Genomic DNA, 225361 nt, shown 5'->3' with positions numbered 1-225361 from the left:
GAGATCGAGGCGCCGAGCACAAGCAGGTCGTCGAAATGCGGCAGCCTGCGCTTGGCGCCGGCGCCGCGGATATCATAGATGCCGGTCGCAGCGGCGCGACGGATCTCGGAAAGCGTGTAGTCGTCGAAGGTCGCGGATTTGCGCGGCGTCGTCGGCGGGTTGCGATAGGTCATTGAGCCTCAATACGCCTCGGCGTTGTCAATGTTGAAATTGTAGAGGGTGCGCGCCGAGCCGTAACGCGTGAACTCCGCCGCCTTGACGCCGGTCACCCCGGCGCGGTCGAGCAGGTCCTGCAGCAATGCCAGATGCTCGGGCCGCATCTCCTTGGCGATGCAGTCGGCGCCGAGGCTGCCGACCTTGCCGCGCACGAACAGCCGCGCCTCGTAGATGGAATCGCCGAGCGCATCGCCGGCATCGCCCAGCACCACCAGATTGCCGGACTGCGCCATGAAGGCCGACATATGGCCGATATTGCCGTGGACGACGATGTCGATGCCCTTCATCGAGATGCCGCAGCGCGACGACGCGTTGCCCTCGATGACCAGCAGCCCGCCCCTGCCGGTGGCGCCGGCATATTGGCTGGCGTCGCCTTTGACCGTTATCGAGCCCGACATCATGTTTTCGCCGACGCCGGGTCCGGCCGAGCCATGCACCGTGATGGCGCTGCCGTCGTTCATGCCGCCGCAATAATAGCCGACGCTGCCGCGGACATCGACGGTAACCGGCTGGTCGACGCCGACCGCCACCGAATGGCTGCCTTTCGGATTGAGCACTTCCCAGGCGGTCTGGTTGGAACCGGGAGGCAAATCGTGAAGCGCCTGGTTGAGCTCGCGCAGCGGAATCTCGGCCAGGTCGAACACCCCTGATGCATGGCTCTGGTCGAGTGCCTTGGAGACGTTGATTGCCGGCATGAACTCAATGCTCCCAGAAATAGACGGTTGCAGGCTCGGGTTCCCAGACCCTCGCATTGTCGATGCCGGGCAGTTTGGTCAGCGCACGATACTCCGAGCCGAAGGCGACGTATTGGTCGGTCTCGGCCATGACGGCAGGCTTGCAGGCGATCGGATCGCGCACCACGCCGAAGCCGTTCTTGGTGCCGACGACGAAGGTGAAGAAGCCGTCGAGGTCGCTCAGCGTGCCTTCCAGCGCCTCGCCGAGATTCTTGCCATGCGCCATCTGCGAGGAGAGGTAGGCGGCCGCGACTTCGGTGTCGTTCTCGGTCTCGAATTTCATGCCTTCGCGGATCAGCTCGCGGCGGACATTGTTGTGATTGGAAAGCGAGCCATTATGCACCAGGCATTGGTCGGCGCCGGTCGAGAACGGATGCGCCCCCATCGTCGTCACCGCCGATTCCGTCGCCATGCGAGTATGGCCGATGCCGTGCGTGCCGGTCATGCTGCGCACGTCGAAGCGATCGACCACCGTTTCGGGCAAGCCGACTTCCTTGTAGATTTCGACGACGTCGCCGGCGCCCATGATGCGGATGTCGGGGCGCAGCGCCTGGATCGCCTCGCGCACTTCGTCGATCTTGGCAGGCGCGGTCCTGACCACCGCATGTGTCGATTTCACTGCGATGCTTACTGGCGCTCCGATCGCTTTTGCGAGTTCGGCGTCAAGGTTGCTGAAATCCTGCTCCGGCTTTGCCGACTGCATGGTGATCTTGGCCTCGTTGCCGGATGGCGTGCCATAGATGGCGATGCCGGCACTGTCGGGACCGCGATCGCTGAGCGAGATCAGCATCTCCGAAAGCATCGAGCCGAGTTGAGGCTCGAGCGACTTGTCCTTCAAAAACAATCCGACGATTCCGCACATGTCAGGCTCCCGCGGTGAGGTATTGTTTCGGTGCTACCAGCTTCATAGGTTGAGTTCAACTCATATGAAAGTTTTTTTCATCTTGGACAAGTCGTCCGGCGCAAATGACGCGCCAGACGGCCTTATTCCGGTCTAATGGCGATCGATCGCCTTTCTGGTCTCCTCGCCGCTGCGATCCGCCGCCATATCGGCCTCGATCTCAGCGTTCTCCTGGCGCGTCTGGAGGACATGCCACCCGATCCAGAAGACGAGGCCGACGATCACCATCACCACTTCAGAACCCTGAAACGGGTAGATCGCGCCGACGTCCTTGAGGTCCACGGCCCAGCTTTCCATTCCATTGGTCGACATTGCGGTTCTCCCTGTCGGTTGACTACTTGTCGGTTGACTATTTGATCATGGCCTTCTCGGCGGTTCCCAGTTCGCGGACCGACGCCTCGAACGCATGGTTGAGGGCAAAGTCGACGCCCTCGAGTTCGACCTTTTTCGGCACGCGCAGGAGGTTCATGCTGTTGAGGATCTTGCAGACCACGAAGGTGGGGACGAAGCCGAGCACGAACATCAACACCGCACCTGCGAAATTGCCGAGCGGGTTGATGTGCGCGAAGCCCTCATAGGGCGAGGACGGCTGTCCCCACAGCATGAAGCCCGCCACCACGACGCCGAGAAAGCCGCCATAGCCGTGCACCGCAACGGCGCCGACCGCATCATCGATCTTGAAGCGGCGCTCGACGAAATAGTGCAGCTTGTAGCAGATGCTCGGGACGATCGCGCCGATCAGCATCGCCTGGATCGGGTGATAGAGGTCGTTGCCGGCAGACGCCGAGATGATGCCGCAAAGCCCCATCGAGAACGTCCAGAACGGGTCGCCTTTCGAGACGATGTAGCCGGCCAGCATACCGCCCGACAGCGACATCAGGAAGTTGAAGGTGACCGCCGAGAGCGTGGTCGGCGCGAGATAGATATTCGTCGCCGTCCAGGTCTCGCCGGTGATCTGGCCGGCAATCGTGGCCGGGCTGATCAACGGAATGTTGCACGCGGCATAAAAGCCCCAGAAACCGGTGAAGATCAGGAACAGGCCGATCGTGACCAGCCAGACATTGTGGGGCGGGATGTCGCGCGGCGTGCCGTCGGGCCTGAACTTGCCGATGCGCGGACCCAGAACGATGAGAAAAGCGAGCGCCGCTCCGCCGGCGATAGCGTGCACGACCCCCGATGCATACGCATCATGATAACCCCAGAGTTTCACCATCCAGCCTTGCGGATGCCAGCCCCAGGAGGCGTCGAGGATCCACAGGACCGAGCCAATCAGTACCGCGACGATCCAGAACGCGCCAGAGCGCGCGCGCTCTATGATCGAGCCCGAGATGATCGACGCCGTCGTGATGGAAAACAGCAGGAAGGCGCCCCAGAACACGCCGTTGAGGCGATGCCACAGCGCCGCGTCGGTGGGCGTGACCCCCGTCTCGCCCGGATTGACGCCGGAGAGATGGGTGCCCATCAGCGGATTCCATGGTTCGGCAAATGGTGCGGTGACAAGTCCGCCGGCAATGCCCGGCCCGTTGGGGAAGCCGAAATAGATCCACCAGCCGAAAAAATAGAAGGTGATCGTGACGAGCGGAATCGCCATCGCGTTCTTCATGAGCGTTTTCAGATGATTGCGCCGACGCGACACGCCGACCTCGTACATGCAGAACCCGACATGGATCAGGAACATCATGACGATGGTCACCCAGTAATAGAATTCCGTGAAAATGGTCGTTAGAGCGTTGAGATTCCCTTCCATTTCATGTCCCCTCCGTTCAGTTGCGTTCCTTGCCTCTGAGTAAAACTTTTTGCATCTTAGTATTGCGCGCTTTTGGAGTTTTGAGTCAATATGGCGCGGACCGTCGCATGGCCTCAGTGCCCTTGAGCGGCGAACGCCGGCAATCTTGTGAGGAGAAGCAAGTCCATGACCGCATCCTGGAGATTTTCGACCTTGGCGGATCGCCATCGTGCGCTCGGTTCGAAGCTCGAAGACTGGAGCGGGATGGGCACGGCCTGGACCTACGACAAGGACGCCGACGAGGAGTACATCGCCATCCGCACCAAGGCCGGGCTGATGGATGTGTCGGGCCTGAAAAAGGTCCACATCACCGGGCCGCATGCCTCGCACCTGATCGACCTCGCCACGACGCGCGACGTCGAGAAAATATATCCCGGCAAGTCGGCTTATGCCTGCATGCTCAACGAGGCCGGCAAATTCACCGACGACTGCATCCTCTACCGCACCGGCCCGAATGCCTGGATGGTCGTGCATGGTTCGGGCACCGGCCATGAGGAGTTGCAGCGCGCCGCCATGGGCCGCGATGTCTCGCTGCGCTTTGACGACAATCTGCACGACCTTTCGCTGCAGGGACCGATATCAGTCGACTATCTGGCAAAGCATGTGCCTGGCATACGCAACCTCGCCTATTTCCATCACATGCAGACCCGGCTGTTCGGTCTTCCGGTGATGATCTCACGCACCGGCTACACCGGCGAACGCGGCTACGAGATCTTCTGCCGTGGCCAGGATGCCGGCACGATCTGGGACACCATCCTCGACGAGGGCAAGAGCGCCGGCATCATCCCGTGCCGGTTCACCACGCTCGATATGCTGCGCGTCGAGAGCTACCTCCTGTTCTACCCCTACGACAATTCGCAGAAATATCCGTTCGAGAACGAAGGCCCCGGCGACACGCTGTGGGAACTCGGCCTCGATTTTACCGTCAGCCCCGGCAAGACAGGGTTTCGCGGGGCCGAGGAGCACTACCGCCTCAAGGGCAAAGAACGCTTCAAGATCTTCGGCGTGCTGCTCGAAGGCAAGGAGCCGGCCGACGAGGGCGCACCGGTCTATCGCGACGGCAAAAGGGTCGGCGTGGTGACCTGCGCCATGTATTCGCCGCTGGTCCAGAAATCGATGGGCATTGCCCGGCTCGATGTCGATTGTGCCGTCCAGGGCACCAGGCTCGAGATCCGCAACCAGAGTGGCGCCATCAGCGCAACGGCCGAGCCGCTTCCATTCGACGATCCGAAGAAGACCAAGCGCACGGCGAAAGGCTGAGGCATACTGAGAGGATGGCAGCGAAAAGCATCATCAGCCGGCCGGTCTACGGAACCCTGTCTCCGCAGCCCGGCAAGCACCATCTTTTCGTGGCCGATGCAGAAGGCGCGCTGGCGATAACAGACCTGGCCGCCAAGGCGCCCGACGGTGTTTTTGCCGATGCCCATATTATTTTCATCCCCGATAATGAGGGCCAGCATGTCGCCGCGCTCGAAGCGCTGAAGCCGGCCCAGCTCTATCAGGGATCGTCCTTCGCCAGCGCCCTGCCGCGGCTGAAGCAGACGCTGGCCAACGCGCATATGGGCCTGCGCCTCTATCTCGCCGGCACCGAGGGGCTGATCGGCCAGGCCATGCAGGCGGCGCTCGAAGCCGGCATCGACCACACCTCGATCCAGACCGAACATCGCGGCTCGCTGGCGCGCCGCGTCCAATGCGTTCATTGCAAGGGCATCACCGAAAACGTGACGACGCAGCCGGCGACCTGCTCGCATTGTGGCCTGCTTCTTCTGGTACGCGATCACTATTCCAGGCGCCTCGCCGCATTCCAGGGCGTCTGCATCAACGCGGAAGACCGCAGCGAAATTCCTCCGGCGGAGGAGATCTTTCGATGAGCACCGGCACCACCAAGCTTGACGTCGTCGTGAGCGATGTCGTCCCGGTCAACGAACTGGTAACGCGCTTCCATTTCCGCCGGCGCGACGGGCAGCTTTTGCCGACATTCTCCGGCGGCGCCCATGTTGTGGTGGAGATGCGCGACGGCGAGCGGACCAGGCTCAATCCCTATTCGCTGATGGGCTCGCCGCTCGACACGCGCGAGTACACCATCTCGGTGCGCCGCGACGATGCCGGCCGCGGCGGCTCGCTGTTCATGCACAGCACTGTCAGGCCCGGCCATGAGATGGTGATCAGCTATCCGGTCAATCTGTTCTCGCTCGACCTGCGCGCCAGGAAGCATTTGATGCTGGCCGGCGGCATCGGCATCACGCCGTTCATGGCGCAGACCGCGCAGCTGGCGGCGGATGGCGGCAATTTCGAGCTGCATTACACCTGCCGCACGGCTTCGCTCGGCACCTATGCCGATGTGCTCAAGGAGCGCTACGATCGCCGGGTCAGGCTCTATCACGACGATCGCGACGAGCGTATCGAGCTCGACCGGCTGCTGTCGTCGCAGCCGCTCGGCACGCATCTCTACGTCTGCGGCCCGTCGGGCATGATCGGCTGGGTGCGCGATCGCGCCGCTGCGCTGGGCTGGCCGGCGGAAACCGTGCATTTCGAGCATTTTGCCGCTCCGCAGCCCGGTGCCCCGTTCGAGGTGACGCTGGCGGTCAGCGGCAAGACGATCCGCGTCGACGAGCAGCAGAGCCTGCTCGAGGCGATCGAGGCGGCAGGCGTCGATCCGCCCTATCTCTGCCGCGGCGGCGTCTGCGGCCAGTGCGAGACCAATGTCATCGCGCATGACGGCAACTTCATCCACAACGACCACTGGCTGAGCGAGGAAGAGCACCGTTGCGGCAAGAAGATCATGCCCTGCGTCTCGCGCTTCGAGGGCAGGTCGCTGGTTCTGGAAAGATAGGAGGCGAGCCTGGGCATCACCTTTCGTAACGAAACGTTCCGTAACGACTTCACCTTCAGGAACAGCCCGGAGCACATCAGGCGGTTCCCGTTCCCGTTCCACGAGGACAGCTACATGTATGCGGTCAACATCGAGCCGCACGTCGTCGGACCGAAGGGCAGCGCGTTCGAAAACCTGATCGACGTCGACGAGCACTATGTCGCCGAGATGCAGGACCGCGCGCTGGTGCTGGCGGAAGACCCGCTGCGCTGCCAGTCACTGCCGCACATGACGCTGGCCGGCTGGGACCTGCTCGAACTTCTGATGGAACAGCAGGCGCTGGGCTATCCCGAGCATTTCACGCTGACGCGCGACGGCGACAGATGGCGCTGGATCAATCGGCCGCTCGGCATCGACGACAGCTTCACCTTCGGCGACGTGTCGACACTGCCCTATGGGCCGATGGAATACATCACGCGGCAATCGCAAGGCGATTTCTGCATCCTCGACCAGCGTGACGGCAATCTGTGGATGGATGCCGGCATGGTCACCACCCAGGCCGATTGGTCGCTCGATTTCGACATCGGCATGAACTTCTTCGAGTGGCACGCGCCGGTGCCGCTGGCGCATGAGAAGGGCATATTCGTCCGGGCGCTGAAATTCCTCACCAATATCCAGCAAGGCAAGCCGGCGCGGCGGCTGAACTGGACGATGACGATCAATCCGCGCCTCGACACCAGCCCGGAAAATTACCACAAATGGGGTCCGGACCGGGCGACGGTGACGCCCGAAAACGTCGGCGACAAGGTCCATCTGCGTGTCGAATTGCAGAGCTTCTGGCGGCTGCCGCGCTCGAACGGCATCGTCTTCCCGATCCGCTGTTATCTCATCAAAATGGACGAGCTGGTGACCCAGCCGAAATGGGCGCGGCGCCTGCACCGCGTCATCCGCGACCTTCCCGAAGAGCTCGCCAATTACAAAGGCCTGACACGCTACCGCGCGACGCTGGTCGAATGGCTGTCGAAGCTGGACGACGGCAGCCCGACATCGCCCGGCTTCGGGCCGGATTAAGGAGGCTTGCACCGGCGCTTCCGATCACCTGAGAAGGTTTTTGACCCCGCACCGATGATTTCAGACCGCCTGCGCTGTCCTTATCAATGGGCGTGCCTGGATGGTCCAGCTGCCCGGATAGCAAGGTGGGTCCATGAGATTGTTACAAGGTCAGAATGTCGTCGTCGTTGGAGGAAGCCGTGGTGTCGGCCGCTCGATCGTAGAAGCCGCCCTCAGCGAGGGAGCGACGGTCCTCGCAGTCGCCCGCAGCGAACAGACCCTGGCGGAATTTGCCCGGGAGACTTCGGGCGTGAAGACGTTCGCGGTCGATGCAACTGTGGACATCGCTCCCGATCAGGTCTTCGCCGCGCTGGAACCGGACGTCCTGGTGATATGCGCAGGTGCTCTTGCCCCCTCCGCGCCCCTACATGAACAGAACTGGGAGGCGTTCTCCGCAAACTGGGAAACGGACGTCAAGGCGTCGTTTCTGTTTTGCAAGGCCGCGCTTCGGCGTCCGCTCAAACCGGGCGCCCGGATTGTTCTGATCTCCAGCGGCGCGGCTCTGACCGGGGGGCCACCGAATTCCGGCGGCTATGCCGGCGCAAAACGCATGCAGATGTTCCTGGCCGGTCATAGCCAGAAGGAATCGGATCGGCGCGGCCTCGACCTGCGCTTCATGGCGCTTGCGCCTATGCGCATCATGCCAGGGACCGGCGTGGGCGACGCCGGCATCGAGAGCATTTCGGCCTATAGGGGCGTCCGGCCCATGGAGTTCATCGCGGGCATCCTCGACATGCAGACGCCGGCCGACGTCGGACGGGCGGTGGTGGCACTCGCCACCCAACAATCGCAAGGATGTTCCTTCGCAGTGAGCGCGAGCGGACTTGCGCCGGCCGCCTGAGACGCGCGTAATGCAAACTCAAAATTGCCGGATCCGCATGACAGACTCGCAGGCACCTCTCAAGCCGGTACGTGAGCCGGGCCAGCCGATCCTCGATCGGCTGGCCTTCGAACAGTTCACGGCTGCCCATCGCCGGGAGCTCAAGCTCCATTGCTATCGCATGATGGGCTCGCTGCACGAGGCGGACGACCTTGTCCAGGACACGCTTCTGCGCGCCTGGCGCGCAAGATCGGAGTTCGATGGGCGGGGTTCGGTTCGCGGTTGGCTCTACACGATCGCGACCAACTCTTGCCTCAACGCGCTCAAGGCCAGGTCGAGGGCGAATCGCATTCTCCAGCAGCCCGAACGGCCGGCTTCCCACGGGATGGCCACAGGCGGCCCTGCAGCCGAGGTCACCTGGTTGGAGCCTTACCCGGACGCAGAGCTACCGGGCCGCGCTGATGGTGAGCCGGGTCCGGAAGCGCGCTACGAGACCCGCGAAGCCGTCCAACTCGCTTTCGTCGCCGCGATCCAGGATCTGCCGCCCAGGCAGCGCGCCGCTCTACTGCTTTCCGACGTGCTGGGCTGGTCGGCTGTCGAAACGGCGGGATTGCTGGGCGGGTCGACGGTTTCGATCAACAGCGCATTGCAGCGGGCCCGCATAACCCTTGCGGCGCGATATCCCCAAGGACGTCCCATCCATCGATCGAAGCCCAACCCCGACGAAGGCCTGCTGCTCGAACGTTACATGCGAGCCTGGGAGGCCGCCAATCTCGACAGCCTGATCGAACTCCTGCGGGAGGACGCCACCTATCGCATGCCGCCCTGGCAGGAATGGTATCGTGGACGCGCGGCGATCCGCAGTTTCCTCGAGACCATCTGGGGCAATTTTTCGGGCTTCCGCACCGTAGCCATTGGAGCCAATGCCCAGCCGGCAGTCGGGGTCTATTCCCGCAGCCAGAATGACCCTGCGTGGCGAGCCCATTCGCTGCATGTGATCGAGCCCGCCGAGGGCGGTATCGCCGCCCTGACGATCTATGTGCCGCCGCTCGGCCCCAGCTTGTTTGCGGCCTTCGGCCTGCCGTCATCCTAAAGCGCATCGCATTTGACCGGCCCCATGCGACGCGCTTTAGGTTGTTGTTTCATGCATGTCGATATCGCAAAACCGCTGCACACTTTTGCGCGACATGCATTAGAGCAATTCCAGGAAAAGCGTGAAACGGCTTTCCCGGGAAAGCGCATAGCGCTTTCCCTAGGGAATTGCGCATAAACAAAGAGATAGAGCGGTTCTAGCCTGGACCTGTAACATTCCATCCGGCCGCTTCGCGGCCACGGCGCTCAATGAGGGGACTTCGCTTGCGTCCGAAGCCGCTCAAACCGCGCTACTCTGCGGATAGCAGATGATCGAGAGATAGCGCATCGGCAGTTGCGTCAGCTGTTCCGGGCCGTGCGGCGCGTCGGCGTCGAAGAACAGGCTGTCGCCGGGTTTCATCGGATAGAGATTGCTGCCGTGCCGGTAAACCACCTCGCCTTCGAGCATGTAGAGGAACTCCATGCCCTCGTGCTGGAAGGTCGGAAACACGTCGGAATCCTCGGTCAGCGTGATCAGATAGGGCTCGACGACGACCCCGCTGGTGTTCGACCCGATATGGCCGAGCAGGTTGTACTGATGGCCGGCGCGCGTACCCCGCCGCTCGACATCGAGGCCTTGGCCGGCCTTGACGAAGACAGCGCTGCGCTCTTCCTCGAAGCGGCGGAAGAAGGCGGTGACCGGAACGCCGAGCGCCCGCGACAGCGCCTGCAAGGTGGTCAGCGACGGCGAGGTGATGCCGTTTTCGATCTTCGACAGCATGCCAAGCGAAATGTCGGTGGCAGCGGCAAGATCGGCAACAGTGATGCCGAGTTTCTTGCGAAACGCCCGCACCTCGCGGCCGATTGCGACCTCCAGGACTTTTTCGCGGGTGTCGCGGACGGCGTGCGGGTCCTGGGTCAGTGGCGTCCGGATCGTTGCCACGCCCTTCGGCTGTGGCTTGGCCTTGGCGGCGGCGCCATTCCTCAAACTGGAAGCTTTCTTCGCCATGTCGCCAGCCGGTCCTGCAGATTAATTTCACTCAGGGTGAACATATTCGCTGCTGACACAGAGCGCAACTGCGACGGCAAGCCACTTTATGTCGAACGCGTGCTCTCCGGGTTTCCGCCATGCGGTTCTGCTGAAAATCCGATTGGTGAAACGTGGTTTCAGCAGAAGGCCTGTTGACAGCATCGAAGGGGCAATTACTGTCCTGTCAGTGAAATTTGTTTCGTTAGAGAAATGAGACCGGGAGGCCCGCAATGAAAAGTCGTGTTGCCGTCATCGGAGCCGGGCCGTCCGGCATGGCCCAGCTTCGAGCCTTCAAGTCGGCTGCCGACAAGGGTGCGGACATTCCGGAAATCGTCTGCTTCGAAAAGCAGTCCGACTGGGGCGGCCTGTGGAATTACACCTGGCGCACCGGCCTCGACGAGCATGGCGACCCGGTGCATGGCTCGATGTACCGCTATCTCTGGTCGAACGGGCCGAAGGAATGCCTCGAATTCGCCGACTATACGTTCGAGGAGCATTTCGGACGGCCGATCGGCTCCTATCCGCCGCGCGCCGTGCTGTGGGACTACATCAAGGGCCGCGTCGAAAAATCCGGTGTGCGCCAATGGGTGCGCTTCAACAGTCCGGTGCGCATGGTGACCTTCTCCGACACGACGAAAAAGTTCACCGTCACCGCGCATGACCGCACCAACGACGTCACCTATTCGGAGGAGTTCGACAACGTCGTCGTCGCCTCGGGGCACTTCTCCGTGCCCAACGTTCCCTACTTCGAAGGTTTTTCGACCTTCAACGGCCGCATCCTGCACAGCCATGATTTCCGCGACGCCATGGAATTCAGGGATAAGGACATCCTGATCATCGGCCGCTCCTATTCGGCCGAGGACATCGGCTCGCAATGCTACAAATACGGCGCCAAATCGATCACCTCCAGCTACCGCTCGAAGCCGATGGGCTTCAAATGGCCCGACAACTGGAAGGAAGTGCCGCTGCTGCAGAAGGTCGTCGGCAAGACCGCGCATTTCAAGGACGGCAGCACCAGCGATGTCGACGCCATCATCCTGTGCACCGGCTACCTCCACTCCTTCCCGTTCCTGACCGAGGATCTGAAGCTCAAGACCGCCAACCGCATGTGGCCGGACGGGCTATACGAGGGCGTCGTCTGGGAGAAGAACCCGCAGCTGTCCTATATCGGCATGCAGGACCAGTTCTACACGTTCAACATGTTCGACGCGCAGGCCTGGTTCGCGCGCGACGTCATCATGGGCCGCATAAAGTTGCCTTCGGCCGAGGCAATGGCGGAACACGGCAGGAAATGGCGGGCGCGTGAGGAAACGCTGGAGGACGCCGAGCAGATGATCTGGTTCCAGGGCGACTACACCAGGGAGTTGATGGAGCAGACCGACTATCCAGGCTTCGACGTCGAGGCGGTCAATCAGACCTTCATGGAGTGGGAACACCACAAGGTGGAGAACATCATGACATTCCGCGACAATGCCTATCGCTCGCTGATGACCGGCACGATGGCGCCGCTGCACCACACGGCCTGGCTGCAGGCGATGGACGATTCGATGGAATCCTATCTCGAGGTGAAAGGGGTGGCGGCGGAGTAGCGGCTTCCTCGCCACACAGCTTGCGCGACATGCATTACTCGCTGCGAGCCTCGCGCACCTCTTTCGTCGCTTCAATGACCCGGCCGAGCAGGGCATGGAGATCGTCGCGGTGGCCGCTGCGGCCGGCGGGGCCGTTTTCGTCCGAAGTCATGACCACGGTCAACGCGCGCCCGGGCACGACATAGACCATCTGCCCGCCATAGCCCCAGCCGTAGAAGACCGTTTCGCCCGCGATCTGACGGATGAACCAACCATAGCCATAACCGTCACTGGTGAAACGCGAGGCGGTGCGTGGCTGCCAGGAGAGCTTGATCCAATCGGCCGGCACGAGCTGCCGTCCGCTGCGGCTCTTCCCGCCGCTGCGGTAGAGCTCGCCAAAGGCGAGCAGCGAGCGCGGGCTCATCGCCATCTGGTTGCCGCCGAGATAGATGCCCTGTGGGTCGCGGTCCCAGGCGGCGATGGAAAAGCCCTGCTGCGGCCCCAGCCATTCGCGCGCTAGCTCCAGCGTGGAGCGGCCGGTCCACCGCGTCAGGATCGCCGAAAGCAGATGCGTCGAGCCGGTGGAATAGAGCATGGTGCCGCCCGGTTCATCGTCGAAGGGCATGGCGAGCGCTGCCCGCACCCAGTTGTCGCTTGCCACCCAGCGCCCGTAGTTTGGGCCTGAGGTCCGACCTAGCCCGGCCTGCATGGAAAGCAGATGACCGATCGTAACCTGCTGGAGACGCGGATCCGCGTCGGCTGGCAGGTTGGCCTGAAGAAGCGGAGCGATCTTCTGGTCAGTGCCTTGCAGCACGCCCTTGTCGATGGCGATGCCGACGAGCGCCGAGATGATCGACTTGGAGGCCGATTTTATGTTGGCAGGACGCGCCGGAGAGTGGCCGCGATAGCCGCGCTCCGCCACCACTGCGCCCTCATGCGCGATGGCAACCGTGCGCAGCGGCGTCAGGCGTTCGGCCTCGTCAAGGAGCTTTCCAAGCCGCTGCTCCAGGCCATCGGCAGCGTGGGCAGCGACGGATAGAATGAGGAGGAAGGCGAGAATCACGGTGGGGCGCTTCAGCATGAAGCCAGCTTGGGATGCATTTTGGGCAAGACGAAGGTGGGACGCGCGATCCACTATTTCCGGCTATCCCAGCCTTGCCCGCGCCTTGGCCGTCCAGGCGTTGAACAGCCGGTCGGCGACGATGCCGATGAAGGCGATGGCCAGTCCGGCGACGATGCCGCGGCCGGAATCGGCCTTGGACAGCGCGATGAACACCTCCTGGCCGAGATCGCGGGTGCCGACCATGGCGCAGATGATGATCATCGCCAGCGCCATCAGGATCGTCTGGTTGACGCCGAGCATGATCTCGGGCAGCGCCAGCGGCAGCTGGACGCGCAGGAACGTCTGGCGCTTGGTGCAGCCCGACACCTTTGCCGCCTCGATCAGCGCCGGCGGCACCTGCCTGAGGCCGTGATTGGTGTAGCGGATGGCCGGCACCACGGCGAAGGCGACGGTCGCGATCATCGCCGTCACGTCGCCGACTCTGAATAGCATCACCACCGGAATGATGAAGCAGAACGACGGCAGCACCTGCAGCGTGTCGATGATCGGGGTGACGATCTTCTCGACACGGTCGCTGCGCGATGCCATCAGCCCGATCGGAATGCCGATCAGGCAGGCGATGAAGGCCGAGATGCCGCACAGGTAGACCGTCGCCATGGTCTTTTCCCAGAGGCCGGTCACCGCGCAGAAGACGGTCAGCGCCGCGACCAGGGCGGCGAGGCGCAGGCCGCCGAGCTGGTAGCCGGCAAGGCCGAGCAGGAATACCGCGCCCAGCCACGGGAAGCCCTCGCAGAAGGCGCGAACCGGGTTCAGCACATTGAGGATCAGCGCCACGCGGAACGCTTCTATCGTGTCGAAGAAGTTGATCGTGATCCAGCTCACCGCTGTCTTCCACATCGGCGCGGTGGTGAAGGTGATCGCCTTCGGCACCGCGGCGAAGGCCGGCACGAACAGGCCAAGCAGCGTCGTGGCTGCAAGGATGGCGACGGCCATCGTCAGATTGGGGTAGCGCCGCCAGAAGCTCGGGCTGACCTCCTGATAGACATGGCCCTTCGCATGATTGCGCGCGAGCGCCTGGCTCAGCCGGTCGAGCGCGATGGCCAGCGCCACGATGGCAAGGCCGGCTTCCATCGCCTCGCCGACCTTCAGCGCCCTGAGCGCTAACAGCACGTCGTAGCCGAGGCCGCCGGCGCCGATCATCGAAGCGATGATCACCATGTTGAGCGCCAGCATGATGACCTGGTTGACACCGACCATCAATGTCGGACGCGCCGAAGGCAGCAGCACGCGCCACAGTTTCTGGCGCGCCGTGCAGCCGGCCATCTCGCTGAAATCGTCGATTTCGGACGGCACCCGCGACAGCCCCAGCATCGTCGCGCGCACCATCGGCGGCGTCGCGAAAATGGCCGTCGCGATCATCGCCGAAACCGGACTGTTGCCGAACAAAAGAAGCATCGGGATCAGATAGGCGAAGGTCGGGATGGTCTGCATCAGGTCGAGGGCAGGGGAGATCAGCAGCCTCTCCGCCCATGGCTTGCGCCACGCCCAGATGCCGACGAACAATCCGGTGACGATGCAGAACGGCACGGCGATGGAGATCAGCCCGAGCGTCAGCATGGCGCTGGTCCACTGGCCGAACAGCGCGATGTAGAGGAAACAGCCGCCGACCAGCGCGCCGAGCTTCCAGCCTCCGGCGGCACGTCCGGCCAGGAATGCGGCGATGCAGACGCCAACCCAGGACAGGCGCGGCAGGACGAGCATGTCGGCGCCATGGCCGATCTTGAAATTCTTGGCGAGCAGACCGAGCGCAAAATCGAGCGGCACGCCGAGCGCCGCGGTGATCGAGCGCGTCAACCAGGAGAAGTTCGACTTTATCAGGCTCATCAGCGCGCCGACCCAGTCGGCGACCGGAACGATTGCGCTCGCCGGATAATTGACCGCCCAGGGCAGCCTGTCCTGCAGCAGGAACACGGCAAGCACGGCGGCAAGCGCGCCGGCCCAGGCCACCAGCCAGAGCTGAACCGGCCGCGATCTCGCCTCGCTGGCGCTTGCCGTCACCGTCATGCGTTGGCCCCGGAACGCTCGATGCCGGCCAGAAGATCGATCACCGCTTGCGGCGTGACTTCGCCGATCGGCTTGCCGGTGCCGTTGACGACAGCAAACGGCTTGCCGGCCGATACGATATCGGCCGAAAAACTCGATATCTTCGCATCCGGCGCGACCACGCCGCCATGCTCGGCGCCGTCGCAGGCGCGCATCAGGCTTCGCGCCGAGATCACCTTGGCGCGGTCGACGTCGCGGGTGAACTCGGCGACATAGTCGGTCGCCGGGTTGACCACCAGCTGTTCCGGGGTGCCGATCTGGATGACCTCGCCGTCCTTCATGATGGCGATGCGGTCGGCCAGCCGGATGGCCTCGTCGAAATCATGGGTGATGAAGACGATGGTCTTGTGCAGCATGGTCTGCAGCCGCATCAGCTCGTCCTGCATCTCGCGGCGGATCAGCGGATCGAGCGCCGAAAACGGCTCGTCGAGAAACCAGATTTCCGGCTTGGTGGCGAGGCTGCGGGCGATGCCGACACGCTGCTGCTGGCCGCCGGAAAGCTCACGCGGATAGAAATGCTCGCGGCCGCGCAGACCGACAAGCTCGATCACTTCGCGCGCGCGCTTCTCGCGCGTCGGCCGGTCCTGCCCTTGGATGCCCAGTGGAAAGGCGATGTTCTCCAGCACATTCAGATGCGGCAGCAGGGCGAAATTCTGGAACACCATGCCCATGCGGTGGCGCCGCAGCTCGATCAGCGCGGCATCGGAGATTTTGAGGAGATCCTTGCCCTCGAACTCGACCTTGCCATGCGTCGGCTCGACCAGCCGCGACATGCAGCGCACTAGCGTCGACTTGCCCGACCCCGAAAGCCCCATGATGATGAAGATCTCGCCCTGGCGGATTTCGAGGTCGACGGCGCGCACCGCGCCGACCAGCCCGGCCGCGGCGACCTCCGCCATGCTGGCCTTGCCGTCGCGCTGGCGGATGAAATTGGCCGCGTTCGCGCCGAACAGCTTCCAGACGTTGCGGCAGGCAAGTTTTATCGGGCGGGCATCCTTCGGCGTGCCTGCCGTTTGCGGCACCTGTTCAGTCGTATCGGCCATGCAGTCGTCCTTCTGGAATATGGGATAGAGACCCGGCCATGAATGACCGGGTCTCGCAGTTTCCAGTTGGAACGATCACTCGGCCCAGGCTTTCCAGTCGGCTTCGTGGGCGGCGATCCAGGCGGCGGCGACGTCTTCTGGCGTCTTGCCTTCAAGATCGATCTGGCCGCTCATCTTGTTGAGCTCGTCGGTGTCGATCGTGTAGTTCTTCGCGACCTTGTAGGCGACCGGCCATTTGTCCTTCATGCCGGCCCAGGAATATTTCCAGATCTCGCCATGCGGCTTGCCGCAGTCATACTTTGCCTCGGGGTTCACGCCCCATTTCGGGTCGGTGTAGCACTCCGGCGTATAGTCGGGGAATTCGACCCACTCGCCCTTGTATTTGGCCGGCGCCCAATGTGGCGAATAGACCCACAGCATGATCGGCGCCTTGCGCTGATAGGCCGAATCCAGCTCGGCGAACATCGCCGCGTCGGTGCCGGCATGGATGACGGTGAAGGGCAGCTTCAGCGCCGCGGCACGCTCGTCGTCAAAACCTTCCCATGTCACCGGGCCGCCGAGATAGCGGCCGTTCGGCGCCGTTTCGGCGGTCGAGAAGGCCTCGGCGCATTTCGGGTCCTTCAGCGCCTCCCAGTTCGGCAGACCCGGGCATTTTTCTTTCATGTATTCGGGATACCACCATTCTTCCTTGGCCTTGGGCCCGAGCGGGCCGAGGCGTTCGGTCTGCCCGGTCGCATCCGAGGCCTTCATGGCTTCGCCGGCCGTCGTGTCCCAGAATTCCATGGCGACAGCGAGATCGCCATTGGTAAGGCCGGTGGTCAGGCTGGAGAGATAATCGGCGGTCGGGTACTCGACCGTGTATCCCAGCTTTTCAAGAATGCCGCCGAGGATCTTTGCGTTCAGATTGACGCTGGTCCAGTCGAACAGCGCGATCTTGATAGGGTCGTTCGATTCTGGCGCCGCCGCTTGGGCCGAAGGCGTCAGTGCACTTGCCGCGGCAAGTGTTAAGGCTCCCATTGATAATCTCGAAATCAAACTCCGAAGTGACATGCCTGTGCTCCTGTCAAGCTCTGGTGGAAGTTATCGTTCGTTCCCTTCTTGCGTCTTTTTGATTGTGTTGGAAAAGCTGGTCGTTGCGCAAGTCCATTGGCAGCAAATTGCTGTCGGCGCTGAAGTCGGCGCAGACGGGAATGATGCCCAATTCGATGAAGAGGTCGTGCGACCGCGTCATGGCTGCCGTGCTGCCGAAGCAGTGATCCGCGGATCGATCGCCGCTCTTGCGGCGCCCTCAAGCTTGCGAGCCATCAAGGTCCCATGCTGTCGGCTCTCGGCAGTCGCCGAAGCCATTTTCATGAGATGAAATTATATATACCAACATTCATGTCGCGCAATGACTAATGCCATCTCGATCAGGGCAATCGCTGCAGATTTGGAATTCATTTCAGATTGTCGAAGCCGGCGCCGCCCCTCATTGCCCTGCCGGGCATTTCTCCCCGTATAGCGACGGGGAGAAAGGGCTGGCCGCAACGTCGGCGCTCTACTTGCTGCGCCCGCGATTTGCGAAACCGGCGACGACAGCGCCCCTCTCCCCGTCGCTATACGGGGAGAGGATGCCGGCAGGCAGGTGAGGGGGGCGCCGGCTTCGAAAAGGATGAAGAGACAATTGCAGCGCGCAATTCGAATGCCGTCGGAGCATCCTCACGACATGATCAGGCCGCCATCGACATTGATCGTTTGACCGGTGATATAGGCGGCGTCGCTGCTGGCCAGAAAGCTGACCAAGCCCGAAACATCCTCGCCGCTGCCGGCGCGGCCCATCGGGATGTTCTTCACCCATTCTGCCATCAACTCGCCGGGCTTGTAGTCGCCCATCAGTCTGCCCCATGCGGCGTCGTTGTAGGCCCACATGTCGGTATCGATGATGCCGGGGCAGATCGCGTTGACGGTGATCTTCTCCTTGGCCACTTCCTTGGCGAGGCTCTGGGTGATGCCGACGACGCCGAATTTCGAGGCGGCATAATGCGGCGTGTAGATGAAGCCCTGGCGCGCCTGGCCGGAAGCGGTGTTGATCAGCCGGCCGCCGTCGCCATGCTTGCGGATGCGGGCGATCGCCTCCTGGCAGCACAGGAACACGCCCTTGGTGTTGACCGCCATCACCTTGTCCCATTCGGCCTCGGTCATCGCCTCGATCCTGGCGATGGTGATGACGCCGGCATTCTGCACGGAGATGTCGATGCGGCCGAACTGCTGTTCGGCCAGATCGTAGAGGGCGGCGACCTCGTCCTTCCTGGTCACGTCCATGCGCAGCGATGCGACCTTGGCGCCTTCCGCCTTAAGGCCGGCGGCGATCTCGTCGACGCGCGCGTCGATGGCGCTGACGACGACAGCAGCACCCTCAGCCGCGAAGCGCCTGGCCATGGCCGCGCCAATGCCGCCGCTGGCGCCGGTGATGACCGCCGTCTTTCCCTCGAACCGCTTCTGCATGTTCTCTCCTACCAGCAGACGAAGCCGCCATCGACGATCAGGTCGATGCCGGTTACGAAACTCGAAGCGCGGCTGGCCAGGAACACGGTCGGGCCGACCATCTCTTCCGGCGCCGCCATCCGCCCCATCGGCGTGTCGCGCTCGAAGATCCTGACCTGGTCGGCGACCTCCGGCCGCTTGTTCATCGGCGTCAGCGTGTAGCCGGGGCTGACGACGTTGACGCGCAGGCCGCGATCGGCCCATTCCATGGCGAGACTCCTGGACATGTGGATGACGGCGGCCTTCGACGAATTATAGTGCGCCTGGGTCAGGCCGCGGTTGACGATCGAGCCCGACATCGAGGCGACGTTGATGATCGAACCCTTGCGCCGCGTCAGCATTACGCGCGCTTCGGCCTGGCAGGACAGGAACACGCCGCTGACATTGACGTCGTAGAGCTTCTGCCATTTCTCCAGCGACAGCGTCTCGGCCGGCTCGGCCCCGGCGACGCCGGCATTGTTGACGGCGATGGTCAGCGCGCCGAGTTCCTTCTCCGCGCCTTCGATCGCCGCTGCCAAATCGGCCTCTGAGGTCACTGTGCCGGTCAGCACCAGTGCCTTGCGGCCGAGCGCCGAGATCCTGTGCGCGGTCTCGTCCAGCCCGCCCTTCGAGGCATGGCCGAAACAGGCGATATCGGCGCCGGCCTCGGCCAGGCCGATGGCGATTGCTTGCCCGATGCCGCTGCCGGCGCCGGTGACGAGAGCAACGTCGCCATGAAGATCGAATAGTTTCATCGAAATGTTTTCCTGTTGAGCCGCCCGCGCTGCCCTGGGAAGGAAGGGGCGCCAGTCCTGACTGGCGCCCCGCGCGGTCCGGTGCCTGGGAGGATATCACCTGCTGCGCTCTATTCCGATCCTTTATGCCGCCCTCAGCTTGTGGCGAGCTCCATGACGGCGACGTTGCTTGCTTCGCTGCGGTCGAGAATGCCTCGCTGGCGGCCACGGCTCAGCACCAGCACGCGATGTGACAGGCCGAGCACTTCCTCGAGGTCGGAGCTCACCACCACCACCGCCATGCCGGAGCGGGCGAGTTCGGCGATGACATCGTAGATCGCGGCGCGGGCGCCGACATCGATGCCGCGTGTCGGCTCGTCCAGGATGAACACCTTGGGCGGCCGTGAAATCCATTTGGCGATGATCACCTTCTGCTGATTGCCGCCGGAAAGCTTGCTGATCGCCTGGTTAGGCCGGCCCTTGACGCCGAGCCGGCCGATGCCGGCCTCGGCGAATTTCTGCACCGCCTTGGGAAACACCCAGCCATTCGGCGCGACATGGTCGAAATTGCCGATCGCCAGATTCTCGCCGATGGTCTGGTCGAGCACCACGCCTTGCGCCTTGCGGTCTTCCGGCACCAGCACGACGCCGGCCTTGATCGCGGCCGCCGGGCCAGTGAGGTGCACCGGTTTGCCGGCAACGCGCACCGACCCCGATGAAATCGGATCAGCGCCGGCGATTGCCCGCACCAGTTCGGTGCGGCCGGCGCCGATCAGCCCGGCGATGCCAAGGATTTCGCCGGCCTTTACCGAGAAGCTGACATTCTGAAAACTGCGTTCCGGCGAGGACAGGTTGTCGACCTCGAGCAACGCCTCGCTGCCCGGCTCCGACAGCGGCGGGAACATCCGCTCGACGCTGCGGCCGACCATCTGCTCGACTATCGCGCGCACCGGAACGTCGGCGCGCTCGTGGCGGGCGACAATGCGCCCGTCGCGCATTACCACGACGCGGTCGGCGATCGCAGCGACCTCGTCCAGCCGGTGGCTGATATAGATGAAGGACATGCCTTCCGCCTTGAGCTTGCGGATCTGCTTGAACAACAGCTCCGTTTCCTCGCTGCCAAGTGCCGCTGTCGGTTCGTCGAAGATCAGAAGCTCGGCATTGAGCGTCAGCGCCTTGGCGATCTCGACCTGCTGCTGGGCGGCGATGCGCAGCGTGCCCACCTTGCGTTCCGGCGAGACCTCGAGGCCGAGCCGCTTCAGTTGGGCCGATGCCCGCGCATTCATGGCCGCGCGGTCGATGCGGCCGCCGCGCATCAGCAGGCGCCCGACATAGACGTTCTCGGCGACCGACAGGTCCGGCAGCAGCTTCAGTTCCTGGTGGATCATGCCGACGCCGGCGTCGATGGCCGCGGCGGGAGAGGCGGGGGAATACGGCTTCCCCCGCCATGTGATGCTGCCGGCATCCGGTTTGGTCGACCCGGCGATGATGTTCGAAACGGTGGACTTGCCGGCGCCATTTTCTCCAAGCAGCGCCACGACCTCGCCCGGCCGCACCTCAAAGCTAGCATCGCCCAGGACCTGCACCGGTCCGTAGCTCTTGCAGAGGCCGCTGACGAAGAGCCCCAGATGCGGGGTCTGCGTATGGCTGGGATCCAAGGACATCGTTCCGCTCATCAACTACCGGACTCTTTTGCGATCAGGGATGCCTGATATTAAGGATGTTTGGCGATGAACTGATCGACATTGTCCTTGGTGGTCAGCGTCGCATCCTGCAGCTGTTCTGCGGGAACGGTTTCGCCGGCCACCAGCTTGATCGCCGCATCGACGGCAAGCCGGCCCATGCCTTGTGTCTGCTGCGTCGCGGTTACGTCGAAAACGCCGCCCTTCAGAGCCTTGAGCGCCGCCACGTCGCCGTCGAAGCCGGCAACCCAGACCTTGTGGCCGGGATTGGCGACCTTGACTGCCTGCGCGGCACCGAGTGCCAGCGCGTCGGCCTGGCCGATGACGATCGACACGTCTGGATGCGACTGCAGCAGATCCTGCGTCAGCTTGAAGCCCTCGTCCTGGTGCCACCCTTCGCTCCATAGCTCGCCGACCACCTTGATGTCGGGATAGGCGCTCAGCGCTTCGCCGCAGCCCTTCGACCGGTCGACCTCGGGCGTCGTGCCTTTCTGGCCATGGATGATGATCAACTCACCCTTGCCGCCGGCCTGCTTGGCGATGTAGTCGCAAACCGCCTTGGCCGATGCGACGCTGTTGGTGGCGATGAAGGTGTCGCCGGGTGCGCCCTCGGCGTTGCGGTCGACATTGATGACCGGGATGCCGGCAGCCTTGGCCGTCTTGGTCGGCACGGTGGCGGCGGTGGCGCCGGCCGGGATGTAGATCAGCGCATCGATGTTTTGCGTGATCAGGTCCTGCACCTGGCTGACCTGGGTCGCCGAATCGCCCTTGGCGTCGACGGTGACGATCTCGATGCCCTTTTCCTTGCCATAGGCCTCGACGGACTGCTTGATCTGGTTGAAGAAATCGGCCTGCAAATTGGCGACTGCGAGACCAAGCTTCTTGGCCTCCTTGGCCGAGGCCATCTCGGACAGTCCGAGCAGCGGAACGACGGCTGCGGCAGCAAGCAGCAATGAACGTTTGGTCAGCATGTGTTTCCTCCGTTGATGTTCAATCTGTCCTGCCGGCGCATCACGGCGCCCCTTGGCCGAACAACTCCCAGTTTCGGATCACCGATCCGTGTTCTCCCGGACATCCGGGTGAATTCTTTAATGCGCCCCACTCTTCATTGCGCGCCAGTCTTCATTGAGCTCTGCGCCGCCATGTATCCGTGGCCACCGCCAGCGCGATCACCACGCCGATCACCACCTGCTGGATGAAGGGCGACACGCCGAGCAGGTTCAGCCCGTTGCGCAGCACGCCGATGATGAGCACGCCGATGGCGGTGCCGCCGATCGAGCCGACGCCGCCCGACAGGCTGGCGCCGCCGATCACCACCGCCGCGATCGTATCCAGCTCGTAGCCGAAGCCGGAACTCGGCTGGACGGAATCAAGCCGTGCCGCAAGCACGATGCCGGCGAGCCCGGCCAGAACGCCGCAGACCGCATAGACCCAGTTGGTCAGCGACTTGACCGGTATGCCGGACAGCCTGGCGACCTCGGCGCTGCCGCCGATCGCGTAGAGGCTGCGACCGGTCGCGCGATAGTTGAGGAAGATCGCGAAGATGATGGCCAGAACGATCATCAAGCCGACGGTGACCGACAGGAAGCCGAAATGGCGGATGATCGACAGGCTGGTGAACCAGTCGGGGAAGCCGATGATCTGCGAGCCGTCGGTGATCATGTTGGCAAGACCGCGGGCCACCGACATCATGGCCAGCGTGGCGATGAAGGGCGGCAGCTTGGTGACGGTCACGAGCAGGCCTGAAACCAGCCCGCAAAGCCCAGCAACGACAAGCGCTGTGACGATGCCGGCAGGCATGCCGAGATTGAGGTGGTCGGGATGGGCGACGAAGCCCATCACCATGGCGGCGAGCGCCAGCACGGAACCGACGGACAGGTCGATGCCACCGATCAGGATGACCAGCGTCATGCCGATCGCCATGATGCCGAGCACCGTGACCTGGTCGAGCACGTTGAGGATGTTGCGGACAGTCAGAAACGTGTCGGTGGTCAGCGACAGCGCAAGGCACAGCAGCACCAGCCCGATTAGCGGTCCCATGGTTCCGGCGAACAGCGCCGAAAGCTTCGCGCCCGCCGCGGCCTGTGCATTTGGGCCAGCCTTCAACTCGCTTGCACCGTTGCTCACAGCCATTTTGTCTCCTCCATCAGCGCTCCGGCGATGCGTCGTCGGCTCATTCTTGTTCACCAGGCACCTCCCTGTGAACAATTTATCTTTGATATGCAATTTTGTTCAGCTAAACTGTTCGTCGGAAAATTGTCAAGGCCCGCCGCATCATTCCACGCCGGTTTGCGCCGCCAGCCGGTTTGCCGTACGAAAGGGCATGAAATGCCGCGTTTTCAGGTCCGGTCTCATCCTGCGGATTCATGTCGGCTGCTTGAGCAGGGCAGGACGGCCAAGACGAAGTAAATGTTGACCATTTTGGCTTTCACTCACGTTGTAGAGGTATCCTGTCGATGTCCTGAATCTCGAATCCCGGGCACGCAGAATAATTTCGCGTCGCTTGGTCGGATAACGCCACTTGAATGGCATTTAAGGATTCGGACGACCGCGGGAGGGCAAAAAGATGGCGATGACAGACAATGACAAGGCCTCGCGCTTCCCGGATGCCGAACTGAAGGCCCGTGCCGCGTGGCACTATTATGTCGAGGGTCTGACGCAGGAGAGGATTTCGGAGATCCTCGGCATCGGCCGCATCAAGGTGCATCGCATCCTGTCCGCCGCGCGTGAGGAGGGCGTCGTCCAGTTCCGCATCCGTGACAGCGTCGTCGAATGCCTGGTGCTGGAAGAGGCTCTAAAACAGCGTTTTGGGCTCAGCCAGGCCGTTGTGGTGCCGTCGGCCGCCGACCGAAGCAACGCGCCGCTGATGATCGGCCATGCCGCGGGCGCCTATCTGGCCGACAATGTGAATGCCGGCGATGTCATCGCATTGGGCTGGGGGCGCACGCTGAAATTCGCCATCAATGAATTGCCGCGGCGGCCGATCGCCAGGACGACGGTGGTTTCCATGCTGGGCGGCCTCACCCATGCCCAGCCGCTCAACCCAACCGAAAGCGCCTGGGAATTCGCCGAAAAGATCGGCGCCGAGTGCTTTCTGCTGCCGGTGCCGGTCTATGCCGACAGGCCGGAGCAGCGCGAAGCCTTCATGAGCCAGCGCAGCGTTCAGGACGTCGTCTTCCGTGCACGCCGGGCAAACATCGCCGTGCTCAGCGTCGGATCGTTTTCCAATGACAGCCCGATCGCCAATTACGGCTTCATCAAGCCTAGCGAACTCGAAGAGCTTCAGGCGGCCGGGGCAGTTGGCGATATTTTATGCCATTTCATCGACGCCGACGGCCGGCTCGTCGACCATGAGGTCAACCGGCGGGTCTGCGCCTATCCGCTGCAGGACCTGTCGGACATCCCGGCCATCATCCTGGTCTCGGGAGGGCAGGAAAAAATCGCCATCATGCGGGCGGCGCTCGCCAACACCAGGATATCGGTTCTGATCACCGACGAGGATGCGGCCAAGGGCCTGCTCAACCGCTAAACTTGCCCGACCTCACCAAGCCGCACATGGGTCTCGCGCGTCGCCTGATAGAGGTCGCGGTAGATTGCCTTGCGCGCACGGTAACCGGAGACCAGCCCGTCGACGGGGTCGACATGCCTGGTCGGCGGCGCGGTCATCGCCTCAGCCGCCGTTTCGGGCGAGGCAAACCATCCGATAGCGGAAGCCGCCAGCATGGCGGCGCCGAGCGCTGCGGCTTCGTTGACCGGCGAGACGGAGAGCGGCCGCTCGAGCACGCTTGCCATGATCCGCATCAGCAGGGCGCAGTTGGTGCCGCCGCCGGCGGCGATCATCGCCGCCGGTTTGCCGCCGGGCTGAGTTTCCGCCGCCTGGGTTTCCGCCGCCCGAGTTTCCGCCGCTTGAGTTTCCATTGCCTCGCTGGCGATCGCCTGCTCGAAGGCGATGCCTTCCAGAACCGCTCGAAAAAGGTGCTTCGGCTCATGGTCGAGCGACAGGCCGACAATGGCGCCGCGCGCCGCGCCGTCCCAATAGGGGCTCATGACACCGGCCCAATACGGCATGACGAGCAGGCCCTCGCTGCCGGCGGCAACGTCGACCGCTGCTTTCTCCAGCGCTCCAGCCGACGGCGAGCCGGTGGTGCGAACGATCCAGTCGACCAGTTGCATGCCCGAGCGCAGCACGGTCTCCAGCATGAAGCCCGAGCCGGTCGGCGAGACCAGCGTTCGAAACGCGTCCGACGTCGTGATCCCATGGGAGTAACAGCCGCTGACGATGCCCGAGCCGAGCGAAAGGTAGTTTTTATTTTCGCCATGGACGCCCATGCCAAGGCCCATCGCCTGGCCATCGCCGGCGCCGGCGACAACAGGCGTGCCGGCCTTCAACCCGATCAGCCGGGCCACGCTTTCACCAAGCCCGCCGCAGATCGTGCCGGGCGCGACCAGTCGCGGCAACTGGTCCGGGCGCAGCCCCGCGGCCTCGACGAGCTGAGGGTGCCAAGTGCCATTCTTGACGTCGAGCAGCCCGAGTGGATCCGCACTTGCCGTGCTGGTGACCAGACGTCCGGTCAGCCGGTGGACGAAGAAGCCGTGCACATCGACGAGTGCGGCTGCGTCATCAAGCGCTTGCGGCTGGTGTTCGGCAAGCCAGGCGATCGCATAGAGCGCGGGCGTCGGGTCCGGCGGCTTGCCGCTCCAGTCGCGAATCGTCTCGCGGCCGAGCTCCGCCGAAAGCCTAGCAACTTGCGGGCGCGCCCGCTCGTCCAGCCACAGGATCGCCGGAATAAGCGGCTTGCCGGCGTGGTCGATCAACGTGAAGGTCTCGCGCTGGTGGGCGATGGCGATCGCCGCCACCCGGGCCGCGCCAACCGCCTCGGTGACTTGCTTCAAGGCGCCGAGCAGCGCGGTCCACCAATGTTCGGCATCCTGCTCGAAATGGCCGGGCCTGGGATTTGAGAGCGGATAGGCTTCGCGCGCCTGGAACAGCTCCTTGCCGTCGCGCGTGAAGGCAATCGCTTTCACGGCCGTGGTCGAGGCGTCGATCCCGATTACGACATCGTCCATCAGGCGGGAATCCAGCGGATCAGGCGGCGTTCGTAACGAACCGTCCGTCCGACTGGTCGAGACGACGGCGGATCTGGGTTATCACCATCGAATCGTCGGGTACACAATTTTCATAGGTGAGGAAATCGCCTGTCTTGACCGGCTTGACCACCTTGGCGCGTTCGGCGAGGCCGAGCGGCAGGGCGCCGCGGGCGCGCGCGTCCTCCCAGGTCATGGCGAAGCCGCGATAGTCGTTCTCGCCGATCATGCCGAGCGACTGGCCAGGGGCAAGCTCGCTCTTGGCAACCGCCACCGCCTCGGCGACCGGATGGTCGAGCGGCTCCATGTCGGCGCGCTTGTAGACCACGGCGCGCGCCGCCGACAGCGGCACTTCCAGGCTGGTCAAATGATAGGGGCGGAAGATCGTGAAATACGGGCCCTTGCCGACCTTGAGGTCGATCATGCGCTCCAGCACGCGCGGATGCCTGGTCTCGATGATGCAGAACACGCCGGGCGCCACGCCCTTGCCGATCGAATAGTCGACCACGCCCTTGCGGTGCAGCACGCCGCCATCCTCGCGCGGGCAAAGCACGCCGGCGAGTTCCTCCAGCGTCGCGGTCGGGCCGTGCATGCCCGGCACGTCGGGCACCAGGCCGGTGGCGTTGGCGATCGCCACCATCTCGATCGCCGTCTTCGAGCCGTCGACGAACTCGACCAGCATGCGCGCATTCATGTTGCGCTCGGCCGCCTCCTTCTCATAGTCGGCCGGCATGGCATCGATCTTCAGCGGATTGTTCTTGCCCTTGCCGGCGGCGATGATGTTGAAGCCGAGGCTCCTGGCAAAGCCGATGATCTCCAGCGTGCAGGCCGGCTCGTCGCCGGCCGCACCGGTATAGACGACGCCGGCCTTGCGCGCCTCCTCCTTGAGGAAGCGGCCGATGGTGATGTCGGCCTCGACGTTGAGCATGACGATATGCTTGCCGTTCTTCATCACTTCAAGCGCGAACAGCGTGCCGATGTTGGGATTTCCTGTCGCATCGATGATGACGTCGATGCGGCCGGCCGCAGCCAACGCATGCAGGTCTTCGGTCACCGCGATCTTGCCGGCCTCGATGGCGCGGTCGATTGCTGCCGCATTGCCGGCCTGCACGATATCCGAGCGGTCGTGGCCGGCGAGCAGCGCCGCGTCGATCGCCGCCTGCGGCCTGACCTCGGAAATGGCGCCGATCCGCATGCCCGGCATCAGCGCGACCTGGACGACGATGTCGGTGCCCATCTGCCCGGCGCCGGCAAGCCCGATGGTGATCGGTCCCTGCTGTTCAGCGCGCTGCAAAAGTTCCGCTGCAAATTGCGGATGGGCCATGTTGCTTCCTCCAGTTCCTGACGCGCCGCAGCGTCGAAGTCATCATTTTGAACATTCCTATTTCCAAATGAAAAATATTTCAACCGGCAATTCGGCAGCCGTCCCCGCAAACATTCTGTGATTTAATTTGTGCAAGCCCTGGCTTGCGGCTTGGCAGCGCGGTCAGCTATGGGCGCAGAAGGCGGTGATCTCTTGGGATGCAGGCGGCGGCGACCGTGACATCCCTTCTCGCAAGCAAGCGAGTGCGGCGAAAAAAGCTGATTCATGGCCGCTCAGCTGCCGCTGCGCCTATCGCCAGCGACGAAGTCGCGCGACAGAGAGCGCCACGGCCGGAATGCTGGCGCATGCTAGTCTATCAGCTGCCGACCTCGAAGAAGGGCGCGCCAAGCAGATCGGGAACAACGTCGATGCCGAGGCCCGGCCCGTCCGGAATGCCCATGCGGCTTCCCGAAACCGGCGGCTTGTTCGATGCGGTGCGCACCGTCACCCATTCGTGGAAGGCAATGGCGTGCAGCCGGCGCTCCTCCGGCGTCGACAGCGACAGATGCGCCATGGCTGATGTGTCGATCTCGGCGCCGCCGGTGTCCTCCACGGTGATCATGAAGCCCAGGTCGACGGCAAGGTCGCGGATCTGCCGCGTCCTGGTCACGCCGCCGAGCCGCGAGATTTTCAGCGTCAGCCCGTCAGCCGCCCCCTTGCGGTGGATGTCGAGCATGTCGTCCAGCGAGGTGACGGATTCATCGAGCACCATCGGCTTGTCGAGCGAGCGGCGCACCGACATGCATTCGTCGATCGTGGTGCAGGGCTGCTCGAACGTGTAGTCGATGGCGCGCGTCGCGTCAGCGAACTGGCGCGCCTGGTAGGGCGTCCAGCCGGCATTGGCGTCGCAGAAGATGACGGTGCCCCTCGGCACTGAAGCGGCGACCGCGGTGACGCGCTCGATGTCGTCATGGACGTTGCCGCCGACCTTGACCTGCAGCCGGTGAAACCCGTCCTTGACGATGCGCTTGGCCAGTGCGGCCATCGCGTCGACGGTGCCATGGGTGACGACCTTGTAGAGTTCCGCCGTCTCGCTCTCGCGCCCGCCGAGCAGCGTCACCAGCGGTATGTCGGCGGCGCGTGCCGCGAGATCCGAGCAGGCCATGTCGAGCGCCGACTTGATGTAGGGATGGCCCTTGAACACCGTGTCCATCAGCCTGCCGATACTGGCCAGGGCGCGAGGATCGCGGCCGAGCAGGTGCGGCGCAATTTCGATGACGCCGGCGCGAGTGCCGGCCGCGAATGCCGGCGAGTAGAAATTGCCGAGCGGCGCCATCTCGCCCCAGCCGGTCAGCCCGCTGTCGGAGGTGATGGCGACGATCACCGCGTCGAACGCGGCGGCGACACGCCCCTTGGACATGCGGTAGGGCCCGTCCACAAAGGGCTGCACGACATGGTAGGCCTTGATGGTTTTGATCCGCAATTTTTCTGTCCGTCGCTGTGACGCCCTGACGAAGCCGCCAAGCTGCATCGTCCGCTGGGCTCAACTGCCGTCAGGCCGGTTGCGCGTCAGGCCGGCGCAATCGGCCTTGACGCCTCTGGAAACACACTGTTCGAGGCCGCGCGCATAGGCAAGCAATTCTTCGAAGCTGTGCCGATGTCGCCGGCCTTGTCGAACTGCTCAGCAAAACGGCGCCCTCGGCATAGCCGGGGGCGCCGCTGGACCAGGCCTGATGGGGGTATCAGGTGGCAGGTTTCTGTGGCAGCGGCGAGACAGGCATTCCCGGGCCGATCTTCTGCAGATTGCCTGTTATCACCTGGTCGCCTTCCTCTACGCCGCTCGAGATCGCCACCAGGTCGCCGTTGGTCGGCCCCAGCGAAACAATTCGCTGGTCGACAGTATTGTCCTTGCCGACGACGTAGAGATACTTGCCGAGCTGGCTCGATCCCAATGCCGTCTGCGGCACCATCAGTGCATCTGGCTGCTGCTTGATATGCAGCCTGACACGAACATATTGGCCCGGCAGCAGCGTGAACTTGGCATTGCCGATCGTCGCGCGTGCGGTGATGGTGCCGGTCGAGCGATCGACCGTGTTGTCGATGAAGGTGAGCTGACCTTTGTGGCGCGGTTCCGTATCGCCGGGAAGCAGGACGTCGACATCGACGGGTCCCGTCGCGCGGGCTTCCTCGATCTGCGCCAGATCCGTTTCGCTCGGATTGAAGGTGACATAGATCGGGTCGAGCTGCACCAGCGTGTTGAGCACTGTGCCGGCGACGCTGACCAGCGTTCCGACCGAGGCCTGGTTGCGGCCGACGCGCCCGGCGAACGGCGCCTTGATTTCCGAATAGCTCAGATTGAGCTCGGCGGTCCGCACAGCCGCCTGGTTGACGGCGAGCGATGCCTGGGCCTCGCGCAAGCTGCTGGTGCGCTGGTCGAACGCATCCTTGGCGATGTATCCGCTCTTGGCCAGTTCGGTGCCGCGACCAAGGTTGGATCGTGCATAGTCGAGCGTTGCTTCGTCGCGCTGGACCTGAGCCTTCGCCTGTTCAAGGGCAGCCTGGAAATCCTCTGGAGCGATCTTGTAGAGAAGGTCGCCCTTCTTGACATCGCCACCGTCGGGCGCGACCTGCTCCTGCAGATACCCTGGCACGCGCGCCTGCAGCGTGATGCTGCGGATCGGCTCGGTGCGAGCGGCATAGTCGAGATAGATCGGGATCGTCTTCTTGACGACGCTCACCACTGGCACCGGCATGACAAAAGCCGCGGGCTCAGGCGTTGCCGCCCCTGCCGTGCCGGCGTTGAGGCCGAAATTACCCATGTCGAGCAAGTGGACGCTGGCCATCGAGACCGCCCCCACGGCAACAGCCGCTCCCAACGCAATTTTCCATTTACGCATGATCATTCTCCAATTCTATTCGGCCGCTTCGGCCAATCGCTCGAAAGCGGGTTCGGCAGTTGGTTCAGTCGGTTCGGCGACAGGCTCGCTCTTGCTGCCGCGCTCGCGCAGCTGCTCGATCACCGCGTAGAAGACCGGCACGAACACCAGCGACAGGATCGTCGCTGCGACCATGCCGCCAAAGACGGTGGTGCCGATCGACTGGCGGCTGGCTGCACCGGCACCTGTCGAGAACATCAGCGGCAGCACACCGAGGATGAACGCGAAGGCGGTCATCAGGATGGGCCGCAGCCGCAGGCGCGCCGCTTCCATTGCGGCGTCGACGATGCTGAGACCTTCCTCGCGCCGGCGCCGGGCAAACTCCACGATCAGAATGGCGTTCTTTGCCGCCAGCCCGATCAGCATGACGAAACCGATCTGCGAATAGACGTCGATCTGCATGCCGCGCATAAGCAAGGCGACAAAGGCGCCGAACAGGGCAAGCGGCACCGCGAGCAGGACCATGAAGGGCATGGCCCAGCTCTCATATTGGGCGGCAAGGATCAGGAAGACGAAGACCATGGCGAGACCGAAGACGATCGAGGCGATCGATCCGGCCTTGAGCTCCTGATAGGTGATGCCCGTCCATTCGTAGCCGAAATCCTTCGGCAGCGCCGTGGCGGCGGCACGTTCCATCGCAGCGACCGCCTGGCCCGAGGAGAAGCCGGGTGCGGCACCGCCATTGATCAGGGCCGACGCATTGTTGTTGTAATGCGGGACGGTTTCCGGGCCGACGATAGGCACCAGCTTGCCGAGCGTGCTCAACGGCACCATGCCGCCGGAGGCATTGCGCACATAGAGCCGCGAAATGTCGGCCGCACCCGCACGCGCATCCTTGTCGGCCTGGATCGTCACCCGGAAGGTGCGGCCGAACAGGTTGAAGTCGTTCACATAGAGCGAGCCGAGATAGATCTGCAGTGTGTTGAACACGTCGGGCAGGCTGAGGCCGAGCAGCTTCGCCTTGTTGCGATCGAGGTCGTAGTTGAACTGCGGCGTCGAGGTCGAGAACGACGAGAACAATTGCTGCGGGTTGAGCTCGGGCTGTTTGCGCGCTTCGGCCAGCACGGCTTGCGTCGCATCGTTGAGCGCAGCGCTGCCGCGACCGGTCAGGTCCTGCACCTGGAATTCGAAGCCGCCGGTCGTGCCGATGCCCGGGATCGAAGGCGGGTCGAAACTCAGCGCGAAGGCTTCAGGAAGTTCCATGAGCTTCGAGCGCACGTCGGCGACGAGCTTCGAGGCGCTCTGGTCAGGGCCGCGTTCGTCCCATGGCTTCAGGATGGCGAATTCCACCGCCGAGTTCGACTGGGCGGCACTGGTGAGGAAGTTCAAGCCGCTGATCGAGCCGACGATATCGACACCAGGCGTGTTCTGCAGGATCTCGCGCGCCTTCCGCGCCACCGCGTCGGTGCGTTCCAGCGACGCCCCATCCGGCAATTGGATGACCACGAAGAAATAGCCCTGGTCCTCGACCGGAAGGAAGGTCGAGGGCAGGCGCTGCCAGACGAAATAGGTCGCGACAAGCCCAGCCGCGAATATGCCGAGCATGATCCAGCGCAGGCGGATGAGGAAGCGCACACCATTGGCATAGGCATGCGACAGCCGATCGAAGCCCGTGTTGAACCAGCGGAACAGCACGAATTGCGTTGCCGGGCGGTGGCGCAGGAAAGCGGCGCTCAGCGCCGGGGTGAGCGTCAGCGAGACGAAGGCGGAGATGCCGAAGGAGATCGCCACCGTCAGGGCAAATTGATTGTAGAGCCGGCCAGAAACGCCGGGTATGAAGGCGACCGGCACGAACACGGCCATCAGCACGGCGGTTGTGGCGATGATCGGGCCGGTGACCTCGGCCATCGCCGCGCGCGTCGCAGCCAGCGGTTTTAGGCCGGCCTCCAGCTGGCGTTCGACATTCTCGACGACGACGATCGCGTCATCGACGACGAGGCCGATCGCCAGCACCATGCCTAGCAGGCTGAGCATGTTCAGCGAGAAGCCGAACATGTACATGACGACGAGCGTGGCCACCAGCGACACGGGAATCGCGATCGTCGGGATGATCGTGGTGCGCCAGCTCTGCAGGAAGATGAACACCACCGCGACAACCAGGACCAGCGCCTCGCCGAGCGTGACCACCACGTCGTGCATCGACGCCGAAACGAAACGTGTCGTATCGTAATGCATGGCGTAGCTGACGCCCTTCGGGAAGCGGGCCGACAGTTCCTGCATCTTGTCCTTGACGCGCTGCTGCAGATCGAGGGCGTTCGAGCCCGGCATCTGGTAGACCGCCAGCACCACGGTCGGGTCCTCGCCGAAGAACGCCGACGACGAATATTGCAGGGCGCCGAGTTCGATGCGCGCGACGTCGCTCAACCGCACCAGCGAACCGTTCGCGGCATCGGCGCGCACGATGATATCGCCGAATTCCTTGGGATCGCTCAGTCGGCCAACCGCGTTGACCTGCATTTCGAAAGCGGTGCCGGCCGGCGCCGGCGATTGCCCGATCTTGCCGGCCGCGACCTGGACATTCTGCTCGGCAATGGCGTTTTGGACATCGACGGCGGTGATGCCGAGATTGGCGAGCTTGTCGGGATCGAGCCATACGCGCATCGAATAGCGCCGCTCGCCGAAGATCTGCACGTCGCCGACGCCGGGCAGGCGCTTCAGCGGGTCGACCACTTGCAGGTAGGCGAGGTTGCTGAGCGCGACCGGATCGACGGAGCCGTCGGGCGAGGTGAGATTGACGATCAGGACGAAGTTCGGGTTCTGCTTCTTGATCGTCACGCCGCCCTGGTTGACAATGGCCGGCAGCGAGGACGCCGCCTGTGACACGCGGTTCTGGACATCGACGGCGGCGGTGCTCAGGGGATAGCCGACCTCGAAGGTGACGGTGATCGTCGACGAGCCGTCATTGGAGCTCGACGACGACATGTAGGTCATGCCTTGAACGCCGTTGATCTGCTGTTCGAGCGGCGTCGTGACGGTGTCGGCCACGACTTGCGCACTGGCGCCCGGATAGTTGGCGCTGACCACGACCTGAGGCGGCGTGATATCGGGAAACTGCGAGACAGGCAGCAGGAAATAGCAGATCGTCCCGGCGAGCACCATAATGATGGCGATCGACGATGCGAAGATCGGACGGTGGATGAAGAAATTTACCATGACACGCACGCCTCGCCCGATGCTCTTGCCTGGCCAAAGGCCTTGGCCAGCCTTGACAGCCGCCGGCTGCGGCTTTGCCCGGAATCTTCCAGGAAACGAGGCGGCGCCTTGCGGCTGCTGCCTTGCGCATCCGCAAGGCTACGCAGCATCGTCTCGAAAGAGCGCGGGTCGACACGGTCGGCCTGCATCAGCATCCGGATCATCGGATCCTTCACAACTTCGTCGATCGTCAAATCTTTGCGCTGCGACATCGTAGCGGCTCCTGGCTTGGCGATCTGGGCGTACGCCGCAGATCGGGTGGTCTTCCTGTTCGCGGCCAAGTCGCCTGGGGCGCAGTTTCATGCCTGGGCCGATTTGGCGGAGGCTGTTCACAGGCGCCTGCGAGATTGACACGAGGCAATGGGGGTGTTACCAGTAAGTAACATCTAGAAGTTACAGACCGGTAACACCCTAGTCAAGAGGTGTGCCGAGGGATTTTTCGGAAATCCCGGAAACCAAGGAGGTTTTGATGGAAGACGGCACTGCGGAACGCATCCGCCCTCGAGATCGCATCCTGGAGACGGCACGGGATATGTTCCACAAGCATGGCATCAAGGGCGTCGGCGTCGACGCGATCACTGAGGCCGCCGGTACCAACAAGATGACGCTCTACCGTCATTTCGAGTCCAAGGACGATCTGGTCATCGAGTGCCTGCGGGCGACCGCATGCAGCGCCAACGCGATGTGGCAAAAGTTCGAGGCGGAGCATCCGGGCGACAAGCTTGCGCAACTGCATGCCTGGGTTCGGATGGCAGCCGATTGCCTGATGATGGACGGCCGCGGTTGCGACATGGCCAACGCCGCCATCGAGTTGAGCGAGACCGACCATCCGGCCCGTCGGGTCATCAAGGAACTCAAGCAGGCTCAGCGCGACCGTCTCGTCGGCCTGTGTCGGGATGCCGGCATCGGACAGGCAGAGCTTCTCGCCGATACATTGTCGCTGCTGCTTGAAGGCGCCCGTGTCAGCCTGCAAAGCGTCGGAGCCGAAGGCCCCAGCGCGCAGTTTGTCCGCATGGCGGAAGGCCTGATCACCTCGTTCAGGGCCAGATAGTCTCGCAAGCCGCGAAACGATCGCTGGCGTGTTCATTGCAAGCCGCGCCGCGAGTGCTCTTTTGCCTTGGCATGTGCTGTCATCTCACGTCTCCGTTGCCGGTCTGTCTCCGCGCTCTTGCGCGCGGCGGTCGCTGCTGGTTGTGAGCAGGCTAGGCCCGATGGCGAATTGGTGAGAGTGACAAGTGTGGCGGGATTCCAATGGGGCTGCGGCGCTGCCCGAACCAGCCATTGGCGATTGCCGCCGCCTTGCCCGACACCCAAGAACAAAAAAAGCCCGCTGCCGGGAGGAGGTGGCAGCGGGCTCGATTTCGAATACGACACGGGAGGAGGTGCGCCGCACTCAGCGTCGGCATCGCATCTGGGAGGAGTAGATGGCCGACACCTGCGAAACTATCAATTGCCCAATGATTCGGCAATAGCAAAGGATGCATAGCAGATGTGCAGATTCGCGGTATCAATCGAATATTAACCATCGCCGCGACCAACCGTGGCGCTTGCGTGGCATCACTGGACCGGAACGTTCTCCTTGAAGATCAGGCGCGGCTCGATGAATTTCCGCGTCAGATAAGGCGCCGAGGAAGCGATCGAGCCGAGCAGGCGAATGACTGATTGCTCGGCGATCAGCCGTGCATTCTGGTCGATGACGACATCGAGCAGATCGTCGACGAGATAGCCGCGTGTCGCCCTTGTTAGGTCGTGACAGATGAACACCGGCTTCCTTTGCGGCTTGGCTTCCAGCAGCGCTTTCGCCACGCCAGAGCGTCCGGCGCCGACGCAATAGATGCCGAGCAGTTCCGGCTCGTTGTGCAGCGCCTTCATCGTCGCCGTGTAGCTGATATCAGGCTCGTCGTTGATCTCGACGGCGCTGGTCACGGTCAAATTGCGGAACTCCTCGCCGAGCACCGAGCGAAAGCCCATTTCGCGTTCTTCATGCCCGCGATAGGAGCGCGAGCCGACGATCATCGCCAGATGGCCCGTGCGACCGCCTAGGAAACGTCCCATCAAAAGGGCTGCGGTGCGCCCGGCGACACGGTTGTCGATGCCGACATAGGCCGATCGCGGCGCGCCCGGAACGTCCGACACCAGCGTGACGAGGCGGATGCCGGCTTCGACGATCTCGCGCAGGATGTTGCGCGTTCTCGGGTGATCGATCGCAATGACACCGACGCCGTTCGCCCTAAGCGAGAGATTTTCGACGGCCGCCTGCAACGCGCTCGGCGAGATGCCGGCGAGTTTGTGGATCCGGCAGGAGGCGACGAGCGGCAAGCGTGCGGCATAGTCCTCGATATGATTTGCCAGATCCATCATGAAGGCGTTCGAGCCGATCGGCAGGAAGAACTCGAGATGCGCAGGCCGCGAGGGCAGCGTGACCTGATCCACGACCGGCAAATAGCCAAGCTGCTTGGCCGCCTCCATCACCCGCTGCCGGTTGGCGGCGCTGGCGCCCGGCCGGTTGTTCAGCACCCGGTCGACCGTCGCGGTCGACAGCCCGCAGCTTCTGGCGATGTCCGCAACGGTGGCTTTCATAGTCGCAGTCATAGGAGCCGATGTGATCCTGTACCAGAGATACGGCCAACCCGGCTTCCAACTGGCCACTCAGCCTTGTGGTTGCTTCCCCTGCACGATGGCGTCACGGATCTCCTTGTCGGACATGCCGGTGATGATCCGTTCGACTTCCGCGACGTTGGTGTTCTTCGGATCGATATCGTCGGCAACCACCTTGCCGCGGCGCATGACGACGATGCGGTCGACCACCTGGAAGACGTGGTGGATGTTGTGGGCGATGAAGATGCAGGAATGGCCCGAATCGCGGGCGCTGCGCACGAAGCTCAGCACACCTTGCGTCTCGGCGACGCCGAGATTGTTGGTCGGCTCGTCGAGGATGATGAGGTCGCTGTCGAAATGCATGGCGCGCGCGATCGCCACCGCCTGCCGCTCCCCGCCTGAGAGTGAGCCGATTGGTGTGGTCGGCGGGATGTCCTTCGAGATGCCGACCTGCTTGAGCAGGTTCCGGGCGACCACGTTCATCGCCTCCTGGTCCATACGGTTGAGGAAACGCGGCGGCTTGATCGGCTCGCGCCCGAGGAACAGGTTGCGCGCGATCGACAATTGCGTGACCAGTGCGGAGTCCTGGTAGATCGTCTCGATGCCGTGCGCGATGGCGTCGCTGGTGCTGCGCAAGTCCACCTTCTTGCCGCGGATGAAGATGTCGCCGCTGGTCAGCGGGACCGCACCCGACAGCACCTTGATCAGCGTCGACTTGCCGGCGCCATTGTCGCCGAGCAGACCGACGATCTCCTTTTCGTTGACATGGAAATTGGCGTCCACCAGCGCTTGCACGCGCCCGTAGGACTTGCGGATGTTTTCCATGCGGACAAGCGGCTCAGTCATGGTTCAAGTCCCCGCCTGATGCCGGCGTTCCAGCCATGAATGGAGCGCCATCATGCCGAGGATGATCGCGCCGATGAAGATGTTGTAGGCAAGCCCGGGCACGCCGATCAGCACGATGCCGTTGCGCATCACGCGCAGGATCAGGATGCCGAGCACAGTACCGATGATGGTGCCGCGTCCGCCGGTCAGCGCCGTGCCGCCGATCACCACCATGGCGATGACTTCGAGCTCGTAGCCGGTGCCGCTGTTCGGGTTGGCCGCCGAAGTGCGCAGCGAGCTGATGACGCCGGCAAGCGAAGCCATGATCGACGACAGGATGAACAGGCCGATCTTGACGCCGCTGACATTGACGCCGCGCGCCCTTGCCGCATTGGGGTTGCCGCCGGCCGCCTGGATCCAGTTGCCGGTCCGGCTCTGCGTCAGCACGTAGCCAAGTGCGATCGCGGCTGCGATGAACCAGAACAGCGACATGTAGATGCGGAACGGCCCGATGAAGAAATCGCCGACCAGCGCCTCGGCGAGCCAGCTGCCTTCGGCGCTCCAGGTGCGTTGCGGAAATCCGCTGGTGACGAACAGAGCGGTGCCGCGCACCACCAGCAGCATGCCGAGCGTCACCAGGAAGGATGGAATCTTGAGTTGCGTCACGAACCAGCCATTGACCAGCCCGATGAAGGCGGCAACCAGCAAGGCCAACACGAAGCCGGCCTCCAGCGAGGTGAGGCCGCTGTTGAAGAGCGTCCACATCAAGACGGGCGAGAAACCGAACAGCGATCCGACGGAGAGGTCGAATTCGCCTGAAGTCATCAACAGCGTCATCGCCAGCGCGATCAGGCCGAGCTCGACCGTGAAGGCGAGTATGTTGCTGATGTTCTGCGGCGACAGGAAATCGTGGTTGAACCCCCAGAACACCGCGAGCTCGACCACAAGCAGCACGAAGGGCCCGAATTCCGGCCTGGCGATCGAGCGTTGGATGATGGAACTGTTTTCCACGTTGGACCCGCGACATGGTTGGAACTGGCCAAGCCCGATACCGCATGAGGCGGTTCGAGGCTCAGCGGGATGATGGGGATGATCGTGGCAGGCGTGCCGCGACCATCCCGATCGCGGTTTTATTTGCCGGACAGGATGTCGTCGTAGACCTGCGCGGTGTCCTTTTCGTAGAGCGCGCCGGTGATCACGTCGAAGCCGGGCGGAATGCCGCTGGCGGCCATGTTGGCGATCGAAAGCGCCACATAGCTGGTCGCCTGCGGATCCTGCCACTGCGCGGCATTGACGTAGCCGGTCAGCACCTCCTGGGTGGTGTCGAGCGAGTTGCCCCAGCCGACGACCGGGATTTCGCCCGGCTTGATGCCGGCCTGGTCGAACACCCGCTTGATCGAGCCGGTCACCAGGTCGCCAAGACCGATGATCGCCTTGACCTTGGCCCTGTTGGCGGTGAGATAGTCGACCATGCGGTTGATTGCTTCGGCCTGGTCGAGCGTGGCTTCGGTGATTTCATAGGTGATGCCGAGCGGCTCGAAGACGCTCTTGATGCCCTCTTCTTCCTGGACGCCATAGGTGGCGCCGGGGATTTCAACCGGCATCCAGACAAAATCGCCCTTCTTCACCAGGCCCTTGTCGACCAGATACTGAGCCCAGTTCTTGCCGAAGGTGACGTTGTCGCCGCCGACATAGGCGTTGAAGTCCGCCTTCGGATCGGGCGTGTTGAAGTTGATGATCGGGATGTTTGCCGCTCGTGCCTCCTTGACGAGCTCGATAAGGCTGCCCGGGTCGGGGCTGGTGGTGGTGATGCCGTCGGCCTTTGCCGCGATGGCGGCGCGAACAGCCTCCTGCTGGGACGACACGTCGCCATTGTGGAACGAGGTGTTGACGGTGTTGCCGGTGTCCGTCGCCCATTGCTTGGCGCCGGCGAGGAAGTAGGTCCAGACCGGGTCGGCCGGGCCGCCATGCGAAATCCAGTAGAAGGTCTTGGCCTGTGCCGCCGCCGGAATCGCCAGCGCCACGATCAAGCCGAATACAAATAGTCGTAGCCTCGTCAGCATTTGATTTCCTCCCATTTTGAAACGTCCTCCAGCTCCGGCGACGATCACGGCAAGCCTGACCGTATTCTTGCCAGCGGCGATCTGGATGCATCAGAGCATCCGCTTTTTCGATCAATGGCAAGCCTCCATTTGCCAGTGGTAGTTGGCGCACGACAATGCGCCATCAGCCATCCCATCAGATCGCATCAGTTTGGCTGATATCTTTTGCGGCAAGCGGCCTCGGCGCCGAAGACGAGGCGCAGGCGGGACGGAAGCTAAATGAGGTCGGCCCTGGCAAGGTCGCGCATCAGATGGCTGGCGCCGTAGGTCCAGTGGGGACAGTCGGGAGACAGCCGTACCCGGTTGATCAGGGCGCCGAATTTCTCCGATGAGATGGTGACGATGTCGCCGACCTTGTGCGTGAAGCCCTTGCCCTTTTCGCCGCGGTCCTTCGACGGCACGAACATGGTGCCGAGATAGAGCGCCAGCCCGTCGGGGTACTGGTGATGCGGGCCCATGGCGGCGGCGACCAGTTCTTCGGGCGAGCGGCTGATCTCGGCCATCGAACTGGCGCCCTCCAGCGAGAAACCATCCTCGCCCTCGACCTTCAGCCGCACGGTGGCCTGCTTCACGTCACCAATGGAAAAGGTATCGTCGAACAGCCGGATGAACGGGCCGAGCGCGGCCGAAGCGTTGTTGTCCTTGGCCTTGCCGAGCAACAGCGCCGAGCGCCCTTCGACGTCGCGCAGATTGACGTCGTTGCCGAGCGTGGCGCCGACGATCTTGCCGCTGCCGGCGGCGATCATGGCGATCTCCGGCTCGGGATTGTTCCAGGTGGAGACCGGATGCAGGCCGACATCGGCGCCGAAGCCGACCGACGCCATCGGCTGGCATTTGGTGAAGATTTCGGCATCGGGGCCGATGCCCACTTCCAGATATTGCGACCAGGCGCCGCGCTGGATCAGCTTGGTCTTGATCTCCATCGCCTCCGGCGAGCCTGGCTTGAGCTTCGACAGATCGTGGCCGATCAGCCCGGCAATGTCGGCGCGAATGGCGTCGGCTTTTTCCGCGGAGCCGCGCGCCTGCTCCTCGATGACCCGTTCGAGCAGGCTGACGACGAAGGTGACGCCCGATGCCTTGACCGCCTGCAGGTCGACCGGAGAGAGCAGGTACGGCTTTTGCGGATCGCGCGCGGCCTGGAAACTGTTGGCGGCGATTGCATCGAGCGATCCGATCGGTTCGCCCTCGGCGGCGTGGACGTAGCCTGCTGGGTCCGGCATCTCGCAGACGTCGCGCACGGTTGGTGCCATGCTGGAGGTGATGTCGAAGACCGTGCCGCCGCGTACCGTGACCACCAGCGGATGCGATGCTTCGCTCGTCCGGGCGCGGCCGATGAAGAGGCCCTCGTCGGGCAGGAGGGTGGCGTTCGTCATGGCTTGCGGTCCTCTGCTATCTTGTTCTGCGTCGTCGCTGCGGACCAATGGTTCAACAAAAGCCTGGCCGCGGCGGCGGCACTTTCAACAAATTCCCGCCAAAGGTCTATCCCGTTCCTCGCGATCGAGCCCTGCGCTGCATTTCGCATCGGCGGACGCCGTCCTCTTCAAAGGCTCTTTCAAAATCATGAAATCGTCACTAGGATTTTCATTTGACGAAGTACATTCAGGTGACTCTTGCCCCTACCGTTTTCCGATCCGATCTGGCAGAAGCCGCCGGCGGCCCCTGCGTTCCGGTCGCTTTTTCCCGGCGGCCAGCGTGCCGATGTCGTCATTGTGGGTGGCGGGATTCTCGGTCTGTCGACAGCCTTGCATGCAGCCCGGTTCGGCCTTGCCGTGCAGGTGCTGGAAGCCGGCGAAATCGGCCAAGGCGCATCGGGCCTGAATGGCGGTCAGGTCATCCCCGGCCTGAAATATGATCCGGAATGGCTGCTGGAGCATTTTGGCTCCGAACGCGGCGAGATCCTCGTCAATTTTGCCGCCTCGACGGCGGACGCCGTCTTCGAATTGATCCGCGACGAGAAACTGGCGGTGCCGTTCGTCCGCAATGGCTGGATTCAGGCAGCGCACACCGAGACGGCGCTGAAGGCGGCGGCGAACAGGGACCGGCAGTGGCGGAACCTTGGCGCCGATGTCCGGCTTCTGAGCCAGACCGAGATCGCCGCGTTGACTGGCGCGCAGCGCTATCTCGGTGGCTGGCTCGACCGCCGCGCCGGCGTGATTGATCCGCTTGCCTATACGTCGGAACTGGCACGGATCGCCTCGGCCGCGGGCGTGAAGATCGCCGAACACCAGAAGGTGATACGCCTCGACAACAACGCCGGCAATTGGCGCATCTCGACGGAGGGCGGCGCCGAATTGCAGGCCAAAGCGGTCATTCTGGCGACGAACGCCTATACCGGCGACCTGCTCCCTGGTCTCGCCGAAACGATCGTTCCGCTGCACTCCTTCCAGATCGCGACAGCACCGCTGCCGTCCCATCTGGCGGCCGGGATTTTACCGGAAGGGCAAGCAGTATCGGACTCACGTCGCATCCTCGTTTATTACCGCAAGAGTGCCGACGGGCGGCTGGTGCTCGGCGGGCGCGGCCGAATGGCGCTGCCGACCAGCGAAAGTGATTGGGCGCATCTCGAGCGCGCGCTGCTCCGGCTCTATCCGGCGCTATCCGGAGTCGCCATCGAAAAGCGCTGGTTTGGCCGGGTGGCGATGACGTCGGATCACCTCCCGCATATCCACGAGCCCGAGCAGGGCCTGATGGCAGTGGTCGGCTGCCAGGGCCGTGGCGTCGGCCTGATGACCGCGCTTGGCGAGCGCATTGCTGGCTATCTGGCGAGCGGCGACGCCAGGCAATTGCCGTTCCCGGTTTCGCAGATCCGGCCGATCCCATTCCACGTCTTTCGGCAGGTCGGCGTGGCCGCGACGATCGCCTGGTATCGTATGCTGGATGCATTCGAGCGCTGATTTTATGCCGATGCAGGAATCAGCTTGACAGTTTCATGATTATGAAAAATTCTTGAGTGATTTCAAATTTCGATGGGCAACCCCGATGTCGACCATCGTTGCAAGGCAGCCGCTGCCGGAGTCCCGATCCTCGACGGGTTTCCGGTTGGCCATGCTGCTGCCGGGCGGGCTGGTCACCTTCTTCCTGATCCTGTTTGCCCTCGGCCTCGTGGTTTTCCTCGCCCTTCGCGGCAATGACGGTTCGCTGCTGGGCGCCGGTTTCACTTTTGCGAATTTCATCACCGTGGCATCCGACCCGCTCTACTGGACGGTAACGCTGCGCTCGCTGGCCATTGCCGGCCTGGTGACGCTGGCGACGGTCGTCACCGCCTATCCCGTCGCCTACTACCTTGCCTTCCATGCCGGACGGCGGCGCGGGCTGCTGCTGTTTCTGGTGACGCTGCCGTTCTGGACCAGCTATCTCTTGCGCGTTTTCGCCTGGAAGATCGTGCTTGCCTACAATGGCGTGCTGAACTCGGCGCTCATCGAAAGCGGCATCTGGTCCGAACCGACACTGGCGTTTCTCAACACGCCGGCCGCCGTCGTCGTCACGCTGGCTCACGCCTATGCGCCGTTCGCCATCCTGCCTATCTATGTGGCGCTGGACACGATCCCGAAATCGCTGCTCGAAGCTGCTTCCGATCTCGGCGCCAGACCGTTCACCAGCTTTCGCCGCGTCGTGCTGCCGAATTCGATGCCGGGGGTGCTGGCGGCGGCTCTCGTCGTCTTCGTGCCGACGGTCGGCGATTATGTCACCCCGGCGCTGGTCGGCGGCCCTGCCAGCACCATGATCGGCTCGCTGATCCAGGCCCAGTTCGGCAAGGCAAATGACTGGCCGTTCGGCGCAGCACTCGCCGTTGCCGTCATGCTGGTCATCCTTGCCGTGGTGCTGGTCGTGCGTTCCGCCGACCGCAGGTTTGGCAGCCGCACATGAGCGCCGCGCGCATAGACGCAACGCAAGGTGGCCGCTGGCTCGGCGCCTACGTGCTTGTCTATCTGGTATTCCTCTATTTGCCGATCTCGCTGATCCCGCTGTTTTCCTTCAACGATTCGATCCAGGCGGCGTTTCCGCTGCAAGGCTTCACGTTTGAATGGTACACGATGCTGTCCGGCAATTCGGCGCTGTCCGGCGCGCTTGCCAACAGCCTCGTCATCGGTGCAATTGCCGCCACCGGTGCCACGCTCTGCGGCATCACCGTGTCCTACATGGATCTTTTTGGCCGTTCGCCGCTTGCCTTCACGATCAGCGCTATCGCGCGGCTGCCGATACTGATCCCCGGCGTCATCGTCGGCATCTCGCTGCTGATCCTGGTCAACCTCATTGGCTTCGGTCCGTCACGCACCGCCATCGTGCTCGGCCACATATTGGTGGCGCTGCCGACGACGGTGGTGATCATGAAAAGCCGCTTCGCCGCTATACCCAAAACCATCCACGAGGCGGCACTCGATCTCGGCGCCTCCGACTGGACGACATTCAGGCGGGTCATGCTGCCGCTCAGCCTGCCCGCCATTGTATCAGCGTTCATGCTGGCCTTCCTGATCTCCTTCGACGAGTTCATCGTCGCCTTCTTCCTCGCCGGCACCGAACCGACCTTGCCGCTTTATATCTGGAGCCAGCTGCGTTTCCCGAAATCGCTGCCGACCGTCATGGCACTGGGCACGGCCATCCTGGCCGTGTCCTTCGTCATCGCGGCAATTGCCGAAATCCTGCGCCATCGCGGGCTCGCCGCCGCTCAGCGGCCAGTGCCCGCCAACCTGCCCAAACCAGAAGAAACCGAAAGAGGAGAACTGCAATGGCATTCGACCTGAAATCGATAAATCGCAAGACAGTCCAAGCCGGATTGGCAGCCTTCGCGCTGGCGCTTTCGTCGACCGTCGCGCTTGCGGCCGACAAGCTGCAATATTTCACCTGGTCGGGCTACGAACTTCCCGACTTCAACAAGAGCTTCCTCGCCGCACACCCCGATGGCGTCGAGGCCTCGATGTTCGGCGACGACGATGACGCCTTCACCAAGGTCAAGGCCGGTTTCCGTCCTGACGTCGCGCATCCCTGCTACGACAAGGTGGCGCGCTGGAACAGGGAAGGCCTGCTGCAGCCAATCGACACCAAGCGCATCAAGAACTGGGATTCGATCTTTCCGGTTTTCAAGAACCTGCCCGACCTGCAGGCCGGCGACGGCAAAGTCTGGATGGTGCCGTGGGACTGGGGCAACACCTCGATCCTTTACCGCACCGATCTGGTGAAGAACCCGGAGCCGAGCTGGAACCTTTTGTGGGACAAGCAATATGCCGGGCGCATGGCGACGATCGATGCCGTCCACGACACGCCGGTGGTGGCGGCGCTTCTCGCCGGTGTCAATCCGTTCGACATGACGCCGGAACAGATGGAAAAGGTGGCTGAAAAACTGCGCGAGCAGCGCCCGCTGCTCTCCAACTACACCACCGACATGACCTCGGTCGAACAGGCGCTGGCGAGTGGCCAGTTGGTCGCCGCCATGACCTGGAACGCGTCGGCCACCTCGCTGAAGAAGCAGGGCGTGCCGGTCGAGTTCATGAAGCCTAGGGAAGGCATGCTGACCTGGTCGTGCGGCTTCGTCATGCTCAAGGACGCCAAGAATGTCGACCTCGCCTATGATTTCATCAACAGCCGGCTGGAGACGGATTCGGGAAAATACCTGATTCAGACCTATGGTTACGGCAGCTCAAACAGCTCGGCCTTCGCCGCGGTGCCGAAGGAGGAACTGGAAAAGCTGCAACTGCCGTCCGATCCGGAAGTGATGCTGAAGACTACGGTCTTCACCGGGCCGATGAAACAGAATGACGAACTCGCCAAGATGTTCGAGAAGGTCAAGGCAGGCGGCTGAGTTCGCTCTTCCTTCTCCCTTGTGGGAGAAGGTGGATCGGCGCGTAGCGTCGAGACGGTAGAGGGGTGCTGGACAGAATGCGGGGTTTGCCAAGCTGGAACACCCCTCATCCGTCCGAGCGGAGCCTGTCCTCGGGCTTGCCGGAGGCAAGACCCGTGGGCTCGGCCACCTTCTCCCACAGGGGGAGAAGGGAAAATGCTGGCGAACGAGGAAGTATGCATGGATATACTGGACCAAGCGGCTGAAAAGCCGAAAGACGACGCCGATGTGCGGGTCGGCCGGCGCGTGCGGGCGCTCAGGCTGGAACGCAGTCTTTCGCTGGCCGAGCTTGCCGCCAAGGCCGGCGTTTCGATCGGTGCGCTCAGCCAGATCGAGCGCGGCTTGTCCTCGCTTCGCGTCAAGGTGATCTGGCCGCTCGCCGCCGCTCTCGACATCGAGCCGTCGGCGCTGATTGCTGACGGCAACGATGTCGTCAGCGATCTCTATTGCGTGCGCGCCAACAGTCGGCGCCAGATCCCGGTGAAGTCGGAAGGCATCGCCAAGGCGCTGCTGTCGCCGCCGGCCGCTACGCTCACCGGCATGCTGGTGACGGTAGAAGCCGGTGGCGGCACCGTCGAAGCCTACGCCCATCCCGGCCACGAATTCGGTTTCGTCCTGTCGGGCGAGGTCGAACTCGTGATCGATTCAACCACCTACGGGCTGAAGACCGGCGACAGCTTCGCCTTCAAGAGCACCTTGCTGCATGCCTTCCGCAATCCGGGCGCCGAGCGCTGCCAGATCCTCTGGGTCAACACGACCAAGCCGTCCGAGGTTCGCGATGGCGCCTGATCCTCTCGTCCGGCTGGAGGCGGTGTCGAAGATTTTCCCCGGCGGCATTGTCGGACTCGACGCCGTCGATCTCAACATTGCCCGCGGCGAGTTCCTGACCTTGCTCGGCCCATCTGGCTGCGGCAAGACCACTAGCCTGCGGGTGATCGCAGGATTCGAAAGCCCGTCGAGCGGACGGGTGCTGCTCGACAGCCGTGACATTACTTCGCTGCGGCCGTTCGACCGTCCCGTCAACACCGTGTTCCAGGACTATGCGCTGTTTCCGCACATGGACGTCGCCGAAAACGTCGGCTTCGGCCTGTCGCTGCGCAAGCTTTCCGGGGCAGAACAGGCAAAGCGCGTCGGCGAAGCGCTCGACATGGTTGGCCTTGCCGAGAAGCTCGGCGCCCGCGTGTCCGAATTGTCTGGCGGCCAGCGTCAGCGCGTCGCGCTTGCCCGTGCGATTGTCTGCGAACCGCGTGTGCTGCTGCTCGACGAGCCGCTGTCGGCGCTCGATGCGCATCTGCGCGAACAGATGCAGGTCGAATTGAAGCGGCTGCAGTCGCGGCTCGGCACCACTTTCGTCATGGTCACCCACGACCAGACCGAGGCGCTGTCGATCTCCGACCGTATCGTCGTCATGAACAAGGGCCGCATCGAGCAGATTGCGCCGCCGGCCACGCTCTACGATCGGCCCGCCACCAAATTCGTCGCCAGTTTCATCGGCACGATGAACCTGCTGCAGTCGCGCTTTGTCGGCCGTGACGGCGATCGGTTGCGTTTCGCCGCCGGCGCCCTGCCGCTCGAAGCCACGTCGGAAACCGGCGAAGTGCCGGGAGAAGGCGCGGTGCGAACCATCGGAGTGCGTCCGGAGGATCTTTTGGCGGCGACCGAAGCAGCGACCGGCACCGCGCCGGTGCGGGTGAGCAGCATCGTCTTTCACGGCCGCACCTTGCGCCTGCACGCCGAATTGGGGCAGGGGATACCAGTGGTGATCGATGCGCCACGCCGGGCGGAAGGTTTTCAATTCAGCGTCGGCGACGTGGCGCATATCAGCCTGCGCCGCGGCGCTAACTGCCCTATGCTGCCCATCTAACCCTATCCTTCCACAAAACCGGAGGCACTACCCATGAGCAATCACCTGAACTTCTTCATCGACGGAAAATGGGTCGCGCCCGTGGTGCCGGCGACGCTGGATGTGATCGATCCGTCCACCGAAGAGGCCTACACCAAAATCTCCGTCGGCTCGAAGGCCGATGTGGACCGCGCCGTGGCAGCGGCGAAGGCGGCCTTTCCGGCCTTTTCGCAGACCAGCAAGGCCGAGCGCCTGACGCTGCTGAAGCGCATCCTAGAAATCTACAACGAGCGCTACGAGAATATCGCCCAGGCTGTCAGCCAGGAGATGGGCGCGCCGATCACCTGGGCGCGCCAGGCGCAGGCCTGGGCGGGCAGGGCACATATGGAAGCCACTATTCATGCGCTGGAGGATTACGAATTCAGCGAGAAGCGCGGCACCACCATGGTGGTCAAGGAGCCGATCGGCGTTTGCGCGCTGATCACGCCATGGAACTGGCCGCTCAACCAGATCGTCTGCAAGGTGGCGCCGGCGATCGCCGCGGGCTGCACGGTCGTGCTGAAGCCTTCCGAGATCGCGCCGATCAGCGGCATCGTCTTTTCGGAAGTGATGGAAGCCGCCGGCACGCCGAAGGGGGTCTACAACATGGTCAACGGCACCGGTCCGGATGTCGGACAGGTCATGGCCGGACATCCCGATGTCGACATGGTTTCCTTCACCGGCTCGACCCGGGCCGGCATCATCGTCGCCAAGACGGCGGCCGAGACGGTCAAGCGCGTGGCGCAGGAACTCGGCGGCAAATCGCCCAACATCGTGCTTGCCGATGCCGACTTCGAGAAGGCCGTGCGCAAGGGCGTCAACGCCTGTTTTGGCAACAGCGGCCAGTCCTGCGATGCGCCGACGCGCATGCTGGTGCCGGCCGCCCGCCACGATGAGGCGCTGCTGATCGCCAAGAAGGCGGCCGAGGCGCACAAGGTCGGCGATCCGCGCTCGGAAGACACCAGGCTCGGGCCGGTGGTCTCCAATATCCAATTCGACAAGATCCAGCGGCTGATCGAGGCCGGCATCGCCGAGGGTGCAACGCTGGTCGCCGGCGGTCCCGGCCGGCCGGAGCATCTTAATCGCGGTTATTACGTGCGGCCGACCGTCTTCGGCCACGTCACGCCGGGCATGACCATCGAGCGGGAAGAAATTTTTGGGCCGGTGCTTTCGGTCATCTCCTATGATGACGACGATGACGCGGTGAAAATCGCCAACGACACCGTCTATGGCCTCGCCGCCTACGTGCAATCAGGGGATATCGACCACGCGCGAAAAGTCGCCGGCCGGCTGCGCGCCGGGCAGGTCTCGATCAACTATCCGGAGTGGGACACCTTCGCGCCGTTCGGCGGCTACAAGCAATCCGGCAACGGCCGCGAATATGCCGATTGGGCGATCCACGATTTCCTCGAGATCAAGGGCATCATCGGCTACGGCGCGTAGGGCTTAACCCGAACAGCGCCGCGCATCCAAGAAGGTCGCTGTAGCGGGTCATCTGAGCTATTCGGCGGCTTCGCGGACAGGGATCAGGCGCCGCTCGACCTGCTGGAGATGCAGGCGCATCGCTGCCGCCGCGCCGCCGAGGTCACGCTCGGCGATCGCCTCGACGATCCGTTCATGGTCGGCGAAGCTGTGATGGTCTGCCGGAGGGCGGGCGCCTTCTGAACGGAGACGTCCCCAGACCACGGTGCGGCGCACGGCGTTCAGCACGTCGAACAGGCCGAGCAGCACATTGTTGCGGCTCGCCTGCGCAATCTGCCGGTGGAGCAGATTGTCGACATTCTCATATTGCCGCCACGTGACGGCCTCCCGCGTCTGCACCAGCGATTGCCGCATCGCGGCGATATCCGAAAGCGTGGCGTGCAGCGCCGCTTCGCGCGCAATTTCGGGCTCAAGGATGAGGCGCGCGCGCATCACGTCGGCCGGATTGGTGCGCCCGGCGATTTCCGAAATGCCGATCGTCTCCTCGACCGGCCCGCTGCCGACGAAGGTGCCCCTGCCGACGTGACGCCAGATGCGGCCGTCCTTCTCGAGCACCGCCAGCGCCTTGCGCAGATCGCCGCGCGATACGCCGAGGCTCTCCGACAGTTCCCGCTCGGCAGGCAGCCGCGTCTCACCGGCATGATCCATCTGGGCAAGATAGGCCTGCAGCTGAACCAGGGCGGCGTGGCCGCCATTACCGGGATCGTCCATCAATTTAACCAATCCGCATATGATTTCCCTTGCCGGTGTTAAAACGATTAGCTCAAACCGTCAACTCCCGAGTTTTCTGGGCACACCCGTTCGATACGGTGCAGTTTCTCCTTGACCAATCCGTCCCATAGTCTTAACCAATCAAGGAAATGGTTACAAAAAACGGGAGGAATGACAATGGCCGGCGTGTCCAGACGTACCATCCTTGCCACCGCTTTCGCCGCGGTCCTGGCATGTGCAGCGCCCTTGTCGGCCGCAAATGCGGGCGACATGCGCATCGCATTCGGCGACCTTCCGGGCATCGAAACCATCCAGACGCTCGCCGCGATAGAGCGCGCCAAGGAACGCGGCGTGAATGTCGAGCTCATTGTTCTCAATGACGAGGATCTGGCTGCCCAAGCCATTGTCGGCGGCCAGGCCGATGTCGGCATCGGCGCGCCCTATACCTTGATCCAGAAGGTGGGCGTGCCGATCCGCATTTTCGCGCAGATATCGACGCTGCGCTTCTTTCCCGTCGTCAACAGCGAATTCTACAAGGAATGGAAGGATCTCGACGGGCAGGAGGTCGCCGTCCAGGCGCGCGGCTCCGGCACCGAGGCGGTCATGCTGCTGATGGCGAAAAACCACGGCATCAAGCTCGGCAACATCAGCTATGTCCCGGGTTCCGAGGTTCGCCGCAATGCGCTGCTCCAAGGGACCATCAAGGCGTCGATCGTCGATGCCGCCAACCGGCGTGCGCTCGAGGCCGAAGCCCCCGGCAAGTTCATCGTTCTGCCGGTCGAGGATCTCGGCGCCTCTGACGAAGCGCTTTTCGCGACCGCGGACTATCTGAAGAACAACGCCGCCGACGTCGACATCCTGGTCGAGGAACTGATGAAGACCGCGCGCGAGATCACCGCGAACCCCGCGGTCGCCGTCGAGCTTCGCAACAAATATAAACTGCTGCCGGATCTCGGCGCTGAAGCCGACAGCGAAATCACCGAATACTACAAGGAAACCGCGGAAGCCGGCAGTCTTGCGCTGAACGGCGGCGGAGCCGATGCAGCCAAGGACGACTTTGCCTTCTTCAGCCTTGCCGGCCAGATCGAAGGCGATCCCGCCAGCCTCAAGGTCGAGGACTTCTGGGACGTCTCCGCAATCGACCGCGCCGTCGCCAAGCTCGGCAAGAAATAGGCGCTCAAGCGGATGGCCGTAAGCATCAGAACCGACGGCGAGGCTGCCGGCCTCGCTCCTCTTTCCAATCGCAGCGCAACGGGCGCATCGTGGGACCAGCCGGTCCTGCTCAGGCTGGTGTCGATCGCCCTGTTCGCGGGAATCTGGGAGGTGGCCGGGCGTATTCCCGTCAGCTTCGCTTTCCCGACCTTTTCCGACACGGTCGTCGCGTTCTTCGGACTGCTCGCCGACGGCAGCCTGGCGACCGCCTACCTTTCGACGCTGCAGCCGCTGGTGCTTGGCGTTGTCCTGTCGGCGTTCCTGGGTGTCGGCCTCGGCACGATCTGTGGCCTGTGGCGCACCGGCGAATGGCTGGTGATCCCTGTGTTCATCGTGCTTCAGGCAGCACCGGTCGCCGCCTTCATTCCGATGGTCACCTTTGTCTATGGAATAGGCATGACCGCCAAGACGCTCGCCGTCATGATCCTGGCGCTGCCGGTCATCGTGCTCAACACCTACAAGGCCGTGCGCAACGTCAACGAGTCGCTGCTGGTCATGTGCCGATCCTTCCTCGGCACCCGCTGGCAGACCGTCGCCAAGATCATCCTTCCGGACGCCAGCCCGGTGATTTTTGCCGGCTTGCGCCTCGGCGTCGCTGCCGGCTTCGTCGGCGTGGTGCTCGCCGAACTGCTGATCACCCCGACCGGCATCGGCGACCTCATCACCTTCCACCGCTCGCGCGCCGACTACGCCGAGATGTACGCAACAATCGCCTCGATCATTGCGCTTTCCACCCTGACGCTCGTCTTTCTGCAGTGGGTGGAAGTCCGCGTTTTCAGGCCCGAGAGCAGAGGTCCTTAAGATGGGCGCGACCGCATTGCGAAATGGACCGTCGCCGGTTCCCGCACCGATCGATTCAATCGTGGAAGTGAGGGGAATCTCTAAGACCTACGGCAATGTCGAGGCGCTGCGCGGCATCGACCTCGACTTTCCCAGGGGCAAGCTGACCAGCCTTCTCGGACCCAGCGGCTGCGGAAAGACGACGCTGCTGAAGATCATAGCGGGGCTGATACGGGCCGATGGCGGCACCGTCGCGATCAACGGCAAGCACGTCACCGCACCCGGCCCCGAACGCGCTTTCGTGTTCCAGGATTTTGCGCTGATGCCGTGGGCGACCGTGATGCGCAATGTGGCCTTCGGACTTGAATTGCGCGGCACCAACAAGGCCGAGCGCGAAGCGATCGCCCGACGCTACATCGCCGAGGTGGGGCTCGCCGGATTCGAGGACAAATATCCGCATCAGCTGTCGGGCGGCATGCGCCAGCGCGTCGGCCTGGCGCGCGCATTGTCGGTCGATGCCGACGTCCTGCTGCTCGATGAACCGTTTTCGGCGGTCGACGAGCAGAACCGGCGGAAATTCCAGGAAGACCTAATCCGGCTGCGCACCAACCAGAACAAGACCTTCATCTTCGTGACGCACTCGATCGAGGAAGCGGTCTACATCTCCGACCGCATCGTCTTGCTGTCGCCGAGACCCGGCCGGGTTTCGCAGATCATCGAACCGGAAATCGATCGCTCCGGCGACCCCGAGCGCATCCATCGCGACAGGCACTATCTCGATACTGTCGAGGAGATCTGGCAGGGGCTGAAGCAGTATGTGGAGTGAGCGGCCGTGACCTTGTTTGGCTACCGTGTGCCAATGATGGCGTCCCTGCTGGTCTGGTGCGTCGTATGGGAAATCGTCGGCCGGCTCGACCTTGTCTTTCTGCTGCCGCCGTTTAGCGACGTGCTGGTTGCAGCGGTCAGCCTGGTGCAGACGCCGTCCTGGCAGAGCGCGACAGTCACGACCCTTCGCGCCTTCGCGACGGGCATGGCCCTATCGATCGTTGTCGGCGTGCCATTGGGTATCCTGATGGGACGCGTCAAGATCGCCGACGACCTGCTCGGCATGTGGGTCAACATCTTTTCAAGCGCACCGCTCTCGGCGATCGTCCCGGTGCTGATGATCCTGTTCGGCTTCGGCGAGAAGACGATCGTTGCGGCGGTGTTCCTGTTTGCGATCTGGATCATCGTTCTCGACACCCGCGCCGGGGTCCGTCATATCTCGCCGTCGCTGATCGAGATGGCGCGTTCCTACGGCGCCTCGCGCCCGGCGCTCTATAGCAAGATCATCCTGTGGGCGGCCCTTCCGGAAATCCTTGCCGGCATTCGCCTCGGCCTCATCCGCGGCGTCAAGGGCGTCGTCATCGGCCAGTTGCTCGTCGCCATCGTCGGCTACGGTGCGCTGTTCGAAACCTTCTCGCGAAATTTCCGCATGGCGGAATTCTGGGCCTTGACCATCATCCTTTTTGCCTTCGCCCTGCTGATCGCCGAACTGATCGAACGGGCCGAAGCCAAAGTCGAATACTACGCAGGAGCAAGACAGTGAACATGCACGGCACGACTTCAAGCTACGTCATCGAACCGACCGCAATCCCGAGCATCCCGGTGGCGGGAACCGACAAGTTGTTTCCGGTGCACCGGGTCTATTGCGTCGGGCGGAACTATGCCGCGCATGCCGTCGAGATGGGACACGACCCCGACAAGGAGCCGCCATTCTTCTTCCAGAAGAACCCCGACAACCTCGATACGACAGGAGAATTTCCGTACCCTCCGGCCTCTAACGATGTTCATCACGAGATCGAAATGGTCGTGGCGCTGAAGAGCGGCGGTACCGACATCCCGGTCGAAAAGGCTCTGGACTGCGTGTTCGGTTATGGCGTAGGTCTCGATATGACGCGGCGCGACCTGCAAGGGAAGGCGAAGGACATGGGCCGTCCATGGGAGGTCGGCAAGGCCTTCGAGGCATCGGCGCCATGCACGCCATTGGTTCCGGCAAGCTCGACCGGCCATCCCAGCCAGGGCGCGATCTGGCTGGACGTCAATGGTCAGCGAAAGCAGACCGGCGACCTCAACCAGATGATTTGGAAGGTTCCGGAAATGATCAGCTATCTCTCAGGGCTCTTCACGCTGATGCCGGGGGACATCATTCTTTCCGGCACGCCGGCGGGCGTCGGCGCGGTCGTGCGCGGTGATGTTCTTCGCGGTCATATCGATGGCGTCGGCGACCTAGAGGTTTGCGTTGTCTGAAGCGGCCTCGATCATTGAGCGGCTTGCCGCCGGGGCCGACGATGCGCCGGCGATTTCGGCACCCGACAGGATCACGCTCGCGCATGGCGGACTGCGCCGCCTGATCTCCGAGACGGCAGCGCAATTGCATGCACTGGGCCTCGGCCGTGGCGACCGGGTGGCCATCGTGCTGCCGAACGGGCCGGAGATGGCGACGGCCTTTGTCGCAGTGGCGGCGGCGGCGTCGACGGCGCCGCTCAATCCGGCCTACCGGGCCGACGAGCTCGATTTCTATCTGACCGACATCGGCGCCAAGGCGATCCTCGTCGCCGAAGACGAAAGCGGCCCGGCGGTGACCGTGGCCGAGCGCCTCGGCATAGCGGTGCTCAGGCTCACGGCACTGCGTGACGCACCAGCCGGCAGTTTTGAGATCAAGGGCAAACCGGTTGGTCCGTCTGTTTCGCCCGACCTGGCTGAAGACGGCGACATCGCGCTGTTGCTGCACACGTCCGGCACCACGTCACGGCCCAAGCTGGTGCCGCTCAGCCACGCCAATCTCGCCGCCTCGGCCGCCCATATCGGCGCGACGCTCGGCCTGACGGCCGGTGATCGCTGCCTCAACATCATGCCGCTGTTCCACATTCATGGGCTGATCGCGGCGGTGCTGTCCTCGCTCGCCGCCGGCGGCAGCGTCTTCTGCACGCCGGGTTTCAACGCCCTGCGCTTCTTCCATTGGCTGGGCGAGGCGCGGCCGAGCTGGTACACGGCCGTGCCGACCATGCATCAGGCGATACTGCCGCGCGCAACGCGCAATGCCGAGGCATTGGCGGTGGCGCCCTTACGCTTCATCCGCTCGTCCTCGGCATCGCTGCCGCCGCAAGTGATGGCCGAGCTTGAGGCGACCTTCGGCTGCCCGGTGATCGAATCCTACGGCATGACCGAGGCCGCGCACCAGATGGCTTCGAACCGGCTGCCGCCTGGCTTGCGCAAGCCGGGCAGCGTCGGCGCCGCCGCCGGACCGGAGGTGGCGGTGATGGCGCCGGACGGGCGATTGCTGCAGCCCGGTGACACCGGCGAGATCGTCATTCGCGGGCCTAATGTCACCGCGGGCTACGAGAACAATCCGGACGCCAATGCCACGGCTTTTGCGCATGGCTGGTTTCATACCGGCGACCAGGGCGTGCTCGATGAAGACTTCTATCTGCGCGTCACCGGCCGGCTCAAGGAGATCATCAACCGCGGCGGCGAGAAGATCTCGCCGCTCGAGGTCGACGACGTGCTGATGGACCATCCGGCGGTGGCGCAGGTCGTCACCTTCGCCACGCCGCACGACAAGCTCGGCGAGGAGGTCGCGGCTGCGATCGTGCTGCGCGAGGGCATGGCCGCCACAGAAGGCGACATCCGCAGCTTTGCCGCGACACGGCTTGCCGACTTCAAGGTGCCGCGCATTGTCCTGATCCTGGACGAAATCCCGAAGGGCGCGACCGGAAAGCTGCAGCGCATCGGCCTCGCGACCAAACTCGGTCTTGCCAAACCTGGGCTGGGATAATGCGGATCAGCATTTTTGGCGCTGGCGCGATCGGCGGCTATCTCGCGGCCAAGCTTGCCATGGCCGGCCGCGTCGATCTGTCGATCGTGGCGCGCGGCGCGCATCTCGACGCGATCAGGACGGCCGGTCTTCGCCTGATCGAAGACGGTCATGAAGCCGTCGCCTCGGTCAGGGCCGCCGCGCAGGCGCAGGAGCTAGGCGTCCAGGACTATGTCGTGCTGGCGCTCAAGGCCCATTCGGTCGCACCAGCGCTCGACCAGATCGCGCCGCTGCTGGGCGAGGGAACGGCCGTCGTCACCATGCAGAATGGCGTGCCGTGGTGGTATTTCCACAGGATCGGCGGGCCGCTCGAAGGCACGCGGTTGCAAGCGGTGGATCCCGGCGGGGTGATCTGGGACCGGCTTGGGCCGGATCGCGTCATCGGCTCGGTCGTCTATCCCGCGGCCGAGGTGGATGCGCCCGGCCTGGTTCGCCATATCGAGGGAAAGCGGTTCTCGCTCGGCGAGCCCTCGGGCGAGAAGAGCGAGCGTGTCACGCGGCTTGCCGAGGAGATGGTTGCGGCGGGGCTGCAGACGCCGGTTCGCGACGACATCCGCAGCGAGATCTGGGTGAAGCTGTGGGGCAATCTCTCCTTCAACCCGATTTCCGCGCTGACCGGCAGCACGCTTGCGGCAATCGCTGCCGACGAGGCCACCCGCGCGCTTGCCCGCACCATGATGCTGGAGGCGCAGGCGATCGGCGAAAGCCTCGGCGTTCGTTTCCCGATCTCGGTCGACCGCCGCATCAAGGGTGCCGGCGACGTTGGCGAGCACAAGACCTCGATGCTGCAGGATCTGGAGCGTGGCCGGCCGATGGAGATCGACGCGCTGGTGACGGCGGTCCAGGAACTCGGCCGGCTGACCGGCCAGCCGACGCCGACCATCGACAGCGTGCTGGCGCTGGTGCGCCGCCTCGCCATCGAGCGCGGCTGCTATCTGGTATGAGATATTTTTATCAGGCGCTCGCCTTGAGGAGGTGGGCGGAACGCCCTTGTGAAGAAAGAAGCTTCACAGCCTTTTTGTCAAAGGAAACGAAGACTTCCCCGCCTAGCCAGCTACCATCATAGGCAATCACACCATCAGCAAAATCACCGCCAGCATCAGGGACCGATAGGCCAGCTTCAACTGCGGGTCGATTGACCACGACATTTTCCGTGTTCAGCAGGGCACGGATCGCGGCGGAAATGTCTTCACAGGCAGTCTTGTATTGGCGCGCCAAGACCCAAGTGAATTCACAAAGGGACTGTAAGCTTACAGCCACGATTTCAGCACTTGCCAGCAACTCGACAGCGGCACTCGCCTGCTTGGCGTCGTCAGCCACATAGGCGCGGAGCGGAACATTCGTATCCAGCCGTGATCTTCATTCCTTGCCCGTCCCGGTGGCGGCACCAGCCTCGGCAATTGCCTCATTGATTTCCTCAATAGTGAGGGCTTGGCCATTCGTCTTCCCTTTCAGGAAGCCATGAAGGTCCCGAAACGATCCCATCGGCCGCGATGCCTTTAGGTCTGCGCGGCCATACGGCAGCAAATCCAGTTCGATTTTATCTCCTGGCTTGATGCCGAGGTGTTGAAGCACTTCTTTCCGAAAAGTGACCTGCCCCCGTGCCGTTACGGTCAGTGTCGTCATGGCAGAATCTCCTGATTGGCAGCAAACGTAATGCAAAAGCGCATTACATACGAGCACCGGCCTTACCCGGCCGACTCGATCTCCACTTGACGCTCCAGTTTGTTCCTGTTTTGTTTCACGCCTTCGTCGCATCAAAAGCGGGCGACAATTGCAGGCCATTAGCCTGAACAGGAGGATCATATGACCACCGCGGAAATCGCCAAGGATTTCACAGATCTGCTCAAGCAAGGTCAGAACGATGTTGCGGCTGAAAAGTACAAGGCCGACGACATCGTCAGCTACGAAGCAATGGAAGGGCCGATGGCGGTCTGCAATGGCAAGGAGGCCGTGAAGCAGAAGGGCCAGTGGTGGGAGGAGAACAACGAAGTTCATGACGGCTCGGTCGAGGGCCCATATGTCAACGGCGACCAGTTCGCAGTGCGCTTCAAGTTTGACATAACGCCCAAGGCTACAGGCGAGCGTGTCAGCATGGATGAGGTTGGTCTGTACACGGTCAAGAACGGCAAAATTGCCGAAGAGCGCTTCTATTATTGAGGCTGAAACCGGATTTCCAGAACCCTGAGATGCTCGACCAAGGAGGGCAGGCCATATCGAACGGCTGAGCTGGCTCGCTGACCGAGACGGGGCTTCTGTTCAGTCGCCGACAGCTCGGCGGCCGCGTTGGATTGGCAAGCGCCCGGAAGACACGGTCGATCGACTGCTGGCTGGTGGAGTGCAGGTTTGTTGCCACGGTCATGTCGTCTCCTCGCGTCACATGCCTGCGGGGCTGGCAATGCTTGAACGGTGGTTTAGGGTGCGGCTGATTCGATGAGCGACCAGCCCGAGGGCCAAAATATTGACGATCACCATGTACGGCATCACCAATTGCGACACGATCAAAAAGGCGCGCATCTGGCTGGAAAGCCACGATGTCGCCTATCGTTTTCACGACTACAGGGTCGAGGGGCTGGAGGCGGATAGGCTCGACGGCTGGTCCAGCAAGGTCGGCTGGGAAACCCTGCTCAACAAGTCGAGCACGACGTTTCGCGAACTGTCGGACACGGACAGGCTGAGCCTCGACGAGAGGAAGGCCAAGGCGCTGATGCTGGCCAAACCGACGATGATCAAGCGGCCGGTCCTCGATCTCGGCGATCGTATCCTCGTCGGCTTCAAGCCTGATGTCTATCAGCAGGCGGTAGGTGGGTTGAAGTAGCCGGACGGACGCTTTTCACGCTCCAGTTCGCCAGGCGAATTGGGTAGCGGAAAAGACCTTGGCCTGCCTGGCCGAGAGCGCGTCCCACGCTGCGCGGCAGCTGGGGTCGGGCTCGATTGTCTCGGCAATGCTCGTCATCGCATCCGCAGCCTCAGCAAAACTTTCGAACCATCCGATGCCGACCGCCGCGCTGATCGCTGCGCCGAGCGAGGAGGCTTCGGCATTGTGACCCTTATGGATCGCGATCCCGGTCGCGTCCGCAATCATCTTTGTCCAAAGCCTGCTGTTGGCGCCGCCGCCGATCGCCACCATTTGCGCCGGCGAAAGACCATGGCTGCGCATCTCTTCGAGAGCCCGGGCGGTTTGCAGCGTCATTGCCTCGAGCCCTGCACGATAAAAGTGACCGAGCGTGTGCGAGGGGTGCATGCCGATGAAGCTGGCGCGTGCGCTCGGATCCCAGTGCGGGTCCATGCAGCCGACCAGGGTGGTGCCGGCGAGAAGTCCGTCCGCGCCGATCGGCACGGCCGCCGCTTCCCTTTCGAGGCGGTCGAAGATCGCCGGATCGGAGCGCCCGCCGGCAAACATGTCGACGAACCAGTTGACGAAATAGACACCCGCCCGCTGCACGGCCTCGAGGAAATAGCCATCGCCGGTTGGCGAGGTCATGGTGCGCCAGAAGGCGCCGACCACCGGTTCTGGCGACCAGATTCCCGCGATGATCGCGGTTCCGAGATTGAGATAGACGACGCCGTCGCGCATGGCATTGACGCCGAGCCCGGCGCATTGCCCATCGCCGCCGGCGGCAATCACCGGGGTTCCTTCCGAAAGGCCGGTTGCGGCGGCGGCTGCGGCATGAACAGTCCCGACTCGCGTGCCGGACCGCACCGCATTGGGAAGTTGCGACGGTTTGATGCCGAGATGATCGAGGATCGGCTGCGACCATGCCTTGCGCGAGATGTCGAAGAGACCGAACGGATCGGCGCTGGTCCAGCTCGCGCTTGGCGTTCCCGTCAGTCTCAGCGTCAGATAGCCATGCACGTCGAGGATTTTGTTCGCCTGGTCCAACCGTTCCGGCTCGTTCTCGCGCAGCCATTTCAGGCGATAGACGACCGGCGTCACGTCGATCGGCTTACCGGTGATCTGGTGCAGTCGCTCACGGCCGATCTCCGCCGCGAAACGGTCGACCAGCCCGGCGGCGCGTTCATCGAGCCACAGGCTGGCGGGTCCGATCGGCGCGCCGGCGCCGTCGATGAGGGCAACGGTCTCGCGCTGGTTGGAGATCGCGATCCCGGCGATGCGTGTCGCGTCGACCGCGTCGACAAGCTGTCGCAGCGCCGCTGTTGCGGCCCGCCACCAGTCGGTGACCTCCTGCTCGACATAGTCCGGCCTCGGCTTCATCAGTTCGAGCGGCGCCCGGCCTTCCGCCACGGCTCGTCCGTCCCGGCTCCAGGCAATCGCCTTGCAGGATTGGGTGGAACTGTCGAGGCCGACGACAAGAGGTCCGTCGCTGCTGCCCATGATTGTCCTCCCGAGACGATGAGTTCCACCGGTGCTGGTTGGTCCAAGTGCCGGTTATTCCAAGAGACTGTTCGCGGTGGCCAGGTCGGTGACAAAATGTGTCGCATATCCGCCGCCGAGCCCGGCCCTGATCGCCGCCATCTTGCGGGCGCCACCGGCGGCGCAGATGCGGACCGGCACCGCTTTCAATTCATCGAGCGTGATGCCGACGGTGCGTCCGTCGAGCGGTGTTGCGAAAGGGGCTCCTTGGGCGTCGATGAACCGCCCGATGATGACGCCGAGCGCGCCCTGCTCGATCATGCCGGCAAGTGCGGCGGCATCCGATATCCCGGCTCGGGCATAGGTGCTCTCCGGCCCGATATCGCCGATCCCGAAGATGACTTTGCCGGCGGCATGGATCATGCGGAACTGGTTGACGAGCATCGGCTCCTGCATGAGTTGGTCGTGCAGTTCGTCGGTGGAGACGATCGCCGGGGCAAGCAGGTTTATGCAGCGGGCGCCGAGCCGGTTGGCCATCAGCGAGGTGCAGAATTCCGGCGAGAAATCGCTGGTGCCGATCGAGCTTCCCGAGAGCTGGACGACGGTGAGGTTCCGATCATGCCGTAGTCGTGGGATCGAGCGGGCGGCAGCGAGCACCGTTTTTCCCCAGGCAACGCCGATCGTGTCGCCCGGATCGACCATCGACGCCAGCAGCCGTCCTGCCGCTTCGCCGATGCGGCGGTCGGCATCGTTTGGATCAAGGTCGGGGATAACCGCGGCGCCGCGAAGCCCGTATTTTTCCATGAGACGCCGCGAGGTCAAGGTGCGGGCAAAAGCGTCGTGATCGACCTGCACGGCGACAAGTCCGCTTTCGCGTGCCTCCTGCAGATAGTGCACCACGCTCGCCCTGGAGACGTTCATGACCTTGGCCACATCGCTCTGGTTGAGCTGGTCGACATAGTAGAGCCAGGCAGCCCACGCCACCGCGCTGTCGAATTCGGGCGGCAGTGCCGAGAGCCCAGATGGTCGGACCATGTCGATGTCGGCGTTGGCATTCATGTCCCTTTTTCCGCAGGTTTGCAGAACGAAGTCAAGCGTCGCGGGCGAATGCTTGACAAAAGACAGAGATAGATGACTATTGTTCAATGACGCAACGCTCCTCCGCCTCGATTAGAGGGTTGCCCCAGAATGAGGACGCCATGACGAATCCGGCAGCCGGATACTGGACGACATTAATCGACGACATTTTGGACGGGCGCTGGACCAACCCGGAGACCGGGAAAAAGGCGGTGGTCCCGTATGACCGGATTGTCATTGAAGAAAGCCTCGAAGGGCGGGCGGCCGATCTCGTTTCGGAGCTCGATCTGGGCGAGCGGTTCACGGTCGTGGCGGATGGCGCCACCTATGATGCGCTTGGCGAGCGCGTTGCGCGCGAACTGAAGACGCTCGGCCCTGTCGATGTGGTGATCCTGGATCACCCACATGCCGACATGGCCAATGTCGAAAGCCTGGCCGTCAAACTCGCCGATGCAGACGCCGTGGTCGCGGTCGGTTCTGGGACGATCAACGATCTCTGCAAGTTCGTCACCGGAAGGAATGGACGGCGCTATTGCGTGTTCGGGACGGCCGGTTCGATGAACGGCTACACATCGACGACTGCGTCCATCACACTTGAAAGCGGCCTGAAGGTATCGCTGCCTTCCCACGCCCCATCAGGCTTTTTCGTCGATCTTGGCGTCTCCGCTGCCGCCCCGACCTATCTGTCGGCAGCGGGGTTCGGTGACTGCCTTTGCCGCTCGGTCGCCCAGATCGACTGGTGGATGTCGCACCGCCTGCTTGGCACGGCCTACCATCAGGTCCCGTTTCTCATCCAGGAAAAGGATGAGGCGGCGCTCAACCAGCGTGCGGCAAAGCTTGCCGAACACGACATCGAGGCCAATGGCTACCTCTATCGCGTGCTGACGCTCTGCGGTCTCGGAATTTCCTTCACCGGCGTCTCCAATCACGGTTCCATGGGCGAGCATCAAATATCGCACTACATCGACTGTTTCGCCGGCGAGCGTCACCCCGGCACGCTGCACGGCACCCAGGTCGGCGTCGCTTCGCTCACCATGGCGCGATTGCAGCAGGCAATGCTTGCAAGCGACAAGCCGCCGTTGGTGAAGGCGACGAAGATCGATCCTGACGACATGATCCGTCGCATGGGCCCGGCTGTCGCCGCACAATGTCTCGACGAACTGAAGAAGAAGGCCTTCGACGAGACTTCCGCCGCGGCATTCAACGAGCGGCTGCAGGAGCTCTGGCCGACACTCAGGCAGGAGCTCAAGCAATTCATGGTGCCTGTCGATGAGATGCAACGCCTGCTGAAATCGACCGGCGGGCCGATTTCAGCGGGCGAATTGGGCACGCCGGCCGATTTCTATCGCGAAGCCGTCGTTCATTGCCGGGAGATGCGCAATCGCTTCTCGTTCCTCGACATTGCTGCGGATGCAGGAATGCTGGAGGATTTTGCGCGTGGGGAAGCCTGACCGGATGCGCGACCTCGCCGATTTCGGACCCGAAACTGCATCGCGCATTCGCGGCGTCTTCTGCGATATCGACGACACCTTGACCACTGAGGGTCGTCTTCCGGCCGACGCCTACCGTGCGCTCGAACGCTTGCACGAGGCGGGCCTTGTCGTGGCTCCCATTACCGGGAGACCGGCAGGCTGGTGCGACATGATTGCCCGGTTCTGGCCGGTCACCGGCGTGGTAGGCGAAAATGGCGCTTTTTACTTCGCTTATGATCAGGCAACGCGAAAGATGATCCGGGTTTTCGCGGCAAGCGCTGACGAACGCCGGGAAAACAGGCGCAGGCTCACCGAACTGGAAAAGCGCATTGTCCAGGAGGTGCCGGGTTCGGCAGTATCCGCCGACCAGCAATATCGCGAAGCCGACCTGGCCATCGACTTTTGCGAGGATGTTCCGGCGCTGCCGCTGTCCGATGCCAGGCGCATCAAGCAGATTTTCGAGGAGGCCGGCGCTGTCGCCAAGATTTCGTCGATCCATGTGAACGGCTGGTTTGGCCGATACGACAAGCTGGCGATGACGCGCCGCTTTGCAAGCGAGAGGCTGGGAACCGATCTCGATGCTGAAAGGCAGGCCTATGCTTTCGTTGGAGACAGCCCGAACGACGCCCCGATGTTCGGGTTCTTTCCGAACGCGTTCGGGGTCGCGAATGTGGTGGATTTCCAGGGACAGATCGACGCCGAACCCGCTTTCGTCGCCAGGTCGCGGGGTGGCCGCGGCTTCGTCGAGATTGCCGATATGATCCTGGCGAACCGGAGGCCGGGATTGGGCTGATCGGCGGGCGCGAAAAATGCGGACTGCAATAGACGCAAAAAAGGATGTTCTGCAGGCGATGGAACCGAACCAGGGACGGCTTAGGCAAGCGGGCGCGATGCGCCAGGCAACATCGCACGGCAGCTTCGGCTGCCGCCGCAACCCCGGCCGGTCACAGCGAACTGCCCGTCCCCTGGTCGGTGATGAGGCCGGTGAAGAATCCCTTTTCCAAGAGCTTGGTCATGATGCCGACCTTGTTCTTTCCGCCGGAAACGAGGATGCGCTTGGGAATGTTCAGCGTGTCGCGAGGATAGACCCCGACAATGCGCTCGTTGACGGGATGGTCGATGAGTTCGGCGTCCCGGTCGAAGAAATAGCCGAGAAAGTTCCCGATCGGCTTCAGTCTCAGGATATCGTCGAATTCCTCGTCGGTCATGTAACCGACGCTCCGCAGCGTCGAACTGGTTGTGCCGCCGACGCTCATCAGCGCAAGGTCGGCGTTCAGCGCCTTCTGGATAACCTCGCGCGCGCTCGGTTGCTGCAGGATCGTCTCACGGCTTTCACGGCTGTCGCAGATGATGGGTCCGGGGAGATAATAGGATTCGGCCTGGGTGCGCTGGGCAAAGACGGCGGCCGCGTCGTATTTGTCGATCGACGACCGGCGCGACAGCGAGCCGAGAAGCGGCACGACGGTAACGTTTCTGAGCGCCACCGGCTCGATGTTGGAAGCGAGCCATCGCATGGTTCGGCCCCACGCCATGGCGACCGTCATGTCGTCCCTGAGCAGCGTCTCGACGGTCTGCGCGGCATAGATGCCGATCACTTCGGAGAGCCCGAGTTCCGACCCGGTGTCATCAGGTGTGACGCTGCATATGTCGAGCCGGTACTTCCGCCTGAGCTGTTCTTCCATTTCGAGCGCCTGGGACGTCCCGGCATTGATGCGGATCGAGACGATGCCGCGCTCCTTCGCCTCCGCCAGCAGCCTGTGGATCTTGGTGCGGTTGATCTGCAGCCGCTCGGCGATGGCCTGCTGCGTTTCGCCCAGCACGAAATACTGATGGGCAACCCGTGCCAGCAGACCGATCGACGTCATGAGGGTCCTCCGATGCTTGTGGCGCACCCATCTGAATGCCGCTGTAGCCGGCCAACAAGTGCTTGCCACAGACAGGGCGACGATATAGCATTTGAACAAATGCACAAGATATGAACATTTGTGCATCGCAAAACGAAGCGGTTCGGGAGGAACGCGTGCGGGTTGCCCAAGCCAGACGTTTCGTCTTTTCGGATCACCCGCTGCCCTGGCTGCTGCCGCTGGTGGCGATCCTGCTTGTCTTCACCGTGTATCCTCTCGTCTACAACATCTGGCTGAGCTTCCATGAGTTCGTCCCGCGCCGGCGGGCGCTCGAATTCGTCGGAACGGAAAACTGGGTGCAGCTGTGGAACGACACGCGGTTCTGGCAGTCGCTCGTCATCACCTTCACCTATTTCGCCATCGCGCTGATCTTCGAGCTGGTGCTCGGCATGGCGATCGCGCTGCTCCTCGACAGCGACGGCTTCGGTTTCGGATTCCTGCGCGGCGTACTGACGATGACGCTCGTCATTCCGCCAGCCATTGTCGGCATGATGTATCTGCTGATGGAGGATCCGCAGTTCGGCGTGATCAGCTATCTCCTGCAGTCGATCGGACTGCTCAATTCGAACAACCCCATCCTCGCCACCGCGTCGACCGCGCTTGCCGGCGTTCTCGTAGCGGAAATCTGGCAGTGGACGCCGTTCATGGTGCTCATCTTCCTTGCCGGTCTCAGGGCGCTGCCGCCGGAGCCTTACGAGGCCGCGATGATCGACGGCGCCTCGTCGTTCCAGATCTTCCGGCGCATCACCCTGCCGATGATGTCGAAGGTGATCGCCATCGCCGTGCTGGTCCGCGGCATCGATCTGTTCCGGGTTTTCGACTACGTCTTCGTCATGACCTCCGGCGGGCCGGGAGCGTCGACCTACTCGCTGTCCCTCTATGCATGGCAGCAGACGTTCAGCTTCGTAAAATGGGGCTATGGAGCCACGCTCAGCCTCGTCACCCTGGTGATCATCCTCGTCATTGCCAACCTCTTCATCCGTATCGCCAAGGTGAGGTGGTAGAATGAACGGCTCCTTCTCGACCCGCATGCTTCGCACCATCGCCGCCTGGGTTGTGGTCGCGATCTTCTTCTTTCCGATCTACTACTGGACGTCGGTGGCGTTCAAACACGGCAACGACATCTTCAACCGGCCGCCGAAACTGTTCGCCTTCACGCCGACCTTCGACAATTTCCAGAAGGTGTTCGGGATTTCGCTGGGCAGCGGCGGCATCACCGTGACGCCGGGCGGCGGCAATTTCTACATGGCGCCCCGCGTCTGGGATTCGATTGTCATCGCGACGCTGTCGACCGTGCTCGCCGTCGCCATCGCCACGCTTGCCGCCTATGCCCTGTCGCGCATGCACTTCCGCGGCCGGCACAGTTTCGTCGGCTGGGTGTTGTCGACGCGCATGATGCCGCCCGTCGCGGTCGCGGTGCCGATGTTCTTCATCTACAAGAATTTCGGTCTCATCGACACCTATACCGGCATGGTGCTGATCCACGCGCTGATGAACCTGCCGCTCGCCGTCCTTCTGATGAAGAGCTTCTTCGACGACATTCCCTCCGAGATCGACGAGAGCGCCATTGTCGATGGCGCCAGCCGCTTCATGATTTTTCGCAGGATCGTGCTGCCGATGGCCAAGGGCGGCATCGCCGCCACGGCGGTGCTCTGCTTCATCTTCAGCTGGACCGAATTCCTCTTTGCGCTGACCCTGACCACCACGTCGCTCAAGACCGTGCCTGTCGTCTCGTCGACCTTCGTCACCTCGATCGGCACCGCCTGGGGCAACATGGCCGCGCTTGGCGCCGCATCCATCATTCCCGCTTTCATCTTCATTCTGTTGGTTCAGAAGCACCTCGTGCGCGGTCTCACGATGGGATCGTTGAAACAATAGATGGGAGGCTCGAATTCGCAGCCTTGAGAAAATCGCGAATTAAACCGGAGGAGTAGACAATGAAAGACAGCATCAGAAAGACGCATCTTGCCTCTGTCACCGACCGCTTCGTTCGCGGACAGATGGACCGCCGCTCGTTTCTTCGCGCAGCAGGCATTCTCGGCCTCGGCGCCGGCGCGCTCGGCATCGGCCTGGGGCGACGTCCGTTCTACGGCATCAGCCAGGCATCGGCTCAGGAGCAGGAACTGAAGCCCAGCGCCGAAATCACCAAATGGCTCTCGGATGTCGGCAAGCCCTTTGCCGGAACGACGCTTCGTCTCGCCACCGAATCGACGCCGCCGTCGAATGCCATCGCCACGCAGCTCAAGCAGTATTTCGAGGAGGCCACCGGCATCAAGGTCGAGATAGAAGTGCTGCCGCTCGAGCAGGTGCTGCAGAAGCTGACGCTCGACGTGGCCTCAAGCCTCGGCACTTACGACCTCTACTATATCGACCAGAGCTGGGCGGCGAGCTTCAGCCAGGACGTCTTCGACCCGCGCGAGCAGCTCAAGAACGCCGACTTGGCAATGCCGAACTACAACATCGACGACTTCCTGAAGCCGCTCGTCGACGGTATCGCCATGTACGAGGACCGCATGGTCGGCGTGCCCTACGACATCCCAATCTTCATCATGCAGTACCGCAAGGACGTCTGGGACGAGCTCAAGCTGCCGCCTCCGGCGACGCTGGACGATTTGCTGAAGGCATCTGCGGCGATCACCGACGCCAAGGGCCCGGACATGTACGGCACCAGCGGCCAGATGAAATCGGGCCATTACAGCCTCGAATGCGATTGGACGGCGTGGCTTTGGGGCCATGGCGGTTCGATTTTCGGCCCCGACGGCAAGTTCACTGGCAATGACGACGCCGGCTTGGCCGCCATGGCCTACTGGGACAAGCTCAAGGCGACGATGCCGCCCGGCGTCGACGGCTGGACATGGGATGGCGAGGGCCAGTCGGTCGGCCAGGGCGTCGCCGCCTCGATGCTGTCCTGGGGCGAATTCTTCCCGTTCTTCGACGATCCCAAGGCCTCCAAGGTCTCGGGCCTGATGGAAGCGATGGTTCCGCCGAAACCTGCCGCGACGCTGCGCACCGTCGAGCAGACCGGGTTCGGCGAAATTCCGGGCGTTGGTCACCAGGGCGGCTCTTCGCTCGCGGTATCGAAATACTCGAAGAGCCCGGACGCCGCCTGGATTTTCATGCAGTGGGCGACCTCAGCCGATACCCAGGCGCTGATAACCGTTCTGGGCGGCGGTACCGGGCCAACGCGCACCAGCGTCTATGACGATCCGCGCGTGCTGGCCAATGCGCGTGTCGGCGCCGGCACGACCCGCCACTTGCCGGTCGTGCGCGACACCATCGCCAACTACATGGGATCCGAGCCCGACCTGCCGGCGTGGGCAGAACTCTCGAGCGACATGATCCCGGTTGCGCTGGGCAAATACTTCGCCGGCCAGTCGGGCTCGGCCAAGGAGTCACTCGACGCCCTGAAAACCCAGGTCGACGATCTCGTCGCCAAGGGCTGAGTCTTCCCCCGGGCTGGCTGCCCTAGGGCCGCCAGCCCGGCGTATCGACAATTTTCGATTGAGGAAAGTCATGGCTGGAAGACAGCTCGTAGCAGTGACAGGAGCCAGTTCTGGTATCGGCGAGGCGGTCGCCAAGGCGTTTTCGCGCGCCGGCCACCCTGTTCTAATGATGGCCCGCCGTCTGGAGCGCATGGAGGCGCTCAACCTGCCCGACAGCATGGCCCGGCAGGTCGATGTCCGCGACCGCGCCGCGATCGCAGCCGCCGTGAAGGAGGCGGAAGCCGAGTACGGACCGGTCGACATGCTGTTTGCCAATGCCGGCATAGCGCGTCTCGCCGACATAGGGCGCCAGCCGCCCGAGGAATGGGACGAGATGATCGACATCAACACCAAAGGCGTGCTGAATTCGGTCCACGCCGTGATGTCGGGCATGATGGAGCGCCGTCATGGAACGCTGTTCATGATGAGTTCGATCGCCGGCCGAAAAATCTATCCGGATCATACGGTCTACTGCGGGACGAAATTCTTCGTTCACGCCGTGTCGGAATCGCTGCGCGACTATCTTTCCGACTATGACGTCCGCGTCGTCGTGCTTTCGCCCGGGGTGATCGAAACCGAGGTTCTGAGCGGCGTCCTCGATCCGCAGACGCTCGCCAACTACAATGCCAACAAGCTCAAGATCGGCGGCGGCATCGGCCCGGAGCACGTCGCAGACCTCATGCTGCACGCCTACCTGATGCCACAGAACGCTCTCGTGCAGGAAATCGTCATCACACCGACCAGGCAGAAATACTGACGACCCTGACCCGGGCGTCTGGAGACAAAGAATGGCCACCGTAGAATATAAGAACATCGCCAAGAATTTCGGCAATGTCGAGGTGATGAAAGACATCTCCTTCGGCATTGCCGACCGCGAATTCGTCGTGCTTCTTGGGCCGTCGGGCTGCGGCAAGACCACGCTCCTGCGCATGACGGCCGGGCTCGAGCGGGTGACCAGCGGCGATCTTTTGATCGGCGACAGGCGGGTCAATGACGTTCACCCGCGCGATCGCGACATCGCGATGGTGTTCCAGAATTACGCGCTCTATCCGACAATGAAGGTGTTCGACAATATCGGCTTCAGCCTGGAAGTGGCGAAAGTGCCAAAGGCGGAGATCAGGAAGAAGGTCGAATGGGCGGCGGAAATCCTGAATCTCACGCCCTATCTCGGGCGCTATCCCAAGGAACTGTCGGGTGGCCAGCGCCAGCGCGTCGCCATGGGCCGCGCCATGGTGCGCAATGCCGCCGTCTTCCTTTTCGACGAGCCGCTCTCCAATCTCGACGCCAAGCTGCGCACGCATATGCGCGTGGAAATCCGTCAACTCCACAATCGTCTCGGCACAACCACGATCTACGTCACCCATGACCAGATCGAGGCGATGACGATGGCCGACAAGATCGTGCTGATGCACGCCGGCAGGATCATGCAGATCGGCACGCCCGACGAGGTCTACGAGCGCCCGAACTCGAAATATGTCGCTGATTTCATCGGCTCGCCGTCGATGAACTTCATCGCCGGCGCTGTCGAGACCGCAGGCGGCAGTCCTCGCTTCGTCGCCGAAGGCGTGTCGATCGGCCTGTCGCCGCAGATCAAGGCAACACCAGGCCAAAAGGTCATCATGGGCGTCCGGCCACACGATCTCGGCATTTCGGATACGGGTGAGATCATGGGCGAGGTCGTGCTGTCCGAAACGACCGGCGCCGATGTCCAGATTCATTTGCGCGTGGCCGGATACGATGCCGTCGCCGTGGTGCCGCGTGACGAGCGCCGCAGCGCCGGCGCCGCGATCAATCTTTCGGTGCTGCCGGGCAAGGTGCACCTCTTCGATGCGGCCACGGAACTGCGTGTCGCCTGAGCTAGCGATGACCGCGTCGGCAGAGCGCTGCCTCAGCCCTTCAGGCTGAGATAATCAGCCAAAGCCACCGCGTTGTTGTGCAACTCGTCCTGGGCGCCGTAGAGCAACGTCACCCGGCCGTTGTCGAGCAGGGCACGCAACTGGCCGACCGCCTCGCTGTTCCGGTCGAGCTCGCCGCGATAGCGCTGCTGGAATTCCATCCAGCGCGTCGGCTCGTGGCCGAACCATTTGCGCAATTCATCGCTTGGCGCGATGGTCTTCAGCCATAGTGTCAGCGCGGCGTCTTACTTGCGGACGCCGCGCGGCCATAGGCGGTCTATGAGCACCCGCTGCCCATCGCCAGGCGAGGCCGGCTCGTAGATGCGTTTGACCCTGATATCGAGTTTCATTGCCAACTCCGGGGTTGGCCGCCATGTCGTCTTGCTGGCCATGTCGTCTTGCTGGCCATGACGGCTTGCTGGCGGCTGCTTACGCCCACTCGCCCTTACGCCCACTCGCCCCTAAGCCCATTCGCCCTTGCGCATCACCGGCACGCGGCCGCCGTCCTTGCCGACGCCGTCGATGTCGACCTTGTCCGAACCGATCATCCAGTCGATATGGATGAAGCTCTTGTTGCCGCCGCGCACCGCGATCTCGTCCTGAGTGAGCGAGGCGCCGTCGACAAAGCACTTCGAATAGCACTGCCCGAGCGCGATATGGCAGGCGGCATTCTCGTCAAACAGCGTGTTGAAGAACAGCAGGCCGCTCGCCGCGATCGGCGAGGAATGCGGCACCAGGGCGACCTCGCCGAGCCGGCGTGCGCCTTCATCGGTGTCGAGCACTTTTTTCAGCACATCTTCGCCGCGGCTGGCCTTGGCCTCGACGATGCGACCCTGCTCGAAACGCACCGCAATGCCGTCGATCAGCGTGCCTTGGTACGACAGCGGCTTGGTGCTCGTAACATGGCCTTCGACGCGCCTTGCATGCGGCGTGGTGAAAACCTCCTCGGTCGGGATGTTCGGGTTGCAGGTGATGCCGTTCCTGGCAGTCGAGGCGCCGCCCATCCATTCATGGCCGTCGGCCAGGCCGACGGTCAGGTCGGTGCAGGGTCCGGTGAAATGCAGCGCATGGAAATTATGGCCGTTCAGCCATTCGGTGCGGCTGCGAAGCGCCGCATTGTGCGCCTTCCAGTTGCCGATCGGGTCGTCCACATCGACCCGTGAGGCGGCAAAGATCGCGTCGGCGAGCTTCGCCACCGCGACGTCGTCGCTATCGCCCGGAAACACCTGCCTGGCCCAGGCCAGGTCGGGGTAGGCGACGATGTTCCAGTTGATGTCGAAGCCGGTGATCTTTTCCAGTGCCGGCTGGTAGGCGATCGAGTTCGCCTTGTTGGCGCGCGCCACTTTCGCCGGATCCTGCGCCGACAGCAGCGACGGATCCTCGCCGCGCACGGCCAGCCGCGCCGCATTGTTGGCGAAGGCCTTGGCCATGCCCTCGTAAAGCCAGCCGGCGGCGTGGTCGAAACCGGCATCGGCGCCGTAGCGGAAGCGTGCCAGCGTCATCTCGTCGTCGTTGAAGATCGGCGTCACCAGGCCGGCGCCGGCCTTGTAGGCGTGCTCGACGATCCGCCGCGTCAAAGGCAGCGCTGCGATCGACGATGTGAGCACCAGGTCCTGCCCCGGTTGCAATTGCAGCCCGACCTTGATGGCGACTTCTGCCAGCCTGTCGAGCTTCACCGGGTCGATCGTTGCGGAAACGCCGCGCGAATGTGTGGTCATGATCCTGCCTGTCGCGATGTGGGAGCCTGGTTCTTACATAGACCGGTGCCATCGGTCTTTCCACCGTGATCGACCGGGCCTGCTCAGGCCGCGCCGGCGAGCGCGCCGAACTGCGCCATCGTTGCCTCGATCTCCTCGCGGATCCAGATCTTGAAATCGCGCACCTTGCGGCTCTCGCTCTTGCTGGCCGAGGTCACCAGCCAGTAGCCCAGCCCGCTCTCGGCGCGGACGCCGAACGGCGCGACCAGCCGGCCGTCGGCGAGAGCATCAGCCGTCAGCAATTGCCAGCCGAGCATGACGCCGTGGCCGGCGATCGCCGATTCCAGGCACAGCATCGGGTCGGTGAAGCGCGCGCCCTTGAGGAAGCTGACCGGCTTCACCCCGGCCGCCTCGAACCAGCTTTCCCAGCTGATCATCGCTTTTTCGTCGGTGATCGCGCAGGTCAGGGCGAGATCATCGATCGATTTCAGTTTGTCGGCGATCACCGGGGCGCAGACCGGGAAGACTTCCTGCGCCAGCAGCAGTTGCGCGCGCACGCCCGGCCATTTGCCGTCGCCAAGCCGGATGGCGATGTCGATGTCCGAGCGATCGAGATCGGCAATCCGCACCGAGGCGTCGATGCGCAAAAGCACATTCGGATGCCGGGCGAAGTGACATGATAGTCGAGGCAGCAGCCACTTCGAGGCAAAGGCCGGCGCAACCGAAACCACCAGCGTGCATTCGGAGGCCTCGTCGGCGAGCGCCACGGCTTGGGCGAGCTCGCGGAAACCTGCCCCGAGCCGGGCGGTGAAGACGGTGCCGAATTCGGTTGGCACCAGACCGCTTGCCGTTCGTTCGAACAGCGCCTGGCCAAGTTGCGCTTCCGTCCGCTTGACCTGCTGGCTGACGGCGCTGGCGGACACGTTGAGTTCGCTCGCCGCAGCCGAAAGCGATCCCAGGCGGGCGACGGTTTCCACGGCGCGCAGGCCGTTGAGGTGGACGCGGTTGAGCATGGCCATACAGTTTTTCTAAACCAGCACGGTTGAAATCTCAATTGAAATGCGGGGAGGAACGGCAAATTTTAAGGAACAAGCAGACCTGTGGAGGAAGAATACGATGAAGATTTTGTCACTGCTCGGGGTCTTTTCCGCTGCCGGCGCGCGGCAAAGCGGGCCGCAAGAAAGCGAAGCCACCCGATGGGCCACCGATCCGCTGTCGCATCCTGTGCTGGACACCATGTCGGAGCGCGAACTCGGCGACGTGCCGTTCCGGCTGACGGCCCGGCGCACTGCCTACGAGACCGGCACCGGGCAGGCCGGCTGCGGCTGAAGATGCGAGCGAAGCGACGTCGCGGAGACCCAGGGATGACGAAGCCATGGTGGTCTGCGGCCAATCGCAAACGTCGGATATTGGTCGGCTGGAAGCTGCTCGTCCGCCGCTGCAACCCGTTCTGGCCCAACAACAAGCGGATTGTTTCACCGGCTCGTGCACTTATTGTGCGCCGCAATGAAAGCCGCTTCGCCGTCCCCTTTGCGCCTCGCCTTCGCCGGCATGATTGCCCTGGCCGTCGCCATGGGCATCGGCCGCTTCGTCTACACGCCGATCCTGCCCGGCATGATGGAGGAACTAGGACTGACGCCGGCCGATGCCGGCTGGATCGCATCCGCCAACTATCTCGGCTATCTCGTTGGCGCGCTCGCAGCCGTCGGCGGCTGGGCGCACGGTCGCGAGCGCCTGCTGATGCTGGCCGGTCTTGCCGCCACCGCAGTCCTCACCGGGCTGATGGGCCTGGCCGGCACGATGGCGGCCTTTCTCGTCATCCGCTTTCTTGCCGGTGTGGCCAGCGCCTTCGTCCTTGTGTTCATGTCCAGCATCGTTTTCGGTCATTTGGCCGTGGTCGGCCGAAACGACCTGCAGGCGCTGCATTTCGGCGGCGTCGGCCTCGGCATAGCGGCGTCCTCGGCGCTGATGGCAATACTCGTCACCGGACAGGCCGGCTGGCCGGCGGGCTGGTTCTGGTCCGCCGCGATCTCGGCCTGCGCCATTGCCGTCGTGGCCTTGCTGCTCGGCAGCACTGCGACCGCCAACGGCGCCGATGGCCGCGAACCGGCGCTGCCAAAGGACCGGTCACTGGTGAAGATCATCGTCGCCTACGGGCTGTTCGGCTTCGGCTATATCGTGACGGCGACGTTCCTGGTCGCCATCGTCCGGCAGGGCGGCGGCGGCCGCGTCTTCGAGGCCGTGGTGTGGATGGTCACCGGCCTTGCCGGAATTCCCTCGGTCTGGCTCTGGCAGAAGATCGCGGCAAAGATCGGGCTCTACCGGGCTTATGCCTGGGGGTGCCTCGTCGAGGTGGTCGGGGTCAGCGCGAGCGTCACTATGGGCGGACACATTGGGCCGCTGCTCGGCGGGTTTCTGCTTGGCGGCACCTTCATCGCCATCACCGCGCTCGGCTTGCAGAGCGGAAGGCAGCTTGCCCCGCAAGCGCCACGCCGGATCCTGGCGTTGATGACGGCGTCCTTCGGCCTCGGTCAGATCATCGGTCCGATCGTCGCCGGCCTGCTTGCGCAAGCCTCGGGCGACTTCTTCCTCGCATCGATCGTGGCCGCCGCCGTGCTGCTTGTCTCCGGCGCGGTCATCTGGTCGGCTGCGCCAAAATCGCCATGATTGTGGTCTTGCTCGGTGCCGGGCATCACGCACCGGCCATTTTCATTCCGATCGATGTGTGACCTTATGCCCGCTGAACAGCAACGCCGCTGATTTGCGCATCGACCGAGGATTTCCCAACAGTGTTCGTATCCTTCTTCCCGCAGCCGAAGTTGTTTTTCACTTCGGCCGTCGCCTGGAGCCTTCTGCTCGTCCTTCTGTGGTTTTTCGGCGGCGAGCACCTTGGCACGATGCTCGGCATGCCGCCGGTCGACCCGCAGGCAGCACCAGTCATCAGCCCGATAAGATTCCTGACGCCGGCATTCCTCTGGTTTTACGGATATTTCTTCGCCGGTATGGGCGTATTCTACCTTTTCTGGGCGCTGTATTCCCCGCATCGCTGGCAAAACTGGTCGATCCTTGGCTCTGGTTTGATTATTTTCGTCACCAATTTCATCGTGCAGATCAGCGTGGCGCTCAATGACTGGCGCGGCATGTTTTACGATATGGTGCAGAAGGCGCTGACCACGCCGGGCTCCGTTTCCCCTGCCGAGCTTTACTACGGAGTATGGCAGTTTCTGTCCTTGGCCCTGGTCTATATGAGCATCGCCGTTCTGAACGTCTTTTTCGTCAGGCACTATGTGTTTCGCTGGCGCACCGCGATGAACGATTATTTTACCGCTTACTGGCCGAGGCTGCGCCATATCGAAGGGGCGTCGCAGCGCGTTCAGGACGACACGATGCGCTTCTCCGGCACAATGCAGGGGCTCGGCGTGAACTTCATCGACTCCATCATGACCCTGATTGCATTCCTGCCCTTGCTGGCCTCCCTTTCTCTCCATGTCTCAACGCTCCCAATCGTCGGAGCAATCCCTTATCCGCTGGTCATTGCGGCGATCGCCTGGTCGCTGTTTGGCACCGGCTTGTTGGCAGTCGTCGGCGTCAGGCTGCCCGGGTTGGAATTTCGCAATCAGCGGGTTGAAGCCGCGCTGCGCAAGGAACTTGTCCTCGGCGAGGACGACACGGCACGAGCGCAGCCACCAACTCTGGCCGAGCTTTTCAGAAATGTTCGCAAGAACTATTTCACTCTCTATGCACACTATGTCTATTTTGACATGGTCCGCTATCTATACCTTCAAGTCGACAACGTATTCGCTACTCTTATTCTTGTTCCGACCTTGGCAATCGGCAAGATAACATTTGGCGTTTTCCAGCAGATTGTTACCGCTTTTTCACAAGTCGCCACTTCGTTCCAATATCTCGTGAATTCCTGGCCGACCATCGTCGAGCTGATATCCATCTACAAGCGCCTGCGCGCCTTCGAGGCGACACTTGAAGGGGCGCCGCTGCCGGAAATCGACCAGGCCTATCTGGAGCGAGAGCGAGCCGGCTTGCGGCCTGAGGATCAGCCGGTAAGTTGAGAGTGACGGGGCGGCGAGCGCTTTCGGCTCAGCCGCCCACCGACGCCCACTTTTGCCGGCGTTGGCGCGAAACATAGTCGCGATAGCTGATGCACTCGACATCGGGCCTGGTGCAGACCTCGTCGGCAAAGCGCTCGAGCGCCTTCCAGTAGGCGCCGTCATTCATCAGTGTGAAATGGAAGCCGAGTTCCAGCGGAATGCGTTTGCCCTGATATTGCGCTTCGAAGGCGGCGCGAAAGGCGTCATGGGTCCGGTTGGCGAATTCGTCCGCCTGGCTCGGCCGCTCGAAGCCGCCGGAATGCCTGACATAGAGATTGTAGTCCATCGCGATCACCGGCCTTGTGTCAGGACCTTCCGGAATCTTCGGCAGTGAGAAGCGCGTGATGCCGTCGCTGGTTGGTGGCCGGGCAGGGCCGCGCGACACACCGCTCGCGTCGAACCAATAGCCCGCCCTTGGCAGCGCCTCGTAGAGCGCCTTGTTTGCCGACAGATAGGGTGCGCGAAAGCCAACCGCCTTACGTGCAATTTCGCGCCAGCCTGCGGGTTCGGAGGTAATAGCGTTGATCGAATAGGCATTTTCGAGAATGCGCTTGAACGAACCGAACTCGCTCAGCCAGTCGGCCTTGTTCCAGTCCTTGCCGTCGAAATGGCCGCAAGCGTGGCTGCCGATGTCATGGCCTTCCGAGGCGGCAAGGTTTATCTGCTCGAGCCGGTCAGCGATTTCCTGTTTCGAGGCGGCGAAGCCGATATTGGATTTGCCTGATGCCTTGCCGGGCGCCGTGTATTGCTTGCGCGTCTCCGGCGAGAGCAGGAAGACGCAGGACACGAAGTAGGTGAAATGGGCGCCGGTGCGCTGGGCCAGCGCCCGGCTGCGCTTCCATTGCAAAATATCGCGGGCGCTGTCGAACGAGATGAGGACGGCCTGCTTTGGCTTTGCCGGCGCTGGCGGGTCGGCGACAGCAGCGCCCGCCGCAGCAAGCGACGCGATCGAAAACGCAACAGCGCGGGACAAACGAGGCATCAGTGTCTGATCTGGATTTTGAGGAGGGTTCGCGCACCGGCTATCGGCGAAATGTGGCGTGGGTGCGGTCGCCCTTTGCAGTCATCCTTTACATCGTCGTCCGGCGATTAGCCGATTTTCCGGTCGAACCCCTTCCATGCCGGCAAAATTTCGCTAAAACGCGGGCTACCGCATCGGCCTGAAGTGCAGAATTGATTTTTTTTCAGGAAACACGATGCGCAAATTCAAAGTGTTAGAGCGTACTTTCCATGGACGCACGTCGCTCTAAACCGCCCTGAGGCGGGCAGGATGGTTTTGAGATGTCGGACGACAGTTTTATCCGCGAAGTCAATGAAGAGATGCGTCGCGATCAGGCGCATGCGCTGTGGGACCGTTTTGGTCCTGCCTTGCTTGCGCTCGCGATACTGGTTGTGGTCGGCACCGCCGCCTACGTCGGCTATCGCTATTGGGACGAGACCCGCGCCAATCGCTCGGGCGATGCCTTCTCGCAAGCGCTGAAGCTCGCCAATGAAGGCAAGAGCGACGAAGCGCTGGCGGCCCTCGATGCGCTGGAGAAGGATGGCTACGGCGCTTATCCGCTGCTCGCCCGCATGCGGGCGGCGACAGTCAAGGCGGACAAGGGCGACGTCGCCGCCGCCGTCAAGGATTTCGACGAGGTCGCCGCCGATGCGCACATTCCATCGGGCCTCCGCGATATGGCGCGCCTCAGGGCAGCGCTGCTGCTCGTCGACCACGGTTCGTTCGCCGATGTTTCGAGCCGAGTCGAGACGCTCACCGCCGACACCAATCCGCTGCGCCATACGGCGCGCGAGGCGCTCGGCCTTGCCGCCTGGAAGGAAGGCAAGGCGACGGACGCACTGAAACTGTTCGACCAGATTGCCTCGGATGACAGCGCCCCGCGCAACGCGCGCGAGCGGGCCACGTTGATGTCCGAGCTGATCCGTGGGTCGGGCGGCGTGTCGTGACAGATGACGTTCAAAGTCGCCATCATTGGCCGGCCTAACGTCGGCAAATCGACCCTTTTTAACAGGCTGGTGGGAAGGAAGCTGGCGCTTGTCGATGATACGCCGGGCGTTACCCGCGATCGTCGCGTCCATGCCGCCAAACTCTACGATCTGCATTTCGACGTCATCGACACTGCCGGCTTCGAAGATGCCGCTGCTTCGACGCTGCCGGGCCGCATGCGCGCCCAGACCGAGATCGCCATCCGCGAAGCCGACCTGATCTTTTTCACCATCGATGCCAAGTCTGGGCTGATGCCTGACGACAAGACCTTCGCCGAGATCGTGCGCAAGTCCGGCAAGCCGGTTGTCGTCGTCGCCAACAAGGCCGAGGCGCGCGGCGCCCAGGGCGGCATGCTGGAGGCCTGGGAACTCGGCCTTGGCGAGCCGATCCCGGTCTCGGCCGAACACGGCCAGGGCCTGCCCGATTTGCGCGATGCGGTGATATCAGCACTGGGCGAGGCGCGCGCCTTCGGCGAAGAAGAAGATGCAGACGAGGAGGCCGCGGCCAGCGAGGTGCTGATCGGCGAGGACATCACCGACCCGGATGCCGAGCCGAGCTATGACGATACCAAACCGCTGCGCATCGCCGTCGTCGGCCGTCCGAACGCCGGCAAGTCGACGCTGATCAATGCGCTGATCGGCGAGGAGCGGCTCCTGACCGGTCCGGAAGCCGGCATCACCCGCGATTCCATCTCTGTCGACTGGGACTGGCATGGCCGCCGCCTGAAACTGTTCGACACCGCCGGCATGCGCCGCAAGTCCCGGGTCCACGAAAAGCTGGAAGTCATGTCGGTGCAGGACGGCTTGCGCGCCATCCGTTTTGCCGAGATCGTCATCATCGTGCTCGACGCCACCATTCCCTTCGAGAAGCAGGATCTGCAGATCGCCGACCTGATTATCCGCGAGGGCCGCGCGCCGGTGATCGCCTTCAACAAATGGGATATGATCGACCACCCCCAGGAACTCCTGGCGGAACTGCGCGAGAAGACCGAGCGGCTGTTGCCGCAGGCGCGCGGCATCCAGGCGGTGCCGGTCTCGGCCGAGACCGGGCGCGGCCTCGACAAGCTGATGGATGCCGTCATCAAGACGCACAGGGTGTGGAACAGCCGCGTCTCGACCGGCAAGCTCAACCGCTGGCTGGAAGGCATCCTGGCGCACCATCCGCCGCCTGCCGTCGCCGGTCGCCGGCTGAAGATCAAATATGTCACCCAGGCCAAGACGCGGCCGCCAGGCTTCGTCGTGTCCTGCTCGCGGCCGGACGCGATGCCGCAATCCTATGTCCGCTACCTCTCCAACAGCCTGCGCGAAGCCTTCGACATGCCCGGCGTGCCGATCCGCATCGCCTTGCGGACCTCGGAAAATCCGTTCGCCGGCAAGGCGAAGAAACGCCGCTGAGCGCCGCGTCTTTTGGGCGCCAGCGTCAGCCACGACGCGCTAATGGGCGGTGTAAGCTCCGTCGACCAGATGGTAGCTGCCAGTGATAAAGCTGGCCTGATCGGACAACAGGAAGCACACAAGAGCCGCTACCTCTTCCGGTTTGCCGCGCCTGCCCATCGGTTGAAGGGCTGCCATGCGCCTGGTATTGGCTAATGCCTCCGCTTGCTCCGATAGAAGAGGCGTTTCGATCCAGCCGGGGCCGACGACATTGATCCGGATGCCCATCCTCGCATATTCAATCGCAGCAACCTTGGTCAGCCCAACGACCCCGTGTTTCGCTGCCGTGTATGCGGACGCAGTCGGCAAGCCGACGGAACCGAGAATTGAGGACATGTTCACGATGGCGCCTCCGCCTCGATCCAGCATGGCGGCGATTTCGTACTTCATGCTGTAGAAAACGCCATTCAGATTGACGTTCATCAGCCTGTGCCAGTTGTCGAGCGGATAGTCTGCCGTCGCTTTTCGAACGCCGTCGATGCCGGCATTGTTTACCGCCATATCCAGTCCGCCGCATTTCTGGACAGTGAACTCGATCAGCTTTTCGACGGCTGCCGCATCCGTGACATCGACCGCAAAATCGTGGGCCCTGCCTCCTTGCGCGCTTATTTCGGCAGCCATGCAGCGCGCGGCCTCGGCATCAAGGTCGGCGACAACAATTTCGGCTCCTTCTTGCGCGAGTTGCCGTGACACAGCCGCTCCTATTCCGGAGCCTGCGCCGGTCACAATCGCGACTTTACCATGGAAGTCAGGCTTCATCGTCTCTGTCCTATGCCCATTGTGGCCTAACCGAACAGAGGCGGACGGTTATCGCAAGAAGTTTCGCTCCAATTCGCTCGTCAATCCTGTGAATTCATTTTGCCACCCCACAGCGAGACTTGGCCCGCAGGCCTTGCAATGGTAGAGACGAGGAAGGGCGGTAGATTGACCAGTTTCCTAGCAGGTAGAAATGGAAGAACACAACATTGCGCGCCGGGGGCTCGTGCTGGGAAGTCTGGCTCTGATGCTCTCCGGGTGTACGTCGACGTTACAGCAGGTGACGGAGCCGATTTCATCCGCGTTCGGACCAAGGAATGGCCTCAATCCTCGTTTCCGACGGAAGCAAGTGCGGTACGACGGAAACGAGCCGCCTGGAACGATCGTCGTCGATACTTCGCAACGTTTTCTCTATGCCGTCGAGGGCGACGGGTGGGCGACGCGCTACGGCGTCGGCGTCGGCGAGCAGGGGCTTTCGTTCAAGGGTACAGCGACCGTCGCCCGCAAGGCGGACTGGCCGTCGTGGACACCCACCACCAACATGATGAGGCGCAAGCCTCGCCTGGTGAAGTATGCAGGCGGGGTCCCTGGTGGACCAAACAACCCGCTTGGTGCGCGTGCCCTTTATCTCTATCGCAACGGGCGCGACACCTACTTCCGGATACATGGTACAAACGAGCCATGGACGATAGGCACAGCGGTATCGAACGGGTGCATCCGTTTGACAAATGACGACATCATCGACCTCTACGAACGGACTCCTTTGGGCACGACGGTGGTGGTGGTTTGATGGTGGGCAGGCCTGATCTCCGTTGCATGGTGAGCCCTGCCGGCACGTCACCGCAAGGATTTCGGCTGCAACCGAATGCCGACTGTGTCATTTCTGCACTAGGCTTTGGTGTAGATCGCAGCTAACTTGGTTGGGCTGCATATCTTTTTATTTGTGGCGATTCTATAGGCTGTTCCGCCCCTGGGGAAAGGATTGCTTGATGAGCAGAATGTTGATTGTAATGGTTGCTACCCTTGCCGTTACCAGCCTGAGTGGCTGCGCGAACGGGATCGGTAAAGGAAAGGGGAAGGCTCCTCCGCCGGAACCCGTTGCCGTAGAAGAGCCCGTGATTAAATAAGCACCGGCTTTCGGAGATTTGGGGAAGGGCCGCCAGGCCCTTCCCCATCGATATGCAGGGGCCAAGGCCGGATTCGCAGCGTACATGCGGTTGGCGGGCATAGGCTGGCACCAGGTCTGCCTCGGAGTTCTGGATGAGATGACGCTTGTAAGTGGCCGTTCAACAATTGTGGCCCTGCTCGCGCTTGTCGCGGCGTCATGTCAGTCGCAGGACAACAAACCCCAGCCGACTTTTGTGTCCAATGAACGGGCACTGAGTACCGCGGCGATGCCGGCGCGCGCGGCCCAACGGCATTTCATCGAGTTCCGCTCCCGGTACGCCCTTACCTACGGCCATTCCTACGTGATTTTTGGACGATTGAACCAGGCGGGACGGATGGTCAACCCCGAAGTCGCGGGGCTCGCTCCGAAGTCCGATGATCCCAATGTCTATGTTCTCGGCCATGTGGCGCCCGTGCCAGCCACGACCGGGTGGACGGACGGCGACCTGGAAGATGCCTACCGGTCGGCAAGCTGGCGCGTTTTACTTACCGAAGCCGAATATAGGAAAGTCGTCGCGAGCATACGAAAGCTGCAGGCCAGCTCTCCGCTTTGGCACGCCTCACTCTACAACTGCAACGCATTCGTAGCGGACATCGCCAGATCGATGGGGTATAAGACCCCCGGTACCTGGCTCCGGCCGCAACAATTCATAACCAAGCTTCGGGAGATGAACGGCGGTTGAAATGCGATTTGCAAACCCGCTCTCGCCTCATTCGCCCGGTCAACTCCGAAAGCAGCGCGCTCTGAATGTCTTCGGTCGACAATTCGGACGCTGACATCGTTGCGACGGTTTATCGTGGTCCCAGATCGAGAAAAGGCTCCGGTGACCTGAAGTGACCATTTCTGTAGCTTCACTTGGCGAGATCATATGGGTGATCGGCCTCGTTGCCTGGTATGTGATCCGGTATCCCTTCGAGCGCCGGGCAAGGCGCGTGCGAATTGTAGCTGGCGGCCGCTCGCGTTCCGACACCGTCGGGCTTGCATCGGCTCTCCTTGGCCTGGCGATCCTGCCTGGCTTCTATGTCGCCACCGGCATCCCCGCAGCGGCTGACCATCCGGCCAGCGTGTGGTCGGTGGCGCTCGGAACCATCATCTTCTGCTCCGCGCTGTGGATTTTTCGCATGTCCCACAAGGAACTTGGCCGTAACTGGTCGATCACGCTCGAGATTCGCGAACGGCACGAACTGGTCAGCGCCGGGCCATACGCCTTGGTCCGTCACCCGATGTACACCTCGTTCCTGCTTATGGGGCTCGGCCAGCTCTTTCTGCTGCCGAACTGGGTTGCGGGCATATCCGGTTTGATTGGTTTCGCCGTCCTTTTCCTGCTGAGAGTGGACAAGGAAGAGCGTATGATGCTTGAGACTTTAGGCCCGCAATACCGTGCCTATATGGAAAGGACCAAGCGAATAGTCCCTTATCTTTATTAGAGGTCGTTTGATGCGAGGTCGAGCCATCAAGCTTTCGGCGCCCCGGCGCCTTGTTGGCGATCTGATGAGGTTTTCGATCGGCGTGCCACGGGTCGCGGTGCAGCGTCAGATGAATCTCGGCCCACTCGTAAGGGCTAGAATGGCGCAGCAGACCAGGCCCTCGTGGACCGCGATCTTCCTGAAAGGCTATGCGCTTCTCGCCCTGGAGATGCCGGAGCTGCGGCGCGCGTATGTCAAATTGCCCTGGCCGCAGCTTTACGAGTATCCGGCAAGCGTGGCCTCGATTGCCCACGAGCGCGAATATGATGGCGAGCCGGCCGTTCTGCTGAGCTGCATCAAATGCCCGGAACGCTACTCCATCACGGAACTTGAGGGGTCCATCCACGCGGCTCGATCACGGCCGATCCTCGAGGTCCCGGAGTTCCGGCGTGCCTTGCGCATGGCAGCTGCGCCCGCGCCTGTCAGGTGGCTGCTTATGTGGCTAGGGTTGAACATCGCCCGGCAAAGGGCAAATTACTTCGGTACCTTCCAACTGTCCGTCTATTCTGGTCTCGGTGCGGAATCACTCAACCCGCTGACACCATTGACCACGCTTCTAAACTACGGTCCGATCGGCAACGACGGATCGGTGAATGTCCGCATCCACTACGATCACCGGGTGATGGATGGAGCGAACGTTGCACGAGCACTGGAGCGATTCGAAAAGATTTTGAACGGCACTGTCGCCAATGAAGTGGTGCTGCTCGGTCAGGGTGTTTCCGCTCCTGCAAGACAGAGGAACGCGACGTGATTTCGCACAGTGGATTGCGGCCGGCCGTCGTCGTGATTGGCGGCTCGGGTGGAATTGGCCGGGCAATTGCGAGCGTCGCTGCACGGGAGCACGGCGCGGTTGTGCTGGTTGCCCGCTCGCCCGAGGGTTTGGCCGCCGCGGCGTCTGAGGTTCGGGAGGCGGGTGGCGAGGTATTCACGCTCGAGCTGGATCTCGTGGCAGGCGATGCGCCAATTCGCCTGGAGGGCTTTCTGTCCGCACACGGCCTGGTCTGTGATGTCCTGGTCAACAGCGCCGGCTATGGCCTGCGGGGCGCGACGACGGCGCTGCCTGTTGATGGTCAACTCGGCATCATCGATCTCAACATACATTCCCTCACAGAACTGACCCTCCATTTTCTGCCCGGAATGGTGGCGCGCCGACGGGGCGGGGTGCTCAATCTCAGTTCCGTGGCCGGGTTCCTTCCCGGACCTTATATGGCTCTGTATTTCGCCAGCAAAGGTTTCGTGCGCTTCTTCTCAGAGGCGCTTCACCAGGAATTGCGTCGAACCGGTGTGACGGTCACATGCGTGGCACCGGGCCCGGTGTCGACGGAGTTTCTCGCAAGGTCAGGCGCCAATCAGACGGTGCTCTTCAACGCCTTGCCCAAGGTGGATGCGGAATATGTGGCCGAACGTGCGTGGCGAGGGTTCAGATCCGGTCGTCGCCTCGTCGTGCCGGGAATCTCGGCCAAGTTGGCTGCCCTGGCGGCATCGTTCCTGCCTTCCGCAGCGCTGCTGCCCCTGGTCGGCCGGCTGCAACGCGGCGGCAATGATCAATGTCCTTGCGGTTCAGGTATGAAGTTCAAGAAATGCTGCGGTACCCGCCAGATCCAGCTGCGCCGGGGCCCTCGGGGAATTATCCCCTGACCGGACCAGCTCGCCACCGAAAAACCTCATTGAAGCAAGAGACCGCTCGCCGATGGCGGGCCGTTAAGCATGTTCGTGGCATAGCCGTTAAGCATGTTGGTGGCAGAGAGGAGGCTCCCCCATCTCTGAACAGCGCTCTGCGGAGCGGGTATTGCGACCGTTGGAGCCGTTTCCAACAAAAGCCTTTGAAATGATTGGCGCTGTCGAGCTCCGTTAACGCCCCATCAAGGTTAATGCATCATCGTGCCTCTCCAGTGGGGTCCGTTGCGTTTCTGGAGAGTTCCGTGCATCGACGTGTTTTGAAGCGGCTTGTCGCTTTCGCCGGTGAGAAAAGACGTTCCTTTCTGTCTCCTCTGGTCGTTGGACTTGGCATCTGGGTCGGCTTTCCCAATGTCATTGCCTACCAGGACATGACGAGCCTGGTTTCCGGTCTCAAGGCGCCGAACGCCCGCTGGAACGCCTATGTCGAGAAATCCGTCGCCGGCTCGGTCCATGCCGCCGAAATGCCTTTCCTCGATTCCGACACCACCGGCTCGATCTCGGGTTCCGGCGTCCGGTTGCCCGGCATCGGCGCCGTGTCGTTTCGCGGCAAGGGCAGCGTGGCCAGCACGACGCCCGACGAGGACCGCATCATGCGCGCCGACAAGAAGGGCCGCATCATCATCGTCTCGCCGGTCGCGCCGCCGAAGAACTTCAATGCCGGCTCGGTGTTTGAGCGCACCTCCTCGCTGCTTCGCCCGAGCATGGACAGCGGGCTGAAGATGGCATTCGCCAAGCCCGAGATCAAAGGCAAGGAGATCCAGATTGCCGCCGCGTTCCATAGGCGCGTCGACAAGAAGCCGGATCCCGGCGTGCCGGCCATGCTGGCCTCGCTGGTCAACAACGACCGCCCCGACGTCCTGGCGACCGCCTACGCAGCGGCCGCGCCTGACTATGCCCAGGCTTCGCCCTTCGAGGCCTTGCTTCAAGACGAGCAGCCGAACGATGGCCGCTTCATTCCGCCGGTGGCCAAGGGCGATCATTCGTGGATGCAAACCGCGCTGCCGGCGAGCGTCTTCTCGAAGCCGGAACAGGCTTGCCTCGCCAATGGCATCTATTTCGAGGCGCGCGGGGAATCGGTGCGCGGCCAGGCCGCCGTCGCCCAGGTCATCCTCAATCGCGTTCGCAATCCGGCCTATCCGAACTCGATCTGCGGCGTCGTCTATCAAAATGACAAATGGTTCAACCGTTGCCAGTTTTCCTTCGCTTGCGACGGCAGGAAGAAGCGCATCCAGAGTCCCGCCCACTACAAGACCGCGCAAGACATCGCCATGGCGGTCACTGCCGGCAAGATCTTCATCCCGGAAGTCGGATCGTCGACGCATTACTACGCCAACTACGTCAACCCGGGTTGGGCGCGGACGATGAAAAAAATGACCAGGATCGGCCTGCACATTTTCTATCGCACCTATGGCGGCGGCTGGAGCTGAGCGCTCCGGCAAGGCCCCGGGCGCGGCCGATCGAAGACCCGTCGCTGCAGGGATTCGGCCGCGACACGCCGGCGGCGGTAGCGGGCACGATGTCGCACCCTGGCAAGCAATTGATTTTCATGGGAAAAATACTTGACGATGAAGTCCTGCCCGTGGCTTGACGGGCGGGGACCCTCTAACTATGTTGCCGGCGACTTAAGAGCGGACGGACGGTGACGATCTGACCGGGCAAGGGGTTTGCGATGGCCGACAAGAATGGGCCAGACGGAACCGGAGAAACCGGCCGCGGCAAACAGCGTCAAGCCGATATCCGCGACGACGATCTTGAGCGCCGCCGGCGCGACCTTGAAGCATCGCTTGCGACAAGGCGGCCGGACCGGCTCGAGGGGAAAGACGACGCGAAAGCGGGCAGTGCGGCCGGATATGGCCAGGCGCTCAAGCTATCCAGCGAATTCATCGCCGGGATAGTGGTTGGTGCGGGTCTTGGCTGGATCATCGACCGTGTGGCGGGGACATCGCCATGGGGTCTGATTGTTTTTTTGCTGCTCGGTTTTGGCGCCGGCGTGCTCAATGTCCTGCGCTCCGCGGGACTTATGGCGGAATTCGGGCAGGGCGATAAAGCCCGCGATCCGAAAGAATGACTTGAGGCGCCGCTTGCCGGCGCAGTGAACAGGACACTAAAGCCGCGCGCGGCTTTGATGGGGATATAAAGTGGCTGCTGACAAGGTCGATCCGATCCACCAGTTCCATATCAACAAGCTGATTCCGATCGAGATCGGCGGCTACGACCTGTCGTTCACCAATTCGGCGCTCTTCATGGTCGCGACCGTCGCCGTCGCCTCGGCGTTCCTCTATCTCAGCACCTCGAGCCGCAGCCTCGTTCCCAGCCGTCTTCAGTCGGTCTCGGAAATGGCCTACGAATTCGTCGGCAACATGCTGAGGGACGCGGCCGGAACCCAAGGCATGAAGTTTTTTCCCTTGGTATTTTCGCTGTTCATGTTCGTGCTCGTTGCCAATCTGCTCGGTCTTTTTCCATATTTCTTCACCGTCACAAGCCATATCATCGTCACCTTCGGCCTTGCCGCGCTGGTGATCGGAACCGTCGTCGTCTACGGCTTCATGAAGCATGGCCTTGGTTTCCTGAAACTGTTCGTGCCGCATGGCGTGCCGGTTTACCTGCTGCCGCTGGTGGTGCTGATCGAGGTGATTTCCTTCGTATCGCGCCCGGTCAGCCTCTCGGTTCGTCTGTTCGCCAACATGCTGGCCGGCCACATCACGCTGAAGGTGTTCTCGGGCTTCGTGGTGAGCTTGAGCGCGCTTGGCACGCTCGGCATTGCCGGATCGGTCCTGCCGCTGGCGATGGCCGTGGCGCTGACGGCGCTGGAGCTGCTGGTCGCCTTCCTGCAGGCCTACGTCTTTGCCGTGCTGACCTGCATGTATCTGAATGACGCCCTGCATCCCGGGCACTGACCCAGTTGACCCAAGAGTTTCCGGCCCTGCTGCCGGGATAGAAATCGCAACGGAATTTTTAGATCCAAAGGAGTTGAACACATGGAAGCAGAAGCAGCAAAGTTCATCGGCGCCGGCATCGCATGCCTCGGCATGGGTGGCGCCGGTATTGGCCTTGGCAACATCTTCGGCAGCTATCTGGCGGGCGCGCTGCGCAACCCGTCGGCCGCGGATGGCCAGTTCGGCCGCCTGATCTTCGGCTTCGCCGTGACTGAAGCGCTGGGCATCTTCTCCCTGCTCATCGCGCTTTTGGCCCTGTTCGGCTGAGCCCCTGTTCGGCTAACATTGGGAATTGGAAGGGCCGGCCGCAAATCGGCGGCAGGCCTGACATCAGGGGATAGTCCATGTTCGTGACATCTGCCTTTGCGCAAGAGTCCGCGCCCGCCGTCGAAGGCGGCCATACCGGCACGGAAGGCGATACGCATTCCGGCACCGGTGTGCCTGCCGAGGCGCACGGCGTGTTCCCGCCATTCGATCCGGCGACATTCCCGTCGCAGCTTCTGTGGCTGGCGATCACCTTCGGGCTGTTCTACCTGTTCCTGAAGAAGGTGGTGATGCCGCGTGTTGCCGGCATCATCGATGTCCGCAACGACCGCATCACCCAGGACCTCGACCATGCCGCCAGGCTGAAGGGCGAGGCCGATGCCGCCGTTGCCGCCTATGAGCAGGAACTGGCGGAGGCCAAGACCAAGGCCAATGCGATCGGCCAGCAGGCCAACGACGCCGCCAAGGCGGAAGCCGAGGCCGCCCGCAAGAAGGTCGAGGCAGCGCTTGACCAGAAGCTTGGCGAAGCCGAGGCTCGCATTTCGACCATCAAGGCCAATGCCATGAAGGAAGTCGGCACGATCGCCGAGGACACGGCTTCGGCAATCGTCGAGGCGCTTGTCGGCGGCAAGGCCAGCAAGGCCGAGATCGCGGCAGCCGTCAAATCCGTGGCCCGGTGAGGAGCGCATCATGGACGCCACATCACTCGCGACGCTTTGGGCCACCGTTGCCCTCGTCATTTTTCTGGGCATTGCCGTCTACGTCAAGGTGCCTAAGCTGATCGCCAAGGCGCTCGACGCCCGCGCCGACAAGATCAGCAACGAGCTTGAAGAAGCGCGTCGGCTACGCGAGGAGGCCCAGCAACTGCTCGGCCAATACCAGCGCAAGCGCAAGGAAGCCGAGCAGGAGGCCGCCGACATCGTCGCCGCCGCCAAGCGCGAGGCCGACATGCTGGCTGCCGAGGCGCACAAGAAGACCGAGGACTATGTCACCCGGCGCACCGCGCTTGCCGAACAGAAGATCGGTCAGGCGGAGCGCGAGGCGATCGGCGAAGTGCGCGCCAGTGCCGTCGATATCGCCGTCGAAGCCGCCCGCACGCTGCTCGCCGCCAAGATTGACGCCAAGGCGGGCGCCGACCTGTTCCAGGCCTCGCTTCAGGACGTCAAGTCCAGGCTGAATTAAGGAGAGAATCTCCCCCCGTTGAGGGGGAGATGTCGCCGAAGGCGACAGAGGGGGTCGCCTCGGCGTCGCGGCGCCCTATCGGATAATATGTCGAATGAAAGAGGGGCGCGGCGCTTCACGCGCGGCTACCCCCTCTGGCCTCCCGGCCATCTCCCCCTCCGGGGGAGAAAGCGGTCAATCCAGACCCGAAAAACTCTCTTCGTCGAGCACTTCGGTTCCGCCAAGCCGGAACGGTGCGAAGGACGCGCGGTGCAGCCGCGCCACCGGTCCATGCACCTCGATCGCCGTGCGGTGGCGGACCGTGGCGTAGCCCATATGGAGCTCGAAACCGTAATCCGCGTGATGGCTGCCGCAGCCGCACATCATGCGGTCGCGCATCACCTTGGCGACGATCGAGGCGGCGGCGATCGACTGCGAGCGCTGGTCGCCCTTGATCAGCGCTCTGCCTTCGCATGGCAGTCCGGGCGGCACGTCGCGACCGTCGGCCAGGGCCAGCTTTGGCTGCACCGAGAGCCCGACCAAGGCGCGGCGCATCGCCTCGAGGCTGGCCTTGAGAATGTTGCTGCCATCGATGCCTTCCGCGCTGACCGAGGCCATCGACACGGCAAGAGCGGAGCCGAGGATTTTCAGGAACAGCGCCTCGCGCTGCAGGTGGCTGAGGCGCTTGGAATCGTCGAGACCGTCGGGAATGTTGGCGGGATCGAGGACTACCGCTGCCGCGACGACCGGCCCGGCCAGTGGGCCGCGCCCGGCCTCGTCCATTCCCGCCACCGGCCACAGGCCTTCGGCCATCGCCTTCGTCTCGAAGGAGAAATCGGGTCTCTCAACGATTTCGAAGAGAAGCGGAGAATCAGAACGCGCGCGAGCCATGTTGCGGCGAGGTTCGCATCGGCTCCGATTCTCCGCAAGCCCCTCCGGGTCGGGTGAGGCACCGGACCCGGAGGGCACCGTCTGCAAGCCCGGGGACAGGACAGGCCGGACGGGATTTTTTCATCTGCCGCCGGCGTCGGCGGCAGACGATGTCTTCAAAGCAGCATCAGTTGCTCGGTTGCCTTGGCTGCGGCGACGAACTGGTCGGTCCTGAGCGACCGCCGCTCGGCGTTGAGGCCAAGCCGTTTGGCGGCAATCTCGAAGCGCCGGCCGATCTGCCAGGCATAGGGGCCGGAGCCTTTCATGCGCTTGCCCCATTCCGAATCGTAATCCTTGCCGTCGCGCATCGAGCGGATCAGCGACATGACGTGACGGTAGCGGTCCGGATAATGACGCAGCAGCCAATCCTTGAAGATCGGCGCGACCTCCAACGGCAGGCGCAGCAGGACGTAGCCGGCCTCGCGCGCTCCTGCCGCACGTGCCGAATCGAGGATTCGTTCCATCTCCTGATCGGTCAGGCCGGGGATGATCGGAGCGACCATGACCGAGGCCGGAATGCCGGCATCCGAAAGCTGCCTGATCGCCTCCAGCCGCTTGGTCGGCGTCGACGCGCGCGGCTCCATCGTTCTGGCCAGCATACGGTCGAGCGTCGTCACCGACAGCGCCACCTTGGCCAGCCCGCGTTCGGCCATGCGCGACAGAATGTCGATGTCGCGCGTCACCAGCGCGGATTTGGTGACGATGCCGACCGGGTGGCCACGCGCCTCCAGCACTTCGAGGATCTCGCGCATGATCCGGTACTGCTTCTCGATCGGCTGATAGGGATCGGTGTTGGTGCCGATGGCAATGGTGCGCGGCTGGTAGCCGTCCTTCGACAATTCCTTGTCGAGCAGCCGCGCCGCATCCGGCTTGGCGAACAGCTTCGATTCGAAATCCAGTCCCGGCGACAGGCCCATGAAGCTGTGCGTCGGCCGCGCGAAGCAATAGACGCAGCCATGTTCGCAGCCGCGATACGGATTGATCGAGCGGTCGAAGGAAATGTCGGGCGATTCGTTGCGGGTGACGATGGTGCGCGGCTTCTCGACCTGCACCTCGGTCTTGAACGGCGGCAGCTCCTCAAGCGAATTCCAGCCATCGTCGAACACATGCCGGCTGACCGGCTCGAACCGGCCGGACGGGTTGATGCCGGCGGACCGGCCGCGATTGCGCTCCGGACGGATACGGACGCCACTCTGCTCGATCATTGCATTGGCCATCTCGGCTCTTCCAGCCCCGAAGGCAGCAATGTCGGCACGCACGATCTGTTCCATTTTCGCCCTCTCCCAGGGACTGTCGGCTGGCTGTCGAATCGCTCTGTTCATGAAAATAATCCTATTTTATCCGGTGGAACAAAGCAAGAACATTTTTATGGAGCGACGCAAAAACTGGCGCTGTGCCCGGCTTTCCGCTATTCGGCTAACGATGCTCAGCGTTCTCATCCAGACCCTGAATGACGAGGAAAGACTTGCCCGCACGCTCGCCTCGCTGATCGGCGGCGCGGTCGAGGGCGTGGTGCGCGACGTTATCGTCTGCGACACCGGCTCGACCGACCAGACGCACCGCGTTGCCGAACATGCCGGCTGCCTCTATGTGGCGAGCGGCGGCATTGCTGCCGGCATCAGGCAGGCCAAGGGCGACTGGCTGCTGCTGCTGGAGGCGGGCGCGCGGTTGGGCGAGGGCTGGATCGACGAGGTCGTCGCCCACACCGCCAGGCAAACCATGCCGGCGCGATTCTCGCGGGCGCGCGGCAGCCGCGTGCCGTTCCTGTCGCGAGTGTTTTCGGGAAACCGGGCACTGGCCGAAGGGCTGGTGATCAGCAAGCGTCAGGCCGCGGCTCTATCGAAAAATGCCCGCAGCGCCGAAGCCATCGCCCGCGGCCTTGCGACCAAGCGGCTCGACGCCGAGATCTGGGTGGCGCCGGTGAAGTGACGGTCGTTTCTTTGCCGGTAAGCGGGCGAGGGACGGTCGCGTCGTTTGCTGCGGTAGTTCTCCGCCGAGGTCGTCTTCTACGAGACCGCAGTTTATCCGGCGTTAGGCGGGATGATGTGACGCTTGGATCGGGTTGCCGACCTCTGTGTATTGCGTAAAGCCCGTAAAGCCCGTATATTCCGGAACAAAGGAGCCTCGCCGATGACCACCACCGTCACCGCCGCCGCCGTCTCGAAAAACTTCGGAGCCTATCAAGATGCCGCGGTCCGCGATCCGGTCATCATCACCAAGAACGGCCGCCCGCGCACCGTGTTGCTGGCTTACGAAGATTTTGTCCGGCTGTCGAAGCGCGATCGGCGGGTCGAGTTGACAGCAGAGCTCAGCGCGGACGAAATCGCCGCGGTCGAAGCCTCCGAAATGGATCCGGGTCTCGACCATCTCAATGAGGAACTCAACGGGACAAAAAGCCTGACAGCAAAAAATGCTGCCGGCTGAAATCAAAGTCGGCCACGTCTTTCGTTATTCTTATCTCTGGCATTGGCAACACCGCGAGGGGCCGCATTGGCGCGACACTCCTGGGAGGAATGCACATGCTTGTCGTCCTGCGGGAAACTCGCGATACTCGGCGACATTTCGGGGAGATCGCAGATGAATGTATCCAAATTCGTTCGTATCGCCTTGCTGGCAGCCGCTTGCTCAGTGCCAACGATCGCGGTGGCGCAGGAGTTGTCGCTTTGGTCGGTTTATGAGAACACGCTCAAATCGGCCAAGTACATCGATCTGACCCATGCCTTCGAGCCGGTGCAGCCGGTATGGCCGGGCTTCGCCAACGCCAGGTTCAAGCCGGCTGTCGCCGGGAAGGACATCAAGGGCTACGTCAAGGCCGGCGAAGAGTTCACTTACGACAAGCACGGGTTTGTCGCGACTGCCTACGAGTTGGCGACGGACCAATATGGCACGCAGCTCGATCCGCCCTCCCACTGGAACCCGCTCGGCGCAACGATCAGCGACCTGCCGGCCACCTATGCCGTGCGGCCGCTCGTCGTCATCGACATCAGCGGCAAGGTGCGGACTGACGAAGGCTATCACCTCCAGGTCGCCGATATCGAGGAGTGGGAAAAGCAGCACGGCCGCATTCCGGAAGGTTCAGTCGTCTTCGTGCGTTCGGATTGGTACAAGAAATGGTCCGATGCCGCCCGCTTCAACCAAAAACCGTTTCCAGGCGTCAGTTTGGACGCACTGAAATTCCTGCATCTGGAGCGGAAGATCCTGTTCCATGGTCATGAGCCGCTCGACACCGACACCACGCCCAATCTCGAAGGCGAACACTGGCTGCTTCACAACGATTTCACGCAGGCAGAAGGCGTCGCAAATCTCGACAAGGTGCCAGAGGCCGGTGCGTTGGTCACAATCGGCTTCGCCAAGCCGCTCGGCGGGTCAGGCGGATATGCGCGTTACATCGCTATTGCACCCGCCGACTGGACCGAGGGCGTCTCGGTCACCGAAACGCCTGGTGCGCCGCTTTCCCGGCAAACCGCGCCGCTCAAGCGCGACGAGAACGGCGTCTTCCGCCCGACGCCCTGATCGTAGACGATATCGTCGGGGCGGCAGGGCCGTGGCGCGTCCCATTCCACGCGATTTGTGGCGCAAGTCGGGACAAAAGGTTCAGACGACCAGCCCCTCCGGCGCTCGCGAAAACGTGACTGTCCCGATGATAGCCATCGCAATTGCTGGCGCTATCGTGGCATGTGCGCCAATCCTGCCACGGGAGACAGCCTTGCTCCGCCTATCCGCCGCCGTTCTGCTGACTGTGGCTTTCTGGCCGTTCGCCGCTTCGGCCCGGGACGAGCCGCCGCCGTCGAGATGCGTTGCGATCGCTGAAGCGCTGCCGTCGGCCACCTATGCCAGCTTCACGGCGCCAAAGGCGCAGCCGTCACGGCTGGCCCAGGCTTTCGTCGACGGTGACGTTACGATCACCTATGCCGGCCATTCGACCTACGTTATCGAGACACCCGCCGGCGTCAGGATCGCCACTGACTTTTCTGGCGTCTACGGCGCTGACCCGCTGCCGCGCGTCGTGACTATGAACAAGGCCCACCGCACCCACTATTCGGACCATGTCGATCCCGGTATCGAATATGTGCTGCGCGGCTGGAATCCGGACGGCGGTCCGGCGCGCCACGCCCTTGTCGTCGACGATGTCTATATCCGCAACGTGCCGACGGATATCCGCAATGGCGGCGATCTCGGCAAGGACGGCAATTCCATCTTCATTTTCGAAGTGGCTGGACTCTGCATCGGCCATCTCGGCCATCTGCACCACCGGCTGGAGGATGCGCATTACGGCGCCATCGGCCGGCTCGATATCCTTATGGTGCCTATCGACGGCGGCATGACGCTGTCGCTCGACCGGATGACTGAAATCACCGCGCGGCTCTATTCCTCGATGATCCTGCCGATGCATCGCCATTCGACCCCGATCAGCGAATTCACAGGTAGGATGGGCGACGATTTCGCGGTGGAATTCTTCTCCGGCCGGTCGCTGACGGTCTCACTGAAGACCCTGCCCGACCGGCCGACGATCATCATCCTCGACGGGGTTTGACCGCTTCGTCGCGGCCTTCTCCGCTGTGCGCGGCCTCACTACTCCACCTCGCTCAAATCACGCGCTGTCGCGAACTCAACGAGCGTTAATGCTCCGTCAAGCTTGCCAGAAGGATTCCGGGCGATCCTTTTATTGTGCATTGCACAAAGCCTGACCGGGGATTACCGTTCCTGTGATGCGGGCGGACGGGTTTGGGTAACGCCTGAGCGTTGAGCGGCCGACGTTTCGTCGGCGCCGCCCTCACAGCTGAGGATCCTTATGACCCCTGACAAATCCGGTGCTGCAAGCCTCGAGTCGATCGCTCGAAACGGCAGCCTGCTGCGCCGCATTGCCGTGCGGATTCCGACCTATCTGTCGGACCTTCGCGAGAACCCGGCATGGCTGCCGATGTTCATGCTGGCGCGTACCATGCCGGCGCGGCGGTTACATTGGCGTGGCGCAAAACCGGTTCGACCGGCACAAGAAGTCCAGGAAACGGTGTTCACTGGCATCGACCGTGATGCGGTGGTCGGCGCGCTCCGCTCGGACGGGCTCTTTTCCGGACTTGCGCTGCCGCAGTCGATTCACGAGGAGATCGCCAGCTTCGCGCAGCGCACGCCTTGCTTCGGTAATTTCGACCGTCGGCTGGAGTTCCTGCCGGCAAAGCACGCAGAGGCCGAGAAGCGCTTCGGCCGTCCCTTGCTCAGCGGCCACTTTTTCGAGCGGATCCTCGACTGTAACGCTGCGCTTACCGTGCAGCGCGATCCGCTGCTTCTCGACATCGCCGCCCATTATCTCGGCAGCCAGGCGAAGCTGATCACCACGCGCGTCTGGTGGAGCTTTCCGACGAGCTCCGCCTCCGACGCCGAGAAGAACCTGGCGTCGCTTGGCAAGTACCACTTCGATCTCGACGATTGGCGGATGCTGAAATTCTTCTTCTATCTCAATCCGGTCGATGCCGAGACTGGCCCCCATGTCTATGTCCGCGGCAGCCACAACCGCCGCACCCTCAAGCACCAGTTGACGCTCCTCGTCGGCCATCCCGCGGAAGAGGTTCTGAATGTCTACGGCGCGCAGAGTCCGATTACGCTGACCGGCGAGGCGGGATCGGGCTTCGTCGAGGATCCCTTCGGCTTCCACATGGGCACCGTGCCGACGCGCAAGCCGCGGCTGATGATGGAAGTCGGCTTCGGCGTATCGCCGCCCTCGCGCCGGCGATTCCACGGCGAGCCGGTTATTCGGTGATTTTCGGCGCTGGTTCTGGTCCCGAACAGCCTTTTGAGAACCTGGTCTAACTCGCCTTGGTGCCGCCGCGCCGCAGATGCTCGTCCAGGCGCGGCATGATCTCGACGAAGTTGCAGGGCATGTGCCGGTAGTCGAGCTGCGGCTTCAAAATGCCGTCCCAGGCGTCCTTGCAGGCGCCGGGCGAACCCGGCAGCACGAAGACGAAGGTCGCGTTGACGACGCCGCCAGTCGCCCGGCTCTGGATCGTCGAAGTGCCGATCTTGTCGTAGGAAATGCGGTGGAACACTTCGGAAAAGCCGTCCATGCGCTTTTCGAAGATCGGCTCCAGCGCCTCCGGCGTTACGTCGCGGCCGGTAAAACCGGTGCCGCCGGTGGTGATGACGACATCGATCGCTTCGTCCCTCGACCAGCCCAGAACCTTGTCGCGGATTTTCTCGCGATCGTCGGTGACGATGTCGCGGCCGGCGAGAATATGGCCGGCCTCGAGGATGCGGTCGGCCAGCGTCTGGCCGGATTTGTCGTCGGCAGGGCTGCGCGTATCGGAAACGGTCAGCACCGCGATGCGCACGGGAACGAAGGAACGCCTTTCGTCAATCCTGGCCATATGCGTCAAGCTCCGATGTCATGCTTCGCGTCGCGGCGACGAACCAGTCGGGATGGCGGCTGCGGATATCGACGGCGGCGCGTTTGGCGACATTGCCGGTCTCGAACAGCCCAAAACAGGTCGCACCGGAACCGGACATTCGCGCGAACCCCGCTCCGGCCTTGTTGAGCACCGAAAGTGCCTTGCCGATGGCAGGTTGGATCGCCCGTGCCGCAGGCTCGAGGTCGTTGCGCGTGATCTCCAGCCAATTACGGATGCTGTGGAAGTCGAGGCTGCGCGGCAGCGGCGGCAGCCCCTCATTGTCGCGATGGGAAAGCGCATTGAACACCTCGGCCGTGGAGATGGCAGTGCCGGGATTGACCAGAACCAGCCCGAGTGCGGGAAAGCCCGGCACGGCCGACAATTCGTCACCGACGCCGCGCGCGATCAGCGGCCTTGCCATAAGGCACATCGGAACGTCGGCGCCCAGCGAGAGGCCGACCCGCGCCAGGTCGGCATCGTCGAGGTCCAGTCTCCATGTCTCAACCAGCCCGCGCAGCGCCGTTGCGGCGTCGCTCGAGCCGCCGCCGACGCCGGATGCAACCGGCAGGTTCTTTTCTAGCCTGATTGCGACCGGCGGCGTATGCCGCGGACCAGCCTGTTTTCGCAGCGCATCGCGCGCTTTCACGACCAGGTTGCCGTCGTCGAGCGGGACTGCGGAGGCATATCGGCCTGACACGGAAAACCCGTCGCTGTCGGCGAGCTCGATGTCAACCCGGTCGCCGAAGCGCGTGAACACCGCCAGGCTCTCGATCATGTGATAGCCGTCGGCGCGCCTGCCGGTGACGTGCAGCGCGAGATTTATCTTGGCATGCGCATGCAATGCCCGGACCCTATTGCCGGAAGCCACTGTCTCAGTCACGAGGGGGATGATGTCAGTCCTTGGCCAGGCGGTATTCGCCGGTCTTCGGGTCCCTGACCAACGTGCCCATTGTGCCGTTGCTAGCCTGCTTTTCGGTGCGCCGTATCTTGGCCGTCACGCGCTCGGCTTCCCTGACGAAGGAGCGATAGCCGAAATAGGCGAGCAGGCCGACTGCGATGAAGAAAATGATCTGTGGCATGTCAAACTCCTCTCGCAAGGCCGACTGCGGCGCCGGTCGGACGGTCAAACTTTCAAGTTAAACGCTTTCGCCGGTTTTTCAAAGCCCGAAGCGCGCCCATAGTGCGCGCTCTTCCGCCGCATCGATCACGCCGCTTGCGGCAGCAGCGGCGATCTCGGGCGCCGAAAAGCCGCCTCTGCTTGAGCCGAACCAGCCGAAGCGGCCGAACAGGCCGCGCGGCGCCGTGATCAGCTTGAGCTGGGTTTTTGGCCCGAAACGGGCCCTCAGCACGCTGCGCATATCGCCGAGTGCATCGACAAGGCCGAGTTCCAGTCCCTTCTTGCCTGTCCAGAACAGTCCGGTGAACAGGTCCGGGTCGTCCTTGAGCTTGGCCCCGCGCCGGTCCTTGACGAGGTCGATGAAGGTCTCGTGGACCTCGAGCTGCAGCGCCTTCAGCCGCTCGATATCTTCCTTCTTCTCTGGCTTGAACGGATCGAGCACCGCCTTGTTCTGGCCGGCCGTATGGACGCGGCGCTCGACGCCGATCTTCTTCAACAGCTCGGGAAAGCCGAACGAGGCCGACACCACGCCGATCGAACCGACGATAGACGACGGATCGGCAATGATCTCGTCGCCCGCGACCGCGATCATGTAGCCGCCCGACGCCGCCACGTCCTCGACGAAGACCAGGACTTTTTTGTTCTTCTCGCTCGCCAGGTCGCGGATGCGTCTGAAGATCAGCCGCGACTGCACCGGCGAGCCGCCCGGCGAATTGATCGAAATGGCGACCGCGGGCGCGTCGAAGGAAAACGCCTTCTCAATAGGGCCAGCGGTAGATGCCAGCGACAGGCTCGGCCGGAACGGGCCGCCGCCAGGCATGATGGTGCCGTGCAGCCGGATGACGGGAATGGTGACGATGTCGGAGCGCCAGGATTTCGGCAGCAGGCGGTTCAGGAAGCGTTTCACGGGGTCTCCGGTCAAAATTGGCTTGAAGGCATGTAGGGATTCGCCGGCCAACGGCAATGCCGCGACGCCCGGCCGGCCAAAAAGGCTCAGTCGCCGAACAGCGAAGCCATCCCGTTGTTGATCATCTCGGTCCGCTCCGTGGGGCCGTCACCAGATTGCGCGTGCAGCATCAGCGGCGGGCGGATCGACAGTTTTCCGCGTGCGCCGAGGATTGCCCTGACGACGATGCGGATCGCCGCTACCTCGGGGCGGGGGTGGACGGCCAGCATCTCGGCGTCGCCGAAGCGGCCCGATATCGCATCGAGGATAGCGCCGAGCTGATCGGGCCTGGCAATCACGGCAAGACCGCCGCGCGGCCTGACCACGGCAGCCGCGCTTCGGATCCAGCTGTCGAACAGCCCGTCCTCCATCACATGCGCCGCCTTCCTGAGCGGGTCGGGCGTGGCGCGATCCTCGGCGGCGTTGAAGGGTGGGTTCATGATGACGAAATCGAAGGAATTGTCGGCAAGCCCAGTGGCGGCTCGTGCCTGGCCCGACAGCGCGACGTCGGCGGCGAGCACCGAGGCGCGGTCGTTGAGATGCGCATTACCGGGGTGGGCAAGCGTCGTTGCGGCGAAGGCCGCCATTTCCGGAGACCGTTCGATGAGCACGGCCTCGGCATCAGGACAGCGCGATAGCACGGCCAGGCCTGCGGCGCCAGCACCCGCGCCGAAATCGGCAAGGCGCCCGGCGAAGGAGGACGGCACGGCAGCCGCCAGCATCATGGCGTCCATGCCGGCGCGATGGCCTGCCTGTTTCGGCTGCACCAGCCAGAACCGCCCGCGATGGAAAGCATCGACGGTATGGGCCGGCGTGTCCTGGACAAGAGTGGCGCGCGCCGCGGACATTACTTCTGGCGCATCTCGTTGGCGATGCCGGCATCCGTCAGGATACGCCGCGCCGCATCGGCCTGGTCGGCTTCGACCATGATGCGCCTGGGCAAGATGCCGATCGAACCGTCGAGCACGCTCATGTTCTGGTCGGCGACGAAACAGCCGATGCCGGCATCGCGCATCAGCGATTCGACAAAGGAGATGATCACGGCGTCGTTGGTGCGGATAAGCTCTATCATAGGACGAAACTCGCAGGTTGCAGCGTCTATGTAAACGTGGGTGGCTTCCGTCGCCACCTCGACCGCGCCAAATCGCCTCTTGCCGTGCCTGTGGGTAGCGCCCTAGAGTCTGCTGCGGTGTCGGGGTGCCGTCGTGCGCGTGACATAAGACGGGAGTTTGTCGTGGGTGTCGTTCTCAACATCGAAAACGGGAAGCGGGAAGCCGCCTCCATTAAGGATCTCATCGACCTGACTTCGGCCGATATGGGGCGCGTCAACAAATTGATCCTGTCGAAGGCCGGTTCCGACGTCGAGATGATCCCGGAGATTGCCAACCACCTGATCTCTTCGGGTGGCAAGCGGCTGAGGCCGATGCTGACGCTCGCCTCAGCCCAGATGTTCGGCTATTCCGGCGAGGGCCATGTCAAGCTCGCCACATCAGTCGAGTTCATGCACACCGCCACGCTCCTCCACGACGATGTCGTCGACGAGAGCGGCATGCGGCGCGGCAAGAAGACCGCCCGCATGATCTGGGGCAATCAGGCGAGCGTGCTGGTCGGCGATTTCCTGCTTGGCCAGGCGTTTCGCATGATGGTCGATGTCGGTTCGCTGGAAGCGCTCGACATCCTGTCCAGCGCCGCCTCGATCATCGCCGAGGGCGAGGTGATGCAGCTCGCCGCCGCCAAGAACCTCGAAACCACGGAAGATGAGCATTTCGCGGTGATCAAGGCCAAGACCGCTGCCCTGTTCTCGGCCGCCGCCGAGGTCGGTCCGGTCATCGCCCAGGCGACGCGAAACGATCGCGCGGCGCTGCGCTCCTATGGCATGAATCTCGGCCTTGCCTTCCAGCTGATCGACGATGCGCTGGATTATGGCGGCACCAGCACGGATCTGGGCAAGAATGTCGGCGACGACTTTCGCGAAGGCAAGGTGACGCTGCCGGTGATCCTCGCCTACCGGCGCGGCACCAAGGCCGAACGCAGCTTTTGGAAGCGCGCCATCGAGGACAATGTCACCGATGACGCCGGGCTGGAAAAGGCAATCGGATTGATGACCCGCCACGGCGCTATCGCCGACACCATCGGGCGCGCCGGCCATTTCGGCGAGATCGCCCGCGACGCGCTGGCGCCGCTCGAGGCGACGCCGCAGAAATCGGCGCTGCTCGACGTCATCGATTTCTGCATCAGCCGGGTGAACTGAAGATATCGCCGACATTTGGCCGGCACTGCGCCGGCCCGTGTTTCGGTCTTCCCGGAATTGCGGCGGTGAAATCATGCACGTTCCGCAGCGGCATGGTTAGCAGCAGGGCAGGGCTCCGTGACGGTCAGCGCCCGGCAAAATGTCGGGGTCATGAAAATGACCACGCGCTCTTCAGCAGCGCCACGAGCTCGCTCTGACGGCTGGTTTCGGTTTTCCGGAAGATTCGCTCGAGATAGGTGCGGGCCGATTTGACGGCGATGCCGATTTCCATGGCCGCCTCCTGGACCGAATGGCCGGAGGCCAGCTCGACGGCGAGCCGGGCTTCCGCCGGCGTCAGGTCGAACAGGCCTGAAAGGACATTGGGCGACGGAACAGTGGCGCCGGTACCGACCGTGGTTGCGACAACCAATACATCTGCACCCGAAAAAATATCGTGTGCGGCGCGGCGCAGCGGCAACAGCTGAATGACCAGCGCGGGCCGCCCCTTGATGGCCGCAACCGGGATGGACCGCACGACGCGGTTATCCCGGTTCTGCGCGATGGCCTGCTGGAAAAGCGCGTTTGCAGTTTGATCGGCAATCGCCATGCCGCCATGGGCTGTGGGAAGGAAGACGTCCGCCATGCCTTCGAAAAGCGGATTGGCCGTCAGCACACGGCCCGATCCACTCATGATTGCGGCCGGCAGCCCGATTTCCCGGAGAATGGACACGGCGGTCCTGGCCCGTTCCAGACCCAGGCGCCCGGCGACGAGGCCGGCCCGTGCGAGGTGCGGACGCAGTCCGTTCAACAAATCGATTGCGGCCTGGTCATAACTCCCGTCCTTCAGCCAGCGCTGGAAGACAAAAAGGACAAGCTCGCCGCCAGGCATGGGGATGGCTGTGCATAGATGTGGGCCGATGCCAAACGCGGTGGCACTTTTGCGAACCGGATCGCGCTCGATCTCCTCGCAGGTAATGAAATTATCGACCCACACAAAGCTTGCTGGCTGCGCGGCGCACAAGCGCTTCACGCTCTCGGAAAACCGCCAAGTGTCTCCCTTCATGAACTCATCGAGCAAGGGCTGGAGATGCGTTTCGGTGATGGCGCGGACCGGCGAATGATCGCTGACTACAAAGATCGCGCCGTTTGCCGAGCGGGAGATCGCGCTTGCCGCCGCCAATACCTCCGGCCACAGCTCGGCCGCGAACGACGCTTCGTAGATTCGATCGACAATGGCGAAGGCCTGCTGGCCCTGCGGCATTTCCAGCATCGGCATCTTCCTGGGCGAAGCAACGGCATCCATCTGCACGGTTCCACGCATCATTCCGCTGCGGAAACTATCGACGCCCGCCGCTTACGGATCGCTTACGGCACCGCGGCGCCGATGCTGCAGCAGGACAGGCCGGCAGCGCGTCAGGCCGGCAAATCGCGGTCGACGGTCGCAATTTGGCGCCTTTCCGCGTTGTTTTTGATAGCATTACCCGATTGTGAATTCGGGCCGGGTTGAAGCCTCACCCCAAAAAGGCCATGCTTAACGTGGAAAAGATCGAGTCAACGGCGATCCCGCTGACGCGGGTATGGCTTCGACTGAAAGGAATATGATGCGGCAAGGATGTGCGCGCTGGCTGACAGGGCTGGCAATTGTGACGGGCATGGCGGTCTCCGGTCTGCCCGCCTATGCCAAAGAGACCACCGAGCCAGTCAATATCACGTCGTTCTCGGGGGCCTATCTTGCCGCGCGGGTCGCCGAAGGTGACAATGATCTCGACAGCGCCATCGCCTACTACAAGCAGGCGCTCGCCTTCGCTCCCGGTGACACCTCGTTGCAGCAAAGCCTGATGCTGTCGCTGATCGCGCAGGGGCGCTTCGAAGAATCCCTGGTCTATGCCGACAAGCTCAAGACGGTTCCCGACGTCGAGCGGTTCTCGCGCCTGGCGCTGGCCGTCGGCTCCTTTCACAAGAAGGACTTTTCCAAGGCCGAATACTGGCTCAAGCTTTCGCTCGAATCCGATCTCGACCGGCTGATCTCCGGCGTCATGACCGGCTGGGCCAAGCAGGGCGCCGGCGATCCCGGCGAAGCCATGGCCTCCATCGACAAGCTGCAGGGCCCGGACTGGTTCGGCCTGTTCAAATCCTTCCATCGCGGGCTGATCGCCGATGCCTCGGGCCTGCCCGAAAAGGCGGATGCGATCTACGCCGCCACCTTGCAGGACACCGCGACCGGCGCCGCCGCGCCCGAAACCTGGATGCGCAACGCGCAGGCCTATGCCTCCTTCCTTGCCCGCAAGGGTGACAAGGACAAGGCGCTGTCCGTGCTCGATCAGGCCGAGGCATTTGCACCCGGCAAGGTCGAGATATTGGCGCTTCGCGACAGGATCACCAAGGGCGAGAAGATCGAACCCTTCGTTGCCGGCCCGTCCGACGGCGCCTCGGAAATTCTGCTCGATCTCGCCACCGCGCTCAATCGCGGCGGCGGTGAGCCGTTCGTCCGCCTCTATCTGCAATACGCCCTGGCACTGAGGCCCGACAGCGACGCGGCCCTCGTCCAACTCGCCGCCGTCTCCGAGCAGTTGAAGGACGGCGAGGGCGCCATCGCCTTCTATCGCCGCATCCCGGCCAGTTCCCCGCTGAAGACGCTGTCGGAACTGCAGCTCGGCCTCAACCTTGCAGATCTCGACCGCTATGACGAGGCCATCGCCCATCTGAAGGCCCTCGTCGAAGCGCGCCCCGACGACATGCGCGCCTATCAGGCGCTCGGTGGCGTCTATGCCTCGAAGGAGGATTTCCGCTCCGCGGCCGGTCTCTATGACAAGGCGGTGGCGATGCTGAAGGCCCCGACCCGCGCCGATTGGAACATTTTCTACCAGCGCGGCATCGCCTATGAGCGACTGAAGGAGTGGCCGAAGGCCGAGCCGAATTTCCGCAAGGCGCTGGAATTGTTCCCCGACCAGCCGCAGGTTCTGAACTATCTTGGCTATTCTTGGGTGGACATGAACACCAACCTCGAGGAAGGCCTTCAGATGATCCAGAAGGCCGTCGAGCTCAGGCCGAGCGACGGCTACATCGTCGATTCGCTGGGCTGGGCCTATTTCCGCCTTGGCCGATTCGACGATGCGGTGCGCGAATTGGAACGTGCCGTTTCGTTGAAGCCGGAAGATCCGGTGCTCAACGATCACCTTGGCGATGCCTATTGGCGCGTCGGCCGCAAATTGGAAGCCACCTTCCAGTGGAACCAGGCTCGCGACCTCAAGCCGGATCCCGGCGTGCTCGCCGCCTTGCAGCAGAAACTGCTGAAGGGCCTGCCGCCGATCGAATCCAACACGGCTCAGGAAACCCCGAAGGTCAAGCCCGAACCGACGACTGCGCCAAAGGGCTGAATACTTCTGAATTCGATTATGCGGGGCTCGTCGCCGCTGTCGCTAAGGGTCTGGACTATAAGCCATGCTAATCGTGCGCGGTGCCGAGCACCGCTCGGAGCCCTGAGTCGTTCTGTTCCTCGATCCATCGGGTCGTACGGTCGTAGGCATCCGAAAACAACTCGGAATGCCGACTCCAATCCATGAAGCTGATCGTGTTGGAAACCTCCGGACAGATCAGGATATCCTCTTCGCCGACGGCAATGTCCTGCGGCCGGTGTGCCAGCATGCTCGAGGCAATGACCTGAAGCATGCTGGGAACCCGAGGCAAGCGGGCACGACCGAAAGGGTTCAGCAAGGCCAATGCCAGTTCGGAAGCTCCGGGGATGCGGTCATAGTCTATGTCGTATTTCTGCGGTGCACTCGACCCGAAGGTAACGATGACATTGGGTCCGGTCTTGAGCTCCTTCATCTGCTCCAGCGGCAAATTGTTCATGATAGCGCCGTCCACCAGCATATCGCCGTCATCCGTAAAGAACGGCGGCAGGACGCCCGGGATGGAGCCGGACGCCCGAACGGCGTGCCAGAGCTTTCCACGACGGTGGACATGAGGCTGACGGCTGCTCAGATTGGTCGAAAGCGCAAAGAACGGAAGCCAAAGATCCTCGATCAGAACGTCGCCGTATTCCAGCCGAAGGGCCCGATCAAACGCTTTGTGATCCAGAAGCGCGAAACGCGGCAAGGTGGGACGGCGAAACGCCCGGCTTTTGATAAATATGTTGTGGGTGCCTCGGTCGATCTGGTCGGCATCCAAGCCTCTGGCGAAGCCGGCCATCATCGCCGCGCCGGAACTTGTCCCACCGAGATAGTCGAAGCAAGCGCCCGCCTCAACGAAAGCCTTGTAGACACCTAAATGAGCGCTGCCGAGGGACCCACCCCCTGCCGCCACGAAGCCCAGTGCCTTGCCCGAAATAAATCGGACCAGGCGCTGGAAATCAGACCCGTCGTCCAGCGCAACATGATGATGCTGGTCAACATAGGGTCGCTCATCGAGCCATGCAGACGTACCGGAGACCGCAGCCGAGCGAGTGTCGTGAATTAGGACAAGCCGACTGGTCGATGGCGGATGGACCGATAGCGTCAGTTCCTCAGACGGGTTCAGGCGAGGCGAGCAGGACGCGCTGGCCAGCAACAGGACGGTATCGGCCTGGCGAATGCAGACTTGGGTCCATTCATTAGGTTCCTCATCGGCAACATAGACGATGAATTGGGCTTCCGCCTCCAGTTCGTTCAACCAGTTAAGGATCGGCTGGTCGTCGATCGGAAGACCTGGGAACTTCGCTTGGACGTCAAGCCGGGAAACGAACCGAGCGCGCGTGGCCGCGCCGAACGCATGCCGCAGGTGCTGGATGAGCACCGGTGAGATGCGACTTCCGCCGGCTGCAATGATCGCAAGCGTTCGGATCTTGGCAGGTTCCTTGAGACGCGACGACCTCGGAGATTGGGTGGCAAACCGGCGCGCCAGAAATACCGTGACCGCCTCTCTCAGGCTCGGCAAAGTCTCGGCCGCCTTCTCGAAATGATTGCGACCGATTTCAAGGACGATCGAATCGCGCGCTGCAAGGACAGTGGCCATGCGGGGTAGTCCCGCGAAGAAACCGATTTCACCGATGAGTTCACCCTGTGCGATCTCGGCGACCGAGCCAGTCGAATCTCCTTTGTGTACCGTAAAGCGTCCAGACAGCACGATGAAAAACCTGTCCGACGCATCGCCTTCGCGTACCAGAACCTCACCGCGTCTCAGGACCCGACGGTCGGATTCGGCAGCTAAAGCCTCGAGCGCCAGCAACGACGCCCGATCGAACATCAATGTCGCCGACAATAAACTCGCTGCAAGAGAATCGACGGAGGACATCTGAGCCATCCCTTGGGAATTCATGACTTTTGTCTCCTCGAGGGTGCTGGACTCCCTGCCGGATGATACCACACATGAGAGCCGCCGAACGGCTGAGGCGCGGGACTGATCGCTGGGCGCTCTCATCTCTGGCTCCCAGGAAGGGCCACGATCAGGCCGCCACGTCCCTGCCGTTTCGCCGTATGTCACGCGTTAACTCACCCGATTGCCCTGGCTGCGGCCGGCCCCCTTGCCTTGACGCTTGCCGGTGGGCGCTCTAGGGAGGGCCGCATCCCCGTCTTTCCCGTCGAGGCCGCCGTGACAGTTGATATCCCAGCCCATATGCATCCCAGCCGCTCGTTCCAGGGGCTGATCCTGACTTTGCATAACTACTGGGCGGACTATGGCTGCGTCGTTCTCCAGCCCTATGACATGGAAGTCGGTGCCGGCACGTTCCACCCGGCGACGACCTTGCGCGCGCTGGGGCCAAAGCGCTGGAACGTGGCCTATGTGCAGCCTTCGCGCCGGCCCAAGGACGGGCGCTACGGCGAGAACCCGAACCGGCTGCAGCACTATTACCAGTACCAGGTGATCCTGAAGCCGAACCCGCCCAACCTGCAGGAACTGTATCTCGGCTCGCTGGCGGCGATCGGCGTCGATCCGCTTCTGCATGACATCCGCTTCGTCGAGGACGACTGGGAAAGCCCGACGCTCGGCGCCTGGGGGCTGGGCTGGGAGTGCTGGTGCGACGGCATGGAAGTGTCGCAGTTCACCTATTTCCAGCAGGTCTGCGGCATCGAATGCGCGCCGGTGGCGGGCGAGCTCACCTACGGGCTGGAGCGGCTGGCCATGTATGTGCAGGGCGTCGACAATGTCTACGACCTCAACTTCAACGGCCGCGACGGCGCCGACAAGGTGACCTATGGCGAGGTCTTCCTGCAGGCCGAGCAGGAATATTCGCGGCACAATTTCGAATTCGCCAATACCGCGATGCTGCTTCGGCATTTCGAAGACGCCGAAGCCGAGTGCAAGGCGCTGCTCGATGCCGGCGCGCCCCTCTCCCCCCTCGAGGGGGAGATGCCCGCGGAGCGGGCAGAGGGGGTCGCCTCAGAAGGCACCGCAAGCAAGGTCCCAGCGACTCCTCCCGCGTCTGGCCACCCCCTCAAGGGGGAGGGGAACCACCGTCTGGTATTTCCCGCCTACGACCAGTGCATCAAGGCCAGCCACGTCTTCAACCTGCTCGACGCGCGCGGCGTGATTTCCGTCACCGAGCGGCAGAGCTACATCTTGCGGGTGCGCAATCTGGCGAAAGCCTGCGGCGAGGCGTTTTTGCTGACGCAGGCAGGTGGTCTGGCGGCTTAGCTCCAGAGGCTGTTTGCGATTTCGACTGATACGCTGATTGGCGATACGCCTTGGCCGCTCGAGCCAGCCATTGTCCGCAGCGCTTGTCTAACGCCGGGCATCGTGAACGTGCCACGAGCCTGCGCCGCAAAACAGGCGCTGAGCGCGAGGATCTGCAGAAATGTCGATGCCGTCTTCATAGTCGTTCAGCCAATAGTTTTCTGCCTGAGCGTTGGTCGCTTCAGCGCTGCGTTCGGTTCATGGAGATGTTTGACCCAAGGACGGATGGTCCCGCTCTGGCCCGACAGGCAGCGGCATCTTTTTGGCAATCGTCCGTGGATGCGCCGATTGCATGGGACCAGCCGAGTTGCTATGCCGCCTGGACCATTTCGCCGCGTGAGCACAATTTATGCCCGACCTGCTTTTAGAACTTCGTTCGGAAGAGATTCCCGCGCGCATGCAGCGCAAGGCGGCGGGCGACCTGAAGAAGATGATGACGGACGGTTTGGTCGAGGCCGGGCTGACCTATGAGGCGGCGCGCGAATATTGGACGCCGCGCCGGCTGGCGCTCGACATTCGCGGCGTGACCGCGCGCTCGAAGGACATAAGCGAGGAGATCAATGGACCCTCGACCAAAGCGCCCGAACAGGCGGTCCAAGGTTTTCTGCGCAAGGCCGGTCTTTCCTCGATCGCCGAGGCGCATGTCCACGCCGATCCGAAGAAGGGCGACTTCTATGTCGCCCATATTGCGAAGCCGGGCCGGGCGGCCGAGACGATAATCGCTGAACTGGTACCGGGCATCATCCGCGACTTTCCATGGCCGAAATCGATGCGCTGGGGGCCAGCCTCGGCGAAACCGGGATCGCTGCGCTGGGTGCGGCCGCTGCAGTCCATCCTCTGCACCTTCGGCCCGGAGACCGAGGAGCCGGTGGTCGTCGATTTCGAGATCGACGGCATCCGCTCGGGAAACATCACCTACGGCCATCGTTTTCACGCGCCGGGCGCCATCGGCGTGCGCCGTTTCGACGACTATGCCGCCAAGCTGGAGGCGGCGAAGGTTGTGCTCGACGCCGACCGGCGCAAGCAGATCATCCTTGCCGACGCCAGGAATCTCGCTTTCGCCAACGGGCTCAACCTTGTCGAAGACGAGGGGCTGCTTGAGGAAGTGTCAGGCCTGGTCGAATGGCCGGTCGTGCTGATGGGCGAATTCGAGCAGGACTTTCTCGCCATTCCGGCCGAGGTGATCCGGCTGACGATCCGCGCCAACCAGAAGTGTTTTGTGACGCGGCCGCAGGGCGCCGGCGAGGAGCTTTCCAACCGCTTCATCCTGACCGCCAACATCGAGGCCAGCGACGGCGGCAAGGAGATCGCCCACGGCAACGGCAAGGTGGTACGCGCCCGCCTTTCCGACGCGCTCTATTTCTGGAAGACCGACCAGGGCGATTTGCCCGACCTCGACCAGTTGCAGGCATCGGCGGAAAAGTTCGGGCTCGATCTCAAAAAGCCGCTCGACCAGCGCATGGCCCGCCTCGACCATCTCGGCGTCACCTTCCACGCCAAGCTCGGCACGCAGGGTGAGCGGGTGGAGCGGATTGCCCAACTGGCTGAAGAATTGGCGCCGATAGTGGCGAGCGGAATCTCCCCCCTTGAGGGGGAGATGGCCGGCAGGCCAGAGGGGGTCGTTGCGCGTGGATCAGCGACCCCCTCTGTCGCCTTCGGCGACATCTCCCCCTCGAGGGGGGAGATTACCGCGCTGGCACGTCGCGCTGCCGTCCTGGCCAAGGCCGACCTCACCACCGAGGTGGTCGGCGAATTCCCGGAATTGCAGGGCGCCATGGGCCGCAAATACGCGCTGCTGCAGGGCGAGCATCCCTCGGTCGCCGCCGCCGTCGAGGAGCACTATAAGCCGCAGGGCCCGTCCGACCGCGTGCCGACCGATCCCGTATCGGTGGCCGTAGCGCTCGCCGACAAGCTCGACATGCTGGTCGGGTTCTGGGCGATTGACGAAAAACCGACCGGGTCAAAGGACCCCTATGCTCTCCGCCGCGCGGCGCTGGGGGTGGTGAGGATTCTAGTCGAGAACGGTATCCGACTGGCGCTCATGCCCACCTTCGGAAGCGCCTATGAGTGGGCGAACTATCTCGACAAGAATGCGATTACAACGCTGGAAGGGAAGGCGGAGCAAATCTACCCTTCCGACCTCCTCGCTTTCTTCCATGACCGCCTGAAAGTTTATCTGCGCGACCAGGGCGCGCGGCATGATCTGATCGATGCGGTCATCACGCCGCGGTCCGACGATCTCCTGCAAATCGTTCGTCGCGTCCAAGCCCTAGGCTCTTTCCTCGACACCGAGGACGGCAAGAACCTGCTAGCCGGCACCAAGCGCGCGGCCAACATTTTGGCCGCCGAGGAGAAGAAGAAAACGACGATCGCCGAAAATGTTGAGCCGGCTCGATTCCGGGAAGAGGCCGAGAAATCGCTGTTTGCCGCGGTGAATCAGGCCGAGAAGGAAGCCGGCCAAGCGATTCACAACGAAGACTTTTCCGCCACCATGCTGGCGCTTAGCGCGTTGCGTGAACCGGTTGATTCATTCTTCGAACGCGTTCTTGTGAATGATGAGGACCAGGCCGTGCGCGCCAACCGCCTGGCGTTGCTGGCGCGCATCCGGGCAGCGACCGACCAGGTCGCGGATTTCTCGAAAATCGCCGGCTGAGGCTTGGCAATTTAGGCGAGCGTCGTCCTGGCTGCGAACGGCTATCTGGCCTGGTCGATCTCGGGGATGGGCGTTGGTTGCGGTGTTGCGGGCTCGGGCGGGCCGTTCGTTGCGGTAATTTTTTTGTCGGATTTCGTGGCCGCCGCAGGTGCTGCGGCAGCGGTTGTCGCGGCAGGTGCGGGGCTGGGCGCCGGTGTTGCGAAGGCGTCGCCGACGATGCCGCCGCGAATGATCATCGGGCTTTGCGTGAAATCATGCTTGGGCTTGGGCTGGCTCGGGATCGCAGAAACTTTTTCATAGGTGACATCGGGCACTGGTTCGCCGAGCGCCACGATCGATGGCGTCGAGGAGTTGCCAGCCACCTTCGCCGGTTCAGGCGCACCGAGGCTGACGACGGACGGGGTCGAGGATGGTGCAGCAGGAACAACGAAGGATGAAGCCTGTGCTGTGCCCGCCGCCAGAGTGAGGCCAAGCGCCCCCAGGATACGCACCCATACCATGATAGCTCCCCTTGCCCAACAAGCCGGCACCATAGCGTCCGGGAATTGACGCGGGCTTGCCAGGAAAGCTGGCATTTTAGCTATTGGCAATTCGCTTCCGCCCGGACTTGCCCCGTGAACGTCACCGTATTACGCACCGACATCCGTAAGGTCCCGCTTCTGTAAGGTGATGAGAGTGGCTGAGATACTTGCCGCCGGCGAGGCGATGGAGCGGGCGCTGGCGCTGCTCGAAGGGGGCGATGTCGTCGCCATTCCGACCGAAACCGTCTACGGGCTGGCCGCCGATGCCACCAATGGTGTTGGCGTGGCGCGCATCTTCGAGGTCAAGGGCCGGCCGCGCTTCAATCCGCTGATAGCTCATGTCGCCGATCTGGCGATGGCCGATCGCATCGCGCTGCTCGATCCCGTGTCGAAAAGGCTGGCGCAGACATTCTGGCCGGGACCGCTGACGCTGGTGCTGCCGCAGCGGCCCGGCAACGGCATTCATCCGCTGGTCACCGCCGGGCTCGATACGGTCGCGCTGCGCATGCCGAAAGGCTTTGGCGGCCAACTGATCGCCAGGCTCGGACGCCCGCTTGCAGCGCCCAGCGCCAATTCCTCAGGCAGGATCAGCGCAACGACGGCCGAGGCCGTGGCCGCCGATCTCGGTCCAAAAATCAAGCTTGTGGTCGATGGCGGCGCGACGTCGGTCGGGGTCGAATCGACAATCGTGAAGATAGAGGGCGGAAAGCTGCGGCTGCTGCGGCCGGGCGGCATTGCCGCCGAAGAGATCGAAGCGACCGCCGGCATGAAGCTGCTGCGCGGCGCGGCGGGCATCGAGGCCCCGGGCATGCTCGCCTCGCATTACGCGCCGGGTGCTGCAGTGCGGATCAACGCCGCAAAAGTCGCAAAGGGCGAAGCCTTGCTGGCGTTCGGCCCGCGCCGCGCCGAAGGCTGGCAAGCCGCAGCCGCCTTGCGCAACCTGTCAGAGACCGGCGACCTGCGCGAGGCCGCGGCCAACCTCTTTGCCCATATGCAGGATCTCGATCGCAGCGGCGCCAAGACAATCGCCGTCGAGCCGATCCCCTCCGACGGGCTGGGCGAGGCGATCAACGACCGGCTTTCGCGTGCCGCCGCCCCTCGTGACAAGATCGACTGAGCACCATAGTTTCCCATCCATGAACGACATCTCAAGGGATATTGACCCCGCCCTCATCGACCGCTTTGCGGCAATCGTCGGCGACAAATATGCGCTTCGCGACCAGCAGGATATCGCGCCTTACCTCACGGAGAGGCGCGGTCTGTGGCATGGCCGGACGGCGCTGGTGCTGAGGCCCGGCAGTGTCGACGAGGTCAGCCGCATCATGCAGCTGGCAACCGAGACGGGAACGCCGGTCGTGCCGCAAAGCGGCAACACCGGGCTGGTCGGCGCGCAGGTGCCGGACACGTCCGGCCGCCAGATCGTGCTGTCGCTGTCGCGGCTGAACCGCATCCGCGAGATCGACGTCCTGTCCAACACGGTCACCGTCGAGGCCGGAGTCATCCTGCAGACGCTGCAGGAAGCGGCCGATGCCGCCGACCGGCTGTTTCCGCTGTCGCTTGCCGCGCAAGGCTCCTGCCAGATCGGCGGCAATCTCTCTTCCAATGCCGGCGGCACCGGCGTTCTCGCCTATGGCAATGCGCGTGAGCTGTGCCTCGGCGTCGAGGTGGTGCTGCCGACCGGCGAGGTGTTCGACGATCTACGCAAGCTGAAGAAGGACAACACCGGTTACGATCTAAAAAACCTGTTCATCGGTGCGGAAGGCACGCTCGGCGTCATCACCGCCGCCGTGCTCAAGCTTTTCCCCAAGCCCAAGGGGCGCGAGGTGGCCTTTGCCGGCCTGTCGTCACCTGAGGCGGCACTGTCCCTGTTCAGCCTGGCGATGGATCGCGCCGGTGCGGCACTCACTGCTTTCGAGCTGATCGGCCAGAGGCCTTACGATTTTACGCTTCTGCACGCGCCAGGCGTCGTGCGGCCGCTGTCCGGCGATTGGCCATGGTATGTGCTGATGCAGATCTCTTCGGGTCGCTCGGCGGAGGATGCCAGGGCCCTAATCGAAGAGGTGCTCTCAGCCGGCCTCGAGCAGGAGATCGTCGGCGATGCGGTGATTGCGGCGAGCATCGCGCAGGGCGATGCCTTCTGGAATTTCCGCGAGCTGCTGCCCGAGGCGCAGAAGCCCGAAGGCGCCTCGATCAAGCACGACATCTCTGTGCCGGTGGCGGCCATCCCGCAATTCATCGAAGAGGCGGCCGGCGCCGTTCAGTCGGTCAGCCCCGGTGCGCGCGAGGTGTGTTTCGGCCACATGGGCGACGGCAATCTCCATTACAACATCTCCCGGCCGGTCGGCGGCGATGACGAGGCGTTTCTCCGGCTCTATCACGCCATGAACAAGGCCGTGCACGATGTCGTGCGCAGCCTTCACGGCTCGATCTCGGCCGAGCACGGCATCGGCCAGCTGAAGCGGGATGAATTGATCGCGACAGCGCCGCCGATGGCGATCGAACTGATGCGCAGGGTGAAGACGGCCTTCGACCCGGCCGGCATCATGAATCCCGGTAAGGTTATCTGATCCTTTCGCCGTCTTGTGAATGGTTGCATTCCGATAACCATCCCCTCGAGATCAGCAAAATTTAACCGACTTTCTTAAGCGCTGCGATAAGAAGCCCGCGCTAATGTTTCCCCACAACGAGGCTGGAAAAACCGGCCCGGAGAACCGGAAGACCGGCTCTCAGGAGAGACAGGAAAGGCACGATATGAACACTGGACTGAAGCCAGTCTGGGCTGGGCGCAATATGCGCCTCGACCCACTCCGCCTGCCGCAGGTGGTGAGCTACGCGACGCGCGACGACTATGGCGACGTTACCTTCACCATCGACCGTCGTGGCGCCGTCATTCGCCGCGTGCTGGAGATGAGCGGCCTGCCGGCGTTCATCGCTCTGCCCGCCAATGCGTTTCGTGGCGTGGCAGCCCGCGCAATGGAGGACCCGGACGGCAATGTCACGGTGACGCTGGAGCTTCTGCACAATGATCCGATGCTGTCGGTGCCGCTGCTGGTGGCCGACGATCTCGAGGATGTCGCCGCCGACTGGCGCGCCTGGGCCGATGCCTACCGTCTGCCGATGCTTCTGATCGAATCCGACGGCATCGCCCGCACCCTGGAGGAATCGCTTGGCGTCGCCATCAAGACATTACCCGCGCAGGACCGTCGCAGGGGTCGGCTTTCGACCATGCGTCGTCCGCGCTTCCTCGCCCGCCGCAGGGCCGGCGCCCTCGGCCTCAGGCTGGTGATCGGCGGCCAGGAGATTATTTCGCGCGACGAATAGAGCGAGCGCTTTCCCTTCTCCCCTTGCGGGAGAAGGTGGCCGCGAAGCGGCCGGATGAGGGGTGTTCCAGGAAACGCGAACGCCTCATTTGTTCCAACACCCCTCAACCGTCTCGGCGCTACGCGCCGATCCACCTTCTCCTCTCCCACAACGGGCCCACAAGGGGAGAAGGAAAAAAGCCGCTACACCAGCGGCTTCAGCGCCACCCACAACGCACCGCCGATCAGGCCGAGGAAGACCAGCCAGCCGACCTGGTTGTTCGACCTGAACAGAAGCATGCACTGGTCGGGATCGTCGATGTCGAGCACGGTGATCTGCCGCGCCATATGGGCGCCGGCCGCGACCAGCCCGGCCAGCGCCGGCACTGGCGCCTGCGCCGCCGCGAAGGCGATGGCGAAGCATACCAGCGCTCCGCCATAAAACCCGACGAGCCAGGTCTTGGTGTTGTCGCCGAACAGGCGTGCGGTCGAGCGCACGCCGACGATGGCGTCGTCTTCCTTGTCCTGATGCGCATAGATCGTGTCGTAGCCGATCACCCACAGGATCGAGCCGATATAGAGCATGACGGCCGGGCCATCGAGATTGCCGAATTCGACCGCCCATCCCATCAGCGCACCCCAGGAAAAGGCAAGGCCGAGAACCAGTTGCGGCCAATTGGTAAATCGCTTCATGAACGGGTAGATGGCGACGAAGGCGAGCGAACCGATGCCGAGCAGGACGGCAAAGCTGTTGAACTGCAGAAGCACAGCGAGTCCAACCAGTGCCTGGATCGCGAGGAACGCCCAGGCCTGCCGGCGCATGACCTTTCCCGCTGGCAGCGGCCGCGAGCGCGTGCGTTCCACCTGGTTGTCGATGTCCTGGTCGACCAGGTCGTTGTAGGTGCAGCCGGCGCCGCGCATGGCGACGGCGCCGATCAGGAACAGCACGAGATACCATGGCGCCGGCAGCAGCGAGAGCAGGGGATCAGCAGGGCGTGGATGGGCACTCTCGGCAAGGGCTGCCGACCACCAGCACGGCCACAGCAGCAACTGCCAGCCGATCGGCCGGTCCCACCGGGCAAGCTGCGCATAGGGCCAAAGCCAGCGTGGCAGAATGCGGTAGACCCAGTGGCCGCTCGGCGCATCGGCGACGCGGCCCTGGGCTGCTTTCGACTGGATGGGTTCCATCGTGCTGAAATGGCAGCAGCGGCGAACGGCGTCAAGCGTCAAGCGGGCCGAACCATTCCCCGTTCCCGTGTGGAATTGCGCTCAAAGTCTTCCAAATGTCTTGACCCATCGTACGGGGCGCAATAGCGCAGTCCTGATCGTGGAATGGCAAGGGATCTGGGCATGCGCGTATTGTTGATCGGCTCCGGCGGCCGCGAACATGCCTTGGCCTGGAAGATCGCGGCCTCGCCGCTGCTGACCAAGCTTTACGCGGCGCCCGGCAACCCTGGCATCGGCCGCGAAGCCGAACTGGTGACGCTCGACATTGACGATCATGCGGCGGTGGCCCGGTTCTGCACGGAGAAGAAGGTCGACCTCGTCGTGGTCGGGCCGGAAGGGCCGCTGGTCGCCGGCATTGCCGACGACCTCCGCGCTGAAAACATTCGCGTCTTCGGCCCGTCCAGGGCGGCGGCGCGGCTGGAAGGCTCTAAGGGTTTCACCAAGGATCTTTGCGCGAAATACGACATCCCGACCGCCGCCTATGGCCGTTTCGGCGACCTGGCGTCGGCCAGGGCCTATGTCGAAAAGATGGGCGCGCCGATCGTCATCAAGGCCGACGGCCTCGCCGCCGGCAAGGGCGTTACCGTCGCCATGAATTTGGCCGAGGCGCTGGCAGCGCTCGATGCCTGTTTCGACGGGTCCTTCGGACAGGCCGGCGCGGAGGTGGTGGTCGAGGAGTTTCTCACCGGCGAGGAGGCGAGCTTCTTTTGCCTGTGCGACGGCGCCACCGCGCTGCCGTTCGGCACCGCGCAGGACCACAAGCGCCTCGGTGACGGCGAGGTCGGCCCGAACACCGGCGGCATGGGGGCCTATTCGCCGGCCCCGGTGATGACGCCGGAGATGATCGACCGCACCATGCGCGAGATCGTCGAGCCGACCATGCGCGGCATGGCCGAGCTTGGCGCGCCGTTTTCCGGCGTGCTGTTTGCCGGGCTGATGATATCAGGCGAGGGGCCGAAGCTGATCGAATACAACACCCGCTTCGGCGACCCGGAATGCCAGGTGCTGATGATGCGGCTGAAGGACGATCTGCTGGTCCTGCTCAACGCTGCCGCCGACGGCCAGCTTGCACATACCTCGGTGCGCTGGCGCAACGAGGCGGCGCTCACCGTGGTGATGGCGGCAAGGGGTTACCCCGGCACGCCGGAAAAGGGCTCGGTCATCCAAGGCGTCGAACAGGCCGCGGACGATGGCGTCGAGATCTTTCATGCCGGCACCGCCATCGACAGCGGCGCGCTGGTCGCCAATGGCGGCCGTGTGCTCGGTGTCACGGCGACCGGCGGCACGGTCGGCGAGGCGCAGCGACGAGCCTACGCCGCGGTCGACCGGATCGATTGGCCGCAAGGTTTTTGCCGCCGCGACATCGGCTGGCAGGCCGTTGCCCGCGAGCAGGCGCGCTGACGTACAAGATTAGCGGGGGCAAGATTAGCGGGGGCGGCGATCCAACTCGGTCGACGCAGTGCTGACCGGATCGGTAGGTGCGGCTTCAGCGGCCGATGCGGAGGGCTTTTCCTTTCGCAGCCACCCCAGATAGTCGGCGATCCGGCGCGGAAGACGCAGCGCTGTCCCTACGGCAGGCATTTGCAAGCTGCCGCGGAACTTGGACCAGCCCGCGCCGAACATGGCGACCATTTCGGTGAAGCTCGGCGGTGGCGACACGGTCGCATAGGTAAGGGTGACATTGCCGGCAAGGCCGGCCGCCCGCGAGAGAGGCAGCGGTATCGAGGCGAGGTAATCCGGCTGCGCGTCGATCAGGCCGCCGAACGGCCATTGCGCGCGCAACGCGGCGGCATCCATCGGTGCGACATTGACGTCGATGTCGTTCGGCGTGCCAGCCACCCGATAGGGGCAGCGGAACCGGCCGCAATTGGCTTTTGCCGAAAACTGCCAGAGTGCGTAGCCTTGCCAGTTGCCCATCGGAAAATGCACGCCGATATCGGGCTTGTAGCGCGCATACCAGAGCGGCAGCCGCGACAGCAGCCGATATTTGTACTTGTTGTCGGCGATGTGCTTGGCGGTTTTGCCGTTGGTATAGAGCACTGGAAAACGGCCAATCCGCCGATGCACATGGCGCACGAACTCCTCTGCATCCTCGAGCGACATCCATTTCGTCGGGTCGTCATCCTCGATGTCGAGGGCGAGCAGGTCGTCCGGACCAGGTTTCGCGAAATTGATGAAATTATTGGCCTGTCCCACTGGGTTGCCGGGTCGGGCGAGGTGATAAGCGCCCCATTTCAGGCCGAGCGCCTTGGCCACCACCTTGCGCGTCTGGAACAGTTCCTGTGCTACCGCATGGCGCTTCCACAGCGCCTTGCAGAGCCGCGTCGCGGTCTCGTCGCCGAAACAGAAATACGCTGGCGGCATCCCGTCGGACGCCTTGTTGATGAAGCCGACGATGCGCTTGTCGGTGGCAAGCTCGGTCCAATCGATGGGATTGTATTCGTAGGCGTCGATCACCAGCGCCCGGTCGGTCTTCTTCCAGGGCGCGGAGAAGTCCGAGGCTTGTGCCGGCGCCAACGCCATTGCCGTCGCGGTCGCGACGGCGAGGAGTCCTGGGCGGCGAAGAGGGTGCGCCGGCGGCTTCAAACAGCAGATCCTTGCTGGCCAAAGCCTGATCCTGAACCGCCATGGTTAAGGAAATACTTTCGGCGGCCCGCGGCGACCGCCGCAATTGTGCCGGGGATGGCTTTGCTGGTCATCAACGGAGGGCGAGCGGGTGGAACGGGTCGGGCGCCGGCGCTTGCGGCAGCGTCCCCTCAGCCTGGCGCTTGCGGTGATGGGCCAGCGAGCATTGCGGCGAACACAGGATGCCGCGATCCGACCAATAGGCGGCGCCGTCCTCGATCGTGCCCCGATGGTGCCAAAAACCTGCCGCTCGATAGGGCAGGCCGCACTCGATGCAGCGATAAGCGTCAGGTCTGGCGAGCACGGGCGGTCCGATCCGGTATTCTTGAGCTGTCGCCGGTCGACTTGTCCGGCTTTTTGCCGATTTTAGCGTGAACAGTTCCAATTGCAAAATCTGCGTGACAAAATTTGACGTTTACGTAAAAAGAAGGCGGGAGAGGCGACCCAAAAGCGAATGGTTTTGTGTCGGCACGGATATATCAAGTTTCCCTGCAGGACGGAGGAGGAGCGGCATGTACCGGGCACCAGTCGAGGAAATCGCCTTCACGCTGAAGCATGTGGCCGGCCTGAAGCCGGCGCTTGACGCCGGCACCTTTGGCGACCTTGGCGAAGACCTCGTCGATGCCATTCTGGCGGAAGCCGGCCGCTTTGCCGGCGAAGAGGTCGCGCCGCTCTACAAGATCGGCGATGAACAAGGCGCGGTGCTGAGCGGCGCGGCCGTCACCATGCCGCTCGGCTGGAAGGAACTTTATCGCCGCTGGATCGACGGCGGCTGGAACGCGCTGTCCGCGCCGGAGGAATTCGGCGGCCAGGCGCTGCCGACCATGCTGGGCGTCGCCGCGCTCGAAATGTGGAACTCCGCCGCCATGGCCTTCGGTATCGGCCCGACGCTGACCATGGGCGCGGTCGAAGCGCTCGACAAGCATGCTTCACCGGCGCTGAAGGCCAAATACCTGGAAAAGCTCGTCTCGGGCGAATGGACGGGCACGATGAACCTGACCGAGCCGCAGGCGGGTTCGGATCTGAATGCCTTGCGCGCCCGCGCCGAGCCGGCCGGCGACGGCACCTACCGCATCTTCGGCCAGAAGATTTTCATCACCTATGGCGAGCACGATCTTACCGACAACATCATCCACCTGGTGCTGGCGCGGCTGCCGGACGCGCCGGCCGGCACGCGCGGCCTTTCGCTGTTCCTGGTGCCGAAATTCCTTGTCGGCGACGATGGCGCGCTCGGCGCACGCAACGACGTCTTTTGCTCCGGGCTGGAGCACAAATTGGGCATCCACGCCTCGCCGACCTGCACCATGATCTATGGCGACGGTTTCGAAGGGACCGCCCCCGGCGCGATCGGCTGGCTGATTGGCGAGGAAAACAAGGGCCTCGCCTGCATGTTCACCATGATGAACAATGCGCGGCTCGCCGTCGGGATGCAGGGTGTTGCGGTCGCCGAAACGGCCACGCAGAAGGCGCTCGCCTACGCCTATGACCGCCTGCAAGGCAAAGCCGCGAGCTATGATGGCAGCGGCATGGCGCCGATCGTCCATCACCCCGACGTGCAGCGCAATCTTCTGACCATGAAGGCGCTGACCCAGATTGCGCGCGCCATCAGCTATTGCTGCGCGCACGCCATTGACCACGCGCGCGTATCCGTCGGCGATGAAGCCATCCATTGGCAGGAGCGCGCCAATCTGCTGACGCCGCTGGCCAAGGCCTTTTCCACCGATGTAGGCGTCGAGGTCGCCTCGCTCGGGCTGCAGGTTCATGGCGGCATGGGATACATCGAGGAGACCGGTGCGGCAGCACTTTATCGCGACGCGCGCATCGCGCCGATCTACGAAGGCACCAACGGCATCCAGGCGATAGACCTGGTGGCGCGCAAGCTGCCGCTTGGCGGCGGCGAGCATGTGCATGGCTACATCGCCGAGCTGAAAGCCGTCGCCAATCAAGCGCGGACCTCGAACCTTCAAGGTTTTGGCCGCACCGCCGATGGCCTCGACCAGGCGCTCGACGATCTCAGCCAGGCGACGCGCTTCCTGCAAGGGCTGCTCGCAGACGGCCGCTCGGACGCGGCGCTGGCCGGCGCGACGCCGTATCTGCGGCTGATCTCGCTGGCGGCGGGCGGCGCCTATCTGGCGCGCGGCGCGCTTGCCGACCAAAGCCGCATCGCCCTTTGCCGCTTCTTCGCCGAAAACCAGCTTGGCGAGGTGGGCGCGCTGAAGGAGCGCGTCGTTGGCGGCGCCGACAGCCTTGCCGCTGCCGGCCAGACACTGATTTCTGCCTGACAGCCACCAGGTTGACGTTTCACAAAGCCCGGCGTCTCACAAAGGATCATCCGTGACAGACCATATCCTCGTCGAGCGCCAGGGCGCCATCCAGATCATCCGCATCAACCGTCCGGACAAGAAGAACGCCTTGACACGGGCCATGTATGCGAAAATGTCCAAAGCCCTTGCCGAGGGCGACGCCGATCCGGCGATCCGCGTCCATGTCTTCCTCGGTGTTCCAGGCGCCTTCTCATCCGGCAACGACCTTGCCGATTTCATGGTCGTCGCCACCGGCGGCGACGGCGGCGCCGAAGTCTGGGATTTCCTGATGGCGCTGGCCAGGGCGGAAAAACCGATGATCTCCGGCGTCGACGGCATTGCGGTCGGCATCGGCACAACGCTCAACCTGCATTGCGACCTGACCTTCGCCACGCCGCGCACACTATTCCGCACGCCGTTCGTCGATCTCGGCCTGGTCCCGGAGGCGGGGTCGAGCCTGCTTGCGCCGCAGATTCTCGGCCGGCAAGGCGCCTTCGCGCTGCTTGGCCTCGGCGAAGGCTTTTCGGCCGAGCGGGCGAAAGCGGCCGGGCTGATCTACGCGGTGGTCGAGGAGAACGAGCTCGAATCCGCCGTGCTTGCCGCTGCCGGGCAGATCGCGGCCAAGCCGCCGCAAGCGCTGAAGATCGCGCGTGACCTGATGCGCGGTTCGCGTGAAGACCTCGTTGCCCGCATCGGCCAGGAAAGTGAGCATTTTCGGGCGCGGCTCACATCCGACGAGGCTCGCGCCGCCTTGATGGCCTTCATGACCAGGAAGAAGGGCTAGCTGGCGCTCCTAGAGTCTAGCATATGTCATGCACATGCATTACATTGTCTGCTGGCGAAGGAGATTGCCATGCCGTCGAACGCACTGGTCCAGACCCGAATTGACGCTGAGGTGAAGGAACGCGCCACGGCGGTTCTGGAAAACATGGGGCTCACGGTTTCCGATGCCGTCCGCATCTTGTTGACGCGCACCGCGAATGAGGGCGCCTTGCCGCTCGAACTCGTCAGCAACAGTGACGCCCACGATGCCTGGTTCCGGGCGAAAGTTCTGCAGGCGATCGAGGATACCCGGCCGGACGTTGAAGACGCCGACGCCGAAACCCATTTTGCTGGACGGCGGGCGGCAGCGCTTCGCAAGGCGGAGGCAGGTGAGTCTTGAGGCTGGTCTGGGCGCGGTTTGCGCTCTCCGATCGCGACGACATCTTCACGTATATCGAAGCCGAAAACCCCAGAGCCGCCGTTCACGTCGACCAGCAGATCGTTTTTGCGACTCACCGTCTCATCGACTTTCCGGAAAGCGGGCGACCCGGCCGGATCGCCGGCACGCGCGAACTTGTCGTCGCGCGCACGCCCTACATCGCCGCTTATGCCGTAGTGGCCGACCGGTTCGCATCCTCCGCATCCTGCATGGCGCCCAGATGTGGCCGGACGAAATAGCGACGGAGTAGTCTCCCTTGAAGATCAGGAACGCGCCAGCGGACGATCATTTCCGCGACTTGACGTATTTTCCGACAACAGCGGCTACATCACGGTCACTGGCAAAGTCGCCGCGCCCGACGTCGGCCAATCCGGCTTCTATCTCGGCGAGTTGCCATTCCTCACGGGCCACGAAGTCCTCGATAGCCTGCGCGGCCACATAGGAGCGCGAGCGGTCGAGCTTTTCGGCAAGCTGGTCAAGCCTCTTGCGGTTTCGTCCGGGACACGCACGGTAAAAGCCGTCATAGAAAGAACCTTTCATGTTGGTTCACTATGACTATTGGTAAACCAAGGTGGTTCGGCAAGATTGCCCTAGGCTCCTTGGTGAAGCTGCTTAAGGGCCAGCCGCTCAGGGATAAAGCCTTGTCTTGTCCCAGCCGCCCTCAGCGCTGCGCGAGAAGACAATACGGTCGTGCAGCCGGAAAGGCCGGTCGTGCCAGAACTCGATCGTCTGCGGCACGATGCGGAAGCCTGACCAGTGTTTCGGCCGTGGGATCTCGCCGATCGCATGGCGCGCCGTGTATTCGGCAACGGCCTTTTCCAGTGCGAAGCGGCTCTCCAGCGGCCGCGACTGTTTCGACGCCCATGCCCCGATGCGGCTGCCGCGCGGACGTGTCGCGTAATACGCGTCCGCTTCCGCCTCGGTAACGATCTCCACCGGCCCCCGTGCACGCACCTGCCGGCGCAGCGATTTCCAGTGAAAGCACATCGCCGCCTTCATGCTGCCAAGAATCTCGCGGCCTTTGGCGCTCTCGAAATTCGTGTAGAACACAAATCCGCTTTCATCGAACCCCTTGAGCAGCACCATCCGCACATTCGGCATGCCCTCGGCATCGACGGTCGCCAGCGCCACGCCGTTGGGATCGTTGATCTCACTCTTCGTCGCGTCGTCAAGCCATGCGGCAAACAGGCGGAATGGCTCCGCAGCCTCGGCAAAGTCACCGCTTGTTAACTCAGTTTCGCTCATAGTTTTTCCAAATTTTATTGCCGGCCGGGGGAGATTGCCGATTGTCGCGCATCGCGCAACTTTTTGACAGCAGGCAATGGCGCCTTATTGCTTCCGCCAGCGCGCAAATTGCGGTCAAGGCCGCCGCGATCGTGCTGGTCGCCTTGCCGCTTGCCGCTTGCGGTGCTGGCGGCTTCAGTTTGGAGCAGGCGGAGGTCGACCGTACGATCCTCACCAGCAGCACGCCTGCCTCTGCCATGCCGATCGACCAGGATCGCGCCTCGGACCAGGCGACGATCCGCAACGCGGTGTCTTCAGCCGATATCCAGGAACTTGCCGGTCAGGCCGTTCCCTGGGCGAATTCCGATACCGGTTCGCGCGGCTCGATCACCGAACTGGCGGAGTCCAGGGACAACGGCCAGCTTTGCCGCCGCTTCACCGCCTCACGCGAAAGCTTCGACGGCGTCGCCCTGTTCAAGGGCGAGGTGTGCCTGGCCGGCGCCGGCGCCTGGCAGATGCAGGACTTCAAGGCGCTCTGATTTTCCGCCATCATATGACCGTAAGCTACTGGAATTTCTTCCTATGCGAGCGCATATAGATGGCAATCATGGACTCACTCCTTCTCCAGGGCAGGAAGCATGCGCGACCCCTATGAGGTGCTGGGCGTTGCCAAGAACGCATCGGCCAAGGATATAAAATCGGCGTACCGCAAACTCGCCAAGGAGTATCATCCGGACCAGAATCCGGATCCCAAGGCGAAGGAGCGGTTTGCCGCCGCCAACCAGGCTTACGAGATCGTTGGCGACGAGAAGAACCGGGCGGCTTTCGATCGCGGCGAGATCGATGCCGAGGGCAAGCCGCGCTTTCAAGGCTTCGAGGGCGCCGCCGGCAGCGCCGATCCGTTCGCCGGTTTTCGCCGGCAGCAAGGGCCGGGCGGCTCGCGTTTCGAGTTTCGCTCAGGCCGACCGAGCGGCGATCCGTTCGACGGCAGCAGCGACATTTTCAGCCAGATTTTCGGCGAGACCTTCTCTCGCGGCGCCGGCATGGGCGCCGGCCCGCAGGCGCCGTCCGGCGCCGACCTGAACGTGACGCTCGACATCACCATCGAAGAAGCGGCGACTGCCGAGAAGGTAACGGCGATGTTCCCCGACGGGCGCAAGGTCGCCGTCAAGCTGCCAGCCTATGTCGAGGACGGCCAGACCATCCGGCTGAAAGGCCAGGGCGAGCAAGGGCCGGGGCAACCGGGCGATGCGCTGGTCAAGATCCGCTTCCGGCGGCATCCGCGCTACCGTGTCGAAGGCCGCGACCTTCACGCCGACCTGCCGGTTGCGCTGGCGGATGCCGTGCTGGGTGCCAAGGTGGCGGTCGAAACGCCGACAGGCAAGGTTGCAGTCAATATTCCCGCCTGGTCGAGCTCGGACAAGGTCCTGCGGCTGAAGGGCAGGGGCCTGCCGGAAAAAGTCGGCGGTCACGGTGATCTCTACGCGCATGTGCGGCTGATGCTGCCTGAGGGTGGCGACAGCGATCTCGAAGCGTTGATGCGCAACCGCAAACGCTAGCCTGGCGCGTCAAAGCCGCGCTACGCCGCAAACGCTCCTGTCTCTCACCTGTCCGTTTTGACCGACTGCAGGGCTCAGCAACATTCCGCGACATCGCTCGATGGCCTCCCGGAACATGTCCGGCTCGCGCCAGGCAGGTGAGTCGCTTGTCGCCGGAGCGTTTTCTTATGCGTGGGCGGAATAAACCCGCGGCCGCCCCGTTTCCAACCCGTTGGTCGACTAGCGAAATTGCCCGTCAAACAAATAGCAACGAAGGAGCGCGTCGGATTTGCTGGGTCATGCGTTATCGAGTTTGGAAAGTGCGTTCGGAGAAATCAGGGCTATGTATCGAAACGACAGGCTCAGCAGGGTTTTCGCGCTGATACTAATATGCCTGAATATCTTCGTCATCACCGTTCCATTCGCGATCGAGGCGCTTCGATCAGCCGGAATTTCACGTTACGACCTGCCTGCGCGTCTTAACATCAGCAGGGATGGATCGCTGCCCGAGATGTTCAACTACGGGCAGGCCGCGCTTTGCGCCCTGTTTCTGTTCGGCATCTGGCTTCGAACCAGGGAGCATATGTTTCTTGCCTGGTCGCTGATTTTCGGTTTTGTCACGCTCGACGACGCCGCCCGTTTCCATGAGCGGGGCGGCCTGCTGCTGTCAGCGACATTCGACCTCGTCTCGCTGCCGGGCATGCGGGCTCGCGACACCGGGGAAATCATCACCTGGTCGGTGGTCGCGCTCGGCCTGCTGGCGCCGCTGCTGTGGTCATTCTGGCAAAGCAGACCGAGGCAACAAGCCCTCGGATCGGTGTTTTTGCTGCTGTTCGCGTGTCTTGTGGGCTTTGCCGTGGCGGTGGACATGCTGCACTTCCTGACTGGCTCGAAGCTCGTTGGCTACGCGGAAGACGGCGGCGAGATGCTGTCGATTGCCGTCGCCTGTTGCAGTGCGTTCATCCTCTATCGCGGGCTGGGGCGTTATGCGGATCTTCAGGCATTGGATCCGAGCCTGCCGTTCTCGAAGCGGACATAACCGAATTGCTGAAACGGCCGCGCGAACAGAAGGAATAAGTTTGGCTCCGAGCCGTTACCTCCCGGGGACCAACCCTGGAGGATGCAGTCGTTTCCGCCCGTTCCAACGCGCAGGTTCTGGCGTCGTTCAGGACACCAGGAGGTGAAGCCGAAGCCTGGTATGCCGGCGAAACCTTGCCGCTGGCGCGCCCTTCACCTCGCCCGGCCACTGATGGTCTTCCTGTGCGGCGCTTCGCCAGCGGCCAACGCGGTCGTGCCGGGCACCGACGCCAATGTCGTCACAGCAATCGACGTCTCGGACTCGATCGGCCGATATGAGGAATGGCTCCAGCAGGCCGGGCTCGTGCGGGCGCTCGTCCACCCCGACTTCCTGCGCGCCGCCACCGCCGGCCCGCGGCGTCGGATCGGGTTCGCCGTCTTCACATGGTCAAGCGATGGCAAGTTCGACCTGTTGGTGCCCTGGACCGTCATCGACTCGGCCGAGGACGCCGCGCGCGTGTCTCAGGCGCTCGCTTCGGTGACGCTCATCGACCGAACCCATTACGGAGGCGGCGATATGAAGCAAGACGGCAACGCTGATCCCGCAGCGATGCACGATCGTCTGACAGACATGTCGGAGGCGATCGCCCTTGCTTCGCTCCTGTTGACGTCATCGCCGCACGCGACGGAGCGCGCGGTCATGAACATCTGCGCCAACGGAACCGACAATTTCGAGGGCGGAACAGAATCCTCACGAGACGCGGCGCTGGCGCAAGAGACATCTCGGATGCGAAAGACGCCGGTGAATTCATGACCAGGAAACTTGTTCGCGACCTCTTGGCGTCCGCGCCGGCAGATGCGCCACGTTTCAGGATCGAGTGACCGCTTCGATGCACAACTACTCTTGCAGAACTGCTGCACGACATGGCGTGGCGTCTTTTCGTCAATTCTCGCTTGAGCGTGCCACAAGCGCTTCGCCCAGGCAATCGATACTCAGGTCGGAAGGTCAGCCGGCGGGCACTGTCCGTTTTGAGCGCTTGAAGGGGCTCTGTGCCTGTGCGATAGCCACTCACGAAGCAGCAAATCTTGCGGAGAGCGCTCACATGGCGGGTGGACAAGGCATTATGGCCGGCAAGCGCGGGCTTGTCCTGGGCGTCGCGAACAATCGGTCGATCGCCTATGGCATCGCCAAGGCCTGCGTCGACCATGGCGCCGAGATCGCGCTGACCTACCAGGGCGAGGCGTTCAAGAAGCGCGTCGAGCCGCTGGCGGCGGAACTCAACGCCCATGTCGCCGGCCATTGCGATGTGACCGATCCGACAACGCTCGATGCGGTATTCGACGACATCGCCAAGCGTTGGGGCAAGCTCGATTTCCTCGTCCACGCCATTGCCTTTTCCGACAAGGACGAGCTGACAGGCCGCTATGTCGAGACGACGCGCGACAATTTCCTGCGCACGATGGACATCTCGGTGTTTTCCTTCACCACCATCGCCAAGCGCGCCGAGGCGCTGATGACCGAGGGCGGCTCGCTGCTGACGTTGACTTATTACGGTGCGGAAAAAGTGATGCCGCACTACAACGTCATGGGTGTTGCCAAGGCAGCGCTCGAAGCCAGCGTGCGCTATCTGGCCGTCGACCTCGGCGCCAAGAAGATCCGCGTCAACGCCATCTCCGCCGGTCCGATCAAGACGCTGGCAGCCTCCGGCATCGGCGATTTTCGCTACATCCTGAAGTGGAACGAATACAATTCGCCGCTAAAGCAGACGGTGACGCAAGAGGAGGTCGGCGATTCAGCGGTCTATTTCCTTTCAAACCTTTCACGTGGCGTCACCGGCGAGATCCACCATGTCGATTCCGGCTACCATGTCGTCGGCATGAAGGCGGTCGACGCGCCTGATATTTCGACCGTCAAGGAATAGACCCGCCTCGAATATACCCTCCCGCCTGCCGCTCTCCGGATGACCTGATGTATCCGCTCGTCTACATCGCGCGCCATGGCCAGACGGTGTGGAACGCCGAGTCCCGGCTGCAAGGACAGGCCGACACCGATCTCAACCCGCTCGGCCGCGAGCAGGCGACCGGCAATGGCCATCGGCTGGCGGAACTCGTTCAAAACCCCGAAGATTTCGATTTTGTCGCCAGCCCGATGCGGCGAACGCGTGAGACCATGGAACGCATTCGCATGGCGATGGGGCTCGATCCCCAAGCTTACCGCACCGATCCCCGCCTTGTCGAAATGAGTTTCGGCGACTGGCAGGGTTTCACCTTTCCCGAACTCGAGGCCCGGCATCTCGGCTCGGCCAGGGAGAGGCGCCTCGACAAGTGGAATTTCCTGCCGCCCGGCGAGGGCGCCGAAAGCTATCAAATGCTGCTCGAACGGGTAAAGCCGTGGTTCGACGCGCTGGACCGCCGGACGGTTTGCGTGACGCATGGCGGCGTCGTGCGCGTCCTGTTCCGCATGGTGCTGGGAATGCCCGAGAAAGAAGCCGCAAGGCTGAATGTGCCGCACGATCGGTTGCTCAGGCTGGAGGGCCGACGCCTGGAGTGGCTCTAATGCACGTCGCCCAAAAGCATGCCCACGGGCCCGCCCTTCTACTGGCCCAACGATCTCAATGCCGCTGCCTCGTCTTCCCGTGACAGAGGCTCATGCGCTCCGGTTGCCGCGAGATAGGAATCGAGCGCTTCCGAAGACGAGGCCGGTGCATATCCGCCATCGCGCGCGGGCGCAACGACGGCAAAATTCACCGCCCAACCATGATCCGAGTGGCACGCCACGGATATGACGGTCGAGCGGTTGGCAGAATCGATTTCGAATTCGCGGCACAAGGAACCGGTTCCATCGCGAAACGTGGCAACGGCACGGATCCTGTCGGTGGAGCCTGCCAGCACGGCTTCTTCGCCGGACGCCACCTGCCCGAGCGCCTCTGAAAGAGGGCTGTCCTGCCCTGCCACCTCAAGTCCATGCGGCTGGTTTTGGCTGGCAAACCCAAAAAAATATCCGCCGAACCCAAAAACGACTGCAACCAGCGAAGCAGCCAGCGGCATGATCCAGGATGCCTGGGGGCGCCGCATCGCCTGATTGTCCCTCGCCCTGAAGGCAACGACACGCGCGCCCTCGCTAGCGTGCGATGGAACGCTGCGCCGCTCGGCCTCGTCGATCATTCGCTGCACCGACTGGCTGAGTCGGTCGGGAACGGGTTCATCGAGAACCGGCATCAGTGCCTCTTTGACCTGAATGCGGGTTTCCAGGAACAGGGCGACCCGGCTGGCGATATCCGGCTGCATGGCTTTCTCGATGGCTGCGGCAGTCGCGTCGTCAAGTTCGCCGTCTGCAAAGGCCATGAGCGTTTCGTCAGCAAACTCGCGTCTGATCATTTCTGTTCTCGCCCTTCATGACCGGTGAACGTGGCAAGCCGGGATTTATTCCGACTGCCTCGGCGAGATTTTTTCTGGCACGCGCCAGCCGGCTCATCACCGTTCCGATCGGTATGTCGAGTACGCCGGCCGCCTCCCTGTAGGAAAGGTCCTCGACGCAGACCAGGAGAATGATTTCGCGCTGATCGTCCGGCAGATCGGTGATCGCCTGGGCAACGCTATTCAGGGTAAAGCGTGCTTCGACATCTCGCTCGCCACAGGCGCCGACAAGGTCCTGCCGTTGCTCGATGTCCTCCTGCGGGCCGGCCGTGCGCTGCCTTCTGATGTGGTCGATCCACAGATTTCGCAGGATCTGGAACAACCACGCATCAAAACGGGTTCCAGGTTCAAAGCGCCCGGTGTTGGCAAGCGCGCGTTCGCAGGCCGCCTGCACCAGATCGTCGGCAAGATCGCGGGAACGGCAAAGGGAAATCGCAAAACGGCGCAGGTTCGGAAGAAATGCAACAAGCTGCTTTCCGAATTGATCAGTCTCAATCACGTCGAAGTTTCCGGTTTCTTGAGGACCGAGCGAAGTCAGCCGCCTCCGCACGCATTCGGGGTGGGTCGGTATCTCATGTGGCAGCATATGACCACGGCGGCTAAACCAGCGTGGGAGTCCGGCTAGATTTCGGAAAGGCCAGGATTAGACTATGGCAAGCATCAGGTTAGAGCTTGGTGAGAGAACTGCCCTTTCCTGAAAACGTGGGTGACCCGCTGGCTTCAAGCCGATATCACGTAGCCGAAGCCCCGCACGGTTTTTATGAGCGGCTTTTCGTCCACGCTTTCGATCTTGCTACGAAGGTAGCGGATGTAGACATCGACCACCTTCGTTTCCGGGTCGAAACTCAGATCCCAAACATTGTTGAGCAGCCGGGTTCTGCTGATCACAGCGCCGGAGTGCGACATCAGATACGCGAGAAGCCTGAATTCCTTGGCCGTCAGGCTGATCTCGCGTTCGCCGCGCCAGACCTTCTTGCCGACCGGATCAAGCGCCAGATCGCCAACCCTGAGGACCGGGTCCGTGCCTGTGCTGGAGCCGCGGCGAAGCAGCGCCTCCATGCGCGCGATCAGCTCGTCGAAGGCGAAAGGTTTGGTCAGGTAGTCGTCGGCGCCCCCGTTCAGCCCTCGACCTTGTCCTGCAGGCTGTCTCTGGCCGTGAGCATCAGGACAAGATGCTGGTGCTGCTCGCGCCGCAACATGCGACATACTTCGAGGCCGTCGATTCCTGGAAGCATTCGGTCGAGAACGATCAGCGCATATGGCGTCTCCCGTACCATCGCCAGCGCATCCCCGCCACTGTCGGTCACGTCGACAACGTAACCCTCGGCTTCGAGCCCCCGCTTGATGAAGCCGACGATGCGATCGTCGTCCTCTACCAGCAGAATCCTTGACATTTACACCACCTTCTCCCCGGGTCGTATTGCGGGGAGTCAGAGAATTCCCCGCCTCGCGGTGGGCGTGGTCATTCCGCCAAGCTCCCGCCTCAACAATCGTAATCCATGAAACGAAGGAGGTCGTTGTTTATTCCGAGCCGGTTTTTGCACGCAGCCTCTTTTTCAGAACGACTACGGCGGCACCTGCGTTCGCATCCGCAGACGCGGTTGCGTCAGCGTGTGGAAGCCGGACCACGACCTCAGTAAAAGACCCGACCTCGCTCGTGAGCGCAATCTCGCCACGATGCTTTTCGATGAGCCATTTCGCGATCGCCAGACCGAGGCCACTGCCAAGTTGGCGCGACGCCCTTGGGCTTCGGCCACGGTAAAATCGCTCGAACACCTTGGGTATTTCCTCGGCTGGAATGCCCAAACCCTTGTCGCGTATCGCAATCTCTGCATGCCCGTCCACAACGGTCATATTCAGGTTCACCGAGCGATCGCGCGGAGAGTATTTTATGGCATTATCCAGAATGATCACGAGAGCCTGTTTGAGCCGCTGCGCGTCGGCAGTGATCCAGACCGGACGGGTGCTGTAGGCCGCCTTGATCGAGATGCCCTTGGCGCGCCCCAGAATTTCGCCCTCGTGGACCGCATCGGCGACGATGTTAACGAGGTCCGTTCGGCGGGGCTCGAAACGTATTGTATCGGTTTCCGAACGAGAAAGAAAAACCAGATCGTCGACCAGGCGTCCCATCTCCAGGCTCTGAGTGACAATCCGTTCGAGCGCATCGCGGTACACTGCCTCTGGCTTTGAGCCATGGCGCAGCGGAATTTCCGCTTCACCGCGAAGCGCCGTCAGTGGAGTGCGCAGTTCATGGCTGATGTCGGCGAGGAACTGGACGCGCAACCGGTCGAGCTCCGTCAACCGCTGGTTCGCCGCGGCAAGCTCGGCGGTCCGTGTGGCAACTTGCTGCTCGAGTTCTGCTTTGGCATTGAGCAGCCGGTCGCGCTGGTCTTGCTGGTGTGTGGCCATTTCGTTGAACCGCCTGGCGAGCGCACCAAGTTCGTCGCGGCGATCAAAGGCGATCCGGTGGTCGAGATCACCACGACTGATCGCCTCTGTGCCTTCGGTCAGAAGGCTGATCGGGCGCATCAATGATCGGGCGAGAAGGAAAGCAGCAACAAAGCAGAGAACCACAGCAGCCAACGCAAGCGCGGCCGTCATCCAGGTCAGGCGTCGCCACAGTGCTTCTGCCTGCAGCTCGGTTCGCACGACCTCTTCCTCTTCGTCGCGCCGCGCGGCTTCCAGGATGTTTTCGAACTCGGCATCGAAACGATTCTCGATGTCCCGGCGAAAAACGCTGACCGCGTCCTCCTGGCGCCCCTGGTTGCGAAGATTGATTGCGTCAGAGGTGGCTTTGGCGATTTCTCCGTAGAGCGTGCGCATCCGCGTGACGCGGAAGATCTCGTCACCTTCTTCCTCCTGTTTGCTGCTGCCCCGGAGAAACTCGGCTTCTCCCCTGGTCAGCTCTGCGAGCTTTTCGAAGCCTGCCTCAAGCTCGGCGCGGGCGCTCTCGTAGTCGGGACGCTCCGGTTCGCCAATCAACAGGAACTCGGCGATCTGCTCAGAATATCGGTTGGCGTTGACCGTAAGTGCGGTGACGGCTTCCAGTTGGTTGTTGGCCCATTGCACGCGCTGCGTGTAGTAGGTTGTCGAGCGAATGGTGATGTAGACGATAGCCGCCATCATCACGACTGCCCCCACGACAATGAGCTGAAATACAAGAATGCGAGACCTGATGCCCATCGGTGTCCATCGGCGTTGAGAACCCGAAACCGATCGGATTCATGAATACCCCCTTCGCGGCAGAGAAGGCCGCCGTGCAGGATGGCTCGCGCAGATCGGCGCAACATTTCCGCGACGCCGTTCAGCACGGAGCAACCATAGAGGATCCGCTATTAAGGATACGGGAGATTCAGGTTAGAAATTGGTGAGAATGCAGTCCTGCCGTCCGAATTTGGCGACTTCACCCCGTGAGAAGTTTAGTTCAGCTGGACGCCGCAAGCCGAAGCAAGACTGGCTCGCCGGGTTTCATCGGGCGCAGAGTTGAAGGCCGTCGCGGGTGACTTGCGAAACCCATCGCCAGCCGAAACTGGTCGCGTTGCTCGCGAGAATAGCCAGCACCGCCCAGAGTGAATGAGTCTATTCGGTTGAATCGCTATCCGGCAATTGCATATCGGTGATGATGTTCTCGCCGTTTGTCTCGTCGTAGGCGATCACGATGTCCATGCCGGGTTTCAGCGCTTCGAGATCGGTTTCGGCGTTCAGCTTGTAGGATTTGCCGTCGTCGAGTGTCAGCGTCAACGTTTCCTTGTCGATCTCTTTGATCAGGCCTTCGGTCTGGCCGGCAAAGGCGGCGGTGGAAATCAGCAACATGGCGGCAACGGCGCCGATCGGGATACGCATCATCGTCCTCTTATCATTGCGCCGGCACAGTGGCGGCGGGTGTTCAACAGACGGTGTTCAACAGACAGGTCGAGGGAAGCAGAAACCAACCGAATGTGTCAAAACTAAATCCGCCAGATCACAGTTTGACCACTGCGGAAAACGCCAATAGAACGCAGCTACGGCGCCGCGCGTCCTGACGCAGAAACGACGCTGTGGCACTTTTGATTTTGCGCATGATCCTTCCCGAAAGTCGCTACGGTTTTCGGGGTCATGCGCTAAGCCGGCTCGACGCCGGCAGGGCTGGTTTTCATGTCTCACAATACTTTTGGCCATCTTTTCCGCGTCACCACCTGGGGCGAAAGCCATGGCCCAGCGCTCGGCTGCGTCGTCGACGGCTGTCCGCCCGGCCTCCGCTTCACGCGCGCCGAGGTTCAGGCCGAACTCGACAAGCGCCGCCCGGGTCAATCGCGTTTTGTGACGCAGCGTCGCGAACCAGACGAGGTCAAGATCCTGTCCGGCTTCATCCTGGATGACGACGGCGAGACCATGATCACCACCGGCACGCCGGTGTCGATGCTGATCGAGAACGTCGACCAGCGCTCCAAGGACTATGGCGAGATCGCCCGCCAGTACCGGCCGGGTCATGCCGATTATACCTACGACACCAAATACGGCCTGCGCGACTATCGCGGTGGTGGCCGTTCTTCGGCCCGCGAGACAGCGGCGCGGGTGGCGGCCGGAGCCTTGGCCCGCAAGGTCGTGCCCGGCATGATCGTGCGCGGCGCACTGGTCTCGATGGGGGAAAAATCGATCGACCGCGCCAACTGGAACTGGAATTTCGTTGGCGACGCCGAAAATCCATTCTTCACGCCCGATCCGGCATCGGTCGCCGTCTTCACCGCATATCTTGACGGCATCCGCAAGGCGGGTTCCTCGGTCGGCGCGGTAATCGAGATCGTCGCCGACGGCGTTCCGGCAGGCCTGGGCGCACCGATCTACGCCAAGCTCGACCAGGACATTGCCTCGGGCCTGATGTCGATCAATGCCGTCAAGGGTGTCGAGATCGGCAACGGCTTCGAGGCCGCCCGCATCACCGGCGAAGAAAATGCCGACGAGATGCGTATCGGCAATGACGGCAAGCCGGTCTTCCTGTCCAACAATGCCGGCGGCATCCTCGGCGGCATCTCCACCGGCCAGGCGATCGTCGCGCGCTTCGCCGTCAAGCCGACCTCGTCGATCCTGACCCCGCGAAAGTCGATCGACAAGGACGGCAACGACGTCGAGATCATGACCAAGGGCCGGCACGATCCGTGCGTCGGCATCCGCGCCGTGCCGATCGGCGAGGCGATGGTTGCCTGCGCAATCGCCGATCACTATCTGCGTCATCGGGGACAGACAGGGAGAGGAGAGGGCAGTAGGGCAGTAGGGCAGTAGGGCAGTAGGGCAGTAGGGCAGTAGGGCAGTATGTTATCCCGCCGAAGCAGCCAATTTTTTCCTTTTCCCTAATCCCTTACTGCCCTACTGCCTTACTGCCCTATTCCCTGCGAGAGCGAAGCGAGCGTCCATGCCTTACGACCAGAAGAAGATCGTCGAAGCCCTGCGCGCCTTCGAACGCGGCGAGATTGTCGTCGTCATGGACGATGACGGGCGCGAGAACGAGGGCGACCTGATCGTCGCCGCCGTCCATTGCACGCCGGAAAAGATGGCGTTCATCGTCCGCAATACCTCTGGTATCGTCTGCACGCCGATGCCGCGCGAGGAGGCCAAGCGCCTCAACCTGTCGCCGATGGTCGCCGACAACGACTCGGCCCACACCACCGCCTTCACCGTCAGCGTCGATTTCAAGCACGGCACCACGACCGGCATTTCGGCCGACGACCGCACATTGACCGTGCGCAATCTTGCCAACGGCAATGTCGGCGCCTCCGATTTCGTCCGCCCCGGCCACATCTTTCCGCTGATTGCGCGCGAAGGCGGTGTGCTGATGCGTTCGGGCCATACCGAAGCCGCGGTCGATTTGTGCAAGCTTGCCGGCCTGCCGCCGGTCGGTGTCATTTCCGAGCTGGTCAATGATGACGGCACCGTCATGCGCGGCCTGCAGGTGCAGGCCTTCGCCGAAAAGAACGTTTTGAAGCAGATTTCGGTCGCCGACCTCATCGCCTATCGCCAGCGTAAGGAAACGCTGGTCGAGCGTGTCGCCTGTTCGGAGATCGACACGCCCGGCGGCAAGGCGCAGGTCTTCACCTACACGCTGCCCTGGGACTCGATGCACCATGTGGCGATCGTCTTCGGCGACATCCGCGACGGCGAGGAGGTGCCGGTGCGACTGCATTCCGAGGATGTTGTGACGGACGTTTTCGGCACCGGCCACAGGCTGGACGGCATCATGAAATCGATGGGCGAGCGTCGGCGCGGCGTCATCGTCTATCTGCGCGAAGGTTCCGTCGGCGTCGCCCATCAGGAGCGCAACCGGCCGGCTGCCGGCGACCGCGAGGACCATGAAGAGGCGCGCCGCCGCGAAAGCGAATGGCGCGAGATCGGCCTGGGCGCGCAAATCTTGAAGGATCTGGGCATTTCCTCGATCAACCTGATCGCCTCGCGCGAACGCCACTATGTCGGCCTTGAAGGTTTCGGCATCCACATCGCCAAGACCGAGATTCTCTAGGACTGGTTTAGCGGAGCGCCGGCATGCGTCCGGTCCCGCTTGGCACCGGACGCATGAAGACTATTCGGCAGGAACCGCGGCTGTTTCGCGCGCGGAGATGTCACTATCGCCCGTGGCAAGGCTGCGCTGGCCGGCGAGCACGGTGACCAGCGCGATTGCGCCCGCCGCCACCGACACCAGGAACCCGCTCTGTGCGCCGAAGGCGTCCACCACCCATCCGGCGGCGAAGGAGCCGAGCGCCATGCCGATGCCAATGCCGGTCATGACCCAGGTCACGCCCTCGGTCAGCATCGCCTCCGGCACGCGCCGCTCGATCAGGCCGAATGCCGTGATGAAGGTCGGCGAGATCGCCACACCGCTAACGAAGACAGCTAGCGCCAGAAGCGGCACCGTGTCTGCGACAAGCAACGGCAGCGTGGTGAGCGCGATGATGGCGATCGCGATGGCAAGCTGAATTTGCAGCGGTGTTTTCAGGTTCAGAGCGCCGAGGACGATGCCGACGACGAACGATCCGAGGGCATAGACGCCGATGACGAGGCTGGCGGCGCCCGGCTGGCCGAGCTCCTTGGTGATCGCCACGGTGCTCACCTCCGTGGTTGCGAAGGTCGCGCCGATGAAGATCAGGGCCAAGGTGATGATTTGGACCGGCCGCAGGCGGATTGCCGATCTGCGCGAACCCTGGTCGACCGGTCGCACGCGCGGCTCGGTCGAGCGCTGCAGGATGAGGGCTGTCGAGCCGAAGGCGAGGAACAATGTGCTCGCCAGCATTCCCGCTTCCGGGAAAAGCGCGACGCTCAGGCCAACCGACAGCGAAGCCCCGGCGATGTAGACCAGCTCGTCCGCCGCCGATTCGAAGGCGAACGCCGTGTTCATCTCGGGGCGATCCCGGAAGAGCTCTGTCCAGCGCGCGCGCACCATCGCTGGGATGCTGGGCATTGCGGCGGCCAGCAGCGCTGACACGAACAGTGTCCATATCGGCAAGTCCTGATTGGCCGCCGTAATCAGCACTACGAAGGCGAGCACGGAAATAACGGTGGTGGGCGCCACAATCCGCGCCTGGCCGAGGCGGTCCACCAGCCGCGATATCTGCGGCGCGACAAAAGCATTGGCCAGCGCATATGTCGCGGAGACGGCCCCGGCCAGCCAGTACTCGCCATGCGTCTGCGACAGCATCGCGACGATTCCGATCGGAGCCATGGCCATCGGCATCCGGGCAACGAAGCCGGCTGCGGCGAAGCCCTTGGCTCCCCTTGCCTTGAAGATTTCGCGATAGGGATTGGGCATGAGAACACTCCTGGATTTCTGAGGCCGATCCAGTTATATACGTGGCGTATGCAAATCAAATAATGACATACGACGCGTATGTCAATTAATATACGAGACGTATGTGAAGGAATGGGCGAATGGGGCACAAACCACGCAAGGAGATGATCGCCGAAACCCGCGCCAAACTGGTCGCGGCCGCGCGCCATGCCTTTGGCACTGTCGGCTATGCCGAGGCCTCGATGGACGACTTCACCGCATCGGCCGGGCTGACGCGCGGCGCGCTTTATCATCACTTCGGCGACAAGAAGGGCCTTCTCCAGGCGGTCATCGCCGAGATCGACGCGGAGATGTTGGCCCGGTTGAAGATCGTTTCCGCCAGGGCGGACACTCTCTGGCAGGGCTTTGTCGACGAATGCACTGCCTATATCGAGATGGCGCTGGAGCCCGAGATCCAGCGTATTGTCCTTCGCGACGGACCGGCGGTGCTCGGCGATCCTTCGCAATGGCCGAGCCAGAATGAATGCATCCGCTCGATGAGCGAGAACCTTCAAAAGCTGAGGGACGAGGGAACCATCGTTGCCGTTGATCCCGAAGCCGCAGCAAGGCTGGTCAGCGGCGCCTCGCTACATGCCGCGCAGTGGATCGCAAATTCGGAAAATCCAGAAGCGACGTCGAAAAACGCGGTGAAGGCGTTCAACGTGCTTTTGGAGGGACTACTCAGGCAAGGTCGCGGGATTGCCCGTCCACAACCACCGGCTGAGGTGGACAAATCGCCGGCCTGAGCCTGTATCAAGCCCACCAAAGGCAAGGCGAGACTCGAATGGGACGGCCGAAGCGCGCCTCAAATTCGGGCAGCTCAAGGAGAAGGCGCTGGTCTCGGTCGGTGGCTCGCGCCGGACCCAACCAGCACCCAACGCCTAAACCCTGTTGAACGTCTGCCTTTGGCGGTTGCAAAACATGGTCAAAGCCGCCGGGCGCGCCTATATCGGGGGCATGGTTACAAGGCTTTATACCCACCCGATCTTTCTCGAGCATATAACGCCGCCCGGTCATCCGGAGCGGCCGGACCGCCTGCGCGCCATCGAGCGCGTGCTCGACGACGAGGCCTTTGCGGCCCTTGATCGTGCCGAGGCGCCGGAAGGCGACGAGGCCACCATCCTCTACGCACACCCGCAGGAATTCGTCGAACGGGTCCGCGCTGTGATACCGGACACCGGTATCGCTCGTGTCGACGCCGACACCACCGCCAGCCCGAAAAGCTGGCAGGCGGCCGTCACGGCGATCGGCGCTGCCAACGCCGCCGTCGACGATGTCTTTCGGGGCGACGTGGCCAATGTCTTTGTCGCCGCCCGGCCGCCCGGCCACCACGCCGAAAAGACCACGTCCATGGGCTTCTGCCTGTTCAACACCGCGGCGATCGCGGCACGCTACGCGCAACGGCAGCACCAGGCCGAGCGCGTTGCCATCGTCGACTGGGACGTCCACCACGGCAATGGCACGCAGGATATTTTCTGGGACGATCCGTCGGTGCTCTATTGCTCGACGCACCAGATGCCGCTTTACCCAGGGACCGGGGCGGTGAGCGAAACCGGCGCCGGCAACATCGTCAACGCGCCGCTGGCGCCGCAGACCGGCAGCGAGGTTTTCCGCGACGCTTTCCTGTCGCGGATCTTGCCGGCGCTCGACAATTTCGCGCCCGACCTCATCATCATTTCCGCCGGCTTCGACGCGCACCACCGCGATCCGCTGGCCGAGATCAACCTGACCGAGGGCGATTTCGACTGGGCAACCGGCCAGTTGATGCAACGCGCCGGTCGCCACAGCGACAACCGGCTCGTCAGCCTGCTCGAGGGCGGCTACGATCTGCAGGGATTGGCATTTTCGGTCGCCGCCCATGTCGGGCGACTGATGAAAGGATAGACGATGGCTGGTGAGAGCAACGAAGACGTCAAGGCGATGAGCTTCGAGCAGGCGCTCGACGCGCTGGAGAAAATCGTCGATGATCTGGAGCGCGGCGACGTGCCGCTCGACCAGTCGATCCGCATCTATGAGCGCGGCGAGGCGCTAAAACTCCATTGCGACCGGCTGCTCAAGGCGGCCGAGGACAAGGTCGAGAAGATCAGGCTTTCGCGCGACGGCAAGCCGGTGGGGACAGAGCCTCTGGACGCGGAGTAAGACACGGTCCCGAACGACAATTTCGCCATGCGGCTTTTGGACATGATCATGCGGGCTTTTCGACATGATCATGATTGAGGATAATACTCATCCCGCTTGAAACGGCTCCAGGACGAGAGGAGGTTGCGAACGATGTGCAGAAACATCAAGACACTGTTCAATTTCGATCCGCCGGCGACCGATGACGAGGTCCGCGATGCCGCACTTCAGTTTGTCCGCAAGCTGAGCGGAACGACTCGGCCGTCGAAACAGAACCAGCATGCGTTCGACCACGCCGTCGAGGCCATAGCCGCGTCTGCGCGCGAATTGCTCGACAGCCTCGAGACGACACAGCATCCGCGCAATCGCGAAGAAGTGGCGGCCAAGGCGAAAGCCAGGTCTGCACTCCGCTTCGCCTGAGGAAGACCGCATGAGCTTCTTCCCCGGAAACGACCCTCTGCCCGGTGACGCCCTCGCCAGCGACCAGATCGAACTGATGGTTATTCCGAACGCCAAGGACATTGGCGGCTTTCAGGTTCGCCGTGCCTTGCCGACCGCGAGGCGTCGGCTGGTCGGTCCCTTCATCTTCTTCGATCGCATGGGACCGGCGATCTTGCGGGCCGGCCAGGCGCTCGATGTCCGCCCGCATCCCCATATCGGCCTGTCGACGGTCACTTACCTGTTCGACGGCAAGATCAGGCATCGCGATTCGCTCGGCACCGAAATGGTCATCCAGCCCGGCGACGTAAATTTGATGACCGCCGGTCGCGGCATCGTTCATTCCGAGCGTACGCCGCAGGAGCTGCGCGGCGCGCCGATGTCGGTTTCCGGCCTGCAGACATGGCTGGCGCTGCCGGACGATAAAGAGGAGGTCGACCCGATCTTCGAGAATACGGCGGCCATGCGTCTGCCCGAAATCGACGCTGAAGGCGTCAGCGGACGCGTTGTCATTGGCGCGTTTTCCGGGTTGCGGTCACCGGTCGTGACCGCTTCGGACACGCTCTATGCAGACCTCAGGCTGGCGCCCGGCGCCAGCGTGAAAATCCCTGCCGATGCCGAGGAGCGCGCCATCTATACGTTGGAAGGCGAGGTTTCGATCTCCGGTGACCGCTTCCCGGCAGAGCGGCTGCTGGTGTTCCGGCCCGGCGACGAGATCGTCGTGTCGTCGGAGGGTGGAGCGCATTTCATGCTGTTCGGCGGCGCCTCGCTCGGCTCCAAGCGCTACATCTGGTGGAATTTCGTGTCATCGTCGAAGGAACGCATCGAACAGGCGAAAGAAGAATGGAAGACAGGCCGTTTCGATATCGTTCCGGGGGATGAAGAAGAGTTCATTCCGCTGCCGGACAATTAATGCATGTCGCGCAAAAGTGTGCAGCGGTTTTGCGATAACGACATGCATAAAACAACAACCTAAAGCGCGTCGCGTCAGGTCGGTCGAACGCGACGCGCTTTAGAGCGCCGCGCGTCCTTTTTGACGCGTAAACGAAACCCTAACAGTTTGAAGCTATGCCGCGTCACTCGCACGCATTTACATTCGCCGGCCAGCAGCCTATTTCGCAGATGAATAAAAAGCAGGCCCCCAGCACCAGTGAACGCAAAGCTCCATACGCCACTTCTCGACAAGGTCCGCATCCCGGCCGACCTCAGGACGCTTGACGAACGTCATCTGCCGCAATTGGCATCGGAGCTTCGCACCGAGTTGATCGATGCCGTGTCGCATACCGGCGGACATCTCGGTGCCGGGCTTGGCGTGGTCGAACTGACGGTGGCATTGCACTATGTCTTCAACACGCCAGACGACCGGCTGATCTGGGATGTCGGTCACCAGGCCTATCCGCACAAGATCCTGACCGGCCGCCGCGACCGTATCCGCACGCTGCGGCAAGAGGGCGGCCTGTCCGGTTTCACCCAGCGCGCCGAGAGCGAATACGATCCGTTCGGCGCCGCCCACTCCTCGACCTCGATTTCCGCCGGCCTCGGCATGGCAATGGCACGCGATCTCTCGGGGGGCCGCAACAATGTCATTGCCGTTATCGGCGACGGCGCCATGTCGGCCGGCATGGCCTATGAGGCGATGAACAATGCCGGCGCGCTCGATGCCCGGCTGATCGTCATCCTCAACGACAACGACATGTCGATCGCTCCACCGACCGGCGCGATGAGCGCCTATCTGGCCCGCCTGGCGTCGGGCAAGGCCTATCTGGGCTTGCGCGATTTCGGCAAGAAGCTGACCTCCTATCTCGGCGAGCGCGCCGATCGCGCCATCAAGCGGGCGGTCGAGCATGCGCGCGGCTATGTCACCGGCGGCACGCTGTTCGAGGAAATGGGTTTCTATCACATCGGCCCGATCGACGGCCACAATCTCGAGCACCTGATCCCGGTGCTGAAGAACGTCCGCGACAATGCCGACGGCCCGGTGCTGATCCACGTCGTGACCCAGAAGGGCAAGGGCTATGGACCGGCCGAGGCGGCCGCCGACAAATATCACGGCGTCAACAAATTCGACGTCATCACCGGCGCGCAGGCCAAGGCCCCGGCCAACGCGCCGAGCTACACGAAAGTCTTTGCTGAAAGCCTGGTCCAGGAAGGCCGCGAAGATGATCGCATCGTCGCCATCACCGCCGCCATGCCGAACGGCACCGGCCTTGACCTCTTCGGCGAGGCGTTCCCGGCGAGGACCTTCGATGTCGGTATCGCCGAGCAACATGCGGTGACTTTTGCCGCGGGCCTTGCCACCGAAGGCTTCAAGCCTTTCGCGGCGATCTATTCGACCTTCCTGCAGCGTGCCTACGACCAGGTCGTCCACGACGTGGCGATCCAGAAACTGCCGGTGCGCTTTCCGATCGATCGCGCCGGCTTCGTCGGGGCCGACGGGGCGACCCATTGCGGCGCCTTCGACACGACTTTTTTGGCGACGCTGCCCGGTTTCGTCGTCATGGCCGCGGCAGATGAGGCGGAACTGCGACACATGGTGCGCACGGCGGCAAGCTACGATGAAGGCCCCATCGCCTTCCGCTACCCGCGTGGCAACGGCGTCGGCGTCGATCTGCCGGAGCGTGGCTCGGTTCTCGAAATCGGCAAGGGCCGCATCGTCAGGGAAGGCACCAAGGTTGCACTGCTTTCGTTCGGCACGCGGCTGCAGGATTGCCTGGCTGCGGCCGAGGAGCTCGGCGCGGCAGGGCTTTCCACCACGGTCGCCGATGCTCGTTTCGCCAAGCCGCTCGACGAGGATTTGATCCGGCGGCTGGCGCGCTCGCACGAAGTGCTGGTAACAGTGGAAGAGGGCGCGGTCGGTGGCTTCGCCAGCCATGTGCTGCAATTCCTCGCCCATGAAGGGCTGCTGGAACACGGCCTGAAGGTACGCCCGCTTGTGTTGCCCGACACTTTTGTCGATCACGCCAAGCCCGAAAAGATGTATGCCGACGCCGGGCTGGATGCCGCCGGCATCGTGCGCACCGTCTTCGTGGCGCTGGGACACACCGCAAGCGCGCAAAGCGCCTGAATCAAAATCTCAACGGCTTGTATCAGTTTGCCGACCGGCGGTCGTAACTGACTGTTTGCGTTGTCATTTGGCATTCGCCTACGCAAGCGTTGGTGCGAGTTCAGGATCACTCCTCGCCAGCGTGCCTTCGAGGAACGGCGTTCATGATGGCCTCCGCCAGTTCTTCGAGGACGGAGGTATCGCCTTTCGATGCGGCAAATAGCCTGAACTGCGCTTCTGGCAACTCTGGCAGGCCGTAGCTTTCGGGTACCCTGACCAGGCCGTTTCTCAACTGACTGACTGTCATCGGCGCTACAGCGAAGCCTGAGATGGCAGCCGCCCTCAGGCTGGCGTTGCTGGTGCAGATCATCACCGTGCGCTGGCTGATCCCGGCCTTGGCAAGCCGTTCAAGAGCAACTTCCCTGTAGGGGCAAGGTTCCGGCAACACGGCCAATGGCAGCGGGTCGGGAAGATCCATGCCGGTATGATTCGCCCACGCCCAGACAAGAGGCTCGCGCCACAGGAGGCGCCCCATCTCCTCACCCTCACACTGTGATCCGAGCACCAGTTCGATATTGCCCTCCTTCATCTTCGAGAGCAGCGCACCCGGAATCCCGACCTGCACCTCGACCTGCAATCCGCGGCGATCAGCGCCGAATGCCTGCAAGGCGCGAAGGATGGGGACCTGTGCGAAGTCTTCCGAGAGGCCGACGCGAACTCTGCCGTGAAAGGGTGCCTGCGCCAGATCGGCCAAAGCATCCCGGTTAAGGGCGAGCATCGCCCGGGCATAGGCGAGCAGGCGCTCGCCATCTTGTGTCATCTCCAGCGAGCGCGTCGTCCTTTTGAGTAACGGCTTTCCGACCTGCTCTTCGAGACGACGCAAGTGCCCACTGACGGCCGACTGCGTAAGGTTCAGTCGCGCCGCTGCCCGACTGAAGCCGCCTTCGTCGAACACGGCGACGAACGTCCTGAGCAGGACCAATTCCAGCATATATTCTGATCCATGATGAATATTGTCGATAATCTCAATTTTTATATCGAATTAAAATATGACGCAATACGGTTCGTCACAATGAGCAAGGATGATCCATGACCAAGCTGCTGCATATCGTTTCCTCGCCCCGCAAAGAGCGTTCCGCCTCGCGTGAGGTCGCCGAGGCCTTTGTTCAAAGCTGTCGTGCTCGGCGACCCGACTTGGCGATTTCAACGCTCGACCTATGGGATGTCGACCTCCCCGAATTCGGTGAGGACGCGATGTTGGCCAAATATGCCGGGCTCAGCGGCACGCCGCTTACCCCTTCTCAACAGCAGGCATGGGCCACATTGCAAGAATTGGCGCAACAATTGCACTGGGCGGATATTGTCCTGCTGTCGACGCCCCTGTGGAATTTCAGCATTCCCTACAAACTCAAGCACTTCATCGACCTGGTATCGCAGAAGGACATCCTTTTCTCGTTCGACCCTGAACACGGGTTCGCAGGACTGCTCCGGGATAAGACCGCCGTGGTCGTCCATGCGCGAGGTCTCGACTATGCGGCGCAATCCATCACGCCGGCGCAGCGCTTCGACTTTCAAAAACCCTATGTAGAAGCGTGGTTGCGCTTCATCGGTATCGAAGATGTCCGCAGTCTAATCATCCAGAAAACCCTCTTTGGACCCGATATTGACCATGCGGCTCGCCAGGATGCACGGGAGGCCGCGTTACAGCTGGCGGAAGATCTGCTGTCGCAGACAACAGAGGCGATTGCATGATTACGAAGCGCCCGCTGCGGACAAGAAGGGCGGCTCTGGAGACTGGCCGGGAAGGTCGCCTTATGGTGCGACGGAGCACCCTCGGTTCAAGCCCGAGGGCATGTTTTTGCGCGACATGCATCAGAACCACATATCGCGCACGCAGCGACCATCGCGCGGCAGGTCCTCGAACGCGTGGAGACCATCGAAATGGTCGATTGGCAAGTCGGCGACGGTGTCAGGCGGCGCAAGCCTCACATTGACGGCGATCCGAGTGCGACGGCGGCACTGGCGCGCAAACCACGCCAGGCCAGCACAGAGGCGCATGTTGGACAGAACAGAATCTCGAGCGACGGGGCATCCTTTCCGGAGCGCGTGTAAGCACTTGTCGGTCCGGCAAGACGGATGCGTTCGTCAACATAATCGTAAGCCCACAGCGCGCCATAGCGGCGGCAAAGCGTGCAGTTGCAGGCTGTGATCGAGCCGGGATCGCCCTCCAAAGTCCAGTGGGCCGCGCCGCAATGGCAGGTTCCGGTCAGCATTCGTCCTCCTCACCTGCTGGCAGCAACACGAGCATTGTTCCCAACGTTGTGCCGGACCCAGTGCGATTTCAACAGGTTGTGGTGCGGCCTGAAGCGCTCGCCGCTTTCGCAAGATGTTCGTTGTCTTGCCCAATATCCTTGCCTTCGTGACAGGCTTTCGCCATGAAGGCCGATGAACTCGCCTTTGCCAGCCAGCACACGCAAGCGGCTCGACGAACTCCTCGTCGCGCGGGGCCTGTTCCCCAGCCGCTCTCGCGCCCGCGACGCGATCGAGCGCGGCACCGTGACGGTTGACGGCGTCATCGCCCGCAAGCCCGGCCAGACGGTCCGGGCTGATTGCCTCATAGAAGTCGATGATCCGGCACAGGGCTATGTGTCGCGTGCTGCGCTGAAGCTGATCGCCGGGCTCGACTATTTCGGCCTCGATCCAGCCGGCAGGGAAGCGCTCGACGTCGGCGCCTCGACCGGAGGCTTCACTCAAGTGCTGCTCGGACGCGGCGCCGCGCATGTCACGGCGATCGATGTCGGGCATGGCCAGATACATCCGGATATCGCCGGCGATCCGCGTGTGACGGTCATCGAGGGATTGAACGCCCGTGATCTTTCGACCGCAGATCTTGCCGATCGCATTCCAGATTTTATCGTCTCCGACGTCAGCTTCATCTCGTTGAAACTGGCGCTGCCGCCGGCGCTCGCCATTGCCAGGAGCGGCGCCAAAGCAATATTTCTGGTCAAGCCGCAATTCGAGGCGGGCCGCGAGGCGATCGGCAAGGGCGGCTTGCTGAAAGATCCATACGATGCCGCGCGGGTTGCCGGCCTGCTGCAGGATTGGTTGGATGGCGTCCCCGGCTGGCGCTCGCTCGGACTGCATCTGTCTCCGATCGAAGGCGGCGACGGCAACCGCGAGTTCCTGCTCGCCGGGATCAAGGACGCCGGTATCGAGAACAGGGGGATCGGAGGCCGATGAACGCGCGCTTCACGATCACACGGCTGGGCTCCCAGGGCGACGGCGTCGCCGAAACCGAAACCGGCGAGCTTTTCATTCCGTTCACGCTGCCCGGTGAAACCGTCACCGCCGCGCGCGAAAAGGACCGCGCCACGCTGATGTCAGTGCTGGCGACTTCGCCGCTTCGCATCGACCCTGCCTGTCGGCATTTCACCGAATGCGGCGGCTGCGCCATCCAGCATCTCGAGGCCGAAGCCTATCATCGGTGGAAGCACGACAAGGTTGCGCATGCGCTCAACAGCAAGGGCATCAGTTGCGACATTGACGCGCTGGTGCCGTGCGCGCCGCAGACGCGCCGGCGCGTCGTGTTCACCGCCCGGCGAAGCGAGGCCGGCATGCTGCTCGGCTTCGTTCGGGCGTTGTCGTCCGAGATCATTTCCATCGAGGAATGCCCGATCTCGCTGCCCGAGATCGTCGCAAAGCTCGACCGCCTGAGAGCACTTGCCGAATTGGTTTGCGCCACGACGAAATCGTTCCGCATGACGGTCACGGCGAGCGGTTCCGGCCTCGATGTCGCGGTTCACGAGTCCGGCAAGCTCGGCGAGAACCAGCGCCGCGTCGCCTCCAATTTCGTCATCGCTCAGGGATTGGCCAGACTTTCGATCGATGGCGAGATCATCATCGAGCCCAAAAAGCCGGTGGTGCTGTTCGGCAGCGTCGCCGTCGCGGTGCCGCCGGGCGCCTTCCTGCAGGCGACCGAGGCCGCCGAGCAGGCGATGGCCGACATCGTCGGCCGGCACCTCGCGCGTGCCAGGAAGATAGCCGATCTCTTCGCCGGCTGCGGCAGCTTTGCGCTGCGCCTGGCCGCCAGGTCGGAGGTCCATGCGGTGGAGGGGGATGCGGCAGCGCTTTCGGCGCTCGACCGGGCATTCCGTTTCGCCAGTGGTCTGAAGCGCGTGACCAGCGAACGCCGCGACCTGTTCCGGCGGCCGCTCACTTCTAGGGAACTGAATGCTTTCGACGGCGTCGTCTTCGATCCGCCCCGCGCCGGCGCCGAAGACCAGTCGAAGCAGATCGCCCGTTCCGACGTGCCGCTTGTCGCCGCGGTTTCCTGCAATCCGGTGACGCTGGCGCGCGACTTGCGCATCCTCGTCGACGGCGGCTACGTCCTGAAAAGCGTGACGCCGATCGACCAGTTCCTGTGGTCGCCGCATGTCGAGGCCGTCGCGCTTCTGGAGAAGCCGAAGCGAAGGCGGTAACAGGTCCGCATTTGTTGAGCTTGAATTTCGCGTAAAATGAGCATATTTTGAGCGTGGTCTGTTCAAAACGTGCTAGGAACTTGTTATGAATACCGCAGCTCTCGATATTAGGGCGTCGCGCTTTGGCGACGAGCGTACGCCATTTCTTTCGGCAAGACGGGTGGCTGAACTGCTGGGCGTCAATCTGACCGAACTGGCGGGCTTGATCGGCGTCGCGCGCAACACGCTTGCCGCCAAGACTGGCGCGCGCAAGGTCGACGCCGCATTGAGTCCGATCGTCCGTATCCTTGCGATGGCAGGCGAGATGGCCGGCGATGAACAGCGTGCGGCGATCTGGTTCAAGCATCAGCCGATCCCCGGCTGGGCGGGAAAGACCGCCTACGATCTGGTTCGAGAGGGCAAGACGGACAAGGTGCTAGCTTATCTGGAGGCAGTCCGCTCCGGCATCTATGCCTGAAAACAGACTGAGCCTATGGCGCGCCTTCGTGCCGCGTTGGGCGCATCTGCCGCTTTCCGGCGAAGGAGCAGCCCGCTTTGGCGGTCGCTGGAATCCAGTGGGCGCCCCGACGATCTATGCCGCGGGCGAATTGTCCACTGCCTGGGCGGAGTACAATCAGGGCTTTGTCCAGCATCCCGCGCTGATTGCGCAGCTCGCACTTTCAGGCGCGCGACTGGCAGACCTTACGGACGCTGATGAGTTGACCAGGCTCGGCGTGACAGCAGACATCAACCGATGTGAATGGCGCGATGTCATGGATCGAGGCCTGGTGCCTGAGACGCACACGCTGAGAGATCGCCTGATTGCCGACGGGCAACATGGCGTGATCTACCCCTCCTTCATGTCGCCCGGCGGCACATGCGTCGCGCTGTGGCGATGGAACGAGAGCAACACACCCCGTCTGAAGGTCATCGATCCCGACCATCGCTTGCCGAAAACGCCGGCTTCATGGCTTTAGGGCAGTTCGAGCCGGCCGCGCCGCCGCGCTTCGGCCAGCACACCCGCGTCAATTTTCTTCCAAACGTCTTCGGCCTGTCTCTATGGGGCAGGGATCCAAACACGTCTTCTGGCCGTGTCTCGGCGAAGACTGGCGCAGGCTTCAGTAGCACGCCCTCCGGAGTATCTTCGACCAGAAGACGTGTGCCGGCGTCCCATTCCCTCCGCTTGCGGATCGCGCTGGGCAGGGTGACCTGCCCCTTGGTCGAGACAGTGGTTACGAGTCTTTCCGGGTTGGCCATCGCGGCGCATCCTCTGAATGTAAGACAAAAACCGCAGCTTCTATCAAACCCGCGTTCCGCCAACCGTCATCTGGTTCATCCTGAGGTGCGGCTGGCCAACGCCGACCGGCACGCCCTGGCCGGCCTTGCCGCACATGCCGATGCCGGTGTCGAGCTTCATGTCGTTGCCGATCATCGAAACCCGATGCATGGCATCGGGCCCATTGCCGATCAGCATGGCGCCCTTGATCGGCTGCGTCACCTTGCCGTCCTCGATCATGTAGGCCTCGGTGCAGCCGAACACGAATTTTCCCGAGGTGATGTCGACCTGGCCGCCGCCGAAGGAGACGGCATAGATGCCGTTCTTGACCGAGGCGATGATTTCGTCCGGCTCCATGTCGCCTGAAGTCATATAGGTGTTGGTCATGCGCGGCATCGGCTGGTGCGCGTAGCCTTCGCGCCGTCCGTTGCCGGTGGCGTTCATGCCCATCAGCCGGGCGTTCTGGCGATCCTGCATATAGCCGACAAGCTTGCCGTCATCGATCAGCACGTTGCGGGCCGACGGCGTGCCTTCGTCATCAACGGTCAGCGAGCCACGCCGCTCGGCCATGGTGCCGTCGTCGACGACTGTGACGCCCTTGGCGGCCACCTGCTGGCCCATCAGCCCGGCGAAGGCCGATGTCTTCTTGCGGTTGAAGTCGCCTTCCAGCCCGTGGCCGACGGCCTCGTGCAGCATGACGCCCGGCCAGCCGCTGGACAGCACGATGTCGAACGTCCCGGCCGGCGCCGGGATGGCCTCGAGGTTGACCAGCGCTTGCCGCAGCGCTTCCTTGGCGGCGTGCTTCCAGCTCTCCTCGACCAGGAATTCGCCAAACCCTTTGCGTCCGCCCATGCCGTAGGAGCCGCTCTCCTGGCGATCGCCGTCGCCGACCACCACCGACACGTTGATCCTGACCAGCGGGCGGATGTCGCGCACCATCTGGCCGTCGGCACGCACGATCTCGACATGCTGCCAGGAGGCGGCGAGCGACGCCGTCACCTGCCGCACGCGCGGATCCTCGGCTCGCAGCCACGCATCGATTTCCTGAAGGAGCTTGGCCTTGGCCTCGAAGGAGGGCGAGGGGATCGGGTTCTCATCGCCATAGAGATGGCGGTTGGTACGGGTGGGAGCCGCAGCAAGCGTGCCGGAATAGCCGCTCTTGACGGTCGAGACAGCGTCGGCCGCGCGCAGCAGCGACGCTTCCGAAAGACCGCTGGAATGCGCGTAGCCGCTCGCTTCGCCGGCGACCGCGCGCAGGCCAAAGCCTTGGTCTGTGTTGAAATTGGCGGTCTTCAGCCGGCCATTGTCGAACATCAGCGCTTCGCTCTCGCTGTATTCGAGGAACAACTCGCCGTCGTCGGCGCCGTTGATGGTCTCGGCGACGATCTGCTTGATGCGATCGTCGGAAATGTCGAATTGGCCGATCAGGCTGTTCATGGCAGGTCCGTCCATGGAAAGAGATTGTCCTCACGATGTAGGCGCGAAGGTGCGTCCAGACAATCGGCAATGACCATTGTCTGTGCATGACCCCGAAAATCGGAATCGATTTTCGGAAAGGATCATGCGCAAAATCGAAGCGCTACAGCGTCCTTTGCGCGTCCTTGGACGCGCGGCGCTGTCGCCAAAGGCGGTCATTTTCGTCAGCAGGGTTTTGGGCCTCTCGCCCCGCCTCAAGGCAGGGCGGCGAAACCGTCGGCGAAACCCTTGAGCTCGACCGGAATGCCGATGCCTTCCTCCGGCGTCTGGAAGACGATGAAGGTGGCCGACGTTCCGGTCTTCAGCGTATCGAGCAGCGGCTTTTCGAGAATGACCTCGGCATAACAGCCGTCCTGGAAGCAACGCACGAAATAGGCCCGGCCGATGTCCTTGCCGTCGACATTGAGGCCGAGCCCGTTGGGCAACAGCACGCCGAGCGGCGCCAGCACGCGCAGGATTTCGGCCTTGTTGTCGGCAGTGCGCAGCACGACGACGGAAAGCCCCATCTCCGGACGGTCTTCGGCGACGACGTTCTGCATCATCACGCATTGTTCCGATGTGGCGCCAGCCGGCGTGTCGCAGATGATCGACCATGCGCCATGCGTCGTCCGCACCTTGCCGCTTGGCTGCGCGGCATTGGCCTGGTTGACGCCAAACGAGCCAACATAGGACAGGCCGATCCCAGACAAGCCAACGCCAGACAGGCCAACGCTAGACACGGCGAGAAGGATGGCCTTCGCCAAGCTTCTCGAGAGCCCAAGTCTCGAAAGCCCAAGTCTCGAAAGCCCAAGTCTCGAATGCCCAAGTCCCCAAAGCCAAGAGTTCATGACGGCTCCATTGCGAATCACGGCACTTTAAGCCGCGCCAAGGGCAAGTAAAGGATGAGACCACTGCCGGCCTGCCTCGACCAAGGCAATTGTGCGCTTTTCCGTGCCAAATTCGCCCGAATTGCGACCGACCGGCGCATTTTGCCAAGGCACTCCTCGGCTCTGGCATTCGCGTCCGCCACCGCCGCGGCCGCCGCCACAACGCGCAGCCGCGCTTGCGCGCAAAAATGCCGCACGGTTTCCCCCGCTCCTTTCTTGCAGAGGCAAATAGAGTATGGTTTGAACCAGCCTCGGGACTTTCCGGGATTCCCGTCCCGGCGTTGTTCGATATTCTTGCGATCCGATCGCGAGGAACTGGGAGATAATGACGGCAATGAGAAAATTCCTAGCAGGCGCCAAACTCCTGGCACGCGCTGCCGCCACACTGTTGACCGGCGCATCCGCCCATGCGGCCCAGCCTGCGCCGTGGGAGATGACCTTCCAGCCCGCCGCCACCGACATGATGCGGCAGATCGCCTGGTTCGAGGGCTATACGCTGTGGTTCATCGTGCCGATCACCCTCTTCGTGCTCTTTCTCATCGCCTATTGCATCCTGAAGTTTCGCGCGAGCGTCAACCCGACCCCGTCGCGCACCAGCCACAACACGCTGATTGAGGTAATCTGGACGGTCGGGCCGGTCGTCGTCCTGCTCTTGCTCGCCATCCCCTCGTTCCAGCTCTTGACTGCGCAATACACGCCGCCGGAGGAAGCCAAGCTGACCGTCAAGGCGACGGGAAACCAGTGGAACTGGGATTACGAATACCAGACCGAAAACACGCTTTCCTTCAACTCGGCGATCCTGGCGGATGCTGACCGCGCCGCGGCCGGCAAGGAGGACCGCGGCGCTTATCCGCGCCTGCTCGCCGTCGACAACGAGATGGTGGTGCCGGTCAACACCATGACCCGGGTGCTGGTGACGGCGGCAGACGTGATCCACGCCTTTGCCATGCCGTCCTTCGGCATCAAGACCGACGCGGTTCCGGGTCGCATCAACGAGGTCTGGTTCAAGGCGGAAAAGGAAGGCCTCTATTACGGCCAGTGCTCGGAGCTCTGCGGTAAGGACCACGCCTTCATGCCGATCGCGATCCGCGTCGTCTCCGACGCCCAGTACAAGACCTGGCTGGCAGCAGCCGGCACCGACCTTCCCGGCGCCAACAAGGCGCTGATGGCCGAGGTCGACGGCAAAGACAAGGTAGCGGCCGCCGGCAACTGATGCCGCGACCAGAAAAGATCAGGGAACGGAGCCGAACATGGCAGACGCTGCAGCTCACGACCACGACCACAAGCCGTATCATGGCTGGGTGCGGTGGGTGTATTCAACCAACCACAAGGATATCGGCACACTCTACCTGATCTTCGCGATCATGGCGGGCTGCGTCGGCGGTGCCCTTTCGGTCGTCATGCGTATGGAACTGCAGGAGCCTGGGATCCAGATTTTCACCGGCCTGGCGCAGATGGTCTACGGCTTGAACGCCGACGCTGCGCTCGACGGCGGCAAGAACATGTACAATGCCTTCACCACCGCCCATGCGCTGATCATGATCTTCTTCATGGTCATGCCGGCGTTGATCGGCGGCTTCGCCAACTGGATGGTGCCGATCATGATCGGCGCGCCGGACATGGCATTCCCGCGCATGAATAACATCTCGTTCTGGTTGCTGCCACCGGCTTTCATCCTGCTGATCATCTCGGCCTTCGTGCCGAGCGCGCCTGGCGCCTACGGCGTCGGCGGCGGCTGGACGATCTATCCGCCGCTATCGACCTCGGGCCAGCCCGGACCGGCGATGGATCTTGCGATCCTGTCGCTGCACATCGCCGGCGCCTCATCGATCCTCGGCGCCATCAATTTCATCACCACCATCTTCAACATGCGCGCGCCTGGCATGACGCTGCACAAGATGCCGCTGTTCGCCTGGTCGGTGCTGATCACCGCTTTCCTGCTGCTGCTGTCGCTTCCGGTTCTGGCCGGCGGCATCACCATGCTTTTGACCGATCGCAATTTTGGCACCACCTTCTTCGCGCCCGATGGCGGCGGCGACCCGATCCTGTTCCAGCACCTGTTCTGGTTTTTCGGCCATCCGGAAGTCTACATCCTGATCCTGCCGGGCTTCGGCATCGTCAGCCACATCGTCTCGACCTTCTCCAAAAAGCCTATCTTCGGCTATCTCGGCATGGCCTATGCGATGGTCGCGATCGGTGCGGTCGGCTTCATCGTCTGGGCGCACCACATGTACACGACCGGCCTGTCGCTCGACACGCAGCGCTATTTCGTCTTCGCCACGATGGTTATCGCGGTGCCGACGGGCGTGAAGATATTCTCGTGGATCGCCACCATGTGGGGCGGGTCGATTTCGCTCAAGACCCCGATGCTGTGGGCGATTGGCTTCATCTTCCTGTTCACCGTCGGCGGCGTTACCGGCGTCCAGCTTGCCAATGCCGGTCTCGACCGCCCGCTGCACGACACCTATTACGTGGTCGCGCATTTCCATTATGTGCTGTCGCTGGGCGCGGTCTTTGCCATCTTCGCCGGCTGGTACTACTGGTTCCCGAAGATGACCGGCTACATGTATTCGCCTGTCATCGCCAATACCCACTTCTGGGTTACCTTCGTCGGCGTCAACCTCGTCTTCTTCCCGCAGCATTTCCTCGGACTTTCAGGCATGCCGCGCCGCTACATCGACTATCCGGATGCGTTTGCCGGCTGGAACATGGTGTCGTCCTACGGCTCGTATATTTCGGCCGTCGGCGTGGTCATCTTCCTCTATGGCGTGTTCGAGGCCTTCCAGAAGAAGCGGGTGGCCGGCGCCAATCCATGGGGCGAGGGTGCGACGACGCTTGAATGGCAGCTGCCTTCGCCGCCGCCCTTCCACCAGTGGGAACAGCTGCCGAAGATCAAATAGGCTTCTGCCTGGGCGAATACTGAATCGCCGGTTCGCCCGGCGGTTTTGGCCAACGGAATGATGGACTTTAAGTACGCATGGCCCTTGTCGACGACACCTTGACTGACGAACCGGGCTTTCGCATGTCGGAAGCGACGGCGGGCGATTTCTTCGCACTGTTGAAGCCGCGCGTCATGTCGCTGGTGGTGTTCACCGCCTTTGTCGGCCTGGTCGCGGCACCTGTGGCCATCAATCCGCTTCTGGCGGTGATCGCGATCCTGGCTATTGCCATTGGTGCTGGCGCGTCCGGCGCGCTCAACATGTGGTATGACGCCGATATCGATGCGGTGATGACCAGGACCGCCAGCCGTCCGGTGCCGGCCGGCCGCATCCGGCCAGGCGAGGCGCTGAGTTTCGGCCTGGTGCTGTCGGTGCTGTCGGTGATGACGCTCGGCGTGCTGGTCAATTGGTTGTCGGCGACGCTCCTGGCCTTCACCATCTTCTTCTATGCCGTCGTCTACACGATGTGGCTGAAGCGCTGGACCCCGCAGAACATCGTCATCGGCGGTGCTGCCGGCGCCATTCCGCCGGTGATCGGCTGGGCCGCGGTGACCGGAACCGTCAGCCTGGAAAGCGTCGTCCTGTTCCTGATCATCTTCCTGTGGACGCCGCCGCATTTCTGGGCGCTCGCCCTCTTCAAGTCCGAGGACTATGCCAGGGCCGGCATCCCGATGATGCCGAATGTCGCCGGCCAGGCTTCGACCCGACGCCAGATCTTCGCCTATGCGCTGATCCTTGCGCCGGTTGGCGTGCTGCCGTGGGCGCTCGGCTTCACCACACCCATCTATGGCGTCCTTGCGGTGCTGCTTGGCGCCGGCTTCGTCTGGTATGCGTGGCAGGTGCTGCGGATGGCGGATGACGACCATGTGATGAAGCCAGCCAAGGCATTGTTCGGCTACTCGCTGCTCTACCTCTTCGCCATCTTCGCCATCTACCTTGCCGACTGCGTTGTCGGGCGCGCGCTGGCCACGGGCGGAGCATGACCATGGCCGACAAGAAGCTTGAACTCGTCGCGCTGACGGAGCGCCAGCAGAAGGCCCGGCGCAACCGCTCGGTAGCCATCGGCTTGGCGCTGGCGGTGCTTGTCGTCATCTTCTACATCGCGACCGTCGTGAAATTCGGTCACAACCTCACCGGAACGATGTGAGGCTCAGATGAACCGCCAAACGGTGACCCATCCTCAAAACAAGAACACCAACCGCATCGTCGCCGGCGTCTGCATCGCCTTTTTCGGCGGCATGATCGGCATGGCCTATGCCGCGGTGCCGCTCTACGCGATGTTCTGCCAAGCGACCGGTTACGGCGGCACCGTGAAACGCGCAACGCAGCAATATGCCGACCGAGTGCTCGACCGCGATATCACCATCCGATTCGACGCCAACACGGCCGGCGTGCCCTGGCAGTTCGAGCCGGTCGCCCGCTCCGTCACCATCAAGATAGGCGAGACGGCCCAGGCGCATTATAGCGCCACCAACAAGTTCGTCCGCGCCACCACGGCCCGCGCGACCTTTAATGTGCAGCCGGAATTTGCGGGGTCTTACTTCAACAAGGTCGAGTGTTTCTGCTTTACCGATACCACGCTGAAGCCTGGCGAGACGCTGGACATGCCGGTCGTGTTCTATGTAGATCCCGACATCGTCAATGCGCCGGAATTGAAGGACCTGAAGACGATTACCCTGTCCTACACGATGTTCCCGGTCGAGAAGAACGAGAAGAAGAAGCCGGTCGTGTTGTCAGTGCCGGCCGAAGGCACAAGCAACAAAGTTTCACATACCGAACGAAGCCTCGGGGGTTGATATGGCAGACGCGCACGCAAAACCACAACATGATTACCATCTCGTCGACCCGAGCCCGTGGCCTTTCCTCGGCTCGGTCGGTGCGTTGGTCACCGCGATCGGCGGCGTCTGTTACATGCAGTATCTCAAGGGCGGCGATTTCCCGATCTTCGGCTTCAACATCGCCAATCCGTGGCTGTTCTTCATCGGCCTCTTGATCGTCATCTACACCATGTACGCCTGGTGGTCGGATACCATCAGGGAAGCGCATGAAGGCCACCACACGCGTGTTGTGTCGCTGCATCTGCGCTACGGCATGATCATGTTCATCGCTTCCGAGGTGATGTTCTTCGTCGCCTGGTTCTGGGCTTTCTTCGACGCCAGCCTGTTTCCCGGCGAGGCACAGCAATATGCCCGCGCCACCTTCACCGGCGGTGTCTGGCCGCCGAAGGGCGTTGAGGTCCTCGACCCCTTCCACCTGCCGCTCTACAACACCGTCATCCTGCTTCTGTCGGGCACTACGGTGACCTGGGCGCACCACGCGCTGCTTCATGGCGACCGCAAGGGGCTGATCAACGGCCTGGTGCTGACCGTCGGTCTCGGCATCCTGTTCACCATGGTGCAGGCTTACGAATACATGCACGCGCCGTTCGGCTTCAGGGATTCGATCTACGGCGCCACTTTCTTCATGGCGACCGGCTTCCACGGCTTCCACGTCATCATCGGCACCATCTTCCTGCTGGTCTGCCTGGTCCGCGCGATGAAGGGCGACTTCACGCCCAAGCACCATTTCGGCTTCGAGGCCGCCGCCTGGTACTGGCACTTCGTCGACGTAGTCTGGCTGTTCCTGTTCGCGTCGATCTATGTCTGGGCCTCGAGCGGCGCGGTCATCGAAGGCCACTGAAATCTTCGGAGGAAATCGATGAGGCGGCTGCGGCGACGTGGCCGCCTTACCTTTTGGAGTGAAGGGCACTAAAGTATCGCAATGAGCGACGACAAGGCGATCTGGCCAGCAATCGATCCGATTTCGGCTGGCCTGCACGGCCGCTGCCCGCGCTGCGGCGAGGGCCGGCTGTTTTCCGGCTTCCTCACCGTCGGCGAACGCTGCGCCAATTGCGGCCTCGACTATTCCTACGCCGATGCCGGCGACGGCCCGGCGGTGTTCGTCATCCTGATCATCGGCTTCATCGTAGTCGGGCTGGCGCTGTGGATGGAGGTGACGCTCAGCCCGCCGCTCTGGCTGCATTTCCTGCTGTGGATACCGCTGACGCTGGTGCTTTGCCTGGGCGCGCTCAGGCTGATCAAGGGCGTGCTCCTGACGCTGCAATACCGCAACAAGGCGGCAGAGGGCAGGCTGGACCTCGGCGAATGAGCACGACATCCGCTTCGATTGCGGGCCGTTCGCGGCCGAAGACGGTATTGCTGCTTGGCCTCGGCCTCGTGCTGTTCTTCATCCTGCTGGCGCTCGGCACCTGGCAACTCCAGCGCCTGTACTGGAAAGAGGGTCTTCTCCAGACCATCGACCAGCGCACGCACTCAGCGCCCGTGCCGTTGGCCGAGGTCGAAAAGCGGTTTGCCGCCAGCGGCGATGTCGATTACACGCCGGTGACGGCATCAGGCACCTTCCTGCATCAAGGCGAGCGACATTTCTTCGCGACCTGGGAAGGCCAGTCCGGTTTCGATGTCTTCACGCCCTTGCATCTGGAGGACGGGCGCTTCGTTCTGATCAATCGCGGCTTCGTGCCGTACGATCTCAAGGACGCTGCCAAGCGCCCGCAAAGCCAGGGTGCAGGCCAGGTGACGGTGACGGGGCTCGCCCGCAATCCGCTGCCGGCAAAGCCCTCGATGATGCTTCCCGACAATGATCCGCAGAAAAACATCTTCTACTGGAAGGATCGCGACGCCATGGCGGCCAGCGCCGGTCTGCCGGCCGGCGCGGGGCTGGTGCCATTCTTTATCGACGCGAACGCCACGCCGAACCCGGGTGGGCTGCCGGTCGGCGGCGTTACAATCATCGACCTGCCGAACAGCCATCTGCAATACGCCGTAACCTGGTACGGCCTTGCCGCTGCCCTTGCCGGCGTCCTCATCTTCAGGCTTCGCCGCCCGGCCAAAGAAGAATGATCGGCACCAGCGCCCCTTGACAGGGCAGGGGTGCGCGCCTCATTTCGCGCCTTGAGTTCAAGACTTGAGTTCACGCTACGAAAACCGGCCGGGAATCATGCTTCACACGACCACAAAGCCACCGCTGACGATAAGGCTCTGCCAGCCGCGTGGCTTCTGCGCCGGCGTCGACCGCGCCATCCAGATCGTCGTGCTGGCGCTGAAGAAATACGGCGCGCCGGTCTATGTCCGCCACGAGATCGTGCATAATCGCTACGTCGTCGAGGGGTTGCAAAGCCTCGGTGCGGTGTTCATCGAGGAGCTCTCCGAGATACCGGCGGAACATCGTCAGAGCCCGGTTGTCTTTTCGGCGCATGGCGTGCCGAAGTCGGTGCCGGCGGACGCCCAGGCGCGCAACCTCTTCTATCTCGACGCCACCTGCCCGCTGGTGTCGAAGGTCCACAAACAGGCAATGCGCCATCAGCGGCTCGGCCGTCATGTGCTTCTGATCGGCCATGCCGGCCACCCGGAAGTGATCGGCACGATGGGGCAGTTGCCGGACGGCGCCGTCACCTTGATCGAGACCGAAGCCGACGCGGCGAATTTGGTGCCCGCCGACCCGCAGGCGCTCGGGTTCGTCACCCAGACGACGCTGTCGGTCGAGGACACCGCCGGCATCATTCGGGTGCTTAAGGATCGTTTTCCCGATTTGCATGCAGCGGCAGCGGAATCGATCTGCTACGCCACCACCAATCGCCAGGAAGCGGTCAAGGAGACCGCCGCGGGTGCCGATCTCTTCCTGATCGTCGGCGCTCCCAACTCCTCAAATTCGCGGCGTCTCGTCGAAGTGGCCGAACGCGCCGGCGCCTCGATGTCGCTTCTGGTGCAGCGCGCCTCCGAGATTCCATGGACCGAGATCGCCGGCATCTCGACGCTCGGTCTGTCGGCAGGTGCATCGGCGCCGGAAATCATCGTCGACGAGATCATCGATGCGTTCCGGCAGCGCTTCGACGTAACCATCGAGCTGGCGGTGACGGCGACGGAAACCGAGGATTTTCCGGTGATGCGGGTGCTGCGCGACGTCGAGCTGACGGCGGCCGACATGGCTTTCGTCAACGGGGCCGCGTAAGGTTCATGGCGGTCTACACCGACGTCAACGAAAGCGAGCTCGGCGCGTTCCTGAAGGCCTATCCAGTCGGCGATCTCCTGTCCTACAAGGGCATCGCCGAAGGCACCGAGAACTCGAACTTCCTGCTGCACACGACCAGCGGCTCCTACATCCTGACGCTCTACGAAAAGCGCGTCGACAAGGCCGATCTGCCGTTCTTCCTCGGCCTCATGAGCCATCTCGCCAGGAAGGGCATTTCCTGCCCGCTTCCGGTGACCGCGCATGATGGCGACGTCATCGGAACGCTTGCCGGCCGGCCGGCGGTCATCATCACCTTCCTCGAAGGCGTTTCGCTGCGGCGGCCGACATCAGCGCATTGCAGCGAGGTCGGCAAGGCGCTGGCGGCGCTGCATCTGGCCGGCGCCGACTTTCCGATGACCCGTCCGAATGCCCTTGCCATCGATGGCTGGCGCAAGCTGTGGAGCGCCTCTCGCCCTCGCGCCGACGAGGTCGAGCCGGGACTGGCGGCCGAGGTCGATGCCGACTTCGCCGATTTCGAGAGGAACTGGCCGAACGGCCTGCCGGAAGGCATCATCCATGCCGATCTTTTCCCCGACAACGTCTTCTTCCTCGGCGAGAAACTGTCGGGGCTGATCGACTTCTATTTCGCCTGCAACGATCTCTACGCCTATGATGTCGCTACCTGCCTCAATGCCTGGTGCTTCGAGAAGGATTTTTCCTTCAACCTGACCAAGGGCACGGCGCTGCTTGCCGGTTACCAAAGCGTGCGGCCCTTGAGCGGCGAAGAGAAAGCTGCGCTGCCGATGCTGGCGCGCGGCTCGGCATTGCGCTTCATGCTGACCCGGCTCTACGACTGGCTGACCATTGCCAACGGCGGGCTGGTCGTGAAACGCGATCCGACCGAATATATCAGGCGCATGCGTTTCCACCGAGCGATCAAATCTCCTTCCGAATACGGACTGACATGACCAAGCGCGTTGAAATCTTTACCGATGGTGCCTGTTCGGGCAATCCGGGGCCTGGCGGCTGGGGGGCTGTCCTGCGCTTCAACGGCGTCATGAAGGAACTGTCGGGCGGCGAGGCTGCTACCACCAACAACCGCATGGAACTTTTGGCCGCCATCTCGGCGCTCAATGCGCTGAAAGAACCCTGTTCGGTCGATCTTTATACCGACAGCAACTATGTCAAGGACGGCATTTTCAGCTGGATCGACGGCTGGAAGCGCAACGGCTGGAAGACCGCTGCCAGGCAACCGGTGAAGAATGCCGAACTGTGGCAGGCGCTCGACGAGGCGCGCAACCGTCATCAGGTGATCTGGCACTGGGTCAAGGGCCATGCCGGCCATCCGGAGAACGAGCGTGCCGACGAACTGGCGCGGCTCGGCATGGCGCCGTTCAAGAACAAGACGGCCCGGCCCGCGCCCGTTTCGGCTGGGGAAAACACCCAAGCCAAGCAGCCGACAGCCAGGAAACTGCGCCGCTCGACCCAAAGCTACTGACCAGTCTGGGCTACTGACCAGTCTAGACTACTGACCAGTCTGGTCCGCCATATTCAGCGGATCAGCAGCGCCGTGCCGAAAAGTCCGAGCGCGAACACAGTATGCGACACGAGGTTGAGGGCGCGGATCTGCATCGGGTTGGGGCGCTTTGACGCGGCCCAGCCGGCGCCCATGCCGGGCGCCAGCAGGAACCAGCCGGCGCCTACGGTGACGATGCCGAGGATGAAGGCCGGCAGGAAGGTCGGCGCGGCCAGCCACGCCGCTCCAGCCAAAACGGCCAGAATGATGCCGTAGACGATGCCGACAAAGTAGTGGAAGGCCCAGCCCAGCGCCGATTCATGCGCATAGGGTGCTGCCTCGCCGATATCGTCATGGAAGACCTTGCCGTCCCTCAGGTGCCAGACCCAGCGACCAACCAGCCCCCAGTTCGGCCGTGGCTGAGCAAACACCGTGTTCAGGAAAATCGCCCAGAGGTCCATGAGCGCCGTGGCGCCGATGCCGATCGCCACAGCGCGCCAGAAGTGGTCAAACATCATTGAGGTCCCCTAAAAGCAGGCAATTCCCGAACAGCGTTCTTTGCACGCCCAATTGGACGCGCCGCTGCCGAAACGAGCGCGATCGTCAGGCCGAAGGACCGCGGCAACCTCGGCCTATGCTGTCGCCAAAACGGAAAGCTGTCCGAGAATGTAAGCAGCACCGGATTCATCAACGCCAGGCTTTGTCTCGACATTGAGCGCGGCGACCTTGCCGTCGTCGACGATCATCGAAAACCGCTTCGAGCGCAGCCCCATGCCACCGCCGGAAAGGTCGGCGTCGAGACCGATCGACTTGACGAAATCGCCATTGCCGTCGGCAAGATAGAGGATCTTGCCTTCACCGCCGCTGAAGCGGGCCCAGGCGCCCATTACGTGAACATCGTTGACGGCTACGACGGCGATGGTGTCGACGCCGCGCGCCAGGATGGCGTCGTAATTGTCCAGAAAGCCGGGCAGATGGTTGTTGGAGCAGGTCGGCGTGAAAGCGCCGGGAACAGCAAACAGCACCACCTTCTTTCCCGAGAAAATCTCGGCCGTCGTGATCGCTTTTGCGCCGTCGGCAGTCATCGTCTTGAAGGTCGCTTGGGGCAGCTTGTCGCCAACGGCAATCATCATCGTGGTCCTCGTTTTGACAAATGGAAGGGAGTGTCCTTGCGATAGCGAATTCAGCCGTTTCCCGCAACTGTCGGGGTGGCCGGAGCAAGGGATGCTCGATCTGAACATCCTTTGCTGGGGATCAAGGGAACGGCAGCAGGCCTTCGACGGCGCCGGCCGCAGTTGTCAGCGTATAGTAAAGTCCGCCATCCGTCGGCGTCGTCGTCGGCCTGTCGAGGATCGGCACGGTAAACACCAGCTTGCCGTCCTTTTCGCTGCGGGCCGGCACGCCGAACATGTAGTCGCGCTCACCGGCGACGAAGAAATCCGCTGCTTTGGGATTCCCCGGAAAGCTCGCCTCGACAATCAGTGTCTCGCGGTCGCCCGGCAGGATAGTGGCGCCGAAATCGGGTCTTGCGGGAGCAGGCAGCGTTGCAAAGGCCGCCTTCACCAAAGCGGCGTCTTCGACATTGTCGGGATCGGAGCCCGGATCGATGGTCAGCTTTGTTTGCACCGGGATGCAGATCGTCTCACAAATTCCGAGAAAGATATCGGCATCGATGACGGCCGGCTCGTTCGGCGCCGACAGCGTGAACGTTACCGGCAGCGAAACCGGATGGTCGTAGCCGGCCCATTTGCCGGAGCCGTCGTCGTGGCGCTGGGGTGGTGGAAACGAAAACGTCGCGCTGGCAATGTTGGTGCTGGCCGAGATACCGATTTGCGGCGGCACGCCCGCGTCGCCCGGATCGCGCCAGTAGGTTTTCCAGCCAGGCTTGAGCGAAATATCGAGGACGCCATGGATGCGCCCGGCTGTGTCAGGCTTGCCGCTGGTCACAAGGCGTACTTTGCCGCCTTCGCTATCGTACCACATCGATGAGGATGCTGCGGCGGGAAGACCGGTTCCACATCCAACAGCGGCGCTGAGCAGCAGGACTTTCAAGCTTTGCATGGCGGTGATTTGAGCCTCCGTTCATGGCTGCGCAATGACTTCATGGCGTCGCTGCTATCATATTTGCGTGACCTCGGGCACAGCTTTGCGTGACCTCGGGCACGGCTTTGCGTGCCTTCGATGCACATCTGCGACCAAATCGCGTGCGGCGCATCTTTTCGGCGCTCCAGAAACGCGTTACCCTCCCCTCATGGACTTGTTGCGCCACAAGAAGATGGCTGCGGGACGCGGCTTCCTCGACGACCAGTTCCTGATTGCCATGCCTGGCATGAAGGACGACCGCTTCACGCGCTCCGTCATCTATATTTGCGCGCACAGCGACGAAGGCGCGATGGGCCTGGTCATCAACCAGACACAGCAGATGCTGTTTCCGGATCTGCTCGTGCAACTCGGTATCATGAACGAACAGGAGGCGATCCGCTTGCCCGCGCAGGCCCGCGACTTCGTCGTCCGCAACGGCGGACCGGTGGATCGGAGCCGCGGCTTCGTCCTGCATTCGGGCGACTACCGGGTGGAATCGTCGCTGGCCGTCTCCGACGACATTTGCCTGACCGCGACCGTCGACATTTTGCGCGCCATTTCGTCGGGCCGTGGGCCTCGGCACGCGCTGATGGCGCTCGGCTATTCGGGCTGGGGCGCCGGTCAGTTGGAAAGCGAAATCGCCGAGAACGGTTGGCTGACCTGCCCGGCAAATGCGGAGCTTCTGTTCGATACCGACATCGAGCGCAAATACGACCGGATACTCGCTTCGATCGGTATCGACCTCGCGCATCTCAGCCTGGCCGCCGGTCACGCCTAGAGGTGAAAATCCGATACCTGGCTGGTTACCGCCGCATTGCCATCGCCAGCCGTTTGCCCAGATCGTAGACGAGATTCTCGAAACCTGACGTCCAGGACAGGTCAGCCTCTTTCACGCGCGTTTCGACATCGCTGTATTTGCCGATGCGGGCTTCCAGGAAGGAGCGCAGGCGCTGGTGAAACTGGCCGACGGTGAGCTGTTTTCCCTCGGCCTTGAAGATCGCAATATTGAAGCGTGCCGCGTTGGGGAAGATTGTGCTGGCCGTGGCATTGGGCTTCTCATCGGCATTCGACAGGAGCGCTGCTGCCCCGTTGGTGCCAAGAAAATGGGGGAGGTAGAGATCCCTTTCATCCATGGCCTTCTCAAGACGAGCTTCGATGCGTTGCTTGGCCGCGAGAAGGTTCTTGGCCGCAAGTGCCGCCGACAGATAGGGATCGCGCCTGAATTCAAGGATGCGCTGTTCTTCGGCCTTGTCCTCGACGAAATGGTATTCGCGCTTGCCCTCGGGGCGGGTCCGGATCAGTTCCGCTTCGTCGCCCAGGCCGAATTCTGCACCGTACCTCTTCACCGCCTCGAGCCATGTCTGGTCGAGGAATTGCATAAGACCAAGCGCCGACCCTTTAGGCGGGCGATTGTTGATGTCGAAGGAGGATTCCTTCTCGGCGATCGCAAAAAGCGTGTCGGCAGGAAATTGGGTGTCGTTGGCTGCACGAAGGATTTCGCTGGCGATGTGCTGCGACACCTTGTACTCGCCGAACTCGTGCATCGACATGCCGAGGACGATCTGTTCCGCGCCTTGGGAAAGGATGGAGACGGTGCCCTTCAATGCCTGGGCCAGCGTGCGTTCTCCCTCGCGTCCAGAGGTCGATATGGTGTCTGGATCGATGATGTCGAACTCGGGCGCGGCCGAGGGGAAACTCAGAGCCGAGAACGGAACAGCAGTGGCAACCGCGGCTTCGGTCACGCCGTTGGCCAAGACGCCCGAATAAACCGGCCATGGCATAACTGCCACAGTCGCCGCCAGGCCAAGCCCCGCGATCCTTTTCGACAAAGGCCGGCCACCCGAAAGGATTGCGGCTCCGCAAGCAAAGAATTCAAATGTTCTTTGGAGTGACGCCAGGTCCCCCTCCGTTCCTTGTCTAGCCGCCCAGATACTTTGGGGCAGGTCTATTTCCAACGTTGAGCCGTCAACGTCGAAAAAGACAAGAAGAACGGTCAGTGCTTCATTCAACTAATCATGGATAATGGCGGCACAATGTCCACAGTGCGGCGAAATAATTCGGAATGTAAAACAAGCTGGTTTTAATCGAGGGCTGCGTAGCCGATGCGTTGCTTGTGAAGCCTCTCGATTGCGAGCAGAAATTTCCCTGAGGTGGTCTCCCTCGACCGCAGCGGGGCAATCCTTTCGGTTCTCGAACGGCATGTGTGAATGAGCAGTCATTCTCGGCACAATAGTCGATCGAACGAGTTCTCCGTTGGTGAGATCATTTAGCCTTTGGCTGTCGCCAGATTGGTGCTGAGCTCGAAGGCCAGTCCCGACCCGATGGTGTATGGCTGCAGCACGGGCGCACTCTCGCTCACGATCGCCTCCACGACGCGCTTGCGTTCCTGATCGCCCATTTTCTTGGCTAAGGAACTCATCCCGACCAGCGCCATCGAATTCAAATGCAGGAAAGGTACGCCTTCCCCGAAATGGATGGTGCGCGAAACAATCCTCGATCGGACCTCGTGGAAGCCGGCGTCTCGCAACAGCGCCTCAAGTGGAGCCGCTTCCCCGAAGCTGTACCGTTGATCGGCGATGGCGCCCAGATGGCGCTCCGCGACGCGGCGCAGTTCGCGAAAGAACGGGATTTCGTCGTCCGGGCGCCACGTGGCGATCGCCAGCCTACCACCCTTCGTCAGCGCGCGACGCATCTGCGCCGCCGCCGCGGATTTGTCAGGAAAGAACTGCAGTCCTTGCTGGCAGACGACCACGTCGAACGTCTCACCACTACGCAGAGGCAACTCGCCGGCATTGCCCTGGCGCCAGTCGATGGCTGGTTCTACAGCCCGCGCCACAGCAAGCATGTCGGGGCTGATGTCCACGCCGACGATATATCCGGCTTCACCGAGCCGCTCTCTCGCAACGCGCGCCACTATTCCTGTTCCGCAAGCGATATCGAGTAGGCGATCGCCCGAAGACAATTCCAACTCGTCAAGGGCCATCTCGGCCCATGGACGGAAGAGAGCGCCGACGAGCCACCGCTCGTACATCTCCGGGAAACTTACCTGGTTCATTGCGTAGCTGGGCAAGGTCATGATCGTCCTCCCTCAAAGCCAGGCTCGCATAGGCGAAGCGGCCGAAGAATGAGGGTCCGCGCCTCGCGTTTCTAGTATCCGCAAGCCGGGATCAGGTTAATGCGTTGCTTTCAGCCGTTTTCAACCGTCTGTAGCGAGCAGGGCGCATGACTATGGCGGATCTACTCCACCGGCGCCAGCAGGTGCTCGTAAGGCGCATCGGGCGACATTTGGCGCCATAAAATGACGTTTTGCATTGACGAGAAGCGAAAACCTTTCAGCGGGCTTTGGCAGCAGCCAGAGCGCTCCGCCGGGATGGCAACATTCTTCGCATCACCCGGCTTCGCCGCGCGCAAGGGCCGCCGCCTGCTCCAGACTCACGCCGTTGACCAGGGGGTCAGCGTGCCGATGCACCAAGCGCCATTCCGCCTCTTCACGGCGATAGACCAACGTAACCCGCAGCGGCCAATCCTGGGCTGGCAGACCGCCGACCTCGACGTGCGGGCGTTCAATGATCGCGAGGACCACCATGTCGGCGGAACCATAGGCTTGAAGAATTTCGTGCTTGAAGGTGCCGTTCTTGAAAAAGCGGCCCATCGCCTCGATCCGCTCGGCAGTCAGTTCAGACGCCCGCGTGGGCTTTCCTCCGAATGGAGACATCAGCAGGAAGTCCTCGGTATGTGGGATCACCTCGTAGTACTTCGTTATCTCCCCGCGCATCAGCGCCGAATTTGCTTCCGCAGAACGCTCGACGAGATCGGCAACCGTCTGGTCTATCGCAGGCTCCGCAAGAGCCTGTGCCGAGGCTTTCGTTGATCTTGCAGTTTGTGACAATGCCACGCCAGCGCTTGCTGCGGCGAGAAGGGAACGTCGTGATACCGGCATGCGGGTGCTCCTGCATCTGTTTCCGATGCGAAGCGCGCCTTGCGCTGCTCCGCTCGCTCAGGAGATCGCACTTCAATGATGCTGAATCCAGTGATATGATTTCATCGACATGCTGAACAGAATTGGCCTATCCCGCGCAGAGCTCAACCTCCTCGTTCTGTTTGAGATCGTGCACGACGAGCGCCACGTGGGCCGGGCGGCCGAAAAGTTGAATCTGACGGATCTCAAATCTGCATAGTTCAAGCCTCAGCGATAAACGCCTAGCCTGGCCAATCGAACGTCTGGGCAGCTCGCACCATCGCCGCCGTTGCCGGGCTATAGGGCCGGCCCGGAACGCTAGCCAGGGACACCGTGCGTGCCACCGCGGGTTCGATCAGCGGACGCTGCAAAAGTTCAGGCGATGTCACCGAATATTCAGGCATGAAGGCGAAGCCGATCCGCGCCAGCACCATTGATTGGATCCAATCCTCGCGCTCGGAACGAAAGCGGGCATAAAGGCTGACGTTTCTTTCCCGGCACGCACCCATCACCAAGTCCCGCATTTCACAGGACAGACGATCGACATAGGGTTCTTGAGAGAGATCGACCAACTTGATTGCATTGAGGCTCGCAAGCCGGTGATCCGGCGCGAATACGACGACGTAACGCTCACTGTAGAGATCATGGACGCGGAACGCCGCCCCCAATCCCTCCAGCGGATTGAGAACGGCAAGATCGAGATCGCCTTGCTCAAGCCTGTTTTTCAGTTCCTGAACGCTCGCCTCGCTAACTTCAAGCTCGACGCCATGATAGTCGCGCTGGAACTTTGCGAGGAACCGGGCGAGCTTCACATGGCCGATGGTCGACATGACGCCGAGGCGGATCGGCACCTGGTTGAGCAGCCTGAAATTGTCGGCAAGCGTTCTGGTTGCGTGGGCCTCCTGCATGATCTGCTGAAGATGCGGCAGAATGGAGCGCCCGAACTCACTCAGGAGGACGCGCCTTCCCTCGCGGTGGAACAAGGGCGCGCCAAGCTCATCCTCGAGCGTCTTGACCGCTTTGGTGAGCGCCGGTTGAGACACATTGCAATCGGTGGCGGCCTTGGTGAAGTTCAGCATCTTCGCGGCGGCAAGCACGTAGCGGACCTGAAACATCTCCATGGCGAGCCCTCCGAGGCGGTTCCACGAAACGACATTGTAATCCTTTCATCGATAACTGTCGGCTATCGATCGATAGAAAAAATGTCGTTCTCTTTCGCCCGCCGCTGCATTCAACTCCTGTGGTCACTGTTCACAGGAGGAGATCTGGAAATGACCGTCTACATGGTGGAACGCGACCTCAAGGGCATCAGCATGGAAGCTCTGGGAGATGCGCAGAAGGCGGCGATCAGCAAAGCCGCCGAGATGACTTCCAACGGCACCGACATCAGCTATCTGCGCTCGACCTTCGCACCGGAGGACGGGCGCTGCATGTGCCTGTTTGACGCTGCCTCCGATGTCGACGTGAAGCGTCTAAACGACGATGCGGGGCTGCCCTATCACAGAATCGTGCCGGCGCTCGATCTCACCCCATAGGGCCGGCGCGACGGGGCTCGTGATGACTGTCCGGGCGGTGTCTTGCGGAGTTATGCAGCGCGCCAGTTTGAATCTTTGGAACGACGGAAGGGCCAAGTCGTTCGTGCTTCATCCGCCAGCCACACGCGTTGCCAGGAGAGTCGGAGCATGTTTGGCAATTCGGGCACCCTTCCTCTGCCTCGCCCGCTTGGGCGTCGTGTGGATACTCTTGCGCAGTCGTTCATGCGCCAGCGGCTCGGATCGCAGATGGACTTCTCGACCCCGCAGGGCGAGCCGGCGCTGTTGCCGCCCAACTCGGTGTCGTGGCGTATTTTCAAGAACCCGGTTGCGCTGTTCATCGGCGGGGTTGCGGCGGTGCTGCTCGAATTGGCAGAGCCGCGGGTTCGCGACGCCATTTGGCAGCACAGCACATTCAGCTCCGACGCGCTCCGGCGATTACAGCGTACCGGCCTCGCCGCCTTGGTCACGGTCTACGGTCCCCGGACCAAGGCTGAGGCCATGATTGAAGGTGTGGTCAGGATGCATGGGCGCGTTTCAGGCCGAACCAGCGAAGGTGAGCCATACCACGCCACCGACCCGGAGTTGCTGGACTGGGTGCAAGCGACGGCCGGGTTTGGTTTCATGGAGGCCTATCACATCTATGTGCATCGGCTGCATTTTTTCGAACGGGATACGATGTTCGCCGAGGCTCGCCCCGTCGCGCTTCTCTATGGTGCGGTTGGCGCGCCCACGTCGCAGGCCGAGCTTTACGCGCTGTTCGACGTGATGAGGCAAAGACTCGTCGCATCGCCGATCGTCCTGGAATTCCTGCAGATCATGGAAGACGTTCCCGTCTTGCCGGGAGTGGCTCAACCGCTTCAGCGGCCATTTCTGAAGGCAGCTGTCGAGATCCTGCCCCGCTGGGTCCGCAAGCGGTTGGCACTCGGCGACCACTGGACGTTGAAGCCGTGGGAGCGTGCTTTTGTGAAGACGACGGCTGCAATCTGCGAGCGCATCGTGCTCCCTTCATCTCCGGCCGTCCAGTCGTGCCATCGCCTCGGTCTTCCCGAGAACTATCTCTATCGCCGACAGAAGGCACCTAGACACGAGCAGCACGGTCGCGATCATGCGGGATTTGATGCCCGCGTAAGGGAAAGCGACGGGTTAAAAGTGCGGCAATGGCCGCCCTAAGGGCGCGTATCTCGTGTTGGGGAATGTCCAGCGAAGGGCCCGAAAGCGACGATAAGCGGAGCCGGAAATTCCTATCATTTCGACCTGGCAGGCTGTCGGATATGCTCCGCTGGTGCCGCCCAGCAAGTACCCTCGCGATCCTGTTCAGGGCGTCGCGAGGCCGGTCCCGCGACGGGCCGCATCGACGCTCCACGCGCCGCCTCCCGCGAAAAAGAAGTACAGGAAAATGAAGCAGTAGAGGATTGACGAGTCGCCCTCGTTGACAACCGGAAAGAAGTTTTGCGGCGCATGCGCCATGAAATAGGCGACCGCCATGTTGCCGGACAGAATGAACGCGACGGGCCGGGTGAAGAGTCCGAGGGCAAGCAGCGCGCCTCCGATCAGCTCGATCAATGCCTGGATCACAATAAGCCCCGACAGTTGCATCGGCTCGGGCGCGGGCGGAAAATTGAAGAGCTTTTGAGTTCCGTGCTGCAGAAACAGCAGCGCCGACATGATCCTCACGACGCTTAACCACACCGGAGCCCAGGCAGAAATCTTGTCGAAATTCATCAGTTGGGCCTCCATCATGACCCGGTGATTCCGGGCAGCAGGCTGAATTATCAGCGGGTCCGCTCTTCGCACCGATTTCGCGAAGTCGGTATGATGCACAGCGCGAGCCGCAAACCAATACTCCCAGTTCACAGTCGCGTGACCTCTGGTCGTACTATTGATGGAGTGCCGAGCCGCGGGAGCCGAGACCTTGCCGATGCGCTCCAGCGGGTGCCAATCGCCAGGCTCATGCCGCCCAAAAAGGGCAGCGGTTTTGGGACAACGACATGAACAAGATCAAGCCCGGGTCAGCGGATACTGTTCCTTCAGCGTCCTCAGCACCTGATCACCGGGCATCGGCGCGCCGAACATGAAGCTCTGCACATATTCGCAGCCCATCTGGCGCAGTTCGAGCGCATCGCTTTCGTCCGAAATGCCCTCGGCCACGACCGAAAGGCCGAGTTCATGCGCCATGTTGACCATCGATTTGAGCAGCACCGCGCGCTTCGGTGTCGTGTCGTCGACAAAGCTCTTGTCGATCTTGATCGTGTCGAAGGGAAAGCGCGTCAGATAGGCCAGCGATGAGTAGCCGGTGCCGAAATCGTCCAGCGACAGGCCGATGCCAAGCTTCTTCAGCTTGTTCAGCACATGGGCTGTCTGCTCGGGATTGTCCATCACCAGCGATTCGGTGAGCTCGAGCCGGAAACAGCGCGGCTTCAGATTGGCCCGCGCGATCACCGAGCGGACGTCGCTGACCAGATCGCGGCGGATGAGCTGTCGGCTGGACAGGTTGACCGAAACCGACAGCGGCGCGTCGCCGATCTGCTTTTGCCATCCCGCCAGATCTTCGGCGGCCTGTTGCATGGCGAACAAGCCAAGCTGCACGATCAGGCCGCAGCTCTCGGCGACCGGGATGAAATCGCCTGGCGGGATCATGCCGCGACGCGGATGATCCCAGCGCAAAAGCGCCTCGAAGCCGGCAACACTGCCGTCTTCCAGCCGCACGATCGGCTGGTAGGCGAGTGTGAATTCGCGCCGTTCGATGGCGCGGCGCAGGTCGGACTCGAACTGCAGCCGGTCGGTGCCGACGGTCCGAAAGGCGGGTCGGAACGGTTCGATCCTGTCGCCGCCAAAACGCTTGGCCTGGTGCATGGCAAGCTCGGCGTCCTTGACCATGTCCTCGGCCGAACTCTGCGCCGAGGTCCAGGTGACCAGACCGATCGAGGCGGTCAGCACGATCTCGCGTTTGGCAAAGGTAATCGGATTGTTGATCGCATGCTTGATGGCATCGGCAACGGCTGCGATGCGGGCCGGGTCCTGCTCGGAAAGCAGCATCAGCGCGAACTGGTCGCCGGCAAAGCGCGACAGCGAATCCTTCGGCTTGAGCAGCCGGTGCAGCCGGCGCGCAACAGTGAGCAGGATGGTATCGCCGGCCGAGATGCCGAGCCCGTCATTGACCTGCTTGAACCGGTCGATGTCGATGACGAAGACGGTGGGACGGACCTTCTCTTCGGTGCGCGCGATCGAGATGATCGCCTCCAGCCGGTTCATAAGCAATTCCCGGTTCGGCAGGCCGGTCAGATTGTCGTGCACGGCATCGTGCAACAGCCTCTCCTCGGACTTCTTCTGCTCCGTCACGTCGACCATGGTGCCGACGCAGCGGATGACCTCGCCGTCCGATCCGATCACCGGCCGGGCGCGCAGCGAAAACCAGTGATAGTGCCCGTCGGCGCCGCGCAGGCGGAAATTCTGCGACACCCGGCCGCGCCGGTGTTCGAGCACCACGTCGAGCGTCGTACGGAAGGTGTCGCGGTCGTCGGCATGGAGTACAGGCAGCCAGTTGCGGGCAGCGCCGCCCAGGCTGTCGGGCGCAAGGCCAAGCTGGATGCTGATATCCGGCCTGGTGACGACGCGGTCGCGCATCACGTCCCAGTCCCACACCGTGTCGCCCGATCCGGCCACGGCCAGCGCCTGCCGTTCGAGATCGGAGAACAGGCCCTGATGCAGCGCACCGCCGGCAAAGGCGTGCTGCATGACGGTGAAGCCGATGAGCAGGATGATGAGGATCAGCCCGCCGCCCAGTGCCGGCTGGGCGATGTCATTGTCGAGCATGCCGGTGATCGCCATCCACGACCCGCATAGCCACAACAGGACCATGACCCAACTGGGCACCAGCATGATGGCACGGTCGTAGCCGCGTATGCCGAGGAAGATGATCAGGCCGAGACCGGTCAGCGCGGTGGCGGCGAAGGACAGCCTGGCGATGCCGGCGGCGACCGCCGGGTCGACGATTGCAACGCCGGCGATCAGCAGCAGCCCCAGAATCCAGACCAGAGCGCCGTAGCTGAAATGGCCGTGCCATCGGTTAAGGTTGAGATAGGCGAACAGGAACACCACGAACGTCGCTGCAAGCGCCACCTCCGTTCCGGCCCGCCACATCTGCTCGTTGCCGGGCGATATTTCCAGGACCTTGTTGAGAAAGCCGAAATCGATGCAGATATAGGCGAGCACCGCCCAGGCGAGTGCTGCGGTTGCCGGGAACATCGAGGTCCCCTTGACGACGAAAAGGATGGTCAGGAACAGCGCCAGGAGGCCGGCGATGCCGATGACGATGCCGCGAAACAGCGTGTAGGAATTGACCGAATCCTTGTAGGATTCCGGCTCCCAAAGATAGACCTGCGGCAGTTTGGGCGACGCCAGTTCGGCAATGAAGGTGATCACCGTTCCGGGGTTCAGCGTCACCCGGAACACATCAGCGTCGGGGCTGCTCTGGCGGTCAAGCGCGAAGCCCTCGCTGGGCGTGATCGCGGCAATGCGGGTCGAGCCGAGATCCGGCCAGAAGATACCGGAATTCACCAGCCGGAAATGCGGTGCGACGATCAGCCTGTCGAGCTGCTGGTCGGTGGTGTTGGCAAGCGCGAACACCGCCCAGTCGCCGGTCGAGCGCGCATCATTGGCCTCGACCTCGATGCGCCGCACGATGCCGTCCGGTCCCGGGGCAGTCGACACCTGAAAATTCTCGCCCTGGTTGCGGTAGATTTCGACGGCGCCCGAAAGGTCGAGCGCCACATCGTCGCGGGCAATCTTGATCGGTTCGACGGCGAAGGCCGAAGACGCCGCGCAGAGCACGACGATTGCCGTCAGCACAAAGGCGAACAACGACCCGATTCGCAGGAAATTCGTCAAAATCAGCCCTTTGTTTCCGCGCCCGGCGGATCGTCCTCGATCCGGGCGTAGAGGTAGTGGTCCTGCCAGATGCCGTTGATCCTGAGATAGGATCGGAGAAGTCCTTCGCGCCGGAATCCGGCTTTTTCAAGCACGCGGATCGACCGGGCGTTGTCGGGAATACAGGCAGCTTCGATCCGGTGCAACCTCAGCGTATCGAAGGCGAAGCGCGTCACCACCTTGACCGCGTCGGTCATCAGGCCACGGCCGCTGTAGCGCTCGCCGATCCAGTAGCCGATATGGCCGCTTTGCGCGACGCCGTGGCGGATATTGCCGAGGGTGATTCCACCGACAAGCTTGCCGTTGCCTTTGTCGAAGATGAAGAAGGCTATGGCCGTTCCCTGCGCATAGTCTTCGCGATAGCGGCTGAGGCGATGCCGCCAGGCCGTGCGGTCGAGCTCGTCGGGGTTCCAGCGCGGTTCCCACGGCTCCAGGAAGGCGCGGCTTTCCCCGCGCAGCACCGACCATTCACGATAGTCGTTGGTCAGCGGCACGCGCAGCGTGACCCGGTCACCCTTCAGTGCCGGCAGGTCACGGCGAAAGAAAGGGAGCGCGAACATGACGCTTTGATGGACTTAGCCGGCGAGCTTTCGGGCCGTGGTCTGCGTGCCCGAAAGCGACTCGAGCACCGCCTCATAGGGAGCGAGCGTGCCCACCGGTCCGACGGCAGTCAGCGTCGGCTTGGTCGAAAACAGCCGTGACGACAGGTCCGTCAACCGCTCGACCGTCAACGCCGACAGCCGTTCCATCAGCTCTTCCTTGGCGATCGGCCGGCCGAACAGAAGCATTTGCCGGGCGATCTGCGAGGCGCGGCTGGCTGGGCTTTCGGCGGACATGATCAGGCCTGCACGGTACTGGGCGCGTGCCCGGTCGAGTTCCTCCTGCAGGATGTTCTCGCCGACCTTCTGCAACTCGCCGATGACCACCGGCACCAATTCGGCGATATCGCTCTGCCCGGTCGCGGCATGGACGCCGAATATGCCGGTATCGGAAAAACCCCAGTGGAATGCATAGACCGAATAGCACAGCCCGCGCTTTTCGCGGACCTCCTGGAAAAGACGCGACGACATGCCGCCGCCAAGGATCATCGACAGGACCTGCGAGGCGTAGAAGTCGCGTACATGATAGGCGCGGCCCTCGAACCCCAGCACGATCTGCGCGTCCATCAGGTCGCGGTCCTCGCGGAAATCGCCGCCGACATATTGCGCATATTGCGGCATGGTGTTGTCGGACTTGCTGCGGAAACCGCCGAGATGCTTCTCGACCTCGCGCACGAAGTTGTCGTGCTTGATGTCGCCGGCGGCAACGACCACCATGCGCTCGGCGCCATATTGCCGTTCGATGAATTTGTGCAATTGCTTCGAGGTGAAGGATTTGACGGTTTCCGGCGTGCCGAGGATGGAGCGGCCGATCGTCTGGTGGCGGAAGGCCGTCTCGGTGAAGTGGTCGAAGACGACGTCGTCGGGTGTATCGTGTGCGGCGCCGATCTCCTGCAGGATCACATGCTGCTCGCGCTCCAACTCCTGCGGGTCGAACTCGGATTCCTGCAGGATGTCGGACAGGATATCGACGGCCAGGGGCACGTCGTCGCTCAGCACCCTGGCATAATAGGAGGTGGTCTCGACACTGGTGGCGGCATTGATCTCGCCGCCGACATCCTCGATTTCGGAGGCGATCTCGAAGGCGCTGCGCCTTCTGGTTCCCTTGAACGCCATGTGTTCAAGCAGGTGGGCCATCCCGTGCTCTTCGCTACGCTCATTGCGGGCGCCTGATTTGATCCAGGCGCCAAGAGCGACGGATTCGAGGCTTGGAAGGGTTTCGGTGGCGACTGTCAGGCCGTTCGACAGACGGCTTACCTCAACACCCATATAGCTGATACTCCCTAATTTGCCGCCCGCGTGTGGCGGCTAACATAATCTTCCACCATTTTCAGGTCGGATGGAAGTACCGTGTATTTTTCCTCTGAAGTCATCAACCCGCCTAGCCATGCGGGCAGGGCAGGCGACACGCCGCTGGACGCTTCGACGGCGGCCGGGAACTTTGCCGGATGGGCGGTGCCCAGCACCACCATCGGCACGGCATTGGTGGTTCTTGCAACCGCAACGTGCATGGCCGCGGCCGTGTGCGGGTCGAGCAGATAGTTGCTGGCTGCGAGCGTCGAGCGGATCGTGGCGGCGACTTCGTCCATGGTCGAGCGGCCGGCGTCGAATTCGGAGCGGATCCTGGCGATCTCGCCCGCTTCGATGGTGAAGGCGCCGGACTGCTTGAGGCCGCTCATGTAGCGCCGCACGGTCGAGGCGTCGCGGCCGGCCGCCTCGAACAGCAAGCGCTCGAAATTCGAAGAGACCTGGATGTCCATCGACGGCGACGTGGTCGAAAAGACGCCTTTCGTGCGGTACTCGCCGCTCGACAGCGTGCGCGCCAGAATGTCGTTGTCGTTGGTAGCGATGATCAGCCGCTCGATCGGCAGCCCCATCTTCTTGGCGGCGTAGCCGGCGAAGATGTCACCGAAATTGCCGGTCGGCACCGTGAACGAAATCGGCCGGTCGGGCGCGCCGAGCGACAGCGCCGATGAGAAGTAGTAGACGATCTGGGCCATGATGCGGGCCCAGTTGATCGAATTGACGCCGGACAGCGATACTCGGTCGCGAAAACCGTGATCGTTGAACATGTCCTTCACCAAGGCCTGACAATCGTCGAAATTGCCTTCGACCGCCAGCGCATGGACATTTGCGGCGATGGACGTCGTCATCTGCCGCTGCTGCACCGGCGAGACCCGGCCGTGCGGGAAAAGAACGAAGATGTCGGTGCGGTTGCGCCCGGCGAAGGCATCGATGGCGGCCCCGCCGGTATCGCCGGAGGTGGCGCCGACAATGCTGGCGCGCTGGTCGCGTTCGGCAAGCACATGGTCCATCAGCCGGGCGAGAAGCTGCATGGCGACGTCCTTGAAGGCAAGCGTCGGGCCATGGAAGAGTTCCAGAACGAACATGTTCGAGCCGGTCTGCACCAGCGGGCAGACCGCCTCGTGACGGAACGTCGCATAGGCTTCGCGCACCAGGCGTTCGAACACCGGCATCGCGATCTCGCCGCCGAGAAGCGGCGACAGCACGCGGATGGCGAGGTCGGGATAGGCAAGGCCGCGCATCGCGCGGATCTCAGCTGCCGAAAACTGCGGCCAGATATCAGGCACATAAAGTCCGCCATCACGCGCCAAGCCCGCCAGCACAGCGTCGGAAAATCCAAGCACGGGCGCTTCCCCGCGGGTGCTCACATATCGCATCGTCATGTTCCATTGCTGCCGGGCGGTATTGTCCGCGGCAAAGTGGTTAATTTCCGTACTTGCTCAGTCGCATTTTTGCCGCGCGGTTGATATACGTCACCCGCTTTGCGAGAGGGAAGTGCAGTTCATGGCGTTTCATACATTTAACGGTCGTTTTGTCGCGGGTCTGGCGCTCGCCGGCTTTATGCTTACCGCCGCCGGCTGCCAATCAGGCGGCAGCAGCATGCTGGGCTTCGGAAAGAAGGACACGACACCGCCACCACCGCCGGACCCCAAGGTTCTCGCCAGCCAATTGCTGGCCTATTGTCCGAAAGTGACGCTGCGCGACGGCACCGCCTTCTTCAACACCTATGCCAAGGGCAGTCAAAAGCCCAAGAAAAAAGCCGCCACCCTGGATGCAGAAGCTGCCGCGCTTGACGCGAGCAGCGGCCAGCAAGACGATTCCGCCAAGATCGTCTATCAGGCCTCGATCACCGATGTGACCCGCGACTGCATCCGCGCCAACGGCTCGCTGACGATGAAGATCGCCGTCGCCGGCAAGGTCGTTCCGGGACCGATGTTCAGCCCTGGCACCATCACCATGCCGATCCGTATCGCTGTGATGCATGGCAAGGACGTCCTTTACTCGCAGCTTCACCGACATCAGGTCCAGGTTACCAATCCCTCGAGTGCCACCCAGTTCGTCTTCACCGATTCGAACGTTGTCGTTCCCGAGCCCACCGCGCGGGACTATCAGGTGTTCGCCGGCTATGACGAAGGCCCGCCGAAGAAGACCGACAAGAAGGTTGCCGCGGCCGAATAGCCGCGGCTTTGGAGCTGCGCGTCCATTTGGACGCCTGCTTCACGCATCCGCCGACCACTCCGACAGGGCGGCGATCACGCTTTTCAGTTCCGCCCAGCGGCGGATGACCGTTTCGGCGCCGGCCTCGGTCAGGGCGTCGGCATGCCCGGGATAGCTGTGCGCCGCTCCGGTGAAGCCGATCACACGCATGCCCGCCGTTCTGGCACCGGTCACGCCATGCACGGAATCCTCGATGACGAAGGTGTTCGCCGGATCGGCCTGGAGTTTTGCCGCGGCAAAGAGAAACACGTCGGGCGCCGGCTTGGATTTTCCGCTTGGTGTTTCCAGCGAGGAAAAAATCCGGCCGTTGAAAAACGGCAGCAGATGCACCTTCTCCAGCATGAATTGGATCCGCTCGGTGCGCGAATTCGAGCAGATGCAGCGCGGCGCCGTCACCGCGGCGACCGCCTCGTGCACCCCGTCGACGGCGCGCACGTCGCTGCGCAGCCGGCGGTCGACCAAGTCTTCGGCGCGATCGATCAGCGAGGCCTGGAACGGGACGCGGGATTTTTCCTCGACCCGCATCATGATGTCCTTGAAGGTCAGCCCGGCATAGGTTTCGGAAATCTCCTCAGCCGATATCTCGTAACCGGCCGACGTCAAAAGCTCGGCTTCGATGCGCGCGGCGATGATTTCGGAATCGACGAGCACGCCGTCGCAATCGAAGATGACAAGGTCTGGCTGGGGCATCGCGATCCGGAAAGCGGGAGGGAGGAGGCTGAGACGTTTCAGGCCGGCGCGACATACACCAACAGGCCGGCCTTCGCAAACTCCCTGCGCTCCGGATCCTCGCCTTCACCGAATATTTACGCTGATCGGTAACCATAACAGGGAGTAAACAGTAACGCGTGCTTTGGGTGTAACAATGTCTGCCGTGCGTCTTCTCGACGAGCTTTCCCATGCTCCCCAGCAATCCGAATGGCTGGATACGATCCTGAAGGGCGATTGCGTCGCCGCGCTCGACCGGCTGCCGGAAAAATCCATCGACGTGATCTTTGCCGATCCGCCCTACAATCTGCAGCTTGACGGCGATCTGCATCGTCCAGACCAGTCCAAGGTCGATGCCGTCGACGACGACTGGGACCAGTTCGCAAGTTTTGAGGTCTACGACGCCTTCACCCGGGCCTGGCTGCTGGCGGCGCGACGCGTGCTGAAGCCCAACGGCACCATCTGGGTCATCGGCTCCTACCACAATATTTTCAGGGTCGGCGCCAAGATGCAGGATCTGGGCTACTGGATCCTCAATGATGTCGTCTGGCGCAAGACCAATCCGATGCCGAATTTCCGCGGCCGCCGCCTTCAGAACGCCCATGAGACGATGATCTGGGCCTCGCGCGATCAGAAGGGCAAGGGCTACACCTTCAACTACGAAGCGCTGAAGGCGTCGAACGACGACATCCAGATGCGTTCCGACTGGCTGTTTCCGATCTGCACCGGCGCTGAGCGCCTCAAGAACGAAAATGGCGACAAGCTGCATCCGACGCAGAAGCCCGAAGCGCTGCTCGCCCGCATCATGATGGCCTCGACGAAGCCCGGCGATATCGTGCTCGATCCCTTCTTCGGCTCCGGCACCACCGGCGCGGTGGCCAAGCGCCTGGGCCGCCATTTCGTCGGCATCGAGCGCGAGCAGGCCTATATCGACGCCGCCAACGAGCGCATCGATGCAGTCCGGCCACTGGACGGCGCTGCTCTTACCGTGCTTACCGGCAAGCGCGCCGAGCCGCGCGTTGCTTTCGTCAGCCTCATCGACACCGGGCTGATGTTGCCGGGTGCTACACTCTACGACGCCAAGAAGCGGTGGGCGGCCAGGGTGCGCGCCGACGGCACTGTGGCGGTCGGAGACAGCGCCGGATCGATCCACAAGATCGGCGCGGAGGTTCAGGGGCTGGATGCCTGCAACGGCTGGACCTTCTGGCACTATGAGCGCAGTGGCGGCCTGACCCCGATCGACGAGCTTCGCCGCATCGCCCGCCTTGGCATGGAGCGGGCAGGGGCCTGACAATAACCGCAACAGCGGTCTCGTTGCACATCGTTCTCATGCGACGCGCAGGCCGAGGTAGCGAACCATTGGCTCGAAGTCTCGGTCATCATGCAACAGCGCGTGTCCGCCCAGGATGCAGAATGTGCCGATAATCATATCGACTGTCTTGCGGATGGTGATGCCCCGCTGCCGAAGCATGCGGTAGTTTCGGGCAGCTTCGACTGCCGTCGCCGGATCCAGCATCGGCACAATGGCGAACTGTCGGAGGTTCCGCTCAATCAGTTGGGCATGCGGTTCGCTGAGCGCGCCTTGCAGCACTTCCAGCAGAATCAAGTCTCCGACCAGAATCTCCTGTGTGTCATCGAGATGCCTGAGCTTACTGACCGAGACGCTGTCCGTATTGCGGAGATGGGCGATCCACACGGAACTGTCGACGACGATCATCGATGCCGATCGGGCGAACGGCCTTCCCGCATGGCGTCAAGATCACCCTCCCAGCCGGCGCCAGCAAGGGCGGCGATAGCCATATCCTGCCTGTGCCGGCGCACCAAAGTGCGCAGCGCCGCCTCAATGGTCGCTTTCTTGGTCTTGAGGCCGGAGGCGGCCATGGCCTCCGCGATCAATTCGTCGTCGAGATCGATGTTGGTTCGCATGGTGATTCTCGATGTGTATAAATTGGACCAGATATACACATTTTGCTCCTGGCCAACAAGCCGTGACAACGAAAGCCGCCCCGTCGGAGGGATCACGGTGAGCGATTCCCAGGAAGAATTATTGACCTTTGCCCACCGTTCTCGAATGCTTGATTCGCTTATCCAACGGAGACCGATTCCATGAAAGCTCTTGCCTCGCCGTTTGTCGCCGCCCTCCTCATGGCGTTGTTGGCTCCTCCGGCGATTGCGCAGAACACTGGCGCCGAAAACCAGCTTGATGCGGTTGTCAAGAACGGAAAGCTGCGCGTTTGTACGACCGGCGACTACAAGCCCTTCACCTTTCATGACAAGCCCGCGAACAACTACCAGGGCATCGATATCGATCTCGCAAAATCTCTGGCAAGTTCGCTAGGTGTCGAGGCGGAATTCGTGGCGACTACCTGGAAAAAATTGCTGGCCGATTTTACATCCGGCAAGTGTGACATCGCGATGGGCGGTATTTCGGTGACTCTGGAACGCCAGAAGCAGGTGTTTTTCAGCGAGCCCTATCTCGTCAACGGCAAGGCACCGATTGCGCGCTGCGAGGACGAGGCGAAATTCCAATCGATTGCCGACATCAACAAGCCGGATGTGACTGTGATTGTTAATCCCGGCGGGACCAACGAGAAATTCGTGCGTGAAAAACTCAGTGACGCTAAGATTGAGATGTACCCGGACAACGTGACGATCTTCCGCCAAATCCTTGACCGCAAAGCCGATATCATGATCGCGGAATCGGTCGAAACCGAGTTGCAGGAGAAACTTCACCCCGGCCTTTGCGCCATCAACCCCGAGAAGCCGCTCCAATATGGCGAAATGGGTTATATGCTTCCTGAGGGTGCGGTTGTCTTCAAGGCCTATGTCGACCAATGGCTGCATCTTGCCAAGGCGACGGGTGAGTTCGATCGCATCTACGCTTCTCACGTCAAGTAGCGCCCGAGACGGATCCAATGGCAGCGCCGTTGACCGCGCGTCTCAGCGACTGCACCACCATAACACGTCGTCTTGTCCTGGGCCTGACTAAGGACCTTTTTGCAATCCGCCGTGTTGAAGCGGGCTGTCGGTCAGGCGTGTCGCAGTGATCACACTCTGATCCCCAGGCGATCGAGGTCCGCCGCGAGCGTCTTTGCGTCAGTGAACAGCACCGACTGCCAGCCGGCCGCCTTGGCGCCGTCGACATTCTTCTGGCTGTCGTCGATGAACAGCGTGGCCGCGGGCTCGAGGCCGAATGCAGTCGCGTGATGGTCGTAAATGCCCCGATCCGGCTTGATCATGCCGATCTCGCCCGAAATGGTCACACCGCGCGGGCGGTTGAGGAAGTCGAAACGCTGCCGGGCTTCGGCAAGCGTGTCGGACGCAAAATTGGTCAGCATGGTGACGTCGTGGCCACTCTCGATCAGCTTGTCCATGAGCTGGACGCTGTCATCGTAAGCGTGCGGCACCATCTCGTGCCAGAGGCGGCGGAAGTTGCGGATGTTTTCGGCGTGGTCCGGGTGTTCGGCGATCAGCAACGCCTCGGCCTCTTCCCAGCTGCGGCCGCGGTCCTGCTCGATGTTCCAGTCATGCGTGCAGACATTGTCGAAAAACCACTTTCTCTCCTCGGCATCCGGAATGATACGGCTGAACGGCAGGTTCGGATCGTAATGGATCAGCACTCTGCCGATGTCGAAAACGATGTGGCGGATTTCGGTCATTCTTGTCCTCGTTCAACGCAGTTCAATGGGGGCGATGTGGGCGATTCAACGTGCGCGCTGCTTCTTCGTCGCGCCCGGTATCGCTGCTTCGATTACCTTTTTCATGACGGTGGGCAGTGCTTCGCCGGAAATTTCGTCGGCCAGCGACCAGAAATGACCCGCTGGGGCGGCGACATCGATCATCGCTTTGAAGATTTCGAGTTCGAGCGCGAAATGGGTGAAGACATGGCCAATTTTCCCGGCTGGCCGCCAGTTGCCGGGGAAGGGCGCCGCCGCCGCTGTGGTGCCGCCGTCGATCCGCGCGGTCCAGCCGGTCGTCGGCATTGCTAGCAGGTAGCGAATGTTCCTTCCGCGTTTGCAGAACGCTAGGGACCGATCCGCAGCGGCTAGTTAGCGCGAGTCGCAACTTGTGTTTTGGAGGGTTCGACTGCGTGGCTCTTGCACAGACTGTGCGAAGACGCTCGTGCTGATTGCAAACCAACCATTCTGCGCTTCTAACCTCGGGCGATGACTCGAAACCGGAGTTCGAGATTTTTCCCGCCGTGAGCCTGACGTGGCACAGCCACGTTCCAGGCGGCCATGCTCCTGGTTTCGGTGTGTCGCGAAAATGGGCGCGCCGAACCGGCTTGTCCTTCCGCCAAGTCACGTTCGTCTCTACCTTGCTGCCTGGCAGCAAAGTTAAGCTGTCTGAGACCGGCAGCCTCCCTTCCCCTTCCCCTTCCCCTTCAGCTTCGAGGACTTTTCCGCTAGAGAGTTGATGACGTCTCGTAAACGCGCAACTTAGGCGAAGTGAAAGGGCCGACCTATCACGTCGGATTGAAAATGAGTGGCCCACAATTCCGGACCGTCCTAGCAGTCCATCCACATTGGAAGGGATCCCTGAAGTTATCATCTGTGGACGATCAAATAGAGCACGAAGGCGGAGGCCGTGGGATCTATAGTCTTTCGAGCGGGAAACTACTTGTGAATTGGAACGAGTATGGTCAAGAGATATTTGTAGAAATAGGAGGATTATTCGTCAATGAAACATTACTGCGTGATGCCTATCAAAAGTTAATTCAAGACAATGAAATCCCCGCGACAATATTTCAAACATGGAAATCAAAAATATCTATTCCAAATAGTTTTAAGATTTGGAGGGACACGTTCGCGCAACTCAACCCCTCCTTCGAAATGGTGTTGTGGGACGATGACGATAATCGCGAATTTATTAAGTCAGAATTCCCATGGTTTTATAAATTCTATATGAGATACCCGGGAGAAATATATCGCGCTGACGTCGTGCGATATTTCTTTCTATACAGATATGGGGGTATATATGCCGATCTCGACGTTGAATGTTTGCGATCACTCGACGGGTTGCGAACGGAGGGCGACGTCATTCTCGGTCAAATGGGAACCGATCCTGATCATTCAATCCCCAACGCGATAATGGCGTCCAAACCGAAGGAAGAATTTTGGTTGCTGGTCATTTGGATAATGCTGCAGATCAAAGATATTCAACGTTCCCCCGAATATGTTACCGGTCCCGTGATACTGAAATCTGCGGTCGATCTGTATCAAGAAAAGAATACAATTCTTTCGAAAGCCGCTATTTCGACAATAGTTGCGAAGCTTCCATTTAATTTAAAACCACAACCACGTCGAACAAATATTTCTATACTGCCGACAAAGAGATTATACCCGCTAGATTGGTCAGATTCTGTTCACCAAATTATTAGACGTAGGGTATTGTCAGGAAGTTACCTATCAACAAACGAAAAAAATGAACTTTTCCCGGATGCATGGATGACCACGTACTGGTCGCATAGTTGGTAGCCCGGAATCGATAGGGCTGCTTGTTAGCACTACTTTGCCTTTTTCATAGACGGCTCCTTCGAACCTATACAGGCAGTGCGCACATCGCTTGGGCGGCAGAGCAGATTGTCAAGTTCTGCAAGAAATGGCGTGGCATTCTGCGGTGACGTTGGCGTGTCCGCCGCGCGGCCCGTGTTAGACTAGCTAGACCGAGGCGCGCAACGTACAATCGACAAGTCCACCCGGAAAATCCAACGTTTTACGGCCAGACCCTCGGCCAATCCCGGAAATCAAACCTAAATCATCAGACGCAGATTTATGAATAATACAAAAGAGCAATTTTCGAAGATCTATATAGAGCATGCGTGGGGCGGCACGTCAAAAAGCGGGCCGGGCTCAGACCCGGAGGTGCTGCAGACATATTCAGAATTGCTCGTCGATTATATAAAAAGGAAAGGTATCCGTTCGGTGGTGGACGTGGGGTGCGGTGATTGGGCATTGGGGAGAACACTTGACTGGACAGGCGTGGATTATACCGGTGTCGATATTGTACCGGAGCTTATTGAGAAGTTAAACGATGCCTATGGTTCAAGTAATGTTCGTTTCGCTTGTTTAGATTTATTGTCAGATCCGTTGCCAACCGCAGATTTGTGCGTGATCAAAGATGTTTTACAGCACCTCTCGAATGATTCGGTAAATGCGTTCCTGGCGAAGCTTCAGAAACAGTTTAAGGCTTCCCTAATAACAAACGATATCACTCACACGGGACAGGGCGGCTGGCGAGTTAGATGGAGAGCGTATGAAGGCAAAGCAAACAGCGATATCTCAAATGGCGGGTATCGTCCGTTGAGATTGACGGAAGAACCTTTTAATCTAAACGCGAAGCGTTTGGCGACCATTCCGCTGCAGTTCAAACGCGCGGTTTTTGGGCATCCAGGCACGGTGAAGGAGACAAAGGAGGTTTTGTTGTGGCTTTGTCGCAAGAGCGGCGGATGACCCAACATGAACCTGCGAGACGAGCAAGTCGATGACATCTCAGCCTCCAGAACTGACTTGGCTCAACCCGCCACCGCATCATGCTTTCGGCGACAACTCCGTGCACGTGCGGACCGGCAAGGAGACCGATTTCTGGCGCGAGACTTTTTATGACTTCTGGCGTGACAATGGCCACTTCCTCTACCGGCAGGTCGAGGGCGATTTCAGCGCCGAGGTCACCGTCAAGGGGGACTACTATGATCAGGCCGGTTTGATGGTCCGGCTGAGCGAGACGCATTGGGTCAAGGCCGTCATCGAGTTCACCGACGGGCTCGCCTATTTTTCCGTCGTCGTCACCAACGATGCCTCCGACTGGTCGTTGGTCAGCATCCCGGCCGGACCGGACGGCGTCAGGATCCGGCTGACCCGCCATGCCGAGACAATCCGTGTTCAGTATCTCGATGCCTCCGACCATCGCTGGAAGCCGGTGCGGCTCGCCTATTTCCCGCCCTCGAAAACAGTCGATGTCGGCATGATGTGCTGTTCGCCGCAACGTGAAGGTTTCGAAGTCACATTCGGCGATTTTTCAGTCGGCCCGGCGATCTCGAGGGAACTCCATGACTGACGCGTGCTGTCAGCGGATCGGAGCGCCGTTTTCACAGCAGTATCGTTCCGACAGCCGATTGCGGTCGAACAAGCTAGCGGGCATTCGCCTCACCCGGTCGAGCTTGAAATCGGCGGGAAGGCGGCCGCGGAAGGCGCGAAGCCGCTTCAGCAATTCCTCGCGCGCAGGTTTGCGTGCGACGCCGAATTGTCGGGCATCGGTGACATGGATCTCACTCTCGTCGCCTTCCCTGAGTTCGAGGGCCTCGACCACAACTGCAGGAAGACGGATAGCTAGAGTCTTTCACGTTGTGACGGAAGCGTAGCCGGCGTTTGCGAAGTAGTTGTTGCATTCGGTTGCCTCGATCGTTTCAACGAGGTGGCCGGTGTGTCGCCAAGTATCCTCGACGGTGCGCTTCTGGGCTTGGCGCATCCAGTGCTTGATCTTGGCAAAGGCCTGCTCGATCGGGTTGATGTCGGGAGAGTAGGGCGGCAAATACCAAAGCCTGGCGCCGGCGGCCTTGATCATCTGTCGGATGGCGGCCGACTTATGGCTTCCCAGGTTATCCATGATGACGATATCGCCGGGTTTAAGGACGGTGATGAGCTGTTGCTCGACATAAGCGCGGAAGCATTGGCCGTTGATCGGGCCGTCGAAGACGCAAGGTGCTGCGAGCCGATCCCAGCGCAGCGCGCCAAGGAAAGTCAGCGTGCGCCAGTGGCCGTGCGGAGCCAAGCCGCGCAGCCGCTTGCCCTTCGGCCCCCAACCGCGCAGCGGAGCCATGTTGGTCTTGATCCAGGTCTCGTCGATGAAGACCAGGCACTGGGGATCGAGGCCGGCCTGCCAGGATCGCCATCGTTGGCGCCTGCGGGCAATATCGGCGCGTGCCTGCTCAAGGGCGAACAGCGTTTTTTTTGAAGCTCAGCCCCTCGCGGCGCAGGAATTGCCACACTGCGTTGTGCGAGACCTTGATCCCGCGAGCGGCCAACTCATTCTTCAGACCATGCAGCGTCAGATGCGGCGTCTCACGCACACGGGCCTCGATGAAGGCACGGTGCGGCTCCAGCACCCTCTTGCGATGTCCGCCCATCTTGCCAGGCGCAACCGAGCCAGTCGCCCGATGGCGCTGCAACAACTTCACCGCCGCCGAAACCGAAATGCCGAACCGTTTCGCGGCCGACCGGCGGCTCTCGCCACCCAAAACCGCCGCTACAACACGTTCGCGAAGATCATCCGAAAGAGGTCGCGTCATCAGATGCTGGCCCCCACTCCAGCCAGCATCTTGAATCACAAAACCGACTGATCCGGAATCCCTTCGATTCCGTCAAATCAGGAACCGCTCTAGGCTAAGACGAGCGGAGCGGCGGACATTCCGGCCGCGTCTCAGGCGGCCAACTGTAATGCAGCATCGTAACATCGCGCCAGTAACCGTGGCTATATCGCAAAGCAATTGCATCCGGGTGAGTTGGACGCACCGATCTCGATGCGCTTATCTGCCTCTGGGTATCTTGGAGAGGCGGATGCCCAGCGCCCGCTTCGGGGATGGTGCCGCAGCTACGGCTTGATTGGCACCGGTTGATCCGATCGTTCGTGTAGAGCCTGCTGCCAGGCGCGATCGATCTGGTGCGCGGCCTCTCTACCGCCTATCTGACCCGTCGCCAGGCGGGTTGCTATGTCATTCACGACTTCGCCGGCTTCCGGTCCGAGCGCCTGATCATAGTAAAGCTGGTGGTAGCTGCTGCGGAGCAGAGTGTCGGCTACCTCTCTGACGAATGGATCGGAGACACCCAGGTCGGCTCCTGAGACGGAGGGGACCGAGTCGGCAAGCTCTGCGATCCTCGTCTGGACGGCGGGCGAGGAGAGCACGCGGAGCAGTTCCACTGCCAGGTCGGGCGCCTTGCTGTTAATGACGTAGCCGTCAGCGCCGCCGTAGGTGGCCGCTCCATCGACCCCACGGGCAGTGCCCGGCAACTCCAGACGCAAGAGCTCATTCTTCATTCTGTCAAAGCCACCCGGCCAGTTCCAGCGCATCGTGTTGAGACGCCAGTTGCCTGTGACTATCATCGCGGCTTTACCTTTGGAGAAGAGCATTCCCGCGTCCCCCTCGCCAACGGAGAGAAAGTCCGGCTGGAACGGATCGAGGTCTGCCAGCTGTCGCAGCCGGTCTCCGGCGGCGACGAAAGGTTGCGCTATGAAGCCATCCGAGCCACCAGCATAGGCCTTGGCGAAAGCGTCGCGCCCGCCGATCTGCTCCGCCAGCATTCCATAGAGGAACTGGAACTGCCAGCGGTCGCGGCCGCCGATGGCGATCGGAACGATTCCAGCGGATCGCAGCTGGTGCACGGCCCGGAGGAATCCGTCCCATGTCGCGAGTTGTTCCCTTGTGACACCGGCTTTTTCTAGAAGGGCCTTGTTTGCCCATAGCGATACAAGTTCCACGGACGACGGCACGCCGTAGACGTGACCGTCTTGAGTGAAAGATTGCAAGACCCCGGGCCGGAACTCCATAGCCCAGCCGTCAGACATATCTTTAGTTAGGTCTCGTGCGAACCCGGCGACCCTCAGCGCCTCCAGATGGCCGCCGCCCCAGGTGTGCATGATGTCGGGAGGCGTCGGCGAGCCGAGCATGGATAGCAGCCTCTCTTTGTACTCATAGTCGGGTTGGTGGGTGATCTCGACGCGGTAGCCCGGATGCGCGGCTTCGAAATCCTGGGCAAGGTTGTTCCAGAAGGCGTGGACCTGGTCGTTGCGGCTCATCGCGGCGACGCGCAAAGTGATCGGGCGGGCACCGGGCCCGCGCGATGCCACGGCGGCCACCAGATGTACGGCCGCCCGCGCGCTGGCATGTGCCATGCCCGACAGCGCCTTCCGGGCGTAATGGTTTGTCAGCCCTTGAAGCGTCGCCCGGCTCAGATAGCCGCTATCGGCCAGACCAGCCGACTTCTGGAAGGCGGCTATAGCCCCGCGCGTCCTAGGGCCGAAATTGGCGTCGATGGCCCCGCTATAGTTTCCGGAGGCTGCCAGAAGCATCTGCACGCCTGAGAGCGCATCGCGCGAGAGCCCGAGTGCGGCCTCTCCTTCAAGCGGATCGTCGGTCTCAAGGGCGGCCACCTGCTGCCCCTGAGACGCCGCCGGTCCGAGCGCTTCGGGGCGGACCACTTTTGCTTCCGCCCTCCCGGCGACGGGCGCCGGTTTGGCAGCGGGCTGCTGCGGTTGCGCAGGTGCATCCTGCGGGCGCAGTGCTTTAGTTGCGTCAGTGCTGGCTCCGGGCACCATTGCTTCCGAAGGCACCGGTGTGACGGCAGTAACAGACGTCTCCCCCACTATCAGAATGCCGGTTTTGTTCGTCAGCGAAGCGACTTTGAACCGATCAGCCTCAACGCGCTCAAGCCTAGCAGAAGCGAGGAGCGCGAATGGTCCTTCCGGGTAGGTCGCCAGAAACTTGCGGAAGTCTTCCGGATCTCGGCTTTGCCGGATCGACAGCCACACAAGAGCTTGGGTGGCGAAAGCGTTGTCTGGATTCTGCTGGTTCGCCGCGGACTCCCCTAGCACGAGATGCGCCGCCTGGTCATTGCCAGTGAATCGCTTGTAGAATTCACTGGCGGCCATCTTTTCCTCTGGATTGTCTAGAGCCCGCATCGTGTCGAGAAGTGCGACCTGAAGCTTCTCGCCGGATTCGAGTTTGGCGATTGCAGCGGGATCCGAAGGATGCATGTACACTTCGCGCAGCAGGGCTTCCTCGACCCAGGGAACCTGTGCGCCACGTGTTAGTTCGACCACCGTGCTGCGAACGCGGCGCAGCATTGTGGCGAGTTCGAGGCCCGGCCGGTCGATCCACTGCAGCAGGGCGGTCGTGTAGGGGCTGTTGCCGGCCCCGCCGTCATAGGCAACCGCTCCGGGCGCGGCGGCGAAACCGATGATCGCACCGCCGGAGTTAGGGTGTTTCACGAGCATGGCCGAGGAAGCTGAACCACTAGCGAGACCGGCGGGGGCCTTGACCGCCTTGGTGAAAGGATTATCTCGGCATGCATCGAGGATGAGGACGGTTACCTGTGGGTGGGCCTTCAACAGGCTCTCGTAAATCTCGCCGGCGCGAACCGCCGAGGGCGACAGGTCGTCGCGAGAGCGGATTTTTGCGTCAACGGGGATGAGGTAGTTTTCGCCGTCTACCTGGATCGCATGGCCCGCATAGAAGATCACTGCGATCTCGGCGGAACTCGCAGCTTCGGTAAACGCCTGCAACGATGCGCGCATGCCTCGCAGATCGGAGTCGATCGCCATGGTAACTTTGAAATCCAGCTCGCGAAGCTTTTCGGCGATCGCCGCGGAATCCTTGGGCGGATTTTCCAGCGTTCCGGCACTTTGGTACTTGCCGTTACCGATCACGAGCGCGATCCGTTGGGCAAGCGCGGAATCGGTGAAGGCAACCGATATCGCGGCGGCGAGGATCAGAGCGAGTGTGGCGGCGAGTGTGTTCTGAAATGCCAGAAACCGGAAGAGAAGGCTTGGGCGCATTCTACTGAACCCTCAGCGGTTTGATCGTGCGTCTTCCTTACCGCACCGCCGACGGACGGTAAAGAAAAAGGGGCCATCACGGCGGCTTTGAATCACATCGTTTCCGTGTAATATTACAAAATCGAGGGAATAGGCGCCCCGACGCAGTCATTGGTTTGAAATTCTGGAGCATTTCATGCCTGGCGACGAAAAGCTTTCTGCACTGACACGATCGCTGATCACGGGCGTGTCGCTCGGCGGCATCGCACTCACCCAGGTCGGCTGCGTTCCGGAATGGCGGGTCATGGCGAAAACCCAGGCCGAACGGGACGTCAATGAGGCGGAAGGCGCGATGTGCGCCACGGCACTGCAGTCCAGGTCGCCGCGTGACATTAATGCGTTCCTCAACAGCTATCCGTCTAGCCGTTGCATTGCCCCGCTCCTCGGCGCAATGCCAGCATCCGTGCTGGCGGCCTTGTCACCCTCTGCAATCGCTCGGCTGGACTCGTCGGTCCTGAGCGCGCTTCCCGCCCGCGTGCGCGTTAGCTTGCCTGGGCCCAGAACGCGCCTTGCAACCAGGAGCAGCGAACCTATACAAGCGGGAGGCGGGCGGTACTGAGTTCCCGGTCGCCTATGACGAATGCGCACTGACAAGGGAGTGATTCACTCTGCCGAGTCTGTGGTTTGTTCGGTCACGCCGTCTTTCCATGCGCTCGGTCTGAAAATGGGATTGGCTGAACGGCTGGCGGCGCGTTCCATCGCCCTAAGGGTCGCGCTTGCAGCAGATGTCGCCGCGAATGGTGGCGCAGCGGTTCTTACGTGCGGCCGCGACGATCCGGAGCACGGCGACATGCTTGCGGCGGCGGCGGCCGCGCACTTACCGACAATCTCGGTCAGCAGCAGCTGGATCAGCGGACGCCTTCGCCTTTCAGAATACCTCCCGAGCGGGCGACAGGGTGAGGACTGTCGTTTGTGGCGGTTGGTTTCTGCCTTTGGCTCGACGCTGGGCGTCGACGCAGTTGGTGCTCTTATAGCCAGCCTGCCATTGACTGGCGATCCAGTGGAAACTGCTACCCTGACGACCTTCGGAAACGTTGTGGTTAACGAATTGCCGCTTAGCTGGCTTCCTGCGGAAACCCGCCCGTCGCCGGTAACGTCCGACGAGGTGGAAGGAGCGGCCGAGCAGCTGCCCGTGGCGCTCATTTCGGGTCCATCAATCACTGCCTTTGCCGCGCTCGCCGCGGGAGTTGAGTTGATTGTAGTGGGAGAAAATTGCTTCGCCGGCCTTAGCCTGACCCATGACGTCTCGAAGCCTTCTGATCTGCCGGGCGCGTTCGCCTCCGTGTCTGGATCGCCCAGGAACCGTCGCGACGACGCCCGTCGAGCCCTCGCGCTGGAAGCGTTGCTGAACGCGCTGCCCAACCATGCCGACGCGTTGGCCGCCGCCTTGGACGAAGCTGTGACGGCGCTAGGGCGCGCGCCGCGCCGGTCTGTAAGCATCGTCATCAATAATTACAACTACGGCTCCTATTTAGGCGATGCGATTGCGACTTCGCTAAACCAGACGGTATCCGCGAGGGAAGTAATCGTCGTCGACGACGGTTCGACCGATTGCTCGCGCGAGATGATTACCGCCACGCCGGGAATTGTTTCGGTCTTCAAGACCAATGGCGGCCAAGCCTCCGCCCTAAACGAGGGATTCAAGCACGCGACCGGAGACATTGTACTTTTCCTGGACGCCGATGACCTGCTGCTTCCAAATTTGGTTGAGCAGATCGGCAAGGCATCGCTGCGCGGTGTGTCCAGATTGCAGTTCGGGCTGGAGACTGTGGACCAGGCTGGCCGGCCGATCGGGCTCTATGCGCCCGACGGACGTGATTCCGAAGGTTGGCTGTGCGGCGTGCTCGCAGCGCGCGGCATCTTTCCTTTCATGCCGACCAGTGGCAACGCCTTTCCGCGGCAAATCCTGGAGGCCGTGCTTCCGATTCCGGAGCAGGACTGGCGCCTTTGCGCCGACCTGTATCTGGTAATCGCATGCGCGACGCTGGGCGAGACAGCCGATCTCGACGAGGTGCTGGGGCAGTATCGCGTGCATGACCGAAACGGCTACTTTCGGGTCCTCGGCGCCGAGCCTTACCTGCTCCCAAAGCTTCAGGTGCAGCGTGCGCGGGCTTGGCGAGGCATCCTGCCGAAGTTGGCGCAATTCATGCCGCCCCCCCTTGCGGAGCGATTTCGCCTCGGCCTCAGGCGGCTGCTGTTGCAGGTCACGCTCGAAAGCCCGGATCGCTCGTTGACACGGATCATGAGGGACGTGGCTGGAGGGGTTGGCGACGCATTGACATCCCGTACTATGACCTTTGGCGATAGGCTACGGCGAGCGATCGAGTCATCGCGCTTGGCAATCGGCGGCCAGGCTGCGGGTGCCCATTCCATCGCCGCATTGAAACCCGAGTTGATAGATCTTGTCTATGCGGCCGGGCCCGCGAAATGGCCGCGTCTCAGCCCTGGAGAGCGTGTCGCGTTCGCCACGTCGCCGAAGGCACGCCGGATCGTCGGCGGGGGGTGGTCGCTCGGCGAAATTTCCGGATTAAGGCCGGAAGCGCCCGAAGCCTTTCTCGCTTTTCGTTTACCGGAGATCGCCGCGAACTGGCGGGCAAGGTTCGAATTCGAAATTTCCGGCGATGGGCCGGTCCGGGGCATCGAAGTGCGCCTCAACGGCGTTGCCATCGGTGATTTCAACCTTCATAGAACCGGCTCGATGGAATTCACACTGCCGCAGGAACTACTCCTGCGCTGGACGCCGATCGGTTCGGGCCCGGGAGCATACGCGGCATGCGTGAGCATGCGGGTGCCTCCCGCGCAGGCCGAACGGGTTTGCTTCCGGCTGTTAGAGATTTCTCTCGTACCGGCAGCGCCGCCGGTTGCGCCACGCATTCCCGTATCGCACGAGCTATTATTCTCACGCAAACGATCGCACGCTGGTTGGCCGCCTGAATTCTCGCGGGCCGACGGAATGCTGGTCAATGGATGGGACTGGCCGGACAGGCATGGCGTAGCGATGGCGGGTGCGCACGCAACTCTGGCATTGTCCGTGCATGAGCGTGCGCCTTACTCGCTCTGCCTTTGCCTGGCGGACGACGTCGGCTCTCCGCTCGTCGACGTGCTGCAGGTTGTCGTCAACGGCGTGATGATGGAAATCCACGAGGCCCCAGACGGGAGATCCTTTTCCGTGATGGTCTCCCAAGACATCGCCGGAATATCGGGCCGGCTCAAGGTGGAGCTTTGGCTCGGAGCCGATCCGGGAACCGGCCGATGGCCCTTTCTGCGACTCGCTTCGCTTCGAGTGGATGCGCTCACTTACGGTCGTGGCGGCACCGTCCTTAGCCCAAACATCCGCCATGACGCTGGACCCTATGCGGATGGCCCCGAGCGAGACGCGCGGGGATTAATCCCCGACGGAAAGGTAGCGTTGTTGGCGCCCGGCAACTTCCGGCTAGGCATTCCGGTGCCCGCAGGTTTTGGACCGGCGAGGCTGGCACTTTATTTGACGATGAGGGCGGCGCACACGGAGCCGGTCATGGCCAAATTGTCTGTCGGCGGACGAACCTGCCTTTACTGGTTGGGGGCCGACAATCTGATAACGGTCGACCTTCCGGAAGGGGAGGCGTGTCCGGTGCTGGAAGGCAGATTGGAAGGCGATTGGCCGTTCACGCTCGGTTCCGTTCAGCTTTTCAGGCCTGCCTCACCTGCGATCCAGCCGGATGAGGGGACTTCCGAAGCTGCGGCATCCTTCTTCGATGCTGGGACCTTGTCGCGTTTTACCGTCGCGCCCTCGGACTGGTATCCGGTGCTTGATTCGGCGCTCTGGTTTGCGGTGCATCGCACTGCCCTCAAGTTGCCGCCATTGCCTCAAGACTCGCAGTTCTTGAATGTAGCCGTGCTAACCCAGCTTCGACCGAGGCAGCATCTTCGGTTGATGTGTGGGGATGCGTACGCCGAAACCCAGATAGGCGGCCTCGAAACGCTCCGCCTGCCGATCGTGCCCTCTGACGCGAAACGCGGCCCGCTGCTGACGATCGAAGTGGATGCCGTCGTGGCCGCCATTGCCGTTGGCGCCAGCAGCCCCGGCATGCTCGGCGGCGCGATATGCGCCGTCGAGGTCGTCCGACACGCTGGACGATCGCGCGTAGCAGCCAGGCATGGACGGGCATCGGGCGACAAGGCACGGCGCAAGCTAGTGGATCAGGAAAAATGAGGGATCAGAGGCGAAGCGACGGCGGACCACCCAGTTTGAAAGCACCTGCGGATCTTACAGTAAGCGTGATCGTCACCTGCTACAACTATGGACATTTCACGCAGGACTGCCTCGAAAGCATCCTGGGCCAAACATGCCCGCCCTCCCAAGTGATCGTGGTAGACGACGGTTCCACGGATGCCACCGGCCGGGTTCTCGAGGGATACGGCAGTCGAATCGAACTGCTGAGGACCGACAATCGCGGGCAGGCAGCTGCCTTTAACGTCGGCTTCGCCCGATCGACTGGGAACATTGTGATCTTCGTCGACGCAGACGATCTGCTTCGTCCAGACGCGATCGATGTCATCCTCTACCACTGGAGCGACGATCTCGCCGTCCTCACATTCGGGCTGGAAACCATCGACGGTGCTGGTCACAGCACAGGCGTGCATGCCGCATCGATCAGATCGAGTGCGGGTGATAACCGTCCGGAATTGCTCAGTACCGGCGCTTTTTCATCTCCGCCGACATCGGGCAACGCGTTCTCGCGGCGCTTGCTCGAGCGCGTTCTGCCTATGCCTGAACCGCGCTGGCGCATCAGTGCCGACTGTTATCTCATCCGCGCGGCAGCGCTCTTCGGGCGCGCCGACCACGTGCCGCAGGTTCTGGGTTCTTATCGCATTCATGGCGGCAATAACCATGCCCAGGCGCTAGACGCCATGCCGCACCTCGCGCGCGAGTTTGCCAACAGAACCGACACCTCCGACGCGCTGTTTGATCTTGCGGAAGTCGCCGAGCGTTTTACCGAGGATCCACATGAAGCGGAGGCGCTGCGATTCCTGCTTGGCCACCGTGCCCGGAAAATTCTCGAAGAAGCGGGTGCCACGAGCCGAAGGCCTTCGCGAACATACCCACCGAGTGAAGTATCTGCGGGCCAGGAAATAGGGGTGGACCGTTCTGCGGTCGCTCGGCTGGAAAGATCGCGATGGCCGAAATTCCTACCTTTCGATCGCTGGACCGGCGTTCTCAGGGATAGGCGCGAACCCCTACGTCCTGTACCGGATCTGCTTGACGGCACGTCTTCGTCGCGATTCAGTAGTCTGGTTGAGTTCCGCATCGACCCATCGCCGGAAGCGCTGCTCCTCGCGCTCGAAATCGAACCTGCTGCTGGGGCGGACAATGGTCAGTCCTGTGCGGAGGTCAAGCTCGACGGGGAGCTTGTCTGGCACGGACAACTGAGCGATGCGATACGCGTGCGCGTACCGATCGCCTACGACCCTTGGGCGTTGGACCGATGCATCACGGTCGAGGTCTCCACTAGGGTCGGAGCCCAGCGACCGGCCGATCGTCAACCGCCTCCGCCAAGGATTCTTGGCCTGGAGGTATCGACCAAGGGAGTCAACGCGCCCGCGCCTTGTTTGTGCACGGCGGGATTGCTTCCTTTCGCGGAAGGGCTTGCCGCTGGACTCGACATCAGCGAATGGGAAACGGACAACGACGGCGGGGCAACCATGCGCGCCGAAAGTGCCAGAATGCGATTTCAGGTGGCGTCGTCGGGAAAGTTCGCAGTTGTTCTTTCTTTCGGAGAACTTCCGCCGCGCGGCTGGCTGCAGTTGCGTCAGGACGGGCGTTCCTTGTTTTCAGGCTGGCTCGGGAGCACACGAAGCTTGGTCGTGCGACTGCCCACAAACCAGGTCTCGGTCTTATCTAATGATATCGAAATCGGATTCGAGCCGGCTACCGACGCGGCGGGCGCGCTGCTTCGCATCGCCGAAATCGGATTGCTGGACCTGAGTCCGTCGGTGATTGACGATCGGAGCATTTCGCCTATCCTTAATCTAGGCGAATGCATTTTCCTCGGAATTGAGGATTCCGGCCGTGCCTTTCTAGGCTCAGGTTGGCATGTCGAGCCGGAATTGGGAGGTGCGCGCAACGTCTTAGCCGAAGCCCAGATGTCCTTTTGCACGCCAGAAATGGCAAGTGGTCTTATCCTTCGCGTCTGTATCGAACCGCTTTTCGGTCCGCTTCCAGGATTCCGCCACTTCTTCGCGGTCAGCGAGGACGGCAATATCCACACGGCCGTACAGCTCGATGGTGCCGGCGAGATCGAGATCGCGCTGCCCCGGCGATCCGGGCGCAAGCCTTCCAACCTCGTGTTTCACTCCGTGTATGTGCCCGAAACATCCGGTATGAGCGCGGCTGCGACGGTCGCAGCCTTCGTCCTGACCAGTATGGAGCTTCGAGGTCGCGAGGCGATCGACGCGCCGCCGTTTCTGCCGAAGGCGCAGGCGAGGCCGTCGCCTAGGTTCCGCTCTCTTATCGGGCAGGGCAAAGCGTTGCTTGTTTCAGATCGAGGTGCCGGCGGTATGGTAGAGCTGTCCGCGATTTGCCAGGAATTGGCCGAGTTCATCGAAACATGCGACGCGAAGGCGCTGGTCCTGCTCGCCTCGGAAAAAGGTAGTCTGGACGTCATCGTGGGCCTCGGCCATGCTGTCCAGAACGCAGAAGCGGTCGCCTTCGTGAGTGCAGTCTCTTGGACAGGCCGGCCACGTGACCGCCCCGAAGCGTCGGCATTGCGGGGATGGCTGCTGTCTTTCCTGTTTCGCCCCGCTTATCTGGCCCTTTCGCCTGACTTGGAAAGCCTGCCTGCGCCGCTTCTCTGGTTTCCGGATGGTGCGGCGGTCTATCTCGGTCGCGCGCCCGATATTCATTCCGCAGGCGCCCGTAAAACCTATCGTGCTTTTCTATTGCGTTTGCTTTCAAGTATCGACCGCGTCTTGGCACGCGCGCCTCTTGAAAGCGCCATCTACGCTTTGGCCGCTCGTTGCTTACGCGAGTTGCGCAGTACGGTCGCCATCTTCGGCGCCGGCGAATTGCGCGATCTTGTTCGGCTGCGCAGCCGATGCATCGAGCGCCTGCTGGTCCGGCACGGCGCGCACCTCGCCATGCCGCGCCGTCGCCCCCCATCCAGCGGAAAATTGCGGCTCGGTGTTCTGGTGCGCGATGTGTTGCCAAATCCCGAAGGTTGGGCACTGCTCGGCATGTACGCCGGTATCGACCGCAGTCTCTTCGAACCGGTGCTCATCCGCATGGACAAGGGGGCTGGTGGTGTCTCCGTTGGCAAGCGCTTCGAGCGCGAACTTTGCCTAAGTGGACTTTCGGTAGGCGAATCCGTCGCAGCGATCCGAGCGCTGCAACTGGATCTCTTCGTAACCGGCTGCTACGTCGCCGATTACGAGAAGACGTCGGCTATTGTCGCGCACCGGCTGGCGGAGGTTCAGATCTGGCACGCCGCGGTGTGCCCGACGACTGGTGGATTTCGCAGCTTCGATTTCGCATTGTCGTGCCGCGCCACCGAACCTGGCGAGCCACAGAGGCATTACGTCGAACAGCTGGCCTGGATCGAGGGGCCGCTCCAAAGCGCCTATGCCTTCACCGAAGAGACCCCTCGAAGAACCGCAAAGCTCCGGCAGGACCTCGGTATCGCAAGAGACGCAGTGATGCTCGTGAGCGGCGCGATGGCGCACAAGGTCGAGGACAGGCTTCTGGAAACCTGGGCGGCGATCTTGCGCGATGCACCGGCGTCTATGCTCGTACTCTGTCCATTCGCGTCCAACTGGTCGATGGATTTCGCGCCTGCCCGTTTTCGAGATCGGCTCTTGCGCTGCTTGCAAGCTGCAGGTGTTTCGGAAGAGCGGGCGGTTCTTCTGTCGACTCAGACGCCGAAGCGAGTGAGAGAGATCATGGCAAACGCCGATCTCTATCTCGATAGTTTTCCCTACACTGGAGCGACGACCGTCTGCGAAGCGCTGTCGGCAGGTACGCCTGCGTTGACTCTTGCCGGCGACTCCCTTCGCGAGTTGACAGGAACATCCTGGATTCGAGCCTTCGGACTACCTGAAATGGTCGCACACACCCCTGACGATTACCGCTTCATTGCTGCGGGGCTGGCGAACGATCGCCAGAAGTTGAGAGCGCTTCGAGACCGGCTGGGCTTGGCCTTGGCGGCTGGCCCACTCGCCCACAACGATCCGCAGCGATTCGGCCCCGAATTTTCGGCTGCGCTCGAAAAGATCGCGAGAGAGGCCGGTTGGTGGACCGAGCGCGTCCGCAATGATGAAAGCAGGGCGACTCGGGAATAGCGTGCGTCATCCGATATTCCCGGGGCCGCCGGCCGCGCCGTTTCCGCCGGTTCGGGACGAGCCACTCAGTCAAGCCACTCAGTCACGATGGTAATGCTGGCGGGCGTTGCTTTGCGTTCCAGCCAGCGAACCCATCCTATCTCCCACGGCGGCCATGGTCATCGTGCATTCATGGGAGACGGGGAGACATCGCCAACATCTTGTTCAACAAAGTCTTTCCGCAACTGGATACCTCGACCTCCCGGCATTTCCGCGACTGGTGGTGCAGCAATGAAGTTGTGAACGGTCTGATGTGCGTCGGTGGGTTACGGTTTCGGTCTTTAGGGCTGATGCTGGCGGCCGATTTCGGCCTGGCGGCGGCGTTTTTCATAGAGGTGCGAAAGTACAGAAGCCGTCAGCATGATCGCGATTGTCAAATGCGCAGGCATTGGAGATCCATAGCAATGAATGATAAACAAGAGGGCGGTCCACGAACGCAGCCCCAACCGGTGAATGGGAACAGATGCCGCCCGCGGCTGTTAGGTCGTCATGTCGAGGTCTACATTGACAGTCGAGTTGAACCGAAAGTTATCAAGGACGTTGATCTCGAATTGGCCCAGATAGATTGATTGGTCCAAACAACAATGCAGGTTCAGTAGACAACGAGGTATCATGCAGGCTGACTTGGTCTATGACGTCGGAATGAACAATGGGGATGATACCGCATATTACCTCCACCGAGGTTTTCGTGTCGTAGCCATCGAAGCTGATCCAAATCTCTGCAAAGGCGCCGTGAGCCGCTTCGGGAAAGAATTGGAAAGCGGATGTCTGCAGATCGTCAACATTGGGATCGCGGCAAAACCCGGCGTCTCAGATTTCTGGATATGCGAAGCACACAGCGTTTGGAACTCTTTTGACCGCACTATTTCATCCCGCAACGGATTGCCCCACCACAGGATCCAGGTCCCTTGCCAGACGTTCGGATGGGTCTTGGAGCAATGCGGTGTGCCATTCTACCTTAAGGTCGATATCGAAGGTAACGATTTCCTATGCATCGAAGCGTTACAAGATCGTGCCGATCTGCCGGCGTATGTCTCAGTTGAACTAGGTGACATCGATCAGTTCGTCACGAAATTGAGCGCTCTCGGCTACAGGGAATTCAAGTGCGTAAGTCAGTTCCATTTCCTCCCCTTGCAACTTCCGCCCACCCCGGAGCAGCTGGCATTGGAAGCTGGGGATACGAGCACACTGCGGCGGACACGCGATTGGGTTTTCCCGGAAGGGGCATCAGGTCCATTCGGCGAGGATACGCTTGGACGATGGCTTGATCAGGATGAAGTCCGCCGGACACACGCCCACTACTCGAAGCTCCGCGACGAGCAGACCTCAACACCGTTCTGGTTTGGTGCGAGCTTTTCGTTCTGGCTGGACCTGCACGCTCGGCGTGGGATGTCGAGCGCGGCGGGCGTTTGAACTCCTTTTTTTGACGCTCCACAGTTTACCCTGGGGGACCGTATTCTGGAAGGATATCTTCAGAAGCCCCACCGCCGGAAAGGCAAAGACACTGCATGGCCGAAGGGCGGCAGGCCATGTATAAACTTTATTCTATTCTTTTATGGAGCGGCTCGGCTTCATTCGTGTGGGGTACAGTCAGAAGGCCGGCAACACGACTCTGACCCCCAGGCGATCGAGGTCCGCCGCGAGCGTCTTTGCGTCAGTGAACAGCACCGACTGCCAGCCGGCCGCCTTGGCGCCGTCGACATTCTTCTGGCTGTCGTCGATGAACAGCGTGGCCGCGGGCTCGAGGCCGAATGCAGTCGCGTGATGGTCGTAAATGCCCCGATCCGGCTTGATCATGCCGATCTCGCCCGAAATGGTCACACCGCGCGGGCGGTTGAGGAAGTCGAAACGCTGCCGGGCTTCGGCAAGCGTGTCGGACGCAAAATTGGTCAGCATGGTGACGTCGTGGCCACTCTCGATCAGCTTGTCCATGAGCTGGACGCTGTCATCGTAAGCGTGCGGCACCATCTCGTGCCAGAGGCGGCGGAAGTTGCGGATGTTTTCGGCGTGGTCCGGGTGTTCGGCGATCAGCAACGCCTCGGCCTCTTCCCAGCTGCGGCCGCGGTCCTGCTCGATGTTCCAGTCATGCGTGCAGACATTGTCGAAAAACCACTTTCTCTCCTCGGCATCCGGAATGATACGGCTGAACGGCAGGTTCGGATCGTAATGGATCAGCACTCTGCCGATGTCGAAAACGATGTGGCGGATTTCGGTCATTCTTGTCCTCGTTCAACGCAGTTCAATGGGGGCGATGTGGGCGATTCAACGTGCGCGCTGCTTCTTCGTCGCGCCCGGTATCGCTGCTTCGATTACCTTTTTCATGACGGTGGGCAGTGCTTCGCCGGAAATTTCGTCGGCCAGCGACCAGAAATGACCCGCTGGGGCGGCGACATCGATCATCGCTTTGAAGATTTCGAGTTCGAGCGCGAAATGGGTGAAGACATGGCCAATTTTCCCGGCTGGCCGCCAGTTGCCGGGGAAGGGCGCCGCCGCCGCTGTGGTGCCGCCGTCGATCCGCGCGGTCCAGCCGGTCGTCGGCACTTCGGTCATGCCACCGAGCAGGCCCTGATCCCCACGTTTGCGCAAAAGGATGGCGCCATCGCCGCGTACGGCAACGAAAGCAGCCCCGCGCCGCAATGGTTTCTCGCCCTTCGGCAGGCGGACAGGGAAGCGTTCGGCATCGCCGGAAATAATGGCGCTGCAATCCTCGCGCAGCGGGCAGAGCCCGCAGCGCGGCCGCCGCGGCGTGCAGATCATCGCGCCGAGATCCATCATCGCCTGGGCGAAGTCGCCCGGCCTGGTCGCTGGAACCATGCGCTCGACATAGGTGCATATGTCGCCCTTGGCCTCGCTCAGCGGCGTGACGATCGAAAACAGCCGGGAAACCACCCGCTCGACATTGCCGTCGACGACCGCGGCGGGCTGGTCGAAGGCGATCGCGGCGATCGCCGCCGCCGTGTAGGCGCCGATGCCGGGCAGCTCTCTCAAGCCAGCTTGCGTATCCGGAAACCTGCCGCCTTGCCGCGCGACGAGATTGGCGCAGGCCTTGAGATTGCGCGCGCGGGAATAATAGCCGAGTCCGGCCCAGGCCTTCATGACATCTTCGGTCGCTGAAGCGGCCAACGCCTCGATATCGGGCCATTTCTCGACAAAGGCCCGGAAATAGGATTTTACCGCTTCGACCGTGGTCTGCTGCAGCATGACTTCGGAAAGCCAGACCCGGTAGGGATCGGGCCGTATGCCGCGTGCCAACTCGCGCGGCGCAATGCGCCACGGCAAGTCGCGATGATGCGCGTCGTACCAGGCGAGCAGGCGGGACGCGATCTCGCCACTTTCTCCGGATGCGGCTTTGCCGCTGTCTCCGGATGCGGTCTTGCGGGTCTGGTCGTGCAGTGCCATTGATCGAGGACTGGCCTAACCGATGCATGGTGAAGGTCGTGACTGGAGAACGCACATGGCAGGGAAAAGGCCCTTCGGCAATCCCGTTCCGGTGAGTGATCTCGCAACCCAGATCCTCGATCCGGTGCTGCGCAAGCGAGCCGGCATGTCGATCGGGCTCGTCCAGTCATGGGAGGAGATTGCCGGGCCGCGGCTTGCCAGCCGTTCGTGCCCTGAAAAGATCCAGTGGCCGCGCCGAATGCATGAAGATGATCCGTTCGAGCCGGCGGTGCTGGTCATCGCCTGCGAAGGCATGGCGGCGCTCCATCTGCAGCACGAGACCGGCGAGATCATCAACCGGGTCAACGCCTTCCTCGGCTTCAACGCTATCGGTCGGATCAGAATCGTGCAAAAGCCGGTCACGGTTGACAAAGGCCGGCTTAAACCAGGCATCCGGCCGCTGACCGCGGCCGAGAAGGTGAAGCTGTCAGGCACTGTCGGAATGATCGAGGATGATGGGCTGCGCGCCTCGCTGGAGCGGCTCGGCGCCACCATTCTCGGTCAAAAGAAAACATAATCTCGCGCTTTCGTGATCGCATAGCCAAGTTTTGGCGATTGGAATGGGGACGGCGATGCCTTAATTCGCGCCAACTCTCGCCTTTTCTAGCCTTTGCATTGCAAAATCCAACCATTGTCAGGTGATTCGTATGCCCCGTCTTCTGTCCCGCAGAAACCTCCTGTCGTCACTGGCCGCCATTCCGGCGGTGGCTCTGCTCGCCGCCTGCAGCGACTCGGGCGAGAAAGCCGTGGCGGAGGATGTGAAGCCTGCGGCCCCCGCCGATGCGATGAAGCCGGCCGATCCGGCAAAGCCGGCCGCTCCGGCCGCGGCCAAGGCGCCTGAGGCCCAGGGCACGGTGGACATGGCTGCCTTGCTGAAGCCCGGCGCACTGCCCGACATGCAGCTCGGCAAGGACGACGCGAAGGTCGCCATCGTCGAATATGCCTCGATGACCTGCCCGCACTGCGCGCATTTCCATGAAACCACGCTCCCGGCGCTGAAGACGAAATACATCGACACCGGCAAGGCCCGCCTTATCCTGCGCGAGTTCCCCTTCGATCCCAGCGCCGAGGCCGGTTTCATGCTGGCGCGCTGCTCCAAGGACAATTATTTCCCAATGGTGGACGTTCTGTTCAAGCAGCAGGCGAACTGGGCAGGTGTCGCCAATACCAAGGACGCCCTGCTGCAAATCTCCAAGATGGCCGGTTTTACACAGGAGTCGTTCGAGGCCTGCTTGACGGACCAGAAACTTCTGGACGATGTGAGGTCGGTCCAGAAGCGCGGCGCCGATGAATTCAAGGTCGACTCGACGCCGACCTTCTTTATCAACGGGAAGACCTACAAGGGGGCGCTGTCGATTGAGGAAATCTCGGCCATTATCGACCCTCTGCTCTGACGTCTCGGCAGCGCCGAAGCGGCTGCGCTTCGGCGTGCGCAACTTTTTGTTGCGCCGCGAGTTCTTGTCGCCAAACCGCGGAACACTTTTGCAGAACCCGCTTTTGGGGCGGCGCGAATGAAATTCTCGCGCCTTCGCCTGCTCGGTTTCAAATCGTTCGTCGAACCCGGTGAGTTCGTCATCGAACGCGGCCTGACCGGCATCGTCGGCCCCAACGGCTGCGGCAAGTCGAACCTTGTCGAGGCGCTGCGCTGGGTGATGGGCGAAAGCTCGTACAAGAACATGCGCGCGTCCGGCATGGACGACGTCATCTTTTCCGGTTCCGGAACGCGTCCGGCCCGCAACACCGCCGAAGTCACGCTTTTCCTCGACAACAGCGACCGTAGCGCGCCCTCGGCCTTCAACGACGCGGACGAGTTGCAGGTTTCGCGTCGCATCGAGCGCGAGGCGGGTTCGCTCTACCGCATCAACGGCAAGGAAGCCCGCGCCAAGGACGTGCAGCTGCTTTTCGCCGACCAGTCGACCGGCGCCCGTTCGCCCTCGATGGTCGGGCAGGGCCGCATCGGCGAGCTGATCCAGGCCAAGCCGCAGGCGCGTCGCGCGCTGCTGGAAGAGGCGGCCGGCATTTCGGGTCTGCACACACGTCGCCACGAGGCGGAACTGCGTCTGAAAGCGGCCGAACAGAATCTGGAACGGCTGGACGATGTCGTCGGCGAGCTGGAAAGCCAGATCGAAAGCCTGAAGCGCCAGGCTCGCCAGGCCTCGCGCTTCAAGAACCTGTCGGCCGATATCCGCAAGGCTGAAGCGACGCTGCTGCATCTGCGCTGGACGCTGGCCAAGACGCAGGAAGGCGAGGCGCGCTCGGCGCTGGCGATCGCCACGGCACTGGTCGGCGACCGCGCCGCCGCCCAGATGGCTGCCGCCAGGGAGCAAGGGATCGGCGCCCATCGGTTGCCGGACCTGCGCGACGCGGAAGCCGCCGCCGCTGCCGCCTTCCAGCGCCTGTCGATCGCCAAGACGCAGATCGAGGAAGAAGCGGGCCGCATCCGCGCCCGCCAACTGGAGCTCGACCGCCGGCTCCAGCAGCTCGACGGCGACATCGTCCGCGAGGAGCGGATGGTCCGCGACAATGCGAATATTCTTGAGCGTCTCGCCGCCGAAGAAGCTGCGCTCAACACCGAGAACGCCGGCGCCGCCGACCGCGAGGCCAGCACCCGCGCGGCGGTCGAACAGGCTGCGTCGACGCTTGCCGCCAGTGAAGCCAAACTCGCCGGGCTGACCGCCGAACGGGCGGAGGCCGCCGCTTCCCGCAACCAGATCGAACGAACGCTGCGCGACACCGCGGAGCGCCGCGACCGTTTCGCCCGCCAGCTCGCCGATGTCGACCGGGAATTGTCCGATATCGCCTCCAGGGTCGCCGGCCTGGCCGATCCCGCCGAGAAGCAACTTCTGGTTGAACAGGCGCTTGCGCTGCTCGAGGAAACCGAAGCCGCGGCGATTGCCGCCGAACAGGCTGTCGCCGAGGCGCGCGCGGCGGAGAGCGCCGCCCGCCCGCCGGTTCAGGATGCAAAGGCCGAGCTGGCGCGAATCGAAACCGAGGCCCGCACGCTGGCCAAGATCGTGAATGCGGCGAGCGGCGACCTCTTCCCGTCCGTGCTGGAGCAGATCAGCGTCGAGCGCGGCTACGAGACGGCGCTGGGCGCCGCCCTTGGCGAAGATCTCGACGTGCCGCTCGACCGCAGCGCGCCGGTGCATTGGGGCCAAAGCGAGGTCCAGCCCGGTGACGCCGCTCTGCCCGAAGGCATCAAGAGCCTTGCCAGCGTCGTCCGCGCGCCGGCTCAACTCGCCCGCCGATTGGCGCAGATAGGCATCGTCGACACTGCTGAGGGAAGACGGTTGCAGGCGCAGCTTGCTCCCGGGCAGCGGCTGGTCAGCCGCGAAGGGGCGCTCTGGCGTTGGGACGGATTCACCGCCAGCGCCGACGCGCCGACCGCCGCCGCGCAGCGGCTGGCGCAGAAAAACCGGCTGTCCGAGCTCGACGCCGAGGCGGTCCACGCGAACCGCATCCTGCGCCAGGCCGAAGAGGCCCTTGCCGATGCCGAGCAGGCGCTTGCCCAGGCGAGCGAGGCCGAGCGCAACGCCCGTCAGGCCGGGCGTGATGCCCAGCATGGGCTGGACGCCGCCCGCAACGCGCTGGCCGAGGCCGAGAAGGCCGGCGGCGAGCTGTCGAGCCGGCGCGCCGCACTTGACGAGGCGCGCGCGCGCGTCGTCGACAGCCATGAAGAGACGGCCGCGGCTTTCGTCGAGGCCGAGATGCTGCTACAAAACGCTCCCGATCTCGGTGATCTGCAGTTGCAGCTCGAACAGTCGGCCGCCAACGTCGCTCGCGACCGCGCCACCCTTGCCGATGCCCGCGCTGTCCATGAAGGCTTGAGGCGGGAAGCCGAAGCGCGCTCGCGCCGCCTCGACGCCATCGGCGCGGAACGCCGCAACTGGCTGGAGCGCGCCGAAAACGCCTCGACGCAGATCGCCGCACTCGGCGAACGCAAGGCCGAGGCCGAGGCCGAACGCGAAAGGCTGGCCGACGCACCCGACGAGATCGACGCCAAGCGGCGCGCCTTGCTGTCGCAGCTTGCCGAGGCCGAAAGCCTGCGCCAGGCCGCCGGCGACCGGTTGCAGGAAGCGGAAAACAAGCAGTCCGAACTGGACAAGGCCGCGACATCAGCGATCCAGTCGCTGGCCGAGGCGCGCGAAACCCGCGTCCGCGCCGAAGAGCGGCTGACCGCTGCCGATGAAAGACGGCTCGAGGTCGAGGCGCGCATCCAGGAAACGCTGAACACGCCGCCGCATCTGGTCATCCGCCACACCGGCCTGGAGGCCGACAGCCCGATGCCGGAGATGACTGAGATCGAGCGTCAGCTCGACCGGCTGAAGATCGAGCGCGAGCGGCTCGGCGCCGTCAATCTGCGCGCCGAGGAAGAGCAGAAGGAGCTGTCCGACCGGCTGGAGACCATCGTTTCAGAACGCGAGGACATCATCGAGGCCATCCGCAAGCTGCGGCAGGCGATCCAGAGCCTGAACCGCGAAGGCCGCGAACGGCTGCTGGCTGCCTTCGACGTGGTCAATGGCCATTTCCAGCGGCTGTTTTCGCATCTGTTCGGCGGCGGCACAGCGGAACTGCAACTGATCGAGTCCGACGATCCGCTCGAGGCCGGTCTCGAAATCCTTGCGCGGCCACCCGGCAAGAAGCCGCAGACGATGACGCTGCTTTCCGGCGGCGAGCAGGCGTTGACGGCGATGTCGCTGATCTTTGCCGTGTTCCTGACCAATCCCGCGCCGATCTGCGTGCTCGATGAGGTCGACGCACCGCTCGACGACCACAATGTCGAGCGTTTCTGCAATCTGATGGACGAAATGGCGGCCACCACCGAGACGCGCTTCGTCATCATCACGCACAACCCGATCACCATGGCCCGCATGAACCGGCTGTTCGGGGTGACCATGGCCGAGCAGGGCGTCAGCCAGCTCGTGTCGGTCGACCTGCAGGCGGCCGAGGCACTGCGCGAGGCGAGCTGACTCGTCGACCGCACAGCTTGTCGGTAGCGCCCATTGGGGCTTTCGGCTATAGCACGAATTGGACTAGGTCGGTTCCGTTCATTCCGATGTAGCGTTTTGATATTGCGGCATGATCCTTGCCGAAATCGATCTCGATTTCGCGGTCGTGTGCCAGCATATGCATGGAGAACCTTGTTGCCTGTACTTGTAACCGGAGCCGCGGGATTCATCGGCAGCCATGTTTGCCATCATCTCTTGAGCAGGGGAGAAGCGGTCGTCGGCGTCGACAATATGAACGACTATTACGATCTGGCACTCAAAAAGGGGCGTCTCGCCCGCTTGCAGCCCCACAAGGATTTTTCATTTCACCAGATCGACATCGCCGAACAGGGCGCTCTTGCTGACGCTTTGGCCGGGCAAGGCATAGTCAGGATCGTCCATCTCGCCGCTCAGGCGGGTGTGCGCCATTCACTCGACAATCCGAGGCTCTATGTCCGTTCCAATGTCGTCGGCCATCTCGAAGTGCTCGAATTCTGTCGCGCGCAGCCCGCATTCGAGCATCTGGTCTATGCCTCGTCGAGCTCGGTCTATGGCGGCAACCGCAAGGTGCCGTTCAGCGAGACCGATCAGGTCGACAAGCCCGTCTCGCTCTACGCCGCCACCAAGAAGTCCGATGAATTGATGAGCCACACCTACGCCCATCTCTTCGGGGTGCCGCAGACCGGCTTGCGATTTTTCACCGTCTACGGTCCCTGGGGCCGGCCCGACATGGCCTATTGGATTTTCACCAAGGCGATGCTCGAAGGCAAGCCGATCCGGGTGTTCAACAATGGCGAGATGTGGCGGGATTTCACTTATGTCGACGACGTGGTGAGAGCTGTCGTTGCCGTGCTCGACAGGCCGCCATCGGCTGAAGTTCCGCCGAGCAGGCTTTACAATGTCGGCAATAACCGGCCGGTGCGGCTCGGCGATTTCATCGACGCTCTGGAAAAACTGCTCGGCGTAAAAGCGATCCGCCACACCGAGCCGATGCAAAGCAGCGATGTCGAGCGGACCTATGCCGACATGACTGCGCTGGAGCGCGATTTCGGCTTCAAGCCGAGCGTTTCGACAGAAGACGGGCTGAAAAAATTCGTCGACTGGTACCGGTCGGAATGGGCTGGATCAACGACAAGGTGACTGCGGCCTGCGGGTCGTCGCGGTGCGCGCCTTTCTTCCTACGACCCCAAGGCCTCGAATCGTCACGGCCGTCACTGTCATCCTCAAATAGAAATGGATGGTTCCTGAAATTCCACTCACCTGAAAGACAGTGACGGTGGTTCTGGGACATCGACTTCGGCATCGGTGAAGAGATTCGGAAACAGCCGTTCCCTGAAATCGAGAGGAAAAGCGATCCGGACCGGTGCCTTCGGAGTATCAGATTTCAGGAAACCGCGGTGGACGAGTTCCGACAACGTGTTCCGTGCCGTGCGCTCGGATGTCTTCAGCACCAAATTGGCCTCGCCACGCGGCAGCCTGCCGTGCCGCAATACCGCCGCCACCAGATCAGGCGCCCGTTTGTCGTCAACGATATCCTTCACCAAGGCGCGATAGCGGGCCTCAAGCCGTCTGAGGTCGAACATGGTGATCGAGAACCGCACCTGGTCGAGCGCGACTGTCAGGAACCATTCGACGAAATCCTTGAGTGCTGATTCCGAAAGATTTCCTCGGCCGTCGCGGTCGCCCTGTCTGGGACTGTCTGCGTAATCCATCATGCGCTTGTATTCGCCGCGATCTTTCAACCCACGAGCGAGTCCACGAGATATCGACCATAGGCCATTGCCGCCGATTCCGGCCTTGAGCGCCATAGCGTGAGACATCAGGCGACTGACGCGGCCGTTCCCGTCTGGAAAAGGGTGGATATAGTTGAGGCGGTGATGAGCTGACGCAATCGCGATGATACGCAGGCTGGCCTGCTTTTCGGTCATCGCGTACCGTTTCTCGAAGTGCTCCATAAGGCCAACACCCTGTCAGACGATGGCGGCTGATGGCGGCCAACAACAACATCATGCTCTGGAGACGACCGGAACTCGCCAGGCACGATCTCGGCCCTGGTGCCGTCGGGTTTGTCGACGAACCGGAATTCCTCCGGCATCTCGTCGTAGAAGACGCGATGAACCCGCCGGATGAAATCGATCGAAGTCGGGCTCGGCAACTCCCCACGCAAACCGAGGCCGTCAATCATCCTCTGAACTTCGACATGCGCCTTGGCCTCCAAGGCGAGAGATCGGCGTTCAGGGTCAATCTCGGCTCCGGCCAATGCACTCTCGATGTCCCGAGGTCGGGTTTTGTGACCTTCGATCAAATTCGAATAGTAAGAATTCATGACGCGCACGAGATCGGCCAGTTCGGCAGCCGATTCCGGATGCAGGGCTCGTCCGAGTTCATCGGCCGCCTTTTGCGTCTCGATCGCGAGATCGGCCAGGACGGTCGGTACCGCGTCGTCAAAAAACAGCGGCTCAATGCGGGTAGGTGTTTCAAGCATTCTTGCCGATCTCAATCGTCTCTCAATCACCTGCAATGTAAGACATTTGAGGCCATAAGTCAGCACAATTGCCGATATCGGTTGCCGATCTCAGGCCGGCGATCAAGCCGCGAACCCGAAATGTCCCAAGTGGGCGGCCGGGCAGGGCGCGACTGGCTCCTGGAAATCATAAGTTGCCGAGCGGCGCCAGACGGTCGCGCCATCGCAGACGAACCGCTTGCCCGGGCGAGTTGTCCGCGTGTCTTCGTCGACGGTTCTCGATTGATTCCTCCAGCCGTTTGCGGCGAACCGGTCGTCGCCTCCATTCGAAGCCCCGCAGCTTCGAGCAGCCGGATGGGCTCTGCAGGTCAGCCCTTCCGTAACCAAGCCCAAGCGCGCGAAGCGATAGATTCGATTCACGCGTGTCTCAATGGCTTGTCATCGCCTCAGCCCGGCCATGAAGGTCTTTACTCGGGCAGGGTCGACCTGGTTCCACCAGACGCCGTCATGCTTCAGCGCACTGGCGATGATGATCCCATCGACGATGCCAAGGATATCGTTGGCATTGTCGGGCGTCACGCCGCTGCCGACCAGCGTCGGCAGGCCGGCGGCCTCTTTGATCATGCTGATATAGCTCAGATCCGCAGCGTGCCCGGTGCGTTGACCGGTCGCAATGATGGCGTCGGCGTCGAAGAAGACCAGATCCTTGACCAGTTCCTCCACCGGGCGGTCGGCAACGATCGCGTGCGCGCCGTGCTTGACATGCGCATCGGCGAAAACGCGGATGCCGTTGGCGCGCAGCTTGGCGCGGTAGCGTGCTGCGCGACCCGACTCGCCCTCGACAAAGCCCTCATTGGCGACATAGGCATTCGCCCATTGATTGACGCGGATGAAGCCCGCGCCGGAGGCGCTGGCGATCGCAAGGGCAGGGATCGCGGCGTTAGCGAGCACATTGATGCCGATCGGCTTGCCGAACTCGCGGCGGATACGGTCGGAAATAACCGCCATATAGGCCGCTGTCTCCGGTCCGATATCGTCAGGTTTGGCAAACGGGATGTCGCCATGATTCTCGACGATCACGCCGTCGCATCCGCCATCGAGATAAGATCTCGCATCGTCAAGACCGCGCTGATAGATCGCCTCGACCGCCTCGCCGTCATAGCGCGGCGCGCCGGGGAGCGGCGACAGGTGAACGACGCCGATCACCACCTTGGTGCGGCCGAAAAGTTCTACGAGCGCGTCGCCGCCTGATTGACCGAGTTGGGTCATGAGAGCTCCGTTTGATCGATGAGCGCCGCCATTTCAGACGCGGAAGGACAGGATATCAATGTGCCCGGGCGAGTCACCGCAATTGCGGCAGCCGCGAGCGCGAACTTCAGCGCCGGGGCAACCGACATTGCCTTGGCAAACCCGCCGGCCAGACAGCCGCAAAACACATCGCCGGCGCCGCTGGTGTCGAGCGCCTCGACACGTGGTGCCGGCAAACGAAACGATCCTCCCTGGTCCGGGCCAAGGGCGAGACAGCCTTCGGCACCGAGCGTGATCACGACTGTCTCGGCGCCTTTGGCCGCCAGCGCGTCGGCGGCGGCTGCCATGTCATCCTGGCCGGTCAGCGCTTTCGCCTCGGATTGATTCACCACCAACACCTGCGCCAGGCCGAAGTCAGGCAGAGCCGCCGCATCGATAGGGCTGGCATTCAGGACGGTGCGCGCGCCATTTTCCTGTGCTGCCCGCAGGCAGGCATCTATCGCGGCGCCTCGCAGGTTTCCTTGGCAGACAACGATGTCGCCAGACGCGATTCGGCCCGCAAGTGCGGTTTGTGCGATCGGATCGAACGCCTCGCTGCAGGCGACGCCGCTGACGATGAAGTTCTCGCCGCCGGCCCCAATGACGATGGTCGAGCGGTCGCTTGGCAGGTCGAATTCAATCGCCTCGAGGTCAGACAACTCCCTGTCGAGGCGGCTCCTGATCCATGCGCCTGCGCGGTCCTTGCCGAGCGCCGTCCAAAACGTTACCGCAGCACCCGTGCGCGCGGCCGCAACCGCCTGGTTTGCTCCCTTGCCGCCGAGGCCGTCGGCGTAGTTGCGGGCGTTCAAAGTCTCGCCGGCGGCGGGGAAGCGGCCGACGCGAAAAATTGTGTCGACGCAGGCATTGCCGACGACATGGATATGCATTGCTCAGTTCTCACCGGTCGCCCAGCTCAGCATCTGCTCGAACAGGGTTTTGTAGCCATTCCAGGCGATGAACTCCGGTGGCAGCCAATGCGGCCCGACATCGGATGTCCAGGCCACAGTGCGGCCCTTGCCATAGTGGCCGGTGACGAGCAGCGGCAGCGAGCCATAATCCGACGACACGGTTGCCAGGACTTCCGCCCAGTCTTTCAGCGTCACCTCGTTGAAGCCGAGCAGGACTGGCCAATCCGAACCGAGACCCCTTAGGATCGGATGGTCCGAGGAGCCTTTCAGGACAGGCGAAAACCCTTCCGGCACCTCGACGCGGTCGTCGAAGGCGAGGCAGTTGACCGGCAGCACCTCCTCGACAGGCGTCTTGCGGTAGCGCGCGCCGCCATTGATGCCCTGGAAACTGTAGTAGCCGCCGAACATCAAAAGCCCGCCGCCATCGCGCACATAATCGCGCAGCAGCCGCAGGCGGTTCGGCGTGGGCTTGGAGTGAACCCAGGTGTCGGGATGCAGAAGCAGCGTGTTGGCGCCGATGTCGGAGAGCACCACCGCGTCATAGGCCGAAAGCGCCTCCATTGTTTGCGGAAAGCTGCGCTGTGCCTCATGCGCCGGCATGAAGGTCACGTCGAAGTCGGTCGCCTTCAGGGCCGTCAGCAATTCGTCCGCCCCGGTGTGGTAGGTGACCGTCGGAAACTGGTCGAAGCCTTTGATATGGGTGGCGGTCGACACCCAGGATTCACCGGCAAGCAGGATCTTTTTCTTGGACATTTGAACTCCGTCGTAAGTCTCAGCCGTAAGTCTGGGCTTGATTCTGCCGCGAGAACAGGGCTTTCGGATTGGCGATCAGCATGCGGTCGATGGCTGGCTGCTCGACGCCATGCCGTTTCAGGCGCGGTATGAAATGCTTGAGGATGTAGCCGTAGCCGAAACCGCCGAAGCGGGTCAGCATGATCTTGAGGAACACATCCTGCGACAAGAGCAGGCGATCGCCGAAGCCGGCCTCGACAAGCGTGGCGATTGCCCGTGCGTTCTCTTCGTCGGAGGGCGATTGCGCGTCCTGATCGGCATAATAATAGTCCATACCGATCATGTCGTATTCCAGGAACGCGCCGCGCCGGGCAAGGCTTGTCTGGTAGTCGAGATCATTGTGGCTGGGGTTCATGTGGCAGAGCACAGTGTGGCGAAGATCGGCGCCCTCCGCCTCCACGACATCGAGCACATCGTGCGCCAGCCGCTCCCAGCCGGGCAGGTGGATCGACAGCGGCACGCCGGTGATGCGCGAGGCCCGCGCCGAAGCTCGCAACGACTTTCGTTCCTCCGATGTAAAATCCTTGCTGACGCCGATCTCGCCGATCAGGCCGGCCAGGATCGGCGGCTGCGTCTCGCCACCGCCGACGTCGTTGACGATGAACTCGGTCACCGCGTCGACATCCATCGCCTTCAGCCATTCGGGATGGGTGTACTCCAGATAGAAGCCGGTGCCCATGACGATCTTCAGGCCGGACATGCGGCTGATACGGGCGAGCTTTTCCGGCTCGCGGCCGATGCCGATATTGGTCGCGTCGACGACGGTGTGGCCGCCGAGCGCGCGATAGCGTTGCAGCTCAGACAGCGCCAAGTCACTGTCATCGAGCGAAACATTGTCGCGATTGACGTAAGGGTTCATGCGCAATTCGCCGATGATCTCAATGTTCACCGGCTGCTCGGCGAGCGCCATGTCGTCGGGATGACAGGGACATTTCCAGCTGCGCGCACCGTCGAGCAAGATGTGCTCGTGCATCAGCGTGACGCCCATTTCTTCGACCGGAACGGGGCCGAGCACGGTCATCACATGACCGGTTTCGACTCCGATCGCCAGCCTCTGCCTGGGAGCCGCGTCATCGAAAAGATCACTCATGGGCTCAACGGCTCCGCACGGCGCCGCGGAACAGGCGGAAGTTCAGCCAGATGGCGATCAGGATGATCGTTCCGGTGACGATCGGCGTCAGGAAAGGCGACAGATGCGCCAGGATCAGGCCATTGCCGATGACGGCCACGGTAAGCGCGCCGAGAACGGTGCCGACGATCGTTCCGCGGCCGCCGAACAGGCTGGTGCCGCCAAGCACGACGGCAGCGATCACTTCGAGTTCAAATCCTTGTCCGGCATTCGACGATCCGGATCCGAGCCGGGCAGCAATGATGATCCCCGCAAGAGCTGCCGCGGCGGCGGAAATCACGTAAACGAAAAGCGTCGCCAGCCGCGTGTTCACGCCGGCGCGCCTGACCGCTTCGGCGTTGGCGCCGATGCCGGTCACGTAGCGGCCGAACGGCGTCTCGTTGAAGGCGGTATAGGCGATCGCCAGGATCGCCAGCGCGATCAGCGCCGGCGCCGGCACGCCAAGCAGCCAGGCGCGGCCCAGCACCGTGAAAGGGCTGCCCGGCTCGATGGGGATCGAGTAGCCGCCGGTGATCAGCAGCGCCACGCCACGGATCACCGAAAGCCCGGCAAGCGTGACGATGAAGGCCGGGATGCCCTCATAAGCGACGAAATAGCCCTGCACCGCGCCAAGCAAGGCTCCCAGCGCAAGCATGGCGAGGATGACCAGCGGCCATGGCAGGCCCAACTGCAGCAATGTCGCCGACAACGTTGCCACCAGCGCCAGCACGGAGCCGACCGAAAGATCGATGCCGCCGGTGGTGATGACGAAGGTCATCGCTGCGGCGACTATCAGCAGCGGTGCCGACTGCCGCAGGATGTTCAGCAGATTGGGCGCCGTCAGAAAGGCGTCCGTCGCCACCGAAAAGATGACGCTAACGATAAGAAAGAACAGCGCGATCGACACGACGCTGCCGTTGGCGAGCACCGCATCTCGCCATGTGCCTGCGCGGACCCTTCGAGACTGCGCGGAGCGAGTCGAAGTCGCTTCGCTCATGCTGGCGCTCCATCGCGATAGGCGTTGGTGGCCGAACGAGCGTTGAACTTGCGGCCCACGATCAGGTTGACGACATCCTCGATATTGGTTTCGCCGATCAGTCGCTCGGCGACGTTGCGTCCTTCGTACATGACCTGAATGCGGTCGCATACGAGGAACAGATCCTGAAGCCGGTGGGTGATCAGGATGACACTGACGCCGCGGGCGCTGACGGTGCGGATCAGGTCCAGCACAGCCTCGACCTCGGCGACGGCGAGCGCCGCCGTCGGCTCATCCATAATCAGCACGGACGGCTCGAACGAGGCGGCGCGGCCGATCGCGATCGACTGTCGCTGTCCGCCGGACAGGTTTTCGACCTTGAGCCGCGTGTCGGCGATAACGATGCCGAGACGGTCGAGCATCTGGCGCGTTTGCTCATGCATGCGCTTCTTGTCGAGAAAGGAAATGCCGGCGATGCGGCGGCGCGGCTCGCGGCCGAGAAAGAGATTGCCGGCGACGTCGACCGTGTCGCAGAGCGACAGATCCTGATAGACCATCTCGACGCGCGCCGCACGCGCGTCCGCCGGCGAAGTGAAGGTCACCGGCGTTCCATCGATCTCGATCGTGCCGGCATCGGGAACCACCGCTCCCGACAGCACCTTGCTCAACGTCGACTTCCCGGCGCCATTGTCGCCAACCAGCCCCAGGACCTCGCCCGGCCTCAGCACCAGCGACACGTCATCGAGCGTCTGAATGGCATTGTAGCGCTTTGAGACGCCGCTCATCCGCACCCGATAGGTCTCGCCACTGCTCATCTTGGATCCCACGGGATTGCAAGCGTCCGCGGCGTAGCCCTTCGCGGCGCCGCGGACGGGTCATCGATGCAGTCTACTGAAACATCGCGCGGTACTGTTCGACGTTGTCCTTGGTCACGATCGTCACCGGAATATTGATGATCGGCTCGACCGTTTCGCCCTTCTTGAGCTTGACCAATGATTCGACAGCGGCCTTGCCTTCGCCGGCCGGGTCCTGCTGGACGACTGCCACCACCCAACCATCGTCGATGCCCTGAACGACCTGCTTGGTCAGGTCCCAGCCGAACACCTTGACGTCGCCGGTGCGGCCTTGGCTGGTTACGGCCGAAACAGCACCGAGCAACGCCGGCTCGCCGGTCGCATAGAGCGTCGTCATGTCCGGATTGGCGGTCATCAAATTTTCCGAAGCGCTCATTGCGGTCTCCTGGACATTCTGGCCGTCGACCGTGTCGAGGAAGGTGATCGCCAGGCCGCTGTCGGTGACCGCCTTCTTGAAACCGTCGAGCCGCTGGTTCTGGATGAACGAATTGAGCGCGCCGACAATGCCGATCTTGGCAGTGCCGCCCATCTCCGACTTCACATAGTCGGCGTAGAATTTGCCGATATCCTCGCCGGCCTTGGCGTTGTCGACGCCGATGAACGCAACGTTGTCGCCGTCGGGAATCTGCGCGTCGATGGCGATCACCGGGATGCCGGCCGCCTTCGCGGCGGTGATTGCAGGCTTGACGCCATTGACGTCGATGGCGACCAGAATGATGCCGTCGACCTTTTGTGTGATGTAGTTCTCGATCGCGTCGTTTTGCGCGCTCGGCACGTTGTTGGCATTGAAGATGACCAGCTTGGCGCCGGCGGCGTCGGCCGCCTTCTGCGCGCCCTCGTTGATCTGGTTGAAGAACAGGGCCTGCTGGTTGATGTTGACGAGAGCGAACGTATCGGCGAACGCCGATCCCATCGCCGTCGAGCAGATGGCCAAGACGGCGGCGCAACGGAAGAGAAGTTTGAACGGACGCATTTACGGTTCCCCTTGCTTGCGGGCCAAACCTGTCAGGCTGGCCGTTGGTGCTACAGGCACAAGGCAAACATTCAAGAGACTTGAATATTTGTCAACGGATTTGATCTTTCAGCGCCCGTCAGAAGGTCGCCGGTGTGTTGACCCAAAAAATGCTGGCTCTCTCCTTGCCGATGTTGCGGTAATGGTGCGGTAGCTCCGACCTGAATACGAACGCATCGCCGGTGGCGAGATCATGGCTCTTGCCATCGACGATCAGCTTGATCCGGCCGGCAAGCACGTAGCCGACTTCCTCGCCGACATGCTGGATGGGACCTTCGCTCTCGCCGTCTGCCTCGATATGATGGATGTTGCACTGCAGCAGGTGTCCGGGCGAATATGGAATGATGCGTTCGAGCGAGATACCCTCGCCGCGCCTCAGTGCGTCGAGCGAGATCAACGGCCGCGCGCCGGCGCGGAACACGATCGCCTCGTCGTCGTCGACCTGTTCGAACATCCAGCCGATATTGGTCTCCAGAGCCTCGACCAGGCGGTGAAGCATCGGCAGCGATGGCGAAGCCTTGCCGTTCTCGATCTTGGACAAAAGGCTCTCAGAGCAGTGCGCAGCTGTCGCCAGCGTCTTCAGCGTCATGCCCCGCGTCTGGCGGGCGAGGCGCAACCGCGTTCCAAGCCGCGCGGCATTTACGGTGGCGTCCGCGTCGGACTCCGGCCGTCGCCGATCGATTTTGTTCATCCGTTCGCCAACCATTCAACGGGACAACTGTCGCGCGAGCAAAAGACAGCCGCGACCGATTTGCAAGCTGTCAATTTCGAGCTGGCCGGGTCCCGACCGGTTTTTGATAGCACGGATAGCAACCGAGCGTCGAACACTCGCCGTCCACAGCGGCATCGGCCGTCCCTCGATCGAACCCGGCGCCGACTGGAACAGAAAGCGTTGCTCCCGATGTTCGCAGGGCTGGTTTATACGCCGGCCCGAGGCAATCCTCGAGACAGGCGCTCGGCGGAGACTCAATGCAGATAAGGGGTGCAAGGGCGTTTTGCGCGGACGAAATTCGCGCGATTCGAATTCTCGTGATCTGAACTTGACGAGGCAACAGACGGTAGCGTAGCTGTTCGCTGGAATAACGTCCTGGCCGAAGTGTGATCGACGATGTGCCGCTTTGAGGCGATGGGCAGCGTATTACGTCTCACGAGCGCCGGAAACAACCTGCCTTGAATGACGGACGGGAAAGCATGCAAGCCTGTGACGCGAAAGCGTTGTCGCGCTCGTCGAGCTGAGCATTGATGGCGGCTGTTGTGGGCGTATCCGAGATATCGACGGGAGAGCGAGATCGTTGTGACAAAGAATGTGCCGCCTCACGCAGTTGTTGCCGGAAAACCACGGGGATTGATCCAGCATATGGTTTCTCTCGATGCCTGAAGCGGCCATGACTTGGGAAGACGCCGTCCGCTGGTGCATGAGCGAGCCTTCGATGAACGAGCTCGCCCGCGCCGCCTATTTCGACGATCCGGTCGTGGCCGCGCAGCGCTATCATGAAAGCGCAGAGTTCGATGCGGTTCGCAGCATGATCCCGCGCAAGGTCGGCCGTGCTCTCGACCTTGGCGCCGGCAATGGCATCCTCTCCTATGCCCTGGCGCGCGAGGGCTGGTCGGTAACCGCCGTCGAGCCCGATCCCAGCGCCCTTGTCGGTGCCGCCGCAATCCGGACGCTTGCCGACAAAACAGGCACGCGCATCGATGTGATCGAAGCGTTCGGCGAGGCTATCCCGTTGACCGCCGCCGGCTATGACCTGGTCGTCGCCAGGCAAGTGCTGCATCACGCGCATGACCTTCCGGCGTTCTGCGGTGAGGTTGCGCGCCTCTCTCGCGAGGGCGCGACGTTCCTGTCATTGCGCGACCATGTGATATCCGGGCCGCAACAGCTGGAACCATTTCTGCGCTCTCATCCGCTGCATCACCTCTACGGCGGGGAGAACGCTTTCACGCTGGCGGCCTACCGCGCTGCGTTGCAGGGGGCGGGGCTTACGATCGATCGCGAAATGAACTCTTTCCAATCGGTTGTGAACTATGACCCGATGACGGCTTCCGAAATTCGCGAAAGGCTCGCGGCAGTCTTCGGCCCAGTGTCAGGGCTGGTCCGCACGGCCCTGTCTCCACTGCCTTTCGGTGCCGTTGCCCGAGCAGCGGCATTGCTGGACCGCCGGCCTGGGCGCCTGGTCTCTTTCCTTTGCTACAAGCAAGGGAAGGGCTGATCTGGTGGCGCAGCTGAAAGAGGCGAGGCCTGTTTGGGTGACTGGAGCCGGCGGCTTCATTGGCCTGCATTTATCGCGATTTCTTGCCGGAGAAGGCCATCATGTCCTCGGCTTCGGCCGAAGCGAAGCCCCTGGGTTCGCGGCGGCGACCGGCGGCGCATTCTTTTCCGGCGGAGTGACCGCGCAAACGATGGACGCGGCTCTGGCCGTACACGGCCGACCGGCAGCCGTTTACCATCTGGCAGGCGGCGCTACCGTCGGGCAGTCGATTGCCGATCCGCTGAAGGATTTTGAACAAAGCGTCGTTTCCGCGGCTTGTGTCCTCGATTTCCTGCGTCGCCACGCACCCGATGCCTCAGTCGTTCTGGCGTCCTCCGCCGCCGTCTATGGCGGCGGCCACTTCGGCCCCATCAGCGTCGATGCCGCACTCGAGCCGTACTCACCTTATGGTCATCACAAGCGAATGGTTGAGGAGCTTGGCCGGTCGTATTGTGCCGCATACGGCCAGCCGGTCTCGGTGGCTCGCCTCTTTTCGGTCTATGGAGAAGGATTGCGCAAGCAACTGCTCTGGGATCTCTGCGGCAGGCTCGCGGCAGGCGAAACCGACATTGTGCTTGGCGGCACGGGTACGGAAATGAGGGATTGGCACCATATCTCGGACGTTGTGCGGTTGATCCATCACATTTTGCCTGCCGGCGAACCGCGCTTCGCCATCTATAATGGCGGTGCGGGCGCTGCTGCACCCGTCAGCACGATTTCCAGCATGGTTCTGGAGGCCTGGGGAGGGAACCATCGCCTCTCGTTTTCTGGAAAATCTCGTCGGGGCGACCCTGTCAATCTGATCTCGGATCAATCCGGCGTCCCGGATGGGCTTCAGTTGCGGGTGCCGCTCAGCAGGGGCATTGCTGGCTATGTCGATTGGTATCGCGCTGAAATTCTCGCCGAGCCGGTCGGCCATTTGCGACGCTCCGCGCCTTGATTACCGTCGGCTTCACTCTCATCGGCCGCGGAACTTGGTCAGGCGGCGAGTCCTATCTACGCAACATGCTGAGCGTCGTCGCCTCCGAGCTGCGTGGCAAGGTGCAGGCGAAACTGTTTCTCACACCCGAGCAGCATTCAAGCATTGGCGCGTCCTTCGATCATATGTTGGCCGCACCCGCTATCGTTGATAACCGGGTCACGGGCGCCGGCCTCGGCAGGCGAGGGCTGATCGCACTCGCTGGCGGAAGTGACCGTGCCTTCGCGGACCTTGTCGCTGCGCAAGGTATCGATGTTGTGTTTGAAGTCGCCCAGTGGTTCGGCAACCGGTTTCCAATACCGGTTGTTTCCTGGATTCCGGATTTCCAGCACCGTCGCCTGCCGCACCTCTTTCCGCGCAGCGCCTGGTGGCGCAGGGATCTCGGCTACCGCCTGCAGACGTCCGGGAATCGCACCATAATGCTCTCGAGTGGGGATGCGCTGGCGGACTGCGAAACATTCTATCCAGCCTCGCGCAACAAGACCGCCGTCGTACGCTTCGCTATCGATCTCGATCCAGGCGCCATCCTGGCGCGTGCCGATGAGGCGCGCCAGGCGCATGGGCTGCTCGGGCGTTTCTTCTATCTCCCCAATCAGTTCTGGGTCCACAAGAACCACAGGCTGGTCATAGAGGCATTGAAGCATATAAACCAGATCGGAGCGCTGGCCTCCTTGCCGCCGGTAATCCTCTCCGGCCGCACCACGGATCCCCGCGATCCGACATTTTTCAGGCGTCTGATGGGCCTTGCTGAAACAGATGGACTTGGAAGCCATTTTCGACACCTCGGCTTGATTCCCTATGACGATGTCGTCGCCCTGATCGGCGCTGCTGACTACCTTCTGAATCCTTCGCACTTCGAGGGGTGGTCGACCACGGTCGAGGAAGCGAAGTCGCTGGGCACGCCGATGCTGCTGTCCGACATTCCACTGCATCGCGAGCAGGCGCCGGAATCGCTCTTCTTCGCACCCGATAGTGCGAAAGCGCTGGCACAGCGTCTCCTCGAAGCTGGGCGGCGCCCCCGCTTGGCCCGCGACAGTGTCGCCGCGCTGCAAAGTCGGCAACAAATGCGCCGCCGAGACTATGCCGCAGCGCTCCTTGCTTTGTTCGAAAATGCCAGAGGTGTTACCCCATGACCGAGCGGATCGTCAGTTTTGTCATGAGCGGCGGTATTGGCTCACGGCTGTGGCCGCTGTCGCGCGAGGACAATCCCAAGCAGTTCCATGATTTTTCCGGCGATGGCTCGATGCTGGTCAAGACGCTGCGGCGGCTGACGGCGCGGCCGGACGGCGAAACGCCGGTCTTCCTGATCGCCTCGGAGCGGCACGCCGACCGCGTCCACGCCGATCTCGCCGGCATCGACCTTTCCGGCGGCGGCCCCTTGTTCGAGCCGACCGGACGCAACACCGCCGCCGCCGTCGCCTTGGCGACCCTGCGAACCCTCTCCGAATTTGGCGACAGCCTGGTGCTGGTGGTGCCGTCCGATCATGAGATCACGACCGCGCGACAATTCTGGCAGAGCGTGGAAAACGGCACCGCGGCGGCGCGTGCCGGCCGGCTGGTGGTATTCGGCATCAAGCCCGGCCACCCCGAAACCGGTTACGGCTATATCGAGATCGCCGGCGAGAAGGATGGCATCTGCGATGTCTCGCGTTTCGTCGAGAAACCGGACCTCGCGACCGCGCGGAGCTATCTGGTGGCCGGCAACTTCTACTGGAACACCGGCATCTTCCTGTTTCGCGCCAGCGCCATGCGCGACGCCTTCACGGCTTTCGAGCCCGAAATCTGGAAGGCCACCGAAAATGCCTATCAGGCGGCGACGTCAGATCTTTCCGGTCTCTATATGCCTCTGGAACTCTACGCCGCCATTCCGTCGACGTCGATCGACTATGCGATCATGGAGCGCGCCAGCCATATCGCCATGGTGCCGGCCGGCTTCCGCTGGAACGATCTCGGTTCCTGGCAATCGCTGCTCGATGTCGGCCCCTCCGACAATGACGGCAATGTCATCGTCGGCGATGTCGTCGCCATCGACTGCGAGAACTCCTACATCCGCAGCGACAGTCGCCTGCTCTCGGCCATTGGCTTGAAGGACGTTGCCATCGTCTCGACCGCCGATGCCACCTTCGTCGCCCCGGTCAGCCGCAGCCAGAACGTCAAGAAGATCGTCGAGCAGCTCGAAAAGAGCGGCCGGCTGGAAACCAGGTTCACGCCCGCCGACGACCGCGTCATCGAAAGCGGCGCCTGGCGCCGTCGTGTGCACCACTGGCTGTTTGAAGAGACGGTGCCGCTATGGTCGACGGTCGGGGTCGATGAGCGCCATGGCGGTTTTCACGAGGCGCTCGGCTTTGACGCCACACCGCTGAAGAAGCCCAAGCGCATGCGCACCATGGCCAGGCAAGTCTACGCCTTCGCTGTCGCCAGGGCGCGCGGCTGGGACGGGCCCGCCGACCGGTTGATCGGCCACGGCCTCGAATTCATGGCCAGGAACGGCCGCACCGACAATGGCGGCTGGGTGCGCACGCTCAATGTCGACGGCACGGTCGCCGACGCAGCCGAGGATGCCTATGATCATTCCTGCGTGCTGCTGGCGCTGGCGCATGCCCATATGGTCGGCAATCCTGATGCATTGCGGCTTGCCGCAGAAACGTTTTCGTTCCTCGACGCGCATCTCGAGGACCACCGCATGACCGGCTTTCTCGAAACGTCGAGCGGCGTGGGCGAACGCCGTTCCAACCCGCACATGCATCTGCTCGAGGCTTTTCTGGCCTGGCATCAGGCGACCGGCGAGCTCGCCTATCTTCGTCGCGCCGCGCGCATCGTCGATCTGTTTCGCAGCCATTTCTTCGATCCGGAAAGCTGGACGCTAGGCGAGTATTTCGATGCCGAGTGGAGGCCGGCGGAGGGCGAGAAAGGTGCCTGGACGGAACCCGGCCACCATTTCGAATGGGCCTCGCTGCTGGTCGACTTCACCGGGCGCAGCGGCCAGAGTGACCTGGCCGGCTTTGCCAGAAAGCTCTATGCGTCGGCCATCGCCAACGGCCTCAATCGCGCCACCGGCCTCGCCTATGGCGCCGTCTCGCGGCAAGGCTTGCCGCTCGACCTTGTCTCGCGCAGTTGGCCGCAGGCGGAAGCAATCAAGGCGGCGATTGCACTGGACGGTTCGGGCGGCCCCGACCTCAAGCCCGAGATCGAAGCGCGTGTCGGCCGCCTGTTCCGCTGGCACATCAATCCGGCGCCGCTCGGCCTGTGGATAGACCGGATCGACGAGCGAGGCCGCTCGCTGGCGACCGATGTGCCGGCAAGCATCTTTTATCATCTGGTTTGCGCGCTGACCCAATATCTTGACAGCACCGCCGGCGAAGCACGATAGGGCAGTTGACGAAATTTCTTCGATTAAAATGGATGCCAGGCGACGATAAGTCGTCCGGACGTCTCCGCCAGAGGTGATAGAGACATGCTTGGCAGCGGCGGGAGTGAGGATTTTGTCGTTCAACAAACTAAGCTTTTTGGCACTCCTTGCCCTGGCGTTTGCGGTTGGCTTCTTTGCCATCATCGTGGAAAAAGGGACGCCCCGTCGCCCCCCACCGCCAAAGCCACAAGCCGCGATAGAGCCGTTTGATGGCAAGCTTTTCATCCGGGCGGTCGATGATCTTCGCGTCGGCAACCGCAAAATTGTGCTATGCGGCGTGGCGTTTACCAAGCCTCAATCTCTGCGTGCCATCGTAACGGACGCGGCGCGCCGGGACTACCAGGGGCTCGCCCTGACTTGCAAGCCGGTCGGCATGGGGACGCCTTGCGACGGCAATGTCGCCTCGAAGTTCGGTGATGCCATCGTTGTGCAATGCCTCACGTCCGATGGCGCGGATTTGGCCGCCAAACTTGCCGAGAACGGCATCTTGTGCGGACAGCCGGCGCAGGCAGGTTCGACCTACAAATCTTGCCTGTCAGGCTCATAGTTCACGCCGACTGCCTGTTATAAAACGAAAGACAGAATGTGCGATAACGCCCCACGTTAAACAGAGTCGTCCACAATCCCTATACCAAAGCATCGGCGCGATGGCCCTCAAACGCCACCAAATAAACTTGCCTTTCCGACAAGTTCCATAGGGGGGCCGGCGCGAAAATGGTAGAATCAAATCCGGCAAGCGAGTGTGTCCAATGAAACACATGAGAAACCAAAAAATCATCTCGCACCTGCGTAGCATGTTGGAATCAACGCAAAAAGCTGTTACGCGCATGATCAATACCTTGGTGCCCGGGGCCGAGGTACGGCGGGACAAAAAGGATCGAAACGAATGAACCTCACTGTAAAAGTTGCTTTGGCCGGAATTGTCGCCTCGATCGGTTTCGGCCCGGTTTCGTCTTTCGCTCAGGATGCGTCTTGCACCTGCATGACACCCTATCAGGGAGCGGCGAGTTCGATTGGTTCCATCGGGCAGGCCAATGGCGACGTAATGGTTTCGCAAGCCGCCGGCTATGGCCCGGCAAAAGCAGGAAATGCGCTGGATTTCGGCAGCCGCATAGTGGTCGGTGCCAAGGGGGCGGCCTCTGTTAATGTCGGTGGCTGCAACCTGGATGTGCCCGCGAATTCAAGCCTCGACATTTCTCGTGTCGAGAATAATATCTGCCTGAAAGTTGTGGGCTCCGAGCAGACGGCTGGCGCCGTTAGTTCCGAGCATACGGGTCAGATTCCCCCGGGCGACAACAACCGGTCCAACACTCCGCTCTTTATTTTTGGCGGCATGGCAGGTGCGGCTGGTATCCTTGCTGCAACGCAGGATGACGGCAAAGGCGGCGGCGGCGTCAGCCCTTAAGCCGCCCAGTAGACAATATAGCAGGGGCGTGTGACTCCCTCTGCTGTATTGCCGGTGCCGCAGTGCCTTCGCGCACTGGCTGGAGCTGGAGGTGTTGATGGAATTCATTCACCATACCGCTCGCTGTCAGCGAATAGCTTGAATCTGGCATCTGCCGCATTGTATGGACTTGACGAATGCGTCATTCGCTATCGTGCGGGTGGCGCATTTACCTTTTATTCGGGAGAAATCGTCACGTTGCTTCAGTGTGGCCACAAACGTCAATGATCGACCTGCATTCCCACATCTTGCCTGGTCTTGACGACGGCTCGCCCAGTCTTGCTGAATCGCTTGAAATGGCGCGGCTGGCGGTGGCCGACGGAACGACCCATATGGCGTGTACGCCGCATATCGTGCCAGGCATGTACGAAAACGGATCGGCAAATATTGCCCGCGCGGTTCAAGAGTTGGAACAGGCGCTGCGCCACGCGGAAATACCGCTTGCTCTTTACGTTGGCGCCGACGTGCATATAGCGCCGGATCTGCCGGAGCAATTGGCGCTGGGTAGCGTGCCGACCTTGAACAGATCGCGTTATTTTCTATTCGAGCCGCCGCATCACGTCTTGCCGCCAAGGCTGGAAGATTTCGCTCTGCGCCTCATAAACGCCGGGTTCGTTCCGATTCTTACCCATCCTGAGCGGCTGACATGGATCAAGGCAAACTACGACGTTGTTGAGAAATTGAATGCAGTGGGTTGCCTGATTCAACTTACCGGAGACTCGATTGTTGGTGTTTTTGGACGCACGGCGCTTTACTATTCGGAAAAGCTGATTGACGAGGGTAGGGTAGATATTATCGCTTCGGACACCCACGGCGCCACCCGCCGGCGTCCTGGACTTGCGCAGGCCGTCGCCGCGGCGGCGAAGCGATGCGGCGAAGATGAGGCCCGCAATATGGTGTTGAAACGTCCAGGCGAAATATTGGCGAACCGGCCCCTCGAGCCGGTCGGAAAAGCACGCTCGAAAAAGCCAGGCCCCGGCAACGTCGGTCGCTTTGCAGGATTGGGTCGCCTGTTGAAGGGGGGGGCAGCGTAATGGGCGGGTTTCATTTCGCAAAAAATCATACGGGCGCGATATGTGCCTTGCTCGCTTCGCTGTCGATGTCTGCCTGCACGAGCGCCTCGTCGACGACATCATCGTCTTCGCCGACATCGGTTGATGCGCTGCAACTGACGTCATCGTCGGCGCCGCTCTCCGGCGGCGGCGCCTTGCAGGTCGTAAAGGAACTGCCTGCGCAAAACAGCCAGAACGGCAACGAGCAGCCCTTGTCGCCCAATGATGTGCTGGAGGTGAATGTGTTCCAGGTCGACAATCTGAACAGAACCGTTCAAGTCGACGCTGGAGGACAAATTTCGCTTCCACTTATCGGAACCGTCACCGCGGCCGGGAAGACCGTCCGTCAGCTGGAGCAGGAAATCGAAACGGCTTACGGCGCCAACTATCTGCAGTCGCCCGATGTGTCGGTCTTCGTCAAGGAATCGATCGGACAGCGCATTACCGTCGATGGCGAAGTCACCAAGGCTGGTATTTTTCCGGTGTCGAGCAATTCGTCTCTCATCGATGCGATCGCCCTTGCCGGAGGGTTCAATGCCGTTGGCGATGCGAAAAAGGTCTTTGTCTATCGCAATGTCGGCCAAAATACTCTGGTCGCAAATTACAATGTGGAGCAGATTCGCGCCGGCAAGAGCCGCAACCCACGCATCTATGGTGGCGACAAGATTGTCGTCTTCGCCTCGAAATCGAAAATTGCCATGAACAACCTCAAGGACGCCCTCGGCGTCGCCTCGAGTGCAGCCAGAATTGCGGTCGTCCCGGGATTGTAAATCACGGCCGGTTAAAATTAAGCCCAGAGACAAACCCAAGGTTGTCACGCAATGCTCGATCGCAATCGACAGCATCAAATTGCAGGCCCCGGACATGGCCAAGCCTTGTCTGCCGACCTGTATTATGACGGTGCGCAAAACTATAACCCCTATGGTCGCGATCACGCCGAGCAGGACGAGCGCTTCAATCCACTCAAACTGTTGTTTTACGCTGTCCAGTATCGGTGGCTGATACTGATGATGGTAGCGGGCGGACTTGTTGCTGGCGTCGTCGTAACCATGATGCAGACGCCAAAATATCGGGCGACAACGCAATTGGAAGTGCTGGTTCCTTCCGCCAAGGTGTTTCAGGACATTGAGGTGGTTTCTGAAACCAGCGACATGCGCGCCTTTCAAACCGCTCGGGAAAAGCTGAAGAGCCGGGCTTTGGCGCAGCGCGTGGTGTTCCAACTGGGGCTTAGCGAAAAGCCGGACTTCCTGTTCCCGACCCCGAATTTCTCGCCTAGCAACATTTTCTATCGTGCGTTCGGAATTTCCAAATCGCCTTCCATAGAGGAGAAAACCCCGGAGGAACGTGAGGAAATTGCGATAGGTCGGGTTATGAATGACCTCACGGTCACTCTGGTCACGAACACAAGCCTGCTGTCGATTGCGTTTGTCGACCAGAGCCCGAAATATGCAAGTGATATAGCCAATCAAGTTGCGCAAAGTTTTATCGACCAGCGCCTCGATCAAACCAGCGAAACGTCCGACCTGGCGCGGCAATTCATCCAGGAACAGGTCTTGCAGGTAAAGCAAAAGCTTCAGAAGTCCGAAGAGGAACTCGTCGCCTATGCAAAGGATGCGGGCATCACGATAACCGGCGAAGAAAAATCGCTGATAGGGTCGAACATCGAGACTCTCAACACCGCGCTCGCGACAGCAATCCAGGAACGTCTCGATGCCGGACGGATGGTGGACCAGATAGACAAGGGCCGCGGATCGAGTCTCGGCCCAGTTCTGGAGAGCGAAGGTCTGCAGAAAATCACCGAGAAGCTGTCGGATTTGACCAGCCAGTACCAGCAGAAGTTGGGTATATTGAAGCCCGGTTTTCCAGAGATGCAGCAGCTTCAGGCGCAGATCAAGGAACTGCAGCGGCTTTATAACAACGGCGTTTTGACGATAACCGATTCACTGCGGCAGAAATACCAGGAGGCTCAGAACAAGGAAGCCGACCTTAAGTCAAAACTTGCCGAGATGGAGATGCAGCAAGTCATCTTCAACGATAAAAACATTAAATACACAATCTTGAAGCGAGAAGTTGATTCGAACCGCTCGCAATATGACAATTTGATTGCCAAGTTGAACGAGGTTGGCGTGAGCTCGGAGCTCAAGACACAAAGCGCTGCAATCGTCGATTTCGCGACGCTGCCCAATCGCCCTTATTCTCCACGATTGACCATCAATCTTGCGGTCGCTCTGGCTCTTTTCCTGGCGCTCAGCGCGTCAATTATTTACATCATCGAGTTGTTGAACAACACCTTCACCAATCCTGAGCAGATCGAAAAGGAACTGGGATTGGCGATGCTCGGCATCCTGCCGCTTGTCGATGACCGGGAACTCATAGCCAGCATCGCCGACCCAAAATCAGGACTGTCCGAGGCCTACCGTTCGCTTCGAACATCGCTTCAGTTTTCCGGGGCCGAAGGCGCGCCGCGATCGTTGCTGGTCACGAGTTCGGAACCCTCCGAGGGCAAGTCGACCACCTCGTTCAAGCTCGGACAGGATTTTGCCGCGCTCGGTGCCAGGGTTCTCATTGTCGACGGCGATCTTCGAAAACCCAACCTTCACCGGCTGTTTGGGCTCGACAACACGATTGGCCTGAGCAATCTCTTGACGAACACCGTCCGCAAGGAGGATCTGGCAAGCATTTTCAGGGCGACGAAATATCCCAATGTGACCGTCCTGACTTCCGGAACGATCCCGCCGAACCCCGCGGACCTGCTCTCTTCACCAAAGATGGCGCTGATCATCACCAATCTCGGCAAGCGCTTCGACCTTGTCATAATCGATGCCCCGCCGGTCGTCGGCCTTTCAGATGCGCCCATCCTCAGCCGGCTTGCCGAGGGCACATTGATGGTCATTTCTACCAACCAGGTCACGCGCAAGTCGGCGAAGACAGCGTTGAAGCGCTTGCGGGCCGCCGGCGCGAATGTGGTCGGAGCCGCGATGTCGAAGTTTGCAGTGAACAAGTTCGATTACAACTACGCCTACAAATACATGAACTACCAGTATTACGACTATGGCACCCCGAAGCTTGAGGGCAAAGTCGATGATGGAGCAGACCAGCCCGCTTATGCAAAATCTCCGGCGTTCAGGCGTTTGGTTCGCCGC

218 protein-coding genes and 7 pseudogenes (1 of these 225 cut by a window edge) are annotated in these 225361 nt (G+C 62.2%); 126 read left to right on the top strand and 99 right to left on the bottom strand.

Annotation, left to right across the window (positions count from 1 at the left end; all coding sequences use genetic code 11):
* From AC0L2K_RS05985 to AC0L2K_RS05965, 5 genes are all read right to left on the bottom strand, one after another.
* Positions 1-173: the start of an FMN-binding glutamate synthase family protein gene (locus AC0L2K_RS05985; protein WP_128171957.1), read on the bottom strand. The gene continues 1156 nt to the left of window position 1, outside the view; only the first 173 of its 1329 coding nucleotides appear in the window; the start codon lies at positions 171-173; its stop codon lies off the left edge, out of view.
* A gap of 6 nt (positions 174-179) precedes the next feature.
* Positions 180-911, bottom strand: coding sequence for a GltB/FmdC/FwdC-like GXGXG domain-containing protein (locus AC0L2K_RS05980; RefSeq protein ID WP_128167765.1), 732 nt, complete (start codon positions 909-911; stop codon positions 180-182).
* Positions 912-915: 4 nt separating this feature from the next.
* Positions 916-1812 carry a class II glutamine amidotransferase gene (locus AC0L2K_RS05975; protein WP_287178682.1) on the bottom strand — a complete coding sequence of 299 codons (897 nt, stop codon included), beginning with the start codon at positions 1810-1812 and terminating at the stop codon, positions 916-918.
* 132 nt (positions 1813-1944) lie between these two features.
* Entirely contained in the window at positions 1945-2163 is a 219-nt protein-coding gene (locus AC0L2K_RS05970) for a hypothetical protein (protein ID WP_128245540.1), read from the bottom strand.
* 37 nt (positions 2164-2200) lie between these two features.
* A complete protein-coding gene (locus AC0L2K_RS05965; protein WP_287061587.1) occupies positions 2201-3598 on the bottom strand; it encodes an ammonium transporter in 1398 nt (465 codons plus the stop codon).
* A gap of 165 nt (positions 3599-3763) precedes the next feature.
* Between AC0L2K_RS05965 and AC0L2K_RS05960 the strand changes: the two genes are divergently transcribed.
* From AC0L2K_RS05960 to AC0L2K_RS05935, 6 genes are all read left to right on the top strand, one after another.
* A complete protein-coding gene (locus tag AC0L2K_RS05960) occupies positions 3764-4897 on the top strand; it encodes an aminomethyl transferase family protein (protein WP_473530852.1) in 1134 nt (377 codons plus the stop codon).
* Between the two features lie 14 nt (positions 4898-4911).
* Positions 4912-5508 (top strand): dimethylamine monooxygenase subunit DmmA family protein, encoded by a 597-nt coding sequence (locus AC0L2K_RS05955; protein WP_473530851.1) that lies wholly within the window; start codon positions 4912-4914, stop codon positions 5506-5508.
* Positions 5505-6470, top strand: a complete 966-nt coding sequence (locus AC0L2K_RS05950) for a PDR/VanB family oxidoreductase (RefSeq protein WP_023799475.1) — start codon at positions 5505-5507, stop codon at positions 6468-6470. The genes AC0L2K_RS05955 and AC0L2K_RS05950 overlap by 4 nt, the downstream gene beginning before the upstream one ends.
* Positions 6471-6479: 9 nt before the next feature.
* Positions 6480-7520, top strand: a complete 1041-nt coding sequence (locus AC0L2K_RS05945; protein WP_128167760.1) for a heme-dependent oxidative N-demethylase family protein — start codon at positions 6480-6482, stop codon at positions 7518-7520.
* Positions 7521-7653: 133 nt separating this feature from the next.
* Positions 7654-8400, top strand: a complete 747-nt coding sequence (locus tag AC0L2K_RS05940) for an SDR family oxidoreductase (protein ID WP_473530850.1) — start codon at positions 7654-7656, stop codon at positions 8398-8400.
* Positions 8401-8437: 37 nt separating this feature from the next.
* Positions 8438-9472 carry an RNA polymerase subunit sigma-70 gene (locus AC0L2K_RS05935; RefSeq protein WP_023799472.1) on the top strand — a complete coding sequence of 345 codons (1035 nt, stop codon included), beginning with the start codon at positions 8438-8440 and terminating at the stop codon, positions 9470-9472.
* Positions 9473-9751: 279 nt separating this feature from the next.
* Here AC0L2K_RS05935 and AC0L2K_RS05930 read toward each other — a convergent pair whose 3' ends face one another.
* Positions 9752-10459, bottom strand: coding sequence for a helix-turn-helix domain-containing protein (locus tag AC0L2K_RS05930; RefSeq protein ID WP_023799471.1), 708 nt, complete (start codon positions 10457-10459; stop codon positions 9752-9754).
* Between the two features lie 251 nt (positions 10460-10710).
* Between AC0L2K_RS05930 and AC0L2K_RS05925 the strand changes: the two genes are divergently transcribed.
* Positions 10711-12069: an NAD(P)-binding domain-containing protein gene (locus AC0L2K_RS05925; RefSeq protein WP_473530849.1), complete on the top strand. Its 1359-nt coding sequence runs from the start codon at positions 10711-10713 to the stop codon at positions 12067-12069.
* A gap of 34 nt (positions 12070-12103) precedes the next feature.
* Here AC0L2K_RS05925 and AC0L2K_RS05920 read toward each other — a convergent pair whose 3' ends face one another.
* From AC0L2K_RS05920 to AC0L2K_RS05905, 4 genes are all read right to left on the bottom strand, one after another.
* Positions 12104-13129, bottom strand: a complete 1026-nt coding sequence (locus AC0L2K_RS05920) for a serine hydrolase domain-containing protein (RefSeq protein ID WP_473530848.1) — start codon at positions 13127-13129, stop codon at positions 12104-12106.
* 63 nt (positions 13130-13192) lie between these two features.
* Positions 13193-15175 (bottom strand): ABC transporter permease, encoded by a 1983-nt coding sequence (locus AC0L2K_RS05915; RefSeq protein ID WP_473530847.1) that lies wholly within the window; start codon positions 15173-15175, stop codon positions 13193-13195.
* Entirely contained in the window at positions 15172-16257 is a 1086-nt protein-coding gene (locus AC0L2K_RS05910; RefSeq protein ID WP_287175624.1) for a quaternary amine ABC transporter ATP-binding protein, read from the bottom strand. The genes AC0L2K_RS05915 and AC0L2K_RS05910 overlap by 4 nt, the downstream gene beginning before the upstream one ends.
* 75 nt (positions 16258-16332) lie before the next feature.
* Positions 16333-17307 (bottom strand): ABC transporter substrate-binding protein, encoded by a 975-nt coding sequence (locus tag AC0L2K_RS05905; protein ID WP_128167754.1) that lies wholly within the window; start codon positions 17305-17307, stop codon positions 16333-16335.
* An 83-nt stretch (positions 17308-17390) separates the two neighbouring features.
* On the opposite strand from AC0L2K_RS05905, the gene AC0L2K_RS05900 reads away from it, so the two are divergent.
* Positions 17391-17513, top strand: coding sequence for a hypothetical protein (locus AC0L2K_RS05900; protein WP_268931792.1), 123 nt, complete (start codon positions 17391-17393; stop codon positions 17511-17513).
* Positions 17514-17955: 442 nt separating this feature from the next.
* On the opposite strand, the gene AC0L2K_RS05895 is transcribed toward AC0L2K_RS05900, so the two are convergent.
* The 5 genes from AC0L2K_RS05895 to AC0L2K_RS05875 form a co-directional block, all read right to left on the bottom strand.
* Positions 17956-18741, bottom strand: a complete 786-nt coding sequence (locus AC0L2K_RS05895; protein ID WP_128167753.1) for an SDR family oxidoreductase — start codon at positions 18739-18741, stop codon at positions 17956-17958.
* 8 nt (positions 18742-18749) lie between these two features.
* Positions 18750-19514 carry an SDR family oxidoreductase gene (locus AC0L2K_RS05890; protein ID WP_473530846.1) on the bottom strand — a complete coding sequence of 255 codons (765 nt, stop codon included), beginning with the start codon at positions 19512-19514 and terminating at the stop codon, positions 18750-18752.
* Positions 19515-19648: 134 nt separating this feature from the next.
* Positions 19649-21157, bottom strand: coding sequence for a sugar ABC transporter ATP-binding protein (locus tag AC0L2K_RS05885; RefSeq protein ID WP_473530845.1), 1509 nt, complete (start codon positions 21155-21157; stop codon positions 19649-19651).
* Between the two features lie 50 nt (positions 21158-21207).
* Positions 21208-22146 carry a substrate-binding domain-containing protein gene (locus AC0L2K_RS05880; RefSeq protein WP_473530844.1) on the bottom strand — a complete coding sequence of 313 codons (939 nt, stop codon included), beginning with the start codon at positions 22144-22146 and terminating at the stop codon, positions 21208-21210.
* 151 nt (positions 22147-22297) lie between these two features.
* Positions 22298-23308: an ABC transporter permease gene (locus AC0L2K_RS05875; RefSeq protein WP_236387908.1), complete on the bottom strand. Its 1011-nt coding sequence runs from the start codon at positions 23306-23308 to the stop codon at positions 22298-22300.
* Between the two features lie 433 nt (positions 23309-23741).
* Here AC0L2K_RS05875 and AC0L2K_RS05870 point away from each other — a divergent pair, with 433 nt between their 5' ends.
* The gene (locus tag AC0L2K_RS05870) at positions 23742-24704 is read left to right on the top strand and encodes a sugar-binding transcriptional regulator (RefSeq protein WP_287316295.1); all 963 of its coding nucleotides are present in this window, start codon (positions 23742-23744) and stop codon (positions 24702-24704) included.
* On the opposite strand, the gene AC0L2K_RS05865 is transcribed toward AC0L2K_RS05870, so the two are convergent.
* From AC0L2K_RS05865 to AC0L2K_RS05840, 6 genes are all read right to left on the bottom strand, one after another.
* Entirely contained in the window at positions 24701-26242 is a 1542-nt protein-coding gene (locus AC0L2K_RS05865) for a xylulokinase (protein ID WP_473530843.1), read from the bottom strand. The two genes, AC0L2K_RS05870 and AC0L2K_RS05865, sit on opposite strands and share 4 nt — an antisense overlap.
* A gap of 19 nt (positions 26243-26261) precedes the next feature.
* Positions 26262-27584 carry an NAD(P)H-dependent oxidoreductase gene (locus AC0L2K_RS05860; protein WP_128167747.1) on the bottom strand — a complete coding sequence of 441 codons (1323 nt, stop codon included), beginning with the start codon at positions 27582-27584 and terminating at the stop codon, positions 26262-26264.
* 355 nt (positions 27585-27939) lie between these two features.
* Entirely contained in the window at positions 27940-29046 is a 1107-nt protein-coding gene (locus tag AC0L2K_RS05855; protein WP_128245560.1) for a mandelate racemase/muconate lactonizing enzyme family protein, read from the bottom strand.
* A 259-nt stretch (positions 29047-29305) separates the two neighbouring features.
* Positions 29306-30460: an efflux RND transporter periplasmic adaptor subunit gene (locus AC0L2K_RS05850; protein ID WP_473530842.1), complete on the bottom strand. Its 1155-nt coding sequence runs from the start codon at positions 30458-30460 to the stop codon at positions 29306-29308.
* 15 nt (positions 30461-30475) lie between these two features.
* Entirely contained in the window at positions 30476-33652 is a 3177-nt protein-coding gene (locus tag AC0L2K_RS05845; protein WP_473530841.1) for an efflux RND transporter permease subunit, read from the bottom strand.
* Positions 33646-33903: a hypothetical protein gene (locus AC0L2K_RS05840; RefSeq protein WP_473530840.1), complete on the bottom strand. Its 258-nt coding sequence runs from the start codon at positions 33901-33903 to the stop codon at positions 33646-33648. The genes AC0L2K_RS05845 and AC0L2K_RS05840 overlap by 7 nt, the downstream gene beginning before the upstream one ends.
* A 257-nt stretch (positions 33904-34160) precedes the next feature.
* On the opposite strand from AC0L2K_RS05840, the gene AC0L2K_RS05835 reads away from it, so the two are divergent.
* The gene (locus AC0L2K_RS05835) at positions 34161-34742 is read left to right on the top strand and encodes a TetR/AcrR family transcriptional regulator (protein ID WP_023799451.1); all 582 of its coding nucleotides are present in this window, start codon (positions 34161-34163) and stop codon (positions 34740-34742) included.
* A gap of 506 nt (positions 34743-35248) precedes the next feature.
* Here the strand turns inward: AC0L2K_RS05835 and AC0L2K_RS05830 are convergent.
* The 5 genes from AC0L2K_RS05830 to AC0L2K_RS05810 all read right to left on the bottom strand — a co-directional run bounded on the left by AC0L2K_RS05830 (position 35249) and on the right by AC0L2K_RS05810 (position 40589).
* Positions 35249-36271, bottom strand: coding sequence for a LacI family DNA-binding transcriptional regulator (locus AC0L2K_RS05830; RefSeq protein ID WP_128171979.1), 1023 nt, complete (start codon positions 36269-36271; stop codon positions 35249-35251).
* A gap of 69 nt (positions 36272-36340) precedes the next feature.
* The gene (locus AC0L2K_RS05825; protein WP_128171980.1) at positions 36341-37135 is read right to left on the bottom strand and encodes an ATP-binding cassette domain-containing protein; all 795 of its coding nucleotides are present in this window, start codon (positions 37133-37135) and stop codon (positions 36341-36343) included.
* Positions 37136-37138: 3 nt separating this feature from the next.
* Entirely contained in the window at positions 37139-38125 is a 987-nt protein-coding gene (locus AC0L2K_RS05820; RefSeq protein ID WP_023799448.1) for an ABC transporter permease, read from the bottom strand.
* Between the two features lie 119 nt (positions 38126-38244).
* Positions 38245-39177 carry a substrate-binding domain-containing protein gene (locus tag AC0L2K_RS05815; protein WP_027152256.1) on the bottom strand — a complete coding sequence of 311 codons (933 nt, stop codon included), beginning with the start codon at positions 39175-39177 and terminating at the stop codon, positions 38245-38247.
* Between the two features lie 254 nt (positions 39178-39431).
* A complete protein-coding gene (locus AC0L2K_RS05810; RefSeq protein ID WP_473530839.1) occupies positions 39432-40589 on the bottom strand; it encodes a fumarylacetoacetate hydrolase family protein in 1158 nt (385 codons plus the stop codon).
* A 237-nt stretch (positions 40590-40826) separates the two neighbouring features.
* Between AC0L2K_RS05810 and AC0L2K_RS05805 the strand changes: the two genes are divergently transcribed.
* From AC0L2K_RS05805 to AC0L2K_RS05775, 7 genes are all read left to right on the top strand, one after another.
* Positions 40827-42110, top strand: a complete 1284-nt coding sequence (locus tag AC0L2K_RS05805; protein ID WP_473530838.1) for an NAD(P)/FAD-dependent oxidoreductase — start codon at positions 40827-40829, stop codon at positions 42108-42110.
* Positions 42111-42195: 85 nt separating this feature from the next.
* Complete coding sequence (locus tag AC0L2K_RS05800; protein ID WP_128167739.1) at positions 42196-43083, top strand: ABC transporter permease; 888 nt, start codon at positions 42196-42198, stop codon at positions 43081-43083.
* On the top strand, positions 43080-43958 hold the full coding sequence (locus AC0L2K_RS05795; protein ID WP_473530837.1) for an ABC transporter permease: 879 nt from the start codon (positions 43080-43082) through the stop codon (positions 43956-43958). The genes AC0L2K_RS05800 and AC0L2K_RS05795 overlap by 4 nt, the downstream gene beginning before the upstream one ends.
* Positions 43943-45013 (top strand): ABC transporter substrate-binding protein, encoded by a 1071-nt coding sequence (locus AC0L2K_RS05790; protein ID WP_023799441.1) that lies wholly within the window; start codon positions 43943-43945, stop codon positions 45011-45013. Before AC0L2K_RS05795 ends, AC0L2K_RS05790 begins: the two co-directional genes overlap by 16 nt.
* A gap of 219 nt (positions 45014-45232) precedes the next feature.
* On the top strand, positions 45233-45841 hold the full coding sequence (locus AC0L2K_RS05785) for a cupin domain-containing protein (protein ID WP_473530836.1): 609 nt from the start codon (positions 45233-45235) through the stop codon (positions 45839-45841).
* Positions 45831-46916: an ABC transporter ATP-binding protein gene (locus AC0L2K_RS05780; RefSeq protein ID WP_287236933.1), complete on the top strand. Its 1086-nt coding sequence runs from the start codon at positions 45831-45833 to the stop codon at positions 46914-46916. Before AC0L2K_RS05785 ends, AC0L2K_RS05780 begins: the two co-directional genes overlap by 11 nt.
* A 33-nt stretch (positions 46917-46949) precedes the next feature.
* Positions 46950-48377, top strand: a complete 1428-nt coding sequence (locus tag AC0L2K_RS05775) for an aldehyde dehydrogenase family protein (RefSeq protein ID WP_287341486.1) — start codon at positions 46950-46952, stop codon at positions 48375-48377.
* 57 nt (positions 48378-48434) lie between these two features.
* Here AC0L2K_RS05775 and AC0L2K_RS05770 read toward each other — a convergent pair whose 3' ends face one another.
* Entirely contained in the window at positions 48435-49127 is a 693-nt protein-coding gene (locus tag AC0L2K_RS05770; RefSeq protein WP_023799437.1) for a FadR/GntR family transcriptional regulator, read from the bottom strand.
* Between the two features lie 177 nt (positions 49128-49304).
* Between AC0L2K_RS05770 and AC0L2K_RS05765 the strand changes: the two genes are divergently transcribed.
* From AC0L2K_RS05765 to AC0L2K_RS05735, 7 genes are read left to right on the top strand one after another with little or no spacing between them, the layout of a single operon-like run.
* On the top strand, positions 49305-50300 hold the full coding sequence (locus AC0L2K_RS05765) for an ABC transporter substrate-binding protein (protein WP_473530835.1): 996 nt from the start codon (positions 49305-49307) through the stop codon (positions 50298-50300).
* Between the two features lie 12 nt (positions 50301-50312).
* The gene (locus AC0L2K_RS05760; protein WP_473530834.1) at positions 50313-51140 is read left to right on the top strand and encodes an ABC transporter permease; all 828 of its coding nucleotides are present in this window, start codon (positions 50313-50315) and stop codon (positions 51138-51140) included.
* A gap of 1 nt (position 51141) precedes the next feature.
* Positions 51142-51945 (top strand): ABC transporter ATP-binding protein, encoded by an 804-nt coding sequence (locus AC0L2K_RS05755; RefSeq protein ID WP_023799434.1) that lies wholly within the window; start codon positions 51142-51144, stop codon positions 51943-51945.
* Between the two features lie 6 nt (positions 51946-51951).
* A complete protein-coding gene (locus tag AC0L2K_RS05750; protein WP_128167733.1) occupies positions 51952-52707 on the top strand; it encodes an ABC transporter permease in 756 nt (251 codons plus the stop codon).
* Positions 52708-52709: 2 nt separating this feature from the next.
* A complete protein-coding gene (locus tag AC0L2K_RS05745; RefSeq protein ID WP_473530973.1) occupies positions 52710-53408 on the top strand; it encodes a fumarylacetoacetate hydrolase family protein in 699 nt (232 codons plus the stop codon).
* Complete coding sequence (locus tag AC0L2K_RS05740; RefSeq protein WP_128167732.1) at positions 53401-54936, top strand: acyl--CoA ligase; 1536 nt, start codon at positions 53401-53403, stop codon at positions 54934-54936. Before AC0L2K_RS05745 ends, AC0L2K_RS05740 begins: the two co-directional genes overlap by 8 nt.
* Complete coding sequence (locus AC0L2K_RS05735) at positions 54936-55919, top strand: 2-dehydropantoate 2-reductase (RefSeq protein ID WP_023799430.1); 984 nt, start codon at positions 54936-54938, stop codon at positions 55917-55919. Before AC0L2K_RS05740 ends, AC0L2K_RS05735 begins: the two co-directional genes overlap by 1 nt.
* Positions 55920-55929: 10 nt before the next feature.
* Here the strand turns inward: AC0L2K_RS05735 and AC0L2K_RS05730 are convergent, their stop codons facing one another.
* Together AC0L2K_RS05730 and AC0L2K_RS05725 are read right to left on the bottom strand one after the other, a co-directional pair.
* Positions 55930-56295 carry a type II toxin-antitoxin system VapC family toxin gene (locus tag AC0L2K_RS05730; RefSeq protein WP_473530833.1) on the bottom strand — a complete coding sequence of 122 codons (366 nt, stop codon included), beginning with the start codon at positions 56293-56295 and terminating at the stop codon, positions 55930-55932.
* 39 nt (positions 56296-56334) lie between these two features.
* Positions 56335-56601 carry an AbrB/MazE/SpoVT family DNA-binding domain-containing protein gene (locus AC0L2K_RS05725; protein WP_128171992.1) on the bottom strand — a complete coding sequence of 89 codons (267 nt, stop codon included), beginning with the start codon at positions 56599-56601 and terminating at the stop codon, positions 56335-56337.
* A 180-nt stretch (positions 56602-56781) separates the two neighbouring features.
* On the opposite strand from AC0L2K_RS05725, the gene AC0L2K_RS05720 reads away from it, so the two are divergent.
* Both AC0L2K_RS05720 and AC0L2K_RS05715 read left to right on the top strand, forming a co-directional pair.
* Positions 56782-57135, top strand: coding sequence for a nuclear transport factor 2 family protein (locus tag AC0L2K_RS05720; RefSeq protein WP_128167731.1), 354 nt, complete (start codon positions 56782-56784; stop codon positions 57133-57135).
* Between the two features lie 301 nt (positions 57136-57436).
* Positions 57437-57793 (top strand): ArsC family reductase, encoded by a 357-nt coding sequence (locus AC0L2K_RS05715; RefSeq protein ID WP_031255011.1) that lies wholly within the window; start codon positions 57437-57439, stop codon positions 57791-57793.
* Between the two features lie 15 nt (positions 57794-57808).
* On the opposite strand, the gene AC0L2K_RS05710 is transcribed toward AC0L2K_RS05715, so the two are convergent.
* Both AC0L2K_RS05710 and AC0L2K_RS05705 read right to left on the bottom strand, forming a co-directional pair.
* Positions 57809-59311, bottom strand: a complete 1503-nt coding sequence (locus tag AC0L2K_RS05710; RefSeq protein ID WP_128167729.1) for a xylulokinase — start codon at positions 59309-59311, stop codon at positions 57809-57811.
* Positions 59312-59365: 54 nt separating this feature from the next.
* Positions 59366-60349, bottom strand: coding sequence for a sugar-binding transcriptional regulator (locus tag AC0L2K_RS05705; RefSeq protein ID WP_287179744.1), 984 nt, complete (start codon positions 60347-60349; stop codon positions 59366-59368).
* A 140-nt stretch (positions 60350-60489) separates the two neighbouring features.
* On the opposite strand from AC0L2K_RS05705, the gene AC0L2K_RS05700 reads away from it, so the two are divergent.
* Positions 60490-61818, top strand: a complete 1329-nt coding sequence (locus tag AC0L2K_RS05700) for a sn-glycerol-1-phosphate dehydrogenase (RefSeq protein ID WP_128171995.1) — start codon at positions 60490-60492, stop codon at positions 61816-61818.
* A gap of 4 nt (positions 61819-61822) precedes the next feature.
* Complete coding sequence (locus tag AC0L2K_RS05695; RefSeq protein ID WP_473530972.1) at positions 61823-62632, top strand: HAD-IIB family hydrolase; 810 nt, start codon at positions 61823-61825, stop codon at positions 62630-62632.
* A gap of 151 nt (positions 62633-62783) precedes the next feature.
* On the opposite strand, the gene AC0L2K_RS05690 is transcribed toward AC0L2K_RS05695, so the two are convergent.
* On the bottom strand, positions 62784-63704 hold the full coding sequence (locus AC0L2K_RS05690) for a sugar-binding transcriptional regulator (protein WP_023799422.1): 921 nt from the start codon (positions 63702-63704) through the stop codon (positions 62784-62786).
* Between the two features lie 155 nt (positions 63705-63859).
* On the opposite strand from AC0L2K_RS05690, the gene AC0L2K_RS05685 reads away from it, so the two are divergent.
* The 5 genes from AC0L2K_RS05685 (at position 63860) to AC0L2K_RS05665 (ending at position 69081) form a co-directional block, all read left to right on the top strand.
* Entirely contained in the window at positions 63860-64747 is an 888-nt protein-coding gene (locus AC0L2K_RS05685) for a carbohydrate ABC transporter permease (protein WP_473530832.1), read from the top strand.
* A 1-nt stretch (position 64748) separates the two neighbouring features.
* Positions 64749-65621 (top strand): carbohydrate ABC transporter permease, encoded by an 873-nt coding sequence (locus AC0L2K_RS05680; protein ID WP_128167725.1) that lies wholly within the window; start codon positions 64749-64751, stop codon positions 65619-65621.
* 59 nt (positions 65622-65680) lie between these two features.
* The gene (locus AC0L2K_RS05675) at positions 65681-67186 is read left to right on the top strand and encodes an ABC transporter substrate-binding protein (protein WP_473530831.1); all 1506 of its coding nucleotides are present in this window, start codon (positions 65681-65683) and stop codon (positions 67184-67186) included.
* Positions 67187-67256: 70 nt separating this feature from the next.
* A complete protein-coding gene (locus AC0L2K_RS05670; protein WP_473530830.1) occupies positions 67257-67982 on the top strand; it encodes an SDR family oxidoreductase in 726 nt (241 codons plus the stop codon).
* Positions 67983-68013: 31 nt separating this feature from the next.
* Entirely contained in the window at positions 68014-69081 is a 1068-nt protein-coding gene (locus AC0L2K_RS05665) for an ABC transporter ATP-binding protein (RefSeq protein WP_023799417.1), read from the top strand.
* A gap of 32 nt (positions 69082-69113) precedes the next feature.
* Here AC0L2K_RS05665 and AC0L2K_RS05660 read toward each other — a convergent pair.
* The 3 genes and pseudogenes from AC0L2K_RS05660 to AC0L2K_RS05650 form a co-directional block, all read right to left on the bottom strand.
* A pseudogene (locus tag AC0L2K_RS05660) lies at positions 69114-69470 on the bottom strand (DUF488 domain-containing protein).
* A gap of 111 nt (positions 69471-69581) precedes the next feature.
* Complete coding sequence (locus tag AC0L2K_RS05655; RefSeq protein ID WP_473530829.1) at positions 69582-70838, bottom strand: aminopeptidase; 1257 nt, start codon at positions 70836-70838, stop codon at positions 69582-69584.
* 83 nt (positions 70839-70921) lie between these two features.
* On the bottom strand, positions 70922-71836 hold the full coding sequence (locus AC0L2K_RS05650) for a LysR substrate-binding domain-containing protein (protein WP_128167721.1): 915 nt from the start codon (positions 71834-71836) through the stop codon (positions 70922-70924).
* Positions 71837-71933: 97 nt separating this feature from the next.
* Between AC0L2K_RS05650 and AC0L2K_RS05645 the strand changes: the two genes are divergently transcribed.
* The 3 genes from AC0L2K_RS05645 (at position 71934) to sbmA (ending at position 74884) form a co-directional block, all read left to right on the top strand.
* The gene (locus AC0L2K_RS05645) at positions 71934-72146 is read left to right on the top strand and encodes a hypothetical protein (protein ID WP_128167720.1); all 213 of its coding nucleotides are present in this window, start codon (positions 71934-71936) and stop codon (positions 72144-72146) included.
* A gap of 177 nt (positions 72147-72323) precedes the next feature.
* Positions 72324-73484, top strand: coding sequence for a YbfB/YjiJ family MFS transporter (locus tag AC0L2K_RS05640; protein WP_287341512.1), 1161 nt, complete (start codon positions 72324-72326; stop codon positions 73482-73484).
* Positions 73485-73606: 122 nt separating this feature from the next.
* The gene (sbmA, locus tag AC0L2K_RS05635) at positions 73607-74884 is read left to right on the top strand and encodes a peptide antibiotic transporter SbmA (protein WP_023799410.1); all 1278 of its coding nucleotides are present in this window, start codon (positions 73607-73609) and stop codon (positions 74882-74884) included.
* A gap of 28 nt (positions 74885-74912) precedes the next feature.
* Here the strand turns inward: sbmA and AC0L2K_RS05630 are convergent, their stop codons facing one another.
* Positions 74913-75905: a polysaccharide deacetylase family protein gene (locus AC0L2K_RS05630; protein WP_128167717.1), complete on the bottom strand. Its 993-nt coding sequence runs from the start codon at positions 75903-75905 to the stop codon at positions 74913-74915.
* 299 nt (positions 75906-76204) lie between these two features.
* Between AC0L2K_RS05630 and AC0L2K_RS05625 the strand changes: the two genes are divergently transcribed.
* Together AC0L2K_RS05625 and der are read left to right on the top strand one after the other, a co-directional pair.
* Entirely contained in the window at positions 76205-76870 is a 666-nt protein-coding gene (locus tag AC0L2K_RS05625; RefSeq protein WP_128167716.1) for a tetratricopeptide repeat protein, read from the top strand.
* Positions 76871-76873: 3 nt separating this feature from the next.
* Positions 76874-78304, top strand: coding sequence for a ribosome biogenesis GTPase Der (gene der, locus AC0L2K_RS05620; protein WP_473530828.1), 1431 nt, complete (start codon positions 76874-76876; stop codon positions 78302-78304).
* A gap of 39 nt (positions 78305-78343) precedes the next feature.
* Here the strand turns inward: der and AC0L2K_RS05615 are convergent, their stop codons facing one another.
* On the bottom strand, positions 78344-79102 hold the full coding sequence (locus AC0L2K_RS05615; RefSeq protein ID WP_023799406.1) for an SDR family NAD(P)-dependent oxidoreductase: 759 nt from the start codon (positions 79100-79102) through the stop codon (positions 78344-78346).
* 190 nt (positions 79103-79292) lie between these two features.
* Between AC0L2K_RS05615 and AC0L2K_RS05610 the strand changes: the two genes are divergently transcribed.
* The 12 genes from AC0L2K_RS05610 to AC0L2K_RS05555 all read left to right on the top strand — a co-directional run bounded on the left by AC0L2K_RS05610 (position 79293) and on the right by AC0L2K_RS05555 (position 87795).
* Complete coding sequence (locus AC0L2K_RS05610) at positions 79293-79889, top strand: L,D-transpeptidase (RefSeq protein WP_023799405.1); 597 nt, start codon at positions 79293-79295, stop codon at positions 79887-79889.
* Positions 79890-80088: 199 nt separating this feature from the next.
* Positions 80089-80226 (top strand): ABC transporter, encoded by a 138-nt coding sequence (locus AC0L2K_RS05605; protein WP_084646669.1) that lies wholly within the window; start codon positions 80089-80091, stop codon positions 80224-80226.
* Between the two features lie 138 nt (positions 80227-80364).
* Positions 80365-80949 (top strand): hypothetical protein, encoded by a 585-nt coding sequence (locus AC0L2K_RS05600; protein ID WP_031255001.1) that lies wholly within the window; start codon positions 80365-80367, stop codon positions 80947-80949.
* A gap of 157 nt (positions 80950-81106) precedes the next feature.
* A complete protein-coding gene (locus AC0L2K_RS05595) occupies positions 81107-81694 on the top strand; it encodes a protein-S-isoprenylcysteine O-methyltransferase (RefSeq protein WP_031254999.1) in 588 nt (195 codons plus the stop codon).
* 10 nt (positions 81695-81704) lie between these two features.
* Positions 81705-82484 carry a hypothetical protein gene (locus AC0L2K_RS05590; protein ID WP_023799402.1) on the top strand — a complete coding sequence of 260 codons (780 nt, stop codon included), beginning with the start codon at positions 81705-81707 and terminating at the stop codon, positions 82482-82484.
* Positions 82484-83371: an SDR family NAD(P)-dependent oxidoreductase gene (locus AC0L2K_RS05585; RefSeq protein WP_473530971.1), complete on the top strand. Its 888-nt coding sequence runs from the start codon at positions 82484-82486 to the stop codon at positions 83369-83371. Before AC0L2K_RS05590 ends, AC0L2K_RS05585 begins: the two co-directional genes overlap by 1 nt.
* A gap of 284 nt (positions 83372-83655) precedes the next feature.
* Positions 83656-84840, top strand: coding sequence for a cell wall hydrolase (locus AC0L2K_RS05580; RefSeq protein WP_287172039.1), 1185 nt, complete (start codon positions 83656-83658; stop codon positions 84838-84840).
* 242 nt (positions 84841-85082) lie between these two features.
* Positions 85083-85481 (top strand): AtpZ/AtpI family protein, encoded by a 399-nt coding sequence (locus AC0L2K_RS05575; RefSeq protein WP_023799399.1) that lies wholly within the window; start codon positions 85083-85085, stop codon positions 85479-85481.
* A 70-nt stretch (positions 85482-85551) separates the two neighbouring features.
* Positions 85552-86310 carry a F0F1 ATP synthase subunit A gene (locus AC0L2K_RS05570; protein WP_077381387.1) on the top strand — a complete coding sequence of 253 codons (759 nt, stop codon included), beginning with the start codon at positions 85552-85554 and terminating at the stop codon, positions 86308-86310.
* A gap of 81 nt (positions 86311-86391) precedes the next feature.
* Complete coding sequence (locus tag AC0L2K_RS05565) at positions 86392-86616, top strand: F0F1 ATP synthase subunit C (protein ID WP_023799397.1); 225 nt, start codon at positions 86392-86394, stop codon at positions 86614-86616.
* 77 nt (positions 86617-86693) lie between these two features.
* Positions 86694-87293 carry a F0F1 ATP synthase subunit B gene (locus AC0L2K_RS05560; protein WP_128245596.1) on the top strand — a complete coding sequence of 200 codons (600 nt, stop codon included), beginning with the start codon at positions 86694-86696 and terminating at the stop codon, positions 87291-87293.
* A gap of 10 nt (positions 87294-87303) precedes the next feature.
* Complete coding sequence (locus AC0L2K_RS05555; protein ID WP_128179833.1) at positions 87304-87795, top strand: F0F1 ATP synthase subunit B; 492 nt, start codon at positions 87304-87306, stop codon at positions 87793-87795.
* 174 nt (positions 87796-87969) lie between these two features.
* Here AC0L2K_RS05555 and AC0L2K_RS05550 read toward each other — a convergent pair whose 3' ends face one another.
* The gene (locus AC0L2K_RS05550) at positions 87970-88665 is read right to left on the bottom strand and encodes a ribonuclease HII (RefSeq protein ID WP_128167708.1); all 696 of its coding nucleotides are present in this window, start codon (positions 88663-88665) and stop codon (positions 87970-87972) included.
* 155 nt (positions 88666-88820) lie between these two features.
* Entirely contained in the window at positions 88821-89975 is a 1155-nt protein-coding gene (locus tag AC0L2K_RS05545; protein ID WP_027152303.1) for a PA0069 family radical SAM protein, read from the bottom strand.
* A 151-nt stretch (positions 89976-90126) separates the two neighbouring features.
* On the opposite strand from AC0L2K_RS05545, the gene AC0L2K_RS05540 reads away from it, so the two are divergent.
* The 5 genes from AC0L2K_RS05540 to AC0L2K_RS05520 all read left to right on the top strand — a co-directional run bounded on the left by AC0L2K_RS05540 (position 90127) and on the right by AC0L2K_RS05520 (position 94462).
* The gene (locus tag AC0L2K_RS05540) at positions 90127-90633 is read left to right on the top strand and encodes a glycosyltransferase (RefSeq protein WP_473530970.1); all 507 of its coding nucleotides are present in this window, start codon (positions 90127-90129) and stop codon (positions 90631-90633) included.
* Between the two features lie 201 nt (positions 90634-90834).
* Positions 90835-91128 carry a type II toxin-antitoxin system Phd/YefM family antitoxin gene (locus AC0L2K_RS05535; protein WP_027152305.1) on the top strand — a complete coding sequence of 98 codons (294 nt, stop codon included), beginning with the start codon at positions 90835-90837 and terminating at the stop codon, positions 91126-91128.
* A gap of 153 nt (positions 91129-91281) precedes the next feature.
* Positions 91282-92217 (top strand): cyclase family protein, encoded by a 936-nt coding sequence (locus AC0L2K_RS05530; RefSeq protein ID WP_287226005.1) that lies wholly within the window; start codon positions 91282-91284, stop codon positions 92215-92217.
* Between the two features lie 193 nt (positions 92218-92410).
* Positions 92411-93238 carry an MBL fold metallo-hydrolase gene (locus AC0L2K_RS05525; RefSeq protein WP_245277668.1) on the top strand — a complete coding sequence of 276 codons (828 nt, stop codon included), beginning with the start codon at positions 92411-92413 and terminating at the stop codon, positions 93236-93238.
* Between the two features lie 258 nt (positions 93239-93496).
* Positions 93497-94462: a phytanoyl-CoA dioxygenase family protein gene (locus AC0L2K_RS05520; protein WP_128167704.1), complete on the top strand. Its 966-nt coding sequence runs from the start codon at positions 93497-93499 to the stop codon at positions 94460-94462.
* A 46-nt stretch (positions 94463-94508) separates the two neighbouring features.
* On the opposite strand, the gene moaB is transcribed toward AC0L2K_RS05520, so the two are convergent.
* From moaB to AC0L2K_RS05490, 6 genes are all read right to left on the bottom strand, one after another.
* Positions 94509-95066, bottom strand: coding sequence for a molybdenum cofactor biosynthesis protein B (moaB, locus tag AC0L2K_RS05515; RefSeq protein ID WP_023799387.1), 558 nt, complete (start codon positions 95064-95066; stop codon positions 94509-94511).
* Positions 95053-95955, bottom strand: a complete 903-nt coding sequence (locus tag AC0L2K_RS05510; protein ID WP_128167702.1) for a 4-(cytidine 5'-diphospho)-2-C-methyl-D-erythritol kinase — start codon at positions 95953-95955, stop codon at positions 95053-95055. The genes moaB and AC0L2K_RS05510 overlap by 14 nt, the downstream gene beginning before the upstream one ends.
* A gap of 25 nt (positions 95956-95980) precedes the next feature.
* Positions 95981-96166 carry a membrane protein gene (locus AC0L2K_RS05505; RefSeq protein ID WP_027152312.1) on the bottom strand — a complete coding sequence of 62 codons (186 nt, stop codon included), beginning with the start codon at positions 96164-96166 and terminating at the stop codon, positions 95981-95983.
* A 78-nt stretch (positions 96167-96244) separates the two neighbouring features.
* Entirely contained in the window at positions 96245-97111 is an 867-nt protein-coding gene (locus AC0L2K_RS05500; RefSeq protein ID WP_023799384.1) for a S49 family peptidase, read from the bottom strand.
* 86 nt (positions 97112-97197) lie between these two features.
* Entirely contained in the window at positions 97198-97998 is an 801-nt protein-coding gene (locus tag AC0L2K_RS05495) for a tRNA1(Val) (adenine(37)-N6)-methyltransferase (RefSeq protein ID WP_287236961.1), read from the bottom strand.
* Positions 97998-98222, bottom strand: coding sequence for a putative signal transducing protein (locus tag AC0L2K_RS05490; protein ID WP_023799382.1), 225 nt, complete (start codon positions 98220-98222; stop codon positions 97998-98000). Before AC0L2K_RS05490 ends, AC0L2K_RS05495 begins: the two co-directional genes overlap by 1 nt.
* Before the next feature lie 162 nt (positions 98223-98384).
* Between AC0L2K_RS05490 and AC0L2K_RS05485 the strand changes: the two genes are divergently transcribed.
* Entirely contained in the window at positions 98385-99401 is a 1017-nt protein-coding gene (locus AC0L2K_RS05485; protein ID WP_027152316.1) for a polyprenyl synthetase family protein, read from the top strand.
* Between the two features lie 148 nt (positions 99402-99549).
* Here the strand turns inward: AC0L2K_RS05485 and AC0L2K_RS05480 are convergent, their stop codons facing one another.
* A complete protein-coding gene (locus AC0L2K_RS05480; RefSeq protein WP_473530827.1) occupies positions 99550-99987 on the bottom strand; it encodes a helix-turn-helix transcriptional regulator in 438 nt (145 codons plus the stop codon).
* Positions 99988-100287: 300 nt separating this feature from the next.
* On the opposite strand from AC0L2K_RS05480, the gene AC0L2K_RS05475 reads away from it, so the two are divergent.
* The gene (locus AC0L2K_RS05475) at positions 100288-100887 is read left to right on the top strand and encodes a hypothetical protein (protein WP_473530826.1); all 600 of its coding nucleotides are present in this window, start codon (positions 100288-100290) and stop codon (positions 100885-100887) included.
* Positions 100888-100981: 94 nt separating this feature from the next.
* Complete coding sequence (locus AC0L2K_RS05470) at positions 100982-102757, top strand: tetratricopeptide repeat protein (protein WP_473530969.1); 1776 nt, start codon at positions 100982-100984, stop codon at positions 102755-102757.
* A 67-nt stretch (positions 102758-102824) separates the two neighbouring features.
* Here the strand turns inward: AC0L2K_RS05470 and AC0L2K_RS05465 are convergent, their stop codons facing one another.
* The gene (locus AC0L2K_RS05465) at positions 102825-104651 is read right to left on the bottom strand and encodes a patatin-like phospholipase family protein (protein ID WP_473530825.1); all 1827 of its coding nucleotides are present in this window, start codon (positions 104649-104651) and stop codon (positions 102825-102827) included.
* Between the two features lie 297 nt (positions 104652-104948).
* On the opposite strand from AC0L2K_RS05465, the gene AC0L2K_RS05460 reads away from it, so the two are divergent.
* Entirely contained in the window at positions 104949-105992 is a 1044-nt protein-coding gene (locus AC0L2K_RS05460; protein WP_084833728.1) for a glycine--tRNA ligase subunit alpha, read from the top strand.
* A 388-nt stretch (positions 105993-106380) separates the two neighbouring features.
* Positions 106381-108684 (top strand): glycine--tRNA ligase subunit beta, encoded by a 2304-nt coding sequence (glyS, locus tag AC0L2K_RS05455; RefSeq protein ID WP_473530824.1) that lies wholly within the window; start codon positions 106381-106383, stop codon positions 108682-108684.
* Between the two features lie 41 nt (positions 108685-108725).
* Here glyS and AC0L2K_RS05450 read toward each other — a convergent pair whose 3' ends face one another.
* On the bottom strand, positions 108726-109184 hold the full coding sequence (locus tag AC0L2K_RS05450; protein WP_473530823.1) for a hypothetical protein: 459 nt from the start codon (positions 109182-109184) through the stop codon (positions 108726-108728).
* A gap of 175 nt (positions 109185-109359) precedes the next feature.
* Between AC0L2K_RS05450 and AC0L2K_RS05445 the strand changes: the two genes are divergently transcribed.
* The 3 genes from AC0L2K_RS05445 (at position 109360) to AC0L2K_RS05435 (ending at position 112526) form a co-directional block, all read left to right on the top strand.
* Complete coding sequence (locus AC0L2K_RS05445) at positions 109360-110322, top strand: L-threonylcarbamoyladenylate synthase (protein WP_473530822.1); 963 nt, start codon at positions 109360-109362, stop codon at positions 110320-110322.
* 19 nt (positions 110323-110341) lie between these two features.
* Positions 110342-111772 carry an FAD-binding oxidoreductase gene (locus AC0L2K_RS05440; protein ID WP_473530821.1) on the top strand — a complete coding sequence of 477 codons (1431 nt, stop codon included), beginning with the start codon at positions 110342-110344 and terminating at the stop codon, positions 111770-111772.
* 184 nt (positions 111773-111956) lie between these two features.
* Positions 111957-112526 carry a DUF6101 family protein gene (locus AC0L2K_RS05435; RefSeq protein ID WP_287225984.1) on the top strand — a complete coding sequence of 190 codons (570 nt, stop codon included), beginning with the start codon at positions 111957-111959 and terminating at the stop codon, positions 112524-112526.
* Between the two features lie 182 nt (positions 112527-112708).
* Here the strand turns inward: AC0L2K_RS05435 and ubiA are convergent, their stop codons facing one another.
* Entirely contained in the window at positions 112709-113692 is a 984-nt protein-coding gene (gene ubiA / locus AC0L2K_RS05430) for a 4-hydroxybenzoate octaprenyltransferase (RefSeq protein ID WP_473530968.1), read from the bottom strand.
* A gap of 162 nt (positions 113693-113854) precedes the next feature.
* On the opposite strand from ubiA, the gene purD reads away from it, so the two are divergent.
* The gene (gene purD, locus AC0L2K_RS05425) at positions 113855-115132 is read left to right on the top strand and encodes a phosphoribosylamine--glycine ligase (RefSeq protein ID WP_287225983.1); all 1278 of its coding nucleotides are present in this window, start codon (positions 113855-113857) and stop codon (positions 115130-115132) included.
* Positions 115133-115156: 24 nt separating this feature from the next.
* Here purD and AC0L2K_RS05420 read toward each other — a convergent pair whose 3' ends face one another.
* Together AC0L2K_RS05420 and AC0L2K_RS05415 are read right to left on the bottom strand one after the other, a co-directional pair.
* On the bottom strand, positions 115157-116254 hold the full coding sequence (locus tag AC0L2K_RS05420) for a glycoside hydrolase family 25 protein (protein ID WP_473474955.1): 1098 nt from the start codon (positions 116252-116254) through the stop codon (positions 115157-115159).
* A gap of 175 nt (positions 116255-116429) precedes the next feature.
* Positions 116430-116660, bottom strand: a complete 231-nt coding sequence (locus AC0L2K_RS05415; RefSeq protein ID WP_473530820.1) for a hypothetical protein — start codon at positions 116658-116660, stop codon at positions 116430-116432.
* 208 nt (positions 116661-116868) lie between these two features.
* Between AC0L2K_RS05415 and AC0L2K_RS05410 the strand changes: the two genes are divergently transcribed.
* The 4 genes and pseudogenes from AC0L2K_RS05410 (at position 116869) to AC0L2K_RS05395 (ending at position 120110) form a co-directional block, all read left to right on the top strand.
* Positions 116869-118638 carry an acyl-CoA dehydrogenase gene (locus tag AC0L2K_RS05410; RefSeq protein ID WP_419696232.1) on the top strand — a complete coding sequence of 590 codons (1770 nt, stop codon included), beginning with the start codon at positions 116869-116871 and terminating at the stop codon, positions 118636-118638.
* A gap of 52 nt (positions 118639-118690) precedes the next feature.
* Positions 118691-119443 carry a crotonase/enoyl-CoA hydratase family protein gene (locus AC0L2K_RS05405; RefSeq protein WP_287225976.1) on the top strand — a complete coding sequence of 251 codons (753 nt, stop codon included), beginning with the start codon at positions 118691-118693 and terminating at the stop codon, positions 119441-119443.
* A 69-nt stretch (positions 119444-119512) separates the two neighbouring features.
* Complete coding sequence (locus tag AC0L2K_RS05400; protein ID WP_128167692.1) at positions 119513-119821, top strand: type II toxin-antitoxin system RelB/DinJ family antitoxin; 309 nt, start codon at positions 119513-119515, stop codon at positions 119819-119821.
* Positions 119818-120110 (top strand): annotated as a pseudogene (locus AC0L2K_RS05395) (type II toxin-antitoxin system RelE/ParE family toxin). Before AC0L2K_RS05400 ends, AC0L2K_RS05395 begins: the two are co-directional and overlap by 4 nt.
* A gap of 35 nt (positions 120111-120145) precedes the next feature.
* Here AC0L2K_RS05395 and AC0L2K_RS05390 read toward each other — a convergent pair.
* Positions 120146-120384, bottom strand: a pseudogene (locus AC0L2K_RS05390) (CopG family ribbon-helix-helix protein).
* 103 nt (positions 120385-120487) lie between these two features.
* Entirely contained in the window at positions 120488-121105 is a 618-nt protein-coding gene (gene pdxH / locus AC0L2K_RS05385) for a pyridoxamine 5'-phosphate oxidase (RefSeq protein ID WP_419696235.1), read from the bottom strand.
* 41 nt (positions 121106-121146) lie between these two features.
* Here pdxH and AC0L2K_RS05380 point away from each other — a divergent pair, with 41 nt between their 5' ends.
* The 6 genes from AC0L2K_RS05380 (at position 121147) to AC0L2K_RS05355 (ending at position 126196) form a co-directional block, all read left to right on the top strand.
* On the top strand, positions 121147-121623 hold the full coding sequence (locus AC0L2K_RS05380; RefSeq protein ID WP_128167688.1) for an RT0821/Lpp0805 family surface protein: 477 nt from the start codon (positions 121147-121149) through the stop codon (positions 121621-121623).
* A 99-nt stretch (positions 121624-121722) separates the two neighbouring features.
* Positions 121723-122643, top strand: a complete 921-nt coding sequence (locus AC0L2K_RS05375) for a DnaJ C-terminal domain-containing protein (protein ID WP_287172062.1) — start codon at positions 121723-121725, stop codon at positions 122641-122643.
* 562 nt (positions 122644-123205) lie between these two features.
* The gene (locus AC0L2K_RS05370) at positions 123206-123661 is read left to right on the top strand and encodes a hypothetical protein (RefSeq protein ID WP_287258750.1); all 456 of its coding nucleotides are present in this window, start codon (positions 123206-123208) and stop codon (positions 123659-123661) included.
* A 159-nt stretch (positions 123662-123820) separates the two neighbouring features.
* Positions 123821-124453 (top strand): DUF1194 domain-containing protein, encoded by a 633-nt coding sequence (locus AC0L2K_RS05365; protein ID WP_473530819.1) that lies wholly within the window; start codon positions 123821-123823, stop codon positions 124451-124453.
* A 289-nt stretch (positions 124454-124742) separates the two neighbouring features.
* Positions 124743-125561, top strand: coding sequence for an enoyl-ACP reductase FabI (gene fabI, locus AC0L2K_RS05360; protein WP_287061494.1), 819 nt, complete (start codon positions 124743-124745; stop codon positions 125559-125561).
* Positions 125562-125608: 47 nt separating this feature from the next.
* The gene (locus tag AC0L2K_RS05355) at positions 125609-126196 is read left to right on the top strand and encodes a histidine phosphatase family protein (protein WP_128172028.1); all 588 of its coding nucleotides are present in this window, start codon (positions 125609-125611) and stop codon (positions 126194-126196) included.
* 38 nt (positions 126197-126234) lie between these two features.
* Here AC0L2K_RS05355 and AC0L2K_RS05350 read toward each other — a convergent pair whose 3' ends face one another.
* The 6 genes from AC0L2K_RS05350 to AC0L2K_RS05325 form a co-directional block, all read right to left on the bottom strand.
* Positions 126235-127017 (bottom strand): anti-sigma factor family protein, encoded by a 783-nt coding sequence (locus AC0L2K_RS05350; RefSeq protein ID WP_128245611.1) that lies wholly within the window; start codon positions 127015-127017, stop codon positions 126235-126237.
* Complete coding sequence (locus tag AC0L2K_RS05345; protein ID WP_287061493.1) at positions 126995-127555, bottom strand: RNA polymerase sigma factor; 561 nt, start codon at positions 127553-127555, stop codon at positions 126995-126997. Before AC0L2K_RS05345 ends, AC0L2K_RS05350 begins: the two co-directional genes overlap by 23 nt.
* Positions 127556-127776: 221 nt before the next feature.
* Entirely contained in the window at positions 127777-128115 is a 339-nt protein-coding gene (locus AC0L2K_RS05340; protein ID WP_287061491.1) for a winged helix-turn-helix domain-containing protein, read from the bottom strand.
* 59 nt (positions 128116-128174) lie between these two features.
* Positions 128175-128450: a response regulator gene (locus tag AC0L2K_RS05335; protein WP_287061490.1), complete on the bottom strand. Its 276-nt coding sequence runs from the start codon at positions 128448-128450 to the stop codon at positions 128175-128177.
* 127 nt (positions 128451-128577) lie between these two features.
* Positions 128578-130182 carry a sensor histidine kinase gene (locus AC0L2K_RS05330; RefSeq protein ID WP_473530818.1) on the bottom strand — a complete coding sequence of 535 codons (1605 nt, stop codon included), beginning with the start codon at positions 130180-130182 and terminating at the stop codon, positions 128578-128580.
* A 453-nt stretch (positions 130183-130635) separates the two neighbouring features.
* A complete protein-coding gene (locus AC0L2K_RS05325) occupies positions 130636-130899 on the bottom strand; it encodes a DUF1344 domain-containing protein (RefSeq protein ID WP_031254973.1) in 264 nt (87 codons plus the stop codon).
* A 291-nt stretch (positions 130900-131190) separates the two neighbouring features.
* Between AC0L2K_RS05325 and aroC the strand changes: the two genes are divergently transcribed.
* Together aroC and ribB are read left to right on the top strand one after the other, a co-directional pair.
* Complete coding sequence (gene aroC, locus AC0L2K_RS05320; protein WP_287061488.1) at positions 131191-132315, top strand: chorismate synthase; 1125 nt, start codon at positions 131191-131193, stop codon at positions 132313-132315.
* 130 nt (positions 132316-132445) lie between these two features.
* On the top strand, positions 132446-133546 hold the full coding sequence (ribB, locus tag AC0L2K_RS05315; protein WP_473530817.1) for a 3,4-dihydroxy-2-butanone-4-phosphate synthase: 1101 nt from the start codon (positions 132446-132448) through the stop codon (positions 133544-133546).
* Between the two features lie 60 nt (positions 133547-133606).
* Here the strand turns inward: ribB and AC0L2K_RS05310 are convergent, their stop codons facing one another.
* Positions 133607-134830 carry an MFS transporter gene (locus tag AC0L2K_RS05310; protein WP_473530816.1) on the bottom strand — a complete coding sequence of 408 codons (1224 nt, stop codon included), beginning with the start codon at positions 134828-134830 and terminating at the stop codon, positions 133607-133609.
* A gap of 119 nt (positions 134831-134949) precedes the next feature.
* Between AC0L2K_RS05310 and AC0L2K_RS05305 the strand changes: the two genes are divergently transcribed.
* From AC0L2K_RS05305 to dxs, 6 genes are all read left to right on the top strand, one after another.
* On the top strand, positions 134950-135594 hold the full coding sequence (locus AC0L2K_RS05305; protein ID WP_473530815.1) for a TetR/AcrR family transcriptional regulator: 645 nt from the start codon (positions 134950-134952) through the stop codon (positions 135592-135594).
* Between the two features lie 211 nt (positions 135595-135805).
* Positions 135806-136732: a histone deacetylase family protein gene (locus AC0L2K_RS05300; protein ID WP_287341734.1), complete on the top strand. Its 927-nt coding sequence runs from the start codon at positions 135806-135808 to the stop codon at positions 136730-136732.
* Between the two features lie 3 nt (positions 136733-136735).
* Complete coding sequence (locus AC0L2K_RS05295; RefSeq protein WP_023799340.1) at positions 136736-136987, top strand: exodeoxyribonuclease VII small subunit; 252 nt, start codon at positions 136736-136738, stop codon at positions 136985-136987.
* 132 nt (positions 136988-137119) lie between these two features.
* On the top strand, positions 137120-137386 hold the full coding sequence (locus AC0L2K_RS05290; protein ID WP_202364001.1) for a DUF2277 domain-containing protein: 267 nt from the start codon (positions 137120-137122) through the stop codon (positions 137384-137386).
* A gap of 10 nt (positions 137387-137396) precedes the next feature.
* Entirely contained in the window at positions 137397-138317 is a 921-nt protein-coding gene (locus AC0L2K_RS05285; RefSeq protein WP_473530814.1) for a pirin family protein, read from the top strand.
* Between the two features lie 237 nt (positions 138318-138554).
* Positions 138555-140468, top strand: coding sequence for a 1-deoxy-D-xylulose-5-phosphate synthase (gene dxs, locus AC0L2K_RS05280; RefSeq protein ID WP_473530813.1), 1914 nt, complete (start codon positions 138555-138557; stop codon positions 140466-140468).
* 106 nt (positions 140469-140574) lie between these two features.
* On the opposite strand, the gene AC0L2K_RS05275 is transcribed toward dxs, so the two are convergent.
* The gene (locus tag AC0L2K_RS05275) at positions 140575-141438 is read right to left on the bottom strand and encodes a LysR family transcriptional regulator (protein WP_473530812.1); all 864 of its coding nucleotides are present in this window, start codon (positions 141436-141438) and stop codon (positions 140575-140577) included.
* A gap of 98 nt (positions 141439-141536) precedes the next feature.
* On the opposite strand from AC0L2K_RS05275, the gene AC0L2K_RS05270 reads away from it, so the two are divergent.
* Entirely contained in the window at positions 141537-142199 is a 663-nt protein-coding gene (locus AC0L2K_RS05270; RefSeq protein ID WP_027152350.1) for an FMN-dependent NADH-azoreductase, read from the top strand.
* A 120-nt stretch (positions 142200-142319) separates the two neighbouring features.
* On the opposite strand, the pseudogene AC0L2K_RS05265 reads toward AC0L2K_RS05270, so the two are convergent.
* Positions 142320-142720 (bottom strand): annotated as a pseudogene (locus AC0L2K_RS05265) (GFA family protein).
* A 172-nt stretch (positions 142721-142892) separates the two neighbouring features.
* Between AC0L2K_RS05265 and AC0L2K_RS05260 the strand changes: the two are divergent.
* The 4 genes from AC0L2K_RS05260 (at position 142893) to AC0L2K_RS05245 (ending at position 145881) form a co-directional block, all read left to right on the top strand.
* The gene (locus AC0L2K_RS05260; protein ID WP_473530811.1) at positions 142893-143687 is read left to right on the top strand and encodes a TlyA family RNA methyltransferase; all 795 of its coding nucleotides are present in this window, start codon (positions 142893-142895) and stop codon (positions 143685-143687) included.
* Entirely contained in the window at positions 143684-144925 is a 1242-nt protein-coding gene (locus tag AC0L2K_RS05255) for a class I SAM-dependent RNA methyltransferase (protein ID WP_473530810.1), read from the top strand. The genes AC0L2K_RS05260 and AC0L2K_RS05255 overlap by 4 nt, the downstream gene beginning before the upstream one ends.
* 85 nt (positions 144926-145010) lie before the next feature.
* Positions 145011-145382, top strand: a complete 372-nt coding sequence (locus tag AC0L2K_RS05250) for an antitoxin Xre/MbcA/ParS toxin-binding domain-containing protein (RefSeq protein WP_027152353.1) — start codon at positions 145011-145013, stop codon at positions 145380-145382.
* Positions 145348-145881 carry an RES family NAD+ phosphorylase gene (locus tag AC0L2K_RS05245; protein WP_473530967.1) on the top strand — a complete coding sequence of 178 codons (534 nt, stop codon included), beginning with the start codon at positions 145348-145350 and terminating at the stop codon, positions 145879-145881. The genes AC0L2K_RS05250 and AC0L2K_RS05245 overlap by 35 nt, the downstream gene beginning before the upstream one ends.
* Here AC0L2K_RS05245 and AC0L2K_RS05240 read toward each other — a convergent pair.
* The 3 genes and pseudogenes from AC0L2K_RS05240 to AC0L2K_RS05230 all read right to left on the bottom strand — a co-directional run bounded on the left by AC0L2K_RS05240 (position 145878) and on the right by AC0L2K_RS05230 (position 148483).
* A pseudogene (locus AC0L2K_RS05240) lies at positions 145878-146161 on the bottom strand (AbrB/MazE/SpoVT family DNA-binding domain-containing protein). The gene AC0L2K_RS05245 and the pseudogene AC0L2K_RS05240 overlap by 4 nt on opposite strands.
* Positions 146162-146204: 43 nt before the next feature.
* The gene (gene tldD / locus AC0L2K_RS05235) at positions 146205-147617 is read right to left on the bottom strand and encodes a metalloprotease TldD (protein ID WP_473530966.1); all 1413 of its coding nucleotides are present in this window, start codon (positions 147615-147617) and stop codon (positions 146205-146207) included.
* 233 nt (positions 147618-147850) lie between these two features.
* Entirely contained in the window at positions 147851-148483 is a 633-nt protein-coding gene (locus AC0L2K_RS05230) for an invasion associated locus B family protein (RefSeq protein WP_473530809.1), read from the bottom strand.
* Positions 148484-148856: 373 nt separating this feature from the next.
* Between AC0L2K_RS05230 and coxB the strand changes: the two genes are divergently transcribed.
* The 11 genes from coxB (at position 148857) to rnhA (ending at position 157966) form a co-directional block, all read left to right on the top strand.
* Positions 148857-149735: a cytochrome c oxidase subunit II gene (coxB, locus tag AC0L2K_RS05225; RefSeq protein ID WP_473530808.1), complete on the top strand. Its 879-nt coding sequence runs from the start codon at positions 148857-148859 to the stop codon at positions 149733-149735.
* Positions 149736-149772: 37 nt separating this feature from the next.
* Positions 149773-151422, top strand: coding sequence for a cytochrome c oxidase subunit I (gene ctaD, locus AC0L2K_RS05220; protein ID WP_473530807.1), 1650 nt, complete (start codon positions 149773-149775; stop codon positions 151420-151422).
* 77 nt (positions 151423-151499) lie between these two features.
* Positions 151500-152444, top strand: coding sequence for a heme o synthase (locus AC0L2K_RS05215; protein WP_473530806.1), 945 nt, complete (start codon positions 151500-151502; stop codon positions 152442-152444).
* A gap of 2 nt (positions 152445-152446) precedes the next feature.
* Positions 152447-152608 carry a hypothetical protein gene (locus AC0L2K_RS05210; RefSeq protein ID WP_473530981.1) on the top strand — a complete coding sequence of 54 codons (162 nt, stop codon included), beginning with the start codon at positions 152447-152449 and terminating at the stop codon, positions 152606-152608.
* 7 nt (positions 152609-152615) lie between these two features.
* On the top strand, positions 152616-153257 hold the full coding sequence (locus AC0L2K_RS05205; protein ID WP_128179874.1) for a cytochrome c oxidase assembly protein: 642 nt from the start codon (positions 152616-152618) through the stop codon (positions 153255-153257).
* Position 153258: 1 nt separating this feature from the next.
* Positions 153259-154140 carry a cytochrome c oxidase subunit 3 gene (locus AC0L2K_RS05200; protein ID WP_027152361.1) on the top strand — a complete coding sequence of 294 codons (882 nt, stop codon included), beginning with the start codon at positions 153259-153261 and terminating at the stop codon, positions 154138-154140.
* A gap of 81 nt (positions 154141-154221) precedes the next feature.
* Positions 154222-154608, top strand: a complete 387-nt coding sequence (locus tag AC0L2K_RS05195; protein ID WP_023799320.1) for a DUF983 domain-containing protein — start codon at positions 154222-154224, stop codon at positions 154606-154608.
* The gene (locus tag AC0L2K_RS05190) at positions 154605-155360 is read left to right on the top strand and encodes an SURF1 family protein (protein ID WP_473530805.1); all 756 of its coding nucleotides are present in this window, start codon (positions 154605-154607) and stop codon (positions 155358-155360) included. Before AC0L2K_RS05195 ends, AC0L2K_RS05190 begins: the two co-directional genes overlap by 4 nt.
* 97 nt (positions 155361-155457) lie before the next feature.
* Positions 155458-156468 carry a 4-hydroxy-3-methylbut-2-enyl diphosphate reductase gene (ispH, locus tag AC0L2K_RS05185; protein ID WP_027152363.1) on the top strand — a complete coding sequence of 337 codons (1011 nt, stop codon included), beginning with the start codon at positions 155458-155460 and terminating at the stop codon, positions 156466-156468.
* A 5-nt stretch (positions 156469-156473) separates the two neighbouring features.
* Positions 156474-157436 carry a homoserine kinase gene (locus tag AC0L2K_RS05180; protein WP_287245036.1) on the top strand — a complete coding sequence of 321 codons (963 nt, stop codon included), beginning with the start codon at positions 156474-156476 and terminating at the stop codon, positions 157434-157436.
* Positions 157433-157966: a ribonuclease HI gene (gene rnhA / locus AC0L2K_RS05175; protein WP_473530804.1), complete on the top strand. Its 534-nt coding sequence runs from the start codon at positions 157433-157435 to the stop codon at positions 157964-157966. The genes AC0L2K_RS05180 and rnhA overlap by 4 nt, the downstream gene beginning before the upstream one ends.
* A 53-nt stretch (positions 157967-158019) precedes the next feature.
* Here the strand turns inward: rnhA and AC0L2K_RS05170 are convergent, their stop codons facing one another.
* From AC0L2K_RS05170 to AC0L2K_RS05160, 3 genes are all read right to left on the bottom strand, one after another.
* Positions 158020-158499, bottom strand: coding sequence for a DUF2938 domain-containing protein (locus AC0L2K_RS05170; RefSeq protein ID WP_128245673.1), 480 nt, complete (start codon positions 158497-158499; stop codon positions 158020-158022).
* Positions 158500-158616: 117 nt separating this feature from the next.
* Positions 158617-159117, bottom strand: coding sequence for a redoxin family protein (locus AC0L2K_RS05165; RefSeq protein ID WP_473530803.1), 501 nt, complete (start codon positions 159115-159117; stop codon positions 158617-158619).
* Between the two features lie 121 nt (positions 159118-159238).
* Positions 159239-160045: a protein-disulfide reductase DsbD domain-containing protein gene (locus AC0L2K_RS05160; protein ID WP_473530802.1), complete on the bottom strand. Its 807-nt coding sequence runs from the start codon at positions 160043-160045 to the stop codon at positions 159239-159241.
* 190 nt (positions 160046-160235) lie between these two features.
* Between AC0L2K_RS05160 and AC0L2K_RS05155 the strand changes: the two genes are divergently transcribed.
* A complete protein-coding gene (locus tag AC0L2K_RS05155; protein ID WP_023799312.1) occupies positions 160236-160844 on the top strand; it encodes a YqgE/AlgH family protein in 609 nt (202 codons plus the stop codon).
* Positions 160845-160869: 25 nt separating this feature from the next.
* On the opposite strand, the gene AC0L2K_RS05150 is transcribed toward AC0L2K_RS05155, so the two are convergent.
* The 4 genes from AC0L2K_RS05150 to AC0L2K_RS05135 form a co-directional block, all read right to left on the bottom strand.
* Positions 160870-161847: a transglycosylase SLT domain-containing protein gene (locus AC0L2K_RS05150; protein WP_473530965.1), complete on the bottom strand. Its 978-nt coding sequence runs from the start codon at positions 161845-161847 to the stop codon at positions 160870-160872.
* A 485-nt stretch (positions 161848-162332) separates the two neighbouring features.
* A complete protein-coding gene (locus AC0L2K_RS05145; protein ID WP_473530801.1) occupies positions 162333-163142 on the bottom strand; it encodes a class I SAM-dependent methyltransferase in 810 nt (269 codons plus the stop codon).
* Between the two features lie 161 nt (positions 163143-163303).
* On the bottom strand, positions 163304-163477 hold the full coding sequence (locus AC0L2K_RS05140; RefSeq protein ID WP_473530800.1) for a hypothetical protein: 174 nt from the start codon (positions 163475-163477) through the stop codon (positions 163304-163306).
* On the bottom strand, positions 163455-164006 hold the full coding sequence (locus tag AC0L2K_RS05135) for a nuclear transport factor 2 family protein (RefSeq protein ID WP_473530799.1): 552 nt from the start codon (positions 164004-164006) through the stop codon (positions 163455-163457). The genes AC0L2K_RS05140 and AC0L2K_RS05135 overlap by 23 nt, the downstream gene beginning before the upstream one ends.
* A gap of 109 nt (positions 164007-164115) precedes the next feature.
* Here AC0L2K_RS05135 and AC0L2K_RS05130 point away from each other — a divergent pair.
* Positions 164116-164226 (top strand): annotated as a pseudogene (locus tag AC0L2K_RS05130) (LysR family transcriptional regulator); the annotation flags it as partial.
* A 40-nt stretch (positions 164227-164266) separates the two neighbouring features.
* On the opposite strand, the gene AC0L2K_RS05125 reads toward AC0L2K_RS05130, so the two are convergent.
* Complete coding sequence (locus AC0L2K_RS05125; protein WP_287049776.1) at positions 164267-165145, bottom strand: LysR family transcriptional regulator; 879 nt, start codon at positions 165143-165145, stop codon at positions 164267-164269.
* A 150-nt stretch (positions 165146-165295) separates the two neighbouring features.
* On the opposite strand from AC0L2K_RS05125, the gene AC0L2K_RS05120 reads away from it, so the two are divergent.
* Both AC0L2K_RS05120 and AC0L2K_RS05115 read left to right on the top strand, forming a co-directional pair.
* On the top strand, positions 165296-165559 hold the full coding sequence (locus AC0L2K_RS05120; protein WP_023799307.1) for a DUF4242 domain-containing protein: 264 nt from the start codon (positions 165296-165298) through the stop codon (positions 165557-165559).
* Positions 165560-165706: 147 nt separating this feature from the next.
* Entirely contained in the window at positions 165707-166729 is a 1023-nt protein-coding gene (locus tag AC0L2K_RS05115) for an oxygenase MpaB family protein (RefSeq protein WP_473530798.1), read from the top strand.
* A gap of 144 nt (positions 166730-166873) precedes the next feature.
* Here AC0L2K_RS05115 and AC0L2K_RS05110 read toward each other — a convergent pair whose 3' ends face one another.
* The 5 genes from AC0L2K_RS05110 to thrC form a co-directional block, all read right to left on the bottom strand.
* Entirely contained in the window at positions 166874-167281 is a 408-nt protein-coding gene (locus tag AC0L2K_RS05110; protein ID WP_473530797.1) for a DoxX family protein, read from the bottom strand.
* A 276-nt stretch (positions 167282-167557) separates the two neighbouring features.
* Positions 167558-170446, bottom strand: coding sequence for an EAL domain-containing protein (locus AC0L2K_RS05105; protein WP_473530796.1), 2889 nt, complete (start codon positions 170444-170446; stop codon positions 167558-167560).
* A gap of 2 nt (positions 170447-170448) precedes the next feature.
* Positions 170449-171045 (bottom strand): GNAT family N-acetyltransferase, encoded by a 597-nt coding sequence (locus tag AC0L2K_RS05100; protein WP_473530795.1) that lies wholly within the window; start codon positions 171043-171045, stop codon positions 170449-170451.
* A 15-nt stretch (positions 171046-171060) separates the two neighbouring features.
* Complete coding sequence (locus tag AC0L2K_RS05095; RefSeq protein WP_023799302.1) at positions 171061-172353, bottom strand: M16 family metallopeptidase; 1293 nt, start codon at positions 172351-172353, stop codon at positions 171061-171063.
* Positions 172354-172367: 14 nt separating this feature from the next.
* Positions 172368-173765, bottom strand: a complete 1398-nt coding sequence (thrC, locus tag AC0L2K_RS05090) for a threonine synthase (RefSeq protein ID WP_473530794.1) — start codon at positions 173763-173765, stop codon at positions 172368-172370.
* 127 nt (positions 173766-173892) lie between these two features.
* Here thrC and AC0L2K_RS05085 point away from each other — a divergent pair, with 127 nt between their 5' ends.
* Positions 173893-174567: a hypothetical protein gene (locus AC0L2K_RS05085; RefSeq protein WP_473530793.1), complete on the top strand. Its 675-nt coding sequence runs from the start codon at positions 173893-173895 to the stop codon at positions 174565-174567.
* Positions 174568-174606: 39 nt separating this feature from the next.
* Here the strand turns inward: AC0L2K_RS05085 and AC0L2K_RS05080 are convergent, their stop codons facing one another.
* Positions 174607-175296, bottom strand: a complete 690-nt coding sequence (locus AC0L2K_RS05080; protein ID WP_473530792.1) for an HAD family hydrolase — start codon at positions 175294-175296, stop codon at positions 174607-174609.
* Between the two features lie 175 nt (positions 175297-175471).
* Between AC0L2K_RS05080 and AC0L2K_RS05075 the strand changes: the two genes are divergently transcribed.
* On the top strand, positions 175472-176605 hold the full coding sequence (locus AC0L2K_RS05075; protein WP_473530791.1) for a DNA methyltransferase: 1134 nt from the start codon (positions 175472-175474) through the stop codon (positions 176603-176605).
* Positions 176606-176641: 36 nt separating this feature from the next.
* Here AC0L2K_RS05075 and vapC read toward each other — a convergent pair whose 3' ends face one another.
* Entirely contained in the window at positions 176642-177031 is a 390-nt protein-coding gene (gene vapC / locus AC0L2K_RS05070) for a type II toxin-antitoxin system VapC family toxin (protein ID WP_473530790.1), read from the bottom strand.
* A complete protein-coding gene (locus AC0L2K_RS05065) occupies positions 177028-177240 on the bottom strand; it encodes a type II toxin-antitoxin system VapB family antitoxin (protein ID WP_473530789.1) in 213 nt (70 codons plus the stop codon). Before AC0L2K_RS05065 ends, vapC begins: the two co-directional genes overlap by 4 nt.
* Positions 177241-177420: 180 nt before the next feature.
* Here AC0L2K_RS05065 and AC0L2K_RS05060 point away from each other — a divergent pair, with 180 nt between their 5' ends.
* The gene (locus AC0L2K_RS05060; protein ID WP_473530788.1) at positions 177421-178212 is read left to right on the top strand and encodes a transporter substrate-binding domain-containing protein; all 792 of its coding nucleotides are present in this window, start codon (positions 177421-177423) and stop codon (positions 178210-178212) included.
* Positions 178213-178361: 149 nt separating this feature from the next.
* Here AC0L2K_RS05060 and AC0L2K_RS05055 read toward each other — a convergent pair whose 3' ends face one another.
* A complete protein-coding gene (locus tag AC0L2K_RS05055; RefSeq protein ID WP_473530787.1) occupies positions 178362-178973 on the bottom strand; it encodes an HAD family hydrolase in 612 nt (203 codons plus the stop codon).
* Between the two features lie 45 nt (positions 178974-179018).
* Positions 179019-179297 (bottom strand): annotated as a pseudogene (locus AC0L2K_RS05050) (A/G-specific adenine glycosylase); the annotation flags it as partial.
* Between the two features lie 639 nt (positions 179298-179936).
* On the opposite strand from AC0L2K_RS05050, the gene AC0L2K_RS05045 reads away from it, so the two are divergent.
* From AC0L2K_RS05045 to AC0L2K_RS05035, 3 genes are all read left to right on the top strand, one after another.
* Positions 179937-180791, top strand: a complete 855-nt coding sequence (locus AC0L2K_RS05045; protein WP_473530786.1) for a glycosyltransferase family 32 protein — start codon at positions 179937-179939, stop codon at positions 180789-180791.
* A gap of 297 nt (positions 180792-181088) precedes the next feature.
* The gene (locus tag AC0L2K_RS05040) at positions 181089-181766 is read left to right on the top strand and encodes a class I SAM-dependent methyltransferase (protein ID WP_473522520.1); all 678 of its coding nucleotides are present in this window, start codon (positions 181089-181091) and stop codon (positions 181764-181766) included.
* Between the two features lie 31 nt (positions 181767-181797).
* Complete coding sequence (locus AC0L2K_RS05035) at positions 181798-182370, top strand: DUF1349 domain-containing protein (protein ID WP_473530785.1); 573 nt, start codon at positions 181798-181800, stop codon at positions 182368-182370.
* A 282-nt stretch (positions 182371-182652) separates the two neighbouring features.
* Here the strand turns inward: AC0L2K_RS05035 and AC0L2K_RS05030 are convergent.
* Positions 182653-183601 (bottom strand): IS630 family transposase gene (locus AC0L2K_RS05030; RefSeq protein ID WP_473530784.1). Its coding sequence is split into 2 segments (ribosomal slippage): positions 182653-183264 and positions 183266-183601, totalling 948 coding nucleotides; the frame shifts between segments, so codons are not numbered across the junction.
* 302 nt (positions 183602-183903) lie between these two features.
* Positions 183904-186864, bottom strand: a complete 2961-nt coding sequence (locus tag AC0L2K_RS05025) for an extracellular solute-binding protein (RefSeq protein WP_473530783.1) — start codon at positions 186862-186864, stop codon at positions 183904-183906.
* Between the two features lie 175 nt (positions 186865-187039).
* On the opposite strand from AC0L2K_RS05025, the gene AC0L2K_RS05020 reads away from it, so the two are divergent.
* The 5 genes from AC0L2K_RS05020 to AC0L2K_RS05000 all read left to right on the top strand — a co-directional run bounded on the left by AC0L2K_RS05020 (position 187040) and on the right by AC0L2K_RS05000 (position 196671).
* Positions 187040-187462 (top strand): hypothetical protein, encoded by a 423-nt coding sequence (locus AC0L2K_RS05020; RefSeq protein WP_473522518.1) that lies wholly within the window; start codon positions 187040-187042, stop codon positions 187460-187462.
* Between the two features lie 21 nt (positions 187463-187483).
* Positions 187484-191098 (top strand): glycosyltransferase, encoded by a 3615-nt coding sequence (locus tag AC0L2K_RS05015; RefSeq protein ID WP_473530782.1) that lies wholly within the window; start codon positions 187484-187486, stop codon positions 191096-191098.
* Positions 191099-191163: 65 nt separating this feature from the next.
* Positions 191164-195219, top strand: a complete 4056-nt coding sequence (locus AC0L2K_RS05010) for a glycosyltransferase (protein WP_473530781.1) — start codon at positions 191164-191166, stop codon at positions 195217-195219.
* Positions 195220-195419: 200 nt separating this feature from the next.
* Positions 195420-195827: a hypothetical protein gene (locus AC0L2K_RS05005; protein WP_473530780.1), complete on the top strand. Its 408-nt coding sequence runs from the start codon at positions 195420-195422 to the stop codon at positions 195825-195827.
* 43 nt (positions 195828-195870) lie between these two features.
* The gene (locus AC0L2K_RS05000) at positions 195871-196671 is read left to right on the top strand and encodes an FkbM family methyltransferase (protein WP_473530779.1); all 801 of its coding nucleotides are present in this window, start codon (positions 195871-195873) and stop codon (positions 196669-196671) included.
* A 177-nt stretch (positions 196672-196848) separates the two neighbouring features.
* On the opposite strand, the gene AC0L2K_RS04995 is transcribed toward AC0L2K_RS05000, so the two are convergent.
* Both AC0L2K_RS04995 and mutY read right to left on the bottom strand, forming a co-directional pair.
* The gene (locus AC0L2K_RS04995) at positions 196849-197475 is read right to left on the bottom strand and encodes an HAD family hydrolase (RefSeq protein ID WP_128245128.1); all 627 of its coding nucleotides are present in this window, start codon (positions 197473-197475) and stop codon (positions 196849-196851) included.
* 45 nt (positions 197476-197520) lie between these two features.
* Positions 197521-198657 (bottom strand): A/G-specific adenine glycosylase, encoded by a 1137-nt coding sequence (gene mutY, locus AC0L2K_RS04990; protein ID WP_473530778.1) that lies wholly within the window; start codon positions 198655-198657, stop codon positions 197521-197523.
* Between the two features lie 55 nt (positions 198658-198712).
* On the opposite strand from mutY, the gene AC0L2K_RS04985 reads away from it, so the two are divergent.
* From AC0L2K_RS04985 to AC0L2K_RS04970, 4 genes are all read left to right on the top strand, one after another.
* Entirely contained in the window at positions 198713-199213 is a 501-nt protein-coding gene (locus tag AC0L2K_RS04985) for a DUF721 domain-containing protein (RefSeq protein WP_473530777.1), read from the top strand.
* Between the two features lie 130 nt (positions 199214-199343).
* Positions 199344-200090: a DsbA family protein gene (locus AC0L2K_RS04980; protein WP_091595939.1), complete on the top strand. Its 747-nt coding sequence runs from the start codon at positions 199344-199346 to the stop codon at positions 200088-200090.
* A 117-nt stretch (positions 200091-200207) separates the two neighbouring features.
* Entirely contained in the window at positions 200208-203666 is a 3459-nt protein-coding gene (gene smc, locus AC0L2K_RS04975; RefSeq protein ID WP_473530776.1) for a chromosome segregation protein SMC, read from the top strand.
* Between the two features lie 174 nt (positions 203667-203840).
* A complete protein-coding gene (locus tag AC0L2K_RS04970) occupies positions 203841-204824 on the top strand; it encodes an NAD-dependent epimerase/dehydratase family protein (RefSeq protein WP_287341587.1) in 984 nt (327 codons plus the stop codon).
* Positions 204825-204940: 116 nt separating this feature from the next.
* On the opposite strand, the gene AC0L2K_RS04965 is transcribed toward AC0L2K_RS04970, so the two are convergent.
* From AC0L2K_RS04965 to AC0L2K_RS04920, 10 genes are all read right to left on the bottom strand, one after another.
* Positions 204941-205612, bottom strand: a complete 672-nt coding sequence (locus tag AC0L2K_RS04965; RefSeq protein WP_473530775.1) for a Fic family protein — start codon at positions 205610-205612, stop codon at positions 204941-204943.
* A complete protein-coding gene (locus AC0L2K_RS04960) occupies positions 205609-206169 on the bottom strand; it encodes a Fic family protein (RefSeq protein ID WP_473530774.1) in 561 nt (186 codons plus the stop codon). Before AC0L2K_RS04960 ends, AC0L2K_RS04965 begins: the two co-directional genes overlap by 4 nt.
* Positions 206170-206586: 417 nt before the next feature.
* On the bottom strand, positions 206587-207417 hold the full coding sequence (locus tag AC0L2K_RS04955; protein ID WP_023802732.1) for a BtpA/SgcQ family protein: 831 nt from the start codon (positions 207415-207417) through the stop codon (positions 206587-206589).
* On the bottom strand, positions 207414-208322 hold the full coding sequence (locus AC0L2K_RS04950; RefSeq protein WP_287341588.1) for a PfkB family carbohydrate kinase: 909 nt from the start codon (positions 208320-208322) through the stop codon (positions 207414-207416). Before AC0L2K_RS04950 ends, AC0L2K_RS04955 begins: the two co-directional genes overlap by 4 nt.
* Positions 208323-208325: 3 nt before the next feature.
* Positions 208326-209096, bottom strand: coding sequence for a glutamine amidotransferase (locus tag AC0L2K_RS04945; RefSeq protein WP_128245136.1), 771 nt, complete (start codon positions 209094-209096; stop codon positions 208326-208328).
* 19 nt (positions 209097-209115) lie between these two features.
* Entirely contained in the window at positions 209116-210225 is a 1110-nt protein-coding gene (locus AC0L2K_RS04940; protein ID WP_287341589.1) for a phosphotriesterase family protein, read from the bottom strand.
* 4 nt (positions 210226-210229) lie between these two features.
* Positions 210230-211240 (bottom strand): ABC transporter permease, encoded by a 1011-nt coding sequence (locus AC0L2K_RS04935; protein WP_473530773.1) that lies wholly within the window; start codon positions 211238-211240, stop codon positions 210230-210232.
* Positions 211237-212034, bottom strand: a complete 798-nt coding sequence (locus tag AC0L2K_RS04930) for an ATP-binding cassette domain-containing protein (protein ID WP_128167643.1) — start codon at positions 212032-212034, stop codon at positions 211237-211239. Before AC0L2K_RS04930 ends, AC0L2K_RS04935 begins: the two co-directional genes overlap by 4 nt.
* 73 nt (positions 212035-212107) lie before the next feature.
* The gene (locus AC0L2K_RS04925) at positions 212108-213046 is read right to left on the bottom strand and encodes an ABC transporter substrate-binding protein (protein ID WP_128167642.1); all 939 of its coding nucleotides are present in this window, start codon (positions 213044-213046) and stop codon (positions 212108-212110) included.
* Between the two features lie 118 nt (positions 213047-213164).
* The gene (locus tag AC0L2K_RS04920; RefSeq protein ID WP_128167641.1) at positions 213165-213776 is read right to left on the bottom strand and encodes a cupin domain-containing protein; all 612 of its coding nucleotides are present in this window, start codon (positions 213774-213776) and stop codon (positions 213165-213167) included.
* A 694-nt stretch (positions 213777-214470) separates the two neighbouring features.
* Between AC0L2K_RS04920 and AC0L2K_RS04915 the strand changes: the two genes are divergently transcribed.
* Both AC0L2K_RS04915 and AC0L2K_RS04910 read left to right on the top strand, forming a co-directional pair.
* On the top strand, positions 214471-215295 hold the full coding sequence (locus AC0L2K_RS04915) for a class I SAM-dependent methyltransferase (RefSeq protein WP_287374728.1): 825 nt from the start codon (positions 214471-214473) through the stop codon (positions 215293-215295).
* 4 nt (positions 215296-215299) lie between these two features.
* Positions 215300-216274, top strand: coding sequence for an NAD-dependent epimerase/dehydratase family protein (locus AC0L2K_RS04910; RefSeq protein ID WP_473530772.1), 975 nt, complete (start codon positions 215300-215302; stop codon positions 216272-216274).
* Positions 216275-216411: 137 nt separating this feature from the next.
* On the opposite strand, the gene AC0L2K_RS04905 is transcribed toward AC0L2K_RS04910, so the two are convergent.
* A complete protein-coding gene (locus AC0L2K_RS04905; protein WP_473530980.1) occupies positions 216412-217086 on the bottom strand; it encodes a hypothetical protein in 675 nt (224 codons plus the stop codon).
* On the opposite strand from AC0L2K_RS04905, the gene AC0L2K_RS04900 reads away from it, so the two are divergent.
* The 5 genes from AC0L2K_RS04900 to AC0L2K_RS04880 all read left to right on the top strand — a co-directional run bounded on the left by AC0L2K_RS04900 (position 216967) and on the right by AC0L2K_RS04880 (position 222200).
* Positions 216967-217446 (top strand): glycosyltransferase, encoded by a 480-nt coding sequence (locus tag AC0L2K_RS04900; protein ID WP_473530964.1) that lies wholly within the window; start codon positions 216967-216969, stop codon positions 217444-217446. The two genes, AC0L2K_RS04905 and AC0L2K_RS04900, sit on opposite strands and share 120 nt — an antisense overlap.
* Positions 217443-219683, top strand: coding sequence for an AGE family epimerase/isomerase (locus tag AC0L2K_RS04895; protein ID WP_473530771.1), 2241 nt, complete (start codon positions 217443-217445; stop codon positions 219681-219683). Before AC0L2K_RS04900 ends, AC0L2K_RS04895 begins: the two co-directional genes overlap by 4 nt.
* Positions 219684-219795: 112 nt before the next feature.
* Positions 219796-220269: a hypothetical protein gene (locus AC0L2K_RS04890; RefSeq protein WP_473530770.1), complete on the top strand. Its 474-nt coding sequence runs from the start codon at positions 219796-219798 to the stop codon at positions 220267-220269.
* A 339-nt stretch (positions 220270-220608) separates the two neighbouring features.
* Complete coding sequence (locus tag AC0L2K_RS04885) at positions 220609-221127, top strand: hypothetical protein (RefSeq protein ID WP_128167635.1); 519 nt, start codon at positions 220609-220611, stop codon at positions 221125-221127.
* A gap of 263 nt (positions 221128-221390) precedes the next feature.
* A complete protein-coding gene (locus AC0L2K_RS04880; protein WP_128167634.1) occupies positions 221391-222200 on the top strand; it encodes a tyrosine-protein phosphatase in 810 nt (269 codons plus the stop codon).
* Positions 222201-222225: 25 nt separating this feature from the next.
* On the opposite strand, the gene AC0L2K_RS04875 is transcribed toward AC0L2K_RS04880, so the two are convergent.
* A complete protein-coding gene (locus AC0L2K_RS04875) occupies positions 222226-222420 on the bottom strand; it encodes a hypothetical protein (protein WP_287172774.1) in 195 nt (64 codons plus the stop codon).
* A 10-nt stretch (positions 222421-222430) separates the two neighbouring features.
* On the opposite strand from AC0L2K_RS04875, the gene AC0L2K_RS04870 reads away from it, so the two are divergent.
* Together AC0L2K_RS04870 and AC0L2K_RS04865 are read left to right on the top strand one after the other, a co-directional pair.
* The gene (locus AC0L2K_RS04870; protein ID WP_287179705.1) at positions 222431-222988 is read left to right on the top strand and encodes a polysaccharide biosynthesis/export family protein; all 558 of its coding nucleotides are present in this window, start codon (positions 222431-222433) and stop codon (positions 222986-222988) included.
* Positions 222989-223039: 51 nt separating this feature from the next.
* Positions 223040-225361: GumC family protein (locus AC0L2K_RS04865; RefSeq protein ID WP_473530769.1), on the top strand; the 2322-nt coding region annotated here is incomplete at its 3' end.

It is taken from the genome of Mesorhizobium sp. WSM4817 (assembly GCF_055811135.1).
The sequence above is the reverse complement of the archived record's forward strand: the minus strand, read 5'-3'. Positions and strand labels throughout refer to the sequence as shown.

Coding starts and splice junctions, on each gene's coding strand:
- AC0L2K_RS05980 (WP_128167765.1), bottom strand. CDS start 911: ATGCCGGCAATCAACGTCTCCAAGGCACTCGACCAGAGCCATGCATCA.
- AC0L2K_RS05975 (WP_287178682.1), bottom strand. CDS start 1,812: ATGTGCGGAATCGTCGGATTGTTTTTGAAGGACAAGTCGCTCGAGCCT.
- AC0L2K_RS05970 (WP_128245540.1), bottom strand. CDS start 2,163: ATGTCGACCAATGGAATGGAAAGCTGGGCCGTGGACCTCAAGGACGTC.
- AC0L2K_RS05965 (WP_287061587.1), bottom strand. CDS start 3,598: ATGGAAGGGAATCTCAACGCTCTAACGACCATTTTCACGGAATTCTAT.
- AC0L2K_RS05960 (WP_473530852.1), top strand. CDS start 3,764: ATGACCGCATCCTGGAGATTTTCGACCTTGGCGGATCGCCATCGTGCG.
- AC0L2K_RS05955 (WP_473530851.1), top strand. CDS start 4,912: ATGGCAGCGAAAAGCATCATCAGCCGGCCGGTCTACGGAACCCTGTCT.
- AC0L2K_RS05950 (WP_023799475.1), top strand. CDS start 5,505: ATGAGCACCGGCACCACCAAGCTTGACGTCGTCGTGAGCGATGTCGTC.
- AC0L2K_RS05940 (WP_473530850.1), top strand. CDS start 7,654: ATGAGATTGTTACAAGGTCAGAATGTCGTCGTCGTTGGAGGAAGCCGT.
- AC0L2K_RS05935 (WP_023799472.1), top strand. CDS start 8,438: ATGACAGACTCGCAGGCACCTCTCAAGCCGGTACGTGAGCCGGGCCAG.
- AC0L2K_RS05930 (WP_023799471.1), bottom strand. CDS start 10,459: ATGGCGAAGAAAGCTTCCAGTTTGAGGAATGGCGCCGCCGCCAAGGCC.
- AC0L2K_RS05925 (WP_473530849.1), top strand. CDS start 10,711: ATGAAAAGTCGTGTTGCCGTCATCGGAGCCGGGCCGTCCGGCATGGCC.
- AC0L2K_RS05920 (WP_473530848.1), bottom strand. CDS start 13,129: ATGCTGAAGCGCCCCACCGTGATTCTCGCCTTCCTCCTCATTCTATCC.
- AC0L2K_RS05915 (WP_473530847.1), bottom strand. CDS start 15,175: ATGACGGTGACGGCAAGCGCCAGCGAGGCGAGATCGCGGCCGGTTCAG.
- AC0L2K_RS05910 (WP_287175624.1), bottom strand. CDS start 16,257: ATGGCCGATACGACTGAACAGGTGCCGCAAACGGCAGGCACGCCGAAG.
- AC0L2K_RS05905 (WP_128167754.1), bottom strand. CDS start 17,307: ATGTCACTTCGGAGTTTGATTTCGAGATTATCAATGGGAGCCTTAACA.
- AC0L2K_RS05895 (WP_128167753.1), bottom strand. CDS start 18,741: ATGCAGAAGCGGTTCGAGGGAAAGACGGCGGTCATCACCGGCGCCAGC.
- AC0L2K_RS05890 (WP_473530846.1), bottom strand. CDS start 19,514: ATGAAACTATTCGATCTTCATGGCGACGTTGCTCTCGTCACCGGCGCC.
- AC0L2K_RS05885 (WP_473530845.1), bottom strand. CDS start 21,157: ATGTCCTTGGATCCCAGCCATACGCAGACCCCGCATCTGGGGCTCTTC.
- AC0L2K_RS05880 (WP_473530844.1), bottom strand. CDS start 22,146: ATGCTGACCAAACGTTCATTGCTGCTTGCTGCCGCAGCCGTCGTTCCG.
- AC0L2K_RS05875 (WP_236387908.1), bottom strand. CDS start 23,308: ATGGCTGTGAGCAACGGTGCAAGCGAGTTGAAGGCTGGCCCAAATGCA.
- AC0L2K_RS05870 (WP_287316295.1), top strand. CDS start 23,742: ATGGCGATGACAGACAATGACAAGGCCTCGCGCTTCCCGGATGCCGAA.
- AC0L2K_RS05865 (WP_473530843.1), bottom strand. CDS start 26,242: ATGGACGATGTCGTAATCGGGATCGACGCCTCGACCACGGCCGTGAAA.
- AC0L2K_RS05860 (WP_128167747.1), bottom strand. CDS start 27,584: ATGGCCCATCCGCAATTTGCAGCGGAACTTTTGCAGCGCGCTGAACAG.
- AC0L2K_RS05850 (WP_473530842.1), bottom strand. CDS start 30,460: ATGCGTAAATGGAAAATTGCGTTGGGAGCGGCTGTTGCCGTGGGGGCG.
- AC0L2K_RS05845 (WP_473530841.1), bottom strand. CDS start 33,652: ATGGTAAATTTCTTCATCCACCGTCCGATCTTCGCATCGTCGATCGCC.
- AC0L2K_RS05840 (WP_473530840.1), bottom strand. CDS start 33,903: ATGTCGCAGCGCAAAGATTTGACGATCGACGAAGTTGTGAAGGATCCG.
- AC0L2K_RS05835 (WP_023799451.1), top strand. CDS start 34,161: ATGGAAGACGGCACTGCGGAACGCATCCGCCCTCGAGATCGCATCCTG.
- AC0L2K_RS05830 (WP_128171979.1), bottom strand. CDS start 36,271: ATGAAAGCCACCGTTGCGGACATCGCCAGAAGCTGCGGGCTGTCGACC.
- AC0L2K_RS05825 (WP_128171980.1), bottom strand. CDS start 37,135: ATGACTGAGCCGCTTGTCCGCATGGAAAACATCCGCAAGTCCTACGGG.
- AC0L2K_RS05815 (WP_027152256.1), bottom strand. CDS start 39,177: ATGCTGACGAGGCTACGACTATTTGTATTCGGCTTGATCGTGGCGCTG.
- AC0L2K_RS05810 (WP_473530839.1), bottom strand. CDS start 40,589: ATGACGAACGCCACCCTCCTGCCCGACGAGGGCCTCTTCATCGGCCGC.
- AC0L2K_RS05800 (WP_128167739.1), top strand. CDS start 42,196: ATGTCGACCATCGTTGCAAGGCAGCCGCTGCCGGAGTCCCGATCCTCG.
- AC0L2K_RS05795 (WP_473530837.1), top strand. CDS start 43,080: ATGAGCGCCGCGCGCATAGACGCAACGCAAGGTGGCCGCTGGCTCGGC.
- AC0L2K_RS05790 (WP_023799441.1), top strand. CDS start 43,943: ATGGCATTCGACCTGAAATCGATAAATCGCAAGACAGTCCAAGCCGGA.
- AC0L2K_RS05785 (WP_473530836.1), top strand. CDS start 45,233: ATGGATATACTGGACCAAGCGGCTGAAAAGCCGAAAGACGACGCCGAT.
- AC0L2K_RS05780 (WP_287236933.1), top strand. CDS start 45,831: ATGGCGCCTGATCCTCTCGTCCGGCTGGAGGCGGTGTCGAAGATTTTC.
- AC0L2K_RS05775 (WP_287341486.1), top strand. CDS start 46,950: ATGAGCAATCACCTGAACTTCTTCATCGACGGAAAATGGGTCGCGCCC.
- AC0L2K_RS05770 (WP_023799437.1), bottom strand. CDS start 49,127: ATGGACGATCCCGGTAATGGCGGCCACGCCGCCCTGGTTCAGCTGCAG.
- AC0L2K_RS05765 (WP_473530835.1), top strand. CDS start 49,305: ATGGCCGGCGTGTCCAGACGTACCATCCTTGCCACCGCTTTCGCCGCG.
- AC0L2K_RS05760 (WP_473530834.1), top strand. CDS start 50,313: ATGGCCGTAAGCATCAGAACCGACGGCGAGGCTGCCGGCCTCGCTCCT.
- AC0L2K_RS05755 (WP_023799434.1), top strand. CDS start 51,142: ATGGGCGCGACCGCATTGCGAAATGGACCGTCGCCGGTTCCCGCACCG.
- AC0L2K_RS05745 (WP_473530973.1), top strand. CDS start 52,710: ATGCACGGCACGACTTCAAGCTACGTCATCGAACCGACCGCAATCCCG.
- AC0L2K_RS05735 (WP_023799430.1), top strand. CDS start 54,936: ATGCGGATCAGCATTTTTGGCGCTGGCGCGATCGGCGGCTATCTCGCG.
- AC0L2K_RS05725 (WP_128171992.1), bottom strand. CDS start 56,601: ATGACGACACTGACCGTAACGGCACGGGGGCAGGTCACTTTTCGGAAA.
- AC0L2K_RS05720 (WP_128167731.1), top strand. CDS start 56,782: ATGACCACCGCGGAAATCGCCAAGGATTTCACAGATCTGCTCAAGCAA.
- AC0L2K_RS05710 (WP_128167729.1), bottom strand. CDS start 59,311: ATGGGCAGCAGCGACGGACCTCTTGTCGTCGGCCTCGACAGTTCCACC.
- AC0L2K_RS05705 (WP_287179744.1), bottom strand. CDS start 60,349: ATGAATGCCAACGCCGACATCGACATGGTCCGACCATCTGGGCTCTCG.
- AC0L2K_RS05700 (WP_128171995.1), top strand. CDS start 60,490: ATGACGAATCCGGCAGCCGGATACTGGACGACATTAATCGACGACATT.
- AC0L2K_RS05695 (WP_473530972.1), top strand. CDS start 61,823: ATGCGCGACCTCGCCGATTTCGGACCCGAAACTGCATCGCGCATTCGC.
- AC0L2K_RS05690 (WP_023799422.1), bottom strand. CDS start 63,704: ATGACGTCGATCGGTCTGCTGGCACGGGTTGCCCATCAGTATTTCGTG.
- AC0L2K_RS05680 (WP_128167725.1), top strand. CDS start 64,749: ATGAACGGCTCCTTCTCGACCCGCATGCTTCGCACCATCGCCGCCTGG.
- AC0L2K_RS05675 (WP_473530831.1), top strand. CDS start 65,681: ATGAAAGACAGCATCAGAAAGACGCATCTTGCCTCTGTCACCGACCGC.
- AC0L2K_RS05670 (WP_473530830.1), top strand. CDS start 67,257: ATGGCTGGAAGACAGCTCGTAGCAGTGACAGGAGCCAGTTCTGGTATC.
- AC0L2K_RS05665 (WP_023799417.1), top strand. CDS start 68,014: ATGGCCACCGTAGAATATAAGAACATCGCCAAGAATTTCGGCAATGTC.
- AC0L2K_RS05655 (WP_473530829.1), bottom strand. CDS start 70,838: ATGACCACACATTCGCGCGGCGTTTCCGCAACGATCGACCCGGTGAAG.
- AC0L2K_RS05650 (WP_128167721.1), bottom strand. CDS start 71,836: ATGGCCATGCTCAACCGCGTCCACCTCAACGGCCTGCGCGCCGTGGAA.
- AC0L2K_RS05645 (WP_128167720.1), top strand. CDS start 71,934: ATGAAGATTTTGTCACTGCTCGGGGTCTTTTCCGCTGCCGGCGCGCGG.
- AC0L2K_RS05640 (WP_287341512.1), top strand. CDS start 72,324: ATGAAAGCCGCTTCGCCGTCCCCTTTGCGCCTCGCCTTCGCCGGCATG.
- AC0L2K_RS05630 (WP_128167717.1), bottom strand. CDS start 75,905: ATGCCTCGTTTGTCCCGCGCTGTTGCGTTTTCGATCGCGTCGCTTGCT.
- AC0L2K_RS05625 (WP_128167716.1), top strand. CDS start 76,205: ATGTCGGACGACAGTTTTATCCGCGAAGTCAATGAAGAGATGCGTCGC.
- der (WP_473530828.1), top strand. CDS start 76,874: ATGACGTTCAAAGTCGCCATCATTGGCCGGCCTAACGTCGGCAAATCG.
- AC0L2K_RS05615 (WP_023799406.1), bottom strand. CDS start 79,102: ATGAAGCCTGACTTCCATGGTAAAGTCGCGATTGTGACCGGCGCAGGC.
- AC0L2K_RS05610 (WP_023799405.1), top strand. CDS start 79,293: ATGGAAGAACACAACATTGCGCGCCGGGGGCTCGTGCTGGGAAGTCTG.
- AC0L2K_RS05605 (WP_084646669.1), top strand. CDS start 80,089: ATGAGCAGAATGTTGATTGTAATGGTTGCTACCCTTGCCGTTACCAGC.
- AC0L2K_RS05600 (WP_031255001.1), top strand. CDS start 80,365: ATGACGCTTGTAAGTGGCCGTTCAACAATTGTGGCCCTGCTCGCGCTT.
- AC0L2K_RS05590 (WP_023799402.1), top strand. CDS start 81,705: ATGCGAGGTCGAGCCATCAAGCTTTCGGCGCCCCGGCGCCTTGTTGGC.
- AC0L2K_RS05575 (WP_023799399.1), top strand. CDS start 85,083: ATGGCCGACAAGAATGGGCCAGACGGAACCGGAGAAACCGGCCGCGGC.
- AC0L2K_RS05565 (WP_023799397.1), top strand. CDS start 86,392: ATGGAAGCAGAAGCAGCAAAGTTCATCGGCGCCGGCATCGCATGCCTC.
- AC0L2K_RS05560 (WP_128245596.1), top strand. CDS start 86,694: ATGTTCGTGACATCTGCCTTTGCGCAAGAGTCCGCGCCCGCCGTCGAA.
- AC0L2K_RS05555 (WP_128179833.1), top strand. CDS start 87,304: ATGGACGCCACATCACTCGCGACGCTTTGGGCCACCGTTGCCCTCGTC.
- AC0L2K_RS05550 (WP_128167708.1), bottom strand. CDS start 88,665: ATGGCTCGCGCGCGTTCTGATTCTCCGCTTCTCTTCGAAATCGTTGAG.
- AC0L2K_RS05545 (WP_027152303.1), bottom strand. CDS start 89,975: ATGGAACAGATCGTGCGTGCCGACATTGCTGCCTTCGGGGCTGGAAGA.
- AC0L2K_RS05540 (WP_473530970.1), top strand. CDS start 90,127: ATGCTCAGCGTTCTCATCCAGACCCTGAATGACGAGGAAAGACTTGCC.
- AC0L2K_RS05535 (WP_027152305.1), top strand. CDS start 90,835: ATGACCACCACCGTCACCGCCGCCGCCGTCTCGAAAAACTTCGGAGCC.
- AC0L2K_RS05530 (WP_287226005.1), top strand. CDS start 91,282: ATGAATGTATCCAAATTCGTTCGTATCGCCTTGCTGGCAGCCGCTTGC.
- AC0L2K_RS05520 (WP_128167704.1), top strand. CDS start 93,497: ATGACCCCTGACAAATCCGGTGCTGCAAGCCTCGAGTCGATCGCTCGA.
- moaB (WP_023799387.1), bottom strand. CDS start 95,066: ATGGCCAGGATTGACGAAAGGCGTTCCTTCGTTCCCGTGCGCATCGCG.
- AC0L2K_RS05505 (WP_027152312.1), bottom strand. CDS start 96,166: ATGCCACAGATCATTTTCTTCATCGCAGTCGGCCTGCTCGCCTATTTC.
- AC0L2K_RS05495 (WP_287236961.1), bottom strand. CDS start 97,998: ATGTCCGCGGCGCGCGCCACTCTTGTCCAGGACACGCCGGCCCATACC.
- AC0L2K_RS05490 (WP_023799382.1), bottom strand. CDS start 98,222: ATGATAGAGCTTATCCGCACCAACGACGCCGTGATCATCTCCTTTGTC.
- AC0L2K_RS05480 (WP_473530827.1), bottom strand. CDS start 99,987: ATGGCGATTGCCGATCAAACTGCAAACGCGCTTTTCCAGCAGGCCATC.
- AC0L2K_RS05475 (WP_473530826.1), top strand. CDS start 100,288: ATGTGGGCCGATGCCAAACGCGGTGGCACTTTTGCGAACCGGATCGCG.
- AC0L2K_RS05470 (WP_473530969.1), top strand. CDS start 100,982: ATGCGGCAAGGATGTGCGCGCTGGCTGACAGGGCTGGCAATTGTGACG.
- AC0L2K_RS05465 (WP_473530825.1), bottom strand. CDS start 104,651: ATGTCCTCCGTCGATTCTCTTGCAGCGAGTTTATTGTCGGCGACATTG.
- glyS (WP_473530824.1), top strand. CDS start 106,381: ATGCCCGACCTGCTTTTAGAACTTCGTTCGGAAGAGATTCCCGCGCGC.
- AC0L2K_RS05450 (WP_473530823.1), bottom strand. CDS start 109,184: ATGGTATGGGTGCGTATCCTGGGGGCGCTTGGCCTCACTCTGGCGGCG.
- AC0L2K_RS05440 (WP_473530821.1), top strand. CDS start 110,342: ATGAACGACATCTCAAGGGATATTGACCCCGCCCTCATCGACCGCTTT.
- AC0L2K_RS05435 (WP_287225984.1), top strand. CDS start 111,957: ATGAACACTGGACTGAAGCCAGTCTGGGCTGGGCGCAATATGCGCCTC.
- ubiA (WP_473530968.1), bottom strand. CDS start 113,692: ATGGAACCCATCCAGTCGAAAGCAGCCCAGGGCCGCGTCGCCGATGCG.
- purD (WP_287225983.1), top strand. CDS start 113,855: ATGCGCGTATTGTTGATCGGCTCCGGCGGCCGCGAACATGCCTTGGCC.
- AC0L2K_RS05420 (WP_473474955.1), bottom strand. CDS start 116,254: ATGGCGTTGGCGCCGGCACAAGCCTCGGACTTCTCCGCGCCCTGGAAG.
- AC0L2K_RS05410 (WP_419696232.1), top strand. CDS start 116,869: ATGTACCGGGCACCAGTCGAGGAAATCGCCTTCACGCTGAAGCATGTG.
- AC0L2K_RS05400 (WP_128167692.1), top strand. CDS start 119,513: ATGCCGTCGAACGCACTGGTCCAGACCCGAATTGACGCTGAGGTGAAG.
- pdxH (WP_419696235.1), bottom strand. CDS start 121,105: ATGAGCGAAACTGAGTTAACAAGCGGTGACTTTGCCGAGGCTGCGGAG.
- AC0L2K_RS05375 (WP_287172062.1), top strand. CDS start 121,723: ATGCGCGACCCCTATGAGGTGCTGGGCGTTGCCAAGAACGCATCGGCC.
- AC0L2K_RS05370 (WP_287258750.1), top strand. CDS start 123,206: ATGTTTCTTGCCTGGTCGCTGATTTTCGGTTTTGTCACGCTCGACGAC.
- AC0L2K_RS05365 (WP_473530819.1), top strand. CDS start 123,821: ATGCCGGCGAAACCTTGCCGCTGGCGCGCCCTTCACCTCGCCCGGCCA.
- fabI (WP_287061494.1), top strand. CDS start 124,743: ATGGCGGGTGGACAAGGCATTATGGCCGGCAAGCGCGGGCTTGTCCTG.
- AC0L2K_RS05355 (WP_128172028.1), top strand. CDS start 125,609: ATGTATCCGCTCGTCTACATCGCGCGCCATGGCCAGACGGTGTGGAAC.
- AC0L2K_RS05350 (WP_128245611.1), bottom strand. CDS start 127,017: ATGATCAGACGCGAGTTTGCTGACGAAACGCTCATGGCCTTTGCAGAC.
- AC0L2K_RS05340 (WP_287061491.1), bottom strand. CDS start 128,115: ATGGAGGCGCTGCTTCGCCGCGGCTCCAGCACAGGCACGGACCCGGTC.
- AC0L2K_RS05335 (WP_287061490.1), bottom strand. CDS start 128,450: ATGTCAAGGATTCTGCTGGTAGAGGACGACGATCGCATCGTCGGCTTC.
- AC0L2K_RS05330 (WP_473530818.1), bottom strand. CDS start 130,182: ATGATGGCGGCTATCGTCTACATCACCATTCGCTCGACAACCTACTAC.
- AC0L2K_RS05325 (WP_031254973.1), bottom strand. CDS start 130,899: ATGCGTATCCCGATCGGCGCCGTTGCCGCCATGTTGCTGATTTCCACC.
- aroC (WP_287061488.1), top strand. CDS start 131,191: ATGTCTCACAATACTTTTGGCCATCTTTTCCGCGTCACCACCTGGGGC.
- ribB (WP_473530817.1), top strand. CDS start 132,446: ATGCCTTACGACCAGAAGAAGATCGTCGAAGCCCTGCGCGCCTTCGAA.
- AC0L2K_RS05310 (WP_473530816.1), bottom strand. CDS start 134,830: ATGCCCAATCCCTATCGCGAAATCTTCAAGGCAAGGGGAGCCAAGGGC.
- AC0L2K_RS05305 (WP_473530815.1), top strand. CDS start 134,950: ATGGGGCACAAACCACGCAAGGAGATGATCGCCGAAACCCGCGCCAAA.
- AC0L2K_RS05300 (WP_287341734.1), top strand. CDS start 135,806: ATGGTTACAAGGCTTTATACCCACCCGATCTTTCTCGAGCATATAACG.
- AC0L2K_RS05295 (WP_023799340.1), top strand. CDS start 136,736: ATGGCTGGTGAGAGCAACGAAGACGTCAAGGCGATGAGCTTCGAGCAG.
- AC0L2K_RS05290 (WP_202364001.1), top strand. CDS start 137,120: ATGTGCAGAAACATCAAGACACTGTTCAATTTCGATCCGCCGGCGACC.
- AC0L2K_RS05285 (WP_473530814.1), top strand. CDS start 137,397: ATGAGCTTCTTCCCCGGAAACGACCCTCTGCCCGGTGACGCCCTCGCC.
- AC0L2K_RS05275 (WP_473530812.1), bottom strand. CDS start 141,438: ATGCTGGAATTGGTCCTGCTCAGGACGTTCGTCGCCGTGTTCGACGAA.
- AC0L2K_RS05270 (WP_027152350.1), top strand. CDS start 141,537: ATGACCAAGCTGCTGCATATCGTTTCCTCGCCCCGCAAAGAGCGTTCC.
- AC0L2K_RS05260 (WP_473530811.1), top strand. CDS start 142,893: ATGAACTCGCCTTTGCCAGCCAGCACACGCAAGCGGCTCGACGAACTC.
- AC0L2K_RS05255 (WP_473530810.1), top strand. CDS start 143,684: ATGAACGCGCGCTTCACGATCACACGGCTGGGCTCCCAGGGCGACGGC.
- AC0L2K_RS05250 (WP_027152353.1), top strand. CDS start 145,011: ATGAATACCGCAGCTCTCGATATTAGGGCGTCGCGCTTTGGCGACGAG.
- tldD (WP_473530966.1), bottom strand. CDS start 147,617: ATGAACAGCCTGATCGGCCAATTCGACATTTCCGACGATCGCATCAAG.
- AC0L2K_RS05230 (WP_473530809.1), bottom strand. CDS start 148,483: ATGAACTCTTGGCTTTGGGGACTTGGGCATTCGAGACTTGGGCTTTCG.
- coxB (WP_473530808.1), top strand. CDS start 148,857: ATGAGAAAATTCCTAGCAGGCGCCAAACTCCTGGCACGCGCTGCCGCC.
- ctaD (WP_473530807.1), top strand. CDS start 149,773: ATGGCAGACGCTGCAGCTCACGACCACGACCACAAGCCGTATCATGGC.
- AC0L2K_RS05215 (WP_473530806.1), top strand. CDS start 151,500: ATGGCCCTTGTCGACGACACCTTGACTGACGAACCGGGCTTTCGCATG.
- AC0L2K_RS05210 (WP_473530981.1), top strand. CDS start 152,447: ATGGCCGACAAGAAGCTTGAACTCGTCGCGCTGACGGAGCGCCAGCAG.
- AC0L2K_RS05205 (WP_128179874.1), top strand. CDS start 152,616: ATGAACCGCCAAACGGTGACCCATCCTCAAAACAAGAACACCAACCGC.
- AC0L2K_RS05200 (WP_027152361.1), top strand. CDS start 153,259: ATGGCAGACGCGCACGCAAAACCACAACATGATTACCATCTCGTCGAC.
- AC0L2K_RS05195 (WP_023799320.1), top strand. CDS start 154,222: ATGAGCGACGACAAGGCGATCTGGCCAGCAATCGATCCGATTTCGGCT.
- AC0L2K_RS05190 (WP_473530805.1), top strand. CDS start 154,605: ATGAGCACGACATCCGCTTCGATTGCGGGCCGTTCGCGGCCGAAGACG.
- ispH (WP_027152363.1), top strand. CDS start 155,458: ATGCTTCACACGACCACAAAGCCACCGCTGACGATAAGGCTCTGCCAG.
- AC0L2K_RS05180 (WP_287245036.1), top strand. CDS start 156,474: ATGGCGGTCTACACCGACGTCAACGAAAGCGAGCTCGGCGCGTTCCTG.
- rnhA (WP_473530804.1), top strand. CDS start 157,433: ATGACCAAGCGCGTTGAAATCTTTACCGATGGTGCCTGTTCGGGCAAT.
- AC0L2K_RS05170 (WP_128245673.1), bottom strand. CDS start 158,499: ATGTTTGACCACTTCTGGCGCGCTGTGGCGATCGGCATCGGCGCCACG.
- AC0L2K_RS05165 (WP_473530803.1), bottom strand. CDS start 159,117: ATGATGATTGCCGTTGGCGACAAGCTGCCCCAAGCGACCTTCAAGACG.
- AC0L2K_RS05160 (WP_473530802.1), bottom strand. CDS start 160,045: ATGCAAAGCTTGAAAGTCCTGCTGCTCAGCGCCGCTGTTGGATGTGGA.
- AC0L2K_RS05155 (WP_023799312.1), top strand. CDS start 160,236: ATGGACTTGTTGCGCCACAAGAAGATGGCTGCGGGACGCGGCTTCCTC.
- AC0L2K_RS05150 (WP_473530965.1), bottom strand. CDS start 161,847: ATGCCATGGCCGGTTTATTCGGGCGTCTTGGCCAACGGCGTGACCGAA.
- AC0L2K_RS05145 (WP_473530801.1), bottom strand. CDS start 163,142: ATGACCTTGCCCAGCTACGCAATGAACCAGGTAAGTTTCCCGGAGATG.
- AC0L2K_RS05135 (WP_473530799.1), bottom strand. CDS start 164,006: ATGCCGGTATCACGACGTTCCCTTCTCGCCGCAGCAAGCGCTGGCGTG.
- AC0L2K_RS05125 (WP_287049776.1), bottom strand. CDS start 165,145: ATGGAGATGTTTCAGGTCCGCTACGTGCTTGCCGCCGCGAAGATGCTG.
- AC0L2K_RS05120 (WP_023799307.1), top strand. CDS start 165,296: ATGACCGTCTACATGGTGGAACGCGACCTCAAGGGCATCAGCATGGAA.
- AC0L2K_RS05115 (WP_473530798.1), top strand. CDS start 165,707: ATGTTTGGCAATTCGGGCACCCTTCCTCTGCCTCGCCCGCTTGGGCGT.
- AC0L2K_RS05110 (WP_473530797.1), bottom strand. CDS start 167,281: ATGAATTTCGACAAGATTTCTGCCTGGGCTCCGGTGTGGTTAAGCGTC.
- AC0L2K_RS05100 (WP_473530795.1), bottom strand. CDS start 171,045: ATGTTCGCGCTCCCTTTCTTTCGCCGTGACCTGCCGGCACTGAAGGGT.
- AC0L2K_RS05095 (WP_023799302.1), bottom strand. CDS start 172,353: ATGGGTGTTGAGGTAAGCCGTCTGTCGAACGGCCTGACAGTCGCCACC.
- thrC (WP_473530794.1), bottom strand. CDS start 173,765: ATGCGATATGTGAGCACCCGCGGGGAAGCGCCCGTGCTTGGATTTTCC.
- AC0L2K_RS05085 (WP_473530793.1), top strand. CDS start 173,893: ATGGCGTTTCATACATTTAACGGTCGTTTTGTCGCGGGTCTGGCGCTC.
- AC0L2K_RS05080 (WP_473530792.1), bottom strand. CDS start 175,296: ATGCCCCAGCCAGACCTTGTCATCTTCGATTGCGACGGCGTGCTCGTC.
- AC0L2K_RS05075 (WP_473530791.1), top strand. CDS start 175,472: ATGTCTGCCGTGCGTCTTCTCGACGAGCTTTCCCATGCTCCCCAGCAA.
- vapC (WP_473530790.1), bottom strand. CDS start 177,031: ATGATCGTCGTCGACAGTTCCGTGTGGATCGCCCATCTCCGCAATACG.
- AC0L2K_RS05065 (WP_473530789.1), bottom strand. CDS start 177,240: ATGCGAACCAACATCGATCTCGACGACGAATTGATCGCGGAGGCCATG.
- AC0L2K_RS05060 (WP_473530788.1), top strand. CDS start 177,421: ATGAAAGCTCTTGCCTCGCCGTTTGTCGCCGCCCTCCTCATGGCGTTG.
- AC0L2K_RS05055 (WP_473530787.1), bottom strand. CDS start 178,973: ATGACCGAAATCCGCCACATCGTTTTCGACATCGGCAGAGTGCTGATC.
- AC0L2K_RS05040 (WP_473522520.1), top strand. CDS start 181,089: ATGAATAATACAAAAGAGCAATTTTCGAAGATCTATATAGAGCATGCG.
- AC0L2K_RS05035 (WP_473530785.1), top strand. CDS start 181,798: ATGACATCTCAGCCTCCAGAACTGACTTGGCTCAACCCGCCACCGCAT.
- AC0L2K_RS05025 (WP_473530783.1), bottom strand. CDS start 186,864: ATGCGCCCAAGCCTTCTCTTCCGGTTTCTGGCATTTCAGAACACACTC.
- AC0L2K_RS05020 (WP_473522518.1), top strand. CDS start 187,040: ATGCCTGGCGACGAAAAGCTTTCTGCACTGACACGATCGCTGATCACG.
- AC0L2K_RS05015 (WP_473530782.1), top strand. CDS start 187,484: ATGCGCACTGACAAGGGAGTGATTCACTCTGCCGAGTCTGTGGTTTGT.
- AC0L2K_RS05000 (WP_473530779.1), top strand. CDS start 195,871: ATGCAGGCTGACTTGGTCTATGACGTCGGAATGAACAATGGGGATGAT.
- AC0L2K_RS04995 (WP_128245128.1), bottom strand. CDS start 197,475: ATGACCGAAATCCGCCACATCGTTTTCGACATCGGCAGAGTGCTGATC.
- mutY (WP_473530778.1), bottom strand. CDS start 198,657: ATGGCACTGCACGACCAGACCCGCAAGACCGCATCCGGAGACAGCGGC.
- AC0L2K_RS04985 (WP_473530777.1), top strand. CDS start 198,713: ATGGCAGGGAAAAGGCCCTTCGGCAATCCCGTTCCGGTGAGTGATCTC.
- AC0L2K_RS04980 (WP_091595939.1), top strand. CDS start 199,344: ATGCCCCGTCTTCTGTCCCGCAGAAACCTCCTGTCGTCACTGGCCGCC.
- smc (WP_473530776.1), top strand. CDS start 200,208: ATGAAATTCTCGCGCCTTCGCCTGCTCGGTTTCAAATCGTTCGTCGAA.
- AC0L2K_RS04965 (WP_473530775.1), bottom strand. CDS start 205,612: ATGACCGAAAAGCAGGCCAGCCTGCGTATCATCGCGATTGCGTCAGCT.
- AC0L2K_RS04960 (WP_473530774.1), bottom strand. CDS start 206,169: ATGCTTGAAACACCTACCCGCATTGAGCCGCTGTTTTTTGACGACGCG.
- AC0L2K_RS04955 (WP_023802732.1), bottom strand. CDS start 207,417: ATGACCCAACTCGGTCAATCAGGCGGCGACGCGCTCGTAGAACTTTTC.
- AC0L2K_RS04950 (WP_287341588.1), bottom strand. CDS start 208,322: ATGCATATCCATGTCGTCGGCAATGCCTGCGTCGACACAATTTTTCGC.
- AC0L2K_RS04945 (WP_128245136.1), bottom strand. CDS start 209,096: ATGTCCAAGAAAAAGATCCTGCTTGCCGGTGAATCCTGGGTGTCGACC.
- AC0L2K_RS04940 (WP_287341589.1), bottom strand. CDS start 210,225: ATGAGTGATCTTTTCGATGACGCGGCTCCCAGGCAGAGGCTGGCGATC.
- AC0L2K_RS04935 (WP_473530773.1), bottom strand. CDS start 211,240: ATGAGCGAAGCGACTTCGACTCGCTCCGCGCAGTCTCGAAGGGTCCGC.
- AC0L2K_RS04930 (WP_128167643.1), bottom strand. CDS start 212,034: ATGAGCAGTGGCGAGACCTATCGGGTGCGGATGAGCGGCGTCTCAAAG.
- AC0L2K_RS04925 (WP_128167642.1), bottom strand. CDS start 213,046: ATGCGTCCGTTCAAACTTCTCTTCCGTTGCGCCGCCGTCTTGGCCATC.
- AC0L2K_RS04920 (WP_128167641.1), bottom strand. CDS start 213,776: ATGAACAAAATCGATCGGCGACGGCCGGAGTCCGACGCGGACGCCACC.
- AC0L2K_RS04915 (WP_287374728.1), top strand. CDS start 214,471: ATGACTTGGGAAGACGCCGTCCGCTGGTGCATGAGCGAGCCTTCGATG.
- AC0L2K_RS04905 (WP_473530980.1), bottom strand. CDS start 217,086: ATGGCTTCCAAGTCCATCTGTTTCAGCAAGGCCCATCAGACGCCTGAA.
- AC0L2K_RS04895 (WP_473530771.1), top strand. CDS start 217,443: ATGACCGAGCGGATCGTCAGTTTTGTCATGAGCGGCGGTATTGGCTCA.
- AC0L2K_RS04885 (WP_128167635.1), top strand. CDS start 220,609: ATGAACCTCACTGTAAAAGTTGCTTTGGCCGGAATTGTCGCCTCGATC.
- AC0L2K_RS04880 (WP_128167634.1), top strand. CDS start 221,391: ATGATCGACCTGCATTCCCACATCTTGCCTGGTCTTGACGACGGCTCG.